General features: G+C 48.0%; 216 protein-coding genes, 1 tRNA gene, 1 other RNA gene, 2 pseudogenes, 1 riboswitch and 6 other annotated features (2 of these 227 running past the window's edge). Of the genes and pseudogenes, 33 read left to right on the forward strand and 187 right to left on the reverse strand.

Translation table 11 applies throughout. The features are described from left to right. From OF158_RS10475 to OF158_RS10515, 9 genes are all read right to left on the reverse strand, one after another. Positions 1-410, reverse strand: the 5' portion of a protein-coding gene (locus OF158_RS10475; protein WP_014097924.1) for an O-methyltransferase. 232 nt of this gene lie to the left of the window's left edge; 410 of the gene's 642 nt are visible here — the first part of the coding sequence; the start codon lies at positions 408-410; its stop codon lies off the left edge, out of view. A gap of 101 nt (positions 411-511) precedes the next feature. Beyond that, positions 512-1,612, reverse strand: coding sequence for an endolytic transglycosylase MltG (mltG, locus tag OF158_RS10480; RefSeq protein WP_014097923.1), 1,101 nt, complete (start codon positions 1,610-1,612; stop codon positions 512-514). A gap of 189 nt (positions 1,613-1,801) precedes the next feature. Next, a complete protein-coding gene (locus tag OF158_RS10485) occupies positions 1,802-2,107 on the reverse strand; it encodes a DUF1292 domain-containing protein (RefSeq protein ID WP_013859752.1) in 306 nt (101 codons plus the stop codon). A gap of 12 nt (positions 2,108-2,119) precedes the next feature. Beyond that, on the reverse strand, positions 2,120-2,536 hold the full coding sequence (ruvX, locus tag OF158_RS10490) for a Holliday junction resolvase RuvX (protein WP_014097922.1): 417 nt from the start codon (positions 2,534-2,536) through the stop codon (positions 2,120-2,122). Continuing rightward, positions 2,533-2,805, reverse strand: a complete 273-nt coding sequence (locus tag OF158_RS10495; protein ID WP_264302924.1) for an IreB family regulatory phosphoprotein — start codon at positions 2,803-2,805, stop codon at positions 2,533-2,535. Before OF158_RS10495 ends, ruvX begins: the two co-directional genes overlap by 4 nt. Positions 2,806-2,949: 144 nt before the next feature. Continuing rightward, positions 2,950-5,595: an alanine--tRNA ligase gene (gene alaS, locus OF158_RS10500; RefSeq protein ID WP_035184533.1), complete on the reverse strand. Its 2,646-nt coding sequence runs from the start codon at positions 5,593-5,595 to the stop codon at positions 2,950-2,952. A 417-nt stretch (positions 5,596-6,012) separates the two neighbouring features. After that, positions 6,013-7,104 carry an AI-2E family transporter gene (locus OF158_RS10505; RefSeq protein WP_014097920.1) on the reverse strand — a complete coding sequence of 364 codons (1,092 nt, stop codon included), beginning with the start codon at positions 7,102-7,104 and terminating at the stop codon, positions 6,013-6,015. Positions 7,105-7,365: 261 nt separating this feature from the next. Beyond that, entirely contained in the window at positions 7,366-7,497 is a 132-nt protein-coding gene (locus OF158_RS10510; protein WP_014097919.1) for a DUF3918 family protein, read from the reverse strand. Positions 7,498-7,514: 17 nt separating this feature from the next. Continuing rightward, a complete protein-coding gene (locus OF158_RS10515) occupies positions 7,515-7,727 on the reverse strand; it encodes a hypothetical protein (RefSeq protein ID WP_026104525.1) in 213 nt (70 codons plus the stop codon). Positions 7,728-7,885: 158 nt separating this feature from the next. Here OF158_RS10515 and OF158_RS10520 point away from each other — a divergent pair, with 158 nt between their 5' ends. Beyond that, positions 7,886-8,326 (forward strand): YndM family protein, encoded by a 441-nt coding sequence (locus OF158_RS10520; protein ID WP_026104526.1) that lies wholly within the window; start codon positions 7,886-7,888, stop codon positions 8,324-8,326. 38 nt (positions 8,327-8,364) lie between these two features. Here the strand turns inward: OF158_RS10520 and OF158_RS10525 are convergent, their stop codons facing one another. Continuing rightward, entirely contained in the window at positions 8,365-8,715 is a 351-nt protein-coding gene (locus OF158_RS10525; RefSeq protein ID WP_017550592.1) for an Lrp/AsnC family transcriptional regulator, read from the reverse strand. A 6-nt stretch (positions 8,716-8,721) separates the two neighbouring features. Continuing rightward, positions 8,722-8,826, reverse strand: coding sequence for an AsnC family transcriptional regulator (locus tag OF158_RS17625; RefSeq protein ID WP_014097915.1), 105 nt, complete (start codon positions 8,824-8,826; stop codon positions 8,722-8,724). 331 nt (positions 8,827-9,157) lie between these two features. Between OF158_RS17625 and OF158_RS10530 the strand changes: the two are divergent. Continuing rightward, positions 9,158-9,502: pseudogene (locus tag OF158_RS10530) on the forward strand (Glu/Leu/Phe/Val dehydrogenase dimerization domain-containing protein); the annotation flags it as partial. A gap of 166 nt (positions 9,503-9,668) precedes the next feature. On the opposite strand, the gene OF158_RS10535 reads toward OF158_RS10530, so the two are convergent. The 8 genes from OF158_RS10535 to OF158_RS10565 all read right to left on the reverse strand — a co-directional run bounded on the left by OF158_RS10535 (position 9,669) and on the right by OF158_RS10565 (position 18,587). Next, positions 9,669-12,092, reverse strand: a complete 2,424-nt coding sequence (locus tag OF158_RS10535) for an SF1B family DNA helicase RecD2 (RefSeq protein ID WP_035184532.1) — start codon at positions 12,090-12,092, stop codon at positions 9,669-9,671. Between the two features lie 10 nt (positions 12,093-12,102). After that, positions 12,103-12,771, reverse strand: a complete 669-nt coding sequence (locus OF158_RS10540) for a tetratricopeptide repeat protein (RefSeq protein WP_014097911.1) — start codon at positions 12,769-12,771, stop codon at positions 12,103-12,105. Between the two features lie 365 nt (positions 12,772-13,136). Continuing rightward, positions 13,137-14,252 carry a tRNA 2-thiouridine(34) synthase MnmA gene (gene mnmA, locus OF158_RS10545; protein ID WP_014097910.1) on the reverse strand — a complete coding sequence of 372 codons (1,116 nt, stop codon included), beginning with the start codon at positions 14,250-14,252 and terminating at the stop codon, positions 13,137-13,139. A 15-nt stretch (positions 14,253-14,267) separates the two neighbouring features. Next, positions 14,268-15,413, reverse strand: a complete 1,146-nt coding sequence (locus OF158_RS10550; RefSeq protein ID WP_035184531.1) for a cysteine desulfurase family protein — start codon at positions 15,411-15,413, stop codon at positions 14,268-14,270. A gap of 16 nt (positions 15,414-15,429) precedes the next feature. Continuing rightward, complete coding sequence (locus tag OF158_RS10555; protein ID WP_014097908.1) at positions 15,430-15,849, reverse strand: cysteine metabolism transcriptional regulator CymR; 420 nt, start codon at positions 15,847-15,849, stop codon at positions 15,430-15,432. A gap of 313 nt (positions 15,850-16,162) precedes the next feature. Beyond that, entirely contained in the window at positions 16,163-16,831 is a 669-nt protein-coding gene (locus tag OF158_RS10560; protein WP_035184530.1) for a hypothetical protein, read from the reverse strand. Between the two features lie 30 nt (positions 16,832-16,861). Then, on the reverse strand, positions 16,862-17,023 hold the full coding sequence (locus OF158_RS17630; protein ID WP_225620989.1) for a matrixin family metalloprotease: 162 nt from the start codon (positions 17,021-17,023) through the stop codon (positions 16,862-16,864). Between the two features lie 820 nt (positions 17,024-17,843). Then, a complete protein-coding gene (locus OF158_RS10565) occupies positions 17,844-18,587 on the reverse strand; it encodes an SDR family NAD(P)-dependent oxidoreductase (RefSeq protein WP_014097906.1) in 744 nt (247 codons plus the stop codon). A 267-nt stretch (positions 18,588-18,854) separates the two neighbouring features. Between OF158_RS10565 and OF158_RS10570 the strand changes: the two genes are divergently transcribed. Then, positions 18,855-20,132, forward strand: coding sequence for a replication-associated recombination protein A (locus OF158_RS10570; protein ID WP_035184529.1), 1,278 nt, complete (start codon positions 18,855-18,857; stop codon positions 20,130-20,132). A 32-nt stretch (positions 20,133-20,164) separates the two neighbouring features. Here the strand turns inward: OF158_RS10570 and OF158_RS10575 are convergent, their stop codons facing one another. From OF158_RS10575 to OF158_RS10600, 6 genes are all read right to left on the reverse strand, one after another. Next, a complete protein-coding gene (locus OF158_RS10575) occupies positions 20,165-20,932 on the reverse strand; it encodes a tRNA threonylcarbamoyladenosine dehydratase (RefSeq protein WP_035184528.1) in 768 nt (255 codons plus the stop codon). Positions 20,933-21,005: 73 nt separating this feature from the next. Next, positions 21,006-21,941, reverse strand: a complete 936-nt coding sequence (locus OF158_RS10580; RefSeq protein WP_043052560.1) for a bile acid:sodium symporter family protein — start codon at positions 21,939-21,941, stop codon at positions 21,006-21,008. A gap of 106 nt (positions 21,942-22,047) precedes the next feature. Continuing rightward, a non-coding RNA gene (ssrS, locus tag OF158_RS10585) (6S RNA) lies at positions 22,048-22,232 on the reverse strand. A gap of 163 nt (positions 22,233-22,395) precedes the next feature. Next, complete coding sequence (aspS, locus tag OF158_RS10590; RefSeq protein WP_014097901.1) at positions 22,396-24,168, reverse strand: aspartate--tRNA ligase; 1,773 nt, start codon at positions 24,166-24,168, stop codon at positions 22,396-22,398. Further along, positions 24,165-25,448: a histidine--tRNA ligase gene (gene hisS / locus OF158_RS10595; RefSeq protein WP_026683586.1), complete on the reverse strand. Its 1,284-nt coding sequence runs from the start codon at positions 25,446-25,448 to the stop codon at positions 24,165-24,167. The genes aspS and hisS overlap by 4 nt, the downstream gene beginning before the upstream one ends. Before the next feature lie 127 nt (positions 25,449-25,575). Further along, positions 25,576-25,798 (reverse strand) — a binding site (T-box leader). A 127-nt stretch (positions 25,799-25,925) separates the two neighbouring features. Then, the gene (locus tag OF158_RS10600; RefSeq protein WP_164931352.1) at positions 25,926-26,102 is read right to left on the reverse strand and encodes a hypothetical protein; all 177 of its coding nucleotides are present in this window, start codon (positions 26,100-26,102) and stop codon (positions 25,926-25,928) included. A gap of 137 nt (positions 26,103-26,239) precedes the next feature. Here OF158_RS10600 and OF158_RS10605 point away from each other — a divergent pair, with 137 nt between their 5' ends. Beyond that, positions 26,240-27,703, forward strand: a complete 1,464-nt coding sequence (locus tag OF158_RS10605) for an N-acetylmuramoyl-L-alanine amidase family protein (RefSeq protein WP_014097898.1) — start codon at positions 26,240-26,242, stop codon at positions 27,701-27,703. Between the two features lie 29 nt (positions 27,704-27,732). Here the strand turns inward: OF158_RS10605 and OF158_RS10610 are convergent, their stop codons facing one another. The 10 genes from OF158_RS10610 to OF158_RS10655 form a co-directional block, all read right to left on the reverse strand. Beyond that, positions 27,733-29,559, reverse strand: a complete 1,827-nt coding sequence (locus OF158_RS10610; RefSeq protein ID WP_014097897.1) for a DHA2 family efflux MFS transporter permease subunit — start codon at positions 29,557-29,559, stop codon at positions 27,733-27,735. A 9-nt stretch (positions 29,560-29,568) separates the two neighbouring features. After that, positions 29,569-30,219, reverse strand: coding sequence for a beta-barrel domain-containing protein (locus tag OF158_RS10615; protein WP_014097896.1), 651 nt, complete (start codon positions 30,217-30,219; stop codon positions 29,569-29,571). Between the two features lie 7 nt (positions 30,220-30,226). Next, positions 30,227-30,667: a MarR family winged helix-turn-helix transcriptional regulator gene (locus OF158_RS10620; protein ID WP_014097895.1), complete on the reverse strand. Its 441-nt coding sequence runs from the start codon at positions 30,665-30,667 to the stop codon at positions 30,227-30,229. Positions 30,668-30,913: 246 nt separating this feature from the next. Next, positions 30,914-31,354, reverse strand: a complete 441-nt coding sequence (dtd, locus tag OF158_RS10625; RefSeq protein WP_014097894.1) for a D-aminoacyl-tRNA deacylase — start codon at positions 31,352-31,354, stop codon at positions 30,914-30,916. A 13-nt stretch (positions 31,355-31,367) separates the two neighbouring features. Then, positions 31,368-33,557 carry a RelA/SpoT family protein gene (locus OF158_RS10630; RefSeq protein WP_035184525.1) on the reverse strand — a complete coding sequence of 730 codons (2,190 nt, stop codon included), beginning with the start codon at positions 33,555-33,557 and terminating at the stop codon, positions 31,368-31,370. Between the two features lie 221 nt (positions 33,558-33,778). Then, complete coding sequence (locus OF158_RS10635; RefSeq protein WP_014097892.1) at positions 33,779-34,300, reverse strand: adenine phosphoribosyltransferase; 522 nt, start codon at positions 34,298-34,300, stop codon at positions 33,779-33,781. Next, positions 34,291-36,654 carry a single-stranded-DNA-specific exonuclease RecJ gene (gene recJ / locus OF158_RS10640; protein ID WP_035184524.1) on the reverse strand — a complete coding sequence of 788 codons (2,364 nt, stop codon included), beginning with the start codon at positions 36,652-36,654 and terminating at the stop codon, positions 34,291-34,293. Before recJ ends, OF158_RS10635 begins: the two co-directional genes overlap by 10 nt. Positions 36,655-37,021: 367 nt before the next feature. After that, positions 37,022-38,437 carry an ISLre2-like element ISBco6 family transposase gene (locus OF158_RS10645; protein ID WP_014095994.1) on the reverse strand — a complete coding sequence of 472 codons (1,416 nt, stop codon included), beginning with the start codon at positions 38,435-38,437 and terminating at the stop codon, positions 37,022-37,024. Between the two features lie 137 nt (positions 38,438-38,574). Beyond that, positions 38,575-40,839: a protein translocase subunit SecDF gene (secDF, locus tag OF158_RS10650; RefSeq protein ID WP_035184520.1), complete on the reverse strand. Its 2,265-nt coding sequence runs from the start codon at positions 40,837-40,839 to the stop codon at positions 38,575-38,577. Between the two features lie 145 nt (positions 40,840-40,984). After that, the gene (locus tag OF158_RS10655; RefSeq protein ID WP_017551048.1) at positions 40,985-41,305 is read right to left on the reverse strand and encodes a post-transcriptional regulator; all 321 of its coding nucleotides are present in this window, start codon (positions 41,303-41,305) and stop codon (positions 40,985-40,987) included. Between the two features lie 103 nt (positions 41,306-41,408). On the opposite strand from OF158_RS10655, the gene spoVB reads away from it, so the two are divergent. Further along, entirely contained in the window at positions 41,409-42,953 is a 1,545-nt protein-coding gene (spoVB, locus tag OF158_RS10660) for a stage V sporulation protein B (RefSeq protein WP_035184519.1), read from the forward strand. A gap of 34 nt (positions 42,954-42,987) precedes the next feature. Here the strand turns inward: spoVB and OF158_RS10665 are convergent, their stop codons facing one another. After that, positions 42,988-43,641 carry a DUF421 domain-containing protein gene (locus tag OF158_RS10665; protein WP_035184518.1) on the reverse strand — a complete coding sequence of 218 codons (654 nt, stop codon included), beginning with the start codon at positions 43,639-43,641 and terminating at the stop codon, positions 42,988-42,990. 142 nt (positions 43,642-43,783) lie between these two features. Here OF158_RS10665 and OF158_RS10670 point away from each other — a divergent pair, with 142 nt between their 5' ends. Next, positions 43,784-44,179 carry a TIGR04086 family membrane protein gene (locus OF158_RS10670; RefSeq protein WP_035184515.1) on the forward strand — a complete coding sequence of 132 codons (396 nt, stop codon included), beginning with the start codon at positions 43,784-43,786 and terminating at the stop codon, positions 44,177-44,179. A gap of 31 nt (positions 44,180-44,210) precedes the next feature. On the opposite strand, the gene yajC is transcribed toward OF158_RS10670, so the two are convergent. The 9 genes from yajC to safA form a co-directional block, all read right to left on the reverse strand. Next, on the reverse strand, positions 44,211-44,546 hold the full coding sequence (yajC, locus tag OF158_RS10675; protein WP_014097884.1) for a preprotein translocase subunit YajC: 336 nt from the start codon (positions 44,544-44,546) through the stop codon (positions 44,211-44,213). Between the two features lie 29 nt (positions 44,547-44,575). Then, entirely contained in the window at positions 44,576-45,715 is a 1,140-nt protein-coding gene (gene tgt, locus OF158_RS10680) for a tRNA guanosine(34) transglycosylase Tgt (RefSeq protein WP_035184513.1), read from the reverse strand. A gap of 17 nt (positions 45,716-45,732) precedes the next feature. Continuing rightward, entirely contained in the window at positions 45,733-46,761 is a 1,029-nt protein-coding gene (gene queA / locus OF158_RS10685) for a tRNA preQ1(34) S-adenosylmethionine ribosyltransferase-isomerase QueA (protein WP_029141942.1), read from the reverse strand. 35 nt (positions 46,762-46,796) lie between these two features. Next, positions 46,797-47,003, reverse strand: a complete 207-nt coding sequence (locus tag OF158_RS10690) for a DUF2905 domain-containing protein (protein ID WP_013859790.1) — start codon at positions 47,001-47,003, stop codon at positions 46,797-46,799. Beyond that, positions 47,000-47,998, reverse strand: a complete 999-nt coding sequence (gene ruvB / locus OF158_RS10695) for a Holliday junction branch migration DNA helicase RuvB (protein ID WP_017552653.1) — start codon at positions 47,996-47,998, stop codon at positions 47,000-47,002. The genes OF158_RS10690 and ruvB overlap by 4 nt, the downstream gene beginning before the upstream one ends. 16 nt (positions 47,999-48,014) lie before the next feature. After that, positions 48,015-48,617, reverse strand: coding sequence for a Holliday junction branch migration protein RuvA (gene ruvA / locus OF158_RS10700; protein ID WP_035184511.1), 603 nt, complete (start codon positions 48,615-48,617; stop codon positions 48,015-48,017). Positions 48,618-49,115: 498 nt separating this feature from the next. Then, positions 49,116-49,835, reverse strand: a complete 720-nt coding sequence (locus tag OF158_RS10705; protein WP_035184508.1) for a YebC/PmpR family DNA-binding transcriptional regulator — start codon at positions 49,833-49,835, stop codon at positions 49,116-49,118. Between the two features lie 111 nt (positions 49,836-49,946). After that, a complete protein-coding gene (locus OF158_RS10710) occupies positions 49,947-50,915 on the reverse strand; it encodes an aminoglycoside phosphotransferase family protein (protein WP_014097877.1) in 969 nt (322 codons plus the stop codon). After that, on the reverse strand, positions 50,915-52,186 hold the full coding sequence (gene safA / locus OF158_RS17560) for a SafA/ExsA family spore coat assembly protein (RefSeq protein WP_035184506.1): 1,272 nt from the start codon (positions 52,184-52,186) through the stop codon (positions 50,915-50,917). Before safA ends, OF158_RS10710 begins: the two co-directional genes overlap by 1 nt. Before the next feature lie 156 nt (positions 52,187-52,342). Between safA and OF158_RS10720 the strand changes: the two genes are divergently transcribed. Further along, a complete protein-coding gene (locus OF158_RS10720) occupies positions 52,343-52,930 on the forward strand; it encodes a transcription repressor NadR (RefSeq protein WP_225620895.1) in 588 nt (195 codons plus the stop codon). 127 nt (positions 52,931-53,057) lie between these two features. Here OF158_RS10720 and pheA read toward each other — a convergent pair whose 3' ends face one another. The 33 genes from pheA to OF158_RS10885 form a co-directional block, all read right to left on the reverse strand. Then, complete coding sequence (pheA, locus tag OF158_RS10725) at positions 53,058-53,903, reverse strand: prephenate dehydratase (RefSeq protein WP_014097874.1); 846 nt, start codon at positions 53,901-53,903, stop codon at positions 53,058-53,060. Between the two features lie 25 nt (positions 53,904-53,928). Continuing rightward, on the reverse strand, positions 53,929-54,381 hold the full coding sequence (locus OF158_RS10730; protein ID WP_014097873.1) for an ACT domain-containing protein: 453 nt from the start codon (positions 54,379-54,381) through the stop codon (positions 53,929-53,931). A gap of 48 nt (positions 54,382-54,429) precedes the next feature. Continuing rightward, positions 54,430-55,722 carry a GTPase ObgE gene (gene obgE / locus OF158_RS10735; protein ID WP_017551053.1) on the reverse strand — a complete coding sequence of 431 codons (1,293 nt, stop codon included), beginning with the start codon at positions 55,720-55,722 and terminating at the stop codon, positions 54,430-54,432. Positions 55,723-55,756: 34 nt separating this feature from the next. Further along, on the reverse strand, positions 55,757-56,287 hold the full coding sequence (locus tag OF158_RS10740) for a Spo0B C-terminal domain-containing protein (protein WP_014097871.1): 531 nt from the start codon (positions 56,285-56,287) through the stop codon (positions 55,757-55,759). Between the two features lie 211 nt (positions 56,288-56,498). Beyond that, a complete protein-coding gene (rpmA, locus tag OF158_RS10745; RefSeq protein WP_013859801.1) occupies positions 56,499-56,789 on the reverse strand; it encodes a 50S ribosomal protein L27 in 291 nt (96 codons plus the stop codon). 12 nt (positions 56,790-56,801) lie between these two features. Beyond that, the gene (locus OF158_RS10750; RefSeq protein ID WP_014097870.1) at positions 56,802-57,131 is read right to left on the reverse strand and encodes a ribosomal-processing cysteine protease Prp; all 330 of its coding nucleotides are present in this window, start codon (positions 57,129-57,131) and stop codon (positions 56,802-56,804) included. 12 nt (positions 57,132-57,143) lie between these two features. Continuing rightward, a complete protein-coding gene (gene rplU, locus OF158_RS10755; RefSeq protein WP_013859803.1) occupies positions 57,144-57,452 on the reverse strand; it encodes a 50S ribosomal protein L21 in 309 nt (102 codons plus the stop codon). A gap of 11 nt (positions 57,453-57,463) precedes the next feature. Beyond that, positions 57,464-57,547: a sequence feature (ribosomal protein L21 leader region), on the reverse strand. A gap of 47 nt (positions 57,548-57,594) precedes the next feature. Beyond that, positions 57,595-59,073, reverse strand: coding sequence for an Rne/Rng family ribonuclease (locus OF158_RS10760; RefSeq protein ID WP_035184501.1), 1,479 nt, complete (start codon positions 59,071-59,073; stop codon positions 57,595-57,597). Positions 59,074-59,124: 51 nt separating this feature from the next. Next, a complete protein-coding gene (locus OF158_RS10765) occupies positions 59,125-59,991 on the reverse strand; it encodes a M50 family metallopeptidase (protein WP_014097868.1) in 867 nt (288 codons plus the stop codon). Further along, positions 59,984-60,736: a M23 family metallopeptidase gene (locus OF158_RS10770; RefSeq protein WP_017551058.1), complete on the reverse strand. Its 753-nt coding sequence runs from the start codon at positions 60,734-60,736 to the stop codon at positions 59,984-59,986. Before OF158_RS10770 ends, OF158_RS10765 begins: the two co-directional genes overlap by 8 nt. Positions 60,737-60,862: 126 nt before the next feature. Further along, complete coding sequence (minD, locus tag OF158_RS10775; RefSeq protein ID WP_035184499.1) at positions 60,863-61,672, reverse strand: septum site-determining protein MinD; 810 nt, start codon at positions 61,670-61,672, stop codon at positions 60,863-60,865. Further along, positions 61,665-62,357 (reverse strand): septum site-determining protein MinC, encoded by a 693-nt coding sequence (gene minC, locus OF158_RS10780; protein ID WP_035184496.1) that lies wholly within the window; start codon positions 62,355-62,357, stop codon positions 61,665-61,667. The genes minD and minC overlap by 8 nt, the downstream gene beginning before the upstream one ends. A 224-nt stretch (positions 62,358-62,581) precedes the next feature. Continuing rightward, positions 62,582-63,100 carry a rod shape-determining protein MreD gene (gene mreD / locus OF158_RS10785; RefSeq protein WP_017551061.1) on the reverse strand — a complete coding sequence of 173 codons (519 nt, stop codon included), beginning with the start codon at positions 63,098-63,100 and terminating at the stop codon, positions 62,582-62,584. Beyond that, on the reverse strand, positions 63,100-63,966 hold the full coding sequence (mreC, locus tag OF158_RS10790; protein WP_017551062.1) for a rod shape-determining protein MreC: 867 nt from the start codon (positions 63,964-63,966) through the stop codon (positions 63,100-63,102). The genes mreD and mreC overlap by 1 nt, the downstream gene beginning before the upstream one ends. 106 nt (positions 63,967-64,072) lie before the next feature. Beyond that, positions 64,073-65,089, reverse strand: coding sequence for a rod shape-determining protein (locus OF158_RS10795; RefSeq protein ID WP_017551063.1), 1,017 nt, complete (start codon positions 65,087-65,089; stop codon positions 64,073-64,075). 173 nt (positions 65,090-65,262) lie between these two features. Then, a complete protein-coding gene (gene radC / locus OF158_RS10800; RefSeq protein WP_017551064.1) occupies positions 65,263-65,946 on the reverse strand; it encodes a RadC family protein in 684 nt (227 codons plus the stop codon). 199 nt (positions 65,947-66,145) lie between these two features. Beyond that, positions 66,146-67,138, reverse strand: coding sequence for a hypothetical protein (locus OF158_RS10805; RefSeq protein WP_225620896.1), 993 nt, complete (start codon positions 67,136-67,138; stop codon positions 66,146-66,148). Positions 67,139-67,247: 109 nt separating this feature from the next. Further along, a complete protein-coding gene (locus OF158_RS10810; protein ID WP_014097862.1) occupies positions 67,248-68,009 on the reverse strand; it encodes a prepilin peptidase in 762 nt (253 codons plus the stop codon). Between the two features lie 107 nt (positions 68,010-68,116). Continuing rightward, complete coding sequence (pilO, locus tag OF158_RS10815; RefSeq protein ID WP_014097861.1) at positions 68,117-68,821, reverse strand: type 4a pilus biogenesis protein PilO; 705 nt, start codon at positions 68,819-68,821, stop codon at positions 68,117-68,119. Further along, positions 68,818-69,666: a PilN domain-containing protein gene (locus OF158_RS10820; protein ID WP_014097860.1), complete on the reverse strand. Its 849-nt coding sequence runs from the start codon at positions 69,664-69,666 to the stop codon at positions 68,818-68,820. Before OF158_RS10820 ends, pilO begins: the two co-directional genes overlap by 4 nt. After that, positions 69,667-70,665, reverse strand: coding sequence for a type IV pilus biogenesis protein PilM (gene pilM, locus OF158_RS10825; RefSeq protein ID WP_026683603.1), 999 nt, complete (start codon positions 70,663-70,665; stop codon positions 69,667-69,669). A gap of 92 nt (positions 70,666-70,757) precedes the next feature. Further along, the gene (locus OF158_RS10830) at positions 70,758-71,180 is read right to left on the reverse strand and encodes a prepilin-type N-terminal cleavage/methylation domain-containing protein (RefSeq protein WP_014097858.1); all 423 of its coding nucleotides are present in this window, start codon (positions 71,178-71,180) and stop codon (positions 70,758-70,760) included. A gap of 82 nt (positions 71,181-71,262) precedes the next feature. Further along, on the reverse strand, positions 71,263-72,468 hold the full coding sequence (locus OF158_RS10835) for a type II secretion system F family protein (protein WP_014097857.1): 1,206 nt from the start codon (positions 72,466-72,468) through the stop codon (positions 71,263-71,265). Beyond that, on the reverse strand, positions 72,455-73,507 hold the full coding sequence (locus OF158_RS10840) for a type IV pilus twitching motility protein PilT (RefSeq protein WP_014097856.1): 1,053 nt from the start codon (positions 73,505-73,507) through the stop codon (positions 72,455-72,457). Before OF158_RS10840 ends, OF158_RS10835 begins: the two co-directional genes overlap by 14 nt. A gap of 9 nt (positions 73,508-73,516) precedes the next feature. Further along, positions 73,517-75,178 (reverse strand): GspE/PulE family protein, encoded by a 1,662-nt coding sequence (locus OF158_RS10845; RefSeq protein ID WP_014097855.1) that lies wholly within the window; start codon positions 75,176-75,178, stop codon positions 73,517-73,519. A gap of 45 nt (positions 75,179-75,223) precedes the next feature. After that, entirely contained in the window at positions 75,224-76,678 is a 1,455-nt protein-coding gene (locus OF158_RS10850; RefSeq protein ID WP_035184493.1) for a VanW family protein, read from the reverse strand. A 16-nt stretch (positions 76,679-76,694) separates the two neighbouring features. Further along, complete coding sequence (locus OF158_RS10855) at positions 76,695-77,423, reverse strand: PRC-barrel domain-containing protein (RefSeq protein WP_014097853.1); 729 nt, start codon at positions 77,421-77,423, stop codon at positions 76,695-76,697. Positions 77,424-77,449: 26 nt separating this feature from the next. Then, positions 77,450-79,222 carry a putative sodium/potassium/calcium exchanger gene (locus tag OF158_RS10860; RefSeq protein ID WP_035184491.1) on the reverse strand — a complete coding sequence of 591 codons (1,773 nt, stop codon included), beginning with the start codon at positions 79,220-79,222 and terminating at the stop codon, positions 77,450-77,452. A 127-nt stretch (positions 79,223-79,349) separates the two neighbouring features. Next, a complete protein-coding gene (locus OF158_RS10865) occupies positions 79,350-81,014 on the reverse strand; it encodes a bactofilin family protein (protein WP_172653409.1) in 1,665 nt (554 codons plus the stop codon). Further along, positions 81,011-81,520 (reverse strand): prepilin-type N-terminal cleavage/methylation domain-containing protein, encoded by a 510-nt coding sequence (locus OF158_RS10870; protein ID WP_035184489.1) that lies wholly within the window; start codon positions 81,518-81,520, stop codon positions 81,011-81,013. Before OF158_RS10870 ends, OF158_RS10865 begins: the two co-directional genes overlap by 4 nt. Then, a complete protein-coding gene (locus OF158_RS10875; protein ID WP_013859827.1) occupies positions 81,517-81,936 on the reverse strand; it encodes a prepilin-type N-terminal cleavage/methylation domain-containing protein in 420 nt (139 codons plus the stop codon). The genes OF158_RS10870 and OF158_RS10875 overlap by 4 nt, the downstream gene beginning before the upstream one ends. Before the next feature lie 118 nt (positions 81,937-82,054). After that, positions 82,055-83,377, reverse strand: a complete 1,323-nt coding sequence (locus OF158_RS10880; RefSeq protein ID WP_035184488.1) for a bifunctional folylpolyglutamate synthase/dihydrofolate synthase — start codon at positions 83,375-83,377, stop codon at positions 82,055-82,057. 62 nt (positions 83,378-83,439) lie between these two features. Continuing rightward, a complete protein-coding gene (locus tag OF158_RS10885; protein WP_035184486.1) occupies positions 83,440-86,085 on the reverse strand; it encodes a valine--tRNA ligase in 2,646 nt (881 codons plus the stop codon). A 55-nt stretch (positions 86,086-86,140) separates the two neighbouring features. Beyond that, positions 86,141-86,369: a binding site (T-box leader), on the reverse strand. A 142-nt stretch (positions 86,370-86,511) separates the two neighbouring features. On the opposite strand from OF158_RS10885, the gene OF158_RS10890 reads away from it, so the two are divergent. Continuing rightward, positions 86,512-86,703, forward strand: a complete 192-nt coding sequence (locus tag OF158_RS10890; protein WP_014097848.1) for a hypothetical protein — start codon at positions 86,512-86,514, stop codon at positions 86,701-86,703. Between the two features lie 16 nt (positions 86,704-86,719). Here OF158_RS10890 and ysxE read toward each other — a convergent pair whose 3' ends face one another. The 8 genes from ysxE to hemA all read right to left on the reverse strand — a co-directional run bounded on the left by ysxE (position 86,720) and on the right by hemA (position 96,558). Further along, a complete protein-coding gene (gene ysxE / locus OF158_RS10895; protein WP_026104585.1) occupies positions 86,720-87,736 on the reverse strand; it encodes a spore coat protein YsxE in 1,017 nt (338 codons plus the stop codon). A 198-nt stretch (positions 87,737-87,934) separates the two neighbouring features. Beyond that, the gene (locus OF158_RS10900; RefSeq protein ID WP_035184479.1) at positions 87,935-89,752 is read right to left on the reverse strand and encodes a LysM peptidoglycan-binding domain-containing protein; all 1,818 of its coding nucleotides are present in this window, start codon (positions 89,750-89,752) and stop codon (positions 87,935-87,937) included. A 385-nt stretch (positions 89,753-90,137) separates the two neighbouring features. Beyond that, complete coding sequence (gene hemL, locus OF158_RS10905) at positions 90,138-91,427, reverse strand: glutamate-1-semialdehyde 2,1-aminomutase (RefSeq protein WP_014097845.1); 1,290 nt, start codon at positions 91,425-91,427, stop codon at positions 90,138-90,140. A gap of 15 nt (positions 91,428-91,442) precedes the next feature. Next, positions 91,443-92,420 carry a porphobilinogen synthase gene (gene hemB / locus OF158_RS10910; protein ID WP_014097844.1) on the reverse strand — a complete coding sequence of 326 codons (978 nt, stop codon included), beginning with the start codon at positions 92,418-92,420 and terminating at the stop codon, positions 91,443-91,445. A gap of 236 nt (positions 92,421-92,656) precedes the next feature. Next, positions 92,657-93,445, reverse strand: a complete 789-nt coding sequence (locus tag OF158_RS10915) for a uroporphyrinogen-III synthase (protein ID WP_014097843.1) — start codon at positions 93,443-93,445, stop codon at positions 92,657-92,659. Further along, entirely contained in the window at positions 93,442-94,374 is a 933-nt protein-coding gene (gene hemC, locus OF158_RS10920) for a hydroxymethylbilane synthase (RefSeq protein ID WP_014097842.1), read from the reverse strand. Before hemC ends, OF158_RS10915 begins: the two co-directional genes overlap by 4 nt. A gap of 12 nt (positions 94,375-94,386) precedes the next feature. Further along, positions 94,387-95,211, reverse strand: coding sequence for a cytochrome c biogenesis protein CcsA (gene ccsA, locus OF158_RS10925; protein ID WP_014097841.1), 825 nt, complete (start codon positions 95,209-95,211; stop codon positions 94,387-94,389). A gap of 15 nt (positions 95,212-95,226) precedes the next feature. Beyond that, positions 95,227-96,558 (reverse strand): glutamyl-tRNA reductase, encoded by a 1,332-nt coding sequence (gene hemA / locus OF158_RS10930; RefSeq protein ID WP_014097840.1) that lies wholly within the window; start codon positions 96,556-96,558, stop codon positions 95,227-95,229. A gap of 185 nt (positions 96,559-96,743) precedes the next feature. Between hemA and OF158_RS10935 the strand changes: the two genes are divergently transcribed. Continuing rightward, complete coding sequence (locus OF158_RS10935) at positions 96,744-97,238, forward strand: LiaI-LiaF-like domain-containing protein (RefSeq protein ID WP_014097839.1); 495 nt, start codon at positions 96,744-96,746, stop codon at positions 97,236-97,238. A 176-nt stretch (positions 97,239-97,414) separates the two neighbouring features. Here the strand turns inward: OF158_RS10935 and yihA are convergent, their stop codons facing one another. The 8 genes from yihA to OF158_RS10975 all read right to left on the reverse strand — a co-directional run bounded on the left by yihA (position 97,415) and on the right by OF158_RS10975 (position 108,852). After that, positions 97,415-97,999: a ribosome biogenesis GTP-binding protein YihA/YsxC gene (gene yihA / locus OF158_RS10940; protein WP_014097838.1), complete on the reverse strand. Its 585-nt coding sequence runs from the start codon at positions 97,997-97,999 to the stop codon at positions 97,415-97,417. Continuing rightward, positions 97,996-100,320: an endopeptidase La gene (lon, locus tag OF158_RS10945; RefSeq protein ID WP_014097837.1), complete on the reverse strand. Its 2,325-nt coding sequence runs from the start codon at positions 100,318-100,320 to the stop codon at positions 97,996-97,998. The genes yihA and lon overlap by 4 nt, the downstream gene beginning before the upstream one ends. A gap of 43 nt (positions 100,321-100,363) precedes the next feature. Next, positions 100,364-102,001, reverse strand: coding sequence for an ATP-dependent protease LonB (gene lonB, locus OF158_RS10950; RefSeq protein ID WP_014097836.1), 1,638 nt, complete (start codon positions 101,999-102,001; stop codon positions 100,364-100,366). 291 nt (positions 102,002-102,292) lie between these two features. Continuing rightward, a complete protein-coding gene (gene clpX, locus OF158_RS10955) occupies positions 102,293-103,561 on the reverse strand; it encodes an ATP-dependent protease ATP-binding subunit ClpX (RefSeq protein ID WP_014097835.1) in 1,269 nt (422 codons plus the stop codon). A gap of 368 nt (positions 103,562-103,929) precedes the next feature. Beyond that, positions 103,930-105,216, reverse strand: coding sequence for a trigger factor (gene tig, locus OF158_RS10960; protein WP_014097834.1), 1,287 nt, complete (start codon positions 105,214-105,216; stop codon positions 103,930-103,932). A 163-nt stretch (positions 105,217-105,379) separates the two neighbouring features. Then, positions 105,380-106,372 (reverse strand): tetratricopeptide repeat protein, encoded by a 993-nt coding sequence (locus OF158_RS10965; protein ID WP_014097833.1) that lies wholly within the window; start codon positions 106,370-106,372, stop codon positions 105,380-105,382. Positions 106,373-106,546: 174 nt separating this feature from the next. Continuing rightward, on the reverse strand, positions 106,547-107,956 hold the full coding sequence (gene ltrA / locus OF158_RS10970; protein WP_048339776.1) for a group II intron reverse transcriptase/maturase: 1,410 nt from the start codon (positions 107,954-107,956) through the stop codon (positions 106,547-106,549). 452 nt (positions 107,957-108,408) lie between these two features. Further along, a complete protein-coding gene (locus tag OF158_RS10975) occupies positions 108,409-108,852 on the reverse strand; it encodes a YndM family protein (protein WP_014097832.1) in 444 nt (147 codons plus the stop codon). A gap of 134 nt (positions 108,853-108,986) precedes the next feature. On the opposite strand from OF158_RS10975, the gene OF158_RS10980 reads away from it, so the two are divergent. Next, positions 108,987-109,283 (forward strand): hypothetical protein, encoded by a 297-nt coding sequence (locus tag OF158_RS10980; protein WP_014097831.1) that lies wholly within the window; start codon positions 108,987-108,989, stop codon positions 109,281-109,283. Between the two features lie 238 nt (positions 109,284-109,521). Here OF158_RS10980 and OF158_RS10985 read toward each other — a convergent pair whose 3' ends face one another. The 5 genes from OF158_RS10985 to OF158_RS11005 all read right to left on the reverse strand — a co-directional run bounded on the left by OF158_RS10985 (position 109,522) and on the right by OF158_RS11005 (position 112,989). After that, entirely contained in the window at positions 109,522-109,935 is a 414-nt protein-coding gene (locus tag OF158_RS10985) for a hypothetical protein (protein ID WP_225620897.1), read from the reverse strand. A gap of 533 nt (positions 109,936-110,468) precedes the next feature. After that, a tRNA-Arg gene (locus OF158_RS10990) sits at positions 110,469-110,542 on the reverse strand. A 184-nt stretch (positions 110,543-110,726) separates the two neighbouring features. Then, on the reverse strand, positions 110,727-111,236 hold the full coding sequence (locus OF158_RS10995) for a metallophosphoesterase (protein ID WP_014097829.1): 510 nt from the start codon (positions 111,234-111,236) through the stop codon (positions 110,727-110,729). Then, complete coding sequence (locus tag OF158_RS11000; protein WP_014097828.1) at positions 111,233-111,841, reverse strand: XTP/dITP diphosphatase; 609 nt, start codon at positions 111,839-111,841, stop codon at positions 111,233-111,235. Before OF158_RS11000 ends, OF158_RS10995 begins: the two co-directional genes overlap by 4 nt. Positions 111,842-111,948: 107 nt before the next feature. Continuing rightward, positions 111,949-112,989 carry a GerMN domain-containing protein gene (locus OF158_RS11005; protein WP_014097827.1) on the reverse strand — a complete coding sequence of 347 codons (1,041 nt, stop codon included), beginning with the start codon at positions 112,987-112,989 and terminating at the stop codon, positions 111,949-111,951. 143 nt (positions 112,990-113,132) lie between these two features. Between OF158_RS11005 and OF158_RS11010 the strand changes: the two genes are divergently transcribed. Further along, entirely contained in the window at positions 113,133-113,333 is a 201-nt protein-coding gene (locus OF158_RS11010; RefSeq protein ID WP_014097826.1) for a hypothetical protein, read from the forward strand. Next, positions 113,330-113,632, forward strand: coding sequence for a spore coat protein (locus OF158_RS11015; protein WP_014097825.1), 303 nt, complete (start codon positions 113,330-113,332; stop codon positions 113,630-113,632). The genes OF158_RS11010 and OF158_RS11015 overlap by 4 nt, the downstream gene beginning before the upstream one ends. Positions 113,633-113,778: 146 nt before the next feature. On the opposite strand, the gene OF158_RS11020 is transcribed toward OF158_RS11015, so the two are convergent. The 14 genes from OF158_RS11020 to OF158_RS11085 form a co-directional block, all read right to left on the reverse strand. After that, a complete protein-coding gene (locus OF158_RS11020; protein ID WP_017551092.1) occupies positions 113,779-114,915 on the reverse strand; it encodes a zinc-dependent alcohol dehydrogenase in 1,137 nt (378 codons plus the stop codon). A 9-nt stretch (positions 114,916-114,924) separates the two neighbouring features. Beyond that, the gene (locus OF158_RS11025) at positions 114,925-115,293 is read right to left on the reverse strand and encodes a spore coat protein (RefSeq protein ID WP_014097823.1); all 369 of its coding nucleotides are present in this window, start codon (positions 115,291-115,293) and stop codon (positions 114,925-114,927) included. Further along, entirely contained in the window at positions 115,290-115,505 is a 216-nt protein-coding gene (locus tag OF158_RS11030) for a hypothetical protein (RefSeq protein WP_014097822.1), read from the reverse strand. Before OF158_RS11030 ends, OF158_RS11025 begins: the two co-directional genes overlap by 4 nt. A 91-nt stretch (positions 115,506-115,596) precedes the next feature. Beyond that, entirely contained in the window at positions 115,597-116,406 is an 810-nt protein-coding gene (racE, locus tag OF158_RS11035) for a glutamate racemase (protein ID WP_017551093.1), read from the reverse strand. Positions 116,407-116,416: 10 nt separating this feature from the next. Next, positions 116,417-116,869, reverse strand: a complete 453-nt coding sequence (locus tag OF158_RS11040; protein WP_035184469.1) for a MarR family winged helix-turn-helix transcriptional regulator — start codon at positions 116,867-116,869, stop codon at positions 116,417-116,419. A gap of 441 nt (positions 116,870-117,310) precedes the next feature. Continuing rightward, the gene (locus OF158_RS11045; RefSeq protein WP_035184467.1) at positions 117,311-117,835 is read right to left on the reverse strand and encodes a GDYXXLXY domain-containing protein; all 525 of its coding nucleotides are present in this window, start codon (positions 117,833-117,835) and stop codon (positions 117,311-117,313) included. After that, positions 117,828-118,916, reverse strand: a complete 1,089-nt coding sequence (locus OF158_RS11050; RefSeq protein WP_014097818.1) for a DUF2157 domain-containing protein — start codon at positions 118,914-118,916, stop codon at positions 117,828-117,830. The genes OF158_RS11045 and OF158_RS11050 overlap by 8 nt, the downstream gene beginning before the upstream one ends. 12 nt (positions 118,917-118,928) lie before the next feature. Next, a complete protein-coding gene (locus tag OF158_RS11055) occupies positions 118,929-119,228 on the reverse strand; it encodes a DUF1648 domain-containing protein (RefSeq protein ID WP_026684041.1) in 300 nt (99 codons plus the stop codon). A gap of 266 nt (positions 119,229-119,494) precedes the next feature. Beyond that, positions 119,495-119,680 carry a hypothetical protein gene (locus OF158_RS11060; protein ID WP_035184465.1) on the reverse strand — a complete coding sequence of 62 codons (186 nt, stop codon included), beginning with the start codon at positions 119,678-119,680 and terminating at the stop codon, positions 119,495-119,497. A 285-nt stretch (positions 119,681-119,965) separates the two neighbouring features. After that, positions 119,966-120,190, reverse strand: a complete 225-nt coding sequence (locus tag OF158_RS11065; protein ID WP_014097816.1) for a helix-turn-helix domain-containing protein — start codon at positions 120,188-120,190, stop codon at positions 119,966-119,968. Positions 120,191-120,549: 359 nt separating this feature from the next. Further along, positions 120,550-121,026, reverse strand: a complete 477-nt coding sequence (locus OF158_RS11070; protein ID WP_014097815.1) for an acyl-CoA thioesterase — start codon at positions 121,024-121,026, stop codon at positions 120,550-120,552. A gap of 97 nt (positions 121,027-121,123) precedes the next feature. Further along, positions 121,124-121,891: a succinate dehydrogenase iron-sulfur subunit gene (sdhB, locus tag OF158_RS11075; RefSeq protein WP_014097814.1), complete on the reverse strand. Its 768-nt coding sequence runs from the start codon at positions 121,889-121,891 to the stop codon at positions 121,124-121,126. A 72-nt stretch (positions 121,892-121,963) separates the two neighbouring features. Next, the gene (gene sdhA / locus OF158_RS11080; RefSeq protein WP_017551099.1) at positions 121,964-123,715 is read right to left on the reverse strand and encodes a succinate dehydrogenase flavoprotein subunit; all 1,752 of its coding nucleotides are present in this window, start codon (positions 123,713-123,715) and stop codon (positions 121,964-121,966) included. A gap of 71 nt (positions 123,716-123,786) precedes the next feature. Then, on the reverse strand, positions 123,787-124,395 hold the full coding sequence (locus tag OF158_RS11085; RefSeq protein WP_035184462.1) for a succinate dehydrogenase cytochrome b558 subunit: 609 nt from the start codon (positions 124,393-124,395) through the stop codon (positions 123,787-123,789). A 428-nt stretch (positions 124,396-124,823) separates the two neighbouring features. Here OF158_RS11085 and OF158_RS11090 point away from each other — a divergent pair, with 428 nt between their 5' ends. Beyond that, positions 124,824-125,288 carry a YslB family protein gene (locus OF158_RS11090; RefSeq protein ID WP_014097811.1) on the forward strand — a complete coding sequence of 155 codons (465 nt, stop codon included), beginning with the start codon at positions 124,824-124,826 and terminating at the stop codon, positions 125,286-125,288. A gap of 33 nt (positions 125,289-125,321) precedes the next feature. On the opposite strand, the gene OF158_RS11095 is transcribed toward OF158_RS11090, so the two are convergent. The 13 genes and pseudogenes from OF158_RS11095 to zapA form a co-directional block, all read right to left on the reverse strand. Next, complete coding sequence (locus OF158_RS11095) at positions 125,322-126,551, reverse strand: aspartate kinase (protein WP_035184460.1); 1,230 nt, start codon at positions 126,549-126,551, stop codon at positions 125,322-125,324. A 137-nt stretch (positions 126,552-126,688) separates the two neighbouring features. Further along, positions 126,689-126,866, reverse strand: a riboswitch (Lysine riboswitch). Positions 126,867-126,968: 102 nt separating this feature from the next. Beyond that, complete coding sequence (uvrC, locus tag OF158_RS11100; RefSeq protein WP_035184458.1) at positions 126,969-128,741, reverse strand: excinuclease ABC subunit UvrC; 1,773 nt, start codon at positions 128,739-128,741, stop codon at positions 126,969-126,971. A gap of 105 nt (positions 128,742-128,846) precedes the next feature. Further along, entirely contained in the window at positions 128,847-129,161 is a 315-nt protein-coding gene (trxA, locus tag OF158_RS11105; RefSeq protein WP_014097808.1) for a thioredoxin, read from the reverse strand. Between the two features lie 385 nt (positions 129,162-129,546). Beyond that, the gene (locus tag OF158_RS11110) at positions 129,547-130,962 is read right to left on the reverse strand and encodes an ISLre2-like element ISBco6 family transposase (RefSeq protein WP_014097040.1); all 1,416 of its coding nucleotides are present in this window, start codon (positions 130,960-130,962) and stop codon (positions 129,547-129,549) included. A 216-nt stretch (positions 130,963-131,178) separates the two neighbouring features. Then, complete coding sequence (locus OF158_RS11115; RefSeq protein WP_035184453.1) at positions 131,179-132,159, reverse strand: electron transfer flavoprotein subunit alpha/FixB family protein; 981 nt, start codon at positions 132,157-132,159, stop codon at positions 131,179-131,181. 30 nt (positions 132,160-132,189) lie between these two features. Next, the gene (locus OF158_RS11120) at positions 132,190-132,963 is read right to left on the reverse strand and encodes an electron transfer flavoprotein subunit beta/FixA family protein (protein ID WP_035184451.1); all 774 of its coding nucleotides are present in this window, start codon (positions 132,961-132,963) and stop codon (positions 132,190-132,192) included. 62 nt (positions 132,964-133,025) lie between these two features. Then, positions 133,026-133,799 carry an enoyl-CoA hydratase gene (locus OF158_RS11125; protein WP_035184449.1) on the reverse strand — a complete coding sequence of 258 codons (774 nt, stop codon included), beginning with the start codon at positions 133,797-133,799 and terminating at the stop codon, positions 133,026-133,028. A gap of 33 nt (positions 133,800-133,832) precedes the next feature. Beyond that, on the reverse strand, positions 133,833-134,426 hold the full coding sequence (locus OF158_RS11130; RefSeq protein WP_014097804.1) for a fatty acid metabolism transcriptional regulator FadR: 594 nt from the start codon (positions 134,424-134,426) through the stop codon (positions 133,833-133,835). 142 nt (positions 134,427-134,568) lie between these two features. Then, a pseudogene (locus OF158_RS11135) lies at positions 134,569-136,265 on the reverse strand (AMP-binding protein). Between the two features lie 236 nt (positions 136,266-136,501). Continuing rightward, positions 136,502-138,856, reverse strand: a complete 2,355-nt coding sequence (locus tag OF158_RS11140) for an endonuclease MutS2 (RefSeq protein WP_014097802.1) — start codon at positions 138,854-138,856, stop codon at positions 136,502-136,504. Between the two features lie 75 nt (positions 138,857-138,931). Next, positions 138,932-140,650, reverse strand: coding sequence for a DNA polymerase/3'-5' exonuclease PolX (gene polX / locus OF158_RS11145; RefSeq protein WP_035184447.1), 1,719 nt, complete (start codon positions 140,648-140,650; stop codon positions 138,932-138,934). A gap of 278 nt (positions 140,651-140,928) precedes the next feature. After that, positions 140,929-141,465: a CvpA family protein gene (locus tag OF158_RS11150; protein ID WP_080738175.1), complete on the reverse strand. Its 537-nt coding sequence runs from the start codon at positions 141,463-141,465 to the stop codon at positions 140,929-140,931. Next, positions 141,452-141,742: a cell division protein ZapA gene (zapA, locus tag OF158_RS11155; RefSeq protein WP_013859878.1), complete on the reverse strand. Its 291-nt coding sequence runs from the start codon at positions 141,740-141,742 to the stop codon at positions 141,452-141,454. Before zapA ends, OF158_RS11150 begins: the two co-directional genes overlap by 14 nt. A gap of 100 nt (positions 141,743-141,842) precedes the next feature. Between zapA and rnhC the strand changes: the two genes are divergently transcribed. After that, the gene (rnhC, locus tag OF158_RS11160) at positions 141,843-142,778 is read left to right on the forward strand and encodes a ribonuclease HIII (RefSeq protein ID WP_035184443.1); all 936 of its coding nucleotides are present in this window, start codon (positions 141,843-141,845) and stop codon (positions 142,776-142,778) included. A gap of 392 nt (positions 142,779-143,170) precedes the next feature. Here the strand turns inward: rnhC and pheT are convergent, their stop codons facing one another. From pheT to OF158_RS11180, 4 genes are all read right to left on the reverse strand, one after another. After that, complete coding sequence (gene pheT / locus OF158_RS11165; RefSeq protein ID WP_035184441.1) at positions 143,171-145,585, reverse strand: phenylalanine--tRNA ligase subunit beta; 2,415 nt, start codon at positions 145,583-145,585, stop codon at positions 143,171-143,173. A gap of 12 nt (positions 145,586-145,597) precedes the next feature. Further along, complete coding sequence (pheS, locus tag OF158_RS11170) at positions 145,598-146,635, reverse strand: phenylalanine--tRNA ligase subunit alpha (RefSeq protein WP_035184439.1); 1,038 nt, start codon at positions 146,633-146,635, stop codon at positions 145,598-145,600. Between the two features lie 49 nt (positions 146,636-146,684). After that, positions 146,685-146,918 (reverse strand) — a binding site (T-box leader). 79 nt (positions 146,919-146,997) lie between these two features. Next, complete coding sequence (locus tag OF158_RS11175; RefSeq protein WP_257737693.1) at positions 146,998-147,132, reverse strand: hypothetical protein; 135 nt, start codon at positions 147,130-147,132, stop codon at positions 146,998-147,000. A 148-nt stretch (positions 147,133-147,280) separates the two neighbouring features. After that, positions 147,281-148,036 carry a TrmH family RNA methyltransferase gene (locus OF158_RS11180; RefSeq protein ID WP_035184438.1) on the reverse strand — a complete coding sequence of 252 codons (756 nt, stop codon included), beginning with the start codon at positions 148,034-148,036 and terminating at the stop codon, positions 147,281-147,283. A gap of 104 nt (positions 148,037-148,140) precedes the next feature. Here OF158_RS11180 and sspI point away from each other — a divergent pair, with 104 nt between their 5' ends. Beyond that, positions 148,141-148,353, forward strand: coding sequence for a small acid-soluble spore protein SspI (sspI, locus tag OF158_RS11185; protein ID WP_014097794.1), 213 nt, complete (start codon positions 148,141-148,143; stop codon positions 148,351-148,353). Between the two features lie 26 nt (positions 148,354-148,379). Here sspI and OF158_RS11190 read toward each other — a convergent pair whose 3' ends face one another. From OF158_RS11190 to OF158_RS11205, 4 genes are all read right to left on the reverse strand, one after another. Then, positions 148,380-148,805, reverse strand: a complete 426-nt coding sequence (locus tag OF158_RS11190) for a hypothetical protein (RefSeq protein ID WP_035184435.1) — start codon at positions 148,803-148,805, stop codon at positions 148,380-148,382. Between the two features lies 1 nt (position 148,806). After that, on the reverse strand, positions 148,807-150,168 hold the full coding sequence (locus OF158_RS11195) for an IS4 family transposase (RefSeq protein ID WP_014097792.1): 1,362 nt from the start codon (positions 150,166-150,168) through the stop codon (positions 148,807-148,809). 563 nt (positions 150,169-150,731) lie between these two features. Beyond that, positions 150,732-151,991: an IS110 family RNA-guided transposase gene (locus OF158_RS11200; RefSeq protein ID WP_226979863.1), complete on the reverse strand. Its 1,260-nt coding sequence runs from the start codon at positions 151,989-151,991 to the stop codon at positions 150,732-150,734. Between the two features lie 696 nt (positions 151,992-152,687). Then, positions 152,688-153,560: a cytochrome b/b6 domain-containing protein gene (locus OF158_RS11205; protein ID WP_035184423.1), complete on the reverse strand. Its 873-nt coding sequence runs from the start codon at positions 153,558-153,560 to the stop codon at positions 152,688-152,690. Between the two features lie 159 nt (positions 153,561-153,719). On the opposite strand from OF158_RS11205, the gene OF158_RS11210 reads away from it, so the two are divergent. Together OF158_RS11210 and OF158_RS11215 are read left to right on the forward strand one after the other, a co-directional pair. Beyond that, on the forward strand, positions 153,720-154,079 hold the full coding sequence (locus OF158_RS11210) for a hypothetical protein (RefSeq protein WP_014097789.1): 360 nt from the start codon (positions 153,720-153,722) through the stop codon (positions 154,077-154,079). A gap of 10 nt (positions 154,080-154,089) precedes the next feature. After that, entirely contained in the window at positions 154,090-154,428 is a 339-nt protein-coding gene (locus OF158_RS11215) for an antibiotic biosynthesis monooxygenase (protein WP_035184421.1), read from the forward strand. 450 nt (positions 154,429-154,878) lie between these two features. Here OF158_RS11215 and OF158_RS11220 read toward each other — a convergent pair whose 3' ends face one another. The 3 genes from OF158_RS11220 to OF158_RS11230 all read right to left on the reverse strand — a co-directional run bounded on the left by OF158_RS11220 (position 154,879) and on the right by OF158_RS11230 (position 156,225). After that, complete coding sequence (locus tag OF158_RS11220) at positions 154,879-155,574, reverse strand: DUF1129 family protein (protein WP_035184418.1); 696 nt, start codon at positions 155,572-155,574, stop codon at positions 154,879-154,881. Then, positions 155,567-155,902 (reverse strand): PadR family transcriptional regulator, encoded by a 336-nt coding sequence (locus OF158_RS11225; RefSeq protein ID WP_035184415.1) that lies wholly within the window; start codon positions 155,900-155,902, stop codon positions 155,567-155,569. Before OF158_RS11225 ends, OF158_RS11220 begins: the two co-directional genes overlap by 8 nt. Positions 155,903-156,027: 125 nt before the next feature. Continuing rightward, positions 156,028-156,225 carry a hypothetical protein gene (locus OF158_RS11230; protein WP_013859890.1) on the reverse strand — a complete coding sequence of 66 codons (198 nt, stop codon included), beginning with the start codon at positions 156,223-156,225 and terminating at the stop codon, positions 156,028-156,030. A 267-nt stretch (positions 156,226-156,492) separates the two neighbouring features. On the opposite strand from OF158_RS11230, the gene queC reads away from it, so the two are divergent. The 4 genes from queC (at position 156,493) to OF158_RS11250 (ending at position 161,348) form a co-directional block, all read left to right on the forward strand. Further along, complete coding sequence (gene queC, locus OF158_RS11235) at positions 156,493-157,176, forward strand: 7-cyano-7-deazaguanine synthase QueC (RefSeq protein WP_225620899.1); 684 nt, start codon at positions 156,493-156,495, stop codon at positions 157,174-157,176. Between the two features lie 48 nt (positions 157,177-157,224). Next, the gene (locus tag OF158_RS11240) at positions 157,225-158,157 is read left to right on the forward strand and encodes a ketopantoate reductase family protein (protein ID WP_035184412.1); all 933 of its coding nucleotides are present in this window, start codon (positions 157,225-157,227) and stop codon (positions 158,155-158,157) included. A 1,059-nt stretch (positions 158,158-159,216) separates the two neighbouring features. Next, positions 159,217-159,771 carry an NADPH-dependent FMN reductase gene (locus tag OF158_RS11245; protein ID WP_035184409.1) on the forward strand — a complete coding sequence of 185 codons (555 nt, stop codon included), beginning with the start codon at positions 159,217-159,219 and terminating at the stop codon, positions 159,769-159,771. Between the two features lie 248 nt (positions 159,772-160,019). Further along, a complete protein-coding gene (locus OF158_RS11250; protein WP_014097782.1) occupies positions 160,020-161,348 on the forward strand; it encodes a methyl-accepting chemotaxis protein in 1,329 nt (442 codons plus the stop codon). Between the two features lie 150 nt (positions 161,349-161,498). Here the strand turns inward: OF158_RS11250 and OF158_RS11255 are convergent, their stop codons facing one another. The 4 genes from OF158_RS11255 to dut form a co-directional block, all read right to left on the reverse strand. After that, positions 161,499-162,485, reverse strand: coding sequence for a zinc-binding dehydrogenase (locus tag OF158_RS11255; RefSeq protein ID WP_035184405.1), 987 nt, complete (start codon positions 162,483-162,485; stop codon positions 161,499-161,501). A gap of 14 nt (positions 162,486-162,499) precedes the next feature. Further along, positions 162,500-162,991, reverse strand: coding sequence for a lactoylglutathione lyase family protein (locus OF158_RS11260; protein WP_035184402.1), 492 nt, complete (start codon positions 162,989-162,991; stop codon positions 162,500-162,502). Between the two features lie 426 nt (positions 162,992-163,417). Then, positions 163,418-164,830, reverse strand: coding sequence for an O-antigen ligase family protein (locus OF158_RS11265; protein WP_035184399.1), 1,413 nt, complete (start codon positions 164,828-164,830; stop codon positions 163,418-163,420). 91 nt (positions 164,831-164,921) lie between these two features. After that, on the reverse strand, positions 164,922-165,374 hold the full coding sequence (gene dut / locus OF158_RS11270) for a dUTP diphosphatase (RefSeq protein WP_014097778.1): 453 nt from the start codon (positions 165,372-165,374) through the stop codon (positions 164,922-164,924). Between the two features lie 105 nt (positions 165,375-165,479). On the opposite strand from dut, the gene OF158_RS11275 reads away from it, so the two are divergent. After that, positions 165,480-165,653: a hypothetical protein gene (locus OF158_RS11275; protein ID WP_014097777.1), complete on the forward strand. Its 174-nt coding sequence runs from the start codon at positions 165,480-165,482 to the stop codon at positions 165,651-165,653. 52 nt (positions 165,654-165,705) lie between these two features. Here the strand turns inward: OF158_RS11275 and rplT are convergent, their stop codons facing one another. The 18 genes from rplT to OF158_RS11365 all read right to left on the reverse strand — a co-directional run bounded on the left by rplT (position 165,706) and on the right by OF158_RS11365 (position 185,876). Further along, positions 165,706-166,059, reverse strand: a complete 354-nt coding sequence (gene rplT, locus OF158_RS11280; RefSeq protein ID WP_013859897.1) for a 50S ribosomal protein L20 — start codon at positions 166,057-166,059, stop codon at positions 165,706-165,708. A 33-nt stretch (positions 166,060-166,092) separates the two neighbouring features. Next, positions 166,093-166,290 carry a 50S ribosomal protein L35 gene (gene rpmI / locus OF158_RS11285; protein ID WP_014097776.1) on the reverse strand — a complete coding sequence of 66 codons (198 nt, stop codon included), beginning with the start codon at positions 166,288-166,290 and terminating at the stop codon, positions 166,093-166,095. A 23-nt stretch (positions 166,291-166,313) separates the two neighbouring features. Then, complete coding sequence (gene infC / locus OF158_RS11290; protein WP_071646874.1) at positions 166,314-166,835, reverse strand: translation initiation factor IF-3; 522 nt, start codon at positions 166,833-166,835, stop codon at positions 166,314-166,316. 71 nt (positions 166,836-166,906) lie between these two features. After that, positions 166,907-167,022 (reverse strand) — a sequence feature (ribosomal protein L20 leader region). A 399-nt stretch (positions 167,023-167,421) separates the two neighbouring features. Further along, complete coding sequence (locus OF158_RS11295; protein ID WP_035184397.1) at positions 167,422-168,675, reverse strand: MFS transporter; 1,254 nt, start codon at positions 168,673-168,675, stop codon at positions 167,422-167,424. A gap of 111 nt (positions 168,676-168,786) precedes the next feature. After that, a complete protein-coding gene (gene thrS / locus OF158_RS11300; protein WP_035184396.1) occupies positions 168,787-170,709 on the reverse strand; it encodes a threonine--tRNA ligase in 1,923 nt (640 codons plus the stop codon). Positions 170,710-170,832: 123 nt separating this feature from the next. Continuing rightward, positions 170,833-171,055: a binding site (T-box leader), on the reverse strand. A gap of 115 nt (positions 171,056-171,170) precedes the next feature. After that, positions 171,171-172,007: a putative sporulation protein YtxC gene (locus tag OF158_RS11305; protein WP_014097772.1), complete on the reverse strand. Its 837-nt coding sequence runs from the start codon at positions 172,005-172,007 to the stop codon at positions 171,171-171,173. Between the two features lie 125 nt (positions 172,008-172,132). Beyond that, complete coding sequence (gene dnaI, locus OF158_RS11310) at positions 172,133-173,077, reverse strand: primosomal protein DnaI (protein ID WP_014097771.1); 945 nt, start codon at positions 173,075-173,077, stop codon at positions 172,133-172,135. After that, positions 173,074-174,471, reverse strand: coding sequence for a replication initiation and membrane attachment family protein (locus tag OF158_RS11315; protein WP_035184392.1), 1,398 nt, complete (start codon positions 174,469-174,471; stop codon positions 173,074-173,076). Before OF158_RS11315 ends, dnaI begins: the two co-directional genes overlap by 4 nt. A gap of 14 nt (positions 174,472-174,485) precedes the next feature. After that, on the reverse strand, positions 174,486-174,944 hold the full coding sequence (nrdR, locus tag OF158_RS11320; protein ID WP_013859905.1) for a transcriptional regulator NrdR: 459 nt from the start codon (positions 174,942-174,944) through the stop codon (positions 174,486-174,488). Positions 174,945-175,228: 284 nt separating this feature from the next. After that, complete coding sequence (locus OF158_RS11325) at positions 175,229-176,263, reverse strand: glyceraldehyde-3-phosphate dehydrogenase (protein WP_035184387.1); 1,035 nt, start codon at positions 176,261-176,263, stop codon at positions 175,229-175,231. 131 nt (positions 176,264-176,394) lie between these two features. Beyond that, positions 176,395-176,997 carry a dephospho-CoA kinase gene (coaE, locus tag OF158_RS11330; protein ID WP_035184385.1) on the reverse strand — a complete coding sequence of 201 codons (603 nt, stop codon included), beginning with the start codon at positions 176,995-176,997 and terminating at the stop codon, positions 176,395-176,397. Between the two features lie 16 nt (positions 176,998-177,013). Continuing rightward, the gene (gene ytaF / locus OF158_RS11335; protein WP_014097756.1) at positions 177,014-177,652 is read right to left on the reverse strand and encodes a sporulation membrane protein YtaF; all 639 of its coding nucleotides are present in this window, start codon (positions 177,650-177,652) and stop codon (positions 177,014-177,016) included. Positions 177,653-177,716: 64 nt separating this feature from the next. After that, positions 177,717-178,550 (reverse strand): DNA-formamidopyrimidine glycosylase, encoded by an 834-nt coding sequence (gene mutM, locus OF158_RS11340; RefSeq protein ID WP_035184382.1) that lies wholly within the window; start codon positions 178,548-178,550, stop codon positions 177,717-177,719. 35 nt (positions 178,551-178,585) lie between these two features. Beyond that, positions 178,586-181,252: a DNA polymerase I gene (gene polA, locus OF158_RS11345; RefSeq protein ID WP_043052489.1), complete on the reverse strand. Its 2,667-nt coding sequence runs from the start codon at positions 181,250-181,252 to the stop codon at positions 178,586-178,588. A 181-nt stretch (positions 181,253-181,433) separates the two neighbouring features. Further along, positions 181,434-182,369 carry a malate dehydrogenase gene (gene mdh / locus OF158_RS11350; RefSeq protein WP_035184379.1) on the reverse strand — a complete coding sequence of 312 codons (936 nt, stop codon included), beginning with the start codon at positions 182,367-182,369 and terminating at the stop codon, positions 181,434-181,436. 71 nt (positions 182,370-182,440) lie between these two features. Continuing rightward, a complete protein-coding gene (gene icd / locus OF158_RS11355) occupies positions 182,441-183,715 on the reverse strand; it encodes an NADP-dependent isocitrate dehydrogenase (protein ID WP_014097752.1) in 1,275 nt (424 codons plus the stop codon). A gap of 198 nt (positions 183,716-183,913) precedes the next feature. Continuing rightward, positions 183,914-185,029, reverse strand: coding sequence for a citrate synthase (citZ, locus tag OF158_RS11360; RefSeq protein WP_014097751.1), 1,116 nt, complete (start codon positions 185,027-185,029; stop codon positions 183,914-183,916). A 379-nt stretch (positions 185,030-185,408) separates the two neighbouring features. Continuing rightward, a complete protein-coding gene (locus OF158_RS11365; protein WP_035184428.1) occupies positions 185,409-185,876 on the reverse strand; it encodes a DUF441 domain-containing protein in 468 nt (155 codons plus the stop codon). Between the two features lie 166 nt (positions 185,877-186,042). On the opposite strand from OF158_RS11365, the gene ytvI reads away from it, so the two are divergent. Beyond that, positions 186,043-187,161: a sporulation integral membrane protein YtvI gene (gene ytvI / locus OF158_RS11370; RefSeq protein ID WP_014097749.1), complete on the forward strand. Its 1,119-nt coding sequence runs from the start codon at positions 186,043-186,045 to the stop codon at positions 187,159-187,161. 41 nt (positions 187,162-187,202) lie between these two features. Here ytvI and pyk read toward each other — a convergent pair whose 3' ends face one another. The 6 genes from pyk to dnaE form a co-directional block, all read right to left on the reverse strand. Further along, positions 187,203-188,963 (reverse strand): pyruvate kinase, encoded by a 1,761-nt coding sequence (gene pyk / locus OF158_RS11375; RefSeq protein WP_014097748.1) that lies wholly within the window; start codon positions 188,961-188,963, stop codon positions 187,203-187,205. Positions 188,964-188,984: 21 nt separating this feature from the next. Further along, positions 188,985-189,947: a 6-phosphofructokinase gene (gene pfkA, locus OF158_RS11380; protein WP_035184376.1), complete on the reverse strand. Its 963-nt coding sequence runs from the start codon at positions 189,945-189,947 to the stop codon at positions 188,985-188,987. Positions 189,948-190,462: 515 nt separating this feature from the next. Next, entirely contained in the window at positions 190,463-191,437 is a 975-nt protein-coding gene (gene accA / locus OF158_RS11385) for an acetyl-CoA carboxylase carboxyl transferase subunit alpha (protein WP_014097746.1), read from the reverse strand. Continuing rightward, positions 191,431-192,306: an acetyl-CoA carboxylase, carboxyltransferase subunit beta gene (gene accD, locus OF158_RS11390; RefSeq protein ID WP_014097745.1), complete on the reverse strand. Its 876-nt coding sequence runs from the start codon at positions 192,304-192,306 to the stop codon at positions 191,431-191,433. The genes accA and accD overlap by 7 nt, the downstream gene beginning before the upstream one ends. Positions 192,307-192,431: 125 nt before the next feature. Next, positions 192,432-193,664, reverse strand: a complete 1,233-nt coding sequence (locus tag OF158_RS11395) for an NADP-dependent malic enzyme (protein ID WP_035184373.1) — start codon at positions 193,662-193,664, stop codon at positions 192,432-192,434. A gap of 93 nt (positions 193,665-193,757) precedes the next feature. Further along, positions 193,758-197,102, reverse strand: a complete 3,345-nt coding sequence (gene dnaE, locus OF158_RS11400; RefSeq protein WP_017551270.1) for a DNA polymerase III subunit alpha — start codon at positions 197,100-197,102, stop codon at positions 193,758-193,760. 146 nt (positions 197,103-197,248) lie between these two features. Between dnaE and OF158_RS11405 the strand changes: the two genes are divergently transcribed. Together OF158_RS11405 and ytrI are read left to right on the forward strand one after the other, a co-directional pair. Continuing rightward, positions 197,249-197,581, forward strand: coding sequence for a sporulation membrane protein YtrH (locus OF158_RS11405; RefSeq protein WP_013859924.1), 333 nt, complete (start codon positions 197,249-197,251; stop codon positions 197,579-197,581). Continuing rightward, positions 197,578-198,084, forward strand: coding sequence for a sporulation membrane protein YtrI (gene ytrI / locus OF158_RS11410; RefSeq protein ID WP_014097742.1), 507 nt, complete (start codon positions 197,578-197,580; stop codon positions 198,082-198,084). Before OF158_RS11405 ends, ytrI begins: the two co-directional genes overlap by 4 nt. A gap of 42 nt (positions 198,085-198,126) precedes the next feature. Here ytrI and OF158_RS11415 read toward each other — a convergent pair whose 3' ends face one another. Continuing rightward, positions 198,127-199,065, reverse strand: coding sequence for a DHH family phosphoesterase (locus tag OF158_RS11415; RefSeq protein ID WP_035184368.1), 939 nt, complete (start codon positions 199,063-199,065; stop codon positions 198,127-198,129). 83 nt (positions 199,066-199,148) lie between these two features. On the opposite strand from OF158_RS11415, the gene OF158_RS11420 reads away from it, so the two are divergent. After that, positions 199,149-199,457 carry a YtpI family protein gene (locus OF158_RS11420; protein WP_035184365.1) on the forward strand — a complete coding sequence of 103 codons (309 nt, stop codon included), beginning with the start codon at positions 199,149-199,151 and terminating at the stop codon, positions 199,455-199,457. Positions 199,458-199,476: 19 nt separating this feature from the next. Here the strand turns inward: OF158_RS11420 and OF158_RS11425 are convergent, their stop codons facing one another. Both OF158_RS11425 and OF158_RS11430 read right to left on the reverse strand, forming a co-directional pair. Next, positions 199,477-200,793: a CBS domain-containing protein gene (locus OF158_RS11425; RefSeq protein WP_035184363.1), complete on the reverse strand. Its 1,317-nt coding sequence runs from the start codon at positions 200,791-200,793 to the stop codon at positions 199,477-199,479. A 204-nt stretch (positions 200,794-200,997) separates the two neighbouring features. Beyond that, positions 200,998-201,681 carry a metal-dependent hydrolase gene (locus tag OF158_RS11430; RefSeq protein WP_014097738.1) on the reverse strand — a complete coding sequence of 228 codons (684 nt, stop codon included), beginning with the start codon at positions 201,679-201,681 and terminating at the stop codon, positions 200,998-201,000. A 153-nt stretch (positions 201,682-201,834) separates the two neighbouring features. Between OF158_RS11430 and OF158_RS11435 the strand changes: the two genes are divergently transcribed. Then, positions 201,835-202,929, forward strand: coding sequence for a M24 family metallopeptidase (locus tag OF158_RS11435; RefSeq protein WP_014097737.1), 1,095 nt, complete (start codon positions 201,835-201,837; stop codon positions 202,927-202,929). Positions 202,930-203,008: 79 nt separating this feature from the next. On the opposite strand, the gene ald is transcribed toward OF158_RS11435, so the two are convergent. After that, positions 203,009-204,124, reverse strand: a complete 1,116-nt coding sequence (ald, locus tag OF158_RS11440; RefSeq protein ID WP_035184360.1) for an alanine dehydrogenase — start codon at positions 204,122-204,124, stop codon at positions 203,009-203,011. A 306-nt stretch (positions 204,125-204,430) separates the two neighbouring features. Here ald and OF158_RS11445 point away from each other — a divergent pair, with 306 nt between their 5' ends. After that, positions 204,431-204,895, forward strand: coding sequence for a universal stress protein (locus OF158_RS11445; protein WP_013859933.1), 465 nt, complete (start codon positions 204,431-204,433; stop codon positions 204,893-204,895). Positions 204,896-204,925: 30 nt separating this feature from the next. Here OF158_RS11445 and OF158_RS11450 read toward each other — a convergent pair whose 3' ends face one another. The 14 genes from OF158_RS11450 to refZ all read right to left on the reverse strand — a co-directional run bounded on the left by OF158_RS11450 (position 204,926) and on the right by refZ (position 219,304). Next, entirely contained in the window at positions 204,926-205,756 is an 831-nt protein-coding gene (locus OF158_RS11450) for an EcsC family protein (RefSeq protein ID WP_014097735.1), read from the reverse strand. 157 nt (positions 205,757-205,913) lie between these two features. Next, complete coding sequence (locus tag OF158_RS11455; protein ID WP_014097734.1) at positions 205,914-207,104, reverse strand: acetate kinase; 1,191 nt, start codon at positions 207,102-207,104, stop codon at positions 205,914-205,916. A 209-nt stretch (positions 207,105-207,313) separates the two neighbouring features. Then, a complete protein-coding gene (locus OF158_RS11460) occupies positions 207,314-208,315 on the reverse strand; it encodes a class I SAM-dependent methyltransferase (RefSeq protein ID WP_035184357.1) in 1,002 nt (333 codons plus the stop codon). A 109-nt stretch (positions 208,316-208,424) separates the two neighbouring features. Continuing rightward, the gene (gene tpx / locus OF158_RS11465; RefSeq protein WP_014097732.1) at positions 208,425-208,928 is read right to left on the reverse strand and encodes a thiol peroxidase; all 504 of its coding nucleotides are present in this window, start codon (positions 208,926-208,928) and stop codon (positions 208,425-208,427) included. A 121-nt stretch (positions 208,929-209,049) separates the two neighbouring features. Further along, complete coding sequence (gene ytfJ, locus OF158_RS11470; RefSeq protein WP_014097731.1) at positions 209,050-209,514, reverse strand: GerW family sporulation protein; 465 nt, start codon at positions 209,512-209,514, stop codon at positions 209,050-209,052. Between the two features lie 35 nt (positions 209,515-209,549). Then, positions 209,550-210,221: a DUF2953 domain-containing protein gene (locus OF158_RS11475; protein ID WP_026683655.1), complete on the reverse strand. Its 672-nt coding sequence runs from the start codon at positions 210,219-210,221 to the stop codon at positions 209,550-209,552. Between the two features lie 55 nt (positions 210,222-210,276). Continuing rightward, positions 210,277-210,801 (reverse strand): RDD family protein, encoded by a 525-nt coding sequence (locus OF158_RS11480; protein ID WP_026683656.1) that lies wholly within the window; start codon positions 210,799-210,801, stop codon positions 210,277-210,279. 13 nt (positions 210,802-210,814) lie between these two features. Beyond that, positions 210,815-211,831 (reverse strand): signal peptide peptidase SppA, encoded by a 1,017-nt coding sequence (gene sppA, locus OF158_RS11485; protein ID WP_026683657.1) that lies wholly within the window; start codon positions 211,829-211,831, stop codon positions 210,815-210,817. A 115-nt stretch (positions 211,832-211,946) separates the two neighbouring features. Further along, positions 211,947-213,521 (reverse strand): acyl-CoA synthetase MbcS, encoded by a 1,575-nt coding sequence (locus OF158_RS11490; RefSeq protein WP_026683658.1) that lies wholly within the window; start codon positions 213,519-213,521, stop codon positions 211,947-211,949. A 133-nt stretch (positions 213,522-213,654) separates the two neighbouring features. Beyond that, positions 213,655-213,858, reverse strand: coding sequence for an alpha/beta-type small acid-soluble spore protein (locus OF158_RS11495; protein WP_013859944.1), 204 nt, complete (start codon positions 213,856-213,858; stop codon positions 213,655-213,657). A gap of 88 nt (positions 213,859-213,946) precedes the next feature. Beyond that, positions 213,947-215,155, reverse strand: coding sequence for a tRNA uracil 4-sulfurtransferase ThiI (gene thiI, locus OF158_RS11500; protein ID WP_035184354.1), 1,209 nt, complete (start codon positions 215,153-215,155; stop codon positions 213,947-213,949). Beyond that, positions 215,152-216,306 carry a cysteine desulfurase family protein gene (locus tag OF158_RS11505; RefSeq protein ID WP_035184352.1) on the reverse strand — a complete coding sequence of 385 codons (1,155 nt, stop codon included), beginning with the start codon at positions 216,304-216,306 and terminating at the stop codon, positions 215,152-215,154. The genes thiI and OF158_RS11505 overlap by 4 nt, the downstream gene beginning before the upstream one ends. A 366-nt stretch (positions 216,307-216,672) precedes the next feature. Continuing rightward, entirely contained in the window at positions 216,673-218,373 is a 1,701-nt protein-coding gene (ezrA, locus tag OF158_RS11510) for a septation ring formation regulator EzrA (protein ID WP_014097724.1), read from the reverse strand. Positions 218,374-218,665: 292 nt separating this feature from the next. Then, entirely contained in the window at positions 218,666-219,304 is a 639-nt protein-coding gene (gene refZ / locus OF158_RS11515) for a forespore capture DNA-binding protein RefZ (RefSeq protein ID WP_017551288.1), read from the reverse strand. A 162-nt stretch (positions 219,305-219,466) separates the two neighbouring features. Between refZ and OF158_RS11520 the strand changes: the two genes are divergently transcribed. Next, positions 219,467-219,946 (forward strand): GAF domain-containing protein, encoded by a 480-nt coding sequence (locus OF158_RS11520; protein ID WP_014097722.1) that lies wholly within the window; start codon positions 219,467-219,469, stop codon positions 219,944-219,946. Between the two features lie 205 nt (positions 219,947-220,151). Here OF158_RS11520 and OF158_RS11525 read toward each other — a convergent pair whose 3' ends face one another. Continuing rightward, complete coding sequence (locus tag OF158_RS11525) at positions 220,152-222,020, reverse strand: sensor domain-containing diguanylate cyclase (protein ID WP_035184349.1); 1,869 nt, start codon at positions 222,018-222,020, stop codon at positions 220,152-220,154. A 469-nt stretch (positions 222,021-222,489) separates the two neighbouring features. Here OF158_RS11525 and OF158_RS11530 point away from each other — a divergent pair, with 469 nt between their 5' ends. From OF158_RS11530 to OF158_RS11540, 3 genes are all read left to right on the forward strand, one after another. Continuing rightward, complete coding sequence (locus OF158_RS11530) at positions 222,490-223,800, forward strand: transposase family protein (protein ID WP_043052509.1); 1,311 nt, start codon at positions 222,490-222,492, stop codon at positions 223,798-223,800. Between the two features lie 436 nt (positions 223,801-224,236). Beyond that, a complete protein-coding gene (gene rpsD, locus OF158_RS11535) occupies positions 224,237-224,839 on the forward strand; it encodes a 30S ribosomal protein S4 (protein ID WP_013859951.1) in 603 nt (200 codons plus the stop codon). 369 nt (positions 224,840-225,208) lie between these two features. Beyond that, the gene (locus tag OF158_RS11540; RefSeq protein WP_026683661.1) at positions 225,209-225,646 is read left to right on the forward strand and encodes a helix-turn-helix domain-containing protein; all 438 of its coding nucleotides are present in this window, start codon (positions 225,209-225,211) and stop codon (positions 225,644-225,646) included. A gap of 211 nt (positions 225,647-225,857) precedes the next feature. On the opposite strand, the gene OF158_RS11545 is transcribed toward OF158_RS11540, so the two are convergent. Together OF158_RS11545 and pruA are read right to left on the reverse strand one after the other, a co-directional pair. Further along, positions 225,858-226,853, reverse strand: a complete 996-nt coding sequence (locus OF158_RS11545; RefSeq protein WP_035184340.1) for a proline dehydrogenase family protein — start codon at positions 226,851-226,853, stop codon at positions 225,858-225,860. Between the two features lie 15 nt (positions 226,854-226,868). Beyond that, positions 226,869-228,416 (reverse strand): L-glutamate gamma-semialdehyde dehydrogenase, encoded by a 1,548-nt coding sequence (pruA, locus tag OF158_RS11550; RefSeq protein WP_035184337.1) that lies wholly within the window; start codon positions 228,414-228,416, stop codon positions 226,869-226,871. A gap of 182 nt (positions 228,417-228,598) precedes the next feature. Here pruA and OF158_RS11555 point away from each other — a divergent pair, with 182 nt between their 5' ends. After that, a complete protein-coding gene (locus tag OF158_RS11555; protein WP_035184335.1) occupies positions 228,599-229,972 on the forward strand; it encodes a sigma-54 interaction domain-containing protein in 1,374 nt (457 codons plus the stop codon). Between the two features lie 99 nt (positions 229,973-230,071). Here the strand turns inward: OF158_RS11555 and tyrS are convergent, their stop codons facing one another. Further along, positions 230,072-230,686, reverse strand: the 3' end of a protein-coding gene (tyrS, locus tag OF158_RS11560; RefSeq protein ID WP_035184333.1) for a tyrosine--tRNA ligase. Its footprint extends 645 nt past the window's final position; 615 of the gene's 1,260 nt are visible here — the last part of the coding sequence; its start codon lies beyond the right edge, outside the window — the gene reads right to left on this strand; its stop codon occupies positions 230,072-230,074.

A 230,686-nucleotide genomic window follows, 5' to 3' on the forward strand; every position in this document is an offset into this window, starting at 1 on the left:
TGCCCCTTTGCCGCATCAATAAAGATCGCATCGTACGGGCCAAGTTCCCGGGCCTTTTGGATGACGTCAGAAGAAAGTGCATCCCCTTTCAGCAGGCGGATCCGCCGGGATAAAGGAGTGCGGGCAAAATACGCATTTGCCTGGGCAACCCTTTCTTCTTCGCGTTCAATGGTGACGATTTTTACATCTGGAAGCGCATCTGCCATTTTCAGGGCCGAATACCCGATCGCCGTCCCGATTTCAAGCACGCTTTCCGGCTTTTGAATCCTTAACAACTGGCAGAGTGTTTCCACTCCGATCGGATCCATAATCGGAATATGCTCTGATTTTGCAAATGACGCCATTTCTTCAAAAAGCGGATCTTTCTTTTGCATCAACTGTTCTATATACGCTTCGACCGGGCCGTTCATCGCTGGGCCCTCCGGCATAAACACATTTCCATAACTTCTCCCTGCTTCTCAAAAAAATTCCGCTTATTATCGTAGCACATTTCAAACGGGAAAGCGAATGTTTACCGTTTCGCCTTCGCAATGTACTTTTCCTTTAAAGCATTATGTTCCTTCAATGTCTTGGCAAAATAGACTTTTCCTGTATCCACATTTGCAAGAAAATAGAGATAATCGGTTTTTTCGGGCTTGAGCGCAGCCTTGATCGATTGTTCTCCGGGACTTGCAATCGGGCCCGGCGGCAGGCCTTTATGTTTGTACGTGTTATAAGGGGAATTCACCCGCAAATCTTTATACGTCACTTTTTCTTTATGCCGGTTTAAAGCATACAGTACGGTCGGGTCCGTCTGCAGCGGCATATTCTTCTTTAATCTGTTGTAAAAGACGCTTGAAATTTTTGCCCTGTCCGCTTTTTCAGTTGCTTCTTCCTCGATAAGTGAAGCCATCGTAAGCAGTTTGTGCGGCGTTAAACGGGCCTGTGTGCTTTTCCCAGCGTAAGCGGAAAAAACCGCATTTGTTTTAGCCACCATCGTTTCCAGTACGGCATCAAGCGGCACATGCTGATCATAAAACGAATAGGTCGCCGGAAAAAAGTAGCCCTCGAGCGGATGCCGGATCTGCTGATTGAAAACTTCTTTTGTCACAAGGCGCGGATATTTTTTCATCAAATGTTGTACAAAAGCAGGGTCATCTGCCCGCTTGAGCACCTCTTCTTTCCGGAAGGAGCTGTGTTTTTGGATGATCTCCGCAATTTCCTCAAGGCCGGCCCCTTCCGGCACGGTAAAGCGGATCATGGCAATGCCGCCTTTTTGCATGCTGCTGACGATCTCGCTCGTATCCATGGACGGCGACATTTGATAGGTGCCGGCCTTTAAACCCGACTGGTGGTGGGATTTCGCATAAATTGCAAAAGCCCAGGCATTTTTGATAATCCCGTTTTTTTGCAAAATATGCCCGATCTCTTTTACCCCGGAGCCGGGCGGAATCGTGACGAGTTTTGTCTTATGGCTTCCAGGCTCCACCGGTTTCAGCGCCGACACGTAAAAAAGGGCAGCCCCTCCAAAAACAACAACAGCCAGCATGATGATGCATGCGGCTATCCATAATTTCGGTTTCTGCTTCATTTTTTGAAGCAACAGTTGAAACGGATTTTTCTTTCCGGCCAAAACAGAATCTTCCTCTCAATAAGAAAAATCTTAAAACAAGTACAGAAAGCCATTTTCGACTTTTTTCCTGTCCATTATACTACAAATTTCGCCAAGTTTTATTTCATTTTCTTTTCAAAAGGGAAAGTCTTCCATTCCGGCAGATGGAAAAAGCACACGGTTTGTCCCGTGTGCATGTTCAAGATGCGTTTATGCTTCTTCTTCATCGAGAAACGTATTCAGCATTTCCTCGATCATTTCCCACTCTTCATCTGTTTCAATCGGCTGGAGATCCCCTTCTGTGCCGTCTTCATTTTCCACATAGGCGGAAGCATGGATTTCGATGCTTTCATCCTCGTCTTCTTCCGCGCCAATCGGATAATACAGGACGTACGATTTTCCGAAATCTTCGGATTCAAACGTAAAAAGCACTTCATACAATTGTTCGTTTCCGTCTTCGTCCACTACGGTAATATGCTGGTGGTCTTCGTGGTCATGTTCATGGTTATGTGTCATTTCTTCACCCCGTTAAGTTTGACTGTCAAGGAATCCTTGCAAAATTACACTTGCCGCCATTTTATCAATTACTTTTTTCCTTTTTTTACGGCTGACATCGGCTTCCAGTAATATTCTTTCCGCTTGTGCCGTGCTTAAACGTTCGTCCCATAAAATAACGGGCAGATTGAGCCGTTTTTTTAATTCTTCGGCATAAACCTTTGAGGCCTCTGCCCGTGGGCCGATCGTGTTGTTCATATTTTTCGGGAATCCGACGACAATTTTTTCGACGCCGTGGATTTGCGCGAGTTCAGCGACCCTGTCGAAACCGAATTTGCCCTTTGCTTCATTGATGGCAATCGTTTCGATGCCTTGGGCAGTCCAGCCCAGGGCATCGCTGACCGCCACACCGACGGTTTTCGAACCGACATCAAGGCCCATAATTTTCAATTTGATCCCCCGCGATGTTGTTTCAAATACGATTTGACCAGTTCTTCGATAATTTCATCCCGTTCCAGTTTGCGAATCATATTCCGGGCATCCTGATGGCGCGGGATATAAGCCGGGTCGCCCGAGAGGAGGTATCCGACAATCTGGTTAATCGGGTTATAGCCCTTTTCCTCGAACGCGCTGTATACATGGAGCAAAACTTCCTTGACCTCGTGTTCCGTCGGTTCTTCCGGAAAATTAAACCTCATCGTTTCATCGAATGAGCTCATTATCGCAGCACCTCTCTACTAAAGCTTGGTTTTTTAGATGTTCCGGTTTACACAAATTTTGAAGGTGCATTTTCCGCTTTCTGCCTGAAAACGATCCGTGTAAACAACCAGCTTTGTTTCATTGTACACTACTTTTTGCTTGAATCAAACGGATTTTACCCATTCTTCTACAATTTGTAATGCGGCATCAATTTGTTCAGGCTGTTTGCCACCGGCCTGCGCCATGTCCGGACGGCCGCCGCCACCGCCGCCGCAGCGCGATGCCACTTCTTTTACAAGCTTCCCGGCATGGTACCCTTTTTCGACAAGGTCTTTGGTGACGCCGGCAATGAAGCTGGCTTTTCCTTCTGTCGCCGCAGCGAGGACAATAATGCCGCTTCCGAGTTTTTGTTTTAAATCGTCCGCCATATTGCGCAGTTGGTTCATGTCGCCGGCTTCGACTTTCGCCGCGAGCACATTTATGCCGTCTACTACTTTTACGCGGTCCACAAGCGATCCGGCTTCGATATTGGCGAGTTTTGCGGCCAGGGATGCATTTTCACGCTGCGCTTCTTTCAATTCCTGCTGGAGGGTGTCGATCCGATCCGGCAATTCTGTTGGTTTTGCTTTTAATTTGGCGCTTGCATCTTTTAAAAGGTGGAGCTGTTCCTGCATCAATCCGTAAGCATATTTTCCCGTTACCGCTTCAATCCGCCTTGTCCCTGCACCGATTCCGGATTCGGAAACAATTTTGAACAGGCCGATCTGGGCTGTGTTCGAAACATGGCAGCCGCCGCACAGTTCCAGGCTGTAGTCGCCCATTTGAACGACGCGGACGATCTCCCCGTATTTTTCGCCAAACAACGCCATCGCGCCCATCGCTTTCGCTTCGTCCAGTTTTTTCAAATCCGTTGTAACCGGCAGGCTTGCCCAAATTTTTTCATTGACGATCGTTTCAATTTTTTCGAGTTCTTCTTCTGTCACCTGCCCGAAATGCGAGAAGTCAAAACGGAGGCGTCCCGGTTCGACAAGCGATCCCGCCTGGTTGACATGAACGCCGAGCACATCCTTCAATGCCTGGTGTAACAGATGGGTAGCAGAGTGGTTCTTTTCCGTGTCACGGCGTTTTGCTCCGTCCACCTGTGCAAATACTTCCTGGCCGGTTTTGATGGTGCCTGATACGACAACGCCCTGATGCAAATTTTGGCCGTTCGGCGCTTTCTGCACATTTGTGACCTCCACTTTCAGCCCTTCTGCTGTCAAGGTGCCATGATCGGCAATCTGGCCGCCGCTTTCCGCGTAAAAAGGGGTTTGATCTAAAATGAACTGGATTTCCTCTCCGCTGGCAGCCGACTCCGTGATGTCACCGTCTTTTAAAAGGACAGCGACATGTGCCGTCCCCTCCAGGTGGTCATAACCGATAAATTCGCTTTTCACTGTAATATTGCCGAGCACGCCGCCCTGGACGGACATCGATTCTGCCTGCTGGCGGGCGTTGCGTGCGCGTTCACGCTGCCGCTCCATTTCTTTTTCAAAGCCTTCATGATCGGCACGGAGCCCCTGGTCGTGCGCATACTCTTCTGTCAGTTCAACAGGGAAGCCGTACGTATCGTAAAGCATGAAAATATCTTCACCCGGCAACTGTTCCAGGCCGTTTTTCTTTGCCGCCCTAATCCGTTCTTCCAAAATCGAAAGCCCTTCGTTCAGCGTTTCCTGGAAACGTTCTTCTTCGGAACGAACCACTTTTTGCACAAAATCAGCATTTTTTTCCACTTCCGGATAATAGGAATTCATAATCCTGCCGACCGTTGGCACAAGCTTGTACATAAAAGCGCCGTGAATATCGAGCTGAATGGCATAGCGGACCGCCCGGCGCAAAAGCCTGCGTAAAACATAGCCGCGGCCTTCGTTTGACGGCAGTGCCCCGTCCGCAACCGCAAAGGCAACGGTGCGGATATGGTCGGCAATTACTTTAAATGCCGTATCTGCCTCTTTGTTTCCGGCACGGTATTTTTTACCGGAGATTTTTTCGACCTCTTGAATAATCGGCATGAACAAGTCGCTGTCATAGTTGGTATCGACCCCTTGCAGCACGCATGCCATCCGTTCGAGGCCCATTCCGGTATCAATGTTTTTCTTCGGCAGCTCCGGATACTCGCTGCGCGGAACCCCTGGTATCGCATTAAACTGGGATAACACGATATTCCAGATTTCAATATAGCGGTCGTTTTCCATATCTTCCTGAAGGAGCCGGATTCCTAACCGTTCCGGGTCGTATTTTTCCCCGCGGTCGAAGAAAATTTCCGTATCCGGCCCGGATGGCCCTTCGCCGATTTCCCAGAAATTGCCCTCGAGCGGGATAATATGATCCGGGGACACCCCGATTTTTTTCCAGCATGCAATCGAATCCAGGTCATCGGGATAAACGGTGACATACAGTTTTTCTTTTGGCATGCCGAACCATTTGTCGGAAGTCAGCAGCTCCCATGCCCAGGCAATCGCTTCTTCACGGAAATAATCCCCAATCGAAAAGTTGCCGAGCATTTCAAAAAATGTATGGTGGCGCGCTGTTTTTCCGACATTTTCAATATCGTTTGTCCGGATTGCTTTTTGCGCGTTGACAATGCGCGGGTTTTCCGGAATGACCGTGCCGTCAAAATATTTTTTTAAAGTGGCCACACCGCTGTTAATCCAAAGTAGCGACGGGTCATTGACCGGGATCAGTGAAGCGCTCGGCTCGACTTTATGCCCTTTTTCCTTAAAAAAGTCCAAAAACATGCTGCGGATTTCCGCACTTGATCTTTTCTTCATGAGAAAACCTCCTCTGTTTATTTATGAAAACCGGAACCCCCCGGACGCAAAAAAGCCCCCATCCCGGACAGGGACGAGAGGCTTGCTCGCGGTACCACCCTGATTAAAGGCAAAAAACGCCCTTCTCTTTGGGTGCCTGTAACGGGGCAAAACGGCAGGGTTTGGCTGCACTCCGGATTAGCGTTCTGTTATCCTTCATTTTGGAATTTCTTTCAGCCGCGGAAATTCCTCTCTGGGCCGTACATCACGGTTTAAAATGGGCGATAACATACTCGATCTTTCTTCGTTTTTTGATATGCAGTTCTATCAATAGGAACGGCCTGTGCTGCGCAATTCCCAAGCCCGGACAAAAATCCCTGTCCGGAAGCCTATTTTGCCCACAGGACACGTATGTTCATGGGTAAATTATAAAAAAGTTTACTCCGGTTTGTCAACTTGATTCGTGCGGCCTGAAAAGCGCAAAGTTTTGCGAGCATGGATGATGGCCACTTTCAGCACGGCAAGCGCCGGCACAGCGAGAATCAGTCCTGCGATCCCCGCGATTTCCTCTCCCGCGATCAAGGCGATGATGATAAACAGCGGGTGAAGATGCAAAGATTTCCCGACAATAAAAGGGGAAAGGATATTGCTTTCAATAAATTGCAGGACGAACACAATGATGACCACATAAAGGACAAATTTTAATGAAATGGTCGCCGCAATAACCGAAACGGGAATGGCGCCCAAAACAGGGCCGAAATACGGAATGACATTGGTGACCCCGATGATGATACCGAGTAAAATCGGGTATTTCATGCCAAGGATGGCAAATGCGACAAAAGAAAGAAAGCCGATCAACAGGCAGTCCAAAAGCTGGCCGCGGAGATAGCCACCGATCGACCGGTCGACATCGCGAATAAATGCTGCAGCGGACGGCCGCCATTTTTCCGGCGTCAATGCCAGTGCCGCTTTTTTGACATGTTCAAAATCTTTCAGAAGGTAAAATGAAATAAACGGAATGACGGCAAGCGCAATGGCGTAATTGACAAGTTGCATCAGCATATTGATTGAATTTGAAACATTTGCAGAGAGCCATAATTCAAAGCGTTCAATGCGCTCGTCAATCTGGTCCTGAAGCCCGTCCGGCCAGTGCTTCATCGATGTTTGCAAGTAAACAACGCCGTCCCTGTACTGGTCTGCAAACTGCGGCAGATGTTCCGACAGATCGTTCATTTGGGCGATCACAAGCGGCAGCCCTCTGTAAACGCCGTAAGCGGTGCCGCCAAAAAACAAAATATAGATAATCAGGATGGCAAGCCCTCTCGGCAGCCCGTTTTTATAAAGAAATTCAACAAGTGGGTGGAGGATGTAAGCGATAAAACCGCCGATTAAAAGCGGCAGGCATACCGCCAGTACGACGCGCAATACGGGCGCCCAAAAAGGCTTGAGTAAAAGCAGCACATATAAAATAATCAGAATAAATAACAACCAAAACAATTTATACAGCCATGTACCGCGAAACCGTTGCATAAAAAAACCTCCCTCCTTCAAGTGTTTGCGAAAGAGGGAAGTTTATGAGGATTTTTATCACCGGTCCAATGCAGCAACCTTTGGGACAACTGAAATACGGAGGACGCAAAACCTTATAAACGAGAACACCGGGCTTCGTGAAAAGGGATGCAGCGGGACAGGGATATCCGCCCATTTGGCAAGATGCATCCGTGCGTTTCCTTTCGTCCGTTGGCGTCCGGCCAGGGAAACGAGACCGGGGTTTTTATCGGATAGGCGGTTTTAACGGAATGCCTTGCGCACCCGCTTTGCCATTTTCCGCATCTGCCGCCTGTCCGCGAAGCCATTCTTCGCCATCTGGGCAGCGGCCATTCCCGCACCAAAACCGACTGCAGCCATCATCATTTTGTTCATTTCCCCATTCCCTCCATTCAGCTGAGTTTGCGTGCTTCTTCCTCAAACAAATCATCCAAAGAGCTCAATGTGCCGTCTTCTTCCACCTGATGCGTATGGATTGTATTTTTTGCAACCGATAGTTCAATAAAACAGTTCCAGCAGTAATACTGGTTCACGCCGATTTTTCCGATGTCCTTGCTTCGGCAATTCGGGCATTGCATGGTAAGCACCTCGCTTTCAAGCGCCATTTTGCTTACCAATATGCCCAATTTTTCCAAAAAGCATACGTCAAACCGGCATATATAGTTTGCCGGAGCGGACTGACAGCATGCAAGGAAACGGTTCCCAGCGTATGATCGTCCATTCCGGAAAAAATATAGGAAACCAACAGCAGGAAGTGACATGTATGCAAAACATTAAACCGCTTTTGATTAAAATCGCCGGGCATTTTATTTTTTTGTATTTGGTGCTCGGCTTCATTTACGGCATGTCTTTTTTCGGTGTGCTGTTTACAGCGCTCTTGCTTAGTGTGATTTCTTATTTTTTGGCTGATCTCGGCCTTCTTCCGCGCACAGCGGACTGGTTTGTACTGATCTTAGACTTTGGACTTGCATTTTCTGTCATCTGGGGGATGACCCGGTTTTTCTCCCACAACCATTTGCCGGGGCTTCAGGTTTCGATCGGTACTGCCGTCGTCATCAGCGTGTTCGAACATTTTTATCACCAATATTTAACCGACTATGTGCTCCAAAAAGGGGTCCCGCGGCGGAGCAAAGCACAAACCCTTCGGTACGGCACGGAAACCGCAGAGGAAATCCGTCCGGAAACGGGAAAGAAACAGCAATAAGGGCTTGCCGGGATGTTTAAACCGGGGTTTCGCAAGCCCTAATTTTTTTGTTTTTCTTCAAAAGGAACCGGCGTTATACAGCGAAAAGCGACCGGTGATGACAGTACGATCGATGTGTTGATGTTTCCATAAGGGGTGAGCCGGTCAATCAGCTTGCTCAGATGGTCCATAGAGGTAACGGCAGCTTTCAGCAAATAGCTGACAGCGCCTGTCAAGCGATGGCATTCAACAATTTCGGGAACCTGCACAATCCATTTCTCAAATTCTGTATAAGTGGACATCTTGATCTCACTTACCTGCATGTAAGCAACCACTTCCCTGCCCACAGCTTTCGGGGATACCCTTGCGCTGAATCCTTCGATAATCCCCTTCTCCTGCAGCCGTTTCAACCGTTCCTAAATGCTCGGGCGGCTGAGGGACAATTTCTTCGATAAATCACTTAAAGTCATGCGCCCATCCTTTTGCAGCATTTCAAGAAGACGAATGTCCAACTGATCCATGAAAAAGCCCCCTTTGCAAAATGCAGTTTGCAATACGAAAACTTATTCAAAATAGAAAGGTTTACACCCGAAATTGATACAGTTTGTTATTTCGTTTCTTTTTGCCATCGTTTATGATGGATTCAGACACAAAATCTTATAAATTTTTAGATTTCACATGATGTTACCGCTTTTATTCTAGCGCATCGTTTCTGGTGCAATAAAGTATTCAATTGCAATGATTTTTAGGCGGCGGTCCGGTGAAATATAAACGCTGTCAAAATAAGTGCAGAAAACCTTTTCTTTTACACTTTTATCACTATATCCACAGTACAAATAGAGGTAATCTGAAATGAATGTGATCAAACCGTATATGCAAACAACGGAAACATTGCTCGATAAAATGCAGGAACATGAACAAATTGTTTTTTGTAATGATCCTGCAACAGGTTTGAAAGCCATTATCGCAATCCATAATACGACACTCGGGCCGGCATTGGGGGGCTGCCGCATGCAGCCGTACCGGACGCTGGATGAAGCGTTGGAAGATGTGTTGCAGTTATCGAAAGGGATGACCTATAAATGTGCAGCGGCGGATGTCGATTTTGGCGGAGGAAAAGCAGTGTTGATCGGCAACCCGTCAAAGGATAAAACCCCCGCCATGTTCAGAGCTTTTGGTCAGTTTGTTGACTCCTTATGATTGCCTGTGTCATCGTTTTAGCCCTATTAACGGCCATATCCATCTTTAAGTTTAAAAACGCCGGGGATAAAAGTGTCCAAATCAGCCAGGTCCAACCTGCCAGAAAACTTGATCCTTGAGCCAAACCAAAAAGCAGCGGGGCCTGCCGCTGCTTTTTGGTTGCTTAATCCGGTTGGGACGCAGTCTGTCCTTCTTCTGCGTACGTGTACGGGGTAATGCCCGCCATGCCAATCATCGGGTCGACCCGGTCCCAATTTTCTTCTGTTAAGGACAGGGCTGTCTCCGTCCCTGCCTCTTTTTGTGCCGTTTTTAATGCTTCAACCAGTTTTTCACACAGTGTCGTCTTCCGCTTTTGGTCATCTTCCCTTTCCACACCCATCCGGAAAGCCGGTTCTTCGCCAAGCAGAATTAAAATTTTTTTGCTCCTTGTAATCGCCGTATACAGCAAGTTTCGGCGCAGCATCCGGTAATAGCTGCGGACAACCGGCAAAATTACGACCGGAAACTCGCTTCCTTGCGATTTATGGATCGAACAGCAATACGCAAGCGTAATCTGATTGAAATCTGGCTTCGTATACGTCACTTCAATCCCATCAAAAGAAACGATGAGCATATCTTGTTTTTCCGTATTTTCTTTTGCGGTAAAAAGCGAGACAATCTCGCCGATATCGCCGTTATACACCCCGTGTTCCGGCTGGTTGACAAGCTGCAGTACCTTATCGCCGATCCGGTAAACCGCGTCCCCGTGCTTCAGCTCTTTGCGGGCCCCGTTCTCATTCGGATTAAAAATATTTTGCAACAGGCTGTTCAGACGGTCAATGCCGGCCGGCCCCCTGTACATCGGCGCCAGCACCTGAATGTCTTTTGCCGTATAGCCTTTCCGTTTCGCGCTTTTCACCACTTTTTCCACCGCTTCCGCCACCTGCCCGGAAGAACAGCGGATAAACGAACGGTCTGCCTGCATTTGAAAAATATTTTCCGGAATACGGCCATTTTTAACATGGTGGGCCAGTTCAATAATCGAAGAACCATCTTTCTGCCTGTATATGTCTGTCAGCCTAACAACCGGGATGGCGTTCGATTTCAATAAATCTTTCAGCACCTGGCCTGGACCGACGGACGGCAGCTGGTCTTCATCCCCAACCATGATGACTTGGATTTCATCCGGCAGCGCCTTTAACAGCTGGTTCGCAAGCCATGTATCGACCATCGACATTTCATCAATGATGACAAGCTTGCCTTCTACTTGCCGTTCCTCTGAATCGTCCAGGTCCTCCATGCCGGTCATGCCGAGCAGGCGGTGGATCGTCATCGCCGGCAGACCAGTTGACTCCGCCATTCTTTTCGCGGCCCTCCCTGTCGGCGCCGCGAGAACAATCGGAAATACCTCATCTTTTTTATAGGTTTGCGGGTCAAGCGAGACGCCGTGCAATTCACCGTACAGTTCCACAATCCCTTTAATGACCGTTGTTTTCCCTGTGCCGGGCCCGCCCGTTAAAATCATCATCGGACTCATCAGCGCTTTTTGGATGGCTTCCTTTTGCGACGGGGCATACTCGACCCCGATCCGTTCCTCAAGACTGCCTAAAGCAAGCAGGAATTCAGATTCCGGGAACTGTTCCGCATACTCGGTTTGCGACATAATCCGCTCAATATTGGAAACGATTCCTTTTTCCGAAAAATAGAGGGACGGAAGATAGACTTTGTCTTCTTCCATGATGACTTTGCTCTCTTCCTGAAGTTTCACCAGCTCATTTTCAATCAAGTCCATCGGGATTTCAACATGCTGGTATTCTTCCAAAAGGGCTTTGACATCCTGTGCAAGTTCTTCTTTCAGGACGTACACATGACCGTGCTGCATGCTTTCCATTTCCAGCATGTAACAGCAGCCGGCCTGGATGCGGTGCGGATGCGTCCCGCTGATGCCGAGCTGCCGGCCGAGTTCATCGGCCCGCCCGAAACCGATGCCTTTAATATCATCAACGAGCTGGTATGGATTTTGCGCAATTTTTTCGAGCGCCTCATCCTCGTAAACCTGGTAAATGCGCATCGCAATCTGCGGCCCGAAACCGTATTGCGCAAGCCCGATCATAACACGTTCAAGCCCCTGATGTTCAACTAACGTATCACGGATCAGCTGCGCTTTTTCCGGTGCCAGTTTCGGTACTTCGTCAAGGGCGGCGGGATTTTCCAATATTTTGCTGATCGCATTTTCACCGAGCACGCCAACGATCCGCTCCGCCGTTTTTTTGCCGATGCCGTTAAATAAATCACTGGAAAGATACTCAATAACGCCCTGCTTTGTATTGGGGATGTCTTTTTGGAAGCGATTTGCCTGGAACTGGGGGCCGAATTTCGGGTGTTCCTGCATTTTTCCAAAAAAGGTGTACGTTTCCTGTTCATGGATGCGCGGAAAATAGCCGGTAATCACCGTTTCCTTATCTTCCAGCCCGGTATTGGTCTCTTCCACCCGCACACGGATGACGGAATACAAATTTTGCTCGTTATGGAAGATGGTCGCGAGATGCTTTCCTTTTATAAAATTTTCCTCGTCCTGGAATAAATCCATCGCATGCTGTTTTTCCAATTTCATCACCTTACAGCGTTTCAATGTCTTTCAGTTTTTCAACCATTTTCAAGCCGTATCCCGAAAGCAGATGGCCCGGCTGAATCTCCACCGCTTTTTTGAAGTAGCCGGCCGCTTTCTCCAGGTCGCCAAGGAACTGCATATAAATCGCGCCTGTATTGTATAAAGCATCCGTATGTTTTGGGTCCTGTTCCAGCACTTTTTGAAATTGTTTCAGCGCTTCGTCCGCGAAATTGGATTTGATAAGGGAGAGCGCGTACTGAAATCTCGCTTCCGTATCCCCTTCATCCAGTTCAACGCTCCTTTGCAAATACGGCATGGCAAAGCGCGGATTGCCGAGCATCATAAAACACATGCCGAGCATAAAATACGTATCTTTGTCCTTGAGCCCGAGCTGGATTGCTTTTTCAAAACAGCCGGCAGCCGCTTCATAATGCCCCTCTTCGTATTGGATTGTGCCAAGGCTGTAAAAGGGGGTGGGAAGTTCTTTCAATGCCAGCGCTTTCCGGTAAAAATTCTGCGCCTTTTCCCGCTCGCCTGCAGCAAGCAGCACATCGCCGAAATGGATATAGCCGACCGGATCGTCCGGATTGTCTTCGATCACTTCATTAAACCATTTCAGCGCTTCATCATATTTTTTTTTCTGCAAGGCTTTCATACCGCGTTCATGCTTGTTCATTTCGTACACTCCTGATTAATGATACGAGTATTATAACATAAAATGAATCGCTTCACTTTTTAAACGAACCCCGACATTTTGTGAGGGCATGCTTTTGCACTTCCCCCACCCGGTCCAGATCATCGTCTTCGCAGGCTGTGTGAAAGATGAGGTGATTTTTACAGCTGTATGCAAATGGAGCGGGTCTTTTCACGCTGTGTGAAGGAGTACTGCCCTTTCCTGTTTCATGAAAAAACCTGTACTGCGATCATGGCGAGCTTCCCCGTTTCCTTGTTTCCGGCGATCACGTTTCCCCTGGTCAACATTTCACTGTTTTGTCCATAAATAGAGCCATGCCCACAATTGTGTGCATGGCTCCTGTAAGATCAGCCGACGTACATGAGCTGTTCTTCGTTTTTATAAATTTTATCGATCGTGGCACCGCCAAGGCATTCTTCACCGTTGTAAAAAACAACAGCCTGGCCGGGGGTGACGGCACGAACCGGTTCGTCGTAAATGACTTTGACTTCATCATTACCAAGCAGCTGGACCGTTACTTTCTGATCCGGCTGGCGGTAGCGGAACTTCGCGGTGCACCGGAATACTTCAGGCGGCTTTTTGCCCGATACCCAGTTTGCTTTCACGCCGGTCATATAGTCGGAGTAGAGGGCCGGATGGTGGAATCCCTGTTCCACATAAAGAACATTTTCTTTCAGGTCTTTGCCGACAGCAAACCATGGCTCGCCGGAACCGCCGATCCCAAGGCCGTGGCGCTGGCCGATCGTATAGTACATCAAACCTTCGTGTTCGCCCATCACTTTACCGTCGAGCGTTTTCATCAGCCCTTTTTGCGCAGGCAGATAATGGCTTAAAAATTCTTTGAAATTGCGTTCGCCGATAAAGCAGATGCCGGTCGAGTCTTTTTTATTTGCCGTGGCAAGCCCGGCTTCTTTCGCAATTTCGCGGACGCGCGGTTTTTCCAGATCCCCGATCGGGAACATCACGCGCGAAAGCTGGTACTGCCCGAGCTGGTTGAGAAAATACGTCTGGTCTTTATTTCCATCCACGCCCCGCAGCATTTTATATTCGCCGTCCTGGTGAGTCACGCGTGCGTAATGGCCGGTCGCAAGATAATCGGCGCCGAGGTTTAAAGCATGTTCAAGAAAAGCCTTGAACTTGATTTCCTTGTTGCACATTACATCCGGGTTCGGCGTCCTTCCCGCGCGGTACTCATCCAGAAAATAGGTGAACACTTTATCCCAATACTGTTTTTCAAAATTAACGGCATAGTACGGAATGCCGATCTGGTTGCAGACGCGGATGACATCATTGTAGTCTTCCGTTGCCGTACAGACGCCGTTTTCATCGGTATCATCCCAGTTTTTCATAAAAATGCCGATCACATCATAGCCCTGCTGTTTAAGCAAATAGGCGGCAACAGAAGAATCAACGCCGCCCGACATGCCAACAACCACTCTTGTATCTTTTGGTGCTTTTTGCATAATGCCTCCTCTTTTCTATTGTTGCTGGAACTTGCGGACGATTTCTGCCGTTTTACGGGCGGCTGCTTCCACTTGCTCCATCGTATTGGCAATCCCGAAACTGAAACGGATGGAGGTACGGAGCCGTTCCGAATCGCGCCCGAACATGGCAACAAGGACATGGGAAGGCTCAATCGACCCGGCTGTGCAGGCAGAACCGCTCGAGGCCGCAATCCCGGCAAGATCCAGATTGACAAGCATCGATTCCACATCCGTTTTCGGAAAACTTAAGTTGAGCACATGCGGAAGGGCCGCCTCCGCGTTGCCGTTCAGCTGAAATTCCACCTTTTCCTGCTTTAAAATTTCCATAAATCTTTGTTTAAAAGCGCTGTATTGCTTTGGTTTATCCACAAGCGCCTGCTGCGCCCATTTGACGGCCTCGGCAAAACCGGCAATGGACGCCGTATTTTCCGTCCCGGGGCGGCGTTTTAATTCCTGGGCGCCGCCGAAGTTGCGGTTTTTCAATTTTGTTCCGTTCCGAACGTATAAAAATCCGATCCCTTTTGGCCCGCCGATTTTATGGGCCGAAACGGAAAGCATGTCCACGTTCAGGGCATTTACGTCGATCTTCTCATTTCCGTAAGCCTGGACGGCGTCCGTATGAAAAACGGCCGGATGGTTTTTCAGCAGCTCACCGATTTCGGCGATTGGCTGGATCGTTCCGACTTCATTATTTCCATACATCACGCTGACAAGAATGGTATCATCTCGGAGCGCTTTTTGCACGTCTTCCGCCTTAATCAGCCCTGTTTCATCCGGCTGCAAATACGTGACGTCATACCCTTTTGTTTCCAGGTATTCCAGCGGATGCAAAACGGCATGATGTTCGATTGCCGTGGAAATAATATGTTTTCCCTTTTCAGCGGCTGCTTCTGCCGTACCGAGAATCGCGTAATTATCCGCTTCGGTTCCGCCGCTTGTAAAAATGATTTCATTAAACTGTGCGCCGATGCTGTCTGCAATCACCTGGCGCGCTTCGTCCAAAATGCGGCGCGCTTCCCTGCCGAATGCATGAATGCTCGACGGATTCCCGAAATGGCCGGTAAGCACTTGCATCATTTTTTCTGCAACTTGCGGAAGAACAGGGGAAGTGGCCGCATGGTCCAAATAAATTTTTTCCACTTTTCGCACCTCTTAATTAGATATAATACATGTAGGCATCCGGTTCTGTATCTTCCCGGTATTTGGCCAGATCTTCAATGGTTGTGCTGTCAAGAACGTCCTTGACCGCGTCCCGGATCCGGATCCAGAGCTGGCGTTTCACCGGTTCTTCGTCTTCAATGCCCTCTACCGGTGTAATCGGTCCCTCCAGCACACGGATCACATCACCGGCTGTGATTTGCGAAGGTTTTCGCGTTAAAACATAGCCGCCGTAAGCGCCGCGGATGCTTTTGACAAACCCGGCATTACGGAGCGGAGAAATCAGCTGCTCCAGATAATGTTCAGACAAATTCTGGCTCTGGGCAATGGATTTCAGGGAAGTCGGCCCCATGCCGTACCGCTTTGCCAGTTCAATCATAATGGTCAGCCCATAGCGGCCCTTCGTTGAGATTTTCATTTCATTCCACCTCTTTCCGATTATTCCCGAAAAAAAATTGTTAAGCCAAAAACGGCAGATGAGCGCGTAAAAAAATAAGCCCATTCATATAAATGAACGAACAGACTGGTCCCAAACTTAACATATTATAGCATATTTATCGGCATAATGCGAAACAAGAGCGGCGTGTGAATGCTGCTTTAACTTGAAAAACATCATTGAAAACAGGAAAAAGCCCCCTTTAATTCATAAGAGGCTATAGAGGGTGTCTTGCTATGTTCAATTAAGGCGAATTTTTGCGTTTTTTTCGCAAGTTCCATAATAAAATCATCTTTTAATCTTTGGTTTTGTCATATTTGGAAACACTTCGTTTTCTATCTGACTTTATTTGGTGCTTCAATGCATTTTTATACGTTTTCATGACGGAAGAATGATTAACAGAAGAGGATTCGATTATGTCACTTGTGTCCGTATCGTCAATTCCTGAAACCTCTGTATTTGAGTTGGGGCCTGAAACAAGTAAAGAACCATCATCTTGTGCATATGCTAAAAATACATAAGATTGGCCAACTTCAGGAAGCACATCATCATCAAATGTTACGATTGAACTCCCATCTTTCGAAATGCCGCCAGCTTTTTGAAGAGGAATCGGTTTGTCAGTCTCTAGTTCACCTTTCATATTTTCCAATACTGTTATTTTGTAATTGGTATAGGGTGTGGAAATTTCCTTCGTACCCTCTTCTGTTTCAATTTGTGTTGTATTTTTATATGCCGTACCTGTTTTCTCCTCAACGCGTGCTAAAAATACATAATCGGCGTCCCCGACAGTTTCTTCAGGATGATCCCTATTAATTGAAAAAGTACCGTCCATCTGCACTTTTTTAGGATGTTTGCTCGTTTTATTGGTTGCAGCATGATGAGAGCAAGCCCCTATCGCCATTGCAGCAATCAATACCAGAACGACCACCAATGGAAGCAATGTTTTTTTCTGTGAAAAACTCATTCTGAATCACTCCTTTGATTTTAGGTTCTTTTAGCCGACGAAGTGTAATGCGCTTTCATTAGCGTTTAATGTTATTCTGGCTATTTCGTATTTATACATCATGTCACTGCTCGTATGATGTTTCAAGCCTAAAGCATGTCCAAGTTCATGGGTCGCGACATATTGTCTTTCTTTAGAGCTCAGATCAGACATTACCGTCTTGTTGAAACGAATTGCTCCATCTGAAGAAGTGTAAGCACAGGTGGAAGAGTTCTCCTTGTAATCTGAAATAGCCACATCTTGTATAACAGAAGCAGAATCGTGTCTAATCACACCACTTTTATAATCATTCCATGTATTTACTCCCTTTTTGAAATAAGATGAGGAAGTGGAAGACCCATCCCAGTCTAGATGCCCTCCTGAATGAACTAGCCACCAACTCTATAATTTTACTGTTGCTGCTATGTGAAGGAAGACCTTCGTTTTTGCTTGCTTTCTTAACATAGACGGCCTCTAGGTGAAGAAAGGCCTTCTTTTTTCTGCGCTTCCTTAACGTAGACGCCCTCTATATAAAGAAAGGTCGCATTTTTTCCGTGCTTCCTTAACATAGACGCACCCTATGTTAAGGAAGAGCCTCGTTTTTGCTTGCTTCCTTAACGTAGACGTGTTCTATGTTAAGGAAGACCTCCTTTTTTTGCGCTTCCTTAACGTAGACAAGCTCTAGATGAAGGAAGGACGCCTTTTTTCTGCACTTCCTTAACATAGACGCGCCCTATGTTAAGGAAGGACCTCGTTTTTGCTTGCTTCCTTCACGTAGACGGGCTCTATATGAAGAAAGGACGCCTTTTTTATCTTCCCCATCTGCTGGCAGGTCCTGTTTATCGGTTTTTCGTATATCTGCCACCGAGCAGGCGGGAGATGAATACTGGCAGGCGACAATTGGTATGGATAAAGACGTTTCGAAGGGGGCCCGTCTTTCAAAAATCCGGCTTCATTCGAAAAACACCATCCGGTTTTCCCCGGATGGTGTTTTTTACTGTGCCGTATAACCCCCGTCCACATGGAGGTCCGTGCCGGTAATAAACGATGCGTCATCGCTTACAAGGAACAAGACGGCTTTCGCCACTTCTTCCGGCTTGCCAAGTCTTTTCATCGGATTGTGGTCAATGGTTTCCTGAATTTGTTCTTTTGTGAAATATTTCAGTGCCGGCGATTCTGTTGTACCCGGAGAAACGCTGTTGACGCGAATGCCCTGTTTGGCATACGTAACAGCTTCCGCCCGCGTCAAATTCACAACCGCAGCTTTGGCGGCGGAATAAGCCGCACTGTTGGTAATCCCGACGTGGGCCATAAAAGAACCCATGTTGACAATCGCGCCTTTTCCGTTTTTCAGCATGTACGGGATCGCATATTTATTGGAAAGCATGACACCGGTTAAGTTAATGTCCAATACTTTTTGCCAGTAGTCCTGGTCGAGTTCATGAACAGGCCCGTGCTTTTCCGGAATCCCGGCACACGCAACCAGAATGTCAAGCTTCCCGTAAGTATCCGTCGCCTTCTCCATTAAATGCCTGACACTGTAATAATCGGAAACATCACAATGAACAAAAAGCGCTTCCCCACCGGTTTCTTTGATTTTGTCGGCAATTTCCATCTTGGATTCCGCCACATCCCCAATGACGACTTTCGCACCCTCGTTCGCAAAAAGCCAGGCCGTCGCTTCCCCGATTCCGGAAGCGCCGCCTGTAATGACCGCAACTTTATTTTTCAGTCTCACCGCGTTCACCTTCCTATGTCAAATCATACAAAAACCACGCACGGCCGGATTTCATTTTTTTCCGCAGCCGTTTATGGCGCCCATTTTCCTAGTCTACAATCATTATATCAAAAAAGCAACAATGCACGGCCGGGAAAACTGAAAAATACAAAAAGCCCCCATCAATGCTATTCCCTTTAAACCTACGCCCGAAAAACCTGATTGCTTCCCGCATGTCCGTGAAATCTGTTAAGATAAGGATACGAAAATAGGTTTGGAGCGATTAAAATGAAAGACGAACCGCTTGCCTACCGGATGCGGCCGCGCACGATTGATGAAGTGATCGGACAGGAGCATCTCGTTGGCAAAAATAAAATCATATACCGGATGGTCAAAGCGCGCCAGCTTTCTTCCATGATTTTGTACGGGCCGCCGGGCGTTGGGAAAACGTCGATTGCCAGCGCGATTGCGGGAAGCACCAAATATGCATTCCGTACGTTAAATGCCGTGACGAACAATAAAAAAGATATGGAGATTGTCGCCGCCGAAGCAAAAATGAGTGGAAAAGTCATTTTGCTTCTCGATGAAGTCCACCGGCTCGACAAAGCAAAACAGGATTTTTTGTTGCCATATCTTGAGTCCGGCATGATCGTCCTGATCGGGGCCACAACGAGCAACCCGTACCATGCCATTAACCCGGCGATCCGGAGCCGCTGCCAGATTTTTGAGCTTTTCCCTTTATCGCTTGATGAGATCAAGACAGCGCTTACCCGTGCCCTTGATGATACGGACAGGGGCCTTGGCAAATACAAAGTGAAAATAGAGGAAGCAGCTTTCAACCATTTTGCGCAAGGATCGAACGGCGATGTGCGCAGCGCGTTAAATGCGCTAGAACTGGCCGTGATTTCAAGCGAACCTGATGATGACGGCGTGATCCACATTACGCTTTCCATTGCCGAAGAATGCCTGCAGAAAAAAAGCCTTGCCCATGATAAGGACGGCGACACGCACTACGATGTGCTGAGCGCTTTTCAAAAATCGATTCGCGGCAGCGATGCCAATGCCGCCCTCCATTATTTGGGCCGGCTGATCGAAGCCGGGGACTTGCCGAGCATTGCGCGCAGACTCCTTGTGATTGCTTACGAAGACATCGGCCTTGCAAGCCCGCAGGCCGGCGCGCGCACCCTTGCCGCCATCGAAGCGGCAGAAAGGCTCGGGTTTCCGGAAGCGCGCATCCCGCTTGCAGCTGCGGTCATCGAATTATGCCTGTCGCCGAAATCGAATTCCGCGATCATGGCAATTGATGCCGCCCTTTCCGATATCCGTGCCGGAAAAAGCGGCGAAGTGCCCGCCCATCTGAAAGACGCCCATTATAAAAGCGCAAAACAGCTGGGACGGGGCATCGGTTACAAATACCCGCATGACTTTGAAAACGGCTGGGTCAAACAGCAATATCTTCCGGACACCCTAAAATTTACCCATTATTATGATCCGAAAAAAACGGGCAAATTTGAGCAGGCACTTGCTCAAGTCTATGAAAAAATTGAGCGGAACCATAAGCCGTAAAAAAAGAAAGCATCCCAGATGCTTTCTTTTTTTCAATGTTCATCTTTTACCCTTTTTACCGGGATGTCTTTCAAAATGTCACGGACAACGAAACTCGCCATAAACAGCCCTGCGGTTGACGGAACAAACGCATTGGATGAAGGTGGCATTTGTGCTTTACGGATTTCGGCTTCATCATTTCCGACCACTTTGCGGACATCTTCGCGGATGACGATCGGGCTTTCGTCGGAAAACACGACCGGAATGCCTTTTTTGATGCCTTCTTTGCGCAGCTTCAGGCGCACAACGCGGGCAATCGGATCGGTGTGCGTTTCGGAAATGTCTGCGATGCGGAGGCGTGTCGGGTCCATTTTATTGGCCACCCCCATGCTGGATATCATTTTGATCTTCCGTTTCAGGCATTCTTTCATTACATGCACTTTGTAAATAATCGTATCACTTGCATCCACCACATAGTCCGGCTTATAAGAGAAAAACTGTTCAGCCGTTTCTTCCGTATAGAACATTTTTAAAGAAATCACGTCACAATCCGGATTGATATCGGCAATCCGTTTTTTCATCAAATCGGCTTTCGCCTGCCCAACGGTGGAAAGCAGCGCCGGAATCTGGCGGTTAATATTTGTAATGTCAACATCATCTTTGTCAACAAGGATTAACCTTCCGATTGCCGACCGAGCCAAAGCTTCAACCGCAAACGAGCCCACGCCGCCGACACCGAGAATAGCAACGGTGCTGTTTTTCAGCTTTTGCAGCCCTTCCTGCCCGATTGCCAATTCATTCCGTGAAAACTGATGCAGCAATTTTCTCATCTCCAAACATACTCATTTCTTCCCTAGATTATCCAAAAACGGCCCGGAAAGCAAACCTTTATGTTCAGCTGCTTGCCGCCGGCTTTTCCGTTTTTTTATCCCTGTATACGCTTGAAAGCAATGTTCCGAAAAAAGAGGCCAGCACCTGCTGAAAAAGCATGCCGGAGATGACCGGCAGCACAACCTGGGCCGGGAAAAAGGTGACTGCGATGACAGATCCGGCACTGATATTGCGCATGCCGCCGCTGTATGTTAAGGTCACGATCATGCCGCGGTCAAGATGGAACAAAGCGCCGATCAGCCAGCTTAATAAATAGCCGCAAGCCGAAATGAACAGCACAGTCAGGATAATAAACAGCACATGGGCATCCATTCCCCTGAGGTACGGCGATACGACCCCGCCGTTGATCATGACGACAAGAAACATGCCGATTTTGGAAAACGGAGAAAGCACTGAAGCAGCCTTCCGCTGGGTTTCGAGCTGTGTAAACTGGCTGAACAGGATGCCGAGCAAAGACGGGATGACGATCATCGTAAAAAGATCTTGCATGAGCGGCCAAACCTCAATATGTACATTCTTACCGACAAACAAGAGCAAAGTAAGCGGCACAACAACCGGCGAAAGCAGGGTATCTATCAAAATGACCGTTAAAACAAGCGGGATATTCCCTTTTTGCATCATGACCCATACAAAGCTTGTCACACCTGTCGGAATGGCGGCCGAAAGCAAAAACCCGGTTGTTGTCAGCGGGTGCCCGGGAAAGAGTAAATGCCCCGTTCCGTACGCAAACAAGGGCATAAAAAGGTGCAACACCCCTAGAGCAAGCAAAACCGGGAACGGATGGCGGACAACCGCACCGAGCTGCTTAAAGGTTGAGCCGATGCTCCCTGTAAAAGTCATAAAAGCAAACAGCCACGGCACTAAAAATAAAAGGCCCGTCAACCGGTGCCCGAGTACCATCCCGATGATCAAGCTTCCCGGGATAAAAACCGGCATCATTTTGCCAAGGAAACGGTTTGCGCGATCAAAAAACGAAAAACACACAAAAATTCCTTCTTTTCCAAAAAATAAAAACCCTCTTTTTCTAAAGAGGGAAAGGAGTGGAATGAGCCCCGGACGTGCCGTTCTTGCAATCCTCTGTTTTGATCCCGCTCTCGAGCAGGTGGGTGCCCTGCACCAGGCTTTATGCGTCCCCGCAAAGGGCATGCACGCCGTCTGGTGACTCCGGGCCCCCGATAATGAAGTGTTCGGTCAAAACGATAGGAACATATACGAACACCCCAGGACTCATTCAACTTGTTTATATCATAGCATTTTTTTCACCCGTTTTCAAACGAAAAAAGGCTCGCAGGCGGTCCGCATTTTTCCCGTTCTTACGGGATAGCGGCAGCGGACGCGTTTCTTCGTGAAGCGGCTGGAAAAATTTTACGCCGCCTTTTTCCGGGTTTTGATCTCATTTTTTTGCTTTTAATTTCAATTGCAGCTCATCCAGCTGCGCCTCGCTGACCGCGCCCGGTGCATTCGTCAGCAGGCAGCTGGCGCTGGCTGTCTTCGGAAATGCAATCGTGTCGCGCAAGTTGCTGCGGCCGGCAAGGAGCATGACAATCCGGTCAAGGCCGAGTGCGATGCCCCCGTGCGGCGGCGTGCCATAATCAAACGCATCAAGCAAAAAGCCGAACTGGGACTGTGCCTGCTCTTTTGAAAAGCCGAGCGCCTTAAACATTTTTTCCTGGACATCCCGTTTATAAATCCGGAGCGATCCGCCGCCGAGTTCATACCCGTTCAATACAATATCATAGGCCTGCGCCTTTACGCTTGCCGGGTCGGTTTCCAGCTTCTCAATATCTTCTTCAAACGGCATCGTGAACGGATGATGTGCCGCCGTATAACGCCCTGCATCTTCGTCATATTCCAAAAGCGGCCAGTCCGTCACCCACAGGAAGTTGAATTTCGACTCGTCAATCAGGCCGAGTTCTTTGCCGAGCTTGTTTCTTAGCGCCCCGAGCGCATCGGCGACGACTGATTTTTTATCCGCCACAAACAACAGCAAATCGCCCGTTTCTGCATTTGTAGCAGCCGCTAATTGCGATTGTTCCGCTTCTGTAAAAAATTTTGCGATCGGGCCCTTTAACCCTTCGTTTTCCGCTTTCAGCCAGGCAAGGCCTTTCGCGCCGTAACGTGCGGCAAATTCGCCGAGCGCGTCGATGTCTTTTCTCGAATATTTGCTTGCCGCGCCCTTTGCATTGATCGCTTTTACTTGCCCGCCCGAGGTAACGGCAGATGCGAACACTTTAAAACCGGCGTTTTGGACGATTTCGGAGACGTCCACCAGTTCCATGCCAAAGCGGGTGTCCGGTTTATCCGATCCGTACCGGTTCACGGCTTCCTCGTAGGTCAGCCTCGGCAGCGGCGTTTCGATATCGATGTTTTTCACTTCTTTCATCAGCCGTTTGATCATTTTTTCTGTCATGGTCAAAATGTCTTCCTGGCTCATGAAACTCGTTTCAATATCAATTTGCGTAAATTCCGGCTGCCTGTCTGCACGCAAGTCTTCATCACGGAAACAGCGAGCAATCTGGTAATAGCGGTCAAAACCGGAGATCATCAAAAGCTGCTTAAACAATTGCGGCGACTGCGGCAAGGCGTAAAATTCGCCAGGATGCACCCGGCTCGGCACGAGATAATCGCGGGCGCCTTCCGGGGTGCTTTTTGTCAAAACCGGGGTTTCAACATCGATAAACCCTTCTTCATCGAGAAAGCCTCTAATTGATTTTGTAATCGCATGGCGCATTTTCATCGTTTCAAACATGACCGGGCGCCGCAAGTCGAGGTAACGGTATTTCAGGCGCACATCTTCCGCCACGCCCGTCTCGTTTTCAATCATAAACGGCGGGGTTTTTGCATTGTTGATGATCGCAAGGCGGTCGGCCTGAATTTCAATTTTGCCCGTTTTTAAGTTCGGATTTACCGTATTTTCGGAACGGGCGATGACTTTCCCCTCTACTTCGAGCACATACTCGTTCCGGACTTTTTCCGCAAGTTTAAAAGCTTCTTCAGAGACCGCCGTATTAAATACAATTTGGACGATACCGGCACGGTCGCGCAAATCGATGAAAATGAGGCCGCCCAAGTCGCGCCTTCTCTGCACCCATCCTTTCAGCACCACTTTTTCGCCAATCTGTTGTTCCGTCACATCACCGCAATAGTAAGAACGTCCTTCCATCATGCTTCCCCCCTGTTTGCCATATCTTTAAAAGCTGTAATAAACCCTTCAAGCGGCAGTTCTTTTTGTTCGCCTGTCGCCATATTTCTGACGCTTGCTTTCCCGGCCCGCAGCTCCTCTTCGCCGATGACCGCAACAAATGCGGCTTTCACCCGGTCCGCCGCTTTAAACTGTGCCTTCACTTTGCGTCCCAAATAATCCTGGTCAGCTGAGAATCCGGCACTTCTTAATGCCTGGAGCAATTTAAAAGCAGCCGGTTTCGTCTCCTCGCCGATCGCGACCACATAGCAGTCCGTCCTGTGGCCAACAGGAAGTTCGATGCCTTCCGCGTCCAGTGCCGCAAGCAGCCGTTCAATGCTTAAGGCAAACCCGATCCCCGGCGTTTCCGGCCCGCCCATTTCCTCAACAAGGCCGTTGTAACGCCCGCCGCCGCAAAGGGTGGTGATCGCGCCGAATCCCTCCGCATTGCTCATAATTTCAAAACAAGTATGCACATAGTAATCAAGGCCGCGCACAAGCCCGGGGTCGATTTCATAAGGGATGCCGAGCGTGCCAAGAAACTGCAAAACTTTATCAAAATAAGCTTTTGATGCATCATTTAAATAATCCAAAATGGATGGCGCTGTTTTCATGAGCGGATGGTCATGATCTTTTTTGCAGTCAAGAATACGCAGCGGATTTTGTTCAAGGCGTTTTTGGCAGTCCGCGCAAAACTCCCCGATATGCGGTTTGAAATGATCAATAAGCGCTTCCCGGTGCCTGAGCCGGCTTTCTTTATCGCCGAGGCTGTTGATCACAAGTTTGACATTTTTTAAACCAAGCTGTTTGTAAATATCCATTGCGAGCGCAATGACTTCGGCATCGATGGCCGGGTCTTCGCTTCCGAGCGCTTCAACGCCGAACTGGACAAACTGACGGAAGCGCCCTGCTTGCGGCCGTTCATAACGGAACATCGGGCCGTTATAATACAGTTTGACCGGCTGAACCGCGTTTCCGAACATTTTATGCCCGATAAAGGAACGGACGACCGGCGCTGTTCCCTCCGGCCGCAGTGTCAGGCTGCGCCCGCCCCTGTCATCGAATGTGTACATCTCTTTTTGGACAATATCCGTCGTGTCCCCGACCCCTTTTTGGAAAAGCTCGGTATATTCGAAAATCGGTGTCCGGATTTCCCGGTACTGATAGTTTTCACATATTTTTTTTGCGGTGTTCTCAATATAATTCCATTTTTCCACCTCGCCGGGCAGGATGTCCTGCGTGCCGCGCGGAATTTGAACGGTCATGCTGTACTCCTCCTTCTATTGCTAAAAAATGATGGGTTTCCCTCTTCATTCTAATATGAAAACGAGTATCCTCCTTCCCAGTCAATGTTTATGTAAAATAAAAAACCCCCGGTCCCTTGTCTTATAAACAAGGGACGAGAGTTGAATTCCCGTGGTGCCACCCTAATTGAAGCGTCTGCTTCCACTTTTACAGTTAACGCCTGTAACGCCCGTCCCTACTGGATTTCCGTTCAGGACAGAACCTACAAAGTGTTCGTTCATTAAGCCGTTGTGCAGAAATGTTTTCAGCCCGGGACATTTCCTCTCTTTTCACACGGATCTTAATTACTCTTCTTTGTCATCGGTTTTGCCAATTTTACCATCTATTTTTATTATGTTACGCGTGGCACCGGCTGTTGTCAAGGCTGCCGGCAAAGTTTTTCCCCGATCTGCGTTCAGCGCCTGAAAAAGTTCGTTTTCCGCGGATCGGGTCTTTCATTATGAGCGCCCCAGTTTCTTTTTCAAAAGTTTCAGGTCCCCTTTTGAAAGTTCAGTTTCAATCGCTGATTCAGCGTTGAACGCTTCCTGTCCGGCACTTCCCGGATCCTGGAAATTAACGCCGTAAATTTGATTAAATGCATTACCGGCTGTCCTATTTTTATCCGCTGCTCTCAATGCCGTTCACTCCTTCTCGTTCCATCCTTTCTATTTTTCCCTTTTTTATTTTTTCTTACCCGCAAAAAGGAGTTTTTTTACGGAGCGCGAATAACAAATAGTGGACAATTTTCCGGACAGGGATGAGGGGTGGAGATGTGAAAAAACTTTTTTTCCGGCTGTTTTTCCTGGTGCTCTTTTTTCTGATTGCACCCGGCGTGATCCATGCGGGGGCGGAAGAGGCCGGGACGGTAACGGTGACGCATGCGGCTGTCTACATCCGCAGCGGGCCCGGGGTGTCCTACCCGATCGCAGGCAAAGCAGCCAAAAACGACACGTACACGGTTCTTCAAAAAGACGGGGATTGGTTTCAAATCCGCCTCCCGCAAGGAAATACAGGCTGGATTGCGGGCTGGCTTGTGGAAACAGGCACCCCTTCCGCAAAACAATCAAAACAAGGAAAAATCACCGCTGACCGCCTGCGCATTAGAAAAGCGCCGGACCAGTCTGCCGCAATCGTTGGCACGCTTGAAAAAAATGCCGTAGTCACGGTTACCAGGGCAGAAGGCGGCTGGGTTTATATTGAAAGCGGCAATGTTTCAGGCTGGGCAGACAGCCAGTATGTACAGACGGAAAAAAACAAAAACGCCGGGAAAACGGCGGAAAACAACGTAAGCGCCGCAATTGTTGCCGCCACAAGCCTGAATATCCGCCGGTCTCCTTCGCTTCAAAGCGGAACGGTAGCGACAGTAACGTACGGGACGAGACTTGAAATTACCGGAACCGACCACGGCTGGTATGAAGTGGAACTGGAAGACGGCACGCACGGATGGGTCGCAGGCTTCTATGTGACGCGCGAAAGCCAGGCAAAGCGCAGCAGTGAAGCAGAAGTGACCCTCCATTCCGGCACAAACCTTTACAAAAGGCCCCAATCCGGCTCGGACACGGTGGGAACCGCCAAGGCCGGAGACCGGTTTCCCATCGTTTCAGAAATGGACGGCTGGTATAAAATCAGGCTGGAAAGCGGCACTTCAGCCTATATTTCGGCAAAAGCCGCCCAAAAAAGTGATACGGCTGTAAAAAAAGGAATCAAGGGAAAGACGATTGTGCTTGACCCCGGTCACGGCGGAACGGATAACGGCACAACCGGCGCTTACGGCACGCTCGAAAAACTGGTGACGTTAAAAACGGCGAATGCCCTGTACGAAAAGCTGAAAAAAGCGGGCGCCCGGGTCATTTTAACCCGGAACAGCGATACGTACGTATCTTTGTCGGAAAGAACCGCCATCAGCAATACAAATCATGCCGATGCTTTTGTCAGCATTCATTTTGACAGCGCTGAAGATTCCCATACGCGCGGGCATACGACGTATTATTATCATGCGCAGGACTATGATTTCGCAAGGCTTGTCAATAACCAGATCACAAGCCGGCTCGGCACCGTTGACAGGGGCGTAAAATTCGGGGATTTCCATGTTATCCGTGAAAATACCCAGCCTGCCATTTTGCTTGAACTCGGTTATTTGAGCAGTCCGGCTGAAGAAAAGCATATCGTGGAGAAGTCTTTTCAAACGAAGGCAGTGGCCGGCATTTATAACGGGTTAAAAGCTTATTTTCAGTAAGAAAATGCCGGGGCATCCCCGGCATTTTTTTATTTCTTAATATTTGGCTGCGGCATTGCGCGTTTGATAAAGAACGACAAAATTAACGCAAACGCTGCGATCCCGGTCGCGACGAAAAAGGCATCGTTTATGCCGCTGATCGTCGCATTCACAACCGATTTTTGATACACAATAGAGGAGCCGAGCACCTGCCCGTACTGGGAAGGCAGCCCGGAAGCATGGGCCAGGCCCTGCCCGATGGCCGCGATTTTAGCAGACACATACGGGTTGATATTTGCATAGGCATTGACGTAGTTTGCCGTATGGAAATCGGCACGGGTGGACATGACGGTTACGAGAAATGCCGTTCCGAGACTTCCGGCAACCGTACGGGCGGTGTTGGCCGCAGCCGTCCCGTGGCTGGTCATATGAATCGGCAGCTGGTTCATCCCTTCGGTCATGATCGTCATCATAATGAAAGACATCCCGAAGCTGCGCAAAACATACAAGAATAACAAGTGGCCGTAGGAGGTCGTCATCGACAGCTTCGTAAATTCGTAAGTTGTCCAGACGGTGATAATCAAGCCGAAGACAGCGAGCGGTCTTGCCCCCAACTTGTCAAACAGCCAGCCGGATATCGGCGACATAATCCCCATGACGATCGCCCCCGGCAGCATCAGCAAACCGGAATCAAGCGCAGTAAACCCGCGGATGTTTTGCAAATAAATCGGCAGCAAAATCATCCCGGCAAACATCGCCATATTCACTACCATGCTGACAATCGTCGTTAAAGCAAAGATATCATATTTGAATACACGCAAATCAAGCATCGGTTTTTCCGTCGTTAATTCTCGCCATACGAACAAAACAAGCGAGATAACGGCAATGATCAGGGAAATGACAACTTGTTTGCTGCTCCAGCCGTCATTCCCGGCTTCACTGAATCCGTACAGCAAAAAGCCGAAACCGAGCGTGGAGAAGATAATACCCGGAATATCGATTTTCGGGTTTGTCGTTTTCATGACATCTTTCATCCATGCCAAAGTGACAAAAATATCAATCACGCCGAACGGAATGACAATCCAGAACAAAATATGCCAGTCGTAATGGCCGACCAGCCACCCTGACAATGTCGGGCCGATCGCCGGGGCGAAAATCATGGCAACCCCCATCATTCCCATCGCGCTGCCGCGTTTTTCTGGCGGGAAGATGGTTAAGAACACCGTCATCATCAACGGCATGATGATCCCGGCACCGGAAGCCTGGACAATGCGCCCGAGCATCAGAATCGAGAAGTTTGTCGAAATGGCGCACAAAACCGATCCGGCCGTAAAGAGGGAAACGGCTGTAATCAGCATTTTCCGCGTGCCCCATTTACTGATCATAAATGCCGTAACCGGAACAAGAATCCCGTTTACAAGCATATATCCGGTTGACAGCCATTGCACCGTATTCGCCGTCACATTCAAGTCGTTCATAATATGCGGAATGGCGACATTCAAAAGTGTTTGGTTCAAAATCGCCACAAATGCCCCGAGCATCATCGCAAAAACAATTTTCCCCCTGCCGTGTTCTTCCTCCACTTCCGGGGGAACGGCAGCTCGCCCGGGTGCTTCAGCCGGACGTTTTTCGTCGTCCGTACGAGCGCGGCGCGTTTCCATTTTTTCAGGCTCTGCCGCCAATCCTTCATCTGTTTTTGCCGGCACCTGCGTTTCCGCTTTTTCAGGCGGCGCAGGCATTGTTTCCATTTCCGGCGCCCGCTTGTCAAGAAGCGGGCTTTCCATCTTTTTCTTTCTTCCCCTGTTCCTTAATATGAGATTCAGGATAAGAAGGACAATGACCGATAAAAGAACATAACCTGCGATAAATTTTCCCATCGGATTCACCTACTTATGAATGCGCACAGTCACGTTCATGCCCGGAACCAGGTCCAGCCCGCCATAGCTGTCAAGTTTGACTTTAACAGGAATGACCTGTGTTTCTTTCGTATAATTGCCTGAGCTTCTGTCTGTCGGCATAAGAGAGAACGTGCTGGCAGCCGCTTTTCCGATTGAATCGACGGTTCCTGTCAGTTTGGTGTTCGGATAGGCATCCACATACACGTCAACGTCCTGGCCGGTTTTCACGTCATTAAGATCTGTTTCTTTTACTTCAGCAGTGACATACAAGTCGTCCAAATCATAGCTTTGTGCAAGTGTTGTACCGGCTGCCACATACGTATTCGCAACCGCGGAATTTTTTACGATCGTGCCGTCTGCCGGCGCTTTAATATCCATTTTCACCGTATTGGCGCCGTTTTGTACTTCAACGGTACCGACTTTATCCCCTTTGGTAAATGCCTTGCCTTCCTTACCGTCCCATGAAACGAGTTTGCCGGTTGCAGGGGAAGCGATGGTGACCGACTGGCCGTCAATATAGGCGTTATCGGTTGTGACATAGCTGACCGAGCGGTTGTAAAAATAATATCCGGTAAAACCGCCGCCAACGAGAATAACAAGAATAATAATATTGATCAAAATCATCCGTCTTGCGCTCATAAAAAGTTTACTCCTCCTCAGATGTTAAAATTTCCAGCATTTCGTTGTGGAGCCTTAACAGATTTTCCAACTCCGCTCCGTAACGTTCTGTGATCAGGTACATTTTTTGTTTCAGTACTGTATTGCCGCCCATAAACGCTTTGAGCCTGCTTTTCCCCTTTTCGGTCAGACAGAGGACAACGGCTCTCCGGTCATCCTTGGATGATACCCTGTTGACAAATTCCTGCTGGACAAGCCGGTCAACAATGCCGCTGACTGTGCTGTTCGTTAAATAGAGGCTTTCCGCCAGCTCATTTAATCGCATATTGGGATGAAGCGCGATGGCTTTTAGCGCAAACATTTGCATCGCGGTCAAGCCATGCTGTTCCGCCTCTTTTTCGGCCAAACGTAAAATGGCTTTATTCAGCCTGAAAAGCGATTGTAACAATTCATATGAACCGTTCTCCATGTATCCCCCTTCCTTTAGCCCTTAAATGATTCTTTGCGAAATAATTCGCATCCGAATGATTAACGCTATCTATCTTTGCATATCCAAAGTACAATTGTCAACTATATTACACTAAAACTTTTTTGGAAACGTTTTTGCTTTTCAAAAAGAAAAAACCCCGAATGATCAGGGTTTTGGCTGCTTATTTGCTTTCCAAAAGGAGGCTGTTTGTCGTAAATCCAACGCCATGATGCTCACTTCGGCTGTTTATTGACTTTCCAAAATGAGCGTAACCGGCCCGTCATTTGTCAGCCGGACATCCATCATCTCCCCGAATCTGCCGGTTTCGACATGGACACCCTTTTCTTCCAGCTTCTGATTAAACAGATGGTAAAGCTGTTCTGCCTGTCCGGGCTTTGCCGCCGCCATAAAATTCGGGCGCCGCCCTTTCCGGCAATCGCCGTACAAAGTAAACTGGGAAACCGACAAGATTTCCCCTCCGGTATCCAAAAGCGACAAATTCATTTTTCCCTGTTCATCTTCAAACACACGGAGATGGACGATTTTTTCGGCGAGATAGACTACATCTTTTTCGGTATCTTCGTGCGTTACGCCGACGAGGAGGACAAAGCCTTTTGTAATGCTTCCTGCCACTTCCCCGCCAACAGTGACGCACGCTTCCTTACTGCGCTGCAAAACAACCCGCATTTTTCTGACTCCTTTAACTCATGATCCTTCTGACTGAATAAATATCCGGAATATGTTTAATTCTTTCCACGACTCGGTGCAAATGGCTAATGTTCTGAATGGAAATTGACATGATAATCGTGGCCATTTTGTTGCGGTCACTGCGCCCGCTGACGGCCGAAATATTCGTTTTCGTTTCATTGACCACCTGCAGAACTTCATTGAGCAGGCCGCGGCGGTCGTATCCGGTAATCTCAATGTCGACATTATACTCTTTCCGGTCGGCCGCATCCGTCTCCCATTCGACCGGAATGAGCCGGCTTTGCGCCTCTTCGTTCTGCACGTTTGGACAGTCAGCGCGGTGGACGGAAACGCCTCTGCCTTTTGTGATAAAACCGACAATTTCATCACCCGGCACTGGATTGCAACATTTCGAAAGGCGGATCAGCAAATTGTCGACGCCCTTCACGGTTACGCCTGCATCCTTTTTCCGGTGCTTTGCGGCCGGTTTCTGCTCGGAGACAATCTCCTTAATCGCTTCTTCGGAGTCCCGCTGCTTCCGCCATTTTTCTGTCAGCCGGTTGGCGATTTGGCTTGCGGTAATCCCGTTGTACCCGACAGCAGCGTACATGTCGTCTTCATTGGCAAAATTAAATTTTTCGGCAACTCGTTTGATATTGTCGGCTGCCATCACTTCTTTGACATCGAATTCCATCGCCCGGATTTCTTTTTCCACCATCTCGCGGCCTTTTTCAATATTTTCTTCTTTCCGCTGGCGTTTGAAAAACTGGCGGATTTTGTTTTTCGCCTGTGATGTCTGGGCAAGGTTCACCCAGTCGAGGCTCGGCCCGTATGAGTGTTTTGAAGTGAGAATTTCGACAATATCGCCAGTTTTTAACTGGTAATCGAGCGTCACCATCTTGCCGTTGACTTTCGCGCCGATTGTCTTGTTGCCGATTTCCGAGTGGATCCGGTAGGCAAAATCAATCGGGACGGACCCGGACGGCAGTTCAATGACGTCCCCCTTTGGCGTAAAGACAAACACCATATCGGAAAACAGGTCGATTTTCAGTGATTCCATGAATTCTTCCGCATTATTGGTGTCATTTTGAAATTCGAGAATTTCGCGGAACCATGACAATTTTTTCTCAAAAGACGTTTTCTCATTAACCGTTTTGCCTTCTTTATATGCCCAGTGTGCGGCAACCCCGTATTCGGCAATGCGGTGCATTTCAAACGTCCGGATCTGCACTTCAAGCGGTTCGCCTTTTGGCCCGATCACCGTCGTATGGAGCGACTGGTACATGTTCGGCTTTGGCATCGCAATATAGTCTTTAAACCGGCCCGGCATCGGTTTCCAGCATGTATGGATGACACCGAGCACGGCATAGCAGTCTTTGATGCTTTTGACAATAATCCTTACGGCAAGCAAGTCGTAAATTTTGTTAAATTGCTTATGCTGCTGGACCATTTTCCGGTAAATCGAGTAAATATGCTTCGGTCTGCCGGAAATTTCTGATTTGATATGGATATCCGCAAGCCGTTCCTTCACTTCTTCAATGACATTTTGCAGGTACTGTTCACGCTCGGCGCGCTTCCGCTTCATCAAATTCACAATCCGGTAATATTGCTGGGGATTTAAATAACGGAGCGAGGTGTCCTCAAGCTCCCATTTGATGGCGGAAATGCCGAGGCGGTGGGCGAGCGGCGCAAAAATTTCGAGCGTTTCATTCGCGATCCGCCGCTGCTTTTCGGGGGGAAGATGTTTCAATGTACGCATATTGTGCAGCCGGTCCGCGAGTTTGATCAAAATGACGCGGATATCCTGCGCCATCGCGACAAACATTTTCCGGTGGTTTTCCGCCTGCTGCTCTTCATGCGATTTATACTTAATTTTCCCGAGTTTCGTCACCCCGTCAACAAGCATCGCCACTTCATCGTTAAATTCTTCACGAAGCTCGTCAAGTGTCACATCTGTATCTTCCACAACGTCATGCAGAAAACCTGCTGCAACCGTTGAAGGATCCATCTCCAAATCCGCCAGTATCCCGGCAACCTGAATCGGGTGAATGATATACGGCTCCCCCGATTTGCGCTTCTGGCCTTCATGCGCTTTACTGGCGAACGCACAGGCATGCCGCACCATTTCAACATGTTCGTCGTTTAAATATTGTTTTGTCCTCTCAATGACGTCCTCGGCGGTCATTATTCGGTCATTCGCCATAAAAAAATCACCTTTAAACTGGAATATATGAATTGATGATTGCAATATCATATTGACATTATTATCATGAAAAAAAAGAAGATTGTAAAGTAAATGACACAGAATGGAAGAAATTTGGCGAAAACAGCCGGTTTTTCCCAGTACGGACAAAACCGGCCCGTCATTTCATCCGGATGAAGGATAAATAAAGAAACCGACAATTTTGCCGATTTCCTTACAATTTATTCATTCTCGTATTCCATCAGGGTGAGGATATCATAGCCCTTCAGTTTATCTCGGCCGTGCAAATAATTCAATTCAATTAAAAAAGCAAGGCCGGCTACAACCCCGCCCAGTTCTTCAACGAGCCGGACGGTTGCTTCCATCGTGCCGCCTGTTGCCAAAAGATCGTCCGTAACCAAAACGCGCTGGCCCGGCCTGATCGCATCTTTATGGATCGTGAGCACCGCTTTTCCGTATTCGAGATCATATTCCGCACGGATCGTTTCCCGCGGCAGTTTGCCTTCTTTGCGGACCGGGGCAAAGCCGACGCCAAGTTCGTATGCGACCGGGCAGCCGATAATAAAGCCGCGCGCCTCAGGGCCGACCACGAGATCAATCTGTTTGTCTTTCGCATACTGGACGATCTGGTCCGTCGCATATTTAAACGCATCCCCGTTATTCATCAAAGGCGTCACATCCTTAAACATCACGCCTTTTTTAGGCCAGTCCGGGACGAGTGCAATATATTGTTTTAAATCCATTTTGCTGTTTCCTCCTCATACTGTACAGCAGGCTTGATCATTTGGTCAAACCACATCTTCAGCTCCTGGAAAGATGAGTACAGCAGGTCCTTTTCCATTTGATATTGTGCTAGTTTTTTTTGATACGTAAGAGATTCCTTTAAATCGCGTTTTTGTTTGGCTGCTTTCAGGGAAATAAATCCATCCTTTATTGTAACAAAATCAAGTTCAAAAAACACCTGCGAAATAAAATCGATGGTATTTCTCGACCAGCCGCGATAAGCCGCCAGCTCATCCCCGTGCTGCTTTAGGTTGAACGTTTTCCTTTTTGCAAGAAAAGCGTAAAACCATTTAAAATGTTCGCGTGTCGGGAACGTGCTGAAAAAGTGGTTCCCGGCATGGTAAAAATACGCATAAATCCTGGCCGGCGAACCGCCCTCAAGCAGTGCCGCCATCATCCGCGGGCCTTTCGGAAGATCCAGAAACACAATGTTTTTATTTGAAGGATCAAATGCCCTTGCCTCTTCCATTGTCGCAACCGACACAAGGCGGACGGAAAAATCCGGCAGCGGCAGGTTCCGCAATGTTTCTTTTTGGAAGACAACAAAAGCCTGGTCTTCTTCCGGGACGTACCGTGCCCATTGCTTTAAAGGCCTGTTGCCCCTGAAATCAAACAATTGCCAGTTTGTGATTTTGATATCCTTCACCATCATTTGCGGCTTACGGATATTGTTCCATTCGTTGATGGACAGCTCCCCGACAACCGATATGCAGGCAGAAGGGGAAATATGCGGGGCAAGATTCCCGAGCCCGAAGCCGATCCCATCGAGCGTTGTGCCGTTTTTAGAAAGCGTCAATTTCAAATGTTTCCCGTCTGCGCCGATCGCCCGGATTTGCGGGCATTCGGCCCCGTCCAGCAACAGAAGCGGCTTCGGATTCGCCGTGCCAAACGGCGAGAGCAATGCCATTTCGCGGATCGCTTCCATCCCCGCTTCTTCTATGGAAATTTCAGCGCTGATGTTCGTAACCGGCACAAACATCTCGTCCGGCAATGCCGCGGCCTGTTCGTTCAGCCGGCGCCGCAGTTCCTCCACATCGGATAAAGAAAGCGTCATCCCCGCCGCCATCGGATGCCCGCCAAAATGCGGCAAAATATCCCTGCATTTCGATAATTCGTTAAACATATGGAAGCCGTCAATGCTGCGCGCCGATCCTTTTGCCAGCCCTGTTTCCGGGTCAAAGCTGAGCACAATCGCAGGCCGGTAAAAGCGTTCTGTAAGGCGCGAGGCGGCAATGCCGATTACGCCGGCATTCCAGCCTTCTTTCCCGACAACAAGGACACGCGCCCCCTTTTCCACTTCTTCTTCCACCAGTTCGATTGCTTCATTTGTCATGTCGTTTACGATTTTTTGCCGTTCTTTATTGAGCCCGTCAATCGTTTCAGCGAGCATCCCGGCTTCTTCTGTGTCTTCGGTCATTAGCAGTTCCGCTGCCGGTGCCGCATGCTGCAGGCGCCCGGCTGCATTTAAGCGGGGGGCGAGCACAAAGCCGATGGTTTCTTCATTGATCTCTTCCTGGCGGATATCCGCACACCGGCACAGCGCCACAAGCCCCGCCCGCTTTGTCGTTCTCAACCGTTTGATGCCGTTTATGGCAATCAGCCGGTTTTCGTCCAGAAGCGGCACAAGATCCGCGACCGTCCCGATAGCGGCCAAATCTTCAAGCTGTTCCGGCACTTTGCCGTACAGCGCATGGGCGACTTTAAAAGCGACGCCTGCGCCCGACAGTTCCCGGAACGGGTATGTACTTTCCGGATGCTTCGGATGGACGATGGCAAAGGCTTCCGGCAATACCGGCCCAGGTTCGTGATGGTCCGTAATAATGAGCGTGATCCCGAGTTCGCGGGCCACTTCCGCTTCGTGGACAGCGGCAATACCGGTATCAACGGTAATGATTAGCTGAAAACCCTCTTCAGCCGCCCGGCGGAAAGCCGCTTCATTTGGCCCATACCCTTCTTTAAACCGGTCCGGGATATAAAATTCAGCATGGGCGCCAAGATCGTTTAAAGCGGCCATCATGATGGCAGTACTCGTTACGCCGTCCGCATCGTAATCGCCGAAGACGAGAACCGGTTCTTCTTTTTTAATCGCTTCGCGGATGCGGGCCGCTGCTTTTTCCATATCATGCAGCAAAAACGGATCATAATACGCTAGCCCTTCATGGAATAAAAAAGACCGCGCTTCTTCAACATCCGTTATGCCGCGGTTTACAAGCAATTTTGAAACAAGTGGCGAAACGTTCAATTGTTGCGAGATCGTTGCGGCTGCTTTTGGATCCATTTCCGGCACCCGCCATCTTGTTCTTGACTGCAGCATATCTCCACCTCTTTCACAATACTTTATTATAACGTTTCGGCGGAAAACTGTCATTACAAAAAATGCAGGCGTATGTGTCAAGTTTTTCTCGACAAGGTTTAAATATCGGGTATTCCAAGACACTCTTTTTGTACACTTTCGGCTACCGTGCTTTACTTGCTCGGTGTAATTTTCGGAAAAGATGTAATATTTCCGTATAAAGATGGATAACGGGGATGTTGAGGCGCGCGAAATTCACTCGCTTTCCGCGGGCGGCCGGCGAGCCTCCTCGCTCGTACCTCGCTGCGGGGTCTTTCCTGGCTCGCTTTTCCCGCAGGAGTCTCGTAAATTTCGCGCGCCTCAACGATCAGTCCCCACTGAGCCAGGCTTAAAACGAAAGCTCTAATATTTTGCTTAAATGTCCCATTGCCGATGAACTGCTTGAATGCAGGGCAACTGATCCGTGCTTTACGCCCACTGACGGGCGTACAGGCTGCTTGAGTAGTTGAGACATCCTGATGAATTGTTTCAAGTTCCGTTGCTTTCTCTCGCTTCTTGAACGGTGTTTCAGATAGGCTTCTCTCAATGTCCCATTGAGTATGCCTTGTTTGATTTTCACCATGGCTTCTGCGCCAAGTTCACTCCAATGCATGCCCCTTTTTTTCATCCTGAAGGAGATATGCCTTTGATTCGATTCCATCGCTCCTAGGCCTCTCGCACCTTCCGGCACGTTTTTCACCCTGTCTCTCCAGTCAAAAATGCGGTCCCAGTTTTTCAAGATATACGAACGGAATTCCTTGATTTTCTTGAGAGCCTTTTTATCCGTCAAGGTGCTTTCGTGCGTATCCAAATATAACGTGAATTGGTCCAGGTCATGCGTTCTAATCGCTTTTCTAATTTGCTCCTTGATCTCGCTCTTTCCGCCCCCAAATGTCCTTATGATGGCTTGTGCAACGTGGTAGGTATCCAGCTGGTTGAGCACCGGAAATTCCGACTGTGAGAAAGCTGTTTGAAACCGTTCAGCTGTGTATCCCGCACCTCCATCACTGTTTGTAATGACATGCGTTTTTTCGAGGGAGTAGGTGTTGGCAGCTGTGGCTTGGACTTCATCCCAAAATGTCTGAATGTCTTCCGTCGTCATGATGACTGTGGGCTGACGCAGGGAGACCCTTTTACCATTGGTTTCCCATCCCTCATAGAGAATGGCGTGGTGGACTTCCATACTCTGTTTCTTTTTTAGTCCCCGAACGAATACACCATCTGCTTCAGAAAACAGGTAGTCTACCTTCTTCCCCTCAGGCAGGGAAACAGCTATTTCTAGCTCTTCTACAAGTGCCTTATCGGCTTCCGCCTGAGTTTTCCCTACGTGTTTTACCATGTTCCCTACAGTTGTGTGACTAAGACTCACTGCTGTCCACTCTTTTAAAATATCAGCTACTTCCCGATAGGTGTTCTCACTTGCCAACTCTGCCACCTTTAATTCCACTAACGGGCTGTATCGTTGGTGTGGTACCAGCCCTAACCATTCATCCAGAGGATAATGGGAATTTCCTCTCTTGTCATGCATTAATGAGCGTTTAAAGGTCACACTTCCAAATAGAAACTGAATGTTTCTGTTATCACTCCGGCAGTACACCCAGCCCTCCTCTAACTTCTCCTGTTTAATTGTTTTATCTAACTCTTCAAATATTTCCCCAACCCATTGTGTAAAAGCCTTCTGCATCAGAAGTTTAAGCTGTTCTTCAAATTCGATAAGACTCTTTGTATCCTTTAATAATCCAGCAATTATTGATATAATATCCATGGGAAGACCTCTCTCTCTAGATGTTCATCTTGAAGTGTACAATTAGATGATAGAGCGTCTTCCCATTTTTTTCCACTCATTTGCCCCTTCGAGTAAAATTTTACACATACAATGCAGGCATTTCGCCTGCATTTTTCTTATACTTGCGGTTCATCCGCGCGGGTACGCCGCGCTTTTTGAATGATGATGGCGCCATGTTTTTTCAGTTGCCGTTTTTTCAGTACAAACCAGATTTGTGCGGCAATGAAAACAGACGAGTATGTCCCGGTAATTAACCCGACAATCAGCGCGATAGAGAAATTGCGGATCGATTCGCTGCCGAAAATGGCCAAGGCCACGGACGTCATCAGCACGGTCAAAACGGTATTGACCGACCGGGCCAGTGTCTGGCGGATCCCGGCATTGACAATATCATGGATTTCCTTCGCGGTTTTAATTTTCCGCCGCCGGTTTAAATTGTCGCGGATCCGGTCGAATGTGACAATCGAGTCGTTGATGGAATAACCGACAATCGTCAGGACCGCCGCAATGAATGTGACATCGACCTCAAGCCTTGTGATGCTGAAAAAGGCGATCATGAAAAAGGCGTCATGGAAGAGTGCGACGATGGAGGCAACCCCCATTCTCCATTCAAACCGGAAGGCCACGTAAATAATGATGCCGACTGCCGCCAACAGCAAAGAATAAACGGCGCTTAAGGCCAACTCTTTCCCGACTGTCGGCGAAACGGAGCTGATGCTCGGGCTCTTCCCGTATTTTTCTGTAAAATACTGGTTGATTTGCGTGCTCTTCTCTTTACCGCTGAACGAGCCTTTCACCCGGATCACGGCATGATGCCGGTTGGTCCCCTGCATCACAATATCTTCCGATTTCAAATGCAGATGGTCAAGGTCGCGCTGAATCTCCTGCTGGCTGAGCGCATGATTTGAACTGACTTCAATGCGCGTCCCGCTCGAAAAATCAATGCTCAGATTCAATTTGAAAACAGAAAGGAGAATAAACCCGCCAATGATCAGCACAGCTGAAATCATAAAGAAAATGTTGCGGTGCTTGACAAAGTCGTACCAGTCAAATTTCGTTTTCAAATCATGCGTATCAACGTTTTCAGCAATATTGTGGATTGCCGATTTTTTCACACCGAACCAGTGCGGCCGCTTTTTCAGGAAATTGCTGTTCACCCAGAGGCCGAGCAGCCATCTCGAGCCGAAAACCGCGGTCAGGAAGCTGAGCAGAATACTAATAATCAAAGTTGTTGCAAAGCCTCTGATCGAGCTTGTCCCGAAATAAAAGAGGATGACCGCCGCAAGAATCGTCGTTAAGTTGGAATCAAAAATGGCCACGAACGATGACTTGTTCCCTGCCCGGAACGCGGATTTCACGCTTTTTCCGACGCGCAGTTCCTCTTTAATCCGCTCGTAGGTAATAATATTGGCATCGACCGCCATCCCGACCCCGAGGACAAGCGCAGCAATCCCGGGGAGCGTCAGCACCGCGCCCATTAAACGGTAAATGAGCAAAATCAGGAAAATATAAACAGATAGCGTAATACATGCGATAAAACCAGGAAAACGGTAGTAGCCGATCATAAAGAGAAAAATGGCTGCAACGCCGATTATCCCGGCAAGAATCGTGTCATGCAGCGCTTCCTGCCCGAAAGATGCGCCGACAGAGGTCGAATAGATTTCGTGCAGCTTCACCGGAAGCGCTCCTGCATTCAAGAGGTCTGCAAGATTGGACGCTTCTTTTACCGTAAAGTTTCCGGTAATTTCAACCTGATCTGTGTTTAAAACAGAATTCACACTCGGATTGGACAAAAATTTTGGATTCTTCTTCGCCACTTCTTTTTTATAGGAATCGCCCTTTTGAAAGTCCATCCAGATGACAAGCTGGTTATTCGGTGCCATCGCCAGAATTTTTTTCGTGACGTCGGCAAACTTTTTCCGGCTCTTTAACTGCAGGACAACATCCGGTTTGCCGTTCTGGTCAAATGACTGTTTCGCTTTTCCCTGCACAAGGTCTGTCCCGTCCATCATCACTTTGTCATTGACGTCACGGAATGTCAGATTAGCAGTTGTCGAAAGCATCTTTCTCGCTTCGTTCTGGTCTTTCACGCCGGCAAGCTGGACGCGGATCCGGTTATTGCCTTCGACCGAGATCTGTGGTTCGCTGACGCCAAGCGCATTGATCCGCCGGTCCAATGCGGCAGCCGTATCCGCAAGCGCGGCTTTATCAATCTTCTGCCCTTTTTTGGCCGGTTCCACTTTGTAAAGCACTTCAAACCCGCCCCGTAAATCAAGGCCAAGGTTAATTTTTTTGACAATTTTATCCGTCGTTCCCCCTATTAATCCTGCAAACAGCAGGACAATGAGAAAGAAGGCAACGATGCGGCTCCTTTTCACCATTATGTACAGCCTCCTAGCGAATCAAAACATATCACATGCCAAAAAATGCATGCGCCCGTGAATCATTTCTATTATGATGCAGGGCAAAAAGCGTGTCAATTTTTCTTATTATTCCGCATGCAGCCGGTTTTGCTTATTTGCCCGCTTATTCTTCCGTCTTGTCCCCGTTAAAAAGCGCATCCAGCTCCTTTTCGTCCAGCTCGGCAAACCAGTTTGGCGAACGGTAAGCTTCCACGGTTTTAAAACTCATCAAATCGCCGGGCTTAACCGATAAAACGTCGGAAACAAGCGCATACATACGGACATGCGCCGGATCCGGATTTTTCCACACTTTCCGGATTAAATATTCCCAGACATCCCTCGCTTCAATCGCGCCGTAGCCAAAGACGGCCAGTTCTTCCGCCTTGCTTTTTACGGCAGGTTCAAGTTTTTTATAGTATTTTTCATAAGGATGGCGGTCCTTCACACGCTCTGCCCCTTTCCTTAGGCATTGATGTATTCTTGTCCATTACCGTGCATATACATCATTGTATAGGAAAATTGCGGATTTGAGAAGGCAGGTTAACAGAATGTCCAAGTTTTTAAGGGGAACGATTATATTGCTCGCCGCAGGCTTTGTAACAAGGGTGCTTGGTTTTATCAACCGGATTGTCATTGCCCGGTCGCTCGGGGAAACGGGTGTCGGGCTCCATCAGATGGCTTTTCCGACCTTAATGCTCGTCATTACGGTAACCCAGCTCGGGCTGCCGGTCGCGATCTCGAAATGCATTGCCGAAGCAGACGCGGTCGGGGACAGGGCGAAAATTAAAAAAATTCTTGTCATCTCCCTAACGGTTACCATTTCGCTGTCGGCCGTTTTTACGCCCGGGCTGATTTTACTCGCGCCGTATCTGGCTGATCATTTATTCACAGATCCGCGCGTCTATTACCCGCTTGCCGCCATCACGCCGATTATCCCGATTGTGGCGGTTTCCGCTGTATTGCGCGGCTATTTCCAGGGGAAGCAAAACATGAAGCCTTATGCCGTCTCGCAGGTCATCGAGCAAAGTGTGCGGATTATGCTGATCGCATTTTTTGCCAATTTGCTTCTGCCGTACGGGATTGAATATGCGGCAGCAGGGGTGATGTTTGCATCGATATTGGGAGAACTGTCATCCCTTCTTTATATGTTTACGATGTTTAAACTGAAAAAGCAGATTCGCGTCCGCAAACATTTTTTCAAAGCCGTAAAATCGGGGAAAGATACGTTTTACGAACTGATGCGCGTGGCGGTTCCGACCGTCTGGAGCCGGCTGATCGGCAATCTCTCCTGGTTCCTCGAGCCGATTGTCGTCTCCCACTGCCTTGCTCTTGCCGGTGTCGCTTCACATCTTGCGACAAAACAGTACGGTTCTTTAACCGGCTTTGCGATGCCGCTGTTGATGCTCCCGTCTTTTGTCACGGTTTCCTTGTCAACCGCCCTTGTGCCCGCAATCAGCGAAGCAAATTCCCGGAAAAATGCCAGACTTGTTGAACACAGGCTCCAGCAGGCATTGCGTTTTTCCCTTTTAACCGGCGGCATTTCGGTTGTCATCCTGTATGTCTTTGCAGAACCGCTCATGCAGGCGATGTACGGGACGGCAAACGGGTCACAGTTTATCAAAATCATGGCGCCATTTTTTATTTTCCAGGCATGCCAGGCGCCGCTCCAGGCCGCACTGCAGGCAATGGATCTGGCAAAAGCGGCGATGATCAACAGCATCATCGGAGCCGTCGTGAAACTGGGCACCATTTTTGTCCTTGCTTCCCGCCCGGAGTTCGGGATCAACGGCGCCGCGATCGGCATCATGGCGGGAATGGTGCTTGTGACATTTCTTCATTTTGCAACCGTTTTGAAAAAAATCCAGTTTACCCTGTATGTCCATGACTGGGCCAAGCTTCTGGCTGTTTCGGTCGTTTCCGGCGCATTCGGGCACTGGTGGTTCACCGGTATAATGGCGCAAGACGCATCTTTCCTGCGGCTTTTAGTGGGCATTTGTTTGACCGTGGCTGTTTATGCTCTGCTGCTTGTGATGACAAAATTGATCCGCCGGTCCGATCTCATGTATGTTCCGATCCTGAATAAATGGCTATAAAAAGAGCAATAGGCCCTGCATGTTCCGGCCGGGCTTATTGCACATCATCCAGATCAATATAAAACTCGCCATCCTGATAACTGCAAAACGAAATCCGGCTGATATCCCCGTACCCTCTTTTTTGCAGCTCGCTGCGCAGCCATGCTTCGGTCTTGTTGCTTTTCTTTAAATTGTTTTGCTGGATTTTCCCTCCGACAATGAGCGGTTCCGTATAGGATGCCGGTTTGTTTTTGTTTTTGCTTTTTTTCACCACTGACAGCTGCCCGGAAGTTTCCAGAATCGCAAATTCCACATCCGCAATATTGTCAATATCTTTTGAACGGAGCTGCATCAAAAGGTCGTCAAAATTGTAACGCTGCTTGCGCATTTCTTTTTCATCGATTTTTCCTTTACTGATGAGAATGCTCGGCTTGCCGTCAATCAGCTTGCGGATCCGGTTGCTGCGGAGCGAGAAAAGCGCCAGCGCGATTTGGATGCCGAGCAGGACAACCATCGGCAAAAGGGTATTTACAACGGGCTCACTGTGGTTTTCAATGGCAACGACCGCCATCTCCCCGATCATGATAAACACAACAAGATCCAAAACGCTCAGTTCGCCGATCTCCCTTTTTCCCATCAACCGGAAAATAATAAGAATGGCAAAATACATCAGAAGTGTCCGAAAAAAAATAATCAATAAATTTTCCAACGCCAATCCCCCCGTTCGGTCAAAATCATGTATTTAGTATGCGCAGCATGCTTAAAAAACTCTCAAAAATCTTTTGCCCGGTTCTTTTTGCTGTTTCCAGGCATATGCTTGTACTGAGGAAAAAGCTTGTCAAAGGGGGAGAATGAAAATCGGAGCGCAAAAATACAGTATCGGCCTTGTTTACGGGCTGGGCGTCATTTTTGTCCTGCTTGCCATATCAAGCCTCGTGATTTCACTGATTCTGCGGTTTTCGGATATGACGGAGCATGCTTTGCATACGGCGGTCACGATGATTTCTTTTTTCAGTTTATTTCTCGGGGGGCTCGTCGGCGGCGGAAAAGGAAAAAAGAAAGGGTGGCTCCTCGGCAGTTTGACGGGGATCCTCTACACAGCGATTGTTTTTCTCGTCCAGTACCTTGGTTATGATGAACTCTTTACGGTGAAACAAGCCATTTACCATGCTTGCTATATTGTTGCCGCCGCAATGGGGGGCATTTTAGGGGTCAACCTCTTCTCAGGAAGGTCACGGGAATCCTGAAAAAAAAGCGCCGCATTACACGGCGCTTTTTTTATTTCGTTTCTCCGGCATTTTTTTCTGCCACTGTTTTGTCTGCTTTCTGGCTTTCGACTTTTGCTTTTTTCGCTGCAACGGATTCCGTTACTTCACGGATCGCCGAGCGGTCAAACGTCAGCCGCGTGCCGTTGTCGCATCTTAAGACGACTTTATTTTCATCAATCGAATCCACGGTTGCATGCAAGCCGCCGATGGTGACAATTTTGTCCCCTTTCGCCAGATTGCTCTGCATCTGCTGGATGTTTTTCTGCCTCTTTTGCTGTGGCCTGATGAGCAGGAAATAAAACAGGACAAACAGAATCACCAAAGGCAGTAACTGAGCCCACGCCATCTGAATCCTCCCTTCTTTAGTTGCTTGTATTAGAAATTTTTTGCATCCGGACGGTTAAATCCGTATTGCTCAAAAAATTCTTCCCTGAAATCAAGCAGCCGGTCTTCGCGGATCGCCTGCCTTACATTTTCCATTAATTTTAACAAAAAATATAAATTATGGTAAGTGGTCAGACGAATTCCGAAAGTTTCGCCACATTTAATCAAATGCCGGATGTAAGCGCGTGAATAGTGCCGACATGTATAACAGTTGCAATGCTCATCTAGCGGGCGGAAATCGCGGGCGTACTGCGCGTTTTTGACAACGAGCCGGCCGGCTGATGTCATCACCGTGCCGTTTCTTGCAATCCGGGTTGGCAGCACGCAGTCAAACATGTCAATGCCGCGGATGGCGCCGTCAATCAAAGAATCGGGCGAACCGACCCCCATCAAGTAACGCGGCTTGTCCGACGGAAGCAGCAGTGTTGTAAATGCGAGCATCCGGTTCATCACGTCCTTCGGCTCGCCGACGGACAGGCCGCCGATCGCATAGCCCGGGAAGCCGAGCGACACAAGGGCATTTGCGCTTTCAAGCCGCAAATCTTCATACGCGCCACCCTGTACGATCCCGAACAAGCCCTGCACACCGGGGCGCGCATGCGCACGGAGACAGCGTTCCGCCCAGCGCGCTGTCCTTTCCACCGACTGTTTCATATATTCATAAGAAGCAGGGTACGGCGGGCACTCATCGAATGCCATCATGATATCGGAACCGAGCGCATTCTGGATTTCCATTGATTTTTCCGGAGACAAAAACAGCTTGTCCCCGTTTAAATGGTTCCGGAAATGGACGCCTTCTTCCGTAATGTCCCGGATCTTGCTCAAGCTGAAGACCTGGAACCCGCCTGAATCGGTCAGGATCGCCTGGTCCCAGTTCATAAATTTGTGCAGCCCGCCTGCCTCTTTAACAATATCATGCCCGGGGCGCAGCCACAAATGATATGTATTGCTCAAAATGGTGCCGGCCCCCATTGTTTTCAATTCTTCCGGCGACATCGTCTTCACCGTGGCGAGCGTTCCGACCGGCATGAACATCGGGGTATCATAGGTGCCATGCGGCGTATGGAGTTTTCCGAGGCGGGCGCCTGTATGTTTTTCCGTTTTGATCAGTTCATAAGTAATGGCAGCCAAGTGATGCGCTCCTTCCACTATTTAATCAGCATCGCATCCCCGAAACTGAAGAAACGGTATTTTTCTTTTACCGCCGTCTCGTAGGCATGCAAAATATTTTCCCTCCCTGCCAATGCGCTTACCATCATAATAAGCGTCGACTTCGGCAGGTGGAAATTGGTGATCAGGGCATCAATTGCTTTATATTGATAACCCGGATAAATAAAAATATCCGTCCATCCGCTTGAGGCGGCAATTTTTCCACCATGGGCGCTTGCCACCGTTTCAAGTGTGCGGGTGGAGGTGGTGCCGACAGAGACCACACGGCCGCCGTTTTCTTTTACTTCCATAATCGTGCGGGCCGCTTCTTCTGATACCTGGTAAAATTCCGCATGCATATCATGGTTTTCAATATTTTCCTCATTGACGGGACGGAAGGTGCCAAGGCCGACATGGAGCGTAATATAGACTATTTTCACGCCCATTGCTTCAATTTTTTTCAATAACGCTTCCGTGAAATGGAGCCCGGCCGTCGGCGCAGCGGCAGAACCCGGTTCTTTTGCATACACGGTCTGGTAGCGGTCCTGGTCCTCGAGCTGTTCTTTAATATAGGGCGGCAGCGGCATTTTTCCGAGTTCATTCAGCACTTCGTAAAAAATCCCTTCGTACCGGAATTTCATTACCCGGCCGCCATGGTCCAGCTCCTCCGCACAAACGGCGGAAAGCTTTCCGTCGCCAAACCGGACAACCGTCCCTGTTTTCACACGTTTTGCCGGTTTGACAAGGGTTTCCCACCGGTCTCCTTCGAGCTGTTTTAAAAGCAGCACCTCAATTTTTGCGCCTGTTTCGTCTTTTATGCCGATCAGCCTTGCCGGCAATACTTTTGTATTGTTCAGGACAAGGCAGTCCCCCGGGCGCAGGTATTGCGTAATGTTTTTAAATACGCTGTGTTCAATTTCCCCTGTTTTTTTATCCAGCACCATCAGCCGGCTGTCCGAACGGTTTTTTAAAGGCGTTTGGGCAATCAGCTCTTCCGGCAGGTCATAATCAAATAAATCGAGTTTCATTGTTGCTTCCCCTTCGTTTTGAATTCCATTTGCGGCTACTTGAACCGTCCAATGATATATAATAACACACTTAAGATCACGCTTAAAAGGATCGATGTTGCGATTGGAAAATAAAAGGTTGTGTTCCCTTTTTTAATGAGGATATCGCCGGGCAGCCGGCCGATTTTCGTAAACTGCAACAACAGGCCGAGAGCAAAAAGAATCACGGCGATCGTCATCAGCACTTTTCCAAATCCGCTCATTCCGGCACCTCCATATGAAAATGCGCATAGCAAAGCGGGGTCGCTACCCTGCCGCGCGGCGTTCGCTGCAAAAAGCCAATTTGCAGCAAATACGGCTCATATACATCTTCAATCGTTTCCCTTTCTTCCCCGATGCTGGCCGCAATCGTGTCGAGCCCGACAGGACCGCCCCGGAAGCGCTCTATGATCGCTTTTAACAGTTTATGATCAATATGGTCAAGCCCGCGTTTGTCAACTTGCAAAAGTTCAAGGGCATAATTGGCGATCTCAAGGGTTACCTTTCCGTCTCCTTTGACCTGGGCAAAGTCGCGCACCCTTCTTAACAACCGGTTCGCAATCCGCGGCGTGCCCCGCGAACGCCTTGCAATTTCCGCCGCCCCCTCAGGCTCAATCGCCGTCTCAAGGATGCCGGCTGTCCGCAGCACAATTTCCGCCAGTTGCGCTTCGTTATAATATTCGAGCCGGCTGATCACCCCGAACCGGTCGCGCAGCGGTGCTGAAACCGAACCAGCCCTTGTCGTCGCCCCGATCAAAGTAAACGGGGGCAAATCAAGGCGGATGGAGCGGGCACCCGATCCTTTGCCGATTACGATATCAAGGCAAAAGTCTTCCATTGCCGGGTACAGCACTTCTTCAATCGCTTTCGGCAGGCGGTGGATTTCGTCAATAAACAGCACTTCCCCCGGTTCAAGCGCGGTTAACACGCTGGCAAGATCGCCCGGCCGCTCGATGGCAGGCCCTGAAGTCGTCCGGATGTTCGCGCCCATTTCGTTTGCGATCACGGCGGCAAGCGTCGTTTTGCCAAGCCCCGGCGGACCGTAAAGCAGCACATGATCGAGTGTTTCGCGCCGTCCTTTTGCCGCTTCAATAAACACGGCTAAATTATGCTTCACTTCATCCTGGCCGATATATTGCGCAAGGGTTTGCGGCCTGAGGCTCATTTCAAAGGAAACTTCCTGTTCGTTTGCCTCGCCGGAAACTACGCGGTCTTCCATGCTCTCCCCTCCTCCATTATTTTACCATTGCTTTTAAAGCGAGTTTAATATATTCATCCGCAGAAAGCACTTCTTCCGGAAGTTCAGGCACCACTTTCGCGATTTCTTTTTCCGAATAGCCGAGCGCCGCCAGAGCGAGCACCGCTTCTTCGAGGTTTTGGTTGGTGGATGCAGGCACCGCTTTTTCCCCGCCTGCCTCGTCCGGCATCTCCGGTACGAGGCCTTGCAGCTTTCCTTTCAGATCAAGAATCATCTGCCTTGCCGTTTTTTTGCCGACACCGGGGAATTTGACAAGGAAAGATTCATTTTCATTCTCAATGGCGTCAACGACCTGCTGCGGCTGCCCGTACGCTAGAATGGCAAGCGCCCCTTTTGGCCCGATGCCGGAAACATTAAGCAGCTTTTGAAACAGCGCCCGTTCTTCCGCCGTTTCAAAACCGTAAAGCGCGATCAAATCTTCGCGCACATGCTGGTATGTAAAAATTTTTCGTTCCTGCCCGATGCTTTTTGAAAAAATATACGGGTTCGGCGCCAGCAGCCGGTAGCCGATCCCCCCGTTTTCCACGACAACGTAATCCGGGCTCACGGAATCAATGATGCCTTTAATATATTCGTACAACCTTCCCACACGCTCCTCAAAAACTTGCTATCCCATATTGTACCACAGAACGCAACCGTTTTGGGAACGAATGTCCGGTCTTGCCCTTTTTTTCCGGCCGGATGGTTCCTAAAGCTGAGGCGCTTTTCCTGTTTCCATGGCGGAAGGAAACCGGCATCCGGAGACAGATCCGTGTCCGTGTGGCATACCGGGCTCACTTTTTTTCGAATACTCGCTGCCTCTTAACGACCTTCCCGGATTTCCAGCCGAAACCATCGTCCGGGTTTTAACGGCACGATTCTTTAGCCACAGTGCAGCCGGTTTAAAAACGGCATGGTCCCCTTTCCGCAGTGCACCGGTCTAAAACAGCATGGTCCTCTCTCGTAGTGCGCCGGTTTAAAAACAGCAAGGGCCCTCTCCACAGTGTAACCGGTTGGATACAGGGCTAACCGGCTTTGCTGCAAAAAAGTCACTTTCCGCACCCGGCCGGACCGGGTGCGGAAAGTGACTGGGACATTATCATTCGGCGTTATGGTAAACTTCCTGGACATCGTCATCGTCTTCCAGCCTGTCCAGCAATCGCTCCATCTTTTCTTTTTGCGCTTCATCCAAAGCAATTGTGTTTTGCGGCACCATGGTAATTTCTGCTCGGGCAAACGTAAAGCCTTGTTCCTCGAGGTTCTTCTTCACATCCATGAATTGCTCCGGATCTGTATAAATTTCAAACACTTCATCGCTCGTTTCCATTTCCTCGGCGCCTGCTTCAATCGCGGCAAGCAGCATTCCGTCTTCATCTATCTCGAGCCCTTCCCGCTCAATGACAAGATAGCCTTTGCGGTCAAACAGGAAAGACACGCATCCGTTTTCGCCGAGATTTCCGCCGTTGCGCGAAAACGCAACACGGACATTGGAAGCGGTCCGGTTTTTATTATCGGTTAAAGCCTTGACCATGACGGCAACGCCGCCCGGCCCGTACCCTTCATATGTGATTTCCTCGTAATGTTCGGCGTTTTGGCTGCCGCTTGCTTTCTCGATGGCGCGTTTAATATTGTCATTCGGCATATTGGCGGCCTTTGCCTTTTCAATGACTAGGCGGAGGCTTGAGTTCGCTTCCGGGTCAGGCCCGTTTTTCGCCGCTACATAAATTTCCTTTGCCAGTTTTTGAAAGATTTTTCCGCGCTTTGCATCTTGCGCATTTTTTCTGCCTTGAATATTTTTCCATTTGGAATGGCCGGACATGGCCATCACTCCTTTCTGACAGCGCTGATACAGTCCCCTATTACTATACCATACTCGCCCGAAAGGAGGATGAAAAGCATTATGCTGGCCGTAAGCGTCCAGGTTTTTCCGTTATGCTTGCAAACGCCTTTTTACTTCTTTTTGAAAGCGGGCGCGTTCCCCGAATTGCCCGATGGAAAGCAGGGAAAGATGCGGCCAGTACTGCTCTTTTTCTTTTTTGCCGCTTCCAACAAACCGGTTCCACTCTCTTAAAACATCCGTCGGGTAAAGGAGCGCCTCAAGAAAAGTTTCCCTGTCCGGCGCACCGTCCAGCATTCCCCACTTTTCAAGAGCAGCAAGCGACCATGAAGCAGCGGGCAAAACCCGGTTGCAAAACTGGAGATCATCGGTCCAGGCCGGGGCAAGGCGGGCAAGGTCAAAATCAATCAAATACAGTTCCCCGTTTTTCGCACGCAAAAAATTATGGTGGGCAACATCACCGTGCGTGATGCAATACGGCGGACGGTGAAGCAAATGCTGTTTTTTCTCAAGCCGGTTTAACGCCTCGGCTGCCCATCTTTCGTACGCGGCAAAATACGTTTCCGGCAAATACCGGACAATTTGTTCTTTGTTTTCCAGAAATGTCCGGTACCGCGCCTGCCATTTTCTCAGCTGGAAAAAGCGCGGAAATTCCATTTTTACGGCTTGCGGAAAGTGCGCGGTCTTTTCGTGATACTGTTTTAACAGGCGGAAAGCGGCGTGGATGTCTGCTTCCGTCCCGAAGGTAAAACCGGCCGGGTCTTCTTCAATGTATGCCATAAACCCAAAAGCTTTGCCTTGAAAGGGGCTGTCGTTGTCATCTTCCAGAAAACGGCAAGTTTGGGTGAAACCGCTTTTCCGCAGTTCCGATGTAAGCAGCATTTGCCGTTTAAGGCGCGTATCGGAACCATATTGCTTCATGATCACTTTCTTTGTCTTTGTTCCGATAAGCCATACCCGGTCACGCAACCTGCGCCAGTCAACAATCGGTTCCTGCAGTCTGTTTTCCGCATAAAGAAGGAGACGTTTGGTTTCGTCTCCCTCTTGTCTCCGGCCGCCCATTATTTTTCTTCTTCGCCGGAAGGATCCCGTTTTTCCTGCGGCTGGTCCGTTTTTTCGCCCCGGTCATATCCGAACGGGGCCTGCATCCCGTACGGTTCCTGCATGTCGTATGGTGGTTGCGACATCCCGTATGGCGGTTGCGGCATGCCACCAAATGGTTCCTGCATGCCGTACGGTTGCGGCGCCATCCCGTACGGTTCCTGCACGCCGCCGTAAGGTTGCTCCTGGCACCCGCATGGCTGCTGGTGCGGCGGATACGGGGCGTACTGCGGCATCGTTTGCGGCGGCATGTACTGCGGCATATAGGCGGAGCTTTCTGAAGCAGCGCCGTATAAAGGAGCCTGCTGCGCTCCCCATTGCGGCGCGGCGGCAGGATGTTGCGCAGAAACCCCCGCTTGCATACCGGGGCCATACGGATAAGGAGAAGACGAAGAGGATTCTTCTTCCCATTCATAACCTGGCATCACTTGCTGCCCCTCATGCCATGCCGGCTGCTGCTGCGGCATAAACCCTGCCGGCGCGGCCATCGCCGGTATTTGCGTGAACCCTGTTGGCGCGGCCATCGCCGGCATTTGCGGATAGGCCATTGGGTACGGCATCGGATATGGGACTTGCGGATATGGCATGCTGTAAGGAGGCGGGAAAAATCCGGCGTGCATGTCCCCTCCCCCGCAGCCGCAATCGTATACCGGCATCACGGGCGGACACGGATTATACGGTACATACATTTCCGGGCACTCTTCCTTTACCGGCATGGTGTAGTGCACGCTTTCCGACGATTCGCTTTCATGGTGCTTCGGCGGCGGTGCAGCTGTATGGGTTTCGATTTCAGCCATATTGGTCACATAGTAATTATGGATGTCAATTTCAGGAATGACCGGTTGCGGCATCACCGGCTTATAAATCGTTTCTTTTTTTTCAACCACTTTTTCTTTCACCTGTGTTTCTTTCGGTGCTGGCGCTTTTGGCACCTCTTTTGGTACCGGCATTTCTTTTGCGACGGGCATCTTGGCCTCAGGCATTTGCTCGTACGGATGGGTCACGAGCGGCATTTCTTTTGCACCCGCGTGGCCCGTATAACCTGCATGGCCTGTATGTGTCTCTTTTTTTACCATGCCGCCCGTTGTCGGAACTTTAATTTTCATGCCGGGCATAATCATTTCCGGATTGGATAATTGCGCATTCAATTTTTTCAATTCGTCAAAATCGGCGCCGTATTTTTTGGCGATTTTCCAGAGCGTATCGCCTTTTTGCACGATATGGATTTTCACACATTTCCCCTCCTCAAGGCTTAAGTCCATACATTCTATGTGGTGCCGGGCAAAATGCGATTGATTTTACATAAAAACTTATGAACGTCCCGCGTCCTTTATGCCCTTTAAAGGGTTGATTCTTTCATCCCGGCGCCTTCGTATGATAAAATCCGAATGAGGCCGAATGAATGGGGGGAAACGCTGTTGGCAGAGAAGAAAAAAATTCTTGGGGATGAAAGGCGGCATTTGATCCTCGAATGGCTGCAGAATAGCCGGGAGCCGATTACGGGCGGGGAACTGGCAAAAAGGACAAATGTGAGCCGGCAGATTATAGTAAATGATATTACGCTCCTGAAAGCGAAAAACGAACCGATCCTGGCAACGAGCCAGGGATATTTGTACATACACCCCGCCGGTGCGGAAAACAAAGTGGAGAAAACGCTTGTTTGTATGCATAGTCGCGAACAGGTCGCAGATGAGCTGAATTTGCTCGTGGACCACGGGGTGACCGTAAAAGATGTCAAGGTGGAGCATCCGGTATACGGCGATCTGACCGCCTCGATCATGGTCTCCACCCGCGCAGAAGTGGCCCGGTTTATCCGCCAAATTGAAGAAACAAATGCCAGCTACTTATCCGAATTAACAGGCGGCATCCACTTGCATACGGTGGAAGCCGCAAGCGGGCGGCAGGTTGAAGAAGCGGAACAGGCGCTGAAAGAAGCTGGCATTTTATTTGCAGAAAATGAAAAAGAGCTGCCCTAAACATAAAGGACAGCTCTTTTTCATCACCCATCCGGCCTAAAAACCTGGGTTTAAAGCTTGTTTTGCAAAAAAAAAATAAGCCCGGGTTCCAGCCGGGCTTATCCTAACATTCTTGAAGAAGCGATCATCATTTATCCGCCATATACCTATAATAGGTCCCGAGTTCTTTCACGGTGCAGCCGAGCGCGTGGATTTCCTCAAGCGAAAAGCGGACGAGCTTTTCTTCTAAGGAGTGGTTCAGGTCAATCATAAAAAAGTAGTTTCCAAGCCCCGTCTTTAACGGCCGCGATTCAAGCTTGCTCAAGTTAATCTTTCGCCAGGCAAAGGCAGACAACACCTGGTGCAGTGATCCGGCCTTGTCCGTCGGCAATGTGACCATGATCGTCGATTTCAGGAAATCAGGCGTTTTTTCGATATGAAGCTCCTCATTTGAAAGGACAATGAATCTCGTATGGTTAAACGGATAATCATGGATTGCACGCCTGACAATTTCAAGACCGTACAGTTCCGCTGCCATTTCGTTGGCGATCGCCCCCCATTTCAGTTCCGGGTGTTCGCTTACATATTTCGCAGCAGCGGCCGTAGAGCCCATTGCTTCCACTTCCGCATGCCGGAATTCCCGGCGCAGAAACTGGTGGCACTGCGCAAGCGCATGGGAATGGGAAATGATTTTTTCCGTTTCCCGCCAGGCGCCGGCATTTGCAGGATGAACCATAAAATGCTGCTCGATCGGCACAATGATTTCCGCGCGTATCGGCGGCAGTTCTTCATGATACAAGTAATCGACCGTTAAATTTACCGAACCTTCCAGGGCGTTTTCAAGCGGAACAACCGCCATATCCACCTGTTTTGTCTTCACGGCTTCTAGACATTCCGGAATCGTCCGATACGCAACCCGGCTGGCCTCCGGGAACACTGACTGGACCGCGATATCGGTAAACGTCGCTTCCGGCCCGAAAAAAGCTGCTTTCATTTCCTCTCCCCCGCCGGCCGGAGTTCTAGGCTCCGGACCCTAATATTTCTACTTTATTGACAAACTCAAATGCCTGCAGTTCTTCCAGCAGATCATTTAAACTCCTGTTGATCCCGGACACATTCAGCGAAACAGTGACATTTGCCCGCCCCTGTATCGGAATCGTCTGGTGAATCGTTAAAATATTGCATGAGTAAGATGCAATAATCCTTAAAATTTCGGATAATGTCCCGGACCGGTCTTCCAAATAAAAAAACAAGGTCACAATTTTTTCTTTTACAACCGAATGGAACGGAAAAACGGTATCGCGGTATTTATAAAAAGCGCTGCGGCTTAAGCCCGCTTTTTTCGCCGCGTCCCCGACCGATACCGCTTGTCCCCTTTCCAGCAGTTCTTTCGCCTGAAGTGTTTTGATCATCGCTTCCGGCAAAACATCCTCACGCACCAAGATAAACTTATGCTCTGCTTTCTTTTCCAAAGTGCCCTTTCCTCCACTCGGGAGCCGGGATTCCCCGGCCCAGCACGGTTAATCTACAAATTCAAACTCAAAATCCAAAAGGCGGACGGTATCGCCGTTTTTCGCGCCGCGTGCACGGAGCGCGTCATCAATGCCCATTCCGCGCAGCTGGCGGGCAAATCTCCGGACAGACTCGTCATGGCTGAAATTTGTCATTTTAAACAGCTTCTCGACTTTTTCCCCGTGGATGACGAAGCTGCCGTCCGGATCGCGTGTAATGGTAAAATCGGCCTTTTCTTTTTCATGCTTGTACAATACACGGGACGGTTCCGCATCCGGTTCTTCGCCAGCATGAAGCGGGAAGGCAGGTGTTTCATCGAGCAGATCGGCAATCGCAAACAAAACATCCCTTAATCCTTTGCGCGTCACCGCGGAAATCGGGAAGACGCGTGCGACATCGCCCAGCTTCTCTTTAAACGCCGCCAGATTTTCTTCCGCGCCCGGAAGGTCCATTTTATTGGCAATAATGAGCTGCGGGCGCTCAGAAAGGCGTTCATGATAAGCTTTCAGTTCTTTGTTGATCGTCAAATAATCTTCATACGGGTCGCGCCCTTCCACCGCCGCCATGTCAATGACGTGGACGATCAACCGCGTCCGTTCGATATGGCGCAAAAACTGGTGGCCGAGCCCGACGCCTTCGTGCGCGCCTTCGATCAGCCCCGGCAGATCGGCCATGACAAAACTTCTGCCGTCCTCCGTTTCGACTACACCGAGATTCGGCACAAGCGTCGTAAAATGGTATTCCGCAATTTTCGGGCGTGCCGAAGAGATAACGGAAAGCAAGGTTGATTTCCCGACGCTCGGAAAACCAACAAGGCCGACATCAGCAAGCAGTTTTAATTCAAGAACAATATAACGTTCCTGGCCCGGTTCGCCGTTTTCGGCAATTTCCGGAGCGGGATTGGCCGGTGTCGCAAAGCGGATATTGCCCCTGCCGCCGCGCCCGCCTTTGGCAATCACTGCCCGTTCCCCGTGGCGCGTTAAATCGGCAATCGTTTGTTTTGTATCATCATCAATGACGACCGTTCCCGGCGGCACCTTGACAATCATGTCTTTCGCCCCGCGGCCGTGTTTTCCTTTGCTCATGCCGTTTTCGCCATGGTCCGCTTTAAAATGGCGCTTGTAGCGGAAATCCATGAGCGTCCGCAACCCTTCATCGACTTCAAAAATGACATCGCCGCCGCGGCCGCCATCCCCGCCGGCAGGGCCGCCCATCGGCACATATTTCTCGCGGCGGAATGCGACCATCCCGTTGCCGCCGTCCCCGCCTTTCACATAAATTTTCACCTGGTCCACAAACATAAAAGATAAAACCACCTTTGCAATTGCTGTATCGTTAGGCTTTCAGAAAGATTATTTCAACCGGGAAAGCGGATTGCGGGTACGCGTGGATCACGTTCATCCCCGGACAATCGTTTTCCAGAAACCCGGCAAGCAGTCCGTACTTTTTTATTGTACCGCTAAACTCGAAAAAGAAACGGGCGCCGGATGGCAAAGTGCTGACCGACAAAGATAACCGGTTGTCTCCGTTTGGATCGACTGCTTCTTCAACGATAGCGAAAAAATTCTTCATCCAGCCGGTCAGCTCCCTATCGTCCGGTAGCACATTCCGGTCCACATCCAATATTTCGTATGCAATCCGCACCGTGTGCCCTTCCCAGTTATATGTAAGCAAAAGCTCGGCAAATTCCGGCAGATGCAAATTTGATAATTTTGACTCCTGCTGCGCTTCCCGGATAATGTCTTCCACAATATTTTTGACCTTTTCCATTTTGTTCAAGCTGGCGTATCCTTTGATCAGCTGCACCTTGTTCAGCCAGTCATGCCTGGCGTGGCGAAGCACGTCAACCGTCGTCCATTCCCGCATTTTCATAGCTCCCGTTCTCCGAAATAGGTTATGTTTAAGTATAGCAAAAATTGCCTCATGTTGCACGGGACGCGAATGATAGCGGCATGTGCCCGGCACTCGCCAGAAGAACGCGACAACCCGTTTTTTGTACGTTTTTCAGAACGGGAGTGGTTTATTGGAAAATGCAAAAGCCCCGGGCCGCGAATATCGCAGCCCGGGGCTTTATGGGTTAGGCTTCTTGTGCCACCGGATATACGCTCACTTTTTTCTTGTCGCGGCCGAGTCGTTCAAAACGCACAACGCCGTCAACTTTCGCAAACAAAGTGTCGTCGCCCCCGCGGCCGACGTTTTCGCCCGGAAAAACTTTCGTCCCGCGCTGGCGGTAAAGGATCGAGCCGCCTGTTACGAACTGGCCGTCCGCACGTTTTGCGCCGAGGCGTTTTGCAATCGAGTCACGACCGTTTTTCGTGGAGCCGACCCCTTTTTTGGAAGCGAAAAACTGAAGATCTAATTTCAACATGATGCTCACCTCCTATTCAAAGGTTATATGGATAAATTCGCCGTATTCCCGTTCTATCGTCTCGAGGGATACAACCATGCCTTCAAGCAGAATCTGCACTTTTGTCGCCTGTTCTTCCGAAAGATGCGAAGGGATTTTGCATTCCAAAAGGCCTCTTTCGGACTGGCGGATTTCGGGTTCAACCCCCGCCACTTGCATAATGGCGTTCACCGTCCCGAAAGAAACAGCGGAAGCGCCGGCACAGACAATGTCCTGGCCGTATTCGGCAAATTCAGCATGGCCACTCATTTGAAAAGATGAGATGTTCCCATTCTTTTTGCGTTTGATGCGGACCCGGATCATGCCGCGTGCACCTTACGCATTGATTTTTTCAATGACCACTTTTGTGTACGGCTGACGGTGGCCTTGTTTTTTGTGGTAATTTTTCTTCGCTTTATATTTGAATACAACGATTTTTTTCGCACGGCCGTGTTTTTCCACTTTACCCGTAACCGTAGCGCCTTCAACAACAGGGCTACCGACTTTTACCGATTCGCCGCCGACAAAAAGAACGCGGTCAAATGTAACCGATTCGCCTTCTGCTGCATCCAATTTTTCAATATATACAGCTTGGCCTTCTTCTACTTTGATTTGTTTCCCGCCGGTTTCAATAATTGCGTACATCACTGCACCTCCTTAAGACTCAGACTCGCCAAAGACAGGCGTTTTACGAAATGTAAAAACTTGCAAAGCCTGTTCCTGAGCGGTTGTAGCACAGGGCGCTACAAACATAACATACTGATGGTAACACACACTTTTTCCTTTGTCAATTGGGATCTTTGCCTTTTGCGGCAAGGCCGGCTGCCGTCCCGAACTGCCGGATGGCATAAAACGGATGCGGATCGCGAGTGATGTGAAAAATGAGTTTCATGCCGAGCAGGTTTTCCAGCCGCTTTAAATGTACGTCCGTTTCCCCGCAAAAACAGTCCTTCACATCTTGCGTGCATTCAATCAAGACGGCTTCGTAATCCGCGTACGGCGCTTCCCACAGCTCGCGTTCGAGGCGGAAAGCAAGCGTCTCGGGGCTTTCGATTTTGCCGCTGCCCCCGCAGACCGGGCAAACGGAAAGCAGTGCCTCGGGGAGCGATTTACGCGTTTTCTTGCGCGTCATTTGTAAAATGCCAAGCTCCGTAAAACCGGTGATGCGGGTTTGTTTCTCGTCGTTTTCCAGTTCTTTTTCAAGCACCGCCCTCACTTGTGCGCGCTGTTCATCGCACTGCATATCGATAAAATCGACAAGAATGATGCCGCCGTAATCGCGCAGTTTCAGCTGGCGGCCGATTTCTTTCGCCGCAAGCAGATTCGTTTTCAGCACCGTTTCGGCCTGATCCGTTGTACCCGTATATTTTCCGGTATTCACATCTATAATGGTGAGCGCTTCTGTTTCGTCGATGACAAGATAGGCGCCGTTTTCAAGCCAGACCACTCTTTTCAAGGCTTCCTCAAGCGTCCGGTCGATACGGTAGCGGGTAAAAATATTCTGTTTTCCGCTGTAGAGCTCAAACGACCAGTCCAGTTCCGGCCGGCCCGCAAGCAATGCTTTCAGGCGGGCAAGTGCCTCCGCATCATCCACGATCACCGTGCCGCTTTTTAAGCGGACAAGTTCGCGGAAAATTTCCGCTTCCACCGTGCTTTTTTCGTGCAGAACAGCCGGTGCTTTCAGTTGTGCCGCCTTTTCGAGCAGGCATTTGTACCGAAGCCTGAGGCATTTTAGTTCATCGCGCCACCCGTCCCCGCCGGCATGGATGGCTGCGGTCCGGACAATGATTCCTTCCTGCGGTTCAAGCGCTTTGCGGACCCTGTTCCGCCACTTGTTCCGGTCTGCATCATCCGCTTTTTTGGAAACAGCCGTGTACTTTCCTTCCGGCAGATACACAATCTGTTCCCCCGAAAGCTCAATGATGCCGGTTAAAAGCGGACCTTTTTGCCCTGTTTCATCTTTTTTCACCTGGACCATAACCGTCTGCCCGGGCGAAAGATAAGCTGAAATCGTTGGATTCGAATTTTTGCTGTTCACAAAAGCAGGGAGCCGGCTGATATGCAAGTAACCGTGCCGGATGCCGCCGATATCAATAAACGCGGCATTGATTCCGGGTTTGACGTCTGCCACCTTGCCGAGATAAATATTCCCGACTTTTGCCGCATCGCCCGGCTGCCGGATGCGGATGGCAGATACTTTGCCGTTTTCGATGACCGCATATCGTTTTTCCCTTGTTTTCACGTTGATGATGATTGATCTGTCCAAAAAATTCCACCACACTGTCTTCGCTTTCAGCCGCTTCTATTGCGGCTTCCATCAATAACTATACAGGATATCGCTTACTTTCGCATTGGTTTGCTTCTCGGAAAAAAAGGCATGAAGGAGTTCATTTTCATCAAGCTTCCCGACTTCCACCCCGTTTTTAAGGACAATGAGCGGATGTTTGCGTCCCCGTTTAAAGCTTTCGAGCACTTCATACAAGTATGCGCCCGCATCCACCTCGATCGTTTCCAGATGACGGAGCGGATCCCTTTTTCCATAATACCGTTCAAGCAGGAAACGGATAAAAACAAAGTAAAGCTGTTTCCATTCTTTCCAAAGGGCGGCATATAAATAAACGGCGATCGCCCAGACGTTCAAATTTGCCGGCGCATTCAGCAGGGCGGCCGCATGAAAAAGGAGCAGCACGATAAACGAACAGCAAATCGTCATCCGGAATGCGCGCAAAAAAGGATAAACCGTGGAAAACGCCATATTCAGCAATTTCCCGCCGTCAAGCGGCCAAATCGGGAGCAAATTAAAAAAAAGAATGGCCCGGTTCCACTCCCCGATTTGCGTATACATCTGTCCAGGCAAGACATCGAAGCGGAACAACAAATACGCGAAAACGGCGATCCAAACATGCTGGAGGGGGCCTGAGAGTGTCACGATCAGTTCTTCTTTCAGCGGGCGGTTTCCGTGTTCCTCTGTTTCAGCGACGCCGCCAAACGGCAAAATGGCGATTTTTTTAACCCGCCATGAAAAATATTGCGCCGCAACCGCGTGCCCCATTTCGTGAATGAAAATGATCGCAAACAGCAGGATGAGATCTTGGAAACGGGCGGTAACAGCAGCAATGGCAGCCACGAGCCAGAAAAGGGGATGGATTTTGATTTTTTTCAGAAGCCAAAACCGCTCACTCAAATTTAATCACCTGGATCGGATCGATAAAACCGCCGTCTTTTTTAAGCGCAAAATAAAATTCCCCTTTTTCCCCGCTGCTTCGCGCCGTGCCGACCTTTTCGCCCATCTTGAGGCTGTCATACTGGCCCACATCGATTTTGCTGAGGTTTGCGTACCATGTTTCCGTTGAATCGGCATGCTGGATAATAACGGTATTGCCGAGTTTTGGCTTTTTCCCGGCAAAAATGACCGTCCCGCCGCTCATCGCTTTCACGCTTGCGCCCGGCTTTGTTTCAATCGTAACCCCTCTTCCATCAGCAGAAAAACGGGTCAGAATTTTTCCCGATACCGGCATGGCATATTGCGAATCTTCATTGGAAGCAGCGGTTTCCGTTTTTGACGATTTTTCCGGGAAGAGCGCAACCGGCTTGCCAAACTTTTTTTCATACCAGGCGGCTGCTTTTGCAAATTGAAATTCGGACGCCATTACCTGTTTGACGGCGGCTTTCGGTTTGTCAAATTCCGGACGTTCCGATTTAAACAGAATCGCCACAACGAGGACAAGACAGGCAGAAGCCAGAATTTTAAACAGCATCGTTTCTTTTTTAAAAAGCGGATGCGGCGTTTTGCCCGGCGGTTCATATACATGTGTGCCCTCATCTTTGATCAGGCTCGCATAGACCGTTTCTTTGCCGTTATAAGCCTGCTTGATCGTTTTTCTCCGCTTCGCCATTTGTCTCCGGATTTCATCGGCGCGGTTTCCCAATCGATTCACCCCTTCTGTACAGGCATTCGTTTATTACCAATGTATGACCTGTCCAAAGCGGTTAGAACCGGGAACAAAACAAGCCGCCCTGATCGTTTGGAAAAACGTTCAGAAACGGCTCTGCTATTAAGAAGATTTCGAATTGAATAATTTTTTAAAGCGCGCAAACATGCCGGGTTTCTGGTCTTCAAGCGGCATTAAAGGCACCGTTTCCCCCAAAATCCGGCGGGCAATATTCCGGTAGGCAAGGGAGGCGCGGTTCGTCGGATGGAGCGCAATCGGTTCACCCTGGTTCGAAGCGCGGATCACTTCTTCATCATCGGCTACAATCCCGATCAAATCGATTGATAAATGGCTTGTCACTTCATCGATGTCCAGCATGTCCCCGCTTTTCATCATATGGCTCCGGATCCGGTTGATGATCAGTTTCGGCGGCTCGATATGTTCTTCCTTTTCCAAAAGCCCGATGATCCGGTCGGCATCCCTTACCGCCGAGATTTCCGGTGTTGTCACAACAATCGCCTGGTCAGCGCCCGCCACTGCATTTTTATATCCCTGTTCAATGCCGGCCGGGCAGTCAATCAGAATATAATCGTAATCCTGTTTTAACCCGTGGATCAATTGTTTCATCTGTTCCGGCGTGACGGCGGATTTGTCGCTTGTCTGGGCAGCCGACAGCAAAAAGAGCTTGTCATCGAAACGCTTGTCCTTTACGATTGCCTGGTGGATTTTACAGCGGCCTTCTACGACATCGACTAGATCGTAGATAATCCGGTTTTCAAGCCCCAACAGGACGTCAAGATTGCGGAGCCCGATGTCTGTATCGACAAGACAGACTTTCTTTCCGAGAAGCGCGAGCGCAGTCCCGAGGTTTGCCGATGTCGTCGTTTTGCCGACGCCGCCTTTTCCGGATGTAATGACAATCGCTTCACCCATATGAGAACCCTCCTTTTAATCTTGTCATATTCGGCCGCAAAGTTTTCAACACTTGCAATTTATCAATGATAATATGGTCCGATTCATCTATGTAAGCACATTCCATCTCATGCCGGTCTTCTTTCCCGTAATCATCAGGCGCCCGGTTCAGACAATCGGCAATCCGGATTTGGGACGGAACCATATTGGAAGCGACAACAACGGCGTCCCTTCTCCCGCTGTAACCGGCGTGCGCAATGCCGCGGAGGTTTCCCATGATAAAAATATTGCCGTTTGCAATCACGGTTCCGCCCGGATTGACATTGCCGACAAGCAAAAGATCGCCTTCCGCCTTTAACACCTGACCGGACCGGACGATGGTGGTAACAGGCACAATTTCATTTTCCACTTTTTCGCGCGCAGCCGCTTCTTTTGTAATGACATTGCTGATGATTTTATCGACAACAAGGTTCCGCCGGGCACGCACAAGGCTTTTGATCTCTTCTTCCTGCGCTGGCGTCAAATAGCGGTTGCCAAGCTGAATTTTGACGGCAAGGATCGGGCTGTTTTCCTCCTCATCGACAGACTGGGCCAGTAATTTTTGTTCTAATTCCGCCTTTAAAGCTTGATAGGAGCATTGGTCGTTTAAATGCAGCACAATTCCGTCTTTCGTGCCTTTTATGGTTACATTTTGCGTTTTCTTCATTTCAAACTGCTCACCTCAACGGCTCAATAAATAACGACACATCCGAAATGGCTTTCAGACGGCGTTTTGCGGCCCGGCACGCAGGAATAAGCCTCCGTGCGTGCGGTTCCGGCTGGTTTCGGCCCGCAAACCCTTTTGCTTTTTCCATTCCCCCTTGTCCGGATCATTCGACAAAAAGGCGGAAAATCCTTCTTTCCCATTTTAACAGATTTTCTCCCCGCCGGTTATTCCTTTTCTTCTTCCCTTGCACGCCGCTTTAAAAAATTCCCCATCGGATACCATGCCAAAATAAAAAAAGCGGCATTTAAAATCAAAGTCGGCCAAAGCCTGAGCAAGAGAAAATCGTCAAATCCCATCACCTGCGGATTAATTAAAGCATTGATGCCATAGACCAAAAATTCGACAATCGCCATGTTCAAGACTGCCACAAGCGTGCCGGTGAAAATATTGGACTGGAGGATCCTGTCCATTTTTTCTGTCAGGTAAACCGCAAGCGGATAGAAAAACAGATAAACGCCCAGAATGCCCGTGTAAAAAGCATCAAACAGCATGCCGAATACAAAGGCATAAATGATGGAGAGCCTTTTTCGGTAATGCATCCCCATTAAAATCAGCATAACGAGCAGAAAATGGGGAACAATGGTAAATTTTCCGCCAAAAGAACGGGCGGCAAAAAATTGGGCAAATAAACTTTCAGCAATATAGCACAGGCTTAAAATCAGAGGGAGCACGATCCGTTTCATCACTGCTCTCCTCCTGCGCTGCCTAGGTTCACTGCTTTCCGGTTGATGATGAGCACTTCGCGGACATCATAAAAATTGGCTGCCGGCTTCACATAAGCGGTTTGCGTCAGCCCGTTTTCATCCGGGGTTACTTTTTCAATGTCACCAATCAGAAGCCCGCTCGGAAACATGCCGCTTAAACCGGATGTCACGACATGATCGCCTTTTTTGACTTTGATATTAAAATCAAGCTGTTTCAAAAGCAGCATTTTTGCTTTTTTGTCGTATCCTTCGATTAAACCGTAAGCGTCTTTTTTGGCATTTTGCACTTTGGCGGATACGCGGTTCGTTTCATCGGGCGAGCTCAAAAGTTCGACGGTTGAATAAAATTTGTCGACCTGCGTCACTTTTCCGAGGAAACCACCTGAAGTGACGACAGCCATGTTTTTGGTAACGCCGTTGACTTCGCCCTTATCTATCACCACTTGCTCGTACCAATTATCCGGGTTGCGTGCAATGACCTGGGCCTGAATGGACTCTGAATCTCCAAGACTGTTTTTTTCCTTTATAATAGATCTCAAATTTTCATTTTCTTTTTTCAGTTCATGATTTTGCGCTTCCAGGCTTGTCAGCTGTTCCAAATGGGATTTCAGTTTTTTGTTTTCAGTATATGTATTTTTTAAGTCCTCGATATTGTCAAAAAAACCGGCAAGGGCATTGGCGGGTTTGGCAATGACGGACTGGCCGAGCCCGACGATATCGCGCACAAACTGTTCCGGTTTTGAAATCCGGTCGCGTTCCCTAATGGAAAATCCGATCATGGCGACAAGCAGAATGACACTGATTAAAAGGACGATCAATCGTTTATTCAAAAAAAACTGTGGCATAAAATCCACTCCTATAACACTTTGTTCCGGCCATTCCCGGATTGAAAACCATTCTCCCGCCAGAAAAAACCGGCAGGAGAATGCGTTAACAGGACACTAGCATGTCCTATTTAGAATTTTTTGCTTTGTTTTTAAACAGTTCGATATTTTCGAGCGCGCTGCCTGTTCCGATTGCTACGCAGTCGAGCGGGTTTTCAGCAATCAGCACCGGCATTTCGGTTTCTTTGCTGATGACATGGTCGAGGTTGCGCAACAGGGCGCCCCCACCTGTCAGGACGATGCCGCGATCCATAATATCAGCTGCCAGTTCAGGCGGTGTCTGCTCAAGCGTGTATTTGACCGCATCGACAATGGCATACACCGTATCGTGGAGCGCATCGGCCACCTCATCCGCGGTAATCGTGATCGTCTTCGGCAAACCGGTCAGCAAATCCCGGCCCCTGATATCCATCGGTTCGATCCCCTCCGGCTCACCTGCTGAACCAATTTCCATTTTAATTTGTTCTGCGGTTCGGTCCCCTATTAAAAGATTATAATTTTTGCGGATATAACTGATGATCGCTTCGTCCATTTCATCCCCGGCCACCCGGATCGACTGGCTTGTCACAATTCCGCCCAGCGAAATAATCGCCACTTCCGTTGTGCCGCCGCCGATATCAACAACCATGCTTCCGGTCGGCTCCCAGACAGGCAGCCCGGCACCGATCGCAGCCGCAAAAGGCTCTTCAATCGTAAAAGCATCCCGTGCCCCGGCCTGGCGGGTTGCATCAATCACCGCGCGCTCTTCCACCGCCGTAATGCCGGAAGGGACGCAGACCATGACATACGGATTTTTTGAAAAAAAGCCTTTTTTATTTGTGGCCTGCTGAATATAATATTTCATCATCGCCGCCGTCGTTTCATAATCCGCAATCACGCCGTCTTTCATCGGCCGCGTCGCCACAATGTTTCCCGGCGTCCTGCCGATCATTTTTTTTGCGGCATCCCCGACTGCGACAATCTGTTTCGTATCCGTCTGGATGGCCACAACGGAAGGTTCCCGCACCACAATTCCTTTCCCTTTTATAAAAACCAATGTATTGGCTGTCCCAAGATCAATCCCCAGGTCTTTACTTCCGAACATGGATGTATCTCCCTTTCTACACGATAAATTTTCATCACCAGTTGGTGCCATACTTTTGCTTATTTATGGATGTCACTTTAAATCTACATCCGGAATTCAGGTATTTCCGGCGCAGTGCCGGCCGTAAAAATCATACGATTTATTATATCGTAACCATAAAAAAATTCAAAGCCTTACAAATACCCTTTTTGTCTCAGACTTACAAATTTTTTCTCACCGATGATCAAATGGTCAAGAATCTCAATCCCCATTATTTTACCACATTCGGCAAGCCGTTTGGTAACTTCAATATCTTCTTTGGAAGGAGAAGGGTCTCCGGATGGATGGTTATGGAAACAAATAATGGAAGCAGCTGAACGCCTGAGCGCTTCTTTGAACACTTCGCGGGGATGGACGATCGAGGCATTTAAGCTTCCGATGAAAATCGTCTGCCGGTGGATCACCTGGTTTTTAATATTTAAATACAGGCAGACAAAATGCTCCTGGGATAAAAAGCGCATATCATTCATGACATAATTGGCCCCGTCTTGCGGCGTGCGGATTACATAACGTGTATCGTGCTGCAAATTGGCAATCCTTCTGCCGAGTTCGCTCGCGGCCAGAATCTGGACCGCTTTTGCTGTGCCGATGCCTTTGATGGACGTCATTTCCTCAAGGGAAGCATCTTTTAAAAACCGCAAGCCTTCAAAATGGCGGATCAGTCTGTTGGCAAGCTCGAGCACCGATTCTTCTTTCGTGCCGGTACGGAGTAAAATGGCAAGCAGTTCCTGATTGGAGAGGCTCTCCGCTCCTGTGCGGATCAACCGTTCACGCGGGCGGTCTTCTGCAGGAAAATCTTTGATCAGCATTTTTTCCAAATGAATTCCTCCTTTTCTGGTGCAGGAGGCGGGGGAATCGAACCAATGGGCTTTGGTATGGGAGATACAATTGTATCGTACCAAAAAACGGGCCGTGAAACAACTGCAAATTCAACCTTTTCAGACAAAAAATAATGCTATGCGGGCGCATGCCTTTATCTGGCACCACAGCCTTTCAGCCGGAAGCCCGCATTTGATTTCAATGCCCGCTGTAGACCTTTACGTAGTCCAGCAGGTTTTGTTCGGCATCCGTTAAATCCTGCCGGTTGCCGCTTTTTTGATAAGCAACGAGCGATTCATACGCGGCCGTTTCGTATTTTTTCAACCGGCCGAGCGTTTCCTGCCTGACTTTTGCCAGCTTTTTGACGTTGCCGGCTGCTGTTTCGGCTGTCTTCATGCCGTCCGGTGAAACCCGCCCGTTCTGGACAGCGGCGGCCGTTTCTTTTGCCAGTTTTTGAAAAAGCGGAACCGTTTCCCGGGCAAAAATTTGCTCATCCTTTGTCGTCGTTTGGACCTTTTTGCTGGAAAAACTGATTTCTTTTGCATACAGTTCGACGCCTTTATCTTTCCAGGCAGTTTCCATTTTTTTGGCTGTGCCGAGGCTGTCGGCCACACCTGCAAAAATATAGCGTTGCCCGTCCATCGAAAGCTGCATCGACGGAACCTTTTTCGCGGCAAGTTCGCGTGACACTTTAGAGGCGGCGCCTTCCGTGCTGAACACCCCTGCCTGGATGATGCCGATGCTTAACGCCGGAAGCTGGGCCTCTTGCTGCGCTGTGCCCGCTGCAGCGCCTTCAGCCTGCTGTTTCGGGAGTTTTGTTTGATGATCGCCGTACGCAATGAATTTTAATACAACAAACCCGAGCAGCGCCCCGAACACCAACGCGGACACGACAGAAAACAAAATCGCCGGCGCAGCCCTTTTCGCAACCGCTTTTTTCGGGAATATGCTTTTCTTTTTGGGCGCGGGTGTGTAATGGATCGGCCGGAATTCTTCAATCTGATCCGCATCAAGTTCGGGCAGCACCCATTCAAATGACTCCTCTTCTTTTACACTGTCTTCCTGTGCGGCAGCCGTTTCTTCGGCCGCTTTCCAGTCATGGACTTTCACGCTTTCTTCCGGCTGCACCTTTTTTCCGCCCACTTTGACTGTAATTTTCGCCTTTTTTTTCGCCTTGTCCAATGTTTTCACCTCTCCTGCCCGATTTGCTTCATGCTACCATAACCGGCAAAAAAAAGAACAAGACTTTTGTCGTCTTGTCCGAAAACCATTCGCCGATTTCCGGCATTTTATGCAAATTTTATCCGAGCCCGGAGATGCGCAAATACATCCCGATAAGGCTGTTTCCGAAAAAATAGGCGGCAAGCGCACCGATGGCGATAAACGGCCCGAACGGCACCGGTTTTCGTTTTTTAAATTTGCCGGCAGCCATCAAACCAACGCCGTAAAGCGCGCCAAAAAAGCAGGCTAGAAAAAAGGCCAGAAAGGTTTTCTCTATGCCGAGCACAAGCCCGATGACAAAAAACAATTTAATGTCCCCGCCACCCATCGCGCCTTTTGTGAAAAAGGCAATGAGGTAGAGGAGGCAAAAGCCGAAAACCGCCCCGAGCCAGGCGGACCACCACGGTGACGCCGGATGAAAAAGCCGGACGGCGGCAATGGCGGCTGCAAAAGGAAACAGCACTTTATCGGGAATGAGCATATACGCCAAATCGGAAACGGTAATGATGACAAGCAGTGAAATAAACAAAACGGCAAGCAAAAATTCGGGACTCCACCCGAACCGGTAAAAAGAATAGGCAAACAAGCCCCCGGTCAGCGCCTCAAATACCGGATAGACCGGGGAGATCGGCGCGCGGCAGCTTCTGCATCTGCCCCGTAAAGCAAGAAAAGACAACACCGGTATATTTTCATACCAGCTTAACGAGTGCCCACACTTCGGGCAATGCGACCCGGGACGGATAATCGATTCATGATTCGGCACGCGTAGCCCGATGACATTATAAAACGAGCCGAACACCATTCCCAGTGCCGCAAAATAAGCAGTCCACAATCCATGCATGTTTGATCCCTCTGATCTTTCAGCATAAGGTATTTTCTTGGTTCGCTACCGGCAAGCAACGGGCGATATTAAGCATATGTAATGGCAAGGATGAACATGCCGAAAACTTATTGCTCCTTTATTGCGACCGGGTCACTTTTATGTCCCGCTGCCGGCACGTCGATTTCCGGCAAATAGTCCGAATACCGGCTTAACGCCGGGTAATAAAAAGTGGAAACCGTGACGGTGTACTGCAATCCACTCGATCCAGGCGCTCCTTCCCCCGGACTGAAATTGAGGCTTTCGATCACTGTAATGCGCGGCAAGTTTTCAATCGTCTGTAAAAATGTTTTCATGCTCTTGTAGCTGTCTGACTCCACTTTTAAAGTATACGACAGTTTTTTGACACCGGCAGGCAGCACGTCTGTTTTTTGCTGTGTGCCGGATGAGGTGCCGCTCGTTGTGCTTTGTGTAGCCTCCTCGCTCCCGGACGTACCGGCAGAGTCCTGCTGGGCGTCTGTTTCCGTAATCCGGCTGCCGGAAAGGGCCTCTGCCATCCTGAACTGAAGCAGCACTTGTTCCGCAAGCGGTTTTGCCGGGATTTTCCGCAACAGGCTGACAACATTGCCAAGCTGCAGTTCCGGGCTTTGCTGTTTTTTTGACTGCAGGCTGGATAGCACCTGCTGTTCCGATTTCAATGCAGCTTTTTGTCCGGCCAGCTCGGACTTAGCCGGCGCCAGCACAAACCAGTACAAACCGAATGCGCCGGCAAGGCAAACGGCAAAGAGGGCAAGCATGATAAAAAGCTGTTTCCGGTTTAAACGGAGGTTCATTGCTGTTCCTCCTTTTTGCTAGCGGCATTGAGTGCAGTTTGATTGAGCTGGATCGTATATGTCGCTTCATAAACCGTTACACCCTCTGCTTCACCGGTTGCTGCAGTATCCGCGCCGGCTGTGCCACCTGTTGCACCCGGTTCGGAAGAGGAACCGCCCCCCTTTGTTTCACCGGCCGTTTTGGATGCAGCAGATGTGGAAGAGGAACCGGTTTTAGACGTTCCCGAAGAAGATTCGCCGGCCGTTTTGGACGCATCTGATCCGGAAGATGTGCTGCTTGCCGTTTTGGAAGTGCCGGATGTTGTGCCCGTTCCCGCAGCTGAGCCGGTTGCAGCATCGGATGTGCCGCTTGAAGAAGCGCTGGCCGTTTCCGTATTTACTTTGATGCTGTTTAAGACGGCGCCGCTGAAATACGGACTGTCATTCAGCCGTTTTAAGAAGTAAACCGCTTCATCGGACGCATCAAACTGGACGGTCACATTCGCGCCCGTGCTACTGCAGGAAAAGTCCGTGATATAGCCGTATTCCGGCAAAAGTTTAGTAAGCTTGTCCAATACCGGCACCGTCTTGACCGGCGTATCGCTTGCCCATTTAACGGCGGACGAGAGCTTTTTAAAATCCTGTATGTCCGCATTGCTTTTTTGTGCTGCCTGTTCAGCGGCCTGGAGCGCTTCCGTCTGTTTGATTTGCTGATTAACGGCAGCAAGATCCTGTTTTGTCTGATGGAGCGCGATAAAGAAGATGATGACAAAAATGGCGGCTGCACCGGCCAGTATCCCGCCCCAAAAGAGCAGCGCGATATTTTTCGGTTCTTTTTTCGGCAGCAGGTTAATCTCGACGAGCATTTATTTCACCTCTTTCAGTGCAAGGCCCAAAACAGGCGCAAAGCGGGCGGGAAACGGCTGCCCGGTTGTGGAAGATACTTTTTCCGTTTCGATCATCTTGACCGACAGGCCAAACTGCTCCGCAAGATTGTCCGCAACCTCGGGCAAATACGGATAATCGCCGTTCAGCAAAATTTGATTGACCGCATCCTGCCCTTTCCGGATCGAAAACTGGTAATAATTCATGATTCTGTCCAGCTCTTTATAAATATTTTCCGTCTGGTAGCGGAGCAGTGGATCGTCTTCCGGCCAGCGGTACTTTTTTTCGCCAAAAGCATTGGTCTCCGTCTCCCATTTGGAAAGCGGAATATCGACTTCAAGCTCCCTGGCAAGCAGCGGGAAATGCCGGTGGAAAATGGTCGCATTGACCATGGATAAATCAAACTGGAGAAGGAGCAGATGGTCCATCGCATTCAGTGTATTCAAATGATAAAAAGACCGGTAGGCGCATAGCGGGGAAATATCGGCAGCAACCGGGCTCAGGCGGATATCGTTAAAAAAACCGGCATAATCTTCGACGACATCCCGGGGCGCAGCAAATAACAACACCTGCTTTTCCTGATTCGACTCACCAAGGAGCGCAAAGTCAAATACAGGATCGTCAAACGGCAAATGGATGGTGGAACCGAGCTCAAGGGTAATATAACCTTCCATTTCATCCATGGCAATCTCATCCGGAACAGCAATTTGGCGCACGACAACAAAATTGTCGGGCACAGCAAAACGAACTGGGTGTTTTCCCTTCAGCCCCCAATCACCAAGACATTCTTCAGCGATCATCGCAAGCGTCTCGGCATCAGCAATTTTCCCGCCGCGGATCAGTCCTTCCGGCAAATACCGCTCGCCCATTTTTGCAACAACAGGCGGGTCAGTCTGTCTCAATTCGAGAAAACGAATGACATGGTCTTTGATAATGAAATTTCCGGTTTTTTTCGATGATGGAAAAAATGAGCGTGGCATCATGATGGCTCCTTAAATAGCAATCTTAAAAACCAGTAACCAAGGCCTGGCACGGAGGGCAGGCCTTGGAAAATAGATGGGGTTACTCAAAATTATTTTTTAGGTACTTCAGTAGCACCTTTAGGCGAATTGTTAATATCAGTTAACGTAGCATTTTTAAACGTAACATATTTCCCATTAGCCGTTAAAGCATAAGTAACTTTTCCTGTTGTTTCATCTTCTGTAACAGACACACTAATTTCAGAAAGATTAACCTCATCATCTAAGTATGGATCCAATTCAGTGATGCTTAAAGCTTCACTTGGTATTCCTTTTTGTGAAACATATAATTTCGCTGCATTTATTACTTGAACTGCATCTGATTTATCCCCATCAATATGAGAATTCTTAATAATGTGTCCAATCGCCGGGATCGCAATCGCTGCAATAATGGCCAAAATGACAATAACTGCCAACAGTTCAATCAACGTAAAGCCCTTTTGATTTTTCAATAACTTTCTTTTCTTGTGTAACATCGTTTCTCCTCCTAATGTCCTAGAACTTTTTACCTATATTATACATGGTTGTGTTGCATAATCCTACCTTTTTTTGATCAATTTATTGAACATTATTATAAATTTCGAACATTGGTATCATAATCGCGGCAATGATCGTGCCGACAACGGCTGCGAGCACGACGATCATAAACGGCTCAATCAGCGCTTTGATCTGGTCGGTAGCGGCTTCTACTTCGGCCTCGTAAAAGTCAGCGACTTTACCAAGCATGGCGTCCAGCGCACCGGTTTCCTCACCAATCGCAATCATCTGCGTGACAAGCGGCGGAAAGACCCAGTGGCGCCGCATCGGTTCTGTCATCGACTGCCCTTTTTCCAGCGCATCGCGGGCCTGGCGGAGCACTTTTGTCATCACTTCGTTTTCGACGATTGCCTCCACGATCGACAATGCCTGTAAAATCGGCACGGAACTGGAAAACAACGAGCTCAATGTCCGCGTCATCCGGGCAATGATCGATTTTTGGACGAGTTTGCCGAAAATCGGGAATTTGAGCATCGCATAGTCCAAATAAAATTTACTCGTTTTGTTTTTGCGCAAAACGACCAGCAGCACGTACACCCCGATCAAAATCAGCACGACGAGCCACCAGTAGTGCTGCATAAACCCGCTTGCCGACAAAACAAGGCGCGTAACCGCAGGCAGGCTGGCTTTATAGTTTTTGAGCATCGATACAAAGGTCGGGACGATTTTTACAAGCATAAAAATGACGACAACAATCGCCATCACCCCGACAAAAGCCGGATACGTCAGCGCCGACCTTACCTTTTGCCTTGTGCGGTGCTGCTTTTCGTAGTAGGTTGCGAGCCTTTCCAATGTACCGTCAAGATTGCCGCCCGCTTCACCGGCATAAACCATATTAATGAACATCGGGGTAAACACTTTTTTATGTTTTGCGGCCGCCTGGGAAAGCGGAATCCCGCCACGCAAATCTTCCTCAACGGCCAAAAGCGTTTTCTTTAATGTTTTGCTGCTCGTCTGGCTGGCAAGTATGTTTGTAGAATCGACGACGGTTACGCCGGCTTTCAGCAGTGTTGAAAACTGGCGGAGGAAAATGACAAAATCCTGCAGTTTCACCCTGCCGCCGAGACTGATTTCCATCGTCATTAACGTTTCCGGCATCTCATTGATTTGGAGCACGCGGACGCCTTGCCCGCGCAGCTTTACCAGCGCCTCCCGTTTCGATTCGGCCGTGACGACGCCGTTTTTCTTCCCGGCTTTTGTCCTTCCCTCGTACTTAAATCGTGGCATTTTGGACAATCTCCTGTAAATAAGGTTCCGCCGCTTCTTTGGAAATCGCGCCCGCTGCAAGCAATTCCTTCACATCGGTTTCAAGCGTGTGCATCCCGAGTGCGCGGCTCGTCTGCAGGACATTCACGATCTGGTGAACTTTCTCATTGCGGATCAGATTGGCAATGGCCGCGTTGTTGACGAGCACTTCCGTGGCCGCCCTCCGCCCTTTGTTGTCGGCTGTCGGAAAGAGGCGCTGTGAAATAATTCCAACTAAAACATTTGCCAGCTGGATGCGGATTTGCGCCTGCTGGGACGGCGGAAAAACGTCAATGATCCGGTCAATCGTCGACGGCGCGCCCGATGTGTGCAGCGTACCGAGGACAAGGTGCCCGGTTTCCGCTGCCGTAATCGCTATATGGATCGTTTCGAGATCGCGCATTTCCCCGACTAAAATCACGTCCGGGTCCTGCCTGAGTGCCGCGCGAAGGCCGTTCGCAAAGTTTTGCGTGTCAAACCCGACTTCACGCTGGTCAATGATGCATTTTTGATGTTTATGTAAATACTCAATCGGGTCTTCAAGCGTAATAATATGTTTGTGCAGCGTTTTGTTCATATGGTCGATCATGGCAGCGAGAGTCGTCGACTTTCCGCTTCCGGTCGGCCCTGTTACCAGCACTAAGCCATGCGGTTTTTCCGTGAATGCATACAATACAGGCGGCAAATGCAGTTCTTCAACTGTCGGGATCGTAGTCGGGACAACACGGATCGCCAGCGACACGCAGTTGCGCTGCCGGTACACATTGATCCGGAAACGGGATACGCCCGGGATGCCGTAAGAAAAATCAAGCTCCCCGCGTTCCTGGAAAACCGGCCACATGGTATCGGAAATGATCGCTTTTGCCATTCCTTCCGTCAATTGCGGCGTCATCACTTCTTTTCCGTAACGTTTCAGTTGGCCGTTTAAACGCAGAATCGGCGGCACGCCAACGGATAAGTGAAGATCCGATGCTTTCAGTTCAAATGCTGAGCGAAGCAAGTATTCAATTTTTTCCTTCATTCCTTTCACCTACTCCGGTAGGGCGACGCGCAACACTTCTTCGGTCGTTGTCAGCCCCTGCTTTACCTTTAGTAATCCGTCATCGAGCAGAAAAATCGTTTTATTTTGGATCGCATATTCCCTTAATTTGGATAAAGGTTCCCCGTTCATAATCCCACGCCGGATGTTTTCATTGATCATCAGCAGTTCCTGGATCGCCATCCGTCCTTTGTATCCGGTCATGTTGCAGTTTCCGCATCCTCGGCCGCGAATGATTTTCTCAATTTTGATGCCGCGTTTTTTAAAAATTTCTATTTCCCGTTTTGTCGGCACCTGTTCTTCTGCGCAGTCGCGGCACACTTTGCGAACGAGCCGCTGCGACACGACGCCACTGAGTGAGGTGGCAACGAGAAACGGCTCAACGCCCATGTCTATTAATCTTGTAATTGTGCCGAGCGCATCATTGGTATGCAGCGTACTTAAGACAAGATGGCCGGTGAGGGAAGCGCGGATAGCAATTTCAGCCGTTTCCTTGTCGCGGATTTCCCCGACCATGATAATATTCGGATCCTGCCGCAAAATCGCGCGCAGCCCTTTGCCGAACGTCATCCCGACCGCCGGATTGACCTGAATTTGGTTGACGCCTTCAATCTGGAACTCCACCGGGTCTTCCACCGTAATGATATTCACCTGTTCATCATTGAGATGGTTTAGGGCCGCATATAAAGTTGATGACTTCCCGGAACCGGTCGGCCCTGTGATCAAAATGATGCCATTCGGGCGGTGGATCAACTGCGTAAAACGCTTGAGATTCAGTTTGTTGAAATCGAGCTGGCGGATATCGTGGATGGCTGTTGAAAGATCCAAAATCCGGAGCACGATTTTTTCCCCGAATACGGTTGGCAGCGTCGATACCCGGATATCAACGGGATGGAAATCGACGTCAATTTTAATACGCCCGTCCTGCGGGATGCGGTGTTCGGTAATATCTAGATTTGCCATAATTTTAATGCGCGCCACAAGCACGCTTTGCATCGATTTCGGCAGCACCCGTTCCGTCCGCAAAATTCCGTCCACCCGGTAACGGACGATGTATTTTGTTTCCTGCGGGTCCAGATGGATATCGCTTGCCCGCATTTGGACGGCATTTTGCAAAAGCTGGTTGACGAGCTGGACAACAGGCGAATCTTCTTCCCCGGGTGCGGTTTCGGTTGCCTCTTCCTTTTCAGCAATGCCGTCCAGCAGTTCTTCCATATTGTCATCCAGGTCGTAATACTTATGGATTGCCCGCAAAATATCGTCTTTGGAGGCAATCGCCGGTTCAATCCGGAAGCCGGTCGATAGCCGCAAGTCATCGATCGCATTAAAATCCATCGGGTCCGCCATTGCGACAAACAGTTTATCCCCGTCTTTTTTGAGCGGAATGAGAAGATTTCGTTTCGCCATTTCTTTCGGCACAAGATTCATGATGCTCTGGTCAAAAGGATAGCGGAAAAGGCTGATGTGCGGGATGCCGAGCTGGAATTCGAGCGCTTCAATGAGCTGCTGCTCGGTAATCAGCCCACGCTGAAGAAGCGCATCGCCCAGTTTTTGGCCCGCCCCCTTTTCCTTCAGCACCTGTTCCAGCTGTTCTGCTGTAATTAATCCTGCATCCACCAATAAATCGCCAAGCCTTTTTCGCACTTGCTTCATCCGAATTCCCCCGCTTTATCTGTCATGTCCCGGGTCTTTATTATGTCAGCTTTTGCTGTCTGCCCCGTTATCCTTGCCGTCATGCGTGCCGGTGCTGTCTTTGCTGTCATTTGAAGTCTCAGCTTTTGTGCTGGTAGAGTTTTCGCGATCCTTTGAAGTCTCAGCTTTTGTACTGGTACTTTTTTCGCTCTTTTTTGAAGCCTCTGTACCGGCACTTTTTTTGCTTTTTGAAGTCTCTTTGCCGGCACTTTTTTCGCTGCCTTTTGAACTGCTGCCACTTGTTGACGTGTCCGTTTCATGACCAGAACCGTTATCTGTTTCCGATGAGTCCTCCGTATTTTCCACTTGTGCCGGATTGCCTTTTGCAACGATTTGTGCCACTGGCGGATAAAAATCTTCCGCCAACAGCACGGATTTCAGCAGGCCGTGATTCTGGCTGTAAATATTGCGGAATACCTTGGCATAATAACCCGCTTTTCCGGCTTGCAAGACAACAGACTGATCCGCTTTTAAAGCAGGATGATATTGCACGGTTGTTTCGGGGCCAATCGTTTTTTGATCTTTCAGCACCATTTTATAGTTTTCGAGAAAAGGCCGGCCTGCCACAGATACGGAAAAAGCGCCGTTTCGAACCGTGAATTTCAACTGATAAGCGGTTGGGTTCGGGTTGACAAAAGAGAAATCCAGCTTGCCTTTCACCACTTTTGCTTCTTTTCCAAGCGTTGCATAGTACGGCAGTTCGTTTCCCGTATTGCGTTCAATGATTTCGAAATTGGTCGGCAGCACCGCCCCGTATATGGCGGTTGCAATCATGCTGAGTGCTTCATTTGAAAACGAAGCGCCTGTTTTTTCCGCTGTTTTGAATAAGGAAAACATCCCGTGCGCAGGAATGTTGACTTGCGGAAACTGCTTTGCCCAATTTTCGAGTTCTGTTGCTTCCGCAAGCGAAACATTTGCTACTGAACCTTTTGATACTGTCGTTTCTTTTTCATTTCCGTCCACGGCATAACCGGACAAATCAAAGGAAAGATTGGCAGTCTCAAGCCGGGCGGCGGCGTGGCATATGGCCATGTCGAGCCGGGCAATATCCACGTCATCCGGGCTGACGTCGGGAAAAGACTTTGAGACCAGGTCCCGAAGCCTATTATGGTCAAGCGTGACAACAAGCGGCGCGGCCTCGCCGTTTTTTACCCGAACCATGCTTTCTGTTACGGAAAAATGCAGCTGTTCAGCCGGAAGCTTCACCGTTTTTGCCAAATAGACGATTTCTACCGGATTGGACGCCTTCCATTTCTGAACGGCAGATGATAATTTTTGCTGTGCCTGCTCTTCCGTCAGCCCGGACAGCTGTATTCCTCCGGCTATAGTGCCCTGCGCATATTTTTCTTTATGTCCGAATCCGTTCGCAATGGCCAAAGCCCCAAAATGTGAGAAACTGAATATAAATGCTGTGCTGATCAATAAGATCGTAAAAACTTTTAAATACCGCTTGTTTCCCACACTTCAGCGCCGCCTTTCATTCATCAACATGCATAGACAACTCGACAAAAACACCCGGACCGGCCTCCTGTGCCCGCTTAATGTCTTCTTCAGACAAAACCGTTCCTGCCGCGATAACCTGTTCCCCGTTTCCCGCGTAAATGTCTTTTACCGCTTTCTTTCCTTTTAAAAGTTCCACTTGTTTTGCCCGGAGTGCCTCCATTCCCTCTTCGCCCGGTTGTTCAAGCTCTTCTTCTACTTCTTTTGTCAGCAGTTTTTCAGGATCATCAAGAAAATGGCCGGGTGCTTCCTCTTTCACAACAACAATATCTCTTCCGTACGTCATCACAAAATCAGCAGAAAGGATCGTTTCCAACTCGCCTGTTTGCAAAACAACCCCTAAAATTTTGCCTGTATTTTCATCTGCGTAAAATTCTTTTACTTCGCCAACTAGCTCCCCTTTTCGTGTCATCACTTTAGCGCCGACAATGCGAATTTTTTTGTTGACGAGCTGGTCCGCAATCGGAATTTCGTTTAAATCGATGACAGCCCTGTCGCTTTCCACGGTGACCGCATACTCGCCGATCCCGACCACTTTTTTGAACGGAATTGCTTTTACGCTTACTTGCCAGTCTTCGTGTTCGATCGTTAAAAAATCGACGGATCCTTTGTCCGGGTTAATGACAAAAGACTTTACTTTTCCGATTTCAGCGCCTTCAGAAATGCTGATGATCGGCTGGCCCAAAATTTGCGTGCTTTTTTTCATCTACCTCACACCTGTTTCTTCATGGATTATTGACCGTATTTTGTCCTTAAAAAATCGATTTCTTCGCGGATGACCGGGTATTCTGCATAGGTTTCCGCCAAGTCTTTCAGCAGGACTTGCAGCTTGCCAAATTGTTGTTCAGCTATGTAATGTTCGACCAGAAGGCTTGCAAAGGTGAAATAATCTTCCGGTGCAAGCTGCGGATGCAAATGTGCTTTCACTAGCTGTTCGTACGCGTCAGCCGGCTGCGTAAGACGGTAAAGGTTCAGTTGTTCCACTAGTACCCCAAGCAATTGCTTTTGAATAGGCGTTGTCCCGTTTGGCACGGATGCTAAAGTGTCCGATGCTTCCTCAACGGCAGGGTTGCCTTTCGGTTCCATTGCTTTCTCACCGACAGAATTGCCTGCCGATTCCGCTTCGTTTGCGGCAACCGTTTCGCCCGTACCTGCGCCGCTTTCGCCTTGTCGTTCCCGTCCCTGGCCCGCTTCCGAATAGAACTTTTCGGGCTCTGCCACCTGGCCGGTTTCCTTGTCAGGCATCACGTCGATTTCTTCCGGTTCGTCTGTGTCTTCACCTGTCGCACCGCCAACTATTTCAATTTCCGTATCTGATGGCAGCTTTTCGCGTTGCCCGGCATTGTCGGTTTCATGGAAAGGAATCTCATCGATTTCTTCCAGTCCGTCTGTGCTGTCACGCTTAGACCCGCTGGCTGCTTCATCCGCCGCATCCAGATCTAAATTTACGGATTGTTCAGTTGAATTAGTTTCTTGGACAGGCACCAAACCGATTTCTTCCGGCTCGTTTGTATCTTCACCTTTCGCACCGCCAACTGTTTCATTTTCCGCATCTGATGGCAGCTTTTCACGTTGCCCGGCATTGTCGGTTTCGCGGAAAGGAATCACATCGATTTCTTCCAGTTCGTCCATGGCAGGCATGTCTGTCCCGGAAAGTTCAGCAGGTGCTTCTGTTTCCTTTTCAAAAGAAAGGAGTGGGATCTCTTCTTGTTCCACATATTGAACCTCTTTAGAACCGGATAACGTTACCGATCCTTCTCCTGCAATCACTTCGGAATCTTGACCTGTGGTTGTCCCGTCCAAAGGTTTGATATCCGGGCTCTCCGCTTCCGCCACCCATTCTTCAACTTCGTACATTTCCGGCAAATGATCCGCCTTATTTTCTTCATTTGCTTCTTCAAGCATCTCCAGACGGTTTTCAAGAAAATCAATTTCTTCTTCCCCGGAGCGTTCTGCCGCCTGTTCGTTTGCCGGAAGAGCGGTTTCCGTTTCATTTCCGGCCGCAGTATCGTCCAGTTCTTCCCATTCGGGTTCATCCTTTTCTTCCCGTTTTAGCAGTGTCCCTTCTGTTTCAGATCCCGGCCCGTTTTTCTCCGGCAAAATCTCTTCCGTTTCAGCGGCCGGAGCACTTTTTTCAGCCGGAAGAACAGCGGCATTTACGTCAGGCAAGACCAGTGCTGCCGGCCGATTTTTCCGCGCCACCGCCATCTCTTCCTGCTCCTCCCCTACTGGAAATTCGTCTGAATCGTTATCCTGTCCAGCGAACAAAAATGCCAACTTTTTTTCGAACAGATAGGCCACACAAATTACGAGCAAAAAAGTAATTAAACCACTCTCCCATAGCGGAACCACACTGCCCGCCAAAATGCCGAAAAGCGCCAGCAAAAAAGCGGAGCCGGCCAGCACAACCACCCCTTTTTTAGAAAAGCCGAAAGAAAAAAAGACAAAAAATGCCATTACGCATAAAAATCCAATTACGGCAAACGCCGCAGTGAGAAGATCCATCATCCCACCTCTGTTTCTATCAGAGTACAATATTCCCAGAAAAACCAATTGTCGAAAATCAACTAAGACTATTTTATTATAAATCATGGCGAATGGGAAGATTGTACTGCATCTTTTTACCTGTCTCTTACTGGACTGATGTATTGATTTCTTTCAAAGTCACTTTATTCACTGTCGGGATCCCTTTCGGCGGGTTTAAAATCATATCTTTTTTAAAATTAACGGTGAGTCTGGACTTTACATGATCCGCAGGCTGGGGGTTTTGAAATTCCAATTCATATCTTTTGAAAATTAACAATTCATAGATTAACTTATTTATCGTCCAGCCCCTTGATGCACTTAAACCAATCGTATTCCCATAGATACCCCCATTAATTTTCAAATTTGATCCGATGCCATATATAAACAAGTCACGATTTGAGTAGAGATAAGCATCAATCACTTTTGGACGGTCTTCATACAAATTATTGTTGGCTAACTTAATATTTCCATCACAAAGTAAAATAAGCGTGCCACTACTGTTCGAGAAATTTTCGACATCTGCGTCTCCTCGTACATAAATGCTGCCGTTTGTATTGACATCCCCGCTGCTCGTAAGGGACCCATTGACATACATCACCCCGTTTAAATTCAATGCTGAAACCTCACTCAATGTCGCATTCCCGGCAATATAAATATACTGATTTTCCCCTGTCGACAGCACTCCGTTTAAATTAGCGCCACCGCCTACATAAATCTTGCCTTTTACTGTTAAATTTCCTTTGACAGTCAAATCATCTTTTACATAAAGATCTCCATTTACAGTCAGGCTTTTGTTTTCCCCAACGGTTAAATCATCGCCGACGTACAAGTTTCCTTTTATTGGTTGACTGCCAACCTGGCTGACTGTTACATCATAACCAAAAGCGTTCCCATACTTATCTATATTATAAGAATCGTAAGAATTTATTTTTAAATTTCCCGGCCATCCCAGCGCCTTGGCTGTAATCATATCGCCTACATTTATTTTGTCAACCGTTAACTGACGATTTTTCACAACCGGGGCAACAGAAAAGTAGCGGCTGAAGCTTTCAGGTCCAAATGGCTTCCATGAATAAAAGTTGTAAACCGGCGCCGATGTTCCTGTTCCTACCGGCTGCTGATCGGCCTCAAAATATCTTCCCTTCACTGTTAACGTCCCATTGATCGCTGGATAGTAAGTTTGAATATATTTCGTGTACCCCTCAACATAGTTCCCGTAGTTTGAAACATACAGATTCCCCCCGATATTCACATCCCCGATAATATAAGGAGACCCGTACAAATACATATTCGACGGCGTCACGGCTGTATATTGAAAAACGTCCGAGACAGTGGAAAGCGTCATCACCTTTGTTAACGTTTTTCCAGACTTTCCGATTGGCACTGTTATGGTGACTTTGCCCAAAACAATTCCGTCTGGTGCTGTCCCGTCTTTCAATGTTTTATATGCGATGCTGCATTTGCCGTTTTTCTGTTGCTGTATGCTCGTTATGGCTGCCTGAAGCATGCTGATCAGCTGGCTTGGCATGACAGTACCGTTCGCAATGGTACTATTGATGCTGTCAACTTGTTTCTCAATTAAAGCAGTCGCTTCATCCGCTACCATTTCCGCATTTAATTTATCCTGTGTGCCCGTTTCAGATACTTTTACTGTTTTAAAAGTACTGACGGATGCGGATACGAGTGAAACGGTGATAATCGCCGCGACTGCGAAAATGAGAAGGACGGTCACAAGCGTATATCCCTTCTCTTCTCTTAAAACATGCATCATGGATTCCCCTCTTCGCCCAGTTTATAAGCGGCATAGATCTTTTTCTCAAAATGATTTTGTGTGTCTTTCATTACAAAATGGCATATCAGGCTGCCATTCTCAACCGTAAAAGTTGTCCCGTCAAGTGAAATTCCATCGCTGTTTACAATCGTGCCTCCTACCGACAAGTTCCCGTCTGATACAGTGATTGTCTTGTCAGTTGAACTTTCCTGGTAGGTGCCGTCACTTCCAACATTTATATTGACATCCACTGCTTTGAAACGGGTAAAAGTCCCGTCATCATTTTCGTCATCAGGTTCAATGTCGTCCACATTTTCCATTGCGCTGTTCATGTATTGTAAAATAGCCGTTTGTTCTTTGACAAAATTTTTACGTGCCATGTCGCTTTTGGATTGGGTGATCACCGTATTTAAAACGGCATAAATGACCCCGATGATCATAAATGAAATGGTAACAGCCGCCAGTAATTCTACTAAAGTGAGCCCTTTTTCATTCCGGCATTTCATCTTTTCACATACCCTTTCACTTCAACCGGTTTTAGATGATTTCCACTGTCGACTTTTACTTTGACCAGCAGGAGGCGGTCAGAAAGGGAAGAATCCGCCGGAAGGGAAACGGACACATATGCCTTATAACCGGAAATTTCCGCAGCGCTATCAAGCCCTAAAACCGATTGAATATCAGCTTGTTGTGTGGTGTTCGCCATTTGCTGCACTTCATTAAAGTTTTTTTTCTGGTAAGCTCTTAATATCCCGGTTGCAATTTGCAATGCAGACAGCGAGTCATCCGCTTTCTTTGTCACGCCCGCATTATTGGCCAAAATGGAACCCACTGTGAGCATCACAATCGCTAAAATCGTAATCGAAGCGAGCACTTCGACAAGTGTAAATCCCCGGTTGTTTTTAAAAAGGGGTTTTTTCATAACAACCTCCGCTAAGCATTTTGTCCTGCGTCTTATTTCCTATAAAACTTATTTTATCAAAAAGCGCCGGGAAAGTAATTCAACAAATAGAACAAATAAAAAAAAGGGCAGAACTTTTTCAGCTCTGCCCGTTCCTTTCTGATTGGCCCAAAATGTATTTCCGGACTTTCGAAATAAAGTATAAAGACCCCGTAATGACTAAAACATCTCTTGAGCCTTTCATTTCTTTTATTTTAGCAAGTACGGTTTCTTTCCAATCCTCCGAAAATGATTTATTTTGATGATGGCTTATCTTATACAACATCTCTGCCGGAATCGCTCTTGGAAAATCAAAAGTTGTGAAAATGATTTCGTCTGTTTTGTGGTCGAGTTTCGGAATCATGTGATCCAAGTCTTTGTCGCCAAGTGCGGAAAAAATCATGTGAATGTTTTTCCCGCGCAGATGGGTGTCCATTGTTTCGATCAGGCTGTCAATGCCTTCCGGGTTGTGGGCGCCATCGATGATAACGAGCGGGTCATCCAGCAGTTTTTCAAATCGGCCGATCCACTTGCTGAGGAGAAGGCCTTTTTCCAGTGCATGCTGCGGGATGCGAAAATGGTGGATATGTCTTAACAGTTCTGCCCCCATAACGGCAAGCGCGGCATTGTAAATCTGATGGCGCCCCATCATGGCGATCGACAAGCAGTCATAGGCGCCGTACGGAGAAGCAAAGCGGAAATGTTCACCAGTTAGATCCCCACCAATCTCCGCAAAAGAAAATTCCTTTCCGGCACGGAAAAGCGGTGCCTTTTCTTTTGCCGCTTTTTCTTCAATCACCGCTAGCGCATCAGGCAGCATTGCTGTCGTTGCAACCGGCACCCCGTGTTTGATGATGCCCGCTTTTTCAAATGCGATCTCCGCAATCGTATGGCCAAGCACATTCATATGGTCATGGCCGATATTGGTAATCAGGCTGACAAGCGGTGTGATGACGTTGGTGGAGTCAAGCCTGCCGCCAAGGCCGACTTCATAAATAACGATATCCACCGGCCGGATGTCGGCAAAATACACAAGCGACATCGCTGTAATGACTTCAAACTCTGTCGGTGCGCCGAATGCTGTGTGCTCCAGTTCTTCTGCAAGCGGGCGGATCTCGTTTGTAAGCCGGATGAGGTCTGCATCTGACACCGGCGTTCCGTTTATGCTGATCCTTTCGTTAAACTGCTCAATATACGGGGAAGTAAAGGTGCCGACCGTATAGCCTGCCTGCTCTAAAATATTCCGCAAAAAGGTGACGGTCGACCCTTTGCCGTTCGTCCCGGCCACGTGAACCGTCCGGATTTTTTGTTCCGGGTGGTGCAATTTTTCCATCAGCCACTGCATCCGCTCAAGCCCTGGTTTCATCCCGAATTTCGAGCGGGACCGGATCCAGCCGACCGCTTCTTCATAGGTTTCAAACATATGCCTTTCCTCCCGTATGCAAGGAAGACGAATCCGTAAAGAATTCGCCTTCCACCCTTGTATTACTGGTTTTCAAGTTCTTTGATGCGCGCTTCGACGGTGCTTCGTTTTTCAAGATAGTCTTTTTCTTTTGCCCGTTCTTCGGCAACGACATTTTCCGGCGCTTTTTTCAGGAACCCTTGATTGGACAGTTTTTTCTGGACGCGTTCGACTTCTTTATTCCATTTCGCCAACTCTTTCCGGAGCCGGGCCAGTTCTTCTTCAAAATTAATGAGTCCTTCAAGCGGCAGGAACAGTTCAACGCCGGAAACGACTGCAGTCATGGCTTTGTCCGGTGCCTCGAGGTCAAGCCCCATTTTCAATTCATCCGGGTTGCAGAAACGGGTAATGTACGCTTCGTTTCGTTTTAAAGCCGCTAAGACCGTTTCGTCTTTCGCTTTCAAATGCAGTTTGATTTTTTTGCTTAACGGCGTATTCACTTCCGCGCGGATATTGCGGACGGAACGGATGATGTCGACAAGCAGTTTCATTTCTTCGCTAGCCGCTGCATCTGTAAGGCTTTCGTCCACCTCCGGCCAAGCGGCTGTTGTGATCGATTCCCCCTGATGCGGAAGGTTTTGCCAAATTTCCTCGGTAATAAACGGCATGAACGGGTGCAAAAGCCGCATCGTATTGTCGAGCACATACGCAAGGACCGAGCGTGTCGTTTTCTTCGCTGCTTCATCTTCGCTGTAGAGCGGCAGTTTTGCCATTTCGATGTACCAGTCGCAGAAATCGTCCCAGATAAAATTGTAAAGTGCGCGCCCAGCTTCGCCAAATTCGTATTTGTCCGCCAGTTTTGTAACGGTTTCGATCGTTTCGTTCAAACGCGTTAAAATCCATTTGTCAGCGACTGATTTTTCACCGGACAGATCCATTTCTTCGTATTTCAGCCCGTTCATGTTCATGAGTGCAAAACGGGAGGCGTTCCAAATTTTATTGGCGAAATTCCAGACCGCTTCAACTTTTTCGTAACTGAAACGCAAATCCTGGCCCGGTGCGCTACCGGTGGTAAGGAAATAGCGGAGCGAGTCCGCGCCGTATTTGTCGATGACTTCCATCGGGTCGACACCGTTGCCGAGCGATTTGCTCATTTTCCGCCCCTGCTCGTCGCGGACAAGACCGTGGATCAGGACGTCTTTGAACGGGCGTTTGCCGGTAAACGCAAGCCCCTGGAAAATCATCCGCGATACCCAGAAGAAAATGATGTCATAGCCGGTCACAAGCGTATCGGTCGGATAATAACGCTTGTAGTCTTCCGCTTCTTCATCCGGCCAGCCCATTGTCGAAAACGGCCAGAGCGCCGAGCTGAACCACGTATCGAGCACGTCCGGATCCTGTTCCCAGTTTTCAATATCGCGGGGCGGCTCGGTGTCAACATACACTTCGCCGGTTTCTTTATGGTACCAGGCCGGAATCCGGTGGCCCCACCAGAGCTGGCGCGAAATGCACCAGTCGCGGATATTTTCCATCCAGTGCAAGTACGTTTTTTCGAAGCGTTCCGGCACAAAATGGACTTTTCCTTCCGACGCCTGCAGTTTTACTGCGGCATCAGCGAGCGGCTGCATTTTCACAAACCATTGCGTCGACAAATACGGTTCGACAACCGCGCCGCTCCGTTCGGAATGGCCGACCGAATGGAGATGGTCTTCCACTTTGACAAGAACGCCGAGTGCTTTCAAGTCCTCCACAATCTGTTTGCGGCATGCAAACCGGTCCATCCCTTTGTATTTTCCGGCATTTTCATTCATTGTGCCGTCCTCGTTCATCACAAGGATGCGTTCGAGATTGTGGCGGTTCCCGACTTCGAAGTCGTTCGGGTCATGGGCCGGCGTAATTTTTACGGCACCGGAACCAAATGTCATGTCCACATACTCGTCTGCGATAATCGGAATTTCGCGGCCGACGATCGGCAATACAATCGTTTTCCCGATTAAATGTTTGTAGCGTTCATCATCCGGGTGGACAGCGACCGCCGTATCACCGAGCATCGTTTCCGGGCGCGTTGTTGCGATTTCGATCGTGCCGGAACCGTCGCTTAACGGGTATGCCAGATGGTAAAATGCGCCCTGCACCTCTTTGTAGACGACTTCAATATCGGAAAGCGCCGTTTTCGTTTCCGGGTCCCAGTTGATGATGTACTCGCCACGGTAAATCAAGCCTTTTTTATAAAGCGAAACAAATACTTCTTTTACAGCTTTTGACAGCCCTTCATCGAGCGTAAAACGTTCGCGCGAATAATCGAGCCCAAGGCCAAGTTTTGCCCATTGTTTGCGGATAAATTGAGCGTATTCCGCTTTCCACTTCCATGCTTCTTCCGTAAACTTTTCGCGGCCGAGGTCATAGCGGGATTTGCCTTCTTCACGCAGTTTGGCTTCCACCTTTGCCTGCGTTGCAATCCCGGCGTGGTCCATCCCCGGCAGCCAGAGCACATCATAGCCCTGCATCCGTTTCATCCGGGTTAAAATATCCTGTAAAGCCGTATCCCAGGCATGGCCGAGGTGGAGCTTCCCGGTTACGTTCGGCGGCGGAATCACAATCGTGTACGGTTTCTTTTCCGGGTCGCCTTTTGCTTCGAAAAATTTGCCGTTCACCCACCATTCATAGCGTCCTTTTTCAACAGCCTGCGGATCATATTTGGTCGGCATGCTGATGTCCTGCTGTTCCATTTGCATCATTCCTTTCTGCGTCTTTTACGGATAAACACAAAAACTCCCTTCGCCATAAAAGGACGAAAGGAGTCTGTTCGCGGTACCACCTTTTTTCACGGGCAAACGGATGCCCGGCACTCTCGGGTCAGTAACGGCACTTCGCCGGCTTTTGCTACTTTCGGTTTCACAAAAGCTACTCCCGGGCGACCTTCCAGCCTGTTTCGCATAGGAAATCTTTCAGCAGCTGATTTCCCTCTCTGCATGGAAACAAAATCTGTACTCTTCCCGTTCATTGTACTTTGATTTTTGAAATTGACTATAGTTTATGGTATCGGTTTTTGTGAAAATCGTCAATAGCATTGCCCATTTTTAGAAAAAATATGCGGCGGATGCACTGATCCGCCCGCTTTTCATACATTATTTTTGAGGGATAGGTGGATGATGATGAAGAAAAAAATTGACAAACAGGCCGTCCGTACATGGGCGCGGAATGCAAAAAAAGTGTGCAAGCAGCTGATTCTTCCGTTCTCCGTCTTTCAGGCCATCCGTACGATTATTTTTCCGACGACGTTTGACGTTTTGCTGCTTGCCATATTTATTCTCATTTATCTCGGGTTTCAGTATGAATGGTTTTAGTGGCCGTTCCTGCTTTTCATGACGCGGGGGCGGCCCCTTGTGACAACTGCATGACGACATACTCGGTATTTTTCATTCGCCAGTACTTTTCCTGCAGTTTCGCGACTGCTCTCGCTTCATGGCGTTTTCCTTCATTTGCAAAGTATTCCTCCACGGTTTGGATGATCGGTGCGGGATAAGCGAGATAGCTGAAAAATAAGCTTTTTTCATCTTCTTTCAGCGGAAAATAGCTGAAATAGGTCTTCACCCAATCCACGCAGTCGTCAAACCGGCTCGGATAGGAATCGAGCGTCCGCGACAAGAAGGGAAGCAAGTCATAAAAAGGCGCAGCGTTTTTCGCCAGTTCGAAATTGGTAAAGTACCCGAGCCCGCGTTCATCGTACAAAAAATGCTCCGTTGAAATTTTTCCGTGGATGGTCACCGTTCTCGCTTTCTCCATCTCTTTTGATTGTTCATACCAGTTTTCCAGCTGCCGGATCGAAAATTTGAGCGCCTGGTTCGTTTCATTGTAAAAGGTGCAGTACAACAGGGCAAACGGGGACATATAGACCTGCTCTTCACACCGTTCAAGGAACTCTTCCAAAAAATCCTGCTGCCCGTACCAGCGGGAAAGGGTTTCTTCATAGTATTCCCGCCGTTTTTCTATTGAGATCTCCGTATCTTTGACGGACAAGCTGTGCAGGCGTGCGAGTTCCCTGAACATTTTTTGATGTTTCTCGCCGCGTGCTTCTTTTTCTTCGTTTGGCAGCCAGGGCATTAAATAGTATAATGCCCCGTTATACAGCACCCCGTAACGGCCGTCCAACGCGGGATAGACCGGGACAATACGGTTGTATCCCCGCTGGTACAGAGACTGGACATGCCGGATAAATCCCATCCCGTTTTGCGGTGCAATTTTTTTTAAAGCAAAGATGCCCTGGCCGGTATAAATTTTATACACTTTTCCGTACCGCCCGACATATTCAGCGTTCAGGCCGTAATGCTTTACAATCCGATTGATGTCCTGCTGCGAAAGGTCAGTCACCCGTTTCACCTTCTTAGAGCGCTTCTCCTGAAAAATAGGCGCTTGCTCATTTTCATTCCCCCGCTGCGCCGCATTCGCCGCGGCTTGAACATAGGCGCAATCTAGGTTAAGAATAGCTCGTTTTGCACGCTTCCTTACGCAGGCGCTTAGCCCCTGAATTTCAGATGCATCCTTCACCTAGACGCCCGTGCCTGTGAATGCTCCGGCTCAGTGATTTTTTTCGGCGCGCGCGTTTGCGGGAACGTACAGCACTTGCCCCTCATATACATCCTGGTTCACTTCCAAATGGTTCATCCTTAAAATCTGCTGGACATTGATATTGTATTTTTCAGCAAGCTGGTCGAGCGTCTCCCCGCTTTGGACGATGCAAACCTTTAACTTGGCAGGCTTTTCTTCATCTCTCCGGGCAAAAAAGTCGGCAAGCGAAATAGATTCGTATTTTTGCTTCTTTTTCTTCTTGGCAGCCGAATCCTTTTCTTCCGGCACTTCCTCTATTTTCTCCCCGCTTTCCGGCGACTCTTCCACAATCGTTTCGCTGCTCGCCACAGAAGAAGATTCATCTTTTTCAGGCGATTCTTGCTTGAGATAAGCAGAAGATTCATCTTCCATTGCCTTGCTCTCGATCCGGAAAACGGGCTCCGTCTTCCCGGCGTCATCCGGCTCAAGAGATTCTTCGTTCAGAGCCGTTTTGCTCTCCGTCCGGAACGCGGATGCGGTTTTTCCGGACAATTCCTGTTCAGGATGCCCTTCATCCCGCACTGGGTCGGCCTGCCATTCGTTCCGCACCGGTACGCTTTCCGCTATGGATGCAGACTCGTTTTTGCCTGAAAACTCCGGTTCTGCATGCCATTCGTTCTGCACCACTCCGCTCTCCGCTATGGATGCGGATTCGTTTTTGCCGGAAAACCCCGGCTCAGCGTGCCACTCATCCCGCACCGGTTCACTTTCCGCTATGGATGCAGACACATTTTTGCCTGAAAGATCCGCTTCAGCATGCCATTCGTTCTGCACCACTCCGCTCTCTGCCAACGATGCAGACTCATTTTTTCCTGGAAACTCCGGCCCAGGATGCCACTCATTCTGTACCAGTTCGCTTTCTGCCAACGATGCAGACTCATTTTTTCCGGAAAACTCCGGTTCCGCATGCCATTCATCCCGTACCGGCGCGGCTGTTTCCGCCTGCCATGAAGCACTTTCCGGCACTTTTCCGCCTGCTTCCGGCAAGAGACTCTCCTCTTCTTCTTCCGGCAGTTCGACCGGTGCTAGCACATTCAGTTCGTTTGTGTACGGTTCCGGCTGAGCAACCGATTCTTCCGGCACCACGCGCGATTCGATCGTAAAAGGTGTATACAATTCCGGGTCAGCGTGAGATTCATCCTCTTCTTCTTTTTCCTCATCTGCACGCAAAGGCACTTCTTCAAAGCTTTCCGCTTCTTCCATAAAATGGCGGGGCGGTTCGGTGCTCTCTTCTTCTTGTTCCGATAAACTCCACTCGGAATGGCTAAAAGGCGCCTGATATGCTGCGTCCGGCTCATCCAAATAGGTTTCCCGGCCGTTCAAATCCGGGTATGGTGCTGTTTCGGCTTCGTCCTCTTCCTCATCCCCGTCTTGCAATATTCCCTCAATCGCAATATCCGCATTGATTTTTAAACAATCGGTTCCGTGAAATTGATAGTCAAATCCTTCTATATTGACGTCCAGTTCCTCAATATCCGCAATTCTTGTCTTCGGAATGGTAACGTCTACCGGGAAAGATTGGTAAAATTCAAATATGCCGTCTTCTTCCCGGTACTGGACCGCCTGCACATACTTCCTGAACAGCACATCTTCCCCTTCTTCTTCCCCGCAACCGATATACTCCCCGGCCAAATAGAGATTGCCTTTGATCACGACATACTGCTCCAATTCCTGTATGGTGATATGGGGATCCAATGATATTGATAAAAGTTCTTCAACTTCCTGTCCTTTTTTAAACCAAATCAATTCTTCTAATGAAAATCGTATGGACGATTGATTTTGCGGCAAAGCGGGTTCCTCCCTTCAATTCCTCCAAATCCCAATGAATATGTCATTTACACTGTATGAAGCAATCGGGGTTTTTATGATCGCAAATAAACCGCAGCATCCGTAAATCACTTGAATGGCTTTTTCGCAACAATATTGGACGGGGAGAGAAATCGATAAAAACCGGCTCATCTGTTTTCAGGTTACCCGTTCAAAAACTTAGATTTGGTCGAGCTAGGCGAACTGATTCGGCCATCCGTTTTCGGAGTGATCCGTTCAAAAACCATCGGGCCACCCACAGAGCGTGAAATTTTCCCTACTGCTACTTCTCTCTCGCCCGCAGCGGACAGAACGCAAAAAAAACCGGCTCATCCATTTTTGGACTTGCCGGTTCATAGCCGCAGGATTACCCGCGGATTGCCTTAAATGTTTTTTCTGCTGCTTCAACGGTACGGTCAATATCCTCGTCCGTATGCGCGGCGGACAAGAAGATGCCTTCGAATTGGGACGGCGGGAGGAAAATGCCGTTTTCCGCCATGCCGCGGTAGTAGCGGGCAAACAGATCCAAATCCGAAGTGCTTGCTGATGCAAAATTATTGACTTCTTCATTGGTGAAAAAGATGCCAATCATCGATCCTGCCCGGTTAATGGTATGCGGGATATCGTATTTCACCGCTGCCTCATGAAAACCTTGTTCGAGGCGGTCGGCTTTTCGCCTGAATTCCGCATACGTTTCAGGTGTTAACTGCCGCAATGTTTCATATCCGGCCGTCATCGCAAGCGGATTGCCGGACAAAGTTCCTGCCTGGTAAACAGGGCCGGTCGGTGCGATTTTTTCCATAATGTCGGCCCGTCCGCCAAATGCGCCGACAGGAAGGCCGCCGCCGATTACTTTGCCGAGGCAGGTCAAATCAGGCGTTACATCAAAGTAGCCTTGTGCACAGTGATAGTCGACACGGAAACCGGTCATCACTTCATCAAAGATCAGGAGGGCGCCGTATGCTGATGTGACTTCGCGCAACCCTTGCAAAAAGCCGGGCTTCGGCGGAACAACGCCCATATTGCCGGCAACCGGTTCGACGATGATGCAGGCAATATCTTCTCCGTACTGCTCGAATGCCGATCGGACGGCTTCCAGATCATTGTACGGGACGGCAATGGTATTTTGCGCGATTCCGAGTGGCACGCCGGGGCTATCCGGCAGACCGAGTGTGGCAACGCCCGACCCTGCTTTGATCAGGAGCGAATCGCCATGGCCGTGGTAGCTGCCTTCGAATTTTAAAATTTTATTCCGGCCTGTATAACCTCTTGCTAGGCGCAGAGCACTCATTGTGGCTTCCGTGCCGGATGAGACCATGCGGACGATTTCAATCGACGGTACGCGTTCTTTCACGAGTGACGCCAGTTTATTTTCCATGATCGTCGGCGTGCCGAAACTCGTCCCTTTTTCGGCCGTTTTTTTCAGCGCATCCACGACCCCAGGATTGGCATGGCCAAGGATGAGCGGCCCCCATGACAGCACGTAATCAATATATTCGTTTCCGTCAATATCATAAATTTTTGCGCCTTTGCCGTGGTCCATAAAAATCGGGTTCATGCCGACCGCTTTAAAGGCACGGACAGGGCTGTTCACCCCGCCCGGCATTAATGTGACCGCTTCTTTGTATGCTTCGATTGAATTTTCATATGAGCGCATCTTTCAACCTCCCGTTTATTCCGCAAGCCAGCGAGCAATATCGAGTGAAAAATAGGTAATGATGAGATCGCAGCCGGCACGCTTCATGCTTGTGATCATTTCAAGAACAATCGCCTTTTCATCAATCCAGCCGTTTTGTGCGGCGCCTTTTACCATGGAATACTCCCCGCTCACATTATACCCGACAACCGGGAGGCGGAATTCATTGCGCACATCACGGACGATATCAAGATAAGAAAGCGTCGGTTTTACGATTAGAAAATCTGCCCCTTCTTCCACATCCGACTGTGCTTCACGCAATGCTTCGAGCCGGTTGGCCGGATCCATCTGGTACGTTTTCCGGTCCCCGAAAGCGGGTGTGCTGTCAGCAGCTTCGCGGAACGGACCGTAAAACGCGGATGCATATTTGACCGCATAACTCATGATCGGCACATCTTCAAAGCCTGCTTCATCAAGCCCTTTGCGAATCGCGGTGACAAACCCGTCCATCATATTCGAAGGAGCAATGATATCAGCGCCTGCTTTTGCCTGGCTGACCGCCGTTTTCGCAAGCAGGTCAAGGCTTGGGTCGTTTAAAATTTTCCCATCTTCCACAACGCCGCAATGGCCGTGATCAGTGTACTCGCACAGGCAGGTATCCGCGATCACAATGATATCCGGGTAATTTTTCTTGATGAAACGGATGGCTTCCTGAACGATGCCGTGATCGTGGTACGCTTCCGTTCCGGTTGCATCTTTATGGTTCGGTACGCCGAATAAAATGACGGATTTAATGCCAAGGGAAACGACTTCATCCATGATTTCATGGAGCCGGTCCAGCGACCAGTGATACACACCCGGCATCGAAGCAATTTCATTTTTAATATTTTCGCCTTCAACTGCAAAAATCGGATAAATCAAGTCGTTCACTGTTAAATTCGTTTCGCGCACCAAAGCCCGCATATTGGCACTTTGGCGAAGTCTACGGTGACGGGCAAACTGTAAATCTTTCATTTTATTTCCTCCTAAACTGGTAGAATGCCGCAATGTATTGCATATTTATCCGGGAAGTATGCACAGCTGCCGGCTTGTTGGGAATGATTGCGACGGTCGCGGGCAAATCCCGCTTTTTCTATTTTGTTTTCTTCGTGTCGAACATCGCCCGGCTGGTAATCTCTCGGAGAAAACCGTACATGGCAGCCGGTTTGTTAGGCCGGCCGCTTCAATCCCGGGTTCGTGCCGGTTTCTATCTATTTTTCTTCTAAACGGACAAAATCGCATAATGCCCCAAGCATGGCCTCGACGGTGTATTCATCCGGGCAAACCGCTGCACGGCTGCCGGCTTTTTCCACTGCCTGCCTGGTTGAAGGGCCGATGACTGCGATCCGGGTTGAAAGCCCAGCGATATCCATGCCGCTTTCTTCAAGCGCGCCTTTAAAATGGCGGAAGGCGGACGGGCTTAAAAACAGAGCAAAATCGATGTGCTCCCGCCCGAGCAAACGGGTAAGCTTTTCTTTTGCCCCCTCCGGCATATACGTCTCATAGACAATCCATTCCTCTGCTATTATACCGCTTTTTCTTAGAAAATCCGCAATTTCTGTCCCGGCCAAGTTTCCTTTCGGGAGAAGGACGCGGCTTGCCCGGTGTCCGCTCCGCAAAAATTCCCGGGCAAAATCTTTTGCCGTAAACTTCCGGGGCGCAAAAGAAACCTTTAAACCGGACTGTTCCATACAGGCAGCCGTCTTTTTTCCCACAGCTGCCCAGTTTATGTTCAAATGCTCACATGCTATACCCGCACGGCTGCATGCTTCCAAAAAATAACGGACCCCGTTTTTGCTTGTAAACACAACCCAGTCGTATGCCGAGAGTTTTCGCAAAAATACAGATGCGGACAGGTCGGCATATGCACGGAAGGAAACCATCGGGACGACAAAAGGGGTGCCGCCGAGCGCTTCAATTTGTGCGGCGAGCTTTTCGCCGTCTTTTCCGCCTCTTGTGATCAGGATATTTTTCCCGCTTAAAGGCCCATTTGCCGTCATGACTGCCCGAGCTCCGCTTTCACTTGTTCAATCAGCGCCTTTGCCCCTTGCCGGCTTAAAATATCTGCCGCCTTTTCTCCGGCCGTTACCGGGTTGTGGGAGACAACCGTTTCTTTATATACCGTTTTGCCATCAGGGGAAGCGACAAGGGCAGTGAGGGAAATGCCTTCTGCCGTTTTCTTCGCAAGGCCGGCAATCGGTACCTGGCAGCCGCCTTCCATTTTATCAAGGAAGACGCGCTCCGCCTTTACCGTTTCCGCCGTTTCTGCGCTGTCGAGCTTCCGGAGCGCATCGAGCAGTTCCCCGTCATCGGCGCGGCATTCGACAGCGAGCGCGCCCTGCCCGATTGCAGGCAGGCAAATATCCGGATCAAAAAATTCGGTGACGGTATCCGCACTCCAGCCCATCCGTTTTAAACCGGCTGCCGCGAGGACGATCGCATCGTAATCCCCGTTTTTTAATTTTTCCAGCCTTGTATCAATATTGCCGCGAACAGACTTAATGCGGATATCGCTTCTTACAGCAAGCAGCTGGGCGCCGCGGCGGAGGCTGCTTGTCCCGACAACCGCCCCTTCCTTAAGGCTGGAAAAAGGGGTGCCGTTTTTGGAAATCAAGGCATCCCGGACATCTTCACGTTCCGGAATGCAGCCGATCACAAGCCCGTCCGGAAGCACAGCCGGCACGTCCTTCATGCTATGTACAGCCATGTCAATTTCATGATTCAACATGGCATCTTCAATTTCTTTCACAAACAGGCCTTTCCCGCCGACTTTGGACAGGGTGACATCGAGCACTTTATCGCCTTTTGTGGTGATTTCCCTGATTTCAAAACGAAAAGGCAGTCCGAGCTGTTCAAGCTTCGCCACCACCCATTTCGTCTGCGTCAGGGCAAGTTTGCTCCGCCTCGACCCTACGACAATTGTTCTCATCCGGCAATCCTCCTAATAATACAAATGAAAATCCGATAATCCTGTAATTAGAAAAAAGTTAATCAAAATGATTAAAAAAGCAGCCATATTCCAATAAGCCAGTGTTTTTCCGAACATGTGGCGGCGTTCGCCCCCATACAGGAGAAAACTGTATACAAGCAGCACGACAAACGACCCGACAATTTTCGGATCAAGCCAGTGAATGGCCGGAAGCCGCAAGTATGCCCACCATAGCCCGAGAATCAGCCCGAGCAAAAGGACCGGGACCGCAATGGCATTCATCCATTTCGAAAGCCGCTCCAGTTTTGCAAGGTCATTCAGGCGCCAGATTCTGTGGCTCCATTTCTTTTCCTTCAGCCACTTATATTGTAATAAATACAGAACGGAAAAGACAAAGGACAGGGAAAACAGCACATAAGCAATCAGCGTCATCGTAATATGCATGAGCAAAAGTTCCGATACCATTCTTCCTGCCCCTTGTGAGACCTTCTCCGGGGCAAAAGCGTGGACCGTCATGATAAAAAAGCCGATGACATTTGTAAAAAACACGGTAAAGTCAACGCGCAGCAGGCGGTTCAGGGCCAGAGACAGCGTCAGCAATGCCCATGCATAAAAATAAAGCCCCTCAGACAATGTCAAGACCGGGAACCGTCTGGTGTGAGCCATGTACAAAATAAATATAACCGTCTGCAATGCCCAGACAACGGAAAGAAAACGGAAGGCAGCCTTGTTAGCCTTCCGGTTCCGGTGGAGAAAGTCAAGAAAATAAAGCAAAATACTGGCTGCATAAAGCAAAATCATGCCTTCATGCAGTCTGTCCGTCCATACGGCATACATTGCCGGGCTCCCCGGTTAACCCGAATAGGACGGGCGGACTGCATGCCGCGCCATTTCGGCTGCCGGTTCCGCTTGTCCCGTTTCTGTTTCTAAATTAAAAATTTGGCGGAACAGTTCTAGATTCCGGGCTGCATCCGGCGAACCCGCCATTTCTTTTGCCTGCAGAATCGGATCTTTCAGCATCTGGTTAATAATGCTTTTTGTATGTTTGCTGATGACTTTCCGTTCGCGTTCTGTTAAGTCCGGCAGCTTCCGTTCAATGCTTTTCATCGTTTCCGCCTGGATCGCGAGCGCTTTTTCCCTGAGCGCCGTGATCACCGGCACCACCCCGAGTGTATGGACCCATTCATTGAATGCGCAAACGGCATCGGAAATCATGTCCGCAATCTGCCGGGCGGCTTTTTCGCGTTCTTTCAAGTTGGCTTCCACGATGCCTTCCAGGTCGTCAATATCATACAAGAAAACGGATTCAAGGGACGCGGCTTCCGGATCAATATCGCGCGGCACGGCAATATCGACAAGCAGCAGTGGGCGCCCGTTCCGTTTCTTTTCAATGGGTTTTAACTTGTCTGCTGTAAGGATGTACCCTTTTGCCGAAGTGGAGGTAATCGCGATATCCGCATCCAAAAGCGCCGTTTCCAAAGATGCCAGCCCGAGTGCCTCGCCATCGAAGCGTGCGGCAAGAAGCCCGGCTTTTTCCGGCGTCCGGTTGATGACGGTAATCCGGGTGGCACCGCTGCCGTGAATGTTTTCCGCAGCCAGTTCGCCCATCTTGCCGGCGCCGATGATGACCACTTTTTTATCAGCCATATCGCCAAAAATTTTCTTCGCAAGCTCCACAGCCGCATAACTGACCGAAACAGCATTGGAAGCAATTTCCGTTTCCGTATGGGCTTTTTTCGCTAGTGTGACCGCATCTTTGAACAGGCGGTTAAAAATGGTGCCGGTTGAACCGGATGCTTGGGCCAGCAGAAAACTGTCCCTCACCTGCCCGAGAATTTGCGTTTCACCGAGCACCATCGAGTCAAGCCCGCAAATCACTTTAAACAAATGCGCAATGGCTTCGTTGTCTTCGTAAATAAACAGATAGGGGGCAAATGCTTCCTTATCTATTCCGAACCATTCTGACAGAAAATCTTTAATATAATAACGCCCGGTGTGTGCCTGGTCGGCAACCGCATAAATTTCCGTACGATTGCATGTAGACACGATGACATTTTCCAAAATGCTCTTTTTCTTTTGCAGCGCCGCCATCGCATCCGCGAGTTCCGCCTCATCAAACGACAGCTGTTCGCGGATTTCAACCGGCGCAGATTTATAATTTAATCCGACAGTAAGTATTCTCATTGTTGCCCTCCGGCACCCCCATTTTATCTTGCCAAATGCATAGGATTGAATGTTGATCTATGTTAAGATGAATAGAAGAAAAAAGCTCGTTTTTCTCTTTTGAAATAATACCATTCCTACCTGTAAAATAGCAGAAACAGGCGATGGTTTCAAGCATCTAGATTGAAGGAAAGAAGTGTGTCCCATTGAAAAGCCGCAAAATTTTTTCCGCGATTATCCTGATCGGGTTCGGGCTGTATTTTTATTTGCAGCGTTTTGACCTCACCGGCATGAAGGACTACTTTACATGGCCGACGCTGTTGATCATTGTCGGGCTCGCTTTTTTAGGCGAAGGCTACTGGGGCCGAGACGGGGAATCAATTTTGCCGGGGGTCATTCTCGTCGGGTTCGGCCTCCACTTCCACCTTGCCGGCAAAATCGCCATTTGGCCGGATAATATCGGGGTCTTTGTTCTCATTATTGCCATCGGCTTTTTGCTCCGTTCGCAAAAAACCGGGGACGGCACGTTTTACGGGCTGTTGTTTCTCGTGCTATCCATATTGCTCCTGTTTTCCGATAAAGTAATGGGATGGTTCGGCCTTGTCGAAAACAATGTTTCTTCCCTGATCAATTTCTGGCCGGCCGTGCTTGTCGTAATCGGCGTCTACCTGCTGTTTGCGAAAAGAAGGGGGCGGAAATAACACCCGCCCGTGCAGTCCGGCATGAAAAGCCAAGTACCCAAACAGCCCCGCGCGCCCAAAAAAACAACCAGGCGCTCATTACCGGCATTTTCCGGGGCCGGACCGCTAAAAAATACGATTTTAGATCCGGATCCTGCAGAAAAGCCCGGTGCCCGCATGCTGGCCCCGGGCTTTATTCACTTAATTCTTTCCATCAGGGAAGCCCACACTTTGTCCTTTCCCTCTCCTGTTTCAGATGAAAATAAAATGATTTCGTCTTCTTTTTCCAGATTCAGCGTTTCTTTTGCTGTTTTCAAATGAGATGCCCATTTGCCTTTCGGGATTTTGTCAGCTTTTGTGGCAACGACGATACACGGGATTTTATAGTACTTTAAAAAATTGTACATCAAACAGTCATCGTTTGTCGGCGGATGCCGGACATCGACAATGAGCACGACCGTCTTCAGCTGTTTTCTTGACGTCATGTACGTCTCAATCATCCGGCCCCATTTTTCCCGTTCTTTTTTCGACACCTTCGCAAACCCGTAGCCGGGAACGTCGACAAAGTATAATTTGTTTTCGATTTTGTAAAAGTTCAGCGTCTGGGTTTTCCCCGGCTTGGAAGAGGTTCTGGCAAGGGCTTTGCGGTTGATCATTTTATTGATAAAGGAAGACTTTCCCACATTTGACCGTCCGGCAAGCGCAATTTCCGGCAAATGCCCTTCCGGATATTGCTCCTGCCGCACCGCGCTGATGACCAGTTCTGCCTCCGTTACTTTCATTTCTCCTCACCTGCAATGGCAATTTCAATGACTTCATCCATATGCGTGACCGGGTAAAAATGGAGATCCCCACGCACGCTTTCCGGAATGTCATCCAAATCTCTCTCATTTTCTTTCGGAATAATAATTTTCTTCAGCCCCGCTCTATGTGCGCCGAGCGACTTTTCCTTCAATCCGCCGATCGGGAGTACTCTGCCGCGCAGGGTGATTTCGCCTGTCATCCCGACTTCCTTATGCACGGCATGCTTCGTCAGTGCGGAAATCAGGGCGGTCGCAATCGTGATCCCGGCAGAAGGGCCGTCTTTCGGCACAGCGCCTTCCGGAACGTGGATATGAATATCATACTTTTCATGGAAATCAGGCGCAAGCCCGAGTGCTTCCGCTTTGGAGCGGACAAAACTGAAGGCGGTCTGAGCGGACTCTTTCATCACATCACCGAGTTTTCCGGTCAGGACCAGCTTTCCTTTCCCCGGTGAAAGCGACACTTCGATCTGAAGCGTATCGCCACCGACGGTCGTGTAGGCAAGCCCGGTCGCTACGCCAATCTGGTCTTCCATCTCGGCCTGCCCGTAATGGAAAAGCGGCTTCCCGAGAAAGTCAACGATATTTTTTGCTGAGACCGTGACCCGTTTCCTTTTCCCTGATACTATGATTTTCGCCGTTTTCCTGCAAATTTCGGCCAATCTCCGTTCCAGGCCGCGCACGCCTGCTTCGCGTGTATAGCGGCGCACGATCAGGCGGAGGGCTTCCGCATCCATCCTCAGCTGATTGCGAGCAAGCCCGTTTTCTTTTATTTGCTTAGGGAGCAGATGGGTCTTGGCAATTTCAATTTTTTCCAATTCCGTATATCCGGAGATCGAAATGATTTCCATCCGGTCGCGCAAAGGGCCGGGAACCCCAGACAGATCGTTGGCCGTTGCAATAAACATCACTTTCGACAAATCATACGGCTCTTCAATAAAATGGTCGCTGAACGCATGGTTCTGTTCCGGATCGAGCACCTCAAGCATTGCGGCTGAGGGGTCGCCGCGAAAGTCGCTGGCCATTTTATCGATTTCATCGAGCAAAAAAACCGGATTTATCGTGCCGGCTTTTTTCATGCCCTGGATGATCCGCCCCGGCATCGCGCCGACATACGTTCTCCGGTGGCCACGGATTTCCGATTCGTCCCTTACACCGCCGAGCGAAACGCGGACAAATTTTCTGCCCAAAGATTTTGCGATTGACCGTGCCAGGCTCGTTTTCCCGACACCCGGAGGCCCGGCAAGGCAAAGGATCGGCCCCTTGATCGACCGGGTCAGCTGCTGCACCGCCAAGTATTCAAGGACGCGCTCCTTTACTTTTTCAAGGCCGTAGTGGTCTTCGTTCAAAATCTTTTCCGCTTTCGCGACGTTGAGATCATCTTCCGTAGCGTTCGACCACGGGAGCGTGATCAGCCAGTCCAAATAATTGCGGATCACCGCGCTTTCAGACGAGGCAGCCGGGATTTTTTCATACCGGTCCAATTCTTTGAACGCGGTATTGGCCACATGCTCGGGCATGCCAGCATTTAAAATTTTTTCGCGCAGCTCATGCACTTCCGCCGTTTTGCCTTCTTTATCACCGAGTTCTTTCTGGATGGCTTTCATTTGTTCCCGCAAATAATATTCTTTTTGCGTCCGCTCCATCGACTTTTTCACTTGTTGGCTGATTTCTTTTTCAAGTTGCAAAATTTCCTGTTCATTTTTGATCAGCCCGATCAGCTTTCGTATTCTTTCTTTTATATCAATCGTTTCGAGAATGTCCTGCTTTTGCGGAAGGCGGAGCGGCAAATGGGATGCGATAATATCGGCCGCCTTGCCCCCGTCTTCCATATCGGAGACCGCCTGGAAGGTTTCACCCGAAATTTTTTTCGACTGGCTGATGTACTGATCGAAAAATTCGAGCATCGTGCGCATCAACGCTTCCGTTTCAGCATCCGGCCGAAACTGCTCATCAAATGTTTCGACTTCGACGGAATAAAAGGTGCCTTCATCTTCAAAAGAGACGATTTTTGCGCGCCGCACGCCTTCCACGAGCACCCGGATCGTCCCGTTCTGCAGTTTCATCATCTGGTTCACTTTTGTGAGCGTTCCGGTTTGGTATAAATCTTCCTGTTTTGGTTCTTCGATGGAAACGTCTTTTTGTGTCGTCATGAAAACTTCGCTGCCATGCATCATGGCGTTTTCAAGGGCCTGGACAGAGTAGTCCCGGCCGACGTCCAAGTGCAAAACCATCGATGGATACACAAGAATCCCCCGTAAAGGAAGCAAAGGAATTGTGTATGCGGATTGTGTTGTCATCTCAGCACCCCTATCTTGATACGTCTTTTAGGGGGCCTGTCCATTAACCCCCTATGAGCGCATTGTCGTTAAAATGTTTCTTTAATGCGATATCCAGGACTTCTTCCAGCTGCCGGACCGGAACGATCGCAATGCCTGTGATTTCCTTGAACGAGGCCTGCATGTTTTCGGCAGGAATGATCACCGTTTTGGCTCCTGCCTGTTTTGCTGCTTTTATTTTGGCATACACGCCGCCGACCGGTTTGACCTTGCCGTGCAGGCTGATTTCCCCTGTCATGGCTACTGTCTGGTCAACAGGAATTTTATAAATGGCGGAATAAATGCCGCATGCCATCGCAATCCCGGCGGAAGGGCCGTCAACCGGAATCCCACCCGGAAAATTAACATGGAGGTCATACTGGTCAGCGGGTACACCCATCGTCCGTAAAACGGTAATGACGTTTTCGGCGGAACCTCTCGCCATGCTTTTTCTGCGGACCGATTTCCCTTCGCCGCCGATACTCTCTTCGTCCACAATCCCGGTAATGTTGACGCTGCCCCTTTCTTTTGCCGGAATGGCCGCTACTTCAATTTCAAGCAGCATCCCTGTGTTCGGACCGGTTACGGCAAGCCCGTTAACAAGCCCTGCAGCCGGCTGTTCAGGGGCCTTTTTCTCATAGCGCGGCGACAACTGGCTGGCTGTTGCCACCCATTCCAGGTCCTCCTCCCGGATAAAATCCTGTCCTTCCTGGATTGCAAGCCCTGCAGCAATTTGCACCATATTGACCGCTTCCCTGCCATTTTGCGTATATTGCGCCAAAATGTCCAGGCCATTTTCGCTGATTGCCATATGGATTTTATCAGCTGCTTTTTTTGCAACCTGTTTAATTTCACCACGGTCAAGTTCGCGAAAAAACACTTCCATGCAGCGCGAACGGATGGCAGCCGGAATTTCTTTCGGCGTTCTGGTCGTTGCGCCGATCAGCCGGAAATCTGCAGGTAGTCCATTTTGAAAAATATCATGGATATGATGTGGAATTTCCCGGTTTTCGGGATTGTAATACGCACTTTCCAAAAAAACTTTCCTGTCTTCTAGTACTTTCAATAATTTATTCATTTGGATCGGATGCAATTCCCCGATTTCATCAATAAACAAGACGCCGCCGTGGGCAGAGGTGACCGCACCCTGTTTCGGCTGCGGGATGCCGGCCTGCCCCATGGCGCCCGCCCCCTGGTAGATCGGGTCGTGCACGGAACCGATTAAAGGATCGGCAATGCCCCTCTCATCAAAGCGGGCTGTTGTGGCATCCAGTTCAACAAAAACAGCGTCACGTTGAAAAGGGGATTTCGGATTTTTTTTAGCTTCCTCAAGCACAAGCCGGGCCGCTGCCGTTTTGCCGACACCGGGCGGCCCGTAAATGATACAGTGCTGCGGGTTTGGGCCGCAAAGTGCCGCCCGCAGTGCTTTAATGCCGTCTTCCTGGCCCACAATATCCGCGAATGCTGCCGGGCGGACGCGTTCCGAAAGCGGCACAGATAAAGAAATTTCCCGTAGTTTCCGCAACTGTTCCATTTCTTTTTTTGATTCGCGGTCTATCGTAATTTTTTGTGTTTTTTGGCTTTTTAGCAAGTTCCAAAAGTAAAGCCCGATAATGATCCCGAAAAATAGCTGGATCAATAAGGCAATCCCCGTCCAATTCATCCTGTTCCCTCCAAGCATTTCAGTTGCAGCCTGATCATGCCGCTTCCTTATTTACCTAGTATCTCCGGCTGCCGGAGGGAATAAACGGGGATTTCTGAAAACCAGGAACGGCTGGGCGGAAGAAAAAAGGGCAAGCGCACCGCTCGCCCATTGCTTCTTTATTCTGCTTCGCCTCTCATTTTTCCGGCGCTGTGCCAATACCAGGAATTTAGCCCTGCTGCCTTAGACCGGTTCCTGTTCAAAAAAGAATGTTCACGCCGGATTGCCGGCGGGCAGCCCGGCTCCGCTTATTTATGCCGATTTTGTCTGGTCGCTGCCTTCAATGACTGTGCCGTCTTTCAGCACGAGCCTCGGGAATTCTTTGTCCAGGACGGATTCTTTTGTAACAATACATTTTTCAATATCTTCCCGGGACGGCAAGTCAAACATGACATCGAGCATAATGCCTTCAATAATGGAACGCAAGCCGCGTGCACCCGTTTTTCTTTCGATCGCTTTTTTCGCGATTTCCTTCAGCGCATCCTGTTCAAATTCCAATTCTACATGGTCGAGTTCCAACATTTTTTTGTACTGCTTGACCAGCGCATTTTTCGGTTCGGTCAAAATCTTAATCAATGCTTCTTCATCCAATTGTTCCAAAGTGGCAATAACCGGAAGACGGCCGATGAATTCTGGAATCAGCCCGAAAGAAAGCAAATCTTCCGGCAGTACGTGCTTCAGGAGCGATTGTTCATCGAGTTCGTCATTTTTTAAATCGGTGCCGAAACCGATCACTTTTTTGCCGAGGCGGCGTTTAATGATCTGGTCGATGCCGTCAAACGCACCGCCGCAAATAAACAGAATATTGGTTGTGTCAATCTGGATAAATTCCTGGTGCGGATGTTTGCGCCCTCCTTGAGGCGGAACGCTCGCAACCGTGCCTTCCAGAATTTTCAGGAGCGCCTGCTGCACGCCTTCGCCGGAAACATCGCGTGTAATCGAAGGGTTTTCCGATTTACGGGCAATTTTATCAATCTCATCAATGTAGATGATGCCTTTTTCCGCTTTTTCCACATCATAATCAGCTGCTTGAATCAGCTTTAACAAAATATTTTCGACGTCTTCCCCGACATAACCGGCTTCCGTCAACGATGTGGCATCGGCAATCGCAAACGGCACATTTAAAATACGTGCCAGCGTTTGCGCAAGCAGCGTTTTCCCGCTCCCTGTCGGCCCGATTAAGCAAATATTGCTTTTTGCCAGTTCGACTTCATCGATTTTGCTGTTGGAATTAATCCGTTTATAATGGTTATATACGGCAACCGCAAGCGATTTTTTCGCCTGTTCCTGGCCGATCACGTATTCCGCAAGAATTTCACGGATTTCATGCGGCTTCGGAATGTCTTTGAATTCTACTTCTTCTTCTGTGCCAAATTCTTCTTCAACAATTTCCGTGCACAATTCAATACATTCATCACATATATACACACCCGGACCAGCGACCAATTTTCGCACCTGGTCCTGCGATTTTCCGCAGAAAGAACATTTTAACTGCTGTTTTTCATCGCTGAATTTGAACATTCCATTCACCCCTTATATTGTACTTCTTCCATTCCATTGGCAGTTCCCGAAATAACAGGGACCCTTCATGACTCCCGCTTACCATTATACAAACCCCTTTTGCTGTGATTTGTATATGGATTGTATCACAAAACGATGCCGGCAGGAAATAAACTGCTTATACCATTCTCCATGCATATGTAAAATTCCTGTCTACTCCAGATTTTCCCAAAAACCAGACGAATATGCTTCTCCATCCTGAAAAATTGCATCGGCTAAGTTTCTGGTGCGCTTATCTTACAGTATGGGCTTCTATGTATTTTTTGGCACAGCCCGCAGGTTAGAAAACAAGACACGAGCCAGTGCCGTGCCTTGTATTTCTATTTATATTATGCAACAGTTTTGCTGTTTTGCACAAGAAAATCGATCGCTTTGCGCGCTTTCAGATCGGCTTTAATGCCGTCCGTAGAACCGAGCACCCGCCTGATATCGTCAACGGACATGCCGTACATTTCGGACATGCGCTTCAGTTCTTCATCCACTTCTTCATCGGATACTTCAAGGTTTTCCGCATTGGCAATCGCTTCAAGCGTCAGATTAAAGCGGACGCGTTTTTCCGCATCTTCTTTCATCTGATTGCGGAGCGCTTCTTCATTCTGGCCGGAGAACTGATAGTAAAGTTCGAGGTTCAGCCCCTGGGCACTCAAGTTTTGTTCGAATTCTTGCAGCATGCGGTTTAATTCCGTATTGATCATCGCTTCTGGAATGTCCATTTCTGCATTTTCCGCAGCTTTTTCGACCACTGCATCTTCAACCGCGTGTTTTGCTGCATGTTCTTTCGATTCTTTTAAATCTTTTTGGATTTTTTCTTTTAATGCATCCAGCGTTTCCACTTCGTCATCCGCATCCTGCGCGAATTCATCGTCCAGTTCAGGCAGGTGTTTCGCTTTGATTTCATGGACTTTCACCTTGAAAGTAGCTTTTTTGCCTGCAAGTTCACTAGCGTGGTATTCTTCCGGGAAAGTAACTTCAATTTCTTTTTCATCGCCGGTTTTTACGCCTGCTAATTGTTCTTCAAAACCTGGGATAAAGTTGCCCGAACCAAGTTCAAGCGAATAGTTTTCCGCAGATCCGCCTTCAAACGCTTCGCCGTCAACGAATCCTTCGAAGTCGATGACAACCGTGTCGCCCATTTCCGCTTCGCCGTCTTCTTTGATCACGAGTTCGGCAAGGCGTTCCTGCAATTTCTTCAATTCTTCTTCCACGTCTTCGTCCGTTACGTCTGTATCCGGTTTTTCGACTTCAAGGCCTTTGTATTCGCCAAGTTTCACTTCCGGTTTCACGGTAACAGTCGCTTTAAAGATTAGCGGTTTACCTTTTTCCATTTGTTCGACATCGATATTCGGCGTATCAACCGGTTCAATACCGGTTTCTTCGATCGCTTTTTCGTATTCGCCAGGCACGATCATATCCAGTGCATCCTGGTAAAGAGATTCTACACCGAAACGTTTTTCAAATAAAGGACGCGGGATTTTGCCCTTCCGGAAACCCGGGACATTGATTTGTTTCACTACTTTTTTGAAGGCTTTATCCAGACTTTTATCAACCGTTTCAGCATCTACTTCAACTGTCAGGATCCCCTGGTTTCCTTCAGTTTTTTCCCATTTTGCTGACATACCTTTCCCTCCAACAATCTATAAATAATAATGTAATAATAGGAAATAGACCGGGTCTGTTTCCTGATTCCCTTGTCTATTGCTTTTTTCAAATACGGATTGAAAAAAGACAGTTTACAACCATTTAATTATAACATAGCTTTTTTGTCTTTCAATGATGAGCCTACAGATTCGGCAAAGAAATTTCCTCAAGGCTTTCGAGATAGCGGACGGCCTCAAGCAAGGTATCCGGCTCCACCGAATAGTACATCGCGATTTTATCAAAATACGCTTCCTGCCCGAAAAGCTTCAGGCCCATGCTGTAGTAGGCAGCCGTCCACAGCGCGGGATCTTCCGGCTCCGGTTCAAACGGGTACAGCAGGAAAAAATGCCGGTCCAAAACCGTTTTAATCTGAGCAAAAAGTGTCGGATTTTTTTGTTCGACATCCCTTGAAAGCCGCGTAATCAAAAGATTATACAGCTGCGTTTCAAAAATCGGCAAAAGATGCGCGGGATTTACGGCGCCAGCCTTGCCGAGTTTTTGCACCTCGAATTCATCCGTGATCCCCTGTTCTTTTAAAACGTTCAGCAAAAGGGTCTGGATAAACGGATGTTTGTCCGGATCCCGGATATATGCCCGGATTTCATCGAGATACGGCCGGATATTTTCATGCACAAGATGCGAAACCCGCAAGATTTGTTCTTCCTGGTCCCCGGTTTCAAAAAGCTTACGGCCCGTATGCTCGGGCTCCCGTTCTGGTTTTGGCATTTGCATCCGCTTTTCACTGAAAGCGAGCAGTTTTTCATAATGATCCAGCTTGTCCGGTGGGGCTTCTTTTTCTTCCAGCAGAGCGCGCAAGGTACTGCTGATTTCTTCATGTTCACCGAGCTGGACAAGAATCATGAGAAACAGATCGAGGATTTCGAAGTAGTCACCGTTTCCTTCACGAAGCATTTGTCTGCCTTGTTCTTTCGCCCCTTCATAATCGCCGGCTTCATAGAGCGCAATCATGTAGGCGGTCCCGATTTCCCCATCGTCATGGTCAAGCCGGCGTGCCTGGCGAAGCAGCGCGGCAGCTTCTTTATATTCTTTTTGGCTGATGGATTCGAGTCCCCGCTCCAAGAGGCGTTCTTTCAGACGGGGGAACGGCACCACATTGCTTTTTCCGTTTTTCATTGTCCATTCCGCCTTTTTTTAGATCGTCACTAGTGTAGCATGAACCGGTTTTTTTGCAAAGGGTTTATACTGCCAGGGGGCTTTCTATTAATCGAGTAGGAGGCTAATCATTATTTGATTAGCCGACCTCTCACACCACCGTGCGTACGGTTCCGTACACGGCGGTTCTAAAGTTTACGACCGTACAGACAGATAGTAATCCAGAAAACTTATATACCTTGCTCTTCGGAAGAGTTCGTTTGTAAGGGTTCTAGCTAAGATATGGCTGCCGGAGATTCTCCAGTAGCCTTTTCTTGTGTTAGCCCATTCCCACGCCTTTCTTTTATTGATCCCTAATTTCTTGAGCCAATAAAATCTTGTGCGTACTCTCTTCCATCTTTTCCAAGTTACCATTCGCATTCTTCTTCGTGTCCATTGGTCCAGTCTGGTTACCAGACTTTTCATATCCGCTAGCTTGTAGTAATTTACCCATCCTCGGACAGTGTCGTTTAGCCTTTTCTTTCTTTCCTCTACGCTTAATCCGTTGCTTCTTCCTGTGATTCTGCGAATTTTCTCCTTTAATTTTTGAACACCCTTCGGGTGTACCCGGAATTTGCATTTTCCTTCATAAAGGTAGAATCCATAACTCAGGAACTTGATGTTTCTAATATGTGTGATCATCGTCTTCTCTCGGTTCACTTTGAGTCGCAATTTCCTCTCAATGAATGGGAGAATGTTATGGTATGTTCTTTCGCAGCTTCTTCGGCTTTTACAGAATATGATCACATCATCAGCGTAACGGACAAATCGGTGATTTCTTGCTTCCATTTCTTTATCCAATTCGTTTAACATTACATTGGCAAGAAGCGGACTTAGTGGTCCTCCTTGTGGAACACCGAAATCATTTGTTGTCCTTATTCCTTTGATCATAACACCTGCATTTAGGAATTTATGGATTAAGGAGATTACACGTCCGTCGTGAATTGTTTCACTCAATATCTGGATAAGCTTACTATGGTTTACCGTGTCAAAGTACTGTTCTAAGTCCAGGTCTACTACATACTGGTATCCTTCATTTACATTCTTTTGGCACTTGAGAAGTGCCTGATTTGTACTTCTATGTGGTCGGAAACCATAGCTATTGTCTGAGAACTTTCTTTCATATATAGGGACTAGGACCTGCGAAATGGCTTGTTGGATGACTCGGTCTACTACCGTTGGTATTCCAAGTTTCCTTGTTTTCCCGTTGTCTTTTGGTATTTCTACCCTTCTAACGGGTTGGGGCTTGTATGTCCCATTTCGAATGGAGAGGACGAGCTCCCTCTGATGTTCAGTTAGGTATGCCAAAAGTTCACCTGTTTTCATTCCATCGACACCGCCCGCACCTTTGTTTTTCTTTACCTTTTTATAGGCACGGTGCAGGTTATTACTTGAAAGGATTCGTTCGAGCATCCATTCGTTCTGTCTGTTGGTGTTAGTGGTGTTGTTTTCAGTTATCCTCTTGAAACTATGCCCTCTGTCATATCCTTCCTGTTCCGCAGTATCTTTTTGACAGCAGGTTTCTTCCTGTTTTCTGCATTTGTTCGTTTCTTCGGTAACTTTCATTGACTTCCACTTCCTTTAGTTCAGCCCTTCCTTCGATGCTCCAGGCATCTCCGTACTATGGCCTCTGCTGACTTCTCACGGCAAATCTTGTTTCAACCAGGTTTCATACTCTGTTTCCACCTGTCCGTGAGACCTCCCGTGGTAAGGTGATTCACTTTCATTCCATGTACCCGCACCATTTACGTTTCCACATCCGGATAGCTTTTGGGCTTTGACTTGTTCAGCAGCCTTACCCTGTGAGAGTACGCCTAATGATGTTCGTGTTCCTCGGGTCAGAATTTTGCCTCCAGCTTCCTTCAGATTCCATCTCACGATGGACACCCTTGCTCTTGGCTAATGGTTGGTCGCTACCTACCCCCATAGCGGACTTACACCGCCTAGCGAATCGCCATGCACGGCGCACTGAAAAAAGCCAAACACAGAAAGCCATAAAGCTTCCGTGTCCGGCTTGCTTATTTCTTGTCCGGTCTGATATCGTGAATGTCCTCTTCCTCAGCCATTTCCGTGCCATAAGCAAGGCGTTGATTTTGCCTTTTTGCCGTGTTTTCAGCGCTTGGGGCATCATGATGCAAAAACCTGTGCACGAGCACTTCCGCAGCCGAAATCAGGCAGGCGGCAATGAAGCTGCCCCATGCAATTTGCAAATAATTGTCAAGCACGACGTTCCCGAAAATCCAGACACTGGCATAAACAAGCAAAAAATCAACAACGGTTGCTTTCCAATTCCCAATGCGTGGCAAAAGGAGCACATCTCCAACAACATAAGACACTATTGTGACAAGCAGGCTGAACGATAAAATGTCTGTGATCGTCGCATCGAAAAAGAGATCAAGCGCAACCGCAAAAGCGACAATGCACGTGATAAATTTTGCCAGTAAAACGATTGCATTTCGCATTTCAATTCCTCCCTTAAACAGGCAGTTTTACTTATAGTTTGTCCAAATGAAAAAGGATTGAAACATGATGGGATGATTTAAAAGAAGAAAAAAGGGGTAATGAATAACAAGTCTACACATGACGGAGGGATTCGATGAAAAGGTCAATGATGAATCTGATTTCAGGCACTTTGCTTTCCGCCGGGGGAGCCGTGCTGGTCATGGCCGCTTGCAATAAACGGCAAAAAGATTCGGCTGAAACGTGGGAAGATACGGATATGAGAAACAGCAAAAAAATCGACCAAATGGAAAGTGTGGATGCGGACAAAGTACCGGAAGAAAAAGGGCTCACACAGCTGGACTCCACATACCGTTCCGAATGGATCGCAAACGGATTTCCGCAAACCCATAAAGAAATGAAAGAACTGGAAAAAGAAGGGAAAAAATCATAACGGCTCTTTACACCCTTTTTACACAAAAGGACGGGTCACAAGGTTTTTCCTTGCTGCCCGGCCTTTTTGCGGTTATGTGCTACGTCCCAGGCGACCCCTTCGCTTCCTTCAACTCCCATCTCCCAATAGACACCCTTGCTCTTGACTGTCCCCCTTACAAACAGATGTCCACACCGAGAGTATCCCACATGCATCGCAATAAAAATAAAGACGGCCTTTTTGCCGCCGTCGTCTTATTTCAATCTTGAGATAAATGCATCAAATGCTCGTGATCAAAAATATGATCAGAAATATTAAAACCAGATTCCACTAACTCCAATAATTTCTGACAATCTGCAGGGCCAGGGTCCACAGGACGTTCATAGAAAAATTTTTCATTGACATGTGTTTTACATAAGTAAGCACAATGGGGCTTCCCGTCTACTAAATCCATTGCAAATTCTTCAAAGATCCCCCGCTCTTCACTACTATAATCATCCCCATCTAATACGATATCTATTTTAATTGTATTCTTGACATCGTCAATATCCTCTTCATCCATTGTACGAAATGGCAAGAGTTGAAGCTCGCTTTCGTTTAGTGGCCTTCTTAAATCCTCGATAATTAAATATCCCATAGAAACATTGTCATTATATAGCATATATATTTCCAAATCCCTTAATCTAACCTCTCTTCTATAGCTAATCAGCTTTATTCACCTCTTCCCTTCTCCGATTTGGAAACATTCATACCCTTGCTCTATTTTCCGCAGGATTCTTTTGATTTTTTCAAATAGATCATCGGGCATTCTAGCGATCGGTTCGGATTCTGTAGCTTCCCTAAACATTTTGATGGAGTGGATTACGTTCTTTTTGTATCCTTTCTTCTTTGAGTCTTTCCCTTCTTCGCGCCGGATTCCAGCATATTCTTTCGTGGTTGGACATCAAGCAGGCCTGTTTTGCCATTCCAGGTAAGGTTTGATCCGTTTGGTGTTCTCATAGTGGACAACCCTCATTCTGTCCTGCCCTTTCCGGTTCAGCAAGCATTCAGAAAGGCGATGCGGCTTGTGTAAAAAATGTGTAAAACGAAATCAAAACCCACCTTTTTGAACTTTTCTCAGAAAAATTAAAAACGCTTGAAAAAGTTGATATAACAGCATTTTCAAGCATCTTTAAGACCTCTATTTGTCCTAACTGGACGTGCATACGTCCCAGGAGGGATTCGAACCCCCGACCTGCGGCTTAGAAGGCCGATGCTCTATCCTGCTGAGCTACTGGGACATTTTAAAATGGTTTGTTACGAACATATATCATTTTAATCAGCAGGCGGGCAAATGTCAATCATGAATTTGAAAAAAACACGATTTTTTCCTGCAACGGGCGGGTGCAGCAGCAGGCAGCGGTTTCCGCAACCGGATTGGCCCGGCTTCGTACCCGCCTTGCTCTGCAGCCGGAGTTCCCGGCGTCATAACGAGAATTCCTGGCGTAAATCCTCAAGTTCGCGGTGCTTGTCCGTATAAAATGAAACACGGATCGTATTTCCGTTTTTCTCCACAACCGCATACGTCCGTTCCGTCCTGCCCCTTGGCATCAAAAGGCTGCCGGGATTCAGGAAAAGAGTATTTTCAATCAGCTCGGCACCGAGAATATGGGAGTGCCCGAAAAAAACAAAATCCGCCCCCACTTCTTTTGCTTTATAAGACAAATTCAACAGGGTCATTTTTACATTATAATGGTGGCCGTGGGTGACAAATATTTTGCTGTCCCCAATTTCTTTCGTGATATCAAGCGGAAATTTCCGCTCATAATCGCAATTGCCGCGCACGGTTAAAAAGTCCCGGATGGCCTCCTCGTCCGCTCGCAACTCCGAATCGCCGCAATGGATCATCGCGTCCATTTCCCCGCCGTACCGCCGTTTAAGCTCGATCAGCTCTTCCGTAAGTCCGTGGCTGTCACTTGCAATCAGCAGTTTCATTTTTTGCCTTCCTCCCCTAAAATCGAATACAGTGCATCCGAAAGTTTTGCCAGTGCATGGGCACGGTGGCTGATTTTATTTTTTTCTTCGGCAGAAAGCTGGGCAAGCGTTTTGCCGGACGGAAGCATAAAAATGGGATCGTACCCGAATCCGTTCTCTCCGATCCTTTCCCGCGTGATCCTTCCCTGAAGCGTCCCGGACACCGTAAATGTTTCTTTTCCAGGGCGGGCAACCGCAAGTGCACAATAAAAAGAAGCTGTACGTTTTTCATCCGGTACCCCTTCAAGCTCGGAAAGCACCTTATCGATGTTTGCCTCATCATTTTTCTCTTTCCCTGCATAGCGTGCAGAATAAACCCCCGGCCTGCCGCCAAGCGCATCGATCATAAGCCCCGAATCATCGGCAATTGCCATCATGCCGTATGCATTGGCCGCCGCTTCCGCTTTTAAAATCGCATTTTCTTCAAACGTTTTCCCCGTTTCCTCTACGTCCGGTGCGCCTTCCATATCCAAAAACGTTTTCACCTCGAGCTCGAACCGGGAAAATAAAGCTGCAAATTCTTTTGCTTTACCTTTGTTTTTTGTTGCAATCAAAACAGCCGCCAATTTTCTCCCCCTTTTAAAGGAAATGTATTATGTATGCACGATACAAATAAGAGGTAGTCTGGCTACCCCTTTTGTCCCATATTCTATAGTATAACAAAAAAACCACGCTAAAAACTACCCGTGTTGACTTTTTCCGGCCTTGTCACCGGTTCTGAAACCGATTTTCCGTCTTCTGTAACAAGCTTTGTACTGCCGTCCACTTCGACTGCAACGCTTTTAATCCCTTTTTGCTCGGTCAGCGTCAGGACGAGCGGATCGAGCACTTCGTTTGAGATCATCTTTTTATCGAGGCTCCCTAAAATTTCTTTATTAAAATCAACCGTCACTTTCCCGTTTGCCACTTCCGGCTGTTTCTTCAGTTTGACATCGTCCATGAATCCGGACACAAGATGGGAACCCGGGGAAGGACCTTTAACCAGTTCTTCAACCGCTGCTGCGACATCGTCCTTGTTACTGTCCGCAACGCGCTTCGTTACCGGCACATAATAGCTTTGCTCCCCTGTTTCCGCCAAATAATAAACGGTGACCGGATGGGTATTTGTAATATCGGCAACATACTTTGTATCCGTATTGATGCCTGCCTCCCTTGTCAAACCATCCGGGCTTACGGGTGTCCCCGCAACCGGCATCGCCTTCAGTTTTTTGCCATTCATTTTAAGCGAGACCTTTTGAATGGAGTCGAACTGGGTCAGCGTCCATGTGACCGATTCCAATATTTTTTGTTCATCGTGCGCTTGATAGTCTTTGAAATCCCCCGAAAAGTCGACCGTCGCCAAACCGTCTTTCACATCTACCGACAACTGCGTATTCGCGGGAAGGACCGCGCGGAAGCCGTTCGGCAGCAAATTGGAAACCGGGCCGTCCTGCACGAGGTATTCCAGTGCCTGTTTTGCAATGCTTTTGCTTTCGGGCAAGGCGATCGTTTGTGGAACGACATAACCGTATTTATCAATCAAATACAGCTCTGTTAGCACCTGCCCTTTCTTTGCTTTTGCGGTTTGTTTCGCTCCGTCTTTTACAGAAACACTTTGATGTGGATCAATTTTTTCCGGCTGCTTCTCAGGTAGCAGGCTGCAACCCGAGATCCAGATGCTGCATGCCGCAAACGCCAGGGCAAGTTTGCCGGCTGCCTTTGCTTTTTTTACCATCCCTTTCCCCTCCCGAAGACTGTTTGTACTACTATGTATACTGGCATTCCGAAAAATTAGACCGGACATGCAAAAATTTCGGGGCAGAATAAAAACGGCACGCTTTTCCATAATAAAAATACAGCTGAACAGGAGGGATTGATTTGGACCAGACACTGGGCGTTCATGAAACGCTTGATATGCACGAAATATTAATGTTTAAAAACATCTGCTTAACAAAATCCGCAACCATGTCGGCCATTGCACAGGATCCGGCTTTAAAAGAACTGCTCGGGCAGAATGCAAAGCAGGCGAAGCAGGATATCGAACAACTCATGTCGCTTTTGGGGAGGGAAGAAAAATGAACGGCTTTCTCCAAAACATCATCGGGATGGGGGACATGTCAGACAGCATCATTGCATCTGACTTGCTCATTTCAACAAAGTCCGGTGTGAAGATGCTCGCGTTTGCGGTAACCGAGGCGGCAACAGCGGAAGCCAGAGCCGCTCTTTCCGCACAGCTTCTGGCGGCCATTGACATGCATGATAAGATCATGGACTTTATGATTGAAAAGGGTTACTATCACCCTTATCATATAGAGGACCAGTTGCATGTCGACATGCAGGCAGCCCGGACCGCCTTACAAATCCCCCTTCCCGATTAAACGGCGTACCCACTGCTTTACTTTACGTCAGTTTAAAGCGCAGCCGGCCTTCTCCCTCTTATCTGCTGGCTTTCGCTTTACACATTTGAAGAGGACAGGCACGAAAAACCCGGCCTGCTTTTAAAAAAAGCAGCGCCGGGCTTTTTTTACGGCTTGAGGACCACTTTTATGCAATTGTCCGTTCTTGTATCAAACACTTCGTATCCTTTTTCAGCCTGGTCAAGCGGCAATACATGCGTCACGATGTCGCTGAGTGTGACTTTTTCCTGCGCCACAAGGTCATACAGAAACGGCATATAATGAATGACCGGCGCCTGTCCCGTGCGAAGGCTGACATTGCGCTGGAAAATATCGCCGAGCGGAAATGCGTTGTAACGGCCGCCGTAAACACCTGTTACCTGGATGGTGCCGCCTTTTCTCACCGCCTGTGACGCGATGACAAGCGCACTCATCGCCCCGCCCTGGAGTTTCAGCCCGGATGTCAAATATTCCATCGGTGTCATTTTTCCGTCCATGCCAACTGCATCAATGACAACATCCGCACCGCCTTTAGTGAGTTCTTTCAAATATTCGCCGGTATTGTCGTGCTGTTCAAAGTTGACGGTTTCCACTTTGTTATACTTCTTGGCATGCTGCAACCGGTAATCCAGATAATCAACGGCAATGACACGTTTCGCCCCTTTCAGCCATGCAAATTTTTGCGCAAGCAGGCCGACCGGTCCACAGCCGAGCACGACAACCGTGTCACCGTCTTTTACACCCGCATTGTCCACCGACCAGAACGCAGTGGAAGCGGCATCTGAAAGCAACACGAGTTCTTCATCTTTGACTTCGCTGTTTTCCGGAATTTTAAACGGTGTAAAATTCGCATACGGGACGCGTAAATATTCCGCCTGGCCCCCCGGATAGCCGCCTGTCAGATGGGAATATCCAAAATAGCCGCCCATCTCGCCGTTCGCATTCGCATTGTCACACTGGCTTTCCAGATGGTGTGTGCAATACCAGCATTCCCCGCAGGCGACAGTGAACGGTATAATCACCCTATCCCCTTTTTTGACTTTCGTGACATCCGGTCCGGTTTCTTCGACAATCCCGAGCGGCTCATGCCCGATGATATAGTCTTCCGGAAAATTCGGTATCATGCCGTGGATGAGATGCAAATCGGAGCCGCAAATGGCCGATGACGTAATTTTCACAATAATATCATCTTTTTTCTCTATTTTCGGTTCCGGCACATCTTTTACTCTGACATCTTTGATTCCCTGGAAAGTGACTGCTTTCATGTTTTCCTCCTATTCGTCCGCATCAATCTGCGCCATCATGCCCATGCGCGATGTATTGCCGGGAAACAGGTTCAGTTTGCCGATCATCAACGCCATGTCAGCGGATTTCATATCCAGTTTGTACTGGTCATCTACGTTATACGGGTGGAGCCAGCCTTTTTGCATCATGAAATTTGAAACCTCTTCATGAAGGGAAAGGCCCTCTGCAAGCTGTTTCTGGAATGCGGCCCTCACCGCAGGCGTTCTTGATTCCGTAATGGCTGCCGCTGCATTCCGGATCCCGGTTTTAATACTCATCAAAAATTCAAGTGCAACCGCTGAATCCGCCATTTCTGGCATGCCTTCCGCGTTTTCGATTTCCAAGTAATCATGAATCATTGCAGCATCCCTCCCGGATTCAGCTTGTATAAAGCTTTCATTTCTTGAATGGCTGCTTCTGCCTGCTGCACATCTTTTTCCATCAATGCCTTCAAATCCTGGTCGAATACCAGGCCGGACATCATTTTCGATTTTAATAAACAAATGGTTTTGAAATTGAGCATTTCATGGAGCTCCCTTGTTTCGTGGTAAGCCAAACCATTGTTTTCCATATATCCACCTCCGTTTTTCAAAAGCTATTGTGCCTATTCACAGCCGTTTCTATGCGGGCTTGGATGAAGGCAAAACAAAAAAACCACCCAATCAGGAGAGCGTCTCCCCCAATTGAATGGTTTCCACACCAGTAATATCCTGTTCAAGCCAGTCTGATGCAAGTGCGGCAAATATTTTGCTCGAGCCGGTAGTGTAAAAGCGGTGCTTCTGCCGCGTGTCTTCCATATTAAAAAGGTCATGGAAGTAAAGAAGCGTGCTCACTTCTCGCGCGGTTTCCTCCCCGGAACTGATGACCGAAACGCCCGCGCCCATCACGTTTTGGATAATCGGCCCGAGGAGCGGATAATGGGTACATCCGAGAATGACGGTGTCAATGCCGCAATTTTGGATTGGATACAAAGTTTCGGCAACAATTTTTTTGGCAATCGGACTGTTGTACTGGCCGCTTTCCACAAGCGGGACAAATTTCGGGCAGGCAAGCGCCGTAATCTTGACTTTTTTATTGATGCTTTTTAACGCCCGTTCATACGCCTGGCTTTTAATCGTGCCGATCGTGCCGAGCACGCCGATCCGGAAATTTTTTGTATGTTTTAAAGCGGCCCGCGCGCCGGGATAAATGACGCCGAGCACCGGAATCTTCAGCTCTTCTCTGACTTCGTCCAAAATCACTGCCGTAGCCGTATTGCAGGCGATGACCAGCATTTTTATTTGTTTGTCCATCAGAAATCGGATCATCTGCCAAGTGAATTTTTTGACTTCTTCCACCGGCCGCGGTCCATACGGGCATCGTGCTGTATCGCCCACATAATAAATGGTCTCATTCGGAAGCTGGCGCATCATTTCCTTTGCGACGGTCAGGCCGCCAACCCCCGAATCAATCACGCCTATTGGTGCATTCAAACTTCTCGCCTCATTCTGTCTTCATTTCCTGATGCAATTGCAGTAAGTTGTTTTTTAATTTGACCAGTTCATCCGGTGAAAAATGGCTCAGCACACCCTGCAAGTAAGCTTGCCGTTTTCGGATCACTTCGTCGATCAATACTCGTCCCTTTTCCAGTAAATGGATGCGGACAACCCGCCTGTCATGCGGATCTTTTACGCGCCTGACGAGTTCATTTTTTTCCATCCGGTCAATCAGGTCTGTCGTTGTACTGAAAGCCAGGTACATTCGGTTCGACAGTTCCCCGATCGTCATATCGCCTTCCTCAAAAAGCCATTGAAGCGCCAGAAACTGTGGCGGCGTGATTTTATAATCGCTTAATAATTCACGGCCCTTTTGCTTGACAATGCCGGATATGTAACGCAAATCTTTTTCAATTTGTGCTACAACTTCCGGATCATGTATGTATGGTTGCTGTTCCATGTCCAAAGCGGCCCCTCTCTCAAAAATACGGTGATGACTGTTTTACTATAAGCTATTTTGACCCTTTTCACCCGAAATTTCAAGACAGATTTTTACATAGTTTCGTTCCATTGCTTTCCAAGTAAAGCTGTGGAAGGAAAAGCGGCCCGGTATAGGGTTGTGAAAACACTGTCCGGGTAAAATTTGCATATTGAACAAGCTTCCGGTCCGCTATTTTTTGAAAAAGAAAACGGCCCGGTGCGGTTTCAAACCATATGGCGCTGTTGCGAACGACATTTATGTGGGTGTAGACTTGCATAAGCAACACCGTTTCAAACCATATGGCGCTGTTGCGAACGTGCACCGGGTGCGGGATGCAGGGGGATTTTTTGCCCGGCATTTCCCAACCGGATTTCTATATGCGTGAAAAAACGTGCAAGAGAAATTCGGTCGGGTAGGCCGTCACTCAGTTACGAGATTCGTGATAACGGCACGGCCGCGGTAAATTTTTACCACTGCTGCAGCGCGCCCTTTTGTTGCCGCCTGCTCGATTTCTTTCCCGCTATGTTGAGGCACAAAAAATTTATCAAGATGATAATCAATATACACTTTTTGCTCATCGTCTTCCCACTCGTAAGCCTTCCCTTTTAAATATATTCCGCCCCGCGGATTTTCGGCGGATACACTTTTCACATGGCAAATGCCCTTTTCATCTTTTTTAAGCAGGGCATACACGGTCAGTTCCCCGCCTTTATGGCCCGCAAAATACTCGATGGCACTGCGGTCCAGACGGCTGGCCGGTACCGTTTCCGCTTCAAGATTCACCTGTATATAATCGCCCCTGAAGGCATCCGTCGGGTCCACCGGTTCCATTTGCAGTTTGACCGGTTCCCCCACCGCAACCGTATATAACGGCAAAACAATCATCCCGAGTAAAATGGCAATCGGAACAAACGCAGCAAGCCCTCTTTTCACCAGATCATGCATGGCCGTTTCCCCCTTCTTTCCGCTGCTTTTCAAAATAAAAGCCAAAACCGATAAAAATTAGGCCGCCAATGATGAAAACAATGGATTTCGGCAAAAAGTCGTAGGAAAAGTCAAGGTAAAAACGCAGCACAAAAATGCAGAGAATGAAGATATTGGTAAGGCTGCCGGTTTTGATAAAATACAGGACAAGCAGAAAGTACACAACTGAAAATGCTAAATTGAAGTGGCTGCCAAAAACCGTACCTTCCCAAACAGACGAAAAAGTAAGCAGGATGCCCATCAAACCGTGAAGTAAATGGCCTTCCAGCCGCATCACTTCTCTGTACGCTTCCTGAACCGGCAATCGCAGCATCACGAAGCCGGCAACAAAGAGAAGCAGAAAGGCAGCCAAATGTCCGTATGCGGGAAAGAATGCACTGAGTTTAAACAGAAATACGGACAGCACGGCAATCGAAAGCGCGTTTACGAAAAACAGAAGCAGGCGGGAAGCAACCGTTTTTTCATTTATCCAGTAAAGTAATCCTGCTAAAAGTGCGGTAATGAGAACAGCGAAGTACCCGATGCCGGTATTTTCAGCATCCAAATACAAAAGGAAAAGCACTGTGGCAAAAATGGAGAGCCATTTGTCTTTCAGCACATAGGCCATTGGCAGCGATCCAATCCCCCACCATAAAAATGCCTGGCCGAATGAGCCGCCAAGGTTAAAAATTTGCCCGGTGAGAAAAATGCCCGCCCCGAAAAACAGGACACCAAGAAAGTACAAGCCGCGTGCTGTTTTCGGATGGCTGTTCTCCAGTTTGATAGCCGCTCCGTTCACGCCTGCAATCGCAGCAAGGATGATGAGAAATTTGACCGTTTTGCCAAGATAGACCCAATTGCTGGCAATAAAGCTGAAAATGCCCGCCCCAAGCAAAAGGGCCCCGACCATGACAAGAATGCGGACAAGGCTCACCCCCCGGGAAACCTCATACTGTGCAAGCATCTCGTCTTTTTGCGTATGCGTAATGGTCCCTTCTTCTTCAAAAAAAGCAAGCTCGCTTTTCATCCATGCATAGTTTTTTCTGCCAATCTTTCTTTTCATTTTGACTCCCCCTCATTTTGAAAAAAGCGCATACAGAACAAGCAAGACATGGATGATAAATAAAAATAGAATGCACAGTGACGCTTTGTATGACACTCCTTTCCTTGAGAGTAGCCAGATAAGCCACATCACGACAGGCAAAATGGAAAAACCGGCCCACTTATTTATAAATCCGTCCGGCCGTAAATATCCGTTAAAATGGAACGGAATGATCGCCGGTGCAAATGCAAACCCGATCAGGGATACAAGCGCGGCAACCAGTATCAAAATAAGCAAAAATGCCGGATCCGTCACTTTGAGAAAAAACCGCATAAACTCACATCCTTTCATGCTATTGTACTGTATTTTGGCGAATGTTCATATCATTTTTCCAGGCGGGAAAAGCCGGAAACAAAATGCCGGCAAAATATCATTCGCCCGTATGTTAAATTGCGATGCTTGCAGCTATAAATTTATTAATCTACATAAAACGTGCCAAAATCAATGACGTTCAGGACAGACATTGCTTCTGGCAACGTATAAAGAAGTAGTAATGTTTAGTTCAACTATATATCCTGAAAATATGTGCCGGCTGGCTTTCATTCTTCTGCTTGTGGCGCATCCATTGCGGTATGGGCGTCTATTTGCAAATTGGGCACAGCGGCGTTTGATTTTAGCCCAAATCGTCCGGCATCTTTGGAGAAATCTTCACACTGTCTCATTGAGGCGGGCTTGTAAAAAAGATAACATCCGGAAACCTGTAAAAACATCATTTGTTTCTCCATCCTCGTGATTTCCTTATACGGTATCCAGCGTTTAAACGGCCCGCCTTTTTAACATGATCCATTTTCGATCGGAACTTCATTCAAACGTCCATTGAAAACGATTCCGCTACGTGCACTTGTGGTCATTTTACTAAAACCGCCGGCAGATTTCCAGGTTCATCTAAAAATATGCAATCAATGTAAAAAACGGAATCAGAAAGGGTAAACGCTTTGTCCAAAAATCATCCCGTTTCTATCCCTTCTTTAAACCACAAAATCGACTGCAACATTGCAGCCGATTTTGTTTCAAAGCTTTAATTCCCCCATGCGGAGTAATTCAACAACAGCTTGCGAGCGCCCCTTGACTCCCAATTTCTGCATGGCGTTGGAAATATGATTTCGAACTGTTTTTTCGCTGATAAACAATTCGCTCGCGATTTCTTTTGTTGTCTTGTCTTGTACTAACAGCTCGAATACTTCTTTTTCTCTTTTTGTCAGCAGCGGTTTATGTGTGAAATCGTTGTCCTTCAACTATGATAACCCTCCTTGCCTTCGCCAGCTCTAAACCGCGGGGATGGGTATTTTGGTTGTCACGATATCTTATGTTCTTGCGCGGCCGGGAGTGACTTGACGAGGCAAGGAACAGCACAAATCCGAAAAAAAGGGCGGATGCCGGAACCCTTTCTGTATGAAAGGCAAACGAAACATTATCCGGCATTGTAAACTGGCAGATATAGATTCTATTTATGTCCTGGCCGGAGATGGCAAAACAGGCAAACAAGTGTTGTAAAAGCAATAAAATATACCAAGTATTGCCGCTCTTTTCTCCGCTAAAAAACAGTCCTCAACGTAAACACTTAAGCTTATTTTTTATGGCGGGTTACTTTCATTCAGTTGACGGATGAGACGGCGGCTTGCGGGTCGGCGAACCTCGCTCTTTCTTCCGCAGTCCACGGTATTCCTTTTCCGGTTGTGACCGAGATCTGCACCATTGTCCCGCGCCCGGTAAAACAGATTTCATTCGCTTCATTTTTCGCCATGTAGTGCAAGTCGACGGACGAGTTGCCGATTTTTGAAACTTTTACATAAATGCGGAGTTTGTCATTGAAAAAAACCTGTTGTAAAAAATCACACTGCAAATCCGCCACGACCGGGATGGAGCCGGTGCCTTTTTTTGCCCAGTCGCCCATAAACCCGAGTTGCTGGAGAAATTCAATCCGCGCTTGTTCAAAATAAATAAACGGAACCGTATTGTTCATGTGACCAAACATATCGGTTTCAGAAAAACGGACCGTGACCGGGAGATAATAGGAAAATCCTTCTTCCCAGGCGTTCCAGTCATCAATATAAGAGATGTGCTTTTTCAATGGGATACCTCCTTTTAATGAGTGAACAACCATTCATTTTTTATTTGAAAAGAAGTGCCACATCTACTGTTTCCGCTTTGATGTGGCACTTTTGGCATTAGTCAACCGTATGGTCACTGCCAAAGAATTTTTTAAACATATAGATGGTTGTTTCACGGTTTAATGCTGCGATGGATGTTGTCAGCGGGATACCTTTCGGGCAGGCTTGTACACAGTTTTGCGAGTTGCCGCAATTGGCAAGACCGCCGTCACCCATGATCGCTTCAAGTCGTTCATCGCGGTTCATATGGCCGGTCGGGTGCGCATTAAATAACCGTACTTGCGAAAGCGGCGCTGGCCCGATAAAGTTTGAACGGCTGTTGACATTCGGGCAGGCTTCCAAACATACGCCGCAAGTCATGCATTTTGCCAGTTCATAAGCCCACTGCCTTTTTTTCTCCGGCATGCGCGGCCCTTCCCCTAAGTCGTAAGTGCCGTCAATCGGAATCCAAGCTTTCACTTTTTTCAGCGAGTCAAACATGCGGCCGCGGTCAATTTGCAAATCTCTGACAACCGGGAATGTCCGCATTGGGGCAAGGCGGATCGGCTGCTGCAGTTTGTCCACAAGCGCTGAACAAGCCTGGCGTGGTTTGCCGTTAATCACCATGGAACAGGCACCGCAAACTTCTTCCAAACAGTTCATTTCCCAAACAACAGGTGTTGTTTTTTCCCCTTTGGCATTGACCGGATTCCGGCGGATTTCCATCAGGGCCGAAATGACATTCATATTCGGCCGGTACGGAACTTCAAACGTTTCGTCATATGGTTCTGATTCCGGATTATCCTGGCGTTGTATGATAAATGTAACGGTTTTTTGTTCACCCATCCTTATTCTCCTCTTTCCTTATGAAATCACCCGGGCAAAAGCCGGAAAAAATCCGTTTTTGCCCGATCCGAATCAGTGCTTCTTCGTGTAGTCGCGTACGCGCGGTTTGATCAGCGATACATCTACATCTTCATAGCTGAAGACCGGTTCATTGTTCACAGGGTCATAATTTGCCATCGTCGTTTTCAGCCATTCTTCGTCGTTGCGGTCCGGAAAATCAGGTTTATAGTGGGCACCGCGGCTTTCATTGCGGTTCAGAGCGCCGATCGTGATGACGCGCGCCAGCTGCAGCATGTTATACAGCTGCCGTGTAAACGAAGCCGCCTGGTTGCTCCATTTCGATGTATCTACAACATTAATATTTTTCCATCTTTCCATTAATTCCTGAATCTTTTCGTCCGTTTTCTTCAGACGGTCATTGTAACGGACAACCGTCACATTGTCTGTCATCCATTCGCCCAGTTCTTTATGCAGCACATAGGCATTTTCGGTTCCGTCAAGCGACAAAATATCGTTCCATTTTTTCTCCTGTTCTTGGACAGCACGTTCAAAGACGGTTGACGGCAGTGCATCCGTGCTCTTTTCAAGCCCGTCGATGTAGTTGACAGCTTCAGGGCCGGCTACCATCCCGCCGTAAATGGCAGAAAGCAGGGAGTTTGCCCCTAAGCGGTTCGCGCCGTGCATCGAGTAGTCGCATTCGCCTGCTGCGAACAGCCCCGGAATGCTCGTATGCTGTTTATAGTCCACCCATAATCCGCCCATGGAATAGTGGACGGCCGGGAACACTTTCATCGGCACTTTATGCGGGTCATCGCCGACGAATTTTTCATAGATTTCAATAATCCCGCCCAGTTTTACGTCCAGTTCATGCGGGTCTTTGTGCGACAAATCGAGATAAACCATGTTCTCGCCGTTAATGCCGAGTTTCAAGTCCACGCAGACATGGAAAATTTCACGGGTTGCAATGTCGCGCGGCACGAGGTTCCCGTATGCCGGATATTTTTCTTCCAGGAAATACCACGGTTTGCCGTCTTTGTACGTCCAGATGCGCCCGCCTTCCCCGCGTGCGGATTCACTCATCAGCCGCAGTTTGTCATCGCCCGGGATGGCAGTCGGGTGAATTTGGATAAATTCGCCGTTCGCATACGTTGCGCCTTGCTGGTATACAATGGAAGCCGCCGAGCCGGTATTGATCATCGAGTTGGTTGATTTCCCGAAAATAATGCCAAGGCCGCCCGATGCCATAATGACGGCATCCGCAGGAAAAGCTTTGATTTCCATTGTTGTCAGGTTTTGCGAAACGATGCCGCGGCAAATGCCTTCATCGTCTTTGATAATGCCAAGAAATTCCCAGCCTTCGTATTTCGTGACAAGCCCGTTCACTTCATGGCGCCTTACCTGTTCATCCAATGCGTATAAAAGCTGCTGACCGGTTGTTGCGCCTGCAAATGCTGTCCGGTGGTGCTGGGTGCCGCCGAAACGCCTGAAGTCCAAAAGCCCTTCCGGCGTGCGGTTGAACATGACGCCCATCCGGTCAAACAGGTGGATAATCCCCGGCGCCGCTTCGCACATCGCTTTTACCGGCGGCTGGTTGGCAAGGAAGTCGCCCCCGTATACCGTATCGTCAAAGTGGATCCATGGCGAATCCCCTTCCCCTTTTGTATTGACAGCGCCGTTAATGCCGCCCTGTGCGCAAACAGAGTGCGACCTTTTTACCGGCACTAGCGAAAACAGATCAACCTGCCGGCCTGCTTCTGCAATTTTTACAGTCGCCATCAAACCGGCAAGCCCTCCGCCGACAACAATGATTTTGCCATTAGCCAACTTGATTCACTCCCTCTTCATACTTGATGCCTCTTACAAACCAGTAAACTGCTATTTTTCGAATCTTTTCATTATGCAAATGCTAATAAAGCCCTGACGCCGACAACAGAAAGCAGCACAAAGACCACAACCATCACATATGTGGAAATTTGCTGTGACCGGCGTGACTGTGTAATGCCCCAGCTGACCAGGAACGACCAGAGACCGTTGGCAAAGTGGAAAACGGCAGCCACTGTCCCAATTATGTACCAGGCGAGCATCCAACGATTTGCTAATAGATTTGCCATCAGATCAAAGTTCAATTCCTTGCCAAACGCCATTTGAATGCGTGTTTCATAGATGTGAAATACGAGAAAGATCAGGACCAACACACCGCTGATTCTTTGCAAAAGGTACATCCAGTTCCGGAAGTAGCCCATCGTGCCGACATTGCTCGATGCCGTAAACGAAATATATAAGCCGTAAATTGCATGGAACAAAAGCGGCAAATAAATGAACACTACTTCCACAAAAAGCAGAAACGGCAGGTTTTCCATAAAACCGGCTGCTTTATTGAAGGCAGCAGCACCGTTTACCGCATAGTGGTTCACGGTCAAGTGGATGACTAAAAATAAGCCGATGGGTATAACACCCAGCAAAGAATGCAGTTTGCGGTTATAAAACTCTCGATTTCCAGCCACATTGTATCCCCCTTTGTAGTGTGAATTTATGCAAAGAAGACAAATTTTGCATTGCTTCCTCCCGCATAAATATTTTATAACAATTATGTGACAGTTTTATTGTACTCCCGACAAATGGGCGCGTCAAGGAAACGCATTCATGAATTTGCGCTGAAAATACCGTTTATTTGTCATATTTGTCAGTCTTTCTCCCATTTTTTAAAATTTTTTCAGTATAGCTCTTTTGCCATATGCTTTTGCATAAAAAAGGAATTTTTATCCAAGGCTTGTCTTTTTTCATCGGATTTTACCGCAACCGGCATAATTTCCCCATGTGACGCGGAAGCCGGCGAAAAAAAGTTCCCATTATTTTTGTGTACACTCAAAAAATGCTTTTAAGTCCGGTTTTATTTTGTATATAATATAGCATATAGAAAGAGGGGAATTGCGTGAAATCTTCTGGCGGAAATGAACAAACCGTTGCGGAACAGCTAATGGTGCCCGCATTCGGATATGAGCTGTTGCGTAATATATTAATTCCGGATATACTCGGCAAGGAAACACCGGATATTCTATACTGGGCCGGAAAACATTTGGCAAGAAAATTCCAGCTGCTTACCTATGAAGAAATGGTTTCTTTTTTCAAAGAAGCCGGCTGGGGAACGTTATCGATCAAAAAAGAAGAGAAATATCATATCGAATTTGAGTTATCCGGGCCGATGATTGAACGGCAGCTGGATATGGGCGCAGGTCAAGAGCCGACATTCAAGCTTGAAGCCGGTTTTTTAGCCGAGCAGTACCAGATGCAGAAAAAACTGATCACGGAAGCTGTTGAGGAAGTTGCGAAAAAAGCAAAAAAAGTCCGGATCACCGTGCAGTGGGATGCGAAAGACCCGGCCGGAGAATCAATATGAAAAAGCAGGGGGCTCCCCTGCTTTTTCATATTTTCATATATTTTGTTCCACTGCATCCAGTTCAAATGCTTCGTGCAGGCACCGGGCGGCCCGGACCATTTCTTTTGCATCGACAACGGTGGACACTTTGATTTCGGACGTGCTGATCATTTTAATGGCAATGCCGTGATCTGCCAGCACCTGGAACATTTTTGCCGCAACGCCCGGGTTGGAAACCATGCCCGATCCGATGATGGACACTTTTGCGAGGCCGGTTTCCGTTTCAAAATGGTCAATACTGAGGGCTTCTTTCCCGGCTTCCAAAAGATCGGCCGTTTCTTTTAAATCTTTATCTTTTATCGAAAAAGATAAATACGTTTTATGGTCCGCTGTCTGGTTCTGGATAATGATATCGACATCAATATGGTGTTCCGCCAGTGTCGTAAAAATATCCGGCAAATTGCGGAAGCCGTTTTCCAGTCCGAAAATGGTCACCCTTGTAATGCCATCTTCAAATGCAACGCCGCGGACAATTAAATTTTTTTCCACCGAAACTTCCTCCTCTATTAACGTGCCTTCCTCCCTTTCAAGGCTCGAACAAACGATCAGCGGCACAGCCGCATTTTTGGCAAACTCCACTGCCCTTGCATGCAAAACGCCCGCCCCGAGACTCGCCAGTTCAAGCATCTCATCATAGGATACAGCCTTAAGCTTCCGGGCATTCGGAATATAGCGTGGGTCGGACGTAAACACGCCGGTGACATCCGTATAGATCAGGCAGCGGTCCGCATGAAGCGCTGCTGCAAGCGCCACTGCCGTTGTATCCGAGCCGCCCCTGCCGAGTGTCGCAATTTCGCCTGCCGGGGTGATGCCCTGAAACCCGGCGACGATTACAATTTGCCCGGCTGCCAGACGGGATTTGATTTTTTCAGTCCGGATTTCCGTGATCCGGGCGTTTCCGTGTACGGGTTCCGTTATAATGCCGGCCTGCCATCCGGTATAAGAAACGGCATCGTAGCCGCGAGCGATCAGTGCCATGGCGACAAGCGAAATCGTCACCTGTTCGCCGGTTGAAAGCAGCATATCCATTTCGCGTTTTGCAGGATACGCAGAAAGTTCATTTGCAAGCCCGACAAGCTGGTCCGTTGTTTTGCCCATCGCGGAAACAACGACGACAACATCATGGCCCTTTTCCTTTTCTTCAATAATCCGGTTGACCGTATTCCGGATCCTTTCCACATTTCCAACCGAAGTTCCCCCGAATTTCTGAACAATGATTCCCAATAACTCCGCCACCTTCTGCAGTTTATAAGTAAGATGAGGCTGTCAGAGTGAAAGGCAAAGCAACTTGGCGCCCATTTAAAAAAAGCAATGAGAACGGATATCTCATCGCTTTTGCATACGCGGGTACGCAGTCATTCCTGTGAGATAGCGCTCCAAGACATTTCATCCTGACAGTTCCGGACTTTTTCAGTACAGAACCAGCAAAAACGGCATTGAGGCCATTTTCACTTCGGCAAAACTTCCTTTCAGAAACGATCCCGGAAGCCCAATCTTCTCCCGCTTCTTACTCTTAAGTTTTGCGCCTCTATCATGTAACGGCTTTGCCGGACGCCGGGATGATCGCACCCGAAAGTCTGAAACAAAGCCTGCCATATGAAATTATCATGATTATACCATATACGGAAAAACCCTGCCAGGTTATTCTTGTAATTTTTTGATTAATGTTTCGGATACCGGACGCGGGATGCCCGCTTCCACAAATTCTTCCAGCTTTGCTTGTTTCATTTTCTTCAAGGAGCCAAAGTGGCGGAGCAGTTGTTTTTTCCGTTTCGGCCCGATGCCCGGAATATCGTCAAGCGCCGATTGAAAAGCGGATTTTCCACGCAATTCCCTGTGGAAGGTAATCGCAAACCGGTGCACTTCATCCTGGATGCGCTGAAGCAGGTAAAATTCCTGGCTGTTCCGCCCGAGCGGCACAACTTCCAGCGGGTTGCCGAACAAAAGCTGCGATGTATTGTGCTTCTCATCCTTTGCCAGGCCGCCGATCGGGATCTCAAGCCCGAGCTCATTTTCAAGCACATCCCTTGCCGCGTCAATTTGCCCTTTTCCGCCGTCAATGATGATGAGATCCGGAAGCGGTAAGTTTTCCCTTAGGGCACGGATGTAACGGCGGCGGATCACTTCGCGCATCGATTCATAATCATCCGGTCCTTCCACTGTTTTGATTTTATATTTGCGGTATTCTTTTTTTGCCGGCTTACCGTCCACAAACACGACCATCGCCGAAACCGGGTTTGTCCCCTGGATATTCGAATTATCGAACGCTTCAATCCGATGCGGTGTGTAGATGCCAAGCTTTTCGCCAAGATTTTCAACGGCTTTGATCGTCCGTTCCTCGTCCCGTTCAATCAACGCGAATTTTTCCTTCAATGCAATCTTTGCGTTTTTCTCGGCCATTAACACGAGTTCCCGTTTCTGGCCTTTTTTCGGCTGGAGTACTTTGATTTCGAGCAGTTGTTCCGCCAGTTCCCGGTCTGCTTTTTCCGTAATCAGCACTTCTTTCGGCTTAATATGCTCCGGTTTGGCATAAAACTGCCCCAAATAGCTCAAAAATTCCTCCTCCGGCTCATCGTAAGACGGAAAAAGCGAGACATCCCGTTCGATCAGCTTTCCTTGGCGCATGAAAAAGACCTGGACGCACATCCAGCCTTTATCCACTGCGTAGCCGAAAATGTCGCGGTCCGTAAAATCTGTCATTGTAATTTTCTGTTTTTCCATCGTCATTTCAATATTGGCGATCTGGTCGCGGTATTCTTTTGCCCGCTCAAATTCAAGCTTTTCTGCAGCCTCATGCATTTTTTCTTCCAGTTCTTTTTTGATTTCCGTGTAACCCCCGTTCAAAAAGCGGGTAATTTGATCGGTGATCTCTTTGTATGTTTCTTCTTTCACCTCATTGACACACGGCGCAAGACACTGGCCTAAATGGTAATAAAGGCAGACGCGGTCCGGCATATTGGTGCATTTCCGCAAAGGATACAACCGGTCCAGCAGCTTTTTTGTTTCATTAGCCGCCTGCACGTTCGGATACGGGCCGAAATATTTGCCTTTATCTTTTTTCACTTTCCGGGTGGTGATCAGACGCGGGTGGCGTTCATGGGTCAGCTTAATATACGGGTATGTTTTATCATCTTTCAGCATGATGTTGTATTTCGGGTCATGCTTTTTGATTAAATTAATTTCAAGAATAAGGGCTTCAATATTGGAAGAAGTGACAATATACTCAAAGTCTTCGATCTCGCTGACAAGCCGCTGCGTTTTTGCGTCATGCGAACCGGAAAAGTAAGAGCGGACACGGTTTTTTAAAATTTTGGCCTTCCCGACATAAATGATGGTCCCCTGTCTGTCTTTCATTAAATAGCAGCCGGGTTGGGCGGGCAGGAGGGCAAGTTTATTGCGGATCGTCTCGTTCAATTTCTCTTCACCTCAAAATCCTGCGTTCTGTAAAAAACCCGGACCACAGCCGGCCCGGATTTTAAAATGCATTTGCGCACGGCTTGAAGCCGAGCGTTTATTGTATTATAAATGTTTGTTCACTAATTCTTGCAAAGCTTCTTTCGGCTGGTAACCGATCACTTTGTCGACCGGTTTGCCATCTTTCATGAGAACAAGGGTCGGAATGCTCATGACGCCGAATTTGCTGGTCGTTTCCTGATTCTCATCCACGTCTACTTTGACGATTTTCACCTTGTCGCCCATTTCAGCATCGATTTCTTCAAGTACCGGTGCAATCATTTTGCACGGACCACACCATGTTGCCCAAAAATCCGTTAATACCAAACCTTGGCTGACTTCCTGCTCGAAAGTCGCGTCGGTAGCATGTGTAATTGCCATATTGAAAGAACCCTCCTAAATCAAACTATTACTGCTTGGGATAAGTATATCATCCTTTATCATATGTTGCGAACAATTTGTCCGGTCCGTATGTGTCAAGTTTTTCTCGACAAGGTTTAAATATCGGGTATTCCAAGACACTCTTTTTGTACACTTTCGGCTACCGTGCTTTACTTGCTCGGTGTAATTTTCGGAAAAGATGTAATATTTCCGTATAAAGATGGATAACGGGGATGTTGAGGCGCGCGAAATTCACTCGCTTTCCGCGGTCGGCCGGCGAGCCTCCTCGCTCGTACCTCGCTGCGGGGTCTCTCCTGGCTCGCTTTTCCCGCAGGAGTCTCGTAAATTTCGCGCGCCTCAACGATCAGTCCCCACTGAGCCAGGCTTAAAACGAAAGCTCTAATATTTTGCTTAAATGTCCCATTGCCGATGAACTGCTTGAATGCAGGGCAACTGATCCGTGCTTTACGCCCACTGACGGGCGTACAGGCTGCTTGAGCAGTTGAGACATCCTGATGAATTGTTTCAAGTTCCGTTGCTTTCTCTCGCTTCTTGAACGGTGTTTCAGATAGACTTCTCTCAATGTCCCATTGAGTATGCCTTGTTTGATTTTCACCATGGCTTCTGCGCCAAGTTCACTCCAATGCATGCCCCTTTTTTTCATCCTGAAGGAGATATGCCTTTGATTCGATTCCATCGCTCCTAGGCCTCTCGCACCTTCCGGCACGTTTTTCACCCTGTCTCTCCAGTCAAAAATGCGGTCCCAGTTTTTCAAGATATACGAACGGAATTCCTTGATTTTCTTGAGAGCCTTTTTATCCGTCAAGGTGCTTTCGTGCGTATCCAAATATAACGTGAGTTGGTCCAGGTCATGCGTTCTAATCGCTTTTCTAATTTGCTCCTTGATCTCGCTCTTTCCGCCCCCAAATGTCCTTATGATGGCTTGTGCAACGTGGTAGGTATCCAGCTGGTTGAGCACCGGAAATTCCGACTGTGAGAAAGCTGTTTGAAACCGTTCAGCTGTGTATCCCGCACCTCCATCACTGTTTGTAATGACATGCGTTTTTTCGAGGGAGTAGGTGTTGGCAGCTGTGGCTTGGACTTCATCCCAAAATGTCTGGATGGCTTCCGTTGTCATGATGACTGTGGGCTGACGCAGGGAGACCCTTTTACCATTGGTTTGCCATCCCTCATAGAGAATGGCGTGGTGGACTTCCATACTCTGTTTCTTTTTTAGTCCCCGAACGAATACACCATCTGCTTCAGAAAACAGGTAGTCTACCTTCTTCCCCTCAGGCAGGGAAACAGCTATTTCTAGCTCTTCTACAAGTGCCTTATCGGCTTCCGCCTGAGTTTTCCCTACGTGTTTTACCATGTTCCCTACAGTTGTGTGACTAAGACTCACTGCTGTCCACTCTTTTAAAATATCAGCTACTTCCCGATAGGTGTTCTCACTTGCCAACTCTGCCACCTTTAATTCCACTAACGGGCTGTATCGTTGGTGTGGTACCAGCCCTAACCATTCATCCAGAGGATAATGGGAATTTCCTCTCTTGTCATGCATTAATGAACGTTTAAAGGTCACACTTCCAAATAGAAACTGAATGTTTCTGTTATCACTCCGGCAGTACACCCAGCCCTCCTCTAACTTCTCCTGTTTAATTATTTTATCTAACTCTTCAAATATTTCCCCAACCCATTGTGTAAAAGCCTTCTGCATCAGAAGTTTAAGCTGTTCTTCAAATTCGATAAGACTCTTTGTATCCTTTAATAATCCAGCAATTATTGATATAATATCCATGGGAAGACCTCTCTCTCTAGATGTTCATCTTGAAGTGTACAATTAGATGATAGAGCGTCTTCCCATTTTTTTCCACTCATATGCCCCGTCGAGTAAAATTTTACACATACGTCCGGTCCGGAAAAAGCAGTAATGATTTTATTATTTTATACCCTTTTTTCACGAATATCCAACAGAAAACAGGCCCGGAACGAATTTTTTCGTCCGGGCCCGGGATTACGCCGATGTGACTTTCAGTTTTTTGATTTCCTCTGTGAGAAGCGGGACCACTTCGAACAGGTCGCCGACAATGCCGTAATCCGCCACGTTGAAGATGTTCGCTTCCGGGTCTTTGTTAATGGCCACAATCACTTTCGAGTTGGACATGCCGGCCAAATGCTGGATGGCACCGGAAATACCGCATGCGATATACAAATCCGGTGTAACCACTTTGCCCGTCTGCCCGATTTGCAGAGAATAATCGCAATAGCCAGCGTCACATGCGCCGCGCGAAGCCCCAACCGCGCCGCCGAGCACATCGGCAAGTTCTTTCAGCGGTTTGAAGCCATCCGCGCTTTTCACGCCGCGGCCGCCTGAAACGATGACTTTCGCTTCCGAAAGGTCAACCCCTTCACTTACTTTCCGAACCACTTCTTTGATGATCGCGCGTAAATCTTTAATTCCCGCGTCAACGGTTTCGATATCCCCTGTGCGTGATTCATCTTTTTCAAGTGGGCTGATGTTGTTCGGCCGGATGGTTGCAAAGATGATCCCGTCTGTTATGATCTTTTTCTCAAACGCTTTGCCGGAGTATATCGGGCGGGTAAAGACGACATGTTCCCCGGCTGATTCCACTGCGGTTGCGTCCGAAATCAGACCGGCATCCAATTTAGCCGCTACTTTCGGGGCCAGGTCTTTGCCAAGCGCCGTATGGCCGATTAAGATGCCATCCGGCTTTTCAGATTCGATCACCGCAAGCAATGCTTGGGAAAAACCGTCTGAAGAATAGCTTTTCAGCTTCTCGTCTTCCACCACGGCAACACGGTCAGCGCCGTATTGAATCATGTCTTTCCCCAAATCTTTCACAGCGTCCCCGATCAAAACGCCGACCACTTCCCCGCCTTCTGCTACCGTTTTTCCGGCGGCAATGGTTTCATATGATACATTGCGGAGCGATCCGTCACGGACTTCCCCCACTACTAATACTTTTCGACTCATGCTGATCCCCTCCATTTCCGGTTTCTTCGCTTAAATCACTTTTGCTTCATTATGCAATAATTGGACAAGTTCTTTTACCTGGTCGGTGATTTCGCCTTCAAGCACTTTTCCTGCTTCTTTTTTCGGCGGCAGGTAAACCTCGATCGTTTTGGTTTTTGGCTCCACGTCTTCTTCTTCAAGGTCAAGGTCATCCAGTTCCAGCTCTTCAAGCGGTTTTTTCTTCGCTTTCATGATCCCCGGGAGCGAAGGATACCGCGGCTCATTTAAGCCTTGCTGCGCTGTAACGAGCAGCGGAAGGGTCGTTTCAATGATTTCGGAATCTCCTTCGACATCTCTTGTGACCGTCGCTTTGTCGCCGTCAATTTCCAGATTGGTAATCGTCGTTACATACGGGATGCCGAGCAACTCCGCCACCCGCGGGCCGACCTGTCCGGAAGCGTTGTCAATGGCGACATTCCCGCCGATAATGAGATCCGGTTCCTGCTCTTTTAAATAAGCGGCGAGCACTTTTGCCGTTGTGACCTGGTCGCTTGCTTCCACATCGTCTTCAATATTAATGAGGACTGCTTTATCCGCACCCATCGCAAGGGCCGTCCGCAATTGCTTTTCCGCATCTTCATTGCCGACTGTGACAACCGTGACTTCGCCGCCCTGGGCATCGCGCACCTGGATGGCCTCTTCAACGGCGTATTCATCGTACGGGTTGATGATATATTCTGCCCCGTCATCCTGTATGCGGCCGTTTGCAATCGCAATCTTTTCTTCTGTGTCAAAAGTCCGTTTTAATAATACGAAGATATTCATGCCGTTCCCTCCCTGAATCGTTAAAAAATAAAATTATTTAAGCGCATACAAAGCAAAAAATGTTAGGCCCCTGTAAAACGCGGTTCCCTTTTTTCAATAAAAGCTTTGATGCCTTCCTCTGCATCTTTTGAGCCGAACAGCTCAAGAAAACGTGCGGATTCCTGCTCCAAGCCTTTTTCGTAATCGTTTGTTTTTGCATAATTGACGAGTTCAATAGAGGCTTTCAGGGCCAGCGGGCTTTTCTTTGCAATTTTTTCAGCCAGCGCCCTTGCTTTCGGGAGCAGTTCCTCTTCTTTATAAGCATGGTTTGCAAGCCCGTGCTGCACGGCCTCCGTTCCGGTCAGCGGTTCGCTTGTCCACAGCATTTCAAATGCTTTGCCGCGTCCGACATACCTTGGCAGCCGCTGCGTTCCGGCAAAACCCGGCACGAGTCCGAGGCTCAGTTCCGGGAGGCCGAGTTTTGCATTTTCTGTGACAAGGCGGATATGGCATGCCATCGCAAGTTCGAGCCCACCGCCAAGTGCCGCGCCATGGATCGCGGCGATGACCGGTTTCGGGAACGCTTCCACTTTTTCGAACAATTCCTGACCGGAAACCGCCAGCGCATCGGAGCCGCCGGATTTCCTTAATTGGACAAATTCTTTAATATCCGCTCCTGCCGAGAAAAATCTTCCTTTCCCGTAAAGGAGCACGACCCGGGTTTCAGGATCGTTTTCAAGTTGGCCAAACGCTTGCGCAAGTTCTTTTAAAAGAGCCTGCGCAAGCGCATTGGCAGGTGGCCTGTTCATTTCAATGCAGGCGACCGCATTTTCCCGTTTGATCGTAATAAATTCCATCCCGTCTCAAACCCCCTTGTGAAAGCTGCGGCATTAAACCGCCGTTTTTTTGCCGCAGCCGTTAATGATCAATTGATGGACGGGAGCAGCCAGTGAAACGAGGTCGTATTTTTCTTTATTCATCACCCATGTCGTTACCGTTTCATCGACTGTCCCGAAAATCATCTGCCGGACGAGCCGGACGTCAAGCCCGGAATCGAATTCGCCTTTTTCCATGCCTTCGCGGATGATTTGGTCAACGAGCGTCAAATATTCTTTCAGTACGCTGTTGATTTTAAGCCGCAGATCTAAATTGGTCTGCCGCAGTTCCAGCTGGGTCACGACCGCCAAATGGTGATCGGCGGCAAGGACTTTGAAGTGGTTTTCGATCATCTTGAGCAACTTTTCGGAAGGGGAAAGGTCCCCTGCAATATATTCGGAAACCTTTTCGATAAACAGCTGCATCTTTTCTTCAAACAAAGAAATCAGGATATCTTCTTTGTTTTTAAAATACAAATAAATCGTGCCGTCCGCTACGCCCGCCTGTTTTGCAATTTTTGAAACCTGTGCCTGATGATAGCCGTGTTGTGCGATAACCACCACTGCTGCATCAATAATTTGTTTGTACTTTGGCCTGTTTTTCCTCACGGGCTATCACCTTTCAATCTCATGATCTGTCAATTTGGCCGACCGGTTTAATGGCGGCCAGAAAATGAATGACCATTCATTCATATTTTCATATTATACAAGAATGCAGCATTTGTCAAGTCCTGTTTATAAAAAAATTTCCTTACCCGATCTTCTCTCCTCCATTTTCCATCTTTTCTTTTTCTTCTGCAACCAATGAGCGCCGCAAAATTTTCCCAACGGCCGTTTTCGGCAGTTCATCCCGGAATTCGTAAATGCGCGGGACTTTATATGCCGCCAGATATTGGCGTGCAAACCGGTCCAGTTCTTCTTCCGTTACTGTCATATTGTCTTTCAGCACAATATAGGCTTTGACGGTTTCCCCGCGGTACGGGTGTGGCACGCCGGCAACCACGGCTTCCTGAACGGCAGGGTGCTCATACAGCACTTCTTCGACTTCACGCGGATAAATATTATAGCCGCCTGCAATAATGATGTCTTTTTTCCGGTCGACAATATAAAAATAACCTTCTTCATCCATATAAGCCAAATCCCCCGTAAATAGCCACCCGTCTTTTAGCACTTCCTTCGTTTCTTCCGGGCGGTTCCAGTAACCTTTCATCACTTGCGGCCCTTTTACCGCCAGCTCGCCGACTTCACCGGGCGGTAACGGCCTCCGTCTTCGAGCGAGCGGATTTCGCAGTCCGTATCTGGCCATGGCACGCCGATACTGCCCTTGACGCGTTTTCCCCATACAAAATTGGCATGGGTGACAGGAGAAGATTCACTGAGGCCATACCCTTCCACAAGCTTGCCGCCGGTCACCCCTTCAAATTTCTGCTGAACTTCTACCGGCAGCGGGGCAGAACCGCTGATGCATGCTTCAATCGATGACAAATCATATTCCTTAATTTTCGGGTGGTTTAAAAGCCCGATATAAATGGTTGGCGCACCCGGAAACAAAGTTGGCCGCTGTTTTTCAATTGTCTTCAGCAGTGACTCCGCATCAAAGCGCGGAATTAAAATCATTTTAAAGCCCTGCATCACAGAAAGAATCAGCACGGTCGTCATGCCGTACACATGGAAAAACGGAAGCATGCCGAGCACCACTTCTTCCCCTTTTTTGGCCCTGTACATCCAGGCATCACACATTGTCGCGTTTGCAATCAAATTGAGATGTGTCAGCATGACGCCTTTTGGCACGCCGGTTGTGCCACCGGTGTACTGAAGAATCGCAAGGTCCTCTTCGATATCGAACGGCGTGTCAAGCGGTTCCGGAATTTCTTCCTTCATGATGTTCTTTAGCAAGTGATGGTGCCCGCCGTGCTCGACCCGGACAGTAACGCCCGTTTGCTTTTTCTGCAGAAACGGGTAGATGACGTTTTTGGGAAAAGGCAAATACTCGCTGATGGCGGTTACAATAATATGTTCGAGATCGGTTTTCTCAAATACTTTTGCCACTGTCGGGTACAGGAAATCAACTGTCAGGATGGCCTTCGCGCCGGAGTCTTTCAGCTGATATTCCAGTTCCCTTTCCGTATATAGCGGATTCGTCATGACGGCTATCCCGCCCGTGTAAAGGATGCCGTAAAAACCGATGACGGCCTGCGGGGAATTCGGGAGCAGCACGGCAACCCTATCGCCTTTTTCCACTCCGAGTTTTTTTAAATACCCGGCAAATTTGAGCGCCGCTTCATACACTTCACGGTATGTCATTTCTTTCCCCATAAAATGGAGCGCTTTTTTGTCAGGATACTGTTCAGCTGCTTCGGTTAAAAATGCACAAACCGGTTTTCGCGGATACGTAAGGGAAACGGGTATTTCCGGCGGATACTGGGACAGCCATGGCCTGTCTGTCATTTGCATCAACTCCATTTTGCATTTTTTATTGACTTATTTTATTATAACGAAAATTGAAAGCGTTGACAATTATTTGCAGCCGAAACAGGAGAAGGATGCGCTCCTTCTCCTTGTCACGGGCTAATCTGCAACAATCAAATAAATGACGCCAAGCAATGCAAAAACGGCACAGCAAACAAACAAAATTTTTGCCAGCTTTTCGAGAAACAAAAGGCCCTCCCCCTTGCCCTTGAAAATTACTTGAATTCTACAATCGTAACGCCGCTGCCACCTTCGCCTGGTTCCCCGAGGCGGATTCGTTTTACGGCGCGGTGATGTTTTAAAAATTCCTGCACCCCGTTCCGGAGCGCACCTGTTCCTTTCCCGTGGATGATCGAAACGCGCGGATACCCGGCTAAAAGCGCATCGTCAATATATTTTTCAACTTTTAAGAGCGCATCTTCATAACGCTCCCCGCGCAAATCGAGTTCCAGGCTGACATGGGAATCGCGCCCCCTGACCGTTGCCAGGTGCTTCTCCGGCTGTTTTTGTTGCGGCGGCCGGATATATTCCATGTCGGATTCTTTTACTTTCATTTTCAAAATACCCATTTGCACGAGCCACTCGCCGCCTGCCGTTTGTTCAAGCAGCGTGCCTTTCTGGTTGAAGCTGAGCACTTTGACTTCGTCGCCCGGCTGGTAGATATGCTGTTTTTTTGCTTTTGCCGCCGGTTTGCGGTCCAGTTTCGGCGCCAGTTCCTCCAGCTGTTTTCTTGCATCAATCAGTTCATGTTCTTTCACATTGGCTTTGGATTCAAGCTGCATTTTCCGCAAGTCGCGGATGATCTCTTCCGCTTTTTCCTTTGCCTCTTCCACCACTTTTGCCGCTTTTTTCTCCGCTTTTCCGTACAGCTCATCGCGGCGGGCATAAAACGCCGCCATTTGTTTTTGCAAATCACGGTGCAGTTCCTCGGCATCCTTCAACAGTTCCTGCGCTTCCTGCCGTTCTTTTTCCGCCTCGCGCCTAGCCGATTCGAGCGCGGCAATCATATTTTCGACCTCGTTTGTGTCCGCGCCGATTAGTGATTGGGCGTGTTCAATAATGGACGGGGAGAGCCCGAGGCGCCTTGAGATTTCAAACGCATTACTCCGGCCGGGAACGCCGATTAAAAGCCGGTATGTTGGGCTTAATGTTTCCACATCAAACTCGACGCTTGCATTGACGACCCCTTCACGGTTATAAGCGTATGCCTTCAGTTCCGGGTAGTGGGTGGTGGCGACAACGCGGGCCTCCCTTTTGTACACTTCGTCCAAAATTGAAATCGCAAGGGCAGCCCCTTCCTGCGGGTCGGTACCGGCGCCGAGCTCATCAAACAGGACGAGCGACTGATCGTCGACCCGTTTCAGGATTTCAACGATATTTGTCATATGGGAGGAGAAGGTGCTAAGGCTTTGCTCAATCGACTGTTCATCACCGATATCGGCAAATACTTCTTTAAAAACAGCCATTTCCGAACCGTCCAAAGCGGGAATTTGCAGCCCGGCCTGCGCCATGAGCGTGCACAGCCCGATTGTTTTCAGCGTAATCGTTTTTCCGCCTGTATTCGGCCCGGTTATCACAATGGTCGTATATTCCTGCCCGATCGTAATATCATTTGGCACCACTTTATCGGCTGGAAGCAACGGATGACGCGCTTTGAACATACGGATGGCGCCATGATTGTTGATCACCGGTTTCGAACCTTTAATGGACCGGCCGTATAAAGCTTTGGCAAACATAAAGTCAAAATCAGCGAGAATTTCAACGATGGTTTCAAGCTCCCCGCCGGCTGCTGCCACTGCGGCGGACAATTCGCTTAAAATCCTTTCAACCTCCTGCTGCTCTTTTAAATGCCATTCACGCAGCTGGTTATTCAAGTCCACCACCGATTGCGGCTCAATGAACAAAGTCTGTCCGGAAGAAGACTGGTCATGGACGATTCCCCCGTAATTTGCCCGGTATTCCTGTTTTACCGGGATACAATAGCGGTCATTCCGGATCGTAATAATCGCATCCGACAGCATTTTCGCCGCATTTTTGCCGCGGATATAGCCTTCCAGTTTTTCACGAATGCGCCGTTCCGTACCGCGCAGCCCGTGCCGGATTTGGCGCAGCGTTTCGCTTGCCGAGTCCAGAATTTCCCCGTTTTCATCCACCGCATTCCGGATTTCATGTTCGAGCGGCGTAAGGACCGCAATCCTGTCCACCATGCTTGTTAAGATCGGCAGTTCTGTTTCTTCTTCCGTGATTCCTTCAATAAACCGTTTCATCGTTCGGCTGACATGGATGGTGCTGGCAATCTGCACCAGTTCCTGCGGGTTCAGCCTGCCGCCGATCGCCGCTCTTTTCAGATGACGGCGGATGTCATAAATGCCGAAAAGCGGCACATGCCCTTTTAAACGCAGCACTTGCGCCGCTTCATCCGTCTCCTCCTGCATCCGGACCACTTCTTCATAGGAAGAGGAGGGAAAAAGGGCTTCAATTTTTTCGGCCCCAAGCGGAGAAGAAGCGTGCTCAAGCAGCAGATTTTTAATTTTATCAAACTCGAGTGTTTTGATGATTTTATGTTGCATCTATTCGTCCTCCATGCATTCCGGATTCCAGCGTTCCGGAAAACTGCCCTCTATTCATTGCAGAAAGGGAATGGATCAGTGCTGATGTTTCTGTTTTAAAAACTCAAGGAGTTGTTCTTTCGTATACGTATTGACCACATTTTTCCTTTCAATCCAGCCTTTTCTCGCGGTGCCGACACCGAAAGCGATATTGCCCAGTTCCGCAGTTGCGTGTGCATCGGTGTTAATCGCGATTTTCACACCGGCTGCCTGCGCTTCTCTTGCACGGGCCGCTGAAAGGTCCAATCTGGCGGGGTCGCCGCTTAATTCAAGGATCGTGCCGGTTTCCTTTGCCCATTGGAAAAGCAAATCAAAATCGACATCGTACCCCTGCCTTTTTTCGATTAATCTTCCGGTCGGATGGGCAATCATGTCCACATGCGGGTTGAATAAAGCGTTGCGCAGCCGTTTCATGATCTGCGCGCGGCTATTCCCGAACCCCGAATGGATGGAAGCAATGACGAAATCAAGGCCTGACAGCACATCATCATCAAAATCCAAAGTCCCGTCCGGCAAAATGTCCATCTCAATACCGGACAAAATCAAGATATCCGGATATTTTTCATTTAACCGGCGGATTTCATTCATTTGCCTGATCAAACGTTCACGTGAAAGCCCGCCGGCGACTTTTAAATATTTAGAGTGGTCCGTGATTGCGATATATTCGTACCCTCTTTTTCTGCATGCATTGACCATGTCTTCAAGCGAATCTTTCCCGTCCGACCAGACGGTGTGCATGTGCAGGTCGCCCTTTACATCATCGATCTGGACAAAAGGCGTCCCCTTATAGGTTTCCACCTCGCTGCCGTCAGCGCGGATTTCCGGAGGGATGTAAGGCAGGCCGTAATGATGATAAAACGAAGCTTCACTCGGAAAACGGAGCAATTCGCCTGTCTTCAGAATTTTGACGCCGGATTGCGTCAGCCGCTCGCCATGAAGACCGGCAATCTGCTGCATTTTTTCCAGATGCGGTTCCGGCCCTGTTGAAAGAAAAAGCGTCATCGCATACAGGTCAGGCAACGCGATCCGGAAATTGATCCGTAAGCCAGGTTCCCCTTTTAATTTAGCCGTTATTTTTATACTCCGGATAGAAACAGCTTCCACGACTTCGTTCATTTGAAGAATGTCCTCCGCAACCGATTTTGGATCGAATGTAGAGATGACATAATCGAGTTCTTCTATTCTTTCTTCAAACCGCCGGATACTGCCGGCACGCGAATAGGTTTCTATTTTCCTGTTTCCGGACAGCGTTTCTTCGATCAGCAAAAGTACCGGCAGCAGCCGGCCGATGGTATAAGCCGGTTTCCCCGAAAGCTGGTCAAGCGCGTGCAAAAGATTGGACTGCGTCGTTTTTCCAAACCCTTTTAACGTTTCAACTTTTCCTTCTTCACAAGCTTTCCTTAAAGAATCCGCATCTGTAATGCCAAGTTCCCTGTAAAGCCTTGATATTTTCCTGGCACCAAGACCCTGTATCTGCATGAGCGGAACCAGCCCTTTTGGAACTTCGTCTTTTAGTTGTTCAAGCAGGGTGGACCGCCCAGTTTCCACGAACTCTTCGATGACGGAAGCGGTTGTTTTTCCAATATGAGGAATATCCGTAAAACGGCTGATTTCTGACAAGTCACGCCCATCCGCTTCCAAGGCAGATGCAGCCCTGCGGTAAGCCGCGATTTTAAAATGGTTTTCGCCTTTCAATTCCAAGTAAACCGCAATTTGTTCCAGCAGCCGGATGACACTGCGTTTATTTGTCCGCATTCGCCTGCCCCCTTTTTAACTTATTAAGTGAAGGATCGGGTTTTTACCGTTTTCCCGCTACGATGATTGGGAAAGCGCCCTTCCAATGGCCGCACATTTTTTCCAGCAGCATGGGAAGTATTTGAATCCGTGCCCGGCATTCAAGCCCCGTCCGGAAAAAACCAGCATGTACACGGGCGATCCCCTCCATAAAGAAACACTCCCCCGTCGCGAGAAGTGCTGTTTTGAAAAACCCATTTTCAACCCGTTTGCAAATGGTAAACGTGCCGCCCGGGTTTCTATTTCACCCACCATGACGCCACAAGAGCTGAAATATAAGGTGTATTTTTAATCATGCCTTCTGCGACTGCGGATGCCTTGAGCGCGGATTGGATCTCATCCACCGGCAGCAAGGATCCAATATATAAAACGATAAAAATGATCAAGTACAGCTCGGCAAACCCGAGGATGCCGCCCGCCCATCCATTGACTTGTTTGAGTACCGGGAGCTGGGCCAAAAAGGTAAGGGATGACCCGACAATATTTAGAAGTATCCTAACGGCAAAGAAAAGGATGGCAAACGCAATGATCCGGTAAAATGCCGTTTCCATATTGCCCTCGTGCATCAGAAGGGCAAATGAGCTGTCGCTGTTAAAAGAAGGATACGGAATCATTAGCTTCAATTTTTCCGCCAGGTCATCATACAATATGTACGCAACTGCGGAGGCAATTACAAACCCTGTAAGGTGGACAGCCTGCAATATAAATCCTTTCCGCTTCCCGTTCAGGAATCCAAGCATAAGCAAAATGATGATGATCAAATTAACCATTTTCATCTTCATCCTTTTTCAACAATTGTAAATAGTGCTGTTCAAGCAGCTCATACTGCTCTTTCAGTTTTATATAATCATGGACAGCATTTACGGCTGTCAGCACAGCCACTTTGCCAGTATCTAATGAAGGATTCTTCGCGCTGATTTCCCGCATTCTTTCATCAACCATCGAGGCAACCAGGCGAATATGGCTTGCCGGATCCGTTCCGATTATGGTATATTGCTGTCCGTATATGCCAACAGTAATTCGGGTTTTTTCCAATGTTGCCTGCCTCCCCATTTGTAAGAATCCTATTCTCTATCATAGCATGACGGAAAAGCCTTTGTCTAACAATGTCGAACAAATTCAAGGAGATCCTGAAACTGCCGGAGGAATCAAAATGTCAAATACTGTCATTCTCGTTTCAGCTTCAACCATGCAAAAAATGAAACAATCTTATCAAAACAGCCTGTCAGGAAAAGTTCCGTCCGGCGCCGTTTTTGCCGCAAAAATACCAGGCTGCTCCATTACCGGCTATAAGTCCGGAAAAGTTTTATTTCAAGGGCCGGCCGCAGAAACGGAAGCGTCAAAATGGGGACAGCCGCTGGAAAAGAAGCCGGATGCCGCCCGGAGCGCAAAATCTTCCGGCAACCCGCTGCCTCCTGATATCGGAGAGCTTTCCGTCATTGGATCGGATGAAGTCGGAACAGGCGACTTTTTCGGGCCGATGACGGTCGTCAGCTGTTACGTTGAAAAGAAACAGCTCCCGCTTTTAAAAGAACTGGGCGTAAAAGATTCAAAAGGATTAACAGACAGTCAGATTGCCGGATTAGCGAAAGAACTGCTCACCTTTGTTCCGTACAGCCTGCTCATTTTGCCGAACGAAAAATACAACCGGCTCCAGCAATCGGGCATGTCGCAAGGAAAAATCAAAGCATTGCTCCATAACCGGGCTTTGTACAATACCGCCCAAAAAATTGCGCCGGCAAAACCGGATGCAATTTTAATTGATCAGTTCGCAGAAGCGTCCACTTATTATCGGTATTTGCAGAACGAAAAAATCGTCATGCGTGACGGCGTCTATTTTAGCACAAAAGGGGAAAGCGTCCATCTTGCGGTTGCGGCCGCTTCAATTCTCGCACGCTATGCTTTTGTCCGGGAGTTTGAAAACTTGAGCAAAGAAGCCGGATTTGTTTTGCCAAGGGGCGCCGGTGCACAGGTGGACCGGGCTGCCGCACGGCTCATCAAGGAAAAAGGCATGGCCGCGCTGCCACATTTTGTCAAACTGCATTTTGCCAATACGGAAAAAGCAAAGCGGATCGCGGGCGTGAAATAAAGGATGGTGGGAAAGACATGGGGTGACGATAGGCGATAAATTTTGAAGGAAAGGCTAACGAGGAGGAACGTTAAGCGAAGGAAACGGAAACGGATGAATTTTCCCGTGCATCTTAACGTAGACGGGGGCTATGGGAAGGAGGGACTTCGTTTTTGCTTGCTTCCTTAACGTAGACGCGCTCTATGTAAAGAAACGCCTTCGTTTTTCCGCGCTTCCTTAACTTAGAGGCGCCCTATGTGAAGAAAGGCCGCCTCTTTTCCGCGCTTTCTTCATGTAGACGCACTCTATATAAAGGAAGATCGTCAATTTCCACCGCTTCCTTCACATAGACAGCGCTTTGATTTTTGCACTAAAAAAGAAGAGGCCTTTAAGCCTCTTCTTTTTTCTTGGGATTAGCCCCGTAGTACTGCGCCTGCTTTTTCTTTTACGGCGGCAAGTACTTTCTCATGCTGGGCGACGACTTCTTCATCTGTTAATGTGCGTTCCGGATCGAAATAAGTAAGCGAGAAGGCAATTGATTTTTTGCCGGGTTCCATATGCTCGCCTTCGTATAAATCAAAAATCGAAACAGATTTCAAAAGGGTTCCGCCGGCCTCCTGAATGATTGCCTGCAGCCGGGCTGCTTCCACATCACGGTCGACAACAAGCGCAATATCGCGGGTGATGGCCGGGAAGCGTGGGATCGGCCGGTATTGGACCGGTTCAGCCGGATAATGGTATACCGGGTCCAGTTTCAGTTCGAACACGTATGTTTCTTTGATATCGAGTTCTTTTTGCACGTTCGGATGCACCTGGCCGACAAAACCGATCGCTTCCCCGTCAAGTAAAATTTCCGCTGTCCTTCCCGGATGCAGCCCTTCAAATGTTGCCGCGTGGTAGGAAATAGCGCCGGAAACTCCGAGTTTTTCAAACAGGCCTTCCAAAATCCCTTTTGCCACAAAGAAATCTACTGCTTTCTTTTCTCCTTGCCACAAGTTGGCAACCCAAAGCCCGGTGATGGCGCCGGCGAGGTGTTCCTGTTCTTCCGGCTGCGCTCCGTCTGCCTTTTTCAAAAAGACATTGCCAACTTCATACAGGGCAACCGACTCGTTTTTACGTGCGACATTATACGCGACGGATTCCAAAAGATGCGGCAAAAGGCTTAAGCGCAGCACACTGCGTTCTTCGCTCATGGGCATGGCAACGCGGACTGGTTCGCGTTTTTCAAGCGCGTACTGGTGTGCTTTTTCTTCGCTTGTTAAAGAATACGTGGTTGCCTGGTACAGCCCCGTTCCTTCAAGAAAACGTTTCGTGGCGCGGCGTTTTTGCTGAATGACGTTCAAGCCGCCCCGCGTTCCCCTGCCCGCCGGCAATGTTTTTGGCAGCAGGTCATAACCGTACAGGCGCGCCACTTCTTCAATCAGATCTTCCTCAATCGTAATATCGCCGCGGCGGGTTGGCACAATCACTGTAAAACGGCCGTCTTCCCATGATGCTTCAAACTGGAGACGTTTAAAAATACGGAGCACTTCTTCCGCTGAAATTTGCGTTCCGAGCACACGGTTGATTTTTTCCAGCGTAATGGTGACAACAGCCGGCTCAATATGCAAATGATTTTCGGCAACCATTCCGGCAAGCACTTCTCCACCCGCATATTTGGCAATCAGCATTGCGGCCCGTTCTGCTGCGGGCACAACGCGGTTCGGATCAATCCCTCTTTCATAACGGCTGCTTGCCTCGCTGCGCAGGCCGTGGTCTTTTGAAGCCGTCCGAATTGTTCCGGCGTCAAAATAGGCGGATTCCAAAAGTACGTTTGTCGTCGTTTCGGATACTTCCGAATTGGCGCCGCCCATGACACCGGCCATTGCGACAGGTTCAGTGCCGTTCGTAATGACAAGATGGACATCTTTTAACGTGCGCTCCTGGTCATCGAGCGTGACCATTTTTTCCCCTTCACGCGCCATGCGGACGACAATTTCTTTGGAACCGAGCTTGTCATAGTCAAACGCATGGAGTGGCTGGCCGTATTCGAGCAAAATATAGTTCGTAATGTCGACCACATTGTTGTGCGGGCGGATTCCTTCTGCCATGAGCCGCGCCTGCATCCAGAGCGGGGACGGGCCGATTTTCACGTTGCGGATGACTTTTAATGTGTAAAGCGGCGCTGCTTCTTTTGCCTCGACACGGACCGAAATGGCATCAGCAGCTTTATCGGATGCTTCCTGCACTTTTGTTTCCGGCAATTTCACGTCTTTTCCAAGGATCGCTGCTACTTCGTAGGCAACGCCAAGCATGCTCATGCAGTCCGCCCGGTTCGGAGTAAGCCCCAGTTCAATAATCGTATCATCCAATCCTAAAAGTGGCAGCACATCCTTCCCCACTTCCACATCATCCGGGAACACATAAATGCCGTTTGCATACTCTTTTTGGACGAGCTTGCTTTCAACACCGAGTTCCTGCAGTGAGCAGATCATCCCGTTCGACTCCTCGCCGCGCAGTTTCGAGCGTTTGATTTTTACATGCCCCGGCAGCCAGGCGCCCGGTTTGGCAACGGCAACTTTCTGCCCTTTATCGACGTTTGGCGCGCCGCAAATAATTTGGACAGGCTCACCTTCCCCGATATCAACCAGGCATTTGTTTAATTTATCGGCGTTCGGATGCTTTTCTTTTTCCAAAACATGCCCGACAACGACATTTTTAATGCCTTCCCCCTTAAATGCCACGCTTTCGACTTCAATCCCGGTCCGCGTAATTTTTTCAGCCAGTTCTTCCGGCGAAATGCCGTCCAAATCTACATATTCCTGCAGCCATTTATATGAAACAAACATGTTTGACCCTCCTTATTCTTGTACGGAAAACTGCCGTAAAAAACGAATGTCATTTGTGTAAAAGTGGCGGATGTCATCAACGCCGTATTTCAGCATCGCAATCCGCTCCGGCCCCATGCCAAATGCAAAACCGGTATATTTTTCCGGATCAAAGCCGGACATCCGTAATACGCGCGGGTGGACCATGCCGGCGCCCAAAATTTCAATCCAGCCCGTGCCTTTGCAAACATGGCAACCGTGCCCACCGCACATTTTACATGAAATATCCATTTCAACACTCGGTTCGGTGAACGGGAAAAAGCTCGGGCGCAGCCGGATTTCACGGTCTTCGCCGAATAATTTTTTTGCAAACACTTCCAACGTCCCTTTTAAATCGGCCATCGTAATGTTTTCGTCAACAACGAGCCCTTCAATCTGCATAAACTGGTGGGAATGGGTCGCATCATCATTGTCGCGGCGGTATACTTTCCCTGGGCAGATGATTTTGACTGGCCCTTTGCCGTGATGTTTTTCCATTGTCCGCGCTTGGTTTGGTGAAGTATGGGTCCTGAGCAAAATTTCATCGGTTATGTAAAAGGTATCCTGCATATCGCGTGCCGGATGCCCTTTCGGCAGGTTCAGCGCTTCAAAATTGTAGTAATCGGTTTCCACTTCCGGCCCCTCGGCAATCGTATAGCCCATCCCGATAAACAAGTCTTCAATTTCCTCAATGACTTTTGTAAGCGGATGGTGGCTGCCTGCTTTTACCGGGCGGCCCGGCAGCGTGACATCAATTTTTTCAGATGCCAATTGTCGCTCGACGGCTTCCGCTTCCAATGCCGCCTGCTTTTTTTCGATACCTGTTTGAATGGCGGCACGCACTTCATTGGCGAGCGCACCCATTTTCGGCCGTTCTTCCGCTGACAGCTTTCCCATGCCGCGCAAAACTTCCGTAATCGGGCCTTTTTTGCCGAGATAGGCGACACGAATCTCGTTCAGCGTTTTTAAATCAGTAGCCGCTTCAATTTTGGCAAGCGCTTCGGTTTGCAGTGCTTTCAACGTTTCTTCCATTTTCTTGTACCTCCTTTAAGTTTTGGGCGTTAAAAAAGCCCCGCCCTGGAAAAGGGACGAGGCAAATGGTTCGCGGTACCACCCTAATTAACATAATTAAATTATGTTCGCTTCATTTCAATAACGGCTTTTAACCGTCCCGCCTTTACATTGCAGGCAATGGTCCAAGCGGCAACTCGAGGGGTGAACTTCGCTTCATTTCCCCATAAAAATGCTTCCAGTCTACGGCATTTTCTCCCTGCATGGCGAAGATCAAGCTACTTTTCCCTGTCATGGTTTTTATCATTTTTCAATTATGTTTTATTATAGCGGGAAATGCCCGCAATTTCAAACGGAAAGTGACCTCTCTCTAGATGTTTATCTTAGAGGATAAAGTGCCTTCCCATTTTAGTCACAGGCGCGGCCGTTTTCACGCTGAATATTTCCCGTTTTTCGCAATAAATGAACGTGCTGAGGGTCACCTTTTTATCCTGGTCAAGCAGTGCACCCGCTCTCACAAAAACGCCCTCCCCCGTTCCTTATTGGCACCCATACTGAAAAATTGTCCCAGCTGTTTTTCATCTTTCTGCCGCTGCTTCACCTCATGCATTTTATAGGTCTGCTTTTTTGCCTCAAACATGGATACATTCACTTTTTCCGCCGAAATTACGACCGCATCGCAAAGTCATACATTAAAATGCCGGCTGCCACCGCAACATTTAGCGACTCGCTTTTGCCGAAAATCGGGATGGACAAATTTTGTTCCGTTTGCGCAAGCAAGTCAGGGTGTACGCCGCTTCCTTCATTGCCAACAAGGATCGCAAAGGCATCACCTGGATTTACTTCGCGAAACGTTACGCCGTTTTCAAGCGCTGTTCCGTAAACCGGCACTGCCGCTTCGTTCAGTTTTTCAATCCACATGTTTAAATCGCCTTTTAAAAGCCCGACGTGGAGATGGCTTCCTTGTGCCGCACGCAACACTTTCGGGCTGTACGGATCCGCCGTGCCCTTGCCGAAAATAACGGCATCAAACCCGGCTGCGTCCGCCGTCCGGATCATCGTTCCTGTATTGCCGGGATCCTGCACGGCATCAATTAAAAGATAACGCCTGCCGATGATTTTGGACGGCTGTTTTTTCATCCGGCACACAGCAAAAATGCCTTGCGTCGTTTCTGTATCAGCAAGCGTTTTGCTGATTTCATGCGTGACAGTGGTTACCGGCACCCCTTCCGTATTCCAGCGGTTTGGCAGGTCCACACCTTCTTCAACAATAATTTCTGTCACTACTTCTTCTTTCAGCGCTTCTTCGACGAGATGGAACCCTTCCAGCAAATAAGTAAATGTTTTTTCGCGTTCTTTTTTCGCGGCGAGTTTTTTCCAATGCTTTACTTGCGGATTTTGCAAGGATTGTATGTATTTCAACGTGTTTGCTCCCTTTTCGTTAAGTTTTCCTTGGAATAGTATACATAAAAATTGTGGCCATGTGAAATGCTAGCAGTGAAAGCGATCAAAGGAGCTGAACCGAAATGGATTTGGACTTGCGAAAAGCAGTCATTCACAATGTAAAAGAGGACACGCAGGATCAGTTAAAAGATACGATTGTCGATGCCATTCAAAGGGGCGAAGAAAAAATGCTCCCGGGGCTCGGCGTCCTCTTTGAAGTCATTTGGAACCATGCGGATACACAGGAACAAAAAATGATGCTGGAAACGCTCGAGCAGGGGCTGAGCCAGGCGTAACAAGGGAGCGGAAAGAGCCGCTCCTTCTATATGTGCACCGGCTCTTCCAATCCGTTTACAGTTGCAATGAATGACGGCAAATTTCTTTTATGCCACCCGTAACCAATCAGCACTTTGTTTAATCGGAAAACAGCCGTACCATCCGAAGTCCCAACATACAATCTGTGGTAAGTCAGCTTCGAAACAGTTTTCATGCTTGTGATCTTTTCTCCCGGAATAAATGCCGATTCGTCCGGTAACATATTGCCCGTAATATTATTGATTGGAATGACGGTCAGCCCTTGTTCACTATAGCTGAACACATTATACTTTGTCCCCAGTGCTCCCGCCGGCCCTCTCAGCAAATAATCCGAAAACGATGGCAAAATGATCCCGCAAACCGTACACTTCTCCGCTGTTTTATCATATCTGCCAGCCTCTGTTAAAAAAGCAACAAAATCCTTTTCTTTCAACTCAACTTTCGCAGAGTGAAATTGGCAAATAAGCTTTGATATAACTAGGTAGGCCAGAGATCCACTGTTCCAGTTGACTTTGAATTAACTTTTTAAATCTTTTATTGGTCTGTTTTAGTGCGTCTTGAAGAAGCTCGATTAACTGCTGCAATGCAACAGCCCAATCAAGTTCATTTACTTCGTCGCAAAGTTCATAAAACAGCCTGCCTATTGTTCTTTGATCGGTGTTGCAGCGGTTTTGCCACGATAGCACGATAAAACGTGCAAATACAATAGTGGTATGGCTGATTAACCCATCATACGAGCGACTTTGGAGCTCTTTTTCAAGTTTTAAAAGCGATTTTGTCGTCTTAAAGAACACTTCAATATCCCAACGCATCCCATAGATTCGAACAATTTCCTGTTCGGAAAGGGTGCAGTCCGTACTGAGGAGGGCAAGCCATTCACTTTTCTTGTTTCTGTTTTGAACGAATATAACTTTTACAGGAGTTCCATTCGCCATAACGGTACGGATAGAGCGAAGGATACCCTTCTTCGACTGTAGGGGTTGAGCCAGGCGATAGAGCTGCTTTAACGAAACCAGCTTTCCGTCAACGTTATATCGTTGTTTTGTTTCCTTGACCATGCCAATCACGTCTAAACCTTGTTCCACAATGGCTTTGACAAGTGGAGGCAAAGTAAACCAAGAATCCATTAGAACATAGCTTGCATTTATTCCACTGGCAAGCGCTCGTTTGAGCATACTAGGGATCTGTTCGGGTTCTGACTGTAAAGCATTTTTACGGCGTTTATACCCACAGGTACGTTTATCAATTTGTTCAGAGATTCCATTAATCTGAGCCTTCTTGGAACTGAGTAAAGAGAAGTCAATGGGCATGAAGGTGTAGCCGTCCGACCAGCCTAAAGTTAACATGCGAAATCCTTTATAAAAACGCATTTTAAGAGAAGCGTGGTCAAAGCAACGAGCCAGCAGTTCTACTTTTTGACTACGATTTCGATAAAACGATGAGTCATCAACAATGAAGACTTTAGGACGACTTTTGTCAGTAAGGCGTTCTACTTTGCGAATAGTAAATGTGCTCAAAAGAAGTAAAAACTGCCGCCAGTTGAACGTCGATTGGTTTAAGAAACGATACACGGCATCCTTGGCTGGGAATTGATCTGCTTTCTTTGACTCAAGAAGAGAAAACCAATTCTTGTGTTGGAAAATCAAGCAGAAAACAAGTTGAAACAAATAAGAACAACTAAAACCAAAGGATTTTTTTATGCCAGCATGGCGTAAGTGCTTCTTCATTTCAAGCTCAGAAAAAACAGAATCAAGTTCTTTTGGTAGTTGATTGTATTGGCAATTTTGGTCTATCATGTAGAGGACACCTCTTCTATGTGGTAGTGATTTTTTGTCAATCTCACTATACCAAGGAACGAGGTGTTTTTCATTTTATATTCATTTTGTCAAACAACATAATGGATAGACTTAAAGTTCAATACAGCCAACGATTAGCACTTATTTTATTGGTGCGAAAGTTGAGTTTCAACATGAAAAATTCCTCCCTCTATAAATGTTGATGTATCAACGGTTTAAGCCGTTAGTGGGGTGTCAAAAAAATATTTTTTGGCACGCTTCCTAACAAAATTTTTATATTATGTGAAACTATTCCAACATACGGGTACGCTACGCGGTCACTACTGGATAATAATGGGAAGTAGTGATAGGAAATTATACGATGCACAATGGATCTCTGCGTAACTTATGATGACGTACCCTCCCATGTCTCTGGGCATCTGTGTGCCTACATTCCTTCGTTCGGTCTAGTCATAAGGCAGAGGCTAGCGAAGCTCCTTTAGGGACTCGAGGTCGAATGGAAAAAATAGTGCCAGCTTCTCCGTGTCATCCTGTTGTCTAGCTCTTACTAAGGATGTGAGGCCTTATTCAGCCTCTGCGAGACCAGGAATATCCCTCATCATTCGCTGTGCGTCGAACGGTTTGTGCTTCGTGCTAATTCCGTGTAACACTTTTAATAGCTTACCGCATAGAACCACAATGGATTGTTTCTTGCGTAACGGATTAACCTGACGGTTTGTGTATGTGTAGTATTCATGTAGCTTTCTAAAGGCTTCATTATGGCGAATCATCGGCATCATTACCCGGAAAAGGAGGGCACGCAGTTTTCTTCTGCCTCTTTTGGAGATGCGTTTTTGCCCTTTGTGCAGACCGGAGGAGTTTTCACGTAACGTTAATCCCGCGAGTTTAATTAATTGGCGTGGATCTTGATAATGTGAAAAGCTTCCGATTTCAGCTAATAAGTCGACAATCGTTGTATCTCCAAGCCCTGGTACCGTTGATAGCCATTCGTACTCTGCAGATATTTTTACAAGTTCAATTAACTGCCCTGTAATACTTTCGATATCTTGTTCTAGCTGATGGTAACGGCGGACAAGTGTGGCAATTTCAATACGGGCCATCTCAAGTCCTTCTGTTACTCCGATAGAGCCAGCCGCGACTTCAATAAGACGGACTGTTTTTGGTCTTTGAGGGGATTTTAGCCCCTCAACCTTACGAAAAAGGGATAGAACTTCATCGGGCTGTTTCTGGTAAAGATCACTTGGAAATGGTGTGCATTCAAGTGCAGCTAAAGCCATCTTCCCAAAAGACGGAAACACCTGTACAAACTCTGGGAAATAGCGATCTAACCAACGAATAATCATGTTTTTGACAGCCCCTAATTCCTCTGTCAATTTACTTCTGAACGTCGACCCAACGCGAAGTTCGGCTTCCATGCCTTTTAAGATACGTGGGTAACTGAAACGTCCATCCTTAACTAAACGGGCAATAACCAATGCATCTTTGCGGTCATGCTTGGTTGGCAAATTGTCGTCCAACTCCTTTGATCGCTTTACATGCATAGGGTTTACCATGACCAAGGGAATACCCCTTTCCTCAAGAAAGTAGGCCAAATTGAGCCAGTAATGCCCTGTGGGTTCAATTCCCACAATGACTTCCGATTTCTCGTGTTCTTTCATTGCGGCTAAAACGCGCTGATAGAACAGTTCAAATCCATTTCCTGCTTGGGGCACAGAAAATGATTTTTGGAGCACTCGCCCACGGTCATCTACAATGCAAGCGTAGTGTGTACGCTTGGCAATATCAATTCCCACTACAAGTGTTTGTTCGGTGACTTGATTAATTTTCTAATTTTGTTTAAAATCCATTATGGAGTCCTCCTTGGTTACAAATTAGGGGTCATTCGTTGTGAGATGACACCCCGCATCATACCAGGAGGGCTCTTTTTGTTCAAGTCCCCGAAAGTCCTTCTAACAGGAATGCTCCTTATAAATCAGTTCCCTTTATAAGAATTATAAAACTTGAGTGAGAGAACTTTTTGTTAAACATAGAGGAAATAATAGCATCGTTTAGGAACCTTGAGTTAACAGATGATCTCTTATAACCTTTACAAGCATTTGCCAGCACTATAAACAATAAGGTTTTACCCTCTCACCCCTGATGATTCCTGCTAAATTCAGCATTGGTATTCCTGTGCGAAGAACTACCCGTTAAACTCCTGTCCCCGGCTTCCATGAGCTTCTTCATCGCCCTGTCACATCGCGGCGGCTTTCTTCAACGAGTTGGAGGGCTTTTCGGTCGAATGCATGGAGTTTTTCATTCCACTCGTCTGCAAATTTCCGTGAAGCTTCCGCGCTTTCATATAGCGGTCCAAGTCAGGAACGGGAATGGATACTAATCTAGGGCTGCCTGCCTTGTTTGGCTTTCCTCAAGTTCCATCTTTGCCATTTTGCGGATGAGATCACCTTTTTCCACTATCCGCTCCCCTTTCACAGTAAAACATTTCCACCGCCGGCGCGCAAACCGGCGGTGTTTCCGTGTTAAGCCGTTTTTCTTCTTTTCTTCCTTACCGTGAGTTTTCTCAAATAATAAGTGAGCACAACAAATGCGGACATGATGCCTGTATATGTGAGAAGGACAGTCAAGACATTCGCGCTGCCACCGTCATGATCCCCTCCTCCCCTGCGGTCACCGTCTGCAAAATCTGGCTTCTTTCCATTTGCAAAAGCCGGTTTCTGCCCGTTCGTGAAATCCAGCCTTTGCCCGTTTGTAAAATCCGATTTTTGGCCGCTTTTGCCATTAAAATCGTGATGCCCTTCCATTTCACTGTTGCCCGTGCTTCCGCCAAAAATAGAGGCGGCGCTTGCCATGCGGTTCAGGAACCCTGTTTGTATGATTTCGCAGGAGCTGAACACAAGAATCAGGGTAGCGGCGACTTTTGCAACATAACCTGCCCATTTGTTTTTCGCCTTGAAATGGACCATCCTTTTAAATACATTGACCACCCAATGCCAATGCAGCCCGACATGCACGCCAACAAGAATCAGCACAAGGAAAGAAACGGAAATATGTGTTGTTTTGAACCAGCCTTCATTTCCAAGGTTGATGTTCGGAAAAACAACGCGTGAAATAATGATGCCGCTGATAATAATGAAACACATGGAAATCAGCAGCAACAGATTGAGCGCGTAACTCCCGCGCGCTTTCCACGGTAACCTTTTGTCAAACATTTTCAGCGTAACATTTTTTACCCAGTTTAAATTCAGGCAGACATGCGTCAAAAACACGACGCCGAACACAAGCCCTGCAATTTCATGGTACGCAAGTCCGCCTAAAACATTTTTGTTAAAGAACAAAACAAACATGATCGCCATGAACAAATCAATGGCAAATTTAGCATAATTTTTTTTCATCTTCAGCTCCACCCCGGCACATTTGATATCAAAAATATAGTGCCATATTCTTAAATTCAACTTAAAAACATAATTTTTTGCAAAACAACCTTTGACAAAACGTATACAACCGTATACAATTACTTGTGTATACAACTGTATACAGAAAGGAGCACATATATGAGATCATCAATTGGACCGGGAGGAAAATTTGAAGGGCCTTGCCATCCGGGTGAAGAGGAACATGGCAGAAGAAAACACCATCATCACGGTGCGAAAACATTCCGCCGTGGAAGGGCAATCGAGTTTCTAAACAGGCTGAACATCAAGCGGAACACATTGAAAGAGCAGCTTGCAACACCGGAACTGCAATCCATTAACCCGGTGATTGTCGGCGAGTTAAAGGCAATCGAAATGGTCATCAACGAATTTACAGAGCTGTTTGAAATCCGCGAAGAGGAAATCAGAGAGAAAGCAGCCGGCGCGGAAGAAAAATCAGATAACGAAGAAAAACCGGACAAAGAAGAAAAAGAGGGGTGAACAAGGTTTTATGTTTGTACAATTACGAAGAATGACGGTAGCAAAAGGACATGCAGATCAGGTTATCGAACGATTCAGTAAACCGGGAATCATCGAACAACAGGAAGGCTTTGTTGATATAAAAATCATGCAGAAAAAACAAGGGCGCGGCGAAGAAGAAGTGATTGTCATGATCACATGGGAATCAGAAACGCACTGGAAACAGTGGGAAAAGAGCGATGTCCATATCGCAGGACATAGGGCAAACCGCGGCAAGTCAAAACCGGACTATATGCTCAATATGGAACTCGGCATGTATGAAGTGAAAGCGGCGAAAAAAGCAGCAGGAAAAGCAGAAATTTCCGAGTGAAAAACTCGAGCGAAAAGGGAAGGCCGGCTGTAAGCCCTTTTAATAAAAAGCTGGCGAACCAATTCTAATCAGAGCCCCAAGTAGCCGAACGGAGAAAAAATGAGACTGAACGCCAAATAGATAGGCCGACCCGCATTTTGTCCTTCATTAATCTGATGAAGGACATTTTGCTAGTTGCCGCACCAGCATTTTGTCTTTCATCCACCCGGTGAAGAACATTTAGAAGATCGCAGCCTCTCGAACTGTCTTTCATCCACCCGCTGAAAGACAGTTCAAGAATCCTGGCCGACCATTTTGTCTTTCATCTCCCTGAAAGAAGATATTTCACAGTCCCCGCTGTTTTTTTGCAATACCTTTACGCACAATTGCGTGCAACATAGTTGGCGCATGCAAAACCCGTGGCGAAACCGCACACGGGCTTTTGAACAACAGATTTATTGCACGCTAGAACTATATCCCCCGGGACTTTGCTGCTTTCTCCCAGCTATAGTAAACCCCTAAACTCACCACACCTAAAACGAGCGGCAACCACCACGGATAAGAAAAGGACGGGCCGATTTTCGGCATGAATTTATCCAGCAAAATAACGCCGCCCAGAAAAACAAAGATTACGGCATCTATTTTCAAAAAAGTTAGGATTTGCACCTTTTTTGTCTCTTCCTTAAACAAACTTTTTTTCAAGATACGAAAGATATACCAAATGGCAAAGATCACGTATAGCCCGGCAATGAAAAAGTTCAGGGCCGCGGATACAGGATAAAACGGCGGCAAAGGTCTGGAAAAGAACCGTTCAACAACAAAAGCAGTAATGCCATTAATGACCAAATCAATCCCCAAAAGCAAGATCATTATCCTGATTGTAAAAGAAACCATATTGCGTTTGTTTTCTTTCGGCAGCTGCCTGATGATTTCGTCGGCAAATGCTTTCGGGTCACCGCCGAACATTTGCGCAGCTGTCTTGTTTTCTTTCTGGCCTTCGAGCAGATGGTCAAGCAGTTCCATCAGCACTTCTTCTGTTTGCTGCTCGGACAAAACGGTTTGCAGGCGAAGGTAGTCAAGCATATCGTTGTAAAATTTTTTGTTCTCAGGTGCCAGTTCCTGCCGTTTACGGTTGTTTTCCTCAATCAACTGTTTTACACTAAGCATCCTCACTTCTTCCTTTCAATAAAAGATTTACAGGGGCTGCGATTTGCTGCCACTCTGTTGTAATCTCATCTAGCGCGGATTTTCCTTTTTCCGTCAATTCATAATATTTGCGGCTCGGCCCGGAATCGGATGGCTGCATCTCTCCATGGATCCAGCCGTTCTTTTGCAGGCGTAACAGAACCGGATAGAGCGTCCCCTCGCTAATTTCCTGGAGGCCTAATTGCTGAAGTTTTTTTGAAAGAATGTAGCCATAAACCGGTTCTTTTTCAATCACAGCCAGCACACAGCCGTCTAAAATGCCTTTCAGTAACTGGCTTCGAATGGACATCCCTCCACCCCCATTTCAACTACTTTGTTATGCAAGTTAGTTTATCAAAAAATGAACTACTTTGCAATGCAAAATAGCAAAAAACAATAAAAAAATCCAGCGGCAGGCTAACCGCTGGAAAAATTTTATGATTGCTTTTTTCGCTTGGAAAAATAATGAAGGAAAAAGGACAGAATCATATAGGCTAAAATCAAAAATACGACATAATTAGCCCAAAAGTTTTCAAGGTTCAACACATTCAGTGTGCTCAGCCCTTTCTGGATGCCCATTACAATGAGCACCGTCACCGCAAACATGAAAAATAATTGTACATATCGTTTCATAGCCGTCCCTCCCAAATAAAGATAATCACTATGATTATCTTAAAAAACGGTCCGGCCGATGACTGTGATCTGGATCATAGCAAAGCCGGTTGTTTATGGCATTTATGTGAAAAATGCCGTACTCCGAAAAAGAACGGATGCTTTAAAAGATGGCGCCTGTTCCATGGTATAATCAATTGGGAAGAATCCTTCATTTATGGAAGAGGTTTTTAGAAAACCCTCTCTAAAAAACTAAGAAAACAGCATCCCTTTTCGGTGCTGTTTTGTGTGAAAGGACGATTATCAATGAAAAAAGAAAAAGCAGTCGTTGTTTTCAGCGGCGGCCAGGACAGCACCACCTGCCTTTTCTGGGCAAAGAAAAAGTTTCAGGAAGTGGAAGCCGTTACGTTCGATTACGGGCAGCGCCACCGTCTTGAAATAGAATGTGCAAAGAATATAGCGGAAGAGCTCGGGGTAAAGCAGCATATTCTGGATATGCAGCTGTTGAACCAACTCGCCCCGAACGCGCTGACGAGGGAAAGCATTACCGTGAAAGCAGGGGCAGACGGGGAGCTTCCGAATACGTTTGTGCCCGGGCGGAATTTGCTGTTTCTTTCTTTTGCCGGGGTGCTTGCCAGCCAAATCGGCGCAAGGCATATCGTAACCGGTGTGTGCGAAACGGACTTCAGCGGTTACCCGGACTGTCGCGATATTTTCATCAAATCTTTAAACGTCACCTTGAACCTTTCAATGGACCAGCAGTTTGTCATTCATACCCCGCTCATGTGGCGTAACAAAGCAGAAACATGGGCGCTCGCGGATGAACTCGGGGCATTTGATTTTGTCCGTGAAAAGACGCTGACCTGCTATAATGGCATCATCGCTGACGGCTGCGGGGAATGCCCGGCGTGCAAATTGCGCAAAAGAGGGCTGGAGCAATACCTGGCCATCCGGAACGGGCAGTCTGAATGACGATTTCGTTGGAATTGTGGTAAAATAATGAAAAAAGGAGGCGGGGGAATGGCTGAAATCAAAACAGTATCGATCATTGGGTTAGGCGCGCTCGGTATTTTATTCGGGCATCATTTATCGAAAAAAATGCCGGCGAAAAACTTGCGGATCATCGCTGACCAACAGCGCATTGAACGATATGAGCGGGAAGGCGTTTATTGTAACGGCGAAAAATGCCACTTTCATTATGTCACACCGGAAGAAACAGTGGAGCCGGCAGATTTGGTGCTTTTTACGGTCAAATTCAACGGACTGGACGAGGCAGTTGAAGCAGTCAAACAACATGTCGGGCCGGATACGGTGATTTTGTCTGCCTTAAATGGGATCTCAAGCGAAGAAATCATTGGCCGTACATATGGAATGGACAAAATGTTATACTGTGTCGCCCAGGGGATGGATGCCGTCAAAACCGGAAACCAGCTGACATATGCGCATATGGGCATGCTTTGCTTCGGCGAAAAAGAGCCGGGCCTTTTTTCGGACAAAATGAAAAAAGTGGCCCGCTTCTTTGAGCAAACGGATTTGCCATACGAAGCCGATACCCAAATGATGAAAAGGCTTTGGGGCAAATTCATGCTCAATGTCGGCGTCAACCAGACCGTCGCCGTTTACAAAAGCAATTACGGCGAAATCCAAAAAGACGGCCCTGCACGCGAGATGATGATTGCCGCCATGCGGGAAGTTGAGGCATTGTCCGAAAAAGAAGGGTTTCCGCTTACGGAAGAAGATCTCCGTTACTGGCTGAAAGTGGTCGGAAACCTGAGCCCTGCCGGTAAGCCGTCAATGGCGCAGGATGTGGAGGCAAAACGGTACAGCGAAGTCGGCCTGTTTTCCGGAACCGTCATCAAACTCGGCAAAAAATACGGCGTTCAAGTTCCGGTTAACGAGGAACTGAACCGGCGCATCCGGGAAATCGAAAGCACTTATACCGCAGTACATTGACACGGATCACCAAAAAGGGGAGCTTTCAGGAAAGCTCCCTTTTTGGTATGGCATACAATTGCCTGCTGTTTGTAGATGGAGGCTAGGGAAGGCAGTCATAGAAGCGCCCTATATGAAGAAAGGAAACTTTTTTCTGCGTTTCCTTAACTTAGAGGTCCTCTATGTGAAGGAAGAGCCTCGTTTTTGCTTGCTTCCTTAACGTAGACGGGCTCTATGTGAAAGAACAATCCCAATTTTCCTCGCTTCCTTAACGTAGACGGGCTCTATGTTAAGAAAGGCCTTCTTTTTTCTGCGCTTCCTTAACGTAGACATGCTCTATGTTAAGGAACAACCTCAATTTCCTTCGCTTCCTTAACATAGACGCGCTCTATGTAAAGAAAGGACTCATTTTTTCCACGCTTTCTTAACGTAGACGGGCTCTAGGTTAAAGAAGAGGACCATTTTCCTTCGCTTCCTTAACGTAGACGCGCCCTATGTGAAGGAAGGCTGCCTTTTTTCCACGCTTCCTTAACGTAGACGCACTCTATGTGAAGAAAGACCCTCAATTTCCCCCGCTTCCTTTACGTAGATGCCCATGCCGCAAAGAACATGGCGTTAGCAGAAGGCAACGAGACTTGCCAGAATCACGCACGGCTACATGAAGGTTCCATGGATAATTGCCGTCTTCCTTCATTCGTCGTCCTTGCTGCAAAGAACGCGGTACGCAAGAAGAATGAAGCGTGACTACTTTCGTCTGCTGATTGAATGCGTGAAACCTAAAGGGCAAGGCGTTTTGTATTTGCCTCGTGGACCATCCCGTTAAAACCGAAAATGTTTGGGCAAAATCGGTCCTTTATTTTTGATTACCATAAGGAAGACTGGTCAATACTTTAATCGGGGAACAAAAAACCGGGAACAATCATTGACCTTCGATTGCTTGTGGTTGTCACCAAGAACATCCGGAAACCGCCAGCTGGCTTGAATGGCACATATCAACATAGCAAGCAGAAATTTTGACTTTCCGGAGTGGTTTTCTTATCATGATCTAGCATAAAATATAAATGGAAGCAGGTCGATAGAATGACAAAAGTTGGAATTTTGCTCGGTTCTTTGCGGAAAGCATCTTTTTCAAGAAAACTTGCGGAAAATGTAGCAAACCTTTTTCCTGAAGGGTATGAAACGGAATTTGTCGAGATTGGAAAGCTCCCTTTATACAATCAGGATTTTGATGACCATAACCAGGTTCCGGCCGAGTATACGACATTCCGGGATACAGTAAAAGGGCTCGATGCGGTGCTGTTTGTAACACCGGAATACAACCGCTCCATCCCGGCTGTGTTAAAAAATGCAATCGATGTTGGTTCGCGCCCGTACGGCCAAAGTATATGGGATGGGAAACCGGCGGCGATTATCAGCCAATCCCCTGGAAACTTAAGCGGGTTTGGTGCCAACCATCATCTGCGCCAGTCGCTTGTTTGTCTGAACATGCCAATCCTCCAGCAGCCTGAAGCTTATATCGGCAATGTTACTGCACTGTTTGATGAAAACGGAAAAATTGTGAATGAAGGCACAGTCCGGTTCCTGCAATCATTTACAGATGCATTTGTTGATTTAATTAAAAAATACAAAGGCTGATGTACCCATCGGAAGCTGAAAAACAGCGGGATCCCTTTTCCAAAGGGTTCCCGCTGTTTTTCGTCATTGGGCCTTTCCTTGATTGTTTAAAAGCAGGGGGAAATTTTACTTTATTTTATTTTCCCCATTAAAATTTTTCTCCTTTTGCCGATCAATTTATTAGGGATTCCGCAAGCAACAAAAAGATTAAATCTTTTTTAAGTCTTTTTTTCTATACTACATACAGATTTAAATGGTGGAGGAACGTTATGTTAAAGAATGTTAAAAAGATTTCATTCAAGATCATTATGCTCTCAGTGCTCAACTCTGTGATTGTGATTGCCATTAATATTGGGGCATCGGTTTACGGAAATATCGGCAAGGGAAACAGCGGCACCGGAAACCACGTGCCCCCGGCCGGAATCGCAATCATACCGACAAATGTTTTAATCGGTCTTTTCATTTCCCTTATCATCGGTATCATTCTTTCATACATACTGGGTAGGGTAATCTCAAAACCGATCCTGCAAACGGCCGAACTGGCAGAACAGACAGCGGCACTTGATTTACGGGAAGAAAATGGGTCTTTCGATAAAATTCAGTCTTTTCAGGATGAAACGGGCAAGCTTGCCAGGGCGCTCAGGCAAACGAGAATCTCTTTAAGAGAAGTGGCCAAACGGTTGAAGGAATTTTCATCAAAGGTCGCTACCCATACGGATACCCTCTCAAAAAGAACGGAAGAAAGTTTTCAATCTATCAATCAAGTAGCCTCTTCCATTGATGAATTTGCGCAAGGGAACAGTCAGCTGTCAGAAACCGTCCATGACATCAATAAAACTTTAAACGAGGTGGTCAATCTCATTGAAACCATTACGCAGGAAGCTGCCAACGGGGCAGAACATGCAGCTGCTTCGCTTGACGCCGTAAAAGAAGGGCAGAATACGATTGACCATCAGTTCAAAAAAATAGATCAAAATATTGAAATCACAGCGACGGCAAACGAGTCTATTACAGAACTGAGCGGGATGATCGACCAGGTCCAGGCATTTGTCAATGTTATCACTTCCATTGCAGAACAGACGAACCTGCTTGCATTGAATGCTTCCATTGAGGCGAGCCGGGCCGGGGATGCCGGAAGAGGTTTTGCGGTTGTTGCCGGCGAAATTCGCAAACTGGCGGAAGGATCATCAAAAGCAGCCCGGGAAATTAAAGACCTGATCGCCACGACAACGAAAAAGTCGAATGCAGCTGTTGAAAATATTAGCAAAGCAAACGCCTTTATACATGAACAAAAAGATGCGTTCCACAAAACGGAAGCTGCTTTTCATCAGATTCAACATACTTACAGCAACATTGTTGGCAGTTTTCAGCATACCGCAGAAGGGATTGAAACGATCAACGAAAAATCAAAACAAATTTCGAAGCGGATTCAGGAGATAACTTCTACAGTTGAAAATTTTGCGGCAAGTTCCGAAGAGATGTCTGCTTCCGGCCAGGAACAGCGGGCCTTTACAGAGATTATTTCACAATCAGCGAAAGAATTGCAAGAGCTGGCTGGCAAGCTGGATACCGAAATGAATAAATTTAAAGTCAGCTGACGATAAACAGGCAGTGTGATCAACATGCAAGATGTGACCACACTGCCTGTTTTGATGTTCATATTTGAATGGGAATGGATCAAATCCGGCAAAAATCAGGAATGTTCCCGCTTGGGGTACCCGCAAGTCCGGCAGCGGGCGCTTTTAGAATCATGCTTCATGCATTCTGACAATGATTTTTCCTCGTACGTGGCGGCCTTTTAAGGTTTTCAAACCGGCCGGCAGTTCCTCACGCGGGAGCACTTGGTTGACCATCGGATTCAGCGTCCCTTTTTTCACACGCTGCATCAATTCATCCGCCATAAAAGCCAGGTTTTGCTTTGCCCGGACGGAGCCGCTCGCATGGGCTGCACCGAGGGCGACTTCATGAATCGATGGCGCAAGCGTGAACGGCTTTATGCCGGATAAGTCCGGGGCGCCTGCAATATATGCGAGCTGGCCGGAAAAAGCGAGCCGCTTCAAATCTTCGGTCGCTTCGGCGAAACTGACAGTGTTCAATATCAGGTCCACCCCTTCCCCGTCCGTCTCTTCCATGATTCTTTTTGTGACATCTTCTGTATGATAGTCTATCGCTGTATCTGCACCGAGCGATTTGACCCATTCGTGATTGGCGGCGGAAGCGGTGGTGAATACTTTTAACCCGAGTTCTTTCGCGAGCTGAATGGCAAATCCGCCAACTCCGCCGGCGCCGGCATGGATCAAAATCGTTTGCTTGTCAGTATGGTTTAATTTTTGCACCACTGCCTGATATGCGGTCATCCCGGCACAAAGCACAGCTACCGCTTCGTCATAAGAAACGCCATCAGGGATTTTTGCGGCTGCATTTGCATCAATGGCCGCAAACTGTGCAAATGCCCCTTTCCGGTTCAAATCGGTGTGGCATGCCACCCTGTCACCTGTTTTAAAACCAGACGTATCCGGGCCAACTTCAACAACTTCCCCCGCAAGATCGACACCGGTTATATGCGGATACACCCAGTTCGGATTGCCGGATTCAATCAATTGGTAGTCAACCGGGTTTAAAGCGGTGCTCATCACTTTCACAACAAGCTGTCCTTCACCTGCACGAGGATCCGGCACTTCTCCCCATGTGAGGTCGTCAATGCTTGCAGGTTTCCCGATAAGCCATCCTTTCAATTTCCGGTTCCTCCTTAATAAGCGCCTTCTGAATATGTCAATTCATAACTGTGGCTGTAAATTTCCACTAAGTTGCCGAACGGATCTTCGCAGTAAACCATCCGGTAAGGCTTTTTCCCCGGATAATATTCACGGATCGGCATCCGTTGTTTACCCCCGTGCGCTTTTATTTTTTCCACGAGGCCTTCTACATCCGGATCCTGGACGGCATAATGGAAAATGCCCGTTTTCCAGTACTCGAAGTTATTGTCAGGTGTTTCATTGTTTTTGAACTCAAACATTTCAACACCTGTTCCGTCGCCCATTGCCAAGTGTGCGATGCGGAACGACCCCCAGCCAGAGCCGAAAACATCTTTGCACATGATGCCAATGGCGCTGTCGTCTTCTTTAATTTCAGATGGTTCCATGATCACGTACCAGCCCATCACCTCGGTATAAAATTGAACGGCTTTGTCCAAATTAGGAACGGAAAGGCCGATATGTGAAAAAGATCGTGGATACGTCATTTTTTTATCACTCTTTTTTTGGTTACTATACTAGTATAGTATGCGACAATCCATTTTAAAAATGAGACGCATTTTTTCTTGATCCTGTTCTTGAACATTTACGCAGGCCCATTTTCATTCTTTTACCGGTTCCAATCCGTTTAGAAATGGCTCGGTCCATGTCCTCTCCCGCAGCCTATTCTGTGGACCCGAATTCGCCTTTCCCTCTTTTGGATTCAGCTAACCGTTTCCAGGGCGCGATCGTCATTTGGGCAATTCGTAACCTTTTTTCCACTTTGAACGGATTTCTCATCCTCAACCTATCTTGAACAGCTAGCCGGCAAATCTGCAAACGCTCCTGAAAACATCTGTAGGGACGTTTTTTGCCTGTTGGAAAGCAAGTTTGATCATGCAGTGCCACTTCACACGACAGATATGCTTGTCCCTCTATTCGTTTTCTTTATCCGGTGTTTTATCACTCAGCTCTTTGTCCGGCGTTTTTTCGTCCGGTTTGCCCCGATTGTTCCTGACTTCTTTTTTGCAGATTTCAAATGGCTCTGCCGTTTCATGGACCACGGATTCAATCGCTTTTATTTCTCCCGTGATGGCCCGGCTGATAGACTGCAGTTCCGGTTTGGGAAGCTGCCGTTTTAATACGTTGCGTTTGACGTTTAGCCTGTTTAAAAACGCGACATGCGGCTGAAACATTCGCTTTGAATACCACTCCCAGTAGGATAAAAGCACTACTGCCAGCATCCCGATTTGGGGCGAGAAAACTGGTTCATCGAGAAAGCCGGTCAGGACGATTACCGGCAGGCTGAGCAGAAAAATGTTCAAGTAACGATAATTTCTTTTTATGAAAAATAATCTGCCCAATTTGAACATCCCCATGACTAATACAGCAAGAAAAGCAATACCGCCAATTGCCCCGTATTCGACAAAAAAACCGATAAAAATATCATGGGCGTGGTAAATATTTTTATGGAACAGGCTGGCATATACTTTCCCGAAACCAAGTGGTGTTGTGCCAAACAAAAAGTGGGTTTCAAAAATTTTATAGGAATGATACCAGATCTTTTCCCTGCCCGTTAGAGAACCTTCAATGGAATGAACTCTCGGGATGACCGCCGCAAGCTTGCCTGCTCCGAGCGCCAGAAACAGAAGCCCGCCTCCAAAAATCCATTTATTCCATCTGAAAAAGAAAATAAAATAAATGCATATCATTGAAATAAAACCGGCCCGTGATCCAGTATCAAAAACGCCTTTACTAAGGAAAAAAAGCGGGATACATTTCCAGCTCATGTTTTTCCAGTCTTTCTTGCCCGCGTCTTTCAGCATCTCCACAAACAGAAATGAAATCCCGACCAGTAGCAGGAACATCGTGAAATTCGGATTGTAAGTACTGCCGATTAATCTGTTGTAATGTTTAAAACCGAACAGCTCCGTGCCGGTCAGAAATGCCAGTACTGGATCATCCGACAGCATTTTTGGAAGCCAGCCAATGAAAATACCATAAAGGCCACAGCCGATTACGATCCAGCGGAATTGCTTGAATCTGCCTCTTGTTCCGCTGCCCATAATTTTAAGGAAAATTCCCCAGTAAAACAAAATCCTTAAGCTTTCAGCAAGAAGGAGCGGTTCTCCCATTTGCACAGCCGCCCCGGTGGTTGCTACCAAAAGACAGAGAAAGAAAAAGGAGACAGGGGAAGATGAAAACAACCGTTTATTTTTGATATGCCTGTACAGTTCCGAAAGGCTGAATACAAGCATGATAAACAGACCAACAGGCGGGAGCGCAAAACACAATACTGCAGCCAGTTCAAATGCATGCTCTTTTATAAAGTGTATTAAACTGTTCATAGGATTCCTCGTTATTCGGATCTAATTGCTCAGGAACCACTATACCATGCACAGATTAAATTTCGTTGAAAAAATCTCACGAAAAGAAATTTTATTTTTCATTTATTTTGGTAATCCCGGTGGACCCAAATCCGCCTTCCCCTCTTTCGGATTCTGCTAACTGTTCCGTAACGCTTACGGTGACAGACATAACGGGTGCGATAATCATTTGGGCGATTCGCATCCCTTTTTCAACTTTGAATGGCGTCTTTCCAAAGTTGATTAAAATGACTTTAATTTCTCCTCTGTACCCCTCATCAATCGTACCCGGGCTGTTTAAAACGGTGACCCTGTGTTTTAAAGCGAGCCCGCTTCTCGGCCTGACCTGCGCCTCTGTTCTGCGCGGCAGCTCGATGGCAATGCCGGTACGGATCAGTTCCGCTTCCCCCGGCGCAATGTTTTTTTCTTCGATGGAATATAAATCCAGCCCTGCATCTCCAGGATTGGCCCTTTGCGGCAGTTGTGCATCAGGATGCAATAATTTTACTTTTAAGACATCATCCATTGAAATCGCTCCTCGTATAGTTCTTCCATGATTATATCAAACTAAAACAGGTTTTTACTTTTTTCCGGGGAATCCGGAAATTTTTTACCAGAAGGGGGACTATTCTTGGTTAAAATGACGAAAAAGATGCCAAAAATTCCGGCAGAGCCTGAAATGACAATCGCATCCGACCAAAAAGAATTTCAGCCGGGCGAGTCAGTGGACGAACATGCCAATTTGGAAGCTGCAAACGAAACTTTGAACCAGGAAGAAATCAGACAGCAGACGGAAAATTTATAATGCTTTTTTTAAAAAACAGAGCCCCCGGCATGCCGGAAGCTCTGTTTTTTGATTATAATGCTGCTTTTGCTTTGTTTGCCAGTTCGGCAAATGCTTGTGCATCGTTCACAGCGAGGTCGGCAAGCATTTTGCGGTTCACTTCAATGCCTGCCTGTTTCAAACCGTGCATCAAACGGCTGTAGGAAAGGCCATTGATTCTTGCCGCAGCGTTAATACGGGTAATCCACAGTTTGCGGAAATCGCGTTTTTTCTGGCGACGGTCGCGATACGCATACATGTAGGATTTCATCACTTGCTGATTGGCAACTTTAAATAATGTATGTTTTGAACCATAATAACCTTTGGCTAATTTCAGAACTTTTTTGCGTCGTCTGCGGGTAACTGTACCGCCTTTTACACGTGGCATAATCTTTTCCTCCTAATTGAAAGCTTTGTTTTCTTACAGATTGTCGAGCATTTGGCGGATGCGTTTCATGTCGCTTTCGGATACAAGCGTTGATTTACGCAGCTGGCGTTTTTGTTTTGTCACTTTATTTGCGAACAAATGGCTTCTGTAAGCGTGGGAACGTTTCAGGCTGCCGGAGCCGGTTTTCTTAAAACGCTTGGCAGAGCCGCGGTGTGTTTTCATTTTTGGCATGATTAGTCCTCCTTAAGTTGACGTTACTTCTTCTCTGTTTTTGGTGCGAGCACTAAGAACATGCTCCGTCCGTCCATTTTCGGTTTGGATTCGACCGTGGCGACTTCGGCACATGCTTCTGCAAACCGGTCGAGGACGCGCTGCCCGATATCTTTATGGGTAATGGCGCGGCCTTTAAAACGGATCGAGGCTTTTACCTTATCGCCTTTTTCCAAAAACTTAATGGCATTGCGGAGTTTTGTATTAAAGTCATGTTCTTCGATGGTCGGGCTCAAACGAACCTCTTTTACGTTAATGATTTTTTGCTTTTTCCGTGCTTCCCTGTCTTTTTTCTGCATCTCGAAACGGTATTTTCCGTAGTCCATGATGCGGGCAACAGGCGGTTTTGCGTTTGGCGCAACAAGTACAAGGTCAAGGTTGGCACGTGCCGCAATCTCCAATGCTTCGTTCCGGGATTTAACTCCCATCTGTTCGCCGTTTTGGCCGATTAAACGGACTTCGCGGGCACGAATGCCTTCGTTCACCATCATGTCTTTGCTAATAATGAGCCACCTCCAAGATAATTTCAAACAAACGTGTGAATATTTCGCTTGCGAAAAAGCCCTGAACGTACTGCACACGAAAAAAAGCGCAGGGAACACACCCGCGCTTATGATCACGATCATTGATAGATACCTGACAACTGCACCATTGCGTCAACAGGTGAGAAGCGGGCTGCTCCTTCTTTTCACAAACTTATATTCAATTTCACTCAATTATTGTATCACTTTACCGTATCCATGTCAATTTGCAAGAATCCCGGAAAATCTGTTTAACTTTTTTTGGCTCAACATGCGTTATTTTATCAAAACGGCAGAGAAATCGCAAGTGTTTTTTTGGTCTCCTCTCTGAAGTGCTTAATGAAAATGCTTGTCTTTGTTGAAACAAAAGCTTCTAAAAATAAAGCTTTTACATCAAGCCTGAGCATCTATTTACATGCTTTTTTCGGTAGGCAAGAGAGCGGCATTTTATATAAAATGAACGGAAATTGGATCAAATGTAAATCAATTTTTCATTTTCCCCTCCTAACCATGCCACCGGTTTCAATCCATTTTTCTGAATGATGGTTGTACCTTCCATTTATCTCCTTTTTTATCTACTTAATTTCACATACGTATGGTCAATCTCCACAACTTTTGGCAGTTTTCTCATTCTTCCGCTTCCCATATAAAACAGTGCCAGGACAAACAACCCTATTCCAAAAAAGCTCATGGTAAGCTGGACAGAAGTGATCTTGGCCATCACGCCGCCGATCAATGATCCTGCCGGCATCGCAAGCGATAGCAAACTCACGTTGATGGTATTGACCCGCCCTAACATTTGTTCATCAGGCAATTGCTGAAATATGGCAGAAAACAAAACATTGATGGCACCAATAGATAACTCGGAAATAAACATAAGCGTATAAACATACCATATCGAAACATTGCTCAATAAAATCATGAAAAGCCAGGACAACCCGGAGAGCAAAAAGCCTGCAGCCAATATTTTGCCAAACGGAAATATCCGGCTGATTTTATCCGCGCCTGCCGCTCCCGCCAAAGCCCCTAAACCCAAAGCCGCTGTCATGATGCCGTAGGATGAAGCGCCTTCGCCCGCAGTATTGGCGAAAGAAGGCAATACGACCATTACAATTGCGAAAAAAAAGTTTAAAAACAGCAAGGGGATTAATAATTGCAAGATGAAAGGCTGTTTGACAAACGATAGGCCTTCTTTAAAATCCCGTTTGTACGCCTGCCATTCTTCCCGTACGCTCCCGGTTTGCTTGCTTCTTTTTACCTGTACTTTTAAAAACAAAAACAGAATGGATGAGAGTATAAAAAGAAGCGAATTCATCCCGAGCACCATCGACATCGAGAAAGCGGCGAGGATAAACCCGGCAATCCCATTAAAGAAAAAATCCGAACCCTTATATGCAATGGACATGAGTGAATTGGCCTTGACGAGATCTTTCTTTTCCACGGCTTTCGGCAATAATACGCTTTCTAACGGGTAAGTCAGTTCCGATAAAAACGAAAGAACCGGGATGGAAAGCAACAGCAGCCAGACATTCATGATTCCATACTTGCTTAAAACAACAAGAAGAAGCAGTAAGCCGGCTTGTAAAACGCTTGCTGTAACCAGCAATTTTTTTGCATTTATTTTGTCAAGAACCGGGCCGTAAAATAAGCTCAGCACCTCTGTCAGCGAAAATAAGAATCCGGCAAATCCGGTATAGACCGTCGAGTTCCCCCCTAATTTTAAAACCATCCACATCATGGCAATATAATAAACACTATCCCCAATATTGGTGAACAGCCTGCCAAAAAACAACGCATTAAAATGACGATTCCGAAATAAGTGCATTGGGCTCCGTCCCCTTCCCCTGTGCCAACCCATTTTTTCCTCTATTATATAATAAAAAGCACCCTGCAAACCTTTTTGTGGTCCTTTAGGGTGCGTGATTTCTTGTCTGTTTTACCGTTTTATTTCTTCTTTTATCTTGCTGAGGAATGTGTCCACCGGCACCGTTTCCGTTTGTTTCTCGCCGTATTTGCGAACATTGACCGCATTGTCTGTGGCTTCCTGGTCGCCGACAACGAGCGCGTACGGGATTTTTTGCACTTGGGCTTCACGGATCCGGTAGCCCAATTTTTCATCGCGGGCATCAAGTTCAGCGCGGACCCCTTCCGCCTTGAGCGCTTCTTGGACTTTCCGCGCATAGTCATAATGGGCATCCGGTGATACCGGGATCACTTGTACTTGAATCGGCGCAAGCCATGTCGGAAACGCCCCTTTGTATTCCTCGATTAAATAAGCGACAAACCGTTCCATTGTCGAGACAACGCCGCGATGGATGACAACCGGGCGGTGCGGCTTACCGTCTTCCCCGACATACGTCAGGTCAAACCGTTCCGGGAGCAGGAAGTCAAGCTGCACGGTTGACAATGTTTCGTCTTTGCCAAGCGCCGTGCGGACCTGGACGTCGAGCTTCGGGCCGTAAAATGCAGCTTCGCCTTCCGCTTCGTAATAGTCAAAACCAAAATCATCCATCGTTTCTTTCAGCATCGCCTGTGCCTTGTTCCACATTTCATCATCATCATAATACTTGTCCGTATTTTCCGGGTCACGGTACGACAGGCGGAACGAGTAGTCGGTAATGTTGAAATCTTTATATACCTCAAGAATCAGTTCGACTACGCGCTTGAATTCTTCCTTAATCTGGTCCGGACGCACGAAAATATGGGCATCATTCAATGTCATGCCGCGCACCCGTTGCAGGCCGGAGAGCGCACCGGACATTTCATAACGGTGCATGAGCCCGAGTTCGGCAATCCGGATCGGCAATTCGCGGTAGCTGTGGATCGTATTTTTATACACCATCATATGGTGCGGGCAGTTCATCGGACGCAACACGAGTTCTTCATTGTCCATTTTCATGACCGGGAACATATCTTCCTGGTAATGGTCCCAGTGGCCGCTCGTTTTATACAGGTCCACGCTGCCAAGCACCGGGGTATAGACGTGGTCATAGCCAAGTTTGACTTCCTTGTCGACAATATACCGTTCAATGGTGCGGCGGATCGTTGCGCCTTTTGGCAGCCAGAGCGGCAGGCCTTGTCCGACTTTTTGCGAGTTCGTGAAAAGTTCGAGTTCTTTCCCGATTTTCCTGTGGTCGCGTTCTTTTGCTTCTTCCAGGAATTTCAAATGGGCCTCAAGATCTTCTTTCTTGAAGAAAGCCGTCCCGTATATGCGCTGCATCATTTTGTTGTTGCTGTCGCCGCGCCAGTATGCACCGGCAATGTTTAATAACTTGAATTCCTTAATTTTTCCGGTTGACGGCACATGGACGCCGCGGCACAGGTCAACAAATTCGCCCTGTTCATAAACCGTGACCGTTTCGTCCGGAATCGCATCAATCAGTTCAAGCTTGTATTCATCATGTGCAAACATTTTTCTGGCTTCGTCACGGGATACGACTTTGCGGACAATTTCAAGATTTTCCGCAACAATTTTTTTCATTTCCTTTTCAATTTTCGGCAAGTCTTCCGGCGTGAGTGACACTTCAAGATCCATGTCGTAGTAAAATCCGTTTTCAATTGCAGGGCCGACACCAAACTTGACATTGCCGTACAGGCGGCGGACAGCCTGTGCCATCAAATGTGCCGTGCTGTGGCGCAAGATTCCGAGCGCATCTTCATGCTCAGGGGTGACGATTTCAATTGCGCCGTCTTCTTCAATCGGTGTGCGCAAATCGAGCAGTTTGCCGTTCAGTTTGCCGGCGAGCGCCTTTTTCCTGAGGCCCGGGCTGATCGATTGGGCAATCTCTTCCGTTGTTGTTCCAAATGGAAATTCCTTTAAAGCACCATCTGGAAAAGTGATTTTTACGATCTCTGCCATATGTCCCACTCCTTTAAAAATTAAGCTGTCACGCGGGCGGCCTGCACGAGGCTGCTTTTTGCAGGCATCCGTACGAGCACGTCCGCACGAAAACACAGCCAAAAAATAAAAAACCCGCCCCCGGCAAGGGACGAGTTTTGTACACGCGGTTCCACCCTCATTTCCGCACGTCTTTACGCGCGGCTTGAGTATGATAACGGAAATATCCGTCAGCCGCTACTGATTTTGTTCACGACTGAAGTTCGGAGGCGGTAAGCATCCTGTCCGTGCCGGAAAGCTTGCAGCCTGAGGCTTTCCTCTCTGAAAGGCGGTAACAGAATCCTGTTGTCCTCGTCATCACATTGACTTTTTCATTTCCAATTGATTATGTAAGTAATTATAGAAGTTTGCAATGAAAAAATCAAGGGATGGCGATTGATTTTGTTGCCGTGCTGCATTTGCCCCCGGTTCAAGCCCCCTTTTTATTCACTGGCGGCGAATTGATCGTGCATAAAATGCATCCGGCTTTTCACGGCCACCCGTTCTTCAAAAATATTGCATATCGTACGAATCAAAGCCTGGTCCGGCGTATCCGTATAAATTTCAATCCGGCTGGGCGCAATCGATAAAAGCGGTGCAATTGTGACTGAGTCAATATAGACAGGGTGGTTGGACAGAAGCCTGCGGTCAATCAATCCGTTCAGTTCTTCCCTCGTCATTTCCCGGAATTGGCCGTTGTAAAATTTCACCTGTTCCCCGAGGCAAAGCTTTATTTTTTCCCTTTTTGGTTCTTTTTGCTTTAAGTAATCCCTAAGGCTTTGCACAAAAATCTGGTATTCCTGTTCCATTTTGTATTCGTCAATCGCAATGCCGATGTATCGGTCAAGACAGTCAAAATAGCCTTTTAAGCGGAACGTCAGCACGGAAGCGAGCGGCAATGTGCACGATTCGCCAACCAGCGGTGCGACCGCTCCTTCAATAGCGGCGCGTTCGTCGATCTCACCCGCCAGATCCGTCAGCTCCGGCCGCTCTCCTTTCAGCATGCCGTCTACGATTTCGAGTATCCGGTTTTGCTCTTCTTCCGCCTGAAAAAAATAGGCTTGTTTCAGTTGGTTACAAATCCACTCGTTTCTTTTTTTCTTCATAATAAAATTTGCAACGGCTGCCTGCAGTTCCTGTTTATTGCCGGCCGCTTCCACAACATAATGTATTTTCCCATGCAGCACTGCTTCCCGGATTTTCACAGTGCGCCGTTTTTCCTTTGCAAAATAGGCTTTTAACCATAATGCATCATCCTTGTCCCTGATCAGGAATTCCAATCCAAGCCCCCCCTGTACGGTAAAACATTCTCGTTTGCTTTACCTTATGTATATGAAGTGGCATCAGCAAATAGAAGACGGGAAAGCGTTACGAAATGAAAAAGGCGGGCCCCCTCATGCAAGGGTCAGGCCCGCTGGTTCGGCCCCTCCATTCGGACAGGGGCGCTTAAATATTTGATGCGCTCGAGAATGCGCGCTGCTTTCAATTCTTCCTTTTCCCCGCGCTGGGTATAAGTGAAATGGTACTCTAAATCCTCATAGCTGAAATTGGATGTAAAAAAAGTGGGAAGGTCTTCCTGCATCCTGTATTGGAGAATCGGGCCGAGCACTTCATCCCGCGTCCAGCTCGAGTTCGTTTCCGCACCGATATCATCCAGCATCAATACGGGCACTTGCTTCACCGTATCCAGCTTTTCCCCGGTGGAGTGGTCGCCGATCGAGTCCTTCATTTCGCGGAAAAACTCAGGCACGTACACGATTAAAGAAGAGACCTGTTTCAGGTCCGCCAGCTCGTTCGCAATTGCACCAAGCAAATACGATTTGCCGACGCCGAAATTGCCGTATAAATATAGTCCCTTCATTTTTTTGCCCGGCTCGTATTCACGGACAAAGCGATGCGCAAAATCGTATGCATCAAGACGCCCCATTTGTTCAAGGAAAAAATCACCAAAGGACGCCTCCAATATTTTTTTCGGCATGTGCATGCTTTGGATCAGCCTGCGCGTTTTATTGCGCTCATCCTCCAATATTTTCTTCTGGCACCTTTTATAGTGGATCTCAATATTGCCATGTTCAATAACGAGTTCCGGCACATACCCTTTCATCATATTCACGCATTCGCCAAGGCTTTTGCACCGGCTGCAGTTTTTTTCCTGTGAAATGAATTCGTACAGTTTCATCCAGCTTTTTTCAATCATCGACCTTGTGACTTCCCCGCGGTGTGCATCCAAAAAAGCGCGGATGTCGGGATGCGTGATGATTTCCTGCTTCATTTCTTCATAACGCTTGCGGAAACTAGGATTGGATGAAAGCCTTTTGAGTGTCTCATTTATGTTTTCCACCGCCTTCACCCTTTCTTGTATTGTTCACGTATTTTTTCAAGCCTTTTTCTTTTTTCTTCCAATGACTCGCCATCGGCTTGGACCGCGGCCGCAGCGGTTTTTTGGTCTTCTTTTTTAAACCAGTCCGGCAGCTTTTCAACCCGGACCGGCTTTCTCCGTCCGGTGCCGTTCTTCTCTTTATTGTTCAGCCATTGTTTGTACTGGCGGTCTTCTTTTTTGGCAAACGCCATCGCTTCCTTGGCGGTTTTCAGTTTTTTGCGCGCCCAGTGGGAAGCCACTTTTTCTAAATAATTTTTCGACAGCTTCATATCGGTTTTAAACAAAACATATTGGATCAGTACATTTACAACGCCAAGGGGAAGCTGCTGGGCAAACATGACTTCTTCAATGGCGGCAAGATCTGCTTTCGCCGGTTCGCTGCCGCCCGAAAAATCGATCAGCATTTGTCTCGGAGAAGTCGTTTCCAGGTAGCGGAGAAATTTCTCCTCATCGTTTTCCGGCTCTTTTCGTTCTTTCGCATCCGCTTCTGGCTGGAAGCGGTCAACAAGGCGCGGCAGTTCATCATGATGTTCAATCTGGTACCAGCTGCGCGCGATTTTCCGCAAATCTTCCACCCGGATTTCCAAGTCTGCCGTCAATGCCTGGAGCAAAATTTTCTTTATGTCCAGTTCATTTAAACCGTATAAAAATGAAAGCTTCACAATCGCTTCTCTGACTTCCGGCGTAATGGCACGCAGCGGAATCAGTTCATCACGTAAGTTTGCATATAAAAGGTCAAAATTAAAATGGGTGTTTTCGATTTTTATGACCGGGGCGGCGGTTTTTTCGATATAGCGGCGGTTTTCTTCCAGTCGGCTGATTTGCTGCGCTTCCGCCTCATTCAGCACTTCGGGGCCGATTTTTGCGGCATACACATCCTGGAATGAGCGGGTGATGTCCCGGTACTCACCCGGTTCTACGGCGCGGTCGGAGAAGAAGTGTTTCAACCGCTGGAAATGTGTTCTGCCGAGCTGCCGGTACAGGAAAACATTTAACAAACCGTCGTTGAAAAACTGTTCCGGGGACAGGGGCGGCTGCAGTTCGTATATAAACATGCGGATGTCGTCCGTTTGTTTCATATATGTTTTCAAAAGCCCAATGCCTTCAAGCTTCAGCCGGGCTTCGTAAATTTCAGACAAATTCATGGATAAAAAGCTCATCAGATGGTAATGGTTCCAGTCTTCGGACCAGAGCCGGCCGACTTCCACTTCATTCCATAATGTCATATACAGGCTGTAACATTGCGGCCCGATTAACGGCTGGTACAGGAGCGAAATGACCTTTTGATCGTAGTCCTGAAGCAGGCCGTTTGACGATGCACGATAACGGTCAGCTGGCTGTATTTCATTCCAAATCGGTTTCATAAAAGGCACTCCGTTTAAGCATTCTTGTTGAGCAATTCTTTCAGTTCATCGAGAAAAACATTCAAGTCTTTAAATTGGCGGTAAACGGAAGCAAAGCGGACATAGGCCACTTCATCCACTTTCGACAGCCTGTCCATCACCATTTCCCCGATCAGGGTGGAACTGACTTCTGTATATCCTTGCCTGCGGATTTCTTTTTCGATCTCCATGGAGATTTTTTCAAGCTGGTCCAGCGACACAGGCCGTTTTTCACACGCTTTAATCAGCCCGCGCAAAATTTTCTCACGGTTAAATTCTTCGCGGTTGCCGTCTTTTTTCACGACAATGAGCGGGGTTTCTTCCACTTTTTCAAACGTGGTGAAGCGGTACGAGCAGTCTTCGCATTCACGCCTTCTGCGGATGGAACGGCCTTCGTCCACCGGCCTTGAATCGATCACACGCGTATTGTTGCTATGGCAAGACGGACATTTCATATGAACCCCCCGTTCTGATACATTCTTACTACCATCATATATAAAAGAAGGTGAATAGACAACAGAAAGGTTCATCCTATTCCCGAAAGAAATTCATCCATGCAGAACATATTGGATGTATCTTCTGTTTGTATATCCGGAAAAGTCCTCACTTTTCATCTATCCATCAATAGAATAGAAAGGTTTACACTTCTATTTCGTCAGCGTCCCGCACAAGTCATCCTCCGGCGCGGCTCTGAAAACTGGTAACGAAAACGGAGCAGGCTGGTGCTGCTCCGTTCGGCTTAGGCAATATTGATTTTCCCGGTTTCTTCCATTTTTTCCGCGACGAGCTGTGCCAGTTGTACGACGCGGCAAGAATAGCCCCATTCATTATCGTACCAGGCCAGCACCTTGACTTTGCTTCCATCCATGACCATCGTGGATAAGCCGTCGACAATGGCCGAGTACGGATTTGTCGTATAATCCGAAGAAACGAGCGGCACTTCTGTATAGTCCAAAATGCCTTGCAGCGAGCCTTTCGCCGCCGCCTTAAATGCATCATTCACTTCTTCCGCCGTCACTTCTTTTTTCAAATCGACGACAAGGTCCACTAGCGATACATCCGGGGTCGGAACACGCAGCGCCATGCCGTGTAGTTTCCCTTTCAGTTGCGGGAGAACAAGGCCTAACGCTTTTGCCGCCCCGGTTGTCGTCGGAATGATCGATTTGCCACAGGCCCGGGCACGCCTTAAATCTTTATGCGGATTGTCAATATTGTTCTGGTCATTCGTATAAGAATGGACCGTTGTCATCAGGCCGTTTACAATCCCGAATTGTTCATCAAGCACTTTCGCGACTGGTGCCAGGCAGTTTGTGGTGCAGGAAGCGTTCGAGATAATATGATGCCGCTCGATATCTAAAACGTTTTCATTTACTCCTAAAACAATCGTGACATCTTCATTCTTCCCGGGTGCTGTCAACAATACTTTTTTCGCGCCTGCCTGAAGATGGAGCGCGGCTTTTTCCCTTGCATTGAATTTTCCGGTTGCTTCAATTACCACATCAATATCCATTTTTCCCCACGGCAGTTGGGCCGGATTGCGTTCCGCCAAAAGCCGAATGCGTTTGCCGTTTACAATGAGTGCTTCCTCTTCTTCCACTTCCACTTCTCCGGGAAATACGCCGTGGATGGAGTCATATTTAATCAAATGTGCCAGTGTTTCCGCCGGATAGCAGGCATTCACCGCCACAATATTTAAAGCGTCATCCATCATGGCTTTTCTGAAAACCATTCTGCCGATGCGGCCGAACCCATTAATCGCAATTTTTGTTTCCACAGTGCAGACAACTCCTTCGAATAATAAATGACATACTTTTAATCCATTATTCATCAATTAGTATATCATATTTTAAAAGTTATGTAGCGTTATTCCCCTATTTTTGCATAAAAAAAACCATGATGTACCCATCATGGAACGAGCTTCCATTCTGACACGATTTTTTCAAGCTGCTGTTTTGTTTCCTCCAGGCTGCCATTGTTGTCGAGCACCGCATCCGCCAGTGCCTTTTTTTCGCTCAGCGGCATTTGCGCCCGGATCCGCATCTGCGCTTCTTTTTCTGAAAGGCCATTTCGGGCCATTAATCTCTTTAACTGCGTCTCTTCATCCACGTAAACGAGGATGGTGCGTTCAACCATATAGGTAAGCCGGCTTTCAAAAAGAAGCGGGATATCCAGAAAGACGGTTTTTTTCCCATTTTCAATTGCCCGGTCCTTTTCCCGCGTCATCCAGGCCCGGACTGCAGGGTGGACAATGCTGTTTAGTTTCATCCGGAGTGCTTCATCCGCAAAAATGAGTGCCCCGAGTTTTTTCCGGTCAAGCGTGAGATCTTGCAGCAAAATCCCTTCGCCGAACGCTTCAATGATTTGTTCATACGCCGGTTCGCCGGGTTCGACCACTTTTCTTGCGGCAATATCCGCATCGACAATCGTAAACCCTTTTGTTTTCAGCATATTGGACACCGTGCTTTTGCCGCTTGCAATCCCGCCTGTTAAGCCGATAATCTTTGCCATATTCCCACCTGCCTTGTTAAAACTTGCATATACCGATCAAAATGAGGAGAACACCTGGTATAAAGGAAATTTTCCGGATCCATTGCAGCCGGGAAAACAGCATGCCGAGCCGGATGCCGGAAGAGACAAGCAAAAAGCTCATACCGGCAACAAGAAAACTGAGCAGAAACGGGGAGTAGCCCATGATGCCCGCACCGATCCCGGCACCGAATGCATCGAGCGAGAGCGCAATCCCGAGCATAACCGCTTCGATGCCGGTAATGGCCCCAGAACGGTCAAAATCCGCGCTCGTCGGTTTTTTCAAAATATGGATGACGACGCCCAATGAGCGGATTTCAAAGTTGAGCACGACTTTTTCCCCGGGTTCTTCTTTTTCGTCGTTTGACCGAAAAAACTGGACCATCACCCATGCCCCGATCAAAATTAAAATCACGCCGCCAATCCGGTTTGCCGTTTCCGGGCGAATCCAGTGGAGCAGGCTCTTCCCGAACAGCACGGAAAGAAATAAAGACGCCCCCGAACAAACGGCGATGATGAGGAGGGACTTAAGCGGAATCTTCATCTTCCGCAGCCCGTATGTAAAACCTGTGCTGAAATTATCCATGCTAACCGCCAATGCCAATAGCAAAATCGAAAGCCGGAAACCCACGGCCATCGCCCCTTCCGTTTTGCATCGCTGCTATCAGTGTATGGAGGGGGCCTGGCCAATGTTCAATCCGTTATCTGCGTTTCTTTTGGCAATTCGGGCAGTAATGGGTGCCGCGGCCTGCTGTAACCATCTTTTCAATCGGGGTGCCGCATTTCCGGCACGGCTCCCCTTTCCGGCCGTAAACATACAGCTCGAGCTGGAACATGCCCATCTGTCCTTGCGAATTTACATAGGAACGGACCGTGCTGCCGCCTTTTTCAACGGCTTCCTGCAACGTTTGAATGATCTCGCTGTGTAAAAGATGCACGTCTTTTTTTGTCAGTGACTTTGCTTTTCGCTCCGGATAGATGTGAGCACGGAACAAGGATTCGTCCACATAAATGTTCCCGAGCCCGGAAATGACCGTCTGATCGAGCAAACAGGTTTTGATATTGCGTTCCGTTTTCTTTAGTTGGCCGTATAAATATTTTTCCGTAAACGTATCGGATAGCGGCTCAGGGCCGAGTTTTGAAAGCGGGAGAGAGGACAATTCCTCCCCCTTTAAAAACAAATGCATTGTCCCAAATTTGCGGACATCTTTGTACCTTAGTTCCTTTCCGGATTGAAAATGAAAAATCATATGCGTATGCTTTTCAACCGGTTCATTTTGGTCATAAACCCAGTATCGCCCTTCCATGCGCAAATGGGAGACAAGCGCGTAATGGTCCGTGTAAAAAATGAGAAATTTGCCGCGCCGCCCGAGCGAACGGATCGTTTCACCGGCCAGAGCATCGGCAAACGCCTCTGTGTGAAGCGGCTTTTTGACCATTTTTGGCAAAAGTACCGTTACGCTTTCAATCGTTTCACCGGCAACAAGCTGTGCCAGCGTTCTTCGTATCGTTTCCACTTCCGGTAATTCCGGCATGCTTGATTCCTCTTTCCTTTCTTTGTTGCCTGCAGCTATTTTGCATCAAACCAGGTCGGCCCGTATGCGGAATCCACTTTCAGGGGAGCAGCGAGATCTACGGCATGCTCCATCACTTCTGGCACAATTTCTTTCAGCACTTCAATTTCTTCTTCCGGCGCTTCGAAAATCAGCTCGTCATGGACCTGCAGCAGCAGCCGCGCCCGCAGCTTTTCTTTTTTCAGCCTTTTTGCCATATCGATCATCGCTTTTTTAATAATATCGGCTGCGCTTCCCTGGATCGGTGTATTCATGGCCGTCCTTTCAGCAAAACTGCGCAAGTTGAAATTCCGGCTTGAAATTTCCGGCAAGTAACGCCGCCGCTTTAAAAGGGTGGAGACATAGCCTTTTTGCTTGGCTTCCCTGACAATTTCATCCATATATTCCTTAACGCGCGGGTAGGACGCAAAATACCGTTTGATAAATTCGCCTGCTTCCTTGCGGGTAATGCCGAGATTTTGCGATAGCCCGTAGTCGCTGATGCCGTATACGATTCCGAAGTTGACCGCTTTTGCTTGGCGCCGCATCTCAGACGTTACTTCTTCCGCTTTTACATGGAAAACTTCCATCGCCGTTTTCGTGTGGATATCCATGCCTTCGCGGAACGCTTCAATCAGCTTTTCATCGCCGGAAATATGGGCGAGCACCCGCAACTCCACCTGCGAGTAATCCGATGAAAAAATGAGCCAGCCTTCTTCCGACGGGACAAACGCCTGGCGGATTTTCCGGCCTTCTTCCATGCGGATCGGGATATTTTGCAAATTCGGATCCGTCGAGCTGAGCCGACCGGTCTGCGTCAATGCCTGGTTAAAACGCGTATGGACTTTGCCATCTTGGTGGACCACTTTTAAGAGCCCCTCAATATAGGTGGACTGCAGTTTCCCAAGCTGCCGGTAATGAAGGATTTCCCTGACGATTTCGTGGGCAGGCTCCAGTTTTTCAAGCACATCGGCAGACGTGGAGTAGCCCGTTTTTGTTTTTTTAATGACAGGCAGCCCCATTTTTTCAAAAAGAATGACGCCAAGCTGCTTCGGCGAATTGATATTGAATTCAGTGCCGGCCATGCTGTAAATCCGCTGCTCAATTTCATGAAGCCGGAGTTTAAATTCTGCGCCCATTTCTTTTAACCGGTCGGTATCGACTTTCACGCCGGTGTATTCCATATCCGCCAGAATAAGGGAAAGCGGGAGTTCGAGTTGTTCAAACAGTTCAAGCTGGCCGTTGTCCTTGAGCGTTTTTGTGCAAGGTTCGCAAAGGGCATCAATCGCTTCCGCTTTCCGGGAAATATGCTCGGCGTACCGTTTTTCCTCGGGCAGCTTCCGTTTCGCGCCTTTTCCGTAGACAGCCTCATCCGTTTCCACGTTCCCATAATCATGCGTTTTTGCCACCGAGGCAAAATCTTCGACCGTATCGGAAGGATTCAAAAGATAGGAAACGAGCAGCAAGTCAAAGTCGGTCCCACGCAGTTCCATGCCGTACCGCCTCAAAGCGACAATCGAACGCTTTGCATCGTAGACATGCTTGATTTTGCTTTCATCTTCCACCCATTTTTTGAACGCTTCGGAAGAAAGTGCGTCTTCCGCCCGGAGGAAAAAGAGACCTTTTTCGTTTTTTAAACCGAACCCGATGATCTCGCCAGTATGGTAATTTTCATCGAGAATCTCCACATAAAAAGAAGAAACATCGGCAAACAAGTTGTCCGTAATGTCTTCAGCAATGGAAAAAGAAATGGCTTCCAGTGCCGGTTTTTCTTCCGTCAGGGTGTCCCCGCCCATTTTTTCAAGCATCGATTTAAAACCCAATTCCTGATACAAATGCCGTAATTTTTCCGGGTCGGCGTGCCTGTATGCCGCCTGTTCAATGGAAATGGAAAGCGGAATGTCGCGGTGAATGGTGGCGAGTGCTTTGCTCATCAGCGCCTGTTCTTTGTGTGCCTCCAATTTTTCCTGCAGTTTTTTCCCGGATACTTCCCCGATATGGTCAAGCAGCTCTTCCACCGTCGGGAACTGTTTTAACAGCTTAATGGCTGTTTTTTCCCCGATGCCCGGCACGCCGGGAATGTTATCGGATGAATCGCCCATCAGCCCTTTCATGTCGATGATCTGGTGCGGCGTTAACCCGTATTTTTCCTCGACATGCGCAGGCGTGTAGGCTTCCATATCGGTGATCCCTTTGCGCGTAATCATTACCGTTGTTTTCGGCGAAACAAGCTGCGTCATATCTTTGTCGCCGGAGATGACTTTCACAATAAACCCTTCTTCTTCCGCTTTTTTCGACAGGGTGCCGATAATGTCATCCGCTTCGTAATTTTCCAGTTCGTACCGTTCAATCCCGTGGGCATCGAGCAGTTCCCGGATCAGCGGGAACTGTTCGGACAGTTCCGGCGGGGTTTTTTGGCGCGTCCCTTTATATTCGCTGTATGTTTCGTGGCGGAAGGTCGTTTTGCCGGCATCAAACGCCACCAAAATATGCGTCGGCTTTTCCTCTTCCAATATTTTGGAAAGCATCATCGTAAAGCCGTAAACCGCATTCGTATGTATGCCTTTGTCATTGTTCAAAAGCGGCAAAGCAAAAAACGCCCTATAGGCAATGCTGTTTCCATCAATTAAAATCAATTTTTTCAAAACCAAAACCTCCCGGAAAAATGGAGAATATCCGTTCATATTCCTTTCCCCATTTTACCATGATTCGGCGCAAAGGAAAAATCGCGGCGCTTTTAAAAAAATAAATGAAATATTGCCGCTAAAAAAGGCGCGATCATCACCTTTTCCAGCAATTTTTAGAGGATCAGACGCGAAAAAAAGCCCCAAACCCTTCATGCGGATTTGGAGCAGGATTTTCTGTTTATGCGAGGGCATCCATGACTTTCCGGACGGAGGCGGCGGATTTGTCAAGCGCTGCTTTTTCTTCCGGTGTCAGATCGAGTTCGATGATTTTTTCAAGGCCGTTGCCGCCCAAAATGACCGGAATGCCGAGATAAATGCCGTTGTAGCCGTATTCGCCTTCGAGATAAGCAACGGCAGGCAGGATGCGGCGCTGATCTTTGGCAATGGCTTCCACCATTTCCGTTAATGCTGCTGCGGGCGCATAATAAGCACTGCCGTTACCAAGCAGGTTCACGATTTCCCCGCCGCCTTTTCTTGTCCGTTCCACAATTTTATCGAGGCGCTCTTTGGGAAGTAATGTTTCGAGCGGAATGCCGCCTGCGTAAGCGTAACGGACGAGCGGCACCATCTCATCGCCATGGCCGCCGAGCACAAAACCGGTAACGTCTTTGACGGAGACGTCCAGTTCCTCTGCGACGAAAGCGCGGAATCTTGCCGTGTCGAGCACACCCGACTGGCCGATTACGCGGTTTTTCGGAAAACCGGATGTTTGATAAACCGTGTAGGTCATTGCATCAACCGGGTTCGTCAGTACTATCAGCACGGCGTTTGGCGAGTATTTCACAATTTCCTTTGTCACGTTTTCCATGATCTTTTGGTTTGTCTGCACAAGGTCGTCCCGGCTCATCCCCGGTTTGCGCGCAACGCCCGCCGTGATGACGACAATATCGGAATCCTTTGTGTCTGCATAATCGGACGTGCCGGTGATCTTTGCATCAAACCCCTGTACCGGGGATGCTTCAAACATGTCCAAGGCTTTCCCTTTTACCGGGTTTTCCATTTGCGGGATGTCAACGAGCACCACATCCCCCAGTTCTTTTTGGACAATCAGAAACGCCGTTGTCGCCCCTGTAAAACCGCCGCCAATGACCGATATTTTTTTCCTTTTCAGCATGACGAGCCCCCTTTGTTTAAATGTCAGCCGGCTGTAAAAAGGCAGCCGGCTTGCCGTAAATCATTTGTCCGTTATTTCCCCATGTTTTTAATCAGTTCATCGCCAAATTCAGAGCATTTGACTTCTCTTGCGCCATCCATCAGGCGGGCAAAGTCGTATGTGACCACTTTGGATGCGATCGTTTTTTCCATCGAACCGATAATCAATTTTGCCGCTTCATTCCAGCCCAAATGTTCAAGCATCAAAACACCCGACAAAATAACGGATGAAGGGTTCACTTTATCCAAGCCGGCATATTTCGGTGCCGTTCCGTGCGTCGCTTCGAAAATGGCATGGCCGGTTTCGTAGTTGATGTTCGCGCCAGGGGCAATCCCGATGCCGCCGACTTGTGCAGCGAGCGCATCCGAAATGTAGTCGCCGTTTAAGTTCATCGTTGCGACGACGTCAAATTCGCGCGGACGGGTCAAAATTTGTTGCAGGAAGATATCGGCAATCGCATCTTTGATAATGATCTTGCCGTTTGCTTCTGCTTCTTTCTGCGCCTGGTTGGCAGCATCCGCGCCTTTTTCTTCTTTAATGCGGTCGTATTCGGACCAGGTGAAGACTTTATCGCCGAATTCCCTTTCCGCCAGTTCGTAACCCCAGTTTTTAAACGCGCCTTCCGTAAATTTCATGATATTGCCTTTATGTACCAGCGTAACGGATTTGCGCCCTTCTTTGATCGCATAGTTAATCGCAGCGCGCACCAGCCGTTCCGTTCCTTCTTTCGATACCGGTTTGATGCCGATGCCGGAAGTTTCCGGGAAGCGGATTTTTTTCACGCCCATTTCATCTTGCAAAAACGAAATGACTTTTTTCACTTCCGGTGAACCTTCTTGATATTCAATGCCGGCATAAATGTCTTCCGTGTTTTCGCGGAAAATGACCATATCGGTATCCTGCGGGCGTTTAACCGGGGAAGGGACGCCATCAAAATAACGGACAGGGCGCAGGCAGACGAATAAGTCGAGTTCCTGGCGCAGCGCAACATTCAGCGAACGGATCCCGCCGCCGACCGGAGTGGTTAATGGCCCTTTAATGGCAATGAAATATTCGCGGATCGTGTCAAGCGTTTCCTGCGGCAGCCATTCCCCTGTTTTATTGAACGCTTTTTCCCCTGCATAGACCTCTTTCCAGACAATTTTCTTTTCGCCTTTATAGGCCTTCTCAACAGCCGCATCCAATACGCGCTGTGCAGCCGCCCAAATATCAGGGCCGGTGCCGTCCCCTTCGATAAATGGAATAATCGGGTGATTCGGTGTGTTTAATACGCCGTTTTCTACGGTGATCTTTTCTCCTTGTGCCATTTCAAAATCTCCTCCAGTCCCAATATCAGTTTATACTTGTGGTGTACACGGAATGAACCGGCCCCGCGCATGGTCCTGAGCCGGTCCTTCCCCACCAGATGCACGCTTACCCATCCTCAAAAGTCTTCCAGGAACGGGCAGGCGTTTTAAGAAAATAACGGATACATTCAGCCGGGATGGTTCCCCGTCCAGGTCCCGTTACCGGTCTTCAAGCGGAACGTACTGGCGCATGCCCGGGCCAATATATTCCGCGCGTGGGCGGATAATCCGGTTGTTGGCGTATTGTTCCAAAATATGGGCGATCCATCCGGAAATGCGGCTGACGGCAAAAATCGGCGTAAACAGGTCATGGTCAATGCCGAGGCAATGATAGACAGATGCAGAATAAAAGTCTACATTGGCAGGAATGCCTTTTTCGCTCGTGACAATTTGCTCAATTTTTACCGACATATCATAATATTTACGCTGCCCGGTCAGCTCTGTCAATTTTTCCGACATTTTTTTCAGGTGTTTTGCGCGCGGATCGCCTTTTCTGTAAACGCGGTGGCCAAAACCCATAATTTTTTCTTTGTTGATGAATTTTTCATGCAGGTAATCTTCCACTTTATCGACCGAACCGATTTCCGTGAGCATTTTCATGACCTGCTCATTTGCGCCGCCGTGGAGCGGGCCTTTTAATGCGCCGATTGCAGCGGTAACGCCGGAATAGATGTCGGAAAGCGTCGCAACACAAACGCGTGCAGTAAAAGTGGATGCGTTCAGTTCATGGTCCGCATGCAGTACAAGCGCTTTGTTAAAGGCTTCCACTTCAATCGGTTCCGGTTCCTTTTCTTTTAACATGTACAGGAAGTTTGCGGCAAAACCGAGATCTCTGCGCGGTGCGACAGGTTCTAGGCCTTTCCTGACCCTTGCGAAAGCGGCAACAATTGCCGGTATTTTTGCCTGCAGCCGGATGGCTTTGCGCAAGTTTGCTTCCCGGTCCATTGCATCTGCTTCATCATCGTAAAGCGCGAGTGCGGAAACAGCGGTACGGAGCGCGGCCATCGGGTGCACTTTCCCGATCGGGTAAGTTTTAAAGCTATCCAAAATTTCTTTCGGCAATTCCATATGATCCGCCAGTTCCTGCTTAAATGTTTCCAGCTCGGATTTTGTCGGCAGTTTTAAATGCCACAGCAGGTAGACGACTTCTTCAAAGCTGGCTTTTTCTGCTAAATCATCAATGCCGTAGCCGACATATGTAAGCGTGTCATCGATGATCGAGCTGATTGAAGTTTCACTTGCAACGACCCCCTCTAGACCTCTTGTTGCTGTCATGCTTATCTCTCCTTCTCCTTAAGGTTGTTTCCCCCATCTCAAACGTAGATAAGTTGATTTCGGGGTATATATTTTTCTGCGGAATAAATAACGGTTGCCGGCCGGCAATATGCAAGCGATCACATACTCTATTATAATATAATAATTATATTTGTCTATTTTTTGACGTACATGCGCCCGCTTACATAAATCATTATAAACAATTTTCAAACACATTGGTACAGAAAAAAGCCAAATTTCTTCTTTTAGTATAGCGCTTTCGCAGCCGTGCTGGCAATCATTTTGATTTTAGCATATGCCCTTCTGTAGCAGCAGGAGAAAAACCGTTGAAAAATCTTTCTTTCAACGGTTTTTACATGTTTAAGCAAATTCCACCCGGCTAAAAACTGTTTGTCACCCATTCGACGATTTTCATGGCCATCCAGGCAATGCCGGCGCCGATCAGCGGCCCGACCGCAACCCCTTTAAACAAAGAAACGGCGAGAATGGTGCCAAGCACGAGCGCCGTCGTAATTTGCGGGTCGCTCGCAAGCAGGGTGATGCCGTTTTTGGCCAGAAGTGCGACAATGATACCGGATGCAAGTGCAATCCATGCATACGGCGATTTGAGCGATTCATACAAATCTTTAAAGCCGATCTGTCCGGTTGCAATCGGCACAAGGACGGCGATCGTAATAATGGTGACGCCCCAGTTGATCCCTTTCGACTGGAGGGTTGAAAAAATTTTCGCATCCAGCCCTGCCACTTTCAGGACAAGTAGCACGATAACAGAAATGATTAACGATTGGTTTTTTGCCGCAAATCCGATCGCTAAAAGCAGCAGCAAAAATAAATACGGCTGGTACATAAGCATCCCTTCTTTCATGCTGAAAATCTTTTGGTGCCGGGTATTTTTTCTGAATTTTTGGCGAAGATAGAAATAGAAAATCTATCAAAAAAAACGGCTTTTTCTTTGTTTTACGCCCCCCGCCGTGTAAAATAATAACATATTAACGAATACAGGAGGGTCAGACTTGAATTCTGTTTACATACACCGCGCGCTGCGGGGCCTTTTTGTTGCACTGTGCATCCTGGTTGGCTTTTTTGCGGTTTATCTGGCTGTAAAATACGCTTATCCGTTTATTATTGCGCTGTTGATCGCGCTTATGATCAACCCGCTCGTCAATTTTCTGGACAGAAAGGTAAGGCTTCCGCGGGCGCTTGCTGTTTTGATATCCCTGATTCTGATCATTGGCGTCTTTGTCGGCATCATTACGCTGCTTGTTGCCGAGATCGTAACGGGGGCGAATTACCTTGCTGACGTTTTGCCGGAGCATGTCCAGACGCTTGTCAATTATTCGGAATCGCTTGTCACCGCCCAAGTTTTACCGCTGTACGACCAGCTGGCGGGCCTCTTTAAAAATCTCGATGCAGGCCAGCAGGAAACGATCGTGCAAAACATTCAGGCGGCCGGGCAAAAGATCGCTTCTTCAGCAGGTGATTTCCTGTCCGGGCTGTTTAAAAAACTGCCGGGGCTTGTTTCCTGGATTCCAAATGCGGCAACCGTGCTGATTTTTGCCCTGCTTGCAACGTTTTTCATCAGCAAGGACTGGAACCAGTTGACAGGCAAAGGAAAGCTGTTACTGCCGAAAAAAGCAAGAAAAAGCGGGATCACCGTGTTTGCCGACCTCCGCAATGCGCTTTTCGGTTTTGTCCGTGCTGAATTGACACTGATTTCCATGACACTTGTCATTGTGCTGATCGGGCTTTTGATTTTACGCGTGGATTACGCGATTACAATCGCCCTTGTTTGCGGCATTGTCGATATTTTGCCGTATTTGGGAACGGGCGTTGTGTTTGTCCCCTGGATCATTTACGAATTCATTACCGGCAGCCTGCCGCTTGCGATCGGGCTTACCGTCCTTTACATTGTCGTGATCGTGCAAAGGCAGATTATGGAGCCGAAAATTTTATCGTCCAGCATCGGAATGAATCCACTCGCGACGCTTATCGCCCTGTTTATTGGCTTTAAAACAGTCGGGTTCCTTGGCTTGATTCTCGGGCCGATTACACTCGTGTTGCTGACCGCGCTGATCCGCGCCCATGTATTCCATGACATTTGGAACTATATTATGGGCAAAAAAACAATATAAAAAACGCAGAGGCCGGATGCCTCTGCGTTTTTTTTGCTTATTTACAATACAGTCGCATGGCCGTTGTAAACCGAGCCGGTTGCTGCATCTACCGTAACTTCCTGCCCGTCTTTAAAAATGGAAACGGCTTTTTCAACGCCGACAATGACCGGAATGCCGACATTGATGCCAACAACTGCAGCATGGCTTGTCAAGCCGCCTTCTTCCGTAATGAGCGCGGCACATTTTTCAATGGCCGGCATGATTTCTTTGTCGGTCGTTCTCGTGATGAGCACACAGCCTTCTGTTGCTTTTGCGTTTGCTTCTTCTGGGCTTTCAGCAACAACGACCGGACCAAATGCCGATTTTCTGCCGATTCCCTGGCCTTTTGCCAATATATCGCCGATCAGGTGCACTTTCATCAGGTTGGTTGTGCCTTTCCCACCAACAGGGACGCCGGCTGTGATAATCACAAGGTCGCCGTGATGGACGATATCGGATTTCAATGCTTCATCCACTGCGATTTCAAGCATTTCATCCGTATTGTTTGCCTTTGTGCCCAATTGCGGGTATACGCCGGACACAACGGTTAAGCCGCGCTGCACTTTCGGATCGCTCGTGACAGCAATAATCGGGGCTGCCGGGCGGTATTTGGAGATCATGCGCGCCGTATAGCCGCTTTCGGTTGGCGCAATAATGGCATTCACATCAAGATTTAAAGCCGTATGGGCAACGGACTGGCAAATGGCGTCTGTCATATTATGGTCCGTGCTCTTGCTGCGTTTGTTCAGAATATCGCGGTGGTTAATCGCTTTTTCCACATGGACCGCGATATTGTACATCGTCTTAACCGCTTCAGCAGGATATTTTCCGGCTGCTGTTTCGCCGGAAAGCATGATTGCATCTGTACCGTCGAAAATGGCGTTGGCCACGTCGCTTGCTTCTGCGCGGGTCGGGCGCGGGTTGCGCTGCATCGAATCCAGCATTTGCGTTGCGGTAATGACCGGTTTGCCGAGCGTGTTGCACTTTCTGATCAGTTCTTTTTGCACGAGCGGCACTGCTTCGGTCGGAATTTCAACACCGAGATCACCGCGGGCAACCATTAAGCCGTCCGATACAGCAAGGATTTCATCGATGTTGTCGACGCCTTCCTGGTTTTCAATTTTAGGGAAAATTTTCACATGTAAAGCATCGTGTTCTTCAAGAAGCTGGCGAATTTCCAAAACGTCAGACGGCCGGCGTACAAATGAAGCCGCAATGAAGTCAATGCCTTGTTCAAGCCCGAACAGGATATCGCTCACGTCTTTTTCGGTAATGCCCGGAAGGTTCACGGAAACACCCGGGACGTTGACACCTTTTTTGTTTTTCAAAACGCCGCGGTTCAGTACTTTTGTATGGATTTCACCGGCGTTTTTATCGATGGCCGTCACTTCTAGTTCAATCAAACCGTCGTCAAGCAGAATTTTAGAGCCAACGTGCACATCATCAATCAGCCCTTCATAGGTGACCGAAAATTTTTCCGTTGTCCCGAGCACTTCTGTCATTGAAATGACCGGCGTCATGCCTTCAACAAGCTCAAATCCGCCGTCTTTCATATCGTGGGTGCGGATTTCCGGTCCCTTTGTATCAAGCAAAAGCCCGATCGTTTTGTTTTGGTTTTTTGCAGCTTCGCGGATATTTTTAATCCGGGCAAGATGTTCCTCGTGGCTGCCGTGCGAGAAGTTCAGGCGGCAAACATCCATCCCGTTTGCCATTAATCTTTCAAGCATTTCCACACTTTCACTGGCAGGCCCGATAGTACATACAATTTTGGTTTTTTTCATTCTATTTCCTCCTAAACAACGTTAGATCGACAATTCTTTCGACAGCTTATACATGTTTTGATTAATGGCGTGCGGTTTCCCGAGAATCTCAAGGATGTCATGGTCAACCAGCTGGTTATTTTGAATACCGACAGCGCGGCCCCCTTTTCCTTCGAGCAGCAGTTCAACAGCCCTTGCGCCGAGGCGGCTTGCAAGCACGCGGTCAAATGCAGTCGGAGAACCGCCACGCTGGATATGGCCGAGAACGGAAACGCGGGTATCACCGATCGCACCAGTTTTTTTCAATTTTTCCGCAAACTCGTTACCACTCATCACGCCTTCCGCGACGATGATAATGCTGTGGCGTTTGCCACGTTTTTTCCCTTGTTCAAGGCGATCCACGACATCTTTCAAATCAAACTTTTCTTCCGGCACAATAATTGATTCAGCCCCGCCGGCAAGACCGGACCAAAGCGCGATATCCCCCGCATTTCTGCCCATGACTTCAATAATAAAGGTACGTTCGTGGGAAGAAGCGGTGTCGCGAATTTTGTCAATCGCATCCAGAACAGTGTTCAGCGCTGTATCAAAACCAATTGTAAAATCCGTACCTGGGATGTCGTTGTCGATTGTCCCCGGCACACCGATGCAGTTGAAACCTTGTTCTGTCAGTTTTTTCGCTCCCTGATAGGAACCGTCCCCGCCGATCACAACGAGGGCTTCAATGCCATGGTCTTTCAGCTGCCGGATCGCTTTTTGCTGCCCTTCCGGCGTTTTGAATTCTTCGCTTCTTGCCGACTGCAAAACCGTGCCGCCGCGTTGGAGAATATCACCGACAGATCCTGCTTCAAGCTTTTGGACGTTACCATGAATCAACCCGTTATAGCCCTGGTGAATACCGTAAACTTCCAGGCCGTGATAAATCCCTTTACGGGTAATCGCGCGGACTGCGGCATTCATCCCTGGTGCATCGCCGCCGCTTGTTAATACTCCAATTCGCTTCATATTATTCACCTCTGTATATGTAATTCTCTTGGCAGGCCGGTATTTCAATCAAGCAAAGTAATTATAGTATCTCCAAGTCTGCCTTCGAATATATCTAAAATACCACTTTAAAAGCATGTTCACAATCGATCATGAAAAAGTAAAAATTTTAAAAATGTGCGTTTATGAACAAACTGTGTCGGAATAGTATGAATACGTTACCAATTCTCCTGTCTTCCCTGCCTGCCATGCAAACGGCGTTCTTTTTTCTTTTCCCGGTTTCCATGCCGGTAAACCAGGATCTGAATTTTCTTTTCAACCACTTAGAAGAAAGGGGATCCTATATAACTTGAACTAAACATTACTACTTGTTTATGTGCTGCCATCCTGATCGTCATTGATTTTGGTACGAAAAACTTAAGTTCATTTTATATAGTTAGAAAGCAGAACGCCAAAATTTTGGCCTGCATCCGTTACACCATGTAAAAAGCGAGGCAACCGGTGATGGGTGCCGGTTGCCTGGGTGCTTTTTTCGGCTATTGGCGGGCAAACTGTTCGAGCGTTGAAAATACGCCAATTTTACGGTATTTTTCGTACCTTTTTTCCACCAGTTCTTCAGGGGCATATGCCCGCAGCTCCTTTAATGATGCGGCAAGCACAGGGCGCATCAGCTCTGCCTGCGCTCTCGGATCTTTATGTGCGCCGCCTTTTACTTCCGGAATCAGTTCATCGATAATACCCAGTTCTTTCAGCTCGGGCGCGGTCATCTTCATGGTGGCGACGGCCCGTTTTGCCTGCGACGCATCTTTCCATAAAAGCGCCGCGGCGGATTCCGGTGAAATGACCGAGAACCATGAATTTTCGAGGACATGGATATGGTCGCCGACGCCAATGCCGAGCGCACCGCCGCTGGCCCCTTCACCGATAATCAGGCAGATGATCGGAACGCTCAACCCGGACATTTCAAACAGATTGCGCGCGATCGATTCAGCGATGCCCCTTTCTTCCGCTGCTTTTCCCGGATACGCACCTTTTGTGTCGATGAAGCTGATAATCGGGCGTTTAAATTTTTCCGCCTGCTTCATTAGCCGCATTGCTTTCCGGTAGCCTTCCGGGTGTGGCATGCCGAAATTGCGGCGGATGTTTTCTTTTGTGTCTTTCCCCCGCTGCTGGCCGATCACGGTGACAGGAAGGCCCTCAAATTTTGCGATCCCGCCGACAACCGCCCCGTCGTCGCCGTATACACGGTCGCCGTGGAGCTCAAGAAAATCGGTAAAAAGATATTGAATATAGTCCAATGATGTCGGCCGTTCGGGAAAACGCGCAATCTGGATTCTGTCCCACGGATCCATATTTTCGTAAATTTCCTCTTCCAGCCGGGAAAGCCTTGCTTCCAGTTTTTCAATCTCGCTTGACAAATCGACATCCGACTGTTTTGTAAATTCCTTTAGCTCGGCAATTTTGCGTTTCAGCTCAATGACCGGTTTTTCAAATTCAAGTTCATTCACCATTGTAGTTCACCTGCGTTTGTTGGTTGATGGATGTCCAGAATGCCTGCCAATGTTTTTTTCAGGTCATGGCGTTTCACAACCGCATCGAGCTGGCCGTGTTCAAGAAGAAATTCTGCAGTCTGGAAAACTTCAGGAAGTTCTTCGCGGATCGTCTGTTCAATGATGCGGCGGCCGGCAAAACCGATCAACGCGCCGGGCTCCGCAAGATTGATATCCCCGAGCGATGCAAAGCTTGCGGTCACGCCGCCTGTTGTCGGATGAGTCATCACGGTTACCGTTAACCCGCCGTGGCGGCTGAACCTTTCGAGCGCCGCGCTCGTTTTCGCCATCTGCATTAAAGAATAGATCCCTTCCTGCATGCGGGCGCCCCCTGAGGCCGTGAAAATGATAAACGGCACATGGAGCCTGTCTGCTTCTTCGATGGCGCGCGTAATTTTTTCGCCGACAACCGAGCCCATGCTGCCCATCCGGAATTGTGCATCCATGACACTAAGCACGACCGGCCTTTCCTGAATGTTGCCCTTACCTGTCAGTACCGCTTCATTCAAGTTTGTTTTTTTGCGGTCTTTTTCCAGTTTTTCAAGGTAACCCGGAAACGCAAGCGGGTTTTTGGAAACAAGCCCGCGGTCGAACTCTTCAAACGTTCCTTCATCCAGCAGGCTTTCCACCCTTTCATAAGCGGTCATTTGATAATGGTAGCCGCAATGGAGGCAGACTTTTAAATTCTTCTGCAGTTCTTTTGTATACATAATTTTGCCGCACTTCGGGCATTTTGACATGATCCCTTCAGGAACTTCCTGCTTTGTATGGTCTGAAGGGATAGTCGCATATTTTCGCTTTTTCGGTTTAGAAAAAAAATCTTTCAGCAAATCTTACCCCTCCTGTATCTGGCACCGGAACCACCGGGCAAGCCGGCGGTTTTTCTGCCGAAGTACCGGCAAATGGCGTTTTCCCGTACCGGCAAAAAGGCGGCTTTTTTTCCGGCATCTGATGCTTATTTGCCAATTTCGGAAAGCTGTTTCGTTTTTTCGCGGATTTCTTCCGGGCTCACCTGGATGCGGGCGACACCGGTTTCCATCGCCGCTTTTGCAACAGCTGCCGCAACCGCCGGCGCAACACGCGGATCAAACGGGCGCGGAATGACATAATCCGCATTCAGTTCATGTTCATCAATTAAACCGGCGATCGCGTGGACAGCGGCTTGTTTCATCTTTTCATTAATATGCGTGGCGCGCACATCCAATGCCCCCCTGAAAATACCCGGGAAGGCGAGGACATTGTTGACCTGGTTTGGAAAATCAGAGCGGCCTGTGCCGATGACTTTCGCGCCGGCCGCTTTGGCATCTTGCGGCATGATTTCCGGATTCGGATTGGCCATCGCAAAAATAATCGGGTCTTTTTTCATCGACTGCACCATTTCTTTTGTCAGTGCCCCCTCTACAGAAACGCCGATAAAAACATCCGCATCTTTGATTACATCCGCCAGGCTGCCTGCTGCTTTATCACGGTTTGTATATTTAGCCACTTCGGATTTCACCTTGTTCATTCCGAACGGGCGCCCTTCATAGACCGCCCCTTTAGAGTCGCACATAATAATATCGCGGACGCCAAAGTTGTAAAGCAGTTTGATAATCGCGATGCCGGCAGCGCCCGCGCCGCTTGCTACCACTTTAATTTCAGACATTTCTTTGCCAACGAGTTTTAAAGCGTTCACGAGCCCGGCAGCCGTTACAATCGCCGTCCCGTGCTGGTCATCGTGAAAAACAGGAATATTCATTTCCTTCTTCAATTTTTCTTCAATGACAAAGCAGTTCGGCGCGGCGATGTCCTCCAGATTCACGCCGCCGAAAACCGGTTCCAGCCGTTTCACCGTCTCCACGATTTCATCAATATCTGTCGTATCGAGGCAAATGGGAAAGGCATCGACGCCGGCAAAGCTTTTGAACAAAATCGCCTTGCCTTCCATGACCGGGAGTGCGGCTTCAGGGCCGATATTTCCAAGCCCGAGAACGGCGGTGCCGTCCGTTACGACCGCGACCATATTGCCTTTCATCGTATATTCATAGACCGTTTCCGGTTTGTCGTAGATCATTTTGCAAGGCTCAGCCACACCGGGCGAATAGGCCAGGCTCAGATCCTTTGCATTTTTGACGGTGACTTTTGACTTGGATTCCAATTTCCCTTTGTGTTCGCGGTGCATATGTAACGCTTCTTCCCGCAATGACATGAACCTCACTCCCCCGTTTTCACTGCACGATATGCGGTTTCTTACTCACAAGCCTATTAAACAATATAACATATTTAATCTAGAGAGAAAAACTTATTTCAATATGACATTTCCTTCACCAAGCAGTTCCGTAAGCTTTCCGAGGCATGCTTCCTCCGCCCGGACCCGGTTTTTTTCCGGAAGCCGGATCGTTTTCCGTTCCGCTTCATAATGAAGAATGACCGGCGAGTCCCCCGGAAAAGCGTCAAGCACCTGCTTCACTTGAACAAGCAGCATGCGGTCCTTTCCAGCCGGAATCTTTAAATATAACGTGGCACCGGTCGGCATGCTGCGGAACGGGCTGGCATCTTCGAGCGCCCGGGCAATCACCTGCTTTTTGCCGTTCCTGTTTTCAACATTTCCTTCCACGACCACAATCAACCCTTTTTGGCATAACGGGCTGTATTTTTTAAAGACATCCGGAAAAACAACACATTCTATCTCATCCGTTTCGTCACTCATGCGCAAAAATGCCATCAGGCTGCCTTGTTTTGTGCGGATCGTTCTTGTGTCCGTAATGCAGGCGCCAAACCGGATTTTTCTCATGCCGGGTTGAAGCTTGCTTACTGCAAGCACGCCGGCTTCGTCCCAACCCGGGCGGTACTGCCCGGCCGGATGCCCGGATAGATAGAGCCCCAAATATTGCTTTTCAAAGGCAAGCTTATCCATCAGTGAAATCGGCTCGGTTTCCACATAATTTGGTTCAATGCTGAACGCTTCATCCTCAAAGAACAGATCCGCCTGCCCGTCATCCGGCTTCATAATCTCCGCGTGCTCAAGGGCGACATCAATGCTGGCAAGCAAAACTGCCCTGTCTTTTCCAAACTCATCCATCGCGCCTGAGAATGCAAACGCCTCTAAAATTTTCCGGTTCAGCCCTTTCACCCTCAGGACAAGATCAAACAGGCTTTTAAACGGGCGCCGTTTTCTTTCTTTAAGCAGCTCTTTGATGGAGGCGTATCCGATCCCTTTTATCGCGGCAAGGCTATAACGGATGGCGCCGTTTTCCACGGTAAACGGATAATGGCTGTGCTGCACGGAAGGCGGCAAAACCCGGATCCCCATCTGCTGCGCTTCGCGAATATACTGGGCAATTTTATCCTCGTTGCCGATCACGCTCGTCAAAAGGCTTGCCATAAAATAGAGCGGGTAATGGGCTTTTAAATAGGCGAGCCGGCAAGCGAGCATGCTGTAAGCGACGGCATGGCTGCGGTTAAAACCATAATTGGCGAAGCGGACGATAAAATCATAAATAGTATTCGCCGTTTTTCTCTCATATCCTTTTTTTTGCGCGCCATTTATAAAATGCAGCCGCTGTTCGTCCAGGATTTCCCTTTTCTTTTTGCTGACGGCACGGCGGAGCAAATCCGCCTCCCCGAGTGAAAAGCCCGCCATCTTTGAAGCGATCTGCATAATTTGTTCCTGGTAGACAATCACACCGTATGTTTTTTCCAAAATCGGCTGGAGGTCGGGATGCGGATATTCGACCGGTTTCAACCCGTGTTTCCGCTCAATATAGGCCGGGATGTTTTCCATCGGCCCGGGCCGGTACAGCGCATTGACCGCGACAATGTCTTCAAATTCAGTCGGTTTAAGCCGCTCGAGCACTTTCCGCATGCCGTCCGACTCGAACTGGAAGATCCCGGTCGTATTGCCCGAACTAAAAAGGCGGAATGTCTGTGGATCATCGAGCGGTACATCCTGGAGGCGGATTTTTCTCCCCGTCCCCTTTTCAATCCCCGTGAGGATATGCTCAAGGATGGTTAAATTCCGCAAGCCGAGAAAATCCATTTTCAAAAGCCCGATTTCTTCGAGATGGTTCATCGGATACTGGGTTAAAAAGATGCCGTCATGCCCTTCCTGCACCGGGATGATTCCCGTAAGCGGTTCCCCACTGATAATGACGCCGGCTGCATGGGTCGAAACATGGCGCGGCAATCCTTCCAAAAGCAGGGCCGTTTCAAAAAGCTTGCGGTGCTGATCCGATTGGCCGATCCATTCCCGAAAGGCGCTTGATGCTTCATACGCTTTTTTAAGCGTCATGCCAGGCTGTGACGGGATGAAGCGCGACAACTGTTCAAGTTCTTTTGCGCTGAGACCGAATATCCGGGCTACATCCCGGGCTGCGGCTTTCGCAGCAAATGTGCCGAATGTGATGATCTGCGCGACATGCTGTCTGCCGTATTTTTCCGCAACGTAGCGAATCATCTCGTCCCGCTTGTGATCCGGAAAATCGCTGTCAATATCCGGCATGGAAATGCGCTCCGGATTTAAAAACCGTTCAAACAAAAGCCCGTATTGCACCGGATCGACGTCGGTAATATAAAGCGCGTATGCGACAAGGGAGCCGGCAGCGGAACCGCGCCCCGGCCCGGTAAGAATCCCGTGCTCCCTCGCATATTTCATAAAATCCCAGACAATAAGGAAATAGTCGCTGAACTGCATTTCCTGAATGATTTTTAATTCATACTCCAGCCGGTCTGTATACCGTTCTTCCAGATTCGGAACGCGTGCTGCAAGGCCTTTTCGGCATACTTCTTCTAAGAAGGCATCCGCCGTCTGCCCGCCCGGAACCGGAAATGCCGGCAGCAGCCGCTGTCCCGTTTTGATTTCCACAGAGCAGGCATCTGCAATTTTTTCCGTATTGGCCAAAGCTTCCGGGAAATCGGCAAAAAGCTGTTCCATTTCCTCTTGCGGCTTAAAGTCGTGCGTGCCGCTTTCCGGGCGCGGCCGGTTTTCATCCGTCAGTTTCACCCCGGCTTTGATCGCGCGCAACACTTCATGAGAAAAAGCATCTTCCTTTTTTAAGTATTTCACATTTGCGGCCGCCACTTCTGGGATACCCAGTTTTTCCGAGAGCGCGTGCATATCGGGAAGCACTTTCTTAGCTTGCACTGTCCCGTTGTTTTCAAGTGCAAGATAAAAGCTCGGCCCGAAAATGTCCCGGTATAAAACTGCAACCTCTTCTGCACGCGCTTCATCTCCCCTAAGTAGCGCCTGTTCGATTTCCCCTTCAAGCCCCGGCGTAAAGGCGATCAGGCCGTCGCTGTAGGCGCGCAGCCATTTGATAAAAATGCCGGGTTCGGGTCTCGTCTGGATGGCACTTGAGATTTTCATCAAATGCCGGTAGCCGGTTTCGTTTTTGGCAAGCAACACAACCGGATAGGCTGTGTCAGGTTCAAACGAACTCATGATATCCGCTGTCATGCCGATAATGGGTTTAATGCCATTTTCGCGGCAAGCCTTGTAAAAAGGAAAGGCCCCGTACATCACATTGCGGTCCGTGATCGCAAGGGTGTCGTAATGAAGCGCTTTTGCGTACGCCGCCCATTCAGGGATGGAGATCGTACTTTCCAACAGGCTGTAGGCCGTTTGGACCTGTAAATGGACAAAACGCATGGTAAACTGCCTCCTATTCGTACCTGTACATGATTCTTATTATACATGTTTTCACGCGAGCAAAAAAGAAGATACGTTCGATTTCATACAGGCATACATTGTCCCATATATTGTTTAGTAATGAAGAAAAGATGGGGATGGTTCGGTTGAGCGAAGGATTTTTTCCCGCATTTTTCAACAGCTATTTTATCGCATTCGGCGTAATGTTCGGCGGCGCCTTGATCGGGGGACTCGCTTCGTTCATTACCGGCGAGCCGCTTTTGACGGAAATTTCGAAGATTGCGCGTGACCTCCGCATCTGGGCGATCATTGCCGCCATCGGGGGGACGTTCGATACCGTTTACAGCTTTGAAAAAGGATTTTTGGAAAGCGAGACGATGGTATTGTTCAAGCAGCTGCTTTTAATTCTGTCGGCCATGGGCGGTGCCAAAACGGCCGCGCTCATTATTTCATGGATAACCCAGGAGAATGTGCTATGAGAATCCCGCCGCTTTACCGGAAACCGGGCTGGCAGCGGTTCATGGCCGGATTTATCGTGGGCGGGTGCATCTGCTGGCTGATTTTTCTGTACATGTTCGGTGTCATGCAGGAAAGGCAGGCGCAAATGATTGAACGGCAGGAAAAAACGATCCAGGATTTGCAACAGGAAAAGGCGATCTGGCAGGAAGACTATAAAAAGCTCAATCAAAAAAATGAAAAGCTCCTGACCATCCAGCGTATTGACGTGAAAATCAGCAACTACGAAAAATATGACATTCACGATTCACAAAGCATTTTTGAAGCAGAAGAGGATATTAAACATGACTTAAGCCCCTTGATTGCAAAAAATTTAAAAACCGCTTATTTGAACAAAGACTTGATCACCCGCATGCTTGAAAACAAAGTCATTAAAATCAACCACCGCCGCTATACTTTCGAAGTGCGGGACATTTTGTTTTACTCTGTTGTCCGCGTCCACCTGAATTTAAAGCTGGCAGACTAAAAGAAGGCAAATCCGCTTTTCCGGCGGTTCTGCCTTCTTTTTTTACCCTTCCTTGCAGAGCGCGATTAATTCCTTTTTTACCGCCTCTGCCGTTTCCCACGAATACGCGTTGGCCCCGGCAGCAAGCGGATGCCCGCCGCCGCCGTATTTGCGGGCCAGCTCATTGATGGCAGGGCCTTTGGAGCGGAAACGGAGGCGGATTTGGCCTTCTTCTTCGATAAAGAAGCACCAGGCTTTAAGCCCTTTAATATCGCCGAGCGTGGTGACAAGCTGGGAGGCTTCGCGCACCGTTACGCCGAATTTTTCAATCAGTTCTTTTTTCAGCACGACGATGGCCGCCCCGTGCTCAAGAATGTCCAGGTTCTGGTATATATACCCTTGCAGCCTGGCCACACTTGGTTCAATCTCGTACATCTTGTTAAAGAGCGCTGTCCGGTCAAAATGGTAATGGATCAGTTCTCCGGCATAGTCAAATGTTTTTTCCGTCGCACTCGGATACAAAAACCGGCCTGTATCCCCGACAATGCCGGCAAACAGCAGCCTTGCCGCGGCATCTGTCATCCTGAGCCCTTCTTCTTTCCCCGATAAGTAAAACTCATAAATCATTTCGCTGACAGAGGACGCGTCTTCATCGACCCACTGCAAATCCCCGTAAGCATCATGGTTCGGGTGATGGTCGATTTTGATCAGCCTTTCCCCCAGATGGAAACGCTGGTCGCTGATCCGCTCGCGGTTCGCGGTATCACAAACGATGACAAGCGCCCCGCGGTACGTTTCATCGGAAATCCTGTCCATCCTATTCAAGTAGGCGAGGTCCGGTTCATCATCGCCCACGATGTAAATGTTTTTATCCGGAAAAGACGCCTTCAATATTTCCGCAAGTCCCCCCTGCGATCCATATGCATCCGGATCAGGCCGGACATGGCGGTGGATGATGATCGTGTCAAAAAGCTTGATCGTCTGTAAAATTTTTGTTTTCATCTTACTCCCCGTTTCTCTGGCAAGTTCTTTTTTCATTTTGTAAAATAGAAGAAAATACTGACAACCCGATTTGGAGGTGCACGATGCCGATCCTTGCCGTTTTGATTCTCGCATCCCTTTGCGCGTATGTATATTTTAAACTAAAATACATCCGCAGCCTTTTGGCGATGGAAAAAAAGGTGTTCTCTGCCAAAGCCAATATGGCGCTCGGTTCGTTTATTTTTTTGTTCGGCGTGAATGAATTGTTTCTGTTTCACACTGCCATCACCTTTGTGATTGCAGCCATTTTTATCGCGCTCGGGCTTTTCAATATCGCAGGCGGTTTCAAAAGGCTGCGGTTTTACCGGCCCGAAATGCAAAAAGAAAGGAACGAATTGCGGCGTACACCGTAAAAAGGGGTGGCACATTCCCTTATCTTTCAATCAGCTGGCACATCAGCAGGGCTTTACCGACAAGGCTGCCCTGGTTGAAGACTTCGACATCAATTTTGGCAAACTTCCGGCCGGAATCGAGAATTTTCGGTACAATCCGGATCATACTTTCGAGCTGGACTGGTTTGATAAAATAGACCGTTAAACTTTCGATGATCATTTCGCCTTTTTTTCTGGAGCGCAAAAAGCGGTTGGTCGTTTCGTGCACGAGTGTCGTGAATACACCATATGAAATCGTCCCTAAAGGGTTGGTCATTTGCGGCGTCACTTCAAACTGGTAATCATCCGGGTCTTCCGTTTTGGCCGATGATGCATCAAGCTGGGTCGTGACGATATTGTCGATCGTTTCCCCGACTTGCGGCTGGCGCTGTGTCATTTGCAGCTCCTTTAAGACGTCCTGGCGGCTGACAATCCCCCTCAGCCGGTTAAAATCGTCGGTCACCGGCAAGATTTCGATCCCTTCCCAGACCATCATATGGGCAACAGATGTAACGCTTGTTTTTTCGCTGACCGTAATCGGATTTTTCGTCATCACTTTCTCGATGCTTAAGTGCGTGTCGGTTTCCATCACGTCTTTTGAGGTAATAATACCCGCCACCTTTAAATTGCGGTCGACAACAGGAAAGCGCGAGTGGCCTGTTTCCCGTTTTTTGCGGTACCAGTCCTGGACCATGTCCGTTGTATTCAAATAAACCGTTTTTTCGATCGGTGTTAAAATATCTTCAACGAGAATAATTTCTTTTTTGATCAGCTGGTCATAGACAGCACGGTTAATCATCGTCGCAACGGTAAACGTGTCGTAGCTCGTCGAGATGATCGGCAGCGCTTTTTCATCCGCAATTTTTTTTACATAATCTTTCGTATCAAATCCGCCGGTGATCAAAACGGCAGCTCCTGACCTTAACGCCAGTTCATGCGCGTCCGTGCGGTTTCCGACAATGAGCAGGCTCCCCGGATCCGTATACTTCGACATCGCCTCAAGTTCCATGGCGCCGATCACGAATTTTGTAAGCGTTTTATGCAGGCCGGATTTTCCGCCCAGCACCTGGCCGTCGATAATATTGACGACTTCCGAAAAGGTCAGCTTTTCAATGTTCTCTTTTTTCTTCTGCTCAATCCGGATGGTGCCGACCCGTTCAATCGTGCTGACATACCCTTTTATTTCAGCATCTTTAATGGCGCGGTAGGCAGTCCCTTCACTGACATTCAGCGCTTTTGCAATCTGGCGGACGGATATTTTTTCCCCGACTGGCAGCTCATTGATATATTGTAAAATCTGTTCGTGCTTTGTCGCCATTTTTTCACCTTCTTTCCGTTTTTATCCGCTTTCAAGGAATATGTATGGAGTCATCTGTATAATTCTATTATAGATGGAAAAAGGGGGAAAGGGCAATCAGGCACCTTTATCTTTCCATCATGGAAAAGGGGAAGTGCGGCCGGCACTTTTTCAGCACATGCCGGCTGCAAGCGAACCCCTGTATTTGCCAATCTTGCGCGTCTATTACAATTCGATCGCATCTCCGGCTTTCATAATTTTACCGTTTACGCCGTCGAGCAAATCGATAAATTTCTGCGGATCCTGCTGAATGAGCGGGAACGTATTGTAATGGATCGGCACGACCGTTTTCGCCTGCAAAAATGTTGCCGCCACTGCTGCGTCTTCCGGTCCCATCGTGAAGTTGTCGCCGATCGGAAGAAATGCAAGATCAATCGGATGGCGTTCGCCGATTAATTTCATATCCGAGAACAGCCCGGTATCACCGGCGTGGTAGATCGTTTTCCCTTCCGCCATCAGCAAAACGCCCGTCGGCATCCCGAGATAAACGATTTCTTTCTTTTCGTCATCCACAACCGCCGAGCCGTGGAACGCCTGGGTAAGCTTCACTTTCCCGAAATCAAACTGGTACGAGCCACCGATATGGAGCGGATGCGTATTCAACCCTTTCCAGGCAAAGTAATTTGCGATTTCATTATTGGCAATAATAAGCGCATTCTTTTTGCGGGCAAGCGTTTCTGTATCCCCGATATGATCGCCGTGCCCATGTGTGAGAATAATCACATCCGGGCTTTCTTCCTCCACTTTCAGGTCTGTCTGGCTGTTGCCGGTAATAAATGGATCAAAGAGTATCGTTTTGCCCTCCGTTTCCACTTTTACAATCGAATGGCCGTGAAAAGAAACTTTCATCAACATATCACTCCTTTTAAAAATTTGTACGGCTTTTAGGGGCCACTTTCATTATATTATTTCTTTGCCCCGTAATCCTGCCTCGCGCTTCACCTGTAGCATCTTAACTTGTTTTTTGCTATGCTAGTAACGTCTGATAAGGAGATGAATGGAATGAATAAGCGTTTAGCAAGTGTGGCGGCGTGGCTGAAAGCGGAAAAGACCGATGCTGCTTTTATTACATCGCCCGACAATGTCTTTTATTTGAGCGGTTACCGCAGCGACCCGCACGAAAGGCTGCTCGGCATTTGTGTATTCCAAGAAAAAGAGCCGTTTCTCGTCTGCCCGGCAATGGAGGCATATGACGCGAAAAAAGCTGGCTGGGAATATGACATTCTCGGCGTCCAGGATACGGATAACCCGTGGGATTTGGTTGCGGAAGAAATACGCGGGCGAATCGGGGATGTCCATACGTTAGCGATTGAAAAAGAGCATTTGAACGTGGAACGGTTCGAAGCGCTGAAAGAACGGTTTGGCGGCGCCCGCTTTACCGCTGCTGAAGAAAAACTGCGCATGATGCGCCTTATTAAAGATGAGCATGAACGGAAGATTTTAAGGGAAGCGGCTGCTTTTGCCGACCTGGCCGTTGAAACGGGCATCCGCGAAATTAAGGAAGGGAAAACCGAACTTGAAATCGTGGCAGCCATTGAATTTGCAATGAAAGAAAAAGGGATTTCAGAAATGAGCTTCGCCACCACCGTCCTCTCAGGTGCGAAGGCGGCTTCCCCGCACGGCGTCCCCGGCCTTGACAAGATCGAAAAAGGGAATTTTGTCCTGTTTGACCTTGGCGTTGTGCATCAAGGCTACTGTTCCGATATTACAAGGACGGTCGCATTCGGGGGGCTTAACGAAGAGCAAACCCGGATTTACGAAACGGTATTAAAAGCGGAAGAAGCGGCCGTTGCGGCAGCAAAACCGGGGGTAAAGGCAAAAGAGCTCGACTTGATTGCACGCCGCATCATTGAAGACGCGGGATACGGCGAATATTTTACACACCGGCTCGGCCACGGCCTCGGGATCAGCATCCACGAATATCCTTCTGTCACCCATACGAATGAGCTGGTGCTTGAAGAAGGGATGGTCTTCACGATCGAACCGGGGATATACGTGCCAGGGGTTGCCGGCGTCCGGATTGAAGATGACGTCTGCATTACAAAAACGGGTGCCGAAGTGCTGACAAAGTACCCGAAAGCCTTGCAGTATGTTTAAAAAAGAAGCACAAGCGGCTTTCATGCTGCTTGTGCTTCTTTTTTTGTTCCGGCAATTCTTGCAGCCGGCTTTTGAAAGCTTATTTTAAAAGCGTTTTCACATCGGTATAGGAGAGCCCGATCGAATCGGCCACCGCTTGATACGTCACATGCCCGTTCAGCGTATTGACCCCTTTTAACAGCGCTTCATTTTCCAAAACCGCTTTCTCATACCCCTTATTGGCAATTTGCACCGCGTACGGCACCGTCACATTGGTAAGGGCAATCGTCGATGTGCGGGCAACCGCGCCCGGAATATTTGCGACTGCATAATGGACGACATCATGCTTGATATAAACCGGATCATCATGTGTCGTGGCACGGTCTGTCGTTTCAAAACTGCCACCCTGGTCAATCGCAATATCCACGACAACAGAGCCCGGCTGCATCGCTTTGATCATCTCTTCCGTTACCAGTTTTGGCGCTTTTGCACCCGGGATCAGAACGGATCCGATGACAAGGTCCGCATCACGCACTGCTTCCGCAATATTGTATGGATTCGACATCAAGGTTGTAATTTTGCTGCCGAAAATGTCATCAAGCTGGCGCAAGCGATCCGGATTCAATTCGACAACGGTCACATCCGCCCCAAGGCCGATCGCGACTTTTGCCGCATTCGTTCCGGCAACCCCGCCGCCGATAATCGTAATCTTGCCTCTTTTGACGCCCGGTACGCCGGAAAGCAGGATCCCTTTTCCACCGTTATTTTTTTCAAGAAACTGTGCGCCAATCTGCGGCGCCATTCTGCCCGCCACCTCGCTCATCGGCGTCAGAAGCGGCAGCGAACGGTTGGCAAGCTGCACGGTTTCATAAGCAATGCCGGTCACTTTCTTTTTCAGCAGTTCTTCCGTAAGCTTTGGTGCTGCAGCAAGATGCAAATATGTAAATAAAATCATGCCTTCACGGAAATAGCGGTACTCGCTTTCGATCGGCTCCTTCACTTTCATAACCATTTCAAAAGACCACGCCTCACGAGCGGTCTCAACGATCCGGGCACCGGCTTTTACATATTCTTCATCACTAAACCCCGATGCAAGGCCCGCATTCTTTTCAATAAAAACTTCATGCCCCGCTTTGGTCAGGGTCACAACGCCGGCCGGGGTCATGGCCACACGGCTTTCATTGTTTTTAATTTCTTTTGGTACGCCAATTCGCATAGAAAGTTCCTCCTCTTGTTCGTGTTTTGCAATCCGTTTTCTTATTATTGTAAGAAAACATATCAAACGGTTGAAAACTTTCTTAAACATCTTTAGTGTAGCAAAAATTCCCTCTTTTTCCTATGCTTTTTTTGCAAATTTCTTATTCGCGCCCGGGAACGGGATAGCGTTTTTATTTTTCCTGGCTTCCGCCCTTTTTGATTAAAAAATAGATCGCCAGGTTTTTTCATTTTTCGCACACAAACCCGGAAAATTCTAGTAAAATAGACATGAAAGGCAGGCAGTTTATAAAGGAGATGAAAGAAGATGGGCACACAATACCGGAATATTTTAGTAGCGGTAGATGGCTCCAAAGAAGCCGACTGGGCTTTTACGAAAGCGGTTGAAATCGCCAAACGGAATGGGGCCGAATTATCGGTTGTCCATGTGGTCGATAACCGAGCACTCGCCACTTTGACCCCGATTGATTCAACGCTCTATGAGCAAAACGAAAAATTTGGGGATGAACTGTTAAGCAATTATAAAGACCGCGCCGCAGAAAAAGGGATCAAAGTCCAGACGATCATCCAGCTCGGCTCTCCAAAACTTCAAATCACAAAAAATGTCGCGCCGAAAGTGCATGCGGATTTAATTGTGTGCGGCGCAACCGGTTTAAACGCGGTGGAAAGGCTCCTGATCGGAAGCGTTTCCGAACATATTGTCCGCACTTCCCCCTGCGATGTGCTTGTCGTGAGAACGCCTAAGGAAGAAGAAGGCAAAGGGGAAAATTAAGCAAAAACCAGCCTTTTACGGGCTGGTTTTTTAACGGCCGCTTTTTTCTGTTAAAAACCGGTATTGATAATATTTCTCCGCAATTTCACAAACCCTTTTAGAAAAATAGTAGTTTGTAAGAGCCCCGATGGCCATCCCGGCCCAGCTGTTTTCTCCCCGCTTTTTCGGCCGGAGCAGCGCCAGAAAAGCGAGTTTGCCGGCATGCCCGATTGCCCCCGGCCACAAATACCGGTGGAATAACTTATCGTTTCCCACATAGAAGCCGGTCTCGCGCGCTTCCAGTTCATCCATCAATTCTTCCCAGAGCGCATATTTCACCATGTCCGGGGCAGCGGCCATCAGCACCATTTTCAGCGCCGCCACGAGTTCGCCGGGCGTTTTTGTTTCAAATCCGTAAGCTGCACCGGTGAGCTGGACCGCCCGGAGATTCACAGCCAGCAGGAAAAACGGATCCGCCGCGGCAAAAACAGCTTTCCCCGTCCCGCTCAATGCTCCTTCGAAGAGTGAGAAACGGCGGTATTTTGCCTGCTGCCGCGCCGCAATAAACCCTGCCTGGTCGATGGTAAGCTTCCTCATATCGGGAATCGTTGCAACAGAACTGTCAAAAAGCCGCCCCGCAGCAAGTATTTTTTCGATTTCATGCCCGTAAGGCAGATTTTCATCGGCAAATGAACAGATTTGAAACAAAACAGCATCTATTTTTTCATGAATATTTTCGAGCGCCTCATCCGGAAAATGGGCAAAGAGCGCATCCAGTTTTTGCTTGCGCCCGTCCCCTTCTTTTCCGGCCGTTTTTAGCTTCTCCGCCCAGTCGTTGATTTCATCCAGTACAATTTTTTCCCTGCCTGTCCATTCCGCCATTTTCAATCCGCTCCCTAACGCTGTTTTACAGCCATTATATCATAAAGTTCATGGACGGCTGTTCGTTTATGCCATGCCAAAGTGACCCTGAAACAATTTATTCGGGCACGGGCAGCAGGAAAGCAAACTGTCGGCGCCAGCCGTTAAGATTCCGCGGTCATGAAGAGAGCCGGACAACATCGCGTGCGATCATCAGCTCTTCGTTTGTCGGGATAACGAGTACTTTTACAGGGGAATGCGGATAATTGATAAACGCTTCCGTCCCGCGGATCTGGTTCAAAGTCGGGTCCCAGTAAATGCCCATAAATTCCAGTCCCGTTAAAATTCTTGCGCGGATGGCATCGCTGTTTTCCCCGATGCCAGCCGTGAAAATAATCGCATCGACGCCGGCCATTTTCGCCGCATACGACCCGATGTATTTATGGATGCGGCTTGCAAAAATGTCAAGCGCCAGTTCAGCCCGCTTGTTCCGCTCGAGTTCCGCCGCCACCTGGATATCGCGCAAATCGCTGGAAACGCCCGAAATGCCGAGAAGCCCGGATTCTTTGTTTAACACTTCGAGCACTTCTTCTGCCGTTTTGCCTGTCTTCTCCATAATAAACGGGATCAGTGCGGGGTCGATATTGCCGGAGCGCGTGCCCATCGTCACGCCGGCCAATGGCGTAAAGCCCATGGACGTATCGATTGACCGGCCGCCCTGGATCGCCGCAATGCTTGCCCCGTTGCCCAAATGGCATGAAATCAGGCGCAGCTGTTCAATTGGCCTGCCGAGCAGCTCAGCGGCACGCATCGCCACATATTTATGGGAAGTGCCATGAAACCCGTATTTGCGGATCCGGTATTTTTCGTAGTATGCATAGGGGAGGCTGTATAAGAAAGCACTTTCCGGCATCGTTTGGTGGAAAGCGGTATCAAACACGGCCACTTGAACCACATCCGGCAGCACGGCACGGAACGCCCGGATCCCCGTTGCGTTCGCCCGGTTATGAAGCGGCGCGAGTTCCGCCAAATCTTCAATTTGCGCGAGCACCTGGTCATTGACGACAGCAGAATCATTGAAAATTTCGCCGCCGTGCACAACCCGGTGGCCCACGCCTTCTATTTCATCCAAAGACCGGATAATGCCGGTTTCCGTTAATTTTTTTAATAAAAACTGCACGGCAATTTCATGGTTCGGAATATCGGTAATTTCCTTCACCCTGTCCCCGTTTACCGTAATGGAAAACAAGGCATCGTTTAACCCGATCCGTTCAATCAGGCCTTTCGTTATAACGCTTTCATTCGGCATCTCAAATAATTGAAATTTTAAGGAGGAGCTCCCCGCATTAATTGCCATAATTTTTGCCATTGCTCGTCTTCCCTTCGCAAAATCAAATGAACCCTTTTATTTTTTTAAAATAGTGATCTCATTTTCTCATTTTGCCATTCTATCCGGTTTTTTTCAACCGGTTTTTGGTTCCGTCTCCCGGGAACATATAAAATGATACCATAAAAAAGCAAACAAATGGGGGCCGGAACGCAATTTCCTGCTTTCCGGCCCCCATTTTTCCCAATTCGTCAAATTTTGCCGCTTTGGATATTTTCTTTGCACCAGACGTCAATCTTTGCCATCAGCTGCCTGAGCGACCTTTCGTTAGACAGGGACGGGAGCGACGCCAGCAGCACTTGTTCCGGTGCTTTTACGTCTTCCGCTTTCTTGCGGATGACAAAAATGCTTTTGGCAGCCTGCTCGTTTTTGAAGATGGTCATCGGCAATTGCAAAATCGCCTGGATATCCGCTTCTTCTTTTAAAAACTGGCGAAGTTTCGGAGCTTCTTTTGTTTCAAATAATCCGTTTGGGATGAGAAAAAACAAAAATCCGCCCGGGCGCGCCGCTCTCAGGCTCTGCTCGATAAACAAATGATGGGCGTACGAATGCCCTTCATCTGCCTTCAGCTTGTAATCCGCGGCGCCCGCATCATTCGGATAGTACCCGACTGGCAAATCGCAAACAACAACATCGACAGGGTCAATGAACAATTGGGACAGGGCATCCTGCGTAAACAGTTCGATTTCATGGTGCAGAAGGTTTGCCCCCGTGTATGCGAGCCGGATCAGCACATCATCGATATCCACGCCGTAAGCGGTGATGTTTTTCCCACTGAGCTGGTTCAAAATGGTCGCAAGCAAATTGCCGGTGCCCACCGCAGGGTCCAAAATTGAAAACGCACTGGTATCTTCTGTAAACTTGCCGATAAAATAGCTCATCAATAGACCGATCGAATCCGGTGTCATTTGATGGTTTGCCTGGACGTTTGCTTTCATCCCCTTCAGAATGGCGAGCTGGTAGGCTTTCCGGATCTGCTCGCGGGTAAAATCCTCGAGGCGGACCGTTCCGTATAGGTTTTCAAGGCGGTTTTCATCATGCGCACCGATCCCATTTTGGCGGATGCTTCCGCTGAATAAGTTTTCCCCGGTCATCGCCACAGCTTCCAGGTACGGAACAGAGAGGCGGTTTTCCAAAATGTGTGCGGATTCGTTTAAAACGTTAAAAAGGGTTTCAACAGGAGAGTCCGACATTCATGCTCCTCCTTCGTATTCTTCTTCCATATAAAATCCCCGATGGAGATCGGGGATTTTATCGCAGTATAGCAAGTGCTCTTCGCTTTTCTTGACGCGAATACCTGTTTTACTCTGCATCTTTTGCGGCTTGCAATGCTTTTTCGTAGTCAGGATGGTTGGTGCCTTCGCTTACATATTCCACATATGTAACCGTATCATTGGAATCTACGACAAATACGGCGCGGGCAAGCAGGCGAAGTTCTTTCATCACAACCCCGTAAGCTTTGCCGAATGACAGGTCGCGGTGGTCGGACAACACTTTTACATGGTCAAGCCCGGATGCCGCACACCATCTTTTTTGCGCAAAAGGCAGGTCACAGGAAAAAGTATAAACGTTGACTTCTTTCCCGAGTTTTGCCGCTTCTTCGTTAAAACGGCGCGTCTGTGCATCACAAACACCGGTATCAATCGACGGGACAACGCTGAAGATGCGGACGCCGCCTTTTGTATCCGAAAATGTCACCTCATTCAAATCATTATCCAGAACCGTAAAGTCCGGTGCCTTATCGCCGACTTTCACTTCTGTCCCTTCCAATGTGACTGGATTACCTTTAAATGTAACCGAAGCCATGAGATACCCTCCTTATTTTTACCGGGGCTTTCAATCCCCCGTTTTTCAACTGTGCTCATACCCTATCATAATGGACAACGAAAAAAATTTCCAATTTAAAACCCGCGAATCATGCGGGTTGTTAAAAATCAAGATCCTGTTTTTGCTGGTTGGCCGGCTGTTGCCCGCCATTTTGGCCGCCTGCATTTTGGCCGTTTTGTTTCAGCATGCCCTGGATTTTTTCGACAACGCCCGGCGCGACATCCATAATTTTTTCAATCAAATGTGTGTTTTGGTCCAGGTGCAGCATTTTCACGCCTTGTGCGCCAACAACCAAAAAGGCAATCGGCATAATCGAGACACCGCCGCCGCTGCCGCCCCCGAAAGGCAGCTCTGCCGGACGGGATTCACCGCTGCCGCCGGATCCGGATGGCCCGTTAAATTGGCTTCCGCCTGCCGCAAACCCAAAACCGACTTTGGATACGGTTAAAATGACGCTTCCATCCGGCGTTTCCACCGGATCCCCGATAATCGTATTTACGTCAATCATTTCTTTTAAATTTTCCATTGCGGCCGTCATCAGGCCTTCAATCGGATGTGAACCCATTGTTGTTTCCTCCTGTCATTCGTTTCTGCCGGGATTTAAGCATGCCGGCCGTTTTCTGATTCGGAAACCGGTTTAAGCGCGATTTCCGCTTTTCCTCCCCGCCAGTATTTCAACACTTTAAATGCGGCCAGTATAGCTTTCCCAATCTGGATTTTCACCATACATTTTAACTGCGTTTCAGAAACCGGATTTTGGAAAAAGGGTGTAACAGAGAGGACAGGATCCGTTTTTACCCGCAGATTTGTGGTTATGAGGCTTAGTATTCCCCCTTTTACCGCCCAAATACTTCCGGCGGCAATTCCCGTCCACGCGGCGTCATGCAGCCCGATTGCTGTATGCCATTCGAATTTTCTCAACTGGACACTGCGGATGAACTTGCCTACAATCGCCTTTAAACCGATGACGCGCTCCGCAATTTGTTTCACATCTTCAATCCGCTGTTCGAGCACATCCGGCGTAATGCTCCTTTCATACTCTGCATGTTTTGTCTCTTTTTCATATACGACGCCGGGTTTTTTCCTGTCCACTTTCACTGCCGGGATTTTCACGGTATAGCGGATGATGCCCCAAACCCTGATTTGAATAAAAATTTTATCATCATCCCGGCGGTGCCCGTATTCAATGAGGACGGACAGGGAAGAGAACCAAAGAACCGCAACGATTGCGGCAATGCCGAGAGCCGCGGACAGCCACCATGTCATTTCCATCATCAGCCTTTTTTGCCATCATTATCGCCAACAGGGCAAAAAAATAAACCTGCCTTTAAGCAGGTTCATAATAAGGATAGACCGGTTCCTGGGAACGTTCATGAATGACGACCGTATCGGCAAACAAATCGTGCACCCCTTGTTTTTTCGGCGTAAATGCAACGATAATATAGATGGCCGAAATGGTGACACAAACATAACGGACGATCCATTCCCGGAATAAAACGGTGCTCCATTTCAGCGGACCGGGATGGTTCACCGGCACAACCCTGAGGCCAAATACCATTTTTCCAAGCGTCTGGCCGAAAAATTTCGTCATCAGGACAAAGTACCCGTAAAATACAACGGCCGATGCCACCGTAATCGGTGCATAAATTTTATCTTCTGTGAGAGACAAGCCGGAAAACCGGAAAATGGGATGGATAACCAGCCACTTCACACTTACTACAACAAGCAGATCAAGCAAATAGGCCCAAAACCGCATCCAGAACCCGGCATAACGGGCCCCGAATAACTCCTCGCGTTTTTGTTCCGTCCCGGGATTCACCGTTTCAGGCATTTGGTTTTCGTTTGAATTCATTCAAGCTCCCCCCTTACTCAGCCCCGGAATACAGGTACATCAGGCGCGGTGCGTTCGATTGCGACAATAAACGTGCAAGCCCCGAGGCTTCTGCTTCTTTGCCGAGCATTTTTTGCGCTGAGGCGGAAAACAGCGACCCAAACCCGCCACTTGATTCATATTCCACAACCTGTGCTTTTCCGAGATGAAGATCTTTTTTCATCGCCGCAATGGTGTCATCCAGGTAACCGTATTTGTCAATCAGATGCAAATCCAGCGCCTGCTTGCCGTCGTATACACGCCCGTCCGCAATTTTGCGCACCTGTTCTTTCGGAATGTGGCGCCCTTCAGAGATGACTTTGACAAAACCGTTATACGAATTGTTCACCATTTTCTGCAGCATTTCTTTTTCGCTCTTCGTCATGTCCCGGTAAGGGCTCATAATGTCTTTATACTCCCCGCTTTTGATGACAGGAAAATCAATGCCGTATTTTTTGGCAAGCTTCCCGTAATTCACGCTTTCCATGATCACCCCGAGCGATCCGGTCAATGTTTCCGGACTTGCGAATATTTTATTGGCCGGCGTTGAAATATAATAAGCGCCGGATGCGCAAGTCGGCCCCATGGACACATAAATTTTCTTCTTCGTATCTTTTTTAATTTCCATCAGATGGTGATGGATTTCTGCCGACTCGGCCACCCCGCCGCCCGGTGAATTAATATGTAAAATGATCCCTTTTACATCGCTGTCTTTTTTCGCCTGATCCAGTTCTTTCAAAAAACTTTGGTGGTTATATTCACCGGTGTCAAGCAGTGATGGTGTCGTGCCGGTATCCTGAATTGTCCCGTTCACATTCAGCACGACGATTTTCTTTGACTCATTCCCATCCTGCAATACATTTTCGGAAACATCCCCTTCCCCAGCTTCCACGGTCTCTTTAAAGATTTTGGAAAAGTTGGTTGATGCCGCCATGCTCGCCAAGTTCACAATAATGGAAACGACGAACAGCCCGCCTGCCAAAGCAAGCGCTCCCCATCTTTTTTTGTTCATGCCAACATTTCATCCTTCCACTTTTTTGGTTTTTCTTTTATTCTACTTGAAGATCCGGGACATTAAAACAAAAAGCCGGGCATTTTTTGAAAAAAAATGCCCGGCTTTTCGTTTCTTATCTATTCCATTCCTGCTGCCTGAGCTCGACACGGCGAATTTTGCCGGAGGCCGTTTTTGGCAATTCCTTGATAAATTCAATTGCACGCGGATATTTGTACGGCGCGGTCAGTTGTTTGACGTGGTTTTGCAGTTCTTTTACAAGACCCGGCACATTCTCGCTGATGCCGTCTTTTAAAACGACAAAAGCTTTCACAATGCTGCCGCGGATTTCGTGCGGGCTTGCAACAACGGCACATTCTTTCACATACGGATGCTTGACAAGGGCATCTTCGACTTCAAACGGTCCGATCGTATAGCCGGAAGAAATAATGATATCATCCCGCCTGCCTTCAAACCAGAAATAACCGTCCTCGTCTTTTCTTGCCCTGTCCCCTGTAATGAAGTAATCGCCGCGGTACTGCTTGGCCGTGCGCTCTGGCTCTTTATAATAGCCTTTAAAAAGCGCAGGCGTGTCTCTATGGACGGCAATATCGCCGGTTTCACCCGGTTTGCACGGCTTCCCGTCATCATTTACGATTTCGACTTCATTCCCGGGAAACGGTTTGCCCATTGAACCCGGGCGCAACGGCGTATCAAGGGAATAACCGACGAGCAGCGTGCTTTCCGTCTGGCCGTAACCGTCGCGGATCGTGATGCCGAAATGGTTTTGGAAAACATCGATGACTTCGCGGTTCAGCGGTTCTCCGGCTGAGACCGCGCTCCTTAAGCTTTTCAGATGATACTGGGACAAATCATCGACTTTTGCCATTAAACGGTATTCAGTCGGTGTGCAGCAGAGCACATTGATTTCATATTCATCTAAAAGGGACAAATATTTTTCAGGGTCAAAACGGCCGTTGTAAACAAACCCGATTGCGCCTGAACCGAGAACGGAAAGGAACGGACTCCACACCCATTTTTGCCATCCCGGTGCGGCCGTCGCCCAAACACGGTCGCCTTCTTGAATGCCAAGCCAGTTCGGGGCAGCCGTGCGCAAATGGGCATATCCCCAGCTGTGCGTATGGATAACGCCTTTCGGATTGCCGGTTGTCCCGGAAGTATAGGACAAAATGGCGATATCATCTTTTGACGTTTTGAAGATTTCCAGTTCACAAGGGGCTGCTTTTTTCTTTTCATCCAGGAACGCCCATCCCTGTTCCGGTTCTCCAATCACGAATTTTTCCAAATTTTCAATACCACGTACATCTCTAAACTGTGCAGTGCATGAATAATGGGCGACAACGCCTTTTACATCCCCTGCTTCGATCCGGTAGTCAAGGTCTTTTGTCCGCAGCATTTCCGATGCCGGCAAAAGAACGATGCCGCATTTCATTGCAGCGAGATATACTTCGTATGCTTCTACAATACGCGGAACCATGACAAGTATGGTATCTCCCTTTTTCAGCCCGCTTTCCAAAAAGACATGGCCGGTCCGGTTTGCATTTTCAATTAATTCTTTATATGTGACTTCTCTGTGCATGCCTTCTTTGTCTTCCCAAATCAGCGCAACTTTGTGCGGGTCCCGGGCATATTTCTCAATTTCTTCGGCTATATTGTATGTTTGTGGCGCAATCAGGTCACTACGACGCAAGCGAATCGCCTCCAGAATTTTTTAGTACCTCATTATTATACCTGATATTAAAAAAATATGATACAAATTTACGCCAAAAACAAGTAGAAGCGGACCCGATTCAGGCCCGCTTCTCTATCCATTCTTCATTCAGTTATCGGGAAGTACCGCCTAATTGTTGTTCAGCCATCGAAACAAGGCGTTTCGTGATTTCGCCGCCGACAGACCCGTTTGCGCGGGAAGTCGTATCAGCACCAAGGTTTACGCCAAATTCCTGAGCGATTTCGTATTTCATTTGGTCCAGTGCTTGTTCAGCACCGCTTACAAGCAATTGGTTGCTGTTGTTGCTTTGTGCCATGTGTCTCACCTCCTTGTGAGTATAGATTGCGCATAAACACATGGCATCATGTTGTAAGTTTATTGGCGGTGCTGCCAATTACTGGATTTTATAACAGCTCAGAAAAATCTTCTTCCTGCGCCGTTTCATTTGGTGTAATAAAGACGTCCTCCGTATTTTGCACCGCTTCTTCAATCAATGGTTCCAGGTCGAGGCGGCTTTCGTAAAGACGCGCAAGCTCGAGTTTCGGCCGTGTTTTCGGCGAAGGCGGCGTGAAAATCGTGCAGCAGTCTTCATACGGAAGGCTTGAGATGTCGTATGTGCCGATTTTTTGGGCAATATCAATAATGTCCAGCTTATCCATCGAAACAAGCGGCCGCAACACTGGTGTCGTTGTGACATCATTGATTGCAACCATGCTGTCGAGCGTCTGGCTGGCAACCTGGCCGAGGCTTTCGCCGGTTACAATCGCAAGCCCGTTATGAATTTTACGGAGCCGGTCGGTAATCTCAAGCATCACCCTTCTCTGCACGGTCATCGAATAGCCTTCCGGAACCCCTTTATGGATCGTTTCCTGGATTTTTGTAAAGGGGACAATATGCACTTTCATGGAGCCGCTGTAGGCGGAAATTTTTTGCGCAAGGTCAAGCGCTTTTTGCTTTGCACGCGGGCTTGTAAACGGCGGGCTGTGGAAATGGACCGCTTCCACTTTCACGCCGCGTTTCATCGCGAGGTATCCTGCAACCGGGCTGTCAATACCACCCGAAAGCATGAGCATCGCTTTGCCGGATGCACCGACCGGAAGCCCGCCGGATCCTTTTATCACTTCAGTGGACAAATAAACGCCGTTTTTCCGGACATCCACAAGCAGCTCGATATCCGGCTGTTTTACATTGACTTGAATGCCGTCCAGTTGCTTTAAAATATAGCCGCCGACGAGATGGTTCAAATCATTCGAATTGTATTCAAATGTTTTATCGCCGCGGCGGGCTGACACTTTGAAGGTTTTGCCTTTCGCAAAATTTTGCCGGACGAGTTCGAGCCCCGCCTGCTCGATGTCTTCGAGCTGTTTCCGGGTGCGGACGGCCGGGCTGAACGACTGAATCCCGAAGATCGATTTTAAAATGTCGATGACTTGCCCGCCATCTGCGCCATGTAAAAGCACGTACATGCGGTCGTACAGTGCCTGAACTTCAATGCCGGGAAAAGGCCTGAGCGCTTTTTTGACATTGTCTTTTAAATGGCGGATAAAAAACTGGCGGTTATGCCCTTTTGTCGAAAGTTCCCCGTAACGGATTAAAATGCGGTCATAGTTCATTGATTTCTCCCCAACACTTGTTGTAAATTTGTGGTTGTTTGCCTTAATATGCGGATAAAACGTTCCGCTTCTTCCATTGTATTTTCATAAGAAAGGCTCACACGCACCGCCCATTCGGCTTCGTCTTCGGAAACCCCCATGGCAAGAAGCGTGCGGCTCAGTTCCCGCGTTTTAGAAGAACAGGCGCTTGTTGTTGAAATATAAATGCCTTCCTCTTCAAGCGCGTGCACGAGCACTTCACCGCGGATGCCGCGGACGGAAAAATTCAGGATGTGCGGTGCTGAAACAGCCGGATTGGTATGGACGGTTACAGCAGGCATCTCCTGAAGTTTTTCGATCAGGGCATCCCGGATACGGGCCGTTCTTTCTGCCGCCCCTGCTTCAAATTTTTCATGGATCAGGCGGAGCGCTTTGCCGGCTGCAACGATTCCGCCTGTATTTTCGGTGCCGCTGCGCAAGCCGCTCTCCTGGTGCCCGCCGGTTAAAAGCGGCGACAGGCGGAGATTTGCCCGTTTATATAATATCCCGGTTCCCTTTAAGCCATGGCATTTATGCGCGGAAACCGTGCAAAGATCGATGCCGGCCTCACGCAGGGAAAGCGGGACTTTTCCGCAGCCCTGGACATCGTCTGTATGGAACAGGATTTTCGGGTAATGTTTCAGAAGCTGTCCGATTTCTTCCACCGGCTGCACTGTTCCGACTTCGTTATTCACATGCATCACGGAAACAAGAATCGTTTCATCCGTGATGGCCTGTTTTAAATCGTCCAGTTTGATCCTTCCGCTCTTGTCAACCGGCAAATACGTGACGCGAAAGCCCCATTCTTCCAGCTGCCGGCACGTTTCAAAAACAGATGCGTGTTCAACAGCCGTCGTAATGATATGGCGCCCCCTTGAACGGTATGCGAGGGCTGTCCCTTTAATGGCCAGATTATTGCCTTCCGTGCCGCCGGATGTGAAAAAAATTTCGTTCTCGTCTGCGCCGAGAATACCTGCAATTTGCCGTCTTGCCTGCGTGAGAAGTTTCTCTGTACGCGCGCCGAGGCTGTGCAGGGAAGAGGGATTTGCAAAATAGTTTTCCGATGTTTTCACAAAAGCATCCAGCACTTCCGGATAAGGCTTCGTTGTGGCACTGTTGTCAAAGTAAATCATTTGAACACCCTCTGTTGGCATAAAATTGGATCCAAACCTGCATCATTGCTTAATATACCATGCCGGATACCGAACCTACAACCGATATACTCCCGTTATGCAACACCCATTCCGGTCTCCCTGCCGCTTTTTTGCGGCACCGGCTTTAATCTTCAAAATGGGGTGGTAATGGTCCTGCGCCTTCCGCCCGTGCGTGGTTAACCCGTTCAGGCAGAAATGCGTCGCTTAAGGCTCAAAGGTCTTCACCCGTACCTGTTTACCAGGCTAAAGAACCCGGCGTCAAAACGAATGCGTGCGTCCGGCTGAAAGGCATGGAAAAAAGCAAACGAAAAAAACGGGGAGCGCTCCGTATTTTTTCCGTTTGCTTTAAAGTAATTCTTCCGTTTCCAGCATTTTTTCAATTTTTTTCAATGCACCAGGCTCAACCGCCTCCACTGTCGTTGCGGCTTCTTCAAGCGCCTTCTCATAATCATAGCGCCGGAAAGCTACTTCTGCGCGCTCCAGCCCGTCCGCCACTTTCTTATATTTAGCACGGTAACGGTTGCCGTATTGAATCACTTTTTCAGCAAGCTGAACATTTTCCAATAAAGCTTTCGTGCTTTTTTCAAAGTTTCCGACTGCCTGTTCCGCCTCCAGCAGATGGTGGTTGACCCTCTCCATGTTTAGCGGCGTGGCATGGAGGCTGTCGGCAGTATCACGAATCGCGTTCCAGGCCGCTTCATACAGGCTGCGGTACGAGTCCGGCAGCCCGGGGATATTGCTTCTTTCGACAAGGCGGCGCATATCCTGGATTTTCCGCTTCAATCCCGCGATCTTCGCGCGTGCCTCCATTTCTTCCTTCCGCAGGTTCTGCAGAAATTCGTTAAACGTCTTCTGGTCATCCTGCAGTTTTTCAATCTGCCCTTCCATTTCTTTGAGCTGTTCGCTTAACACGGTATAAATCGTTTCGTTTTCGGGAATTTTTACTTCAAGGACCGCCAAACGCGCGGCCAGTTTCTCCAACTGTTTATCGAGTTCAGCAGGAACGGCCATGTTTTCCTCATGCAGTTGGTATGTCTTTTGCACGGATTCTGTTTCTGTTGTGAGGCGCTTGTTTTCTTCCCGTACTTCATCCAGCATATCCTTCACTTCGCGGAAATGCTTGAGCACATAGTTTTTTGCGTACGCTTCTTTTTCTAAAACATCGTAAATCGTTTCTATTCTTTCCTTGATTTCCCGGATGCCTTCCTCGACATCCGCTGTGTCAGCCTGTTCAAGTTGTTTCCGGTAAGCCGATAGCTTTTCTGTAAGCTCCTTCATTTCTTCATCAAACTGCAGGTGATCGAGCGCAAAGCCTTGTGCAGCCATTTCTTTGTAGCCCTCTTTCAATTCAGCAAACTGCATCGGCAAAAGCGATTCCGTTTCCGCCAGCAAATCCGGAATTTTTCCGGCATCCTCCTGCAATGTTTCTGTTTCAGTTTTCAGTTCATCGGCTAATTTCTTTGCCTCCAAATAGTTCCCGGCTTCCGTCAATTCATGGTAACGGACAAATTTCTCCGCCAGGCTGTCCACTCTCAGGTCGAGGCTTTTAATGGCTTTTCCGAATGTATGGCGCCGTGTCAGAAGCTGTTTCTTCAAGTCTTTGAAGATTTTCCCGAGTTCTTCCACTTCTTTCCGGGATTCTTTCTCGGCATCCATCAGTTCATTGACGCCGTCCAGTATATCTTTTATTTTTTGTTCCGCAGTTTGAAGAATCGCCTCTGCTTCCGCCTGTACGGCCTTCGCCTTTTTGAAACGGTATTTGTCAGTGTGCTCCTCGATTTCAAAGAGCTTATCTTCCACTGCCGGCAGTTCCTCGTTTAAAAGGTCCTCCCAGTCTTTGCGCCAGCCTTCAAATAAACTTTCCGCCTCCCCGCCCATATTGAGCCGTTTGACTTTTCCCAGCTCATCGGTGACAGGCCGGTTCATGATTTCAATTTTCCATGCTTCAAGCTTGTCAATCTCTTTGTAAAACTGCCTCCTGATAAAAAAACCGCAAGTCAATAAAACCAGCAATAAAAGAATAGCGCCAATGATGCCATACATCATAAACTTGAAAGCCTCCCGTTCGTCCACAAATCAAACCTTAATATCCGCTCATTATGTATGTATGAATACCGGAACAATCCTTCCCGATACCCACAGGCATGTATGTTTATTTTTATTCTATGATACCATGTAATGACAATATTTGACTATGAAATTCGAGATTTTTCGATTCATTTTGGGGAAGGTTTTTTCCGTACCCACAATAAAAAAAGCCGGCGCTTATTTTTTGCACGTCGGCGGGCTTTTTCGGAAAGCTGCCGGCATTTTAAAAACAGCCAGCCCGCTCCGGCCATTAAAAAGCGGTTTCAAGCAGCAGCGGTTCCGGCTGCGCCCCCGCGTTTTGCCGGATGCTGTCCAGCCATTCGGCAACCGATTTGCCGTATTTTTCGGCAAAATACGGCTCTTCCGGCTGCATGCCCCATACTTCGCGGATATACTGGCTGTTTAAATACGGCATCGACAGCATGCTTTTCAGCTGGATCATGAGAAAGTTCAGTTTGCCCGCCTGGATTCCGGGACCGCACCAGGCTTTGACGAGCTTTTTTAATAAATAACGCTCTTTCATGAAGTAAGTGGACAAAATTTCGCGGACAATTTGCGAATCAATGGTGACTTCCCGCCATACAAATCTGGACAGCAGGTGGTTTTCGCTTTGAAAGTGCAGGATGCGGAAGGCCGCCCGTTTTAATCCATCCTCCGAAAGATTTTGCACTTCTTCTTCAAGGCAGGCAATATACGGTTCAAAAAAGCGGATAAAACACGCTTCCAATAGCCCCTGTTTGCCGTTAAAGTAATAGGAAATATTGGCCGAATTGACTTTTGCGGAAGCCGCAATCGCCCTGATTGTTGTTCCTTTATAGCCCTTCGTATGAAATAAAGCAATCGCCGTATTAAATATTTTTTCTTTTGTTTCACTGCTGTTTCCGTCCATTTGTTCCACCCTTTCCTCTTTTTTGCTTGCCGGGCTTCCCCTTTTGTGTTAAAAATATTCTATTCCGTACTATTCCATATGCCGGGCCGGGGTTCCTTTAAAAACTTTCCGACAAAATCCCGCCCCGTTTTTAAAAAATTTGCTGATGTAAGGATGATGGCGATGTTTCATGCAGAAAATCCCCAGGGAACGAAGAAAGAAAAGTATGATCTTGTCGTAAAACAGCTGATCGCGCTCACAGAAGACGAACCGGATAAAATTGCCAATTTAAGCAATGCTGCAGCGCTGTTAAACCAGTTTCTTGACCGGGTGAACTGGGTCGGGTTTTATTTCGCAAGCGGGGATGAACTCGTCCTCGGGCCGTTCCAAGGTTTGCCAGCTTGTGTACGGCTTCCGTATGGAAAAGGGGTGTGCGGGACAGCCTGGAAAGAAAAACGGGTGCTCCGGGTCGCCGATGTGCAGCAGTTTTCGGGCCATATTGCCTGTGACGCCGCTTCCCAATCCGAAATTGTCGTCCCGCTGATGAAAAACGGTGAAGTGATCGGCGTTTTGGATATCGACAGCCCGGAAAAAAATCGATTTGATGCAGAAGATGAAGCGGGACTGGCAGCTTTTGCCGCAGCGCTGGAAAAAGTGCTGTAAGGCCGGTTTCGCAGGTTGATAAATAAGGAGATAAAAGCATGCCGAGTCCCAAAGGCCGGACGAACTTGGCAGGCAGCAAGGATTAAGCGGCCTGAAGCAGATATTAAAACCATAACCGAATGGATAAAAAATGCCCCCATTGCCGGATCAGGCAATGGGGGTTTTTTAAGGCGGCTGTACAAAAGCAATCAGCTGCAGTGCGCCCTTAATTGGCTTTCATTTCCATATCGCTGATGACCACCTGGTTTTTTCCGAGGCTTTTCGCATGATACAATCCGGCGTCTGCCCTGTTAAAAAGCGATTCCACCGTTTCATTCATCTCTTTATTCCAGTACGACACCCCGCACGAAATGGTAACCGGAGGATTTGTATTTTTCTCAACAGCCGCAAGCACCCTTTTGGCGACCTGCACCCCTGTTTGAAGCGGCACGCCGGGAAGATAAATCGCCATCTCCTCTCCGCCCCATCTTGCTCCGATATCGGTTGAACGAATGTTTTCTTTGATCAGCTTTGCAACCTGGATCAAAATTTCATCCCCGACTTGATGGCCGTATGTGTCATTGACTTTTTTAAAGTCGTCAATATCGAGCAAAATCAGCGTGCCCTGCTCATCTTCACCGATAGAAGTTTCCATCCGGCTGTTCAAGTAATTTTTGGCAAACAGCTGGGTAAGATGGTCGGTGATCACCATTTTTTCAAGCCGCTCGCGAAGCATGGAGTTGGTTAAGGCCATGCCCGATTGATAAATAAGCGACTGAAAAAGTTTGAACCTGTCAAAAGAAAAATGGTAAGGCGCTTCATGAAGAACAAGGCAGAACCCCTTTAAATCATCTTCCTGGATAATCGGGACAGCCATCAGCGAAGAAAAGCAATAGTTTCTGCCGGGAAAACGCTGGTTTAAGTTGCTGATAAACAGGGATTCTTTCGTATCAGCAAAAGAACGGTTTGCAAAATCAAGATACCGGATGCCTTCCTTTTCTTCAAAAATGGGGCTGCTGCCTTCAAGCAGGTCCATTTTTCCATTCTCCATCATCACGAACCCGATTGCCTGGGTATCAAATGAACTGGAGATCTGCTCCATTAAAAAATCGACGGTTTCTTTTAAATTCGCGCTTTTATTTAACTGGCGGGAAACCGAATTGATCAGGCGGAGTTCTTCAATGGACTGCATCGACTGCTGGTACAGCTTGGCATTCTCAAGCGCACTTCCCGCCGTATTGGCGAGCAGGCTGATAAATTCCAGATCGCTGCGGTTAAATTCATAGTTGGCAAAAGTGATGACCTGCAACACGCCGTACACGCCCTGCTTTCCCCTTAGCGGCGCATAAAGCATCGTTTCGTTTGTCCGCCATACCGTGGCAAGATGGACCTGGCCGTTTACATATGATTCGAGCGCCATTTCGTCGACCGCATCATATTGCAGCGATTTGATCGGCAAATCAAGATTGTGGTGATAATCGTCCGACAGCATTAAGGTGTATTCAAAAACCGGATACAGCCTTTTCAGCGTGTAAATGATTTCTGCAAGGATCGTATCCGTATCCATGGAAGAATGGAATTTTCCGGTCACTTGGAATAATTCGATGTAACGCTTTCTGTCGGCTTCGACAACAGACAACTCATACTTCAGCTGCAGGAAGTTCCGGCTTTCCCTGACAAACGCCTGCAAATCCGCGTCAGACAGCTCCCCGAACATCCTGTTTGGAATGGAAAGAAGCAGGCAGCCATCCTCCATGTTTTTTTCCGGAATAAAAAAAGCAATGTTAAACTGTTTTAAATAAGGATCCTTTTGCAGTTTCCCATTTGTGACAACCTGGGAGGCTGTTTTTAAAGCTTTAATTTTTCCGGATGGCACGACAAGTTCGACGTCATGCCGGAAAGGATTGTAAAAGCCGCATATTTTGTAAAACTTTGTGTTCTCGCTGTCCGGCTTATAATACACGATATGATCAGCGCTGAGCACTTCTGCCACGACCGCCACCCAGTCATCCAGGCTACTTGCTGTCTCAAGATTCATTAAATCCAGTAAACGGGACTTATAATATAGGATTAAATGATTTTCTTTCTTTTCCATTTCCTAATCACCCTGACCCTGTTTCCGTATAAAAGCGAAAAACGCATAAAAAGCGCGAGCCTTGAAAATGAAGAATATTAAAACAAAAAACTGCACGGGAGACGTAAAAATGTTAAAAACCGGTCAAATTAATACCATTATAATGCAAAAGAACTATAAATGTACAGTCTGCCTAACCGATATACTGTATATATTGTGTCTTAAGTCCTGTTATGAAGCCGTGCGAACGGGATGTGAAAATTTTTTGTCGCAACACAGACCAATTTGCCAGCTCTGAGGAGTAAAAATTTTTCGTGATAATTTAACTATTCCCCCCCCAAAAATGCGGCTAAATATGTAATAATTTAAATAATTAGAGCTTGCTGGACGAATATTTTGGCATGGCTTAGTGACAAGTCGAATACAAGCTAAAATTTGATTCGTTCAGCAAGCCCTAATTAAACTTGGCTGTTTTGAGGGGGTTTTTATTTTGGTTACTAGAAAAGAAAAAAGAAATCGTGAAAAAGAAGCAAATTATTTTTTCGAGTTCCTTAAAATTCAGAAGCATTTTTTCAAAGACCTGATGAATAACCTAAAAAAGGTAGCAGACCACCGACATCAAAGCTATATCACTTATGGTCCAGAGGTCCTTTTATTTACGATGATGTTGAAAAATATGACCGGCCTAAAATCCATGAGAAACATGAGTGAGCGTTTTAATAAAGAAGAATGTATTAAAAATGTAGGGAAGGTGTTAGGCTTAGATTCTCTTGAAGAACTTCCACATTATGATACAATTAACGACTTTTTATCTGGCTTAGATGTAAATGAATTAGAAAAAATTAGAACGTATATGATTAAAGAATTATTGAAAAAAAGGTCTCTCGAGTCTTATCGAATTGAAGGAAAGTACTGGGGTGTCATCATTGATGGAACTGGATTACACACCTTTCATAAGAAACATTGTAAACACTGCCTGAGACGGGCATATACAAATAAAGAAACAGGAGAAACGAACGTACTTTATATGCACCATGTACTTGAAGCCAAGCTTGTCGTGGGGGATATGGTCTTCAGTATTGCCTCCGAATTTATCGAAAATGAATCAGAAAATGTTTCTAAGCAAGATTGTGAATTAAAAGCCTTCGACAGGCTGGCAAAGAAAATAAAAAAAATATTTAAAAGACTACCGATTTGTATCTTGGGAGATAGTCTCTATGCATGTGAAACGGTATTTAATCTGTGCAGGGCGCACAAATGGAAATATATATGCAGATTTAAGGAAGGGAGAATTAAAAGTATCTCGACGGAGTTTAAGGCAATAAAAGAGCTGGAACAAAGTAAGGATCAGAATTCATTAGTTTGGGTGAATGATATTGCCTACAAAGACAGAACGGTCAATCTGATGGAGGCCACAATGAAAACAGAGGATGGGAAATCGAAAGAGTATGTATTTATAACGGATATTAAAATCACGAAAAAGAACGTGGAACGACTCATCGCTGCAGGAAGAAGCCGCTGGAAGATTGAAAATCAAGGATTTAACGAACAAAAAAATAATCGTTACAATATAGAACATGCCAATAGCCAAAACTACACAGCCATGAAAAATCATTATTTATTAGTTCAAATAACAGATATTATTAGACAGCTGTTTGAAAAAGGTTCGTCAATCTTAAAAGCACTCAAAAAAACGGCAAAAGAAAAATCCTCAAATCTGTTGGAATCGTTTCGGACACGCATTTTAACAGACGAGGATTTCACCCATTTAAGTAAGCCAATACAAGTAAGGTTTACTTAATGGTTATATTATAGCAAAGGATGTGATGTAAAAAAAGGTTTTTTTGAAGTTATCCACAATTTTAAAAAAGAAATTTGCAAATTCGGCTCTTTTTGACTTTGAAAGCAGAAAAAATAGATGGAAAAATTTTCTAAATGTGGATAAGTCATTTTATCATAAAACATCTAAAAATTGATGAATTTACTCTTCAGAACTGCCAATTTGCATTTGTTGTTGACTTTTTATCTTTGAAAACATATAATCAACGTTGTGTAAAATAATGCAGCCTTATTGGACGGCTTTGTGTTTGTATTTTGTTCCTTGCCTGAATGCAAGGTGTATCGTGTAACCCTCTGCTGCTGGGGCGATGGTACATGAAAACAAAATACGCATGAAGAAGTGTCCATGATATCTGTTTTTATTTTACAACAAAATAAAAACAAAGGAGGAGTCTTTCATGGCTCGTTATACAGGTCCAAGCTGGAAATTGTCCCGCCGTCTCGGGATTTCTTTAAGCGGTACCGGAAAAGAATTGGAGAAGCGTCCTTATGCACCTGGACAGCACGGCCCGAATCAGCGCAGAAAATTGTCTGAATATGGCTTGCAATTACAGGAAAAACAAAAGCTTCGCCATATGTACGGCTTAAATGAACGCCAATTCCACAACACTTTCCTGAAAGCTGGCAAAATGCAAGGGAAACACGGTGAAAATTTCATGGTTCTTTTGGAATCACGCCTTGATAACCTTGTTTACCGTCTCGGTTTGGCTCGCACACGCCGCCAAGCACGCCAGCTCGTAAACCATGGGCATATTCTTGTTGACGGCAAACGCGTCGATATCCCGTCTTACCGTGTAGAACCGGGGCAAACGATCGGCGTACGCGAAAAATCCCGCAACCTTGATGTTATCAAAGAAGCGATCGAAACAACGACATTCGTTCCGGATTACCTTTCTTTTGATGCAGACAAGCTTGAAGGGACTTACAGCCGCCTCCCTGAACGCTCGGAACTGCCGGCTGAAATTAACGAATCGTTAATCGTTGAGTTCTATTCAAGATAATAGGTGGCAATCTAACCGGTTTGTCTAACCGTGATAAGGCCCTGAAAAACTTGTTTTACCAAGTTTTTCAGGGCCTTTTATGTGTCTGAATTCCAGTGACGAGCGGGAAAATCCACGGATAAGTCTGCACCAATCATTAGCAATACATCGGGGGCATAATGATTACAAAAAATCAAATTTTTTCAACGTTTTAGTTGATCTCACAGGGATCTTGAGATAAATTAAATATAACATTAATGTGAAGTTAACATATAGATTAATAATACTTTTAAGCCAAAAGGAATCGTAAAAATTGTAAAGTGACAAACTCGTTACAAAAATAATATATCAAAAAAGAAGAAGAGATAAATTTAAGTGAGGGGTCATTCAATGATTAAAACTGAGCGTGCTTATAAAGAAGCTGTAGAAAAGCTAAAACAAGACAGGGAATTTATTGAGTCAGAGAAGTTGAGATTTAAAGATTTGGGGCTCACCCAAGAACAAATTGATCTCGCCATCCAACCTTATATGTCTTTTCACGAACAACTCAAAGAAGAAGTGGACTATTATGAAAGAATCAAGCGGGGAGAGTTCGACACTGTCATTAATTTACGGAACATCGGCAGAACTTTAATTGCATACAGAATATATATTGGCATGTCCCAAGCCGAATTGACAGAGAAACTGGGAGTGGCCCCGTCTCAAGTATCAAGGGATGAAAGAAATGAATACTATGGCGCTACGATTGAACGTATACGTGATGTAATGGAAGCAATGAACATGTTTTCGATTACAAAAATTGAACCGAAAGAAGTCCAATATGCATAATTGGGTTGGTCCAAACTGGAAAGTCCTTAACCGTGCGGGAAAATAAAAAAAGAGGAGTCCGTGCCATTGGTTTTCACCGTTGTGGCACAATTTACTGATAGCTTGCCCATGCCGGGTTAGGCACGGCGCGGCCGGGATAGAAATACAAATCAACAAAATGAAATAGAAAAGGCCGCCCGGGGCACGGTTGCTTTGCGGAGCGGCCTTTTTCTTACCTCTTCCTTTTGCGTCGCCACAGCATGAAAAGCGAAGCGGTCAGGGCAGCGGTGAGAAGCGGTTCTTTTTTCAATTTATTATCTTTTGTATACAGTGCATCCTTTACAATCAGGTTCACATTTTGCGGGCGTTCGGCAAGGCGCCGCATATAATAGCCGAACCAGTCATTTCCGAACGGCATGTACGTCGTGAAATGGTATTTTTTCGCCAGTTCATACTGCATCTCCTGGCGAAATCCGTACAGCATCTGAAACTCAAACCGGCTGTGCGGGATTTGGTTTTCTTCAATAAATGCTTCCAGTTCGCGAATGATGTGGTGGTCATGGGTGGCAATGGACGTATATGCCTCGCCGAGCAGCCGTTTTTTTACAAGCTTTACATAGTTCCGGTCAATTTCCGCTTTTGACTGAAAAGCGGCTGTCTCGCTTTCTTTGTAAGCGCCCTTTACAATCCTGAGCCGGACATCCTTCAGTTCATCCATAACCGCTTCGGCGTTGCGCAAATACGCCTGGATGACTGTCCCGACATTTTGGTACGTTTCAAGCAGGGTTTTCAACACCTCTATTGTAGCATGAAAATGGGTATAATCTTCCATGTCAATATTGATAAAAATCCCGTATGCTGCTGCACGCGTCAAAATGTCTTCCATATTTTGCAGGCAGAACGCACGGTCAATATCAAGCCCGAGCTGGGTCAGTTTCACCGAGATATGGCAATCCAGGTTCTCCTCATGAATCCTGTCCAGCATTTGCAGAATGCGCTGTTTCGCCGACTCCGCTTCCGCTTTTTCAGATACGAATTCGCCCAGATTGTCAACGGTACAGCTGATTCCACGGGCATTCATTTCCCGGATGGTCCGGGTGACGGAATCAATATCCGTCCCCGCCACAAATTTTTCAGCACCGAACCGGAAACCCCATTTTTGTGCACTTTTATTTAAAAACCTGCTGTTTGAAAGGCCGATGAAAAAATCTCTCGTCAAATTCGCCATACGCCTTTCCTCCCGTTAAAACATTTCCGATACAGATTTTGCTTCCATAAACAGCTTCAAATAATCCGGGCCGCCCGCTTTCGAATCGGTGCCGGACATTTTAAAACCGCCGAACGGCTGGTAACCGACAACGGCCGCCGTGCATCCCCGGTTAAAATACAGGTTGCCGACATGGAATTCGTACCGGGCGCGTTCCAAATGCTCCCTGTTTTTCGAAATGACGGCGCCTGTCAGTCCGTATTCCGTATTATTGGCAATTTCAAGCAGTTCGTCAAAATCTTTTCCTTTCGCAAAAGCGACAACCGGCCCGAAAATTTCTTCCTGCATGATCCGTGCCTTTGGATATACATCTTTAAAAATCGTCGGGTAAACGAAAAATCCTTTTTCGCCATTCGTTTCCCCACCGAAGACAAGTTCGCCTTCTTCTTTGCCGATTTCTATATAACTTTTAATCTTGTTAAACTGCTTTTCGTTAATGACTGCACCCATATACACATTTTCTTCGGACGGGTCGCCGACGGTTACGTTTTTCGCAAGGGCAATCGCCTTTTCGAGCACTTCTTCATACACGTCTTCATGCACGACTGCCCGCGAGCAGGCTGAACATTTCTGGCCGGAAAAACCGAATGCCGACTGGACAATCGCATCTGCAGCAAGATCGAGATCCGCTTCTTTATCAACAATAATCGTATCCTTTCCGCCCATTTCAGCGACAACCCGTTTTAAAAAGTGCTGGCCCTTCTGCACTTTCGCAGCCCGTTCATAAATGCGCAGGCCCGTTGCTTTGGAACCCGTAAAGTTAATCCAATGGGTGGAAGGATGATCCACCAGATAATCGCCGATTTCCGCCGGATCGCCTGGCACAAACTGGAGCACGCCCTTTGGAACCCCCGCTTCTTCCAAAATTTCAACGAGTTTGTATGCAATCACAGGCGTGCTTTCCGAAGGCTTCAGCAAAACCGGGTTCCCGGCAACAAGCGGGGCAACCGTCGTGCCGCAAACAATGGCGAAAGCGAAATTCCACGGTGGAATCGTTACCCCCGGTCCCATCGGCTGATAAAAATAAGTATTGTGCTCATTTTCACGCTGTGCCATTTCCTGCCCCTTTGCAAGCTCGAGCATCTGGCGGCCGTAGTATTCCAAAAAGTCGATTCCTTCCGCCGTATCCCCGTCCGCCTGGCTCCACGGCTTGCCGGCATCAAATACAAGCCACGCCGACAGCTCATGTTTGCGGCGGCGCGCAATCGCAGCGGCTTTGAACAACACATTCGCCCGCGTTTCAGGTGCCATTTTCCGCCAGCTGCGAAATGCCTCATTGGCACCTTCGAAAGCTTTGTCAACCAGTGCTTTCGATGCTTTCGAAACTTTCCCGACAACCTGTTCTTTATTCGCAGGATTGACGGATACGAGCTTATCCTCCGTAAAAATCCGTTCTCCGTTTATAACAAGCGGGTACTCCTTTCCGAGTTCCGCACGCACTTTTTCAAGTGCCGCTTCAAACGCCTGTACGTTCTCAGGCTGGTTAAAATCCGTTAATGGTTCATGTTTAAAAGGCAAGACCAATGAAAAAACCTCCTTCATCCTCGTTCTGACTTATTACCATGCAAAAAGCATGCCAACTGCTGCAACATCCCCTTTTGCTTTGTATTTGTAAAAAAATAAACCGTTTTCTATGTACAATATATTTACATAATTGTAAATCAAATGTACAATACCTTTACACGACAAAGGGGAGGAGGAGGGAAATGGCAAATGAACTGTCTTATTTGCAGTCGGTATTATCAGCGGAAAATGATGCGATTACGATTGTAAACGAAAAAAAGGAAGTCATTTATTGGAACGATGCCGCCGTCCGGACTTACAATATTCCAAAAGAAATGATCTTAACCAAAAAAATTACCGATTTTTTTCGTGATGATGATTTAATGGTGCTCAAAGTGTTGCGGACAAAAGCCCGTATTACCGATCAGTATCACCGGCCCCGCCCTGACAAGCATGTTGTTGTGAACGCCCGGCCCATTTTTGATAACAGCGGCAGTCTGATCGGCGCGGTATCCGTGGAACGCGATATCACCCAGATTGTCAGGCTGAACGACAATCTCGTCTCCACTTCTATTGAGCTGAATGAATTGCGCCAAAAAATGTACACAAGCTATGAAGAAACGCCTTTTTCCAAATTAAAAGGGAAAAGCCGCGTGCTCCGGAATACGATCCAAATTGCGGCGAAAGCGGCGAAAACGGATGCCGTCACGCTTATTCTCGGCGAGTCCGGCACAGGGAAAGAGATATGCGCGCGCGCCATCCATGAAGCAAGTGCGCGGAAAAACGGCCCTTTTATTCCGGTGAACTGCGGCTCGATTCCTTCTGCCTTGTTTGAAAGCGAATTATTCGGCTATGAACCAGGCACCTTTACGGGTGCGGAGAAAAAAGGAAAAGCCGGAAAAATTGAAGAAGCGGACGGAGGTACGCTGTTTTTGGACGAAATCGGCGAACTGCCGCTCGATATGCAGGTGAAATTGCTACGCGTGCTGCAGGAAAAAGTGATTTACCGCATTGGCGACGCTTCGGGCAGGAAAATCAATGTCCGCTTTATTGCCGCCACAAACCAGGACATTGAAAAAATGATGAAAGAAAAGACATTCAGGTCGGACCTTTATTACCGGCTAAATGTTATTCAAATTACGATGCCGCCATTAAGGATGCGCCCAGACGATATTCCGATCCTTGCCCGCTACTTTCTAAAACAATTTGCCGTCCAGTATAAAATGCCTGAACCGGAGCTTGCCCCCGATGCCCTCTCTTTCCTGCAAACGTACGATTGGCCGGGGAATGTCCGGGAGCTCAGGAATTTAATGGAACGGATGGTGATTTTATCAGAAAAGCCGTTTATTGACCGTACTTCCCTTCTTCGCTTTTTCCAAGGAACCGAAATGCGGGCGTCCGAACACGTCCTCCCGGAAAGCGGCACTTTGCCTGTGGAAAAAGAAAATATGGAAAAACAGCTCATCGAAAAAGCATTGCGCAAAGCAGGCGGGAACAAATCCGCCGCAGCAAAAGAACTGGGCATTTCAAGGGTCACCTTGTATCAGAAGTTGAAAAAATTTGGAATTGGGAGCTGACTTCCGGCGGGAAAAACGAAAAGAGAAAGGCAAGTCGCAATTGGAACCATAAAAAAGGGATGCACATTTTAGGCATCTCCATTGTGCATCCCTTTATCCTCAATGTTTAATTAAAAAGTATTTTTTCTTTCCCCTTCTAATGACGGTAAATTCGCCGCCGATTTTATCCTGTTCCCCTAACGCATAGCCGAGATCCGTTATGCGGTCACCGTTTACGTAAATGGCACCGTTTTGGATATCTTCGCGTGCCTGGCGTTTTGACGGGGAGATTTTGGCGGCAACGAGCAACTCCACAAGCTGCTTTTGTTCTTCGCTTTCAAGCTGGAATGACGGAACATCTTTAAATCCCTGCTTCATTTCTTCAGCCGACAGTTTCTTCACATTGCCGCTGAACAATGCTTCCGTAATATTCAAAGCCTGCTGCAATGCTTCCTCCCCATGGATCAGTTTTGTCATTTCCGCGGCCAGCGCTTTTTGGGCTTTGCGGAGATGCGGTTCGGTTTCAACCGATTTTTCCAGCTCTTCGATTTCTTCTTTTGGCAAGAAGGTGAAGTACTTCAAGTATTTTACGACATCGAGGTCAGCCGTGTTGACCCAGAACTGGTAAAACTCATATGGCGATGTTTTCTCGGCATCGAGCCAGACTGCGCCGCTTTCTGTTTTCCCGAATTTGGTGCCGTCCGCTTTTGTGACAAGCGGAATGGTTAGTCCGAA

It is taken from the genome of Weizmannia sp. WK01, assembly GCF_025905465.1.
In the GTDB taxonomy this organism is placed as follows: domain Bacteria; phylum Bacillota; class Bacilli; order Bacillales; family Bacillaceae_C; genus Weizmannia; species Weizmannia faecalis.

Excerpts from the sequence above, each read along its gene's own strand:
- OF158_RS10485 (WP_013859752.1), bottom strand. The coding sequence starts at position 2,107 with ATGACACATAACCATGAACATGACCACGAAGACCACCAGCATATTACC.
- OF158_RS10495 (WP_264302924.1), bottom strand. The coding sequence starts at position 2,805 with ATGAGCTCATTCGATGAAACGATGAGGTTTAATTTTCCGGAAGAACCG.
- alaS (WP_035184533.1), bottom strand. The coding sequence starts at position 5,595 with ATGAAGAAAAGATCAAGTGCGGAAATCCGCAGCATGTTTTTGGACTTT.
- OF158_RS10505 (WP_014097920.1), bottom strand. The coding sequence starts at position 7,104 with ATGCAACGGTTTCGCGGTACATGGCTGTATAAATTGTTTTGGTTGTTA.
- OF158_RS10510 (WP_014097919.1), bottom strand. The coding sequence starts at position 7,497 with ATGAACAAAATGATGATGGCTGCAGTCGGTTTTGGTGCGGGAATGGCC.
- OF158_RS10515 (WP_026104525.1), bottom strand. The coding sequence starts at position 7,727 with ATGGCGCTTGAAAGCGAGGTGCTTACCATGCAATGCCCGAATTGCCGA.
- OF158_RS10520 (WP_026104526.1), top strand. The coding sequence starts at position 7,886 with ATGCAAAACATTAAACCGCTTTTGATTAAAATCGCCGGGCATTTTATT.
- OF158_RS17625 (WP_014097915.1), bottom strand. The coding sequence starts at position 8,826 with ATGGATCAGTTGGACATTCGTCTTCTTGAAATGCTGCAAAAGGATGGG.
- OF158_RS10540 (WP_014097911.1), bottom strand. The coding sequence starts at position 12,771 with ATGAACAAGCATGAACGCGGTATGAAAGCCTTGCAGAAAAAAAAATAT.
- mnmA (WP_014097910.1), bottom strand. The coding sequence starts at position 14,252 with ATGCAAAAAGCACCAAAAGATACAAGAGTGGTTGTTGGCATGTCGGGC.
- OF158_RS10555 (WP_014097908.1), bottom strand. The coding sequence starts at position 15,849 with ATGAAAATCTCAACGAAGGGCCGCTATGGGCTGACCATTATGATTGAA.
- OF158_RS10560 (WP_035184530.1), bottom strand. The coding sequence starts at position 16,831 with ATGAGTTTTTCACAGAAAAAAACATTGCTTCCATTGGTGGTCGTTCTG.
- OF158_RS17630 (WP_225620989.1), bottom strand. The coding sequence starts at position 17,023 with ATGTCTGATCTGAGCTCTAAAGAAAGACAATATGTCGCGACCCATGAA.
- OF158_RS10570 (WP_035184529.1), top strand. The coding sequence starts at position 18,855 with ATGAAAGACGAACCGCTTGCCTACCGGATGCGGCCGCGCACGATTGAT.
- OF158_RS10580 (WP_043052560.1), bottom strand. The coding sequence starts at position 21,941 with ATGATGCCGGTTTTTATCCCGGGAAGCTTGATCATCGGGATGGTACTC.
- aspS (WP_014097901.1), bottom strand. The coding sequence starts at position 24,168 with ATGATGGAAGGACGTTCTTACTATTGCGGTGATGTGACGGAACAACAG.
- hisS (WP_026683586.1), bottom strand. The coding sequence starts at position 25,448 with ATGACCGTTCAAATTCCGCGCGGCACGCAGGACATCCTGCCCGGCGAG.
- OF158_RS10610 (WP_014097897.1), bottom strand. The coding sequence starts at position 29,559 with ATGGGAAAATTTATCGCAGGTTATGTTCTTTTATCGGTCATTGTCCTT.
- OF158_RS10615 (WP_014097896.1), bottom strand. The coding sequence starts at position 30,219 with ATGAGCGCAAGACGGATGATTTTGATCAATATTATTATTCTTGTTATT.
- OF158_RS10620 (WP_014097895.1), bottom strand. The coding sequence starts at position 30,667 with ATGGAGAACGGTTCATATGAATTGTTACAATCGCTTTTCAGGCTGAAT.
- dtd (WP_014097894.1), bottom strand. The coding sequence starts at position 31,354 with ATGCGGGTTGTTTTGCAGCGCAGTAAGGAAGCGTGCGTCACTGTTGGC.
- OF158_RS10630 (WP_035184525.1), bottom strand. The coding sequence starts at position 33,557 with ATGGCGAATGACCGAATAATGACCGCCGAGGACGTCATTGAGAGGACA.
- OF158_RS10635 (WP_014097892.1), bottom strand. The coding sequence starts at position 34,300 with ATGGATTTAAAACAATATATTGCACTCGTCCCGGACTGGCCTAAAAAA.
- recJ (WP_035184524.1), bottom strand. The coding sequence starts at position 36,654 with ATGCTGCAGTCAAGAACAAGATGGCGGGTGCCGGAAATGGATCCAAAA.
- OF158_RS10645 (WP_014095994.1), bottom strand. The coding sequence starts at position 38,437 with ATGGATATTATATCAATAATTGCTGGATTATTAAAGGATACAAAGAGT.
- secDF (WP_035184520.1), bottom strand. The coding sequence starts at position 40,839 with ATGGTGAAAAGGAGCCGCATCGTTGCCTTCTTTCTCATTGTCCTGCTG.
- spoVB (WP_035184519.1), top strand. The coding sequence starts at position 41,409 with ATGTCCAAGTTTTTAAGGGGAACGATTATATTGCTCGCCGCAGGCTTT.
- OF158_RS10670 (WP_035184515.1), top strand. The coding sequence starts at position 43,784 with ATGAAAATCGGAGCGCAAAAATACAGTATCGGCCTTGTTTACGGGCTG.
- yajC (WP_014097884.1), bottom strand. The coding sequence starts at position 44,546 with ATGGCGTGGGCTCAGTTACTGCCTTTGGTGATTCTGTTTGTCCTGTTT.
- queA (WP_029141942.1), bottom strand. The coding sequence starts at position 46,761 with ATGAAACTCGATTTATTTGATTATGACCTGCCGGAAGAGCTGATTGCC.
- OF158_RS10690 (WP_013859790.1), bottom strand. The coding sequence starts at position 47,003 with ATGAGCGGATTTGGAAAAGTGCTGATGACGATCGCCGTGATTCTTTTT.
- ruvB (WP_017552653.1), bottom strand. The coding sequence starts at position 47,998 with ATGGAAGACCGCGTAGTTTCCGGCGAGGCAAACGAACAGGAAGTTTCC.
- OF158_RS10705 (WP_035184508.1), bottom strand. The coding sequence starts at position 49,835 with ATGTCCGGCCATTCCAAATGGAAAAATATTCAAGGCAGAAAAAATGCG.
- OF158_RS10710 (WP_014097877.1), bottom strand. The coding sequence starts at position 50,915 with ATGGGCGGCCGGAGACAAGAGGGAGACGAAACCAAACGTCTCCTTCTT.
- OF158_RS10720 (WP_225620895.1), top strand. The coding sequence starts at position 52,343 with ATGAGGCCGAATGAATGGGGGGAAACGCTGTTGGCAGAGAAGAAAAAA.
- pheA (WP_014097874.1), bottom strand. The coding sequence starts at position 53,903 with ATGAAAGCAGCTTTTTTCGGGCCGGAAGCGACGTTTACCGATATCGCG.
- obgE (WP_017551053.1), bottom strand. The coding sequence starts at position 55,722 with ATGTTTGTGGACCAGGTGAAAATTTATGTGAAAGGCGGGGACGGCGGC.
- OF158_RS10740 (WP_014097871.1), bottom strand. The coding sequence starts at position 56,287 with ATGCGGGAATGGACGACGGTTGACGTGCTTCGCCACGCCAGGCATGAC.
- rpmA (WP_013859801.1), bottom strand. The coding sequence starts at position 56,789 with ATGTTGAAATTAGATCTTCAGTTTTTCGCTTCCAAAAAAGGGGTCGGC.
- OF158_RS10750 (WP_014097870.1), bottom strand. The coding sequence starts at position 57,131 with ATGATCCGGGTCCGCATCAAACGCAAAAAGAATGGGAACATCTCATCT.
- rplU (WP_013859803.1), bottom strand. The coding sequence starts at position 57,452 with ATGTACGCAATTATTGAAACCGGCGGGAAACAAATCAAAGTAGAAGAA.
- minD (WP_035184499.1), bottom strand. The coding sequence starts at position 61,672 with ATGGGTGAAGCGATTGTCATTACATCCGGAAAAGGCGGCGTCGGCAAA.
- minC (WP_035184496.1), bottom strand. The coding sequence starts at position 62,357 with ATGAAGAAAACGCAAAATGTAACCATAAAAGGCACGAAAGACGGAATT.
- mreD (WP_017551061.1), bottom strand. The coding sequence starts at position 63,100 with ATGAAACGGATCGTGCTCCCTCTGATTTTAAGCCTGTGCTATATTGCT.
- mreC (WP_017551062.1), bottom strand. The coding sequence starts at position 63,966 with ATGCCACAGTTTTTTTTGAATAAACGATTGATCGTCCTTTTAATCAGT.
- OF158_RS10795 (WP_017551063.1), bottom strand. The coding sequence starts at position 65,089 with ATGTTCGGAAGTAAAGACCTGGGGATTGATCTTGGGACAGCCAATACA.
- OF158_RS10810 (WP_014097862.1), bottom strand. The coding sequence starts at position 68,009 with ATGCATGGATTGTGGACTGCTTATTTTGCGGCACTGGGAATGGTGTTC.
- pilO (WP_014097861.1), bottom strand. The coding sequence starts at position 68,821 with ATGAACCTCCGTTTAAACCGGAAACAGCTTTTTATCATGCTTGCCCTC.
- OF158_RS10820 (WP_014097860.1), bottom strand. The coding sequence starts at position 69,666 with ATGCTCGTCGAGATTAACCTGCTGCCGAAAAAAGAACCGAAAAATATC.
- pilM (WP_026683603.1), bottom strand. The coding sequence starts at position 70,665 with ATGCCACGCTCATTTTTTCCATCATCGAAAAAAACCGGAAATTTCATT.
- OF158_RS10830 (WP_014097858.1), bottom strand. The coding sequence starts at position 71,180 with ATGTTACACAAGAAAAGAAAGTTATTGAAAAATCAAAAGGGCTTTACG.
- OF158_RS10835 (WP_014097857.1), bottom strand. The coding sequence starts at position 72,468 with ATGCCACGATTTAAGTACGAGGGAAGGACAAAAGCCGGGAAGAAAAAC.
- OF158_RS10840 (WP_014097856.1), bottom strand. The coding sequence starts at position 73,507 with ATGAAGGAAAAAATTGAATACTTGCTTCGCTCAGCATTTGAACTGAAA.
- OF158_RS10845 (WP_014097855.1), bottom strand. The coding sequence starts at position 75,178 with ATGAAGCAAGTGCGAAAAAGGCTTGGCGATTTATTGGTGGATGCAGGA.
- OF158_RS10855 (WP_014097853.1), bottom strand. The coding sequence starts at position 77,423 with ATGAAAAAAAGCACGCAAATTTTGGGCCAGCCGATCATCAGCATTTCT.
- OF158_RS10860 (WP_035184491.1), bottom strand. The coding sequence starts at position 79,222 with ATGGATCTTCTCACTGCGGCGTTTGCCGTAATTGGATTTTTATGCGTA.
- OF158_RS10865 (WP_172653409.1), bottom strand. The coding sequence starts at position 81,014 with ATGATGCATGTTTTAAGAGAAGAGAAGGGATATACGCTTGTGACCGTC.
- OF158_RS10870 (WP_035184489.1), bottom strand. The coding sequence starts at position 81,520 with ATGAAATGCCGGAATGAAAAAGGGCTCACTTTAGTAGAATTACTGGCG.
- OF158_RS10875 (WP_013859827.1), bottom strand. The coding sequence starts at position 81,936 with ATGAAAAAACCCCTTTTTAAAAACAACCGGGGATTTACACTTGTCGAA.
- OF158_RS10880 (WP_035184488.1), bottom strand. The coding sequence starts at position 83,377 with ATGTTTGAAACCTATGAAGAAGCGGTCGGCTGGATCCGGTCCCGCTCG.
- OF158_RS10885 (WP_035184486.1), bottom strand. The coding sequence starts at position 86,085 with ATGGAACAGCAGGACATCAGCATGCCGACCAAATATGATCCGCAGGCT.
- OF158_RS10890 (WP_014097848.1), top strand. The coding sequence starts at position 86,512 with ATGAAGAAAAAAATTGACAAACAGGCCGTCCGTACATGGGCGCGGAAT.
- hemL (WP_014097845.1), bottom strand. The coding sequence starts at position 91,427 with ATGCGCTCATATGAAAATTCAATCGAAGCATACAAAGAAGCGGTCACA.
- hemB (WP_014097844.1), bottom strand. The coding sequence starts at position 92,420 with ATGAAAGATTTACAGTTTGCCCGTCACCGTAGACTTCGCCAAAGTGCC.
- OF158_RS10915 (WP_014097843.1), bottom strand. The coding sequence starts at position 93,445 with ATGACGGCAAATGGGCCTTTAAGCGGGAAAAATATCCTGATCACAAGA.
- hemC (WP_014097842.1), bottom strand. The coding sequence starts at position 94,374 with ATGAGAACAATTGTCGTAGGGTCGAGGCGGAGCAAACTTGCCCTGACG.
- ccsA (WP_014097841.1), bottom strand. The coding sequence starts at position 95,211 with ATGTATGCCGTATGGACGGACAGACTGCATGAAGGCATGATTTTGCTT.
- hemA (WP_014097840.1), bottom strand. The coding sequence starts at position 96,558 with ATGAGAATACTTACTGTCGGATTAAATTATAAATCTGCGCCGGTTGAA.
- yihA (WP_014097838.1), bottom strand. The coding sequence starts at position 97,999 with ATGAAAGTAACGGAGGCAGAACTGGTCATCAGCGCGGTGCGGCAGGAG.
- lon (WP_014097837.1), bottom strand. The coding sequence starts at position 100,320 with ATGACAACACAATCCGCATACACAATTCCTTTGCTTCCTTTACGGGGG.
- lonB (WP_014097836.1), bottom strand. The coding sequence starts at position 102,001 with ATGAATTGGACGGGGATTGCCTTATTGATCCAGCTATTTTTCGGGATC.
- clpX (WP_014097835.1), bottom strand. The coding sequence starts at position 103,561 with ATGTTCAAATTCAGCGATGAAAAACAGCAGTTAAAATGTTCTTTCTGC.
- tig (WP_014097834.1), bottom strand. The coding sequence starts at position 105,216 with ATGTCAGCAAAATGGGAAAAAACTGAAGGAAACCAGGGGATCCTGACA.
- OF158_RS10965 (WP_014097833.1), bottom strand. The coding sequence starts at position 106,372 with ATGAAAAACGGAAAAAGCAATGTGGTGCCGTTCCCCCGTCTGAAAGAA.
- ltrA (WP_048339776.1), bottom strand. The coding sequence starts at position 107,956 with ATGAAAGTTACCGAAGAAACGAACAAATGCAGAAAACAGGAAGAAACC.
- OF158_RS10975 (WP_014097832.1), bottom strand. The coding sequence starts at position 108,852 with ATGCGAAATGCAATCGTTTTACTGGCAAAATTTATCACGTGCATTGTC.
- OF158_RS10980 (WP_014097831.1), top strand. The coding sequence starts at position 108,987 with ATGAAAAGGTCAATGATGAATCTGATTTCAGGCACTTTGCTTTCCGCC.
- OF158_RS10995 (WP_014097829.1), bottom strand. The coding sequence starts at position 111,236 with ATGAAACTGCTGATTGCAAGTGACAGCCACGGACTTACGGAAGAGCTG.
- OF158_RS11005 (WP_014097827.1), bottom strand. The coding sequence starts at position 112,989 with ATGGTAAAAAAAGCAAAGGCAGCCGGCAAACTTGCCCTGGCGTTTGCG.
- OF158_RS11015 (WP_014097825.1), top strand. The coding sequence starts at position 113,330 with ATGAACGGCTTTCTCCAAAACATCATCGGGATGGGGGACATGTCAGAC.
- OF158_RS11020 (WP_017551092.1), bottom strand. The coding sequence starts at position 114,915 with ATGAAAGCAGTCACTTTCCAGGGAATCAAAGATGTCAGAGTAAAAGAT.
- OF158_RS11025 (WP_014097823.1), bottom strand. The coding sequence starts at position 115,293 with ATGATTCATGATTACTTGGAAATCGAAAACGCGGAAGGCATGCCAGAA.
- OF158_RS11030 (WP_014097822.1), bottom strand. The coding sequence starts at position 115,505 with ATGGAAAACAATGGTTTGGCTTACCACGAAACAAGGGAGCTCCATGAA.
- OF158_RS11040 (WP_035184469.1), bottom strand. The coding sequence starts at position 116,869 with ATGGAACAGCAACCATACATACATGATCCGGAAGTTGTAGCACAAATT.
- OF158_RS11045 (WP_035184467.1), bottom strand. The coding sequence starts at position 117,835 with ATGCATGATCTGGTGAAAAGAGGGCTTGCTGCGTTTGTTCCGATTGCC.
- OF158_RS11050 (WP_014097818.1), bottom strand. The coding sequence starts at position 118,916 with ATGAAAAGAAAGATTGGCAGAAAAAACTATGCATGGATGAAAAGCGAG.
- OF158_RS11055 (WP_026684041.1), bottom strand. The coding sequence starts at position 119,228 with ATGCGGTTTTTTCTCAAAGTGACGGATCCGGCATTTTTGCTTATTTTG.
- OF158_RS11060 (WP_035184465.1), bottom strand. The coding sequence starts at position 119,680 with ATGGAGAAACAAATGATGTTTTTACAGGTTTCCGGATGTTATCTTTTT.
- sdhB (WP_014097814.1), bottom strand. The coding sequence starts at position 121,891 with ATGGGTGAACAAAAAACCGTTACATTTATCATACAACGCCAGGATAAT.
- trxA (WP_014097808.1), bottom strand. The coding sequence starts at position 129,161 with ATGGCAATTACACATGCTACCGACGCGACTTTCGAGCAGGAAGTCAGC.
- OF158_RS11110 (WP_014097040.1), bottom strand. The coding sequence starts at position 130,962 with ATGGATATTATATCAATAATTGCTGGATTATTAAAGGATACAAAGAGT.
- OF158_RS11115 (WP_035184453.1), bottom strand. The coding sequence starts at position 132,159 with ATGAGTCGAAAAGTATTAGTAGTGGGGGAAGTCCGTGACGGATCGCTC.
- OF158_RS11120 (WP_035184451.1), bottom strand. The coding sequence starts at position 132,963 with ATGAATATCTTCGTATTATTAAAACGGACTTTTGACACAGAAGAAAAG.
- OF158_RS11125 (WP_035184449.1), bottom strand. The coding sequence starts at position 133,799 with ATGGAATTTATTACGATCAAACGGGAAAATGCGGTCGCCTGCATTGAA.
- OF158_RS11140 (WP_014097802.1), bottom strand. The coding sequence starts at position 138,856 with ATGCAACATAAAATCATCAAAACACTCGAGTTTGATAAAATTAAAAAT.
- polX (WP_035184447.1), bottom strand. The coding sequence starts at position 140,650 with ATGCGGACAAATAAACGCAGTGTCATCCGGCTGCTGGAACAAATTGCG.
- OF158_RS11150 (WP_080738175.1), bottom strand. The coding sequence starts at position 141,465 with ATGAAAATGGTTAATTTGATCATCATCATTTTGCTTATGCTTGGATTC.
- zapA (WP_013859878.1), bottom strand. The coding sequence starts at position 141,742 with ATGGGGAGGCAGGCAACATTGGAAAAAACCCGAATTACTGTTGGCATA.
- rnhC (WP_035184443.1), top strand. The coding sequence starts at position 141,843 with ATGTCAAATACTGTCATTCTCGTTTCAGCTTCAACCATGCAAAAAATG.
- pheT (WP_035184441.1), bottom strand. The coding sequence starts at position 145,585 with ATGTTTGTTTCATATAAATGGCTGCAGGAATATGTAGATTTGGACGGC.
- pheS (WP_035184439.1), bottom strand. The coding sequence starts at position 146,635 with ATGGAAGAAACGTTGAAAGCACTGCAAACCGAAGCGCTTGCCAAAATT.
- sspI (WP_014097794.1), top strand. The coding sequence starts at position 148,141 with ATGGATTTGGACTTGCGAAAAGCAGTCATTCACAATGTAAAAGAGGAC.
- OF158_RS11195 (WP_014097792.1), bottom strand. The coding sequence starts at position 150,168 with ATGATAGACCAAAATTGCCAATACAATCAACTACCAAAAGAACTTGAT.
- OF158_RS11205 (WP_035184423.1), bottom strand. The coding sequence starts at position 153,560 with ATGAAAAAAAATTATGCTAAATTTGCCATTGATTTGTTCATGGCGATC.
- OF158_RS11210 (WP_014097789.1), top strand. The coding sequence starts at position 153,720 with ATGAGATCATCAATTGGACCGGGAGGAAAATTTGAAGGGCCTTGCCAT.
- OF158_RS11215 (WP_035184421.1), top strand. The coding sequence starts at position 154,090 with ATGTTTGTACAATTACGAAGAATGACGGTAGCAAAAGGACATGCAGAT.
- OF158_RS11220 (WP_035184418.1), bottom strand. The coding sequence starts at position 155,574 with ATGCTTAGTGTAAAACAGTTGATTGAGGAAAACAACCGTAAACGGCAG.
- OF158_RS11225 (WP_035184415.1), bottom strand. The coding sequence starts at position 155,902 with ATGTCCATTCGAAGCCAGTTACTGAAAGGCATTTTAGACGGCTGTGTG.
- OF158_RS11230 (WP_013859890.1), bottom strand. The coding sequence starts at position 156,225 with ATGAAACGATATGTACAATTATTTTTCATGTTTGCGGTGACGGTGCTC.
- OF158_RS11240 (WP_035184412.1), top strand. The coding sequence starts at position 157,225 with ATGGCTGAAATCAAAACAGTATCGATCATTGGGTTAGGCGCGCTCGGT.
- OF158_RS11245 (WP_035184409.1), top strand. The coding sequence starts at position 159,217 with ATGACAAAAGTTGGAATTTTGCTCGGTTCTTTGCGGAAAGCATCTTTT.
- OF158_RS11250 (WP_014097782.1), top strand. The coding sequence starts at position 160,020 with ATGTTAAAGAATGTTAAAAAGATTTCATTCAAGATCATTATGCTCTCA.
- OF158_RS11260 (WP_035184402.1), bottom strand. The coding sequence starts at position 162,991 with ATGACGTATCCACGATCTTTTTCACATATCGGCCTTTCCGTTCCTAAT.
- OF158_RS11265 (WP_035184399.1), bottom strand. The coding sequence starts at position 164,830 with ATGAACAGTTTAATACACTTTATAAAAGAGCATGCATTTGAACTGGCT.
- dut (WP_014097778.1), bottom strand. The coding sequence starts at position 165,374 with ATGGATGATGTCTTAAAAGTAAAATTATTGCATCCTGATGCACAACTG.
- rplT (WP_013859897.1), bottom strand. The coding sequence starts at position 166,059 with ATGCCACGTGTAAAAGGCGGTACAGTTACCCGCAGACGACGCAAAAAA.
- rpmI (WP_014097776.1), bottom strand. The coding sequence starts at position 166,290 with ATGCCAAAAATGAAAACACACCGCGGCTCTGCCAAGCGTTTTAAGAAA.
- OF158_RS11295 (WP_035184397.1), bottom strand. The coding sequence starts at position 168,675 with ATGCACTTATTTCGGAATCGTCATTTTAATGCGTTGTTTTTTGGCAGG.
- thrS (WP_035184396.1), bottom strand. The coding sequence starts at position 170,709 with ATGGCAGAGATCGTAAAAATCACTTTTCCAGATGGTGCTTTAAAGGAA.
- OF158_RS11315 (WP_035184392.1), bottom strand. The coding sequence starts at position 174,471 with ATGAAACCGATTTGGAATGAAATACAGCCAGCTGACCGTTATCGTGCA.
- nrdR (WP_013859905.1), bottom strand. The coding sequence starts at position 174,944 with ATGAAATGTCCGTCTTGCCATAGCAACAATACGCGTGTGATCGATTCA.
- coaE (WP_035184385.1), bottom strand. The coding sequence starts at position 176,997 with ATGGCAAAGATTATCGGCTTAACAGGCGGGATTGCAAGCGGCAAAAGC.
- ytaF (WP_014097756.1), bottom strand. The coding sequence starts at position 177,652 with ATGGCCGTGGGTTTCCGGCTTTCGATTTTGCTATTGGCATTGGCGGTT.
- mutM (WP_035184382.1), bottom strand. The coding sequence starts at position 178,550 with ATGCCGGAATTACCGGAAGTGGAAACGATACGAAGAACGCTGGCACAG.
- polA (WP_043052489.1), bottom strand. The coding sequence starts at position 181,252 with ATGAACGGATATTCTCCATTTTTCCGGGAGGTTTTGGTTTTGAAAAAA.
- mdh (WP_035184379.1), bottom strand. The coding sequence starts at position 182,369 with ATGCTGAAAAGGAAAAAAATATCGGTCATTGGCGGCGGTTTTACAGGG.
- icd (WP_014097752.1), bottom strand. The coding sequence starts at position 183,715 with ATGGCACAAGGAGAAAAGATCACCGTAGAAAACGGCGTATTAAACACA.
- citZ (WP_014097751.1), bottom strand. The coding sequence starts at position 185,029 with ATGACAGCAACAAGAGGTCTAGAGGGGGTCGTTGCAAGTGAAACTTCA.
- OF158_RS11365 (WP_035184428.1), bottom strand. The coding sequence starts at position 185,876 with ATGTACCAGCCGTATTTATTTTTGCTGCTGCTTTTAGCGATCGGATTT.
- pyk (WP_014097748.1), bottom strand. The coding sequence starts at position 188,963 with ATGAAAAAAACCAAAATTGTATGTACTATCGGGCCTGCCAGTGAAAGT.
- pfkA (WP_035184376.1), bottom strand. The coding sequence starts at position 189,947 with ATGAAGCGAATTGGAGTATTAACAAGCGGCGGCGATGCACCAGGGATG.
- accA (WP_014097746.1), bottom strand. The coding sequence starts at position 191,437 with ATGGTGAATGAACTTGAATTTGAAAAACCGGTCATTGAGCTGAAACGC.
- OF158_RS11395 (WP_035184373.1), bottom strand. The coding sequence starts at position 193,664 with ATGTCATTGCGGGAAGAAGCGTTACATATGCACCGCGAACACAAAGGG.
- dnaE (WP_017551270.1), bottom strand. The coding sequence starts at position 197,102 with ATGCGTTTTGTCCATTTACAGGTCCAAACGGCCTACAGCCTGTTGGAA.
- ytrI (WP_014097742.1), top strand. The coding sequence starts at position 197,578 with ATGAGAATCCCGCCGCTTTACCGGAAACCGGGCTGGCAGCGGTTCATG.
- OF158_RS11415 (WP_035184368.1), bottom strand. The coding sequence starts at position 199,065 with ATGAAAACAAAAATTTTACAGACGATCAAGCTTTTTGACACGATCATC.
- OF158_RS11420 (WP_035184365.1), top strand. The coding sequence starts at position 199,149 with ATGCCGATCCTTGCCGTTTTGATTCTCGCATCCCTTTGCGCGTATGTA.
- OF158_RS11425 (WP_035184363.1), bottom strand. The coding sequence starts at position 200,793 with ATGGCGACAAAGCACGAACAGATTTTACAATATATCAATGAGCTGCCA.
- OF158_RS11430 (WP_014097738.1), bottom strand. The coding sequence starts at position 201,681 with ATGAAAGTTTCTTTTCACGGCCATTCGATTGTAAAAGTGGAAACGGAG.
- OF158_RS11435 (WP_014097737.1), top strand. The coding sequence starts at position 201,835 with ATGAATAAGCGTTTAGCAAGTGTGGCGGCGTGGCTGAAAGCGGAAAAG.
- ald (WP_035184360.1), bottom strand. The coding sequence starts at position 204,124 with ATGCGAATTGGCGTACCAAAAGAAATTAAAAACAATGAAAGCCGTGTG.
- OF158_RS11445 (WP_013859933.1), top strand. The coding sequence starts at position 204,431 with ATGGGCACACAATACCGGAATATTTTAGTAGCGGTAGATGGCTCCAAA.
- OF158_RS11450 (WP_014097735.1), bottom strand. The coding sequence starts at position 205,756 with ATGGCGGAATGGACAGGCAGGGAAAAAATTGTACTGGATGAAATCAAC.
- OF158_RS11455 (WP_014097734.1), bottom strand. The coding sequence starts at position 207,104 with ATGGCAAAAATTATGGCAATTAATGCGGGGAGCTCCTCCTTAAAATTT.
- OF158_RS11460 (WP_035184357.1), bottom strand. The coding sequence starts at position 208,315 with ATGTCGGACTCTCCTGTTGAAACCCTTTTTAACGTTTTAAACGAATCC.
- tpx (WP_014097732.1), bottom strand. The coding sequence starts at position 208,928 with ATGGCTTCGGTTACATTTAAAGGTAATCCAGTCACATTGGAAGGGACA.
- ytfJ (WP_014097731.1), bottom strand. The coding sequence starts at position 209,514 with ATGGGTTCACATCCGATTGAAGGCCTGATGACGGCCGCAATGGAAAAT.
- OF158_RS11475 (WP_026683655.1), bottom strand. The coding sequence starts at position 210,221 with ATGGAAATGACATGGTGGCTGTCCGCGGCTCTCGGCATTGCCGCAATC.
- OF158_RS11480 (WP_026683656.1), bottom strand. The coding sequence starts at position 210,801 with ATGAATTCAAACGAAAACCAAATGCCTGAAACGGTGAATCCCGGGACG.
- sppA (WP_026683657.1), bottom strand. The coding sequence starts at position 211,831 with ATGAACAAAAAAAGATGGGGAGCGCTTGCTTTGGCAGGCGGGCTGTTC.
- OF158_RS11495 (WP_013859944.1), bottom strand. The coding sequence starts at position 213,858 with ATGGCACAAAGCAACAACAGCAACCAATTGCTTGTAAGCGGTGCTGAA.
- thiI (WP_035184354.1), bottom strand. The coding sequence starts at position 215,155 with ATGAACTATGACCGCATTTTAATCCGTTACGGGGAACTTTCGACAAAA.
- OF158_RS11505 (WP_035184352.1), bottom strand. The coding sequence starts at position 216,306 with ATGATTTACTTTGACAACAGTGCCACAACGAAGCCTTATCCGGAAGTG.
- ezrA (WP_014097724.1), bottom strand. The coding sequence starts at position 218,373 with ATGATGTATGGCATCATTGGCGCTATTCTTTTATTGCTGGTTTTATTG.
- refZ (WP_017551288.1), bottom strand. The coding sequence starts at position 219,304 with ATGGACGGAAACAGCAGTGAAACAAAAGAAAAAATATTTAATACGGCG.
- OF158_RS11520 (WP_014097722.1), top strand. The coding sequence starts at position 219,467 with ATGTTTCATGCAGAAAATCCCCAGGGAACGAAGAAAGAAAAGTATGAT.
- OF158_RS11525 (WP_035184349.1), bottom strand. The coding sequence starts at position 222,020 with ATGGAAAAGAAAGAAAATCATTTAATCCTATATTATAAGTCCCGTTTA.
- rpsD (WP_013859951.1), top strand. The coding sequence starts at position 224,237 with ATGGCTCGTTATACAGGTCCAAGCTGGAAATTGTCCCGCCGTCTCGGG.
- OF158_RS11540 (WP_026683661.1), top strand. The coding sequence starts at position 225,209 with ATGATTAAAACTGAGCGTGCTTATAAAGAAGCTGTAGAAAAGCTAAAA.
- OF158_RS11545 (WP_035184340.1), bottom strand. The coding sequence starts at position 226,853 with ATGGCGAATTTGACGAGAGATTTTTTCATCGGCCTTTCAAACAGCAGG.
- OF158_RS11555 (WP_035184335.1), top strand. The coding sequence starts at position 228,599 with ATGGCAAATGAACTGTCTTATTTGCAGTCGGTATTATCAGCGGAAAAT.